At 65.5% G+C, this 223,699-nt stretch carries 211 protein-coding genes, 2 tRNA genes and 1 riboswitch (1 of these 214 running past the window's edge); of the genes, 62 read left to right on the top strand and 151 right to left on the bottom strand.

Annotated features, from left to right (window positions below; all coding sequences use genetic code 11):
- Nucleotides 1-51: 51 nt before the first annotated feature.
- From AC07YZ_RS15955 to hisI, 4 genes are read right to left on the bottom strand one after another with little or no spacing between them, the layout of a single operon-like run.
- Complete coding sequence (locus tag AC07YZ_RS15955) at nucleotides 52-414, bottom strand: histidine triad nucleotide-binding protein (RefSeq protein ID WP_226491817.1); 363 nt, start codon at nucleotides 412-414, stop codon at nucleotides 52-54.
- Nucleotides 415-429: 15 nt separating this feature from the next.
- A complete protein-coding gene (locus tag AC07YZ_RS15960) occupies nucleotides 430-819 on the bottom strand; it encodes a DUF4870 family protein (protein WP_226491816.1) in 390 nt (129 codons plus the stop codon).
- Entirely contained in the window at nucleotides 816-1,202 is a 387-nt protein-coding gene (locus tag AC07YZ_RS15965; RefSeq protein WP_226491815.1) for a phosphoribosyl-ATP diphosphatase, read from the bottom strand. The genes AC07YZ_RS15960 and AC07YZ_RS15965 overlap by 4 nt, the downstream gene beginning before the upstream one ends.
- Nucleotides 1,203-1,210: 8 nt before the next feature.
- Nucleotides 1,211-1,609 carry a phosphoribosyl-AMP cyclohydrolase gene (gene hisI, locus AC07YZ_RS15970; RefSeq protein WP_226494670.1) on the bottom strand — a complete coding sequence of 133 codons (399 nt, stop codon included), beginning with the start codon at nucleotides 1,607-1,609 and terminating at the stop codon, nucleotides 1,211-1,213.
- Nucleotides 1,610-1,712: 103 nt separating this feature from the next.
- Between hisI and AC07YZ_RS15975 the strand changes: the two genes are divergently transcribed.
- Complete coding sequence (locus tag AC07YZ_RS15975) at nucleotides 1,713-2,207, top strand: LapA family protein (protein WP_226491814.1); 495 nt, start codon at nucleotides 1,713-1,715, stop codon at nucleotides 2,205-2,207.
- Between the two features lie 16 nt (nucleotides 2,208-2,223).
- Here AC07YZ_RS15975 and hisF read toward each other — a convergent pair whose 3' ends face one another.
- The 31 genes from hisF to AC07YZ_RS16130 form a co-directional block, all read right to left on the bottom strand.
- Nucleotides 2,224-3,003, bottom strand: coding sequence for an imidazole glycerol phosphate synthase subunit HisF (hisF, locus tag AC07YZ_RS15980; RefSeq protein WP_226491813.1), 780 nt, complete (start codon nucleotides 3,001-3,003; stop codon nucleotides 2,224-2,226).
- Between the two features lie 110 nt (nucleotides 3,004-3,113).
- Nucleotides 3,114-3,854 (bottom strand): 1-(5-phosphoribosyl)-5-[(5-phosphoribosylamino)methylideneamino]imidazole-4-carboxamide isomerase, encoded by a 741-nt coding sequence (hisA, locus tag AC07YZ_RS15985; protein WP_068174404.1) that lies wholly within the window; start codon nucleotides 3,852-3,854, stop codon nucleotides 3,114-3,116.
- Between the two features lie 27 nt (nucleotides 3,855-3,881).
- Complete coding sequence (gene hisH, locus AC07YZ_RS15990; RefSeq protein ID WP_226491812.1) at nucleotides 3,882-4,544, bottom strand: imidazole glycerol phosphate synthase subunit HisH; 663 nt, start codon at nucleotides 4,542-4,544, stop codon at nucleotides 3,882-3,884.
- Nucleotides 4,545-4,557: 13 nt separating this feature from the next.
- Nucleotides 4,558-5,172 (bottom strand): imidazoleglycerol-phosphate dehydratase HisB, encoded by a 615-nt coding sequence (gene hisB, locus AC07YZ_RS15995; RefSeq protein WP_226491811.1) that lies wholly within the window; start codon nucleotides 5,170-5,172, stop codon nucleotides 4,558-4,560.
- A 5-nt stretch (nucleotides 5,173-5,177) separates the two neighbouring features.
- Complete coding sequence (gene hisC, locus AC07YZ_RS16000) at nucleotides 5,178-6,278, bottom strand: histidinol-phosphate transaminase (RefSeq protein WP_494795432.1); 1,101 nt, start codon at nucleotides 6,276-6,278, stop codon at nucleotides 5,178-5,180.
- Entirely contained in the window at nucleotides 6,275-7,618 is a 1,344-nt protein-coding gene (gene hisD / locus AC07YZ_RS16005; RefSeq protein ID WP_494795433.1) for a histidinol dehydrogenase, read from the bottom strand. The genes hisC and hisD overlap by 4 nt, the downstream gene beginning before the upstream one ends.
- Nucleotides 7,615-8,268 carry an ATP phosphoribosyltransferase gene (hisG, locus tag AC07YZ_RS16010; protein WP_226491808.1) on the bottom strand — a complete coding sequence of 218 codons (654 nt, stop codon included), beginning with the start codon at nucleotides 8,266-8,268 and terminating at the stop codon, nucleotides 7,615-7,617. Before hisG ends, hisD begins: the two co-directional genes overlap by 4 nt.
- 115 nt (nucleotides 8,269-8,383) lie before the next feature.
- Complete coding sequence (gene murA, locus AC07YZ_RS16015; RefSeq protein WP_494795434.1) at nucleotides 8,384-9,664, bottom strand: UDP-N-acetylglucosamine 1-carboxyvinyltransferase; 1,281 nt, start codon at nucleotides 9,662-9,664, stop codon at nucleotides 8,384-8,386.
- Between the two features lie 121 nt (nucleotides 9,665-9,785).
- Complete coding sequence (locus AC07YZ_RS16020; protein WP_068174411.1) at nucleotides 9,786-10,022, bottom strand: BolA family protein; 237 nt, start codon at nucleotides 10,020-10,022, stop codon at nucleotides 9,786-9,788.
- 89 nt (nucleotides 10,023-10,111) lie between these two features.
- Nucleotides 10,112-10,867 carry an ABC transporter permease gene (locus AC07YZ_RS16025; RefSeq protein WP_226491806.1) on the bottom strand — a complete coding sequence of 252 codons (756 nt, stop codon included), beginning with the start codon at nucleotides 10,865-10,867 and terminating at the stop codon, nucleotides 10,112-10,114.
- The gene (locus AC07YZ_RS16030) at nucleotides 10,864-11,793 is read right to left on the bottom strand and encodes an ABC transporter ATP-binding protein (RefSeq protein ID WP_494795435.1); all 930 of its coding nucleotides are present in this window, start codon (nucleotides 11,791-11,793) and stop codon (nucleotides 10,864-10,866) included. Before AC07YZ_RS16030 ends, AC07YZ_RS16025 begins: the two co-directional genes overlap by 4 nt.
- A 156-nt stretch (nucleotides 11,794-11,949) precedes the next feature.
- Entirely contained in the window at nucleotides 11,950-12,240 is a 291-nt protein-coding gene (locus tag AC07YZ_RS16035) for an STAS domain-containing protein (RefSeq protein ID WP_226491804.1), read from the bottom strand.
- 4 nt (nucleotides 12,241-12,244) lie between these two features.
- Nucleotides 12,245-12,868: an MlaC/ttg2D family ABC transporter substrate-binding protein gene (locus AC07YZ_RS16040; RefSeq protein ID WP_226491803.1), complete on the bottom strand. Its 624-nt coding sequence runs from the start codon at nucleotides 12,866-12,868 to the stop codon at nucleotides 12,245-12,247.
- A 121-nt stretch (nucleotides 12,869-12,989) separates the two neighbouring features.
- Entirely contained in the window at nucleotides 12,990-13,688 is a 699-nt protein-coding gene (locus AC07YZ_RS16045; RefSeq protein WP_494795619.1) for an MlaA family lipoprotein, read from the bottom strand.
- 136 nt (nucleotides 13,689-13,824) lie between these two features.
- Nucleotides 13,825-14,304 (bottom strand): outer membrane lipid asymmetry maintenance protein MlaD, encoded by a 480-nt coding sequence (gene mlaD / locus AC07YZ_RS16050; RefSeq protein WP_226491801.1) that lies wholly within the window; start codon nucleotides 14,302-14,304, stop codon nucleotides 13,825-13,827.
- An 18-nt stretch (nucleotides 14,305-14,322) separates the two neighbouring features.
- Nucleotides 14,323-15,105: a lipid asymmetry maintenance ABC transporter permease subunit MlaE gene (gene mlaE / locus AC07YZ_RS16055; protein ID WP_226491800.1), complete on the bottom strand. Its 783-nt coding sequence runs from the start codon at nucleotides 15,103-15,105 to the stop codon at nucleotides 14,323-14,325.
- Complete coding sequence (locus tag AC07YZ_RS16060) at nucleotides 15,099-15,914, bottom strand: ABC transporter ATP-binding protein (protein WP_226491799.1); 816 nt, start codon at nucleotides 15,912-15,914, stop codon at nucleotides 15,099-15,101. The genes mlaE and AC07YZ_RS16060 overlap by 7 nt, the downstream gene beginning before the upstream one ends.
- A 79-nt stretch (nucleotides 15,915-15,993) precedes the next feature.
- Nucleotides 15,994-17,460 carry a glutamate synthase subunit beta gene (locus tag AC07YZ_RS16065; protein WP_494795436.1) on the bottom strand — a complete coding sequence of 489 codons (1,467 nt, stop codon included), beginning with the start codon at nucleotides 17,458-17,460 and terminating at the stop codon, nucleotides 15,994-15,996.
- Between the two features lie 32 nt (nucleotides 17,461-17,492).
- Nucleotides 17,493-22,271: a glutamate synthase-related protein gene (locus AC07YZ_RS16070; RefSeq protein ID WP_494795437.1), complete on the bottom strand. Its 4,779-nt coding sequence runs from the start codon at nucleotides 22,269-22,271 to the stop codon at nucleotides 17,493-17,495.
- 193 nt (nucleotides 22,272-22,464) lie between these two features.
- The gene (locus AC07YZ_RS16075) at nucleotides 22,465-23,166 is read right to left on the bottom strand and encodes a transposase (RefSeq protein WP_494795438.1); all 702 of its coding nucleotides are present in this window, start codon (nucleotides 23,164-23,166) and stop codon (nucleotides 22,465-22,467) included.
- 59 nt (nucleotides 23,167-23,225) lie between these two features.
- Nucleotides 23,226-23,873 carry a hypothetical protein gene (locus AC07YZ_RS16080; protein WP_226491795.1) on the bottom strand — a complete coding sequence of 216 codons (648 nt, stop codon included), beginning with the start codon at nucleotides 23,871-23,873 and terminating at the stop codon, nucleotides 23,226-23,228.
- 102 nt (nucleotides 23,874-23,975) lie between these two features.
- Complete coding sequence (locus AC07YZ_RS16085) at nucleotides 23,976-25,229, bottom strand: MFS transporter (RefSeq protein WP_494795439.1); 1,254 nt, start codon at nucleotides 25,227-25,229, stop codon at nucleotides 23,976-23,978.
- Nucleotides 25,230-25,236: 7 nt separating this feature from the next.
- Entirely contained in the window at nucleotides 25,237-26,412 is a 1,176-nt protein-coding gene (locus tag AC07YZ_RS16090; protein WP_494795620.1) for a deoxyguanosinetriphosphate triphosphohydrolase, read from the bottom strand.
- Between the two features lie 88 nt (nucleotides 26,413-26,500).
- Nucleotides 26,501-27,622 (bottom strand): 3-dehydroquinate synthase, encoded by a 1,122-nt coding sequence (gene aroB / locus AC07YZ_RS16095; RefSeq protein WP_494795440.1) that lies wholly within the window; start codon nucleotides 27,620-27,622, stop codon nucleotides 26,501-26,503.
- 118 nt (nucleotides 27,623-27,740) lie between these two features.
- Nucleotides 27,741-28,307: a shikimate kinase gene (locus AC07YZ_RS16100; protein WP_494795441.1), complete on the bottom strand. Its 567-nt coding sequence runs from the start codon at nucleotides 28,305-28,307 to the stop codon at nucleotides 27,741-27,743.
- Between the two features lie 117 nt (nucleotides 28,308-28,424).
- Nucleotides 28,425-28,838: a hypothetical protein gene (locus AC07YZ_RS16105; RefSeq protein WP_226491790.1), complete on the bottom strand. Its 414-nt coding sequence runs from the start codon at nucleotides 28,836-28,838 to the stop codon at nucleotides 28,425-28,427.
- A 33-nt stretch (nucleotides 28,839-28,871) separates the two neighbouring features.
- Nucleotides 28,872-31,031: a type IV pilus secretin PilQ gene (locus AC07YZ_RS16110; protein ID WP_413465728.1), complete on the bottom strand. Its 2,160-nt coding sequence runs from the start codon at nucleotides 31,029-31,031 to the stop codon at nucleotides 28,872-28,874.
- Nucleotides 31,028-31,537, bottom strand: coding sequence for a pilus assembly protein PilP (locus tag AC07YZ_RS16115; RefSeq protein ID WP_226494668.1), 510 nt, complete (start codon nucleotides 31,535-31,537; stop codon nucleotides 31,028-31,030). Before AC07YZ_RS16115 ends, AC07YZ_RS16110 begins: the two co-directional genes overlap by 4 nt.
- A gap of 38 nt (nucleotides 31,538-31,575) precedes the next feature.
- Entirely contained in the window at nucleotides 31,576-32,259 is a 684-nt protein-coding gene (locus tag AC07YZ_RS16120; protein WP_226491789.1) for a type IV pilus inner membrane component PilO, read from the bottom strand.
- Nucleotides 32,260-32,276: 17 nt separating this feature from the next.
- Nucleotides 32,277-32,900, bottom strand: a complete 624-nt coding sequence (locus AC07YZ_RS16125; protein WP_226491788.1) for a PilN domain-containing protein — start codon at nucleotides 32,898-32,900, stop codon at nucleotides 32,277-32,279.
- Complete coding sequence (locus AC07YZ_RS16130) at nucleotides 32,897-33,976, bottom strand: pilus assembly protein PilM (RefSeq protein WP_226491787.1); 1,080 nt, start codon at nucleotides 33,974-33,976, stop codon at nucleotides 32,897-32,899. The genes AC07YZ_RS16125 and AC07YZ_RS16130 overlap by 4 nt, the downstream gene beginning before the upstream one ends.
- Before the next feature lie 268 nt (nucleotides 33,977-34,244).
- On the opposite strand from AC07YZ_RS16130, the gene AC07YZ_RS16135 reads away from it, so the two are divergent.
- The gene (locus tag AC07YZ_RS16135) at nucleotides 34,245-36,674 is read left to right on the top strand and encodes a penicillin-binding protein 1A (protein ID WP_226491786.1); all 2,430 of its coding nucleotides are present in this window, start codon (nucleotides 34,245-34,247) and stop codon (nucleotides 36,672-36,674) included.
- Here AC07YZ_RS16135 and cyaY read toward each other — a convergent pair.
- Nucleotides 36,664-36,993 (bottom strand): iron donor protein CyaY, encoded by a 330-nt coding sequence (gene cyaY / locus AC07YZ_RS16140; protein WP_226491785.1) that lies wholly within the window; start codon nucleotides 36,991-36,993, stop codon nucleotides 36,664-36,666. The genes AC07YZ_RS16135 and cyaY overlap by 11 nt on opposite strands.
- 15 nt (nucleotides 36,994-37,008) lie before the next feature.
- Between cyaY and lptM the strand changes: the two genes are divergently transcribed.
- A complete protein-coding gene (gene lptM, locus AC07YZ_RS16145; RefSeq protein ID WP_494795442.1) occupies nucleotides 37,009-37,314 on the top strand; it encodes an LPS translocon maturation chaperone LptM in 306 nt (101 codons plus the stop codon).
- A gap of 79 nt (nucleotides 37,315-37,393) precedes the next feature.
- A complete protein-coding gene (gene lysA, locus AC07YZ_RS16150) occupies nucleotides 37,394-38,689 on the top strand; it encodes a diaminopimelate decarboxylase (protein ID WP_494795443.1) in 1,296 nt (431 codons plus the stop codon).
- Nucleotides 38,690-38,725: 36 nt separating this feature from the next.
- Here lysA and msrQ read toward each other — a convergent pair whose 3' ends face one another.
- The 5 genes from msrQ to AC07YZ_RS16175 all read right to left on the bottom strand — a co-directional run bounded on the left by msrQ (nucleotide 38,726) and on the right by AC07YZ_RS16175 (nucleotide 44,853).
- On the bottom strand, nucleotides 38,726-39,319 hold the full coding sequence (gene msrQ, locus AC07YZ_RS16155; RefSeq protein WP_494795444.1) for a protein-methionine-sulfoxide reductase heme-binding subunit MsrQ: 594 nt from the start codon (nucleotides 39,317-39,319) through the stop codon (nucleotides 38,726-38,728).
- A gap of 137 nt (nucleotides 39,320-39,456) precedes the next feature.
- Nucleotides 39,457-40,464 carry a protein-methionine-sulfoxide reductase catalytic subunit MsrP gene (gene msrP, locus AC07YZ_RS16160; RefSeq protein WP_494795445.1) on the bottom strand — a complete coding sequence of 336 codons (1,008 nt, stop codon included), beginning with the start codon at nucleotides 40,462-40,464 and terminating at the stop codon, nucleotides 39,457-39,459.
- Between the two features lie 87 nt (nucleotides 40,465-40,551).
- Nucleotides 40,552-41,925, bottom strand: coding sequence for a c-type cytochrome biogenesis protein CcsB (gene ccsB / locus AC07YZ_RS16165; RefSeq protein ID WP_494795446.1), 1,374 nt, complete (start codon nucleotides 41,923-41,925; stop codon nucleotides 40,552-40,554).
- Nucleotides 41,922-44,066 (bottom strand): cytochrome c biogenesis protein ResB, encoded by a 2,145-nt coding sequence (locus tag AC07YZ_RS16170; protein WP_226491780.1) that lies wholly within the window; start codon nucleotides 44,064-44,066, stop codon nucleotides 41,922-41,924. The genes ccsB and AC07YZ_RS16170 overlap by 4 nt, the downstream gene beginning before the upstream one ends.
- Before the next feature lie 172 nt (nucleotides 44,067-44,238).
- Complete coding sequence (locus tag AC07YZ_RS16175; protein WP_226491779.1) at nucleotides 44,239-44,853, bottom strand: c-type cytochrome; 615 nt, start codon at nucleotides 44,851-44,853, stop codon at nucleotides 44,239-44,241.
- A 102-nt stretch (nucleotides 44,854-44,955) separates the two neighbouring features.
- Between AC07YZ_RS16175 and yihA the strand changes: the two genes are divergently transcribed.
- Nucleotides 44,956-45,747, top strand: coding sequence for a ribosome biogenesis GTP-binding protein YihA/YsxC (gene yihA, locus AC07YZ_RS16180; protein WP_494795447.1), 792 nt, complete (start codon nucleotides 44,956-44,958; stop codon nucleotides 45,745-45,747).
- A gap of 32 nt (nucleotides 45,748-45,779) precedes the next feature.
- Here the strand turns inward: yihA and AC07YZ_RS16185 are convergent, their stop codons facing one another.
- Both AC07YZ_RS16185 and AC07YZ_RS16190 read right to left on the bottom strand, forming a co-directional pair.
- On the bottom strand, nucleotides 45,780-46,703 hold the full coding sequence (locus tag AC07YZ_RS16185; RefSeq protein WP_494795448.1) for an LpxL/LpxP family acyltransferase: 924 nt from the start codon (nucleotides 46,701-46,703) through the stop codon (nucleotides 45,780-45,782).
- Between the two features lie 27 nt (nucleotides 46,704-46,730).
- On the bottom strand, nucleotides 46,731-47,621 hold the full coding sequence (locus tag AC07YZ_RS16190; protein ID WP_494795449.1) for a lysophospholipid acyltransferase family protein: 891 nt from the start codon (nucleotides 47,619-47,621) through the stop codon (nucleotides 46,731-46,733).
- Nucleotides 47,622-47,841: 220 nt separating this feature from the next.
- Between AC07YZ_RS16190 and metK the strand changes: the two genes are divergently transcribed.
- From metK to AC07YZ_RS16205, 3 genes are all read left to right on the top strand, one after another.
- The gene (gene metK, locus AC07YZ_RS16195; RefSeq protein WP_494795450.1) at nucleotides 47,842-49,026 is read left to right on the top strand and encodes a methionine adenosyltransferase; all 1,185 of its coding nucleotides are present in this window, start codon (nucleotides 47,842-47,844) and stop codon (nucleotides 49,024-49,026) included.
- A gap of 241 nt (nucleotides 49,027-49,267) precedes the next feature.
- Entirely contained in the window at nucleotides 49,268-51,343 is a 2,076-nt protein-coding gene (locus AC07YZ_RS16200; RefSeq protein WP_494795451.1) for a PAS domain-containing sensor histidine kinase, read from the top strand.
- Between the two features lie 31 nt (nucleotides 51,344-51,374).
- On the top strand, nucleotides 51,375-52,187 hold the full coding sequence (locus AC07YZ_RS16205) for an SDR family oxidoreductase (protein ID WP_494795452.1): 813 nt from the start codon (nucleotides 51,375-51,377) through the stop codon (nucleotides 52,185-52,187).
- 69 nt (nucleotides 52,188-52,256) lie between these two features.
- Here AC07YZ_RS16205 and AC07YZ_RS16210 read toward each other — a convergent pair whose 3' ends face one another.
- The 4 genes from AC07YZ_RS16210 to AC07YZ_RS16225 form a co-directional block, all read right to left on the bottom strand.
- Nucleotides 52,257-54,023: a sensor domain-containing diguanylate cyclase gene (locus AC07YZ_RS16210; protein WP_494795453.1), complete on the bottom strand. Its 1,767-nt coding sequence runs from the start codon at nucleotides 54,021-54,023 to the stop codon at nucleotides 52,257-52,259.
- A gap of 43 nt (nucleotides 54,024-54,066) precedes the next feature.
- Nucleotides 54,067-56,316, bottom strand: coding sequence for a carotenoid biosynthesis protein (locus AC07YZ_RS16215; RefSeq protein WP_494795454.1), 2,250 nt, complete (start codon nucleotides 56,314-56,316; stop codon nucleotides 54,067-54,069).
- A 241-nt stretch (nucleotides 56,317-56,557) separates the two neighbouring features.
- Nucleotides 56,558-57,895: a hypothetical protein gene (locus tag AC07YZ_RS16220; RefSeq protein WP_494795455.1), complete on the bottom strand. Its 1,338-nt coding sequence runs from the start codon at nucleotides 57,893-57,895 to the stop codon at nucleotides 56,558-56,560.
- Between the two features lie 31 nt (nucleotides 57,896-57,926).
- Complete coding sequence (locus AC07YZ_RS16225) at nucleotides 57,927-58,733, bottom strand: hypothetical protein (RefSeq protein WP_494795456.1); 807 nt, start codon at nucleotides 58,731-58,733, stop codon at nucleotides 57,927-57,929.
- A 187-nt stretch (nucleotides 58,734-58,920) separates the two neighbouring features.
- Here AC07YZ_RS16225 and cdd point away from each other — a divergent pair, with 187 nt between their 5' ends.
- The 3 genes from cdd (at nucleotide 58,921) to groL (ending at nucleotide 62,145) form a co-directional block, all read left to right on the top strand.
- Nucleotides 58,921-59,910: a cytidine deaminase gene (cdd, locus tag AC07YZ_RS16230; protein ID WP_494795457.1), complete on the top strand. Its 990-nt coding sequence runs from the start codon at nucleotides 58,921-58,923 to the stop codon at nucleotides 59,908-59,910.
- Nucleotides 59,911-60,159: 249 nt separating this feature from the next.
- Nucleotides 60,160-60,450, top strand: coding sequence for a co-chaperone GroES (locus tag AC07YZ_RS16235; RefSeq protein ID WP_068174446.1), 291 nt, complete (start codon nucleotides 60,160-60,162; stop codon nucleotides 60,448-60,450).
- 45 nt (nucleotides 60,451-60,495) lie between these two features.
- On the top strand, nucleotides 60,496-62,145 hold the full coding sequence (groL, locus tag AC07YZ_RS16240; RefSeq protein ID WP_226491766.1) for a chaperonin GroEL: 1,650 nt from the start codon (nucleotides 60,496-60,498) through the stop codon (nucleotides 62,143-62,145).
- A 281-nt stretch (nucleotides 62,146-62,426) separates the two neighbouring features.
- Here groL and AC07YZ_RS16245 read toward each other — a convergent pair whose 3' ends face one another.
- On the bottom strand, nucleotides 62,427-64,028 hold the full coding sequence (locus tag AC07YZ_RS16245) for a tannase/feruloyl esterase family alpha/beta hydrolase (RefSeq protein ID WP_494795458.1): 1,602 nt from the start codon (nucleotides 64,026-64,028) through the stop codon (nucleotides 62,427-62,429).
- A gap of 315 nt (nucleotides 64,029-64,343) precedes the next feature.
- On the opposite strand from AC07YZ_RS16245, the gene AC07YZ_RS16250 reads away from it, so the two are divergent.
- Entirely contained in the window at nucleotides 64,344-65,096 is a 753-nt protein-coding gene (locus tag AC07YZ_RS16250) for a helix-turn-helix domain-containing protein (protein ID WP_494795459.1), read from the top strand.
- 37 nt (nucleotides 65,097-65,133) lie between these two features.
- Here the strand turns inward: AC07YZ_RS16250 and AC07YZ_RS16255 are convergent, their stop codons facing one another.
- The 8 genes from AC07YZ_RS16255 to tal form a co-directional block, all read right to left on the bottom strand.
- Entirely contained in the window at nucleotides 65,134-66,141 is a 1,008-nt protein-coding gene (locus AC07YZ_RS16255) for a Gfo/Idh/MocA family protein (protein ID WP_494795460.1), read from the bottom strand.
- Nucleotides 66,142-66,178: 37 nt separating this feature from the next.
- Nucleotides 66,179-67,492, bottom strand: a complete 1,314-nt coding sequence (gene xylA / locus AC07YZ_RS16260; RefSeq protein WP_494795461.1) for a xylose isomerase — start codon at nucleotides 67,490-67,492, stop codon at nucleotides 66,179-66,181.
- A gap of 38 nt (nucleotides 67,493-67,530) precedes the next feature.
- Entirely contained in the window at nucleotides 67,531-68,979 is a 1,449-nt protein-coding gene (xylB, locus tag AC07YZ_RS16265; RefSeq protein ID WP_494795462.1) for a xylulokinase, read from the bottom strand.
- Between the two features lie 5 nt (nucleotides 68,980-68,984).
- On the bottom strand, nucleotides 68,985-70,175 hold the full coding sequence (locus AC07YZ_RS16270) for an ROK family transcriptional regulator (RefSeq protein ID WP_494795463.1): 1,191 nt from the start codon (nucleotides 70,173-70,175) through the stop codon (nucleotides 68,985-68,987).
- Complete coding sequence (locus AC07YZ_RS16275) at nucleotides 70,176-70,958, bottom strand: ATP-binding cassette domain-containing protein (RefSeq protein ID WP_226491760.1); 783 nt, start codon at nucleotides 70,956-70,958, stop codon at nucleotides 70,176-70,178.
- Nucleotides 70,955-72,091, bottom strand: a complete 1,137-nt coding sequence (locus AC07YZ_RS16280; RefSeq protein WP_319004850.1) for a sugar ABC transporter permease — start codon at nucleotides 72,089-72,091, stop codon at nucleotides 70,955-70,957. Before AC07YZ_RS16280 ends, AC07YZ_RS16275 begins: the two co-directional genes overlap by 4 nt.
- A gap of 253 nt (nucleotides 72,092-72,344) precedes the next feature.
- Nucleotides 72,345-73,364, bottom strand: coding sequence for a D-xylose ABC transporter substrate-binding protein (gene xylF / locus AC07YZ_RS16285; protein WP_494795464.1), 1,020 nt, complete (start codon nucleotides 73,362-73,364; stop codon nucleotides 72,345-72,347).
- A 270-nt stretch (nucleotides 73,365-73,634) separates the two neighbouring features.
- Complete coding sequence (tal, locus tag AC07YZ_RS16290; protein ID WP_226491757.1) at nucleotides 73,635-74,576, bottom strand: transaldolase; 942 nt, start codon at nucleotides 74,574-74,576, stop codon at nucleotides 73,635-73,637.
- A 70-nt stretch (nucleotides 74,577-74,646) separates the two neighbouring features.
- Here tal and AC07YZ_RS16295 point away from each other — a divergent pair, with 70 nt between their 5' ends.
- Nucleotides 74,647-75,495, top strand: coding sequence for a MurR/RpiR family transcriptional regulator (locus tag AC07YZ_RS16295; RefSeq protein WP_226491756.1), 849 nt, complete (start codon nucleotides 74,647-74,649; stop codon nucleotides 75,493-75,495).
- A 21-nt stretch (nucleotides 75,496-75,516) separates the two neighbouring features.
- On the opposite strand, the gene fabF is transcribed toward AC07YZ_RS16295, so the two are convergent.
- Entirely contained in the window at nucleotides 75,517-76,842 is a 1,326-nt protein-coding gene (fabF, locus tag AC07YZ_RS16300; RefSeq protein ID WP_494795465.1) for a beta-ketoacyl-ACP synthase II, read from the bottom strand.
- A 113-nt stretch (nucleotides 76,843-76,955) separates the two neighbouring features.
- Between fabF and AC07YZ_RS16305 the strand changes: the two genes are divergently transcribed.
- Nucleotides 76,956-77,561, top strand: a complete 606-nt coding sequence (locus AC07YZ_RS16305; protein WP_494795466.1) for a TetR/AcrR family transcriptional regulator — start codon at nucleotides 76,956-76,958, stop codon at nucleotides 77,559-77,561.
- 93 nt (nucleotides 77,562-77,654) lie between these two features.
- Here the strand turns inward: AC07YZ_RS16305 and AC07YZ_RS16310 are convergent, their stop codons facing one another.
- From AC07YZ_RS16310 to AC07YZ_RS16340, 7 genes are all read right to left on the bottom strand, one after another.
- On the bottom strand, nucleotides 77,655-78,641 hold the full coding sequence (locus AC07YZ_RS16310) for an ABC transporter ATP-binding protein (protein WP_494795621.1): 987 nt from the start codon (nucleotides 78,639-78,641) through the stop codon (nucleotides 77,655-77,657).
- A gap of 98 nt (nucleotides 78,642-78,739) precedes the next feature.
- Entirely contained in the window at nucleotides 78,740-79,738 is a 999-nt protein-coding gene (locus AC07YZ_RS16315) for an ABC transporter ATP-binding protein (protein ID WP_494795467.1), read from the bottom strand.
- 7 nt (nucleotides 79,739-79,745) lie between these two features.
- Nucleotides 79,746-80,678 (bottom strand): ABC transporter permease, encoded by a 933-nt coding sequence (locus AC07YZ_RS16320; RefSeq protein WP_494795468.1) that lies wholly within the window; start codon nucleotides 80,676-80,678, stop codon nucleotides 79,746-79,748.
- Between the two features lie 117 nt (nucleotides 80,679-80,795).
- Nucleotides 80,796-82,373, bottom strand: a complete 1,578-nt coding sequence (locus tag AC07YZ_RS16325) for an ABC transporter substrate-binding protein (RefSeq protein ID WP_226491751.1) — start codon at nucleotides 82,371-82,373, stop codon at nucleotides 80,796-80,798.
- A gap of 37 nt (nucleotides 82,374-82,410) precedes the next feature.
- Entirely contained in the window at nucleotides 82,411-83,649 is a 1,239-nt protein-coding gene (locus tag AC07YZ_RS16330) for a M20 aminoacylase family protein (RefSeq protein WP_226494664.1), read from the bottom strand.
- Between the two features lie 26 nt (nucleotides 83,650-83,675).
- Nucleotides 83,676-84,656, bottom strand: coding sequence for an ABC transporter permease (locus AC07YZ_RS16335; RefSeq protein ID WP_494795469.1), 981 nt, complete (start codon nucleotides 84,654-84,656; stop codon nucleotides 83,676-83,678).
- Between the two features lie 193 nt (nucleotides 84,657-84,849).
- Nucleotides 84,850-85,521: a DUF3047 domain-containing protein gene (locus tag AC07YZ_RS16340; RefSeq protein WP_494795470.1), complete on the bottom strand. Its 672-nt coding sequence runs from the start codon at nucleotides 85,519-85,521 to the stop codon at nucleotides 84,850-84,852.
- Nucleotides 85,522-85,907: 386 nt separating this feature from the next.
- On the opposite strand from AC07YZ_RS16340, the gene AC07YZ_RS16345 reads away from it, so the two are divergent.
- Nucleotides 85,908-86,246, top strand: a complete 339-nt coding sequence (locus tag AC07YZ_RS16345; RefSeq protein WP_226491749.1) for a ComEA family DNA-binding protein — start codon at nucleotides 85,908-85,910, stop codon at nucleotides 86,244-86,246.
- Between the two features lie 62 nt (nucleotides 86,247-86,308).
- Here the strand turns inward: AC07YZ_RS16345 and purN are convergent, their stop codons facing one another.
- Nucleotides 86,309-86,902, bottom strand: a complete 594-nt coding sequence (purN, locus tag AC07YZ_RS16350) for a phosphoribosylglycinamide formyltransferase (protein WP_226491748.1) — start codon at nucleotides 86,900-86,902, stop codon at nucleotides 86,309-86,311.
- A 23-nt stretch (nucleotides 86,903-86,925) separates the two neighbouring features.
- Between purN and AC07YZ_RS16355 the strand changes: the two genes are divergently transcribed.
- The 3 genes from AC07YZ_RS16355 to AC07YZ_RS16365 all read left to right on the top strand — a co-directional run bounded on the left by AC07YZ_RS16355 (nucleotide 86,926) and on the right by AC07YZ_RS16365 (nucleotide 90,132).
- Nucleotides 86,926-87,654: a YceH family protein gene (locus AC07YZ_RS16355; RefSeq protein WP_494795471.1), complete on the top strand. Its 729-nt coding sequence runs from the start codon at nucleotides 86,926-86,928 to the stop codon at nucleotides 87,652-87,654.
- Nucleotides 87,655-87,734: 80 nt separating this feature from the next.
- Nucleotides 87,735-88,916, top strand: a complete 1,182-nt coding sequence (locus tag AC07YZ_RS16360; protein WP_226491746.1) for an acyl-CoA dehydrogenase family protein — start codon at nucleotides 87,735-87,737, stop codon at nucleotides 88,914-88,916.
- Between the two features lie 100 nt (nucleotides 88,917-89,016).
- The gene (locus AC07YZ_RS16365; RefSeq protein ID WP_494795472.1) at nucleotides 89,017-90,132 is read left to right on the top strand and encodes an acyl-CoA dehydrogenase family protein; all 1,116 of its coding nucleotides are present in this window, start codon (nucleotides 89,017-89,019) and stop codon (nucleotides 90,130-90,132) included.
- A 353-nt stretch (nucleotides 90,133-90,485) separates the two neighbouring features.
- On the opposite strand, the gene AC07YZ_RS16370 is transcribed toward AC07YZ_RS16365, so the two are convergent.
- A complete protein-coding gene (locus AC07YZ_RS16370) occupies nucleotides 90,486-91,043 on the bottom strand; it encodes an HNH endonuclease (protein WP_226491744.1) in 558 nt (185 codons plus the stop codon).
- A gap of 152 nt (nucleotides 91,044-91,195) precedes the next feature.
- Here AC07YZ_RS16370 and AC07YZ_RS16375 point away from each other — a divergent pair, with 152 nt between their 5' ends.
- The 7 genes from AC07YZ_RS16375 (at nucleotide 91,196) to AC07YZ_RS16405 (ending at nucleotide 100,423) form a co-directional block, all read left to right on the top strand.
- Nucleotides 91,196-92,287 (top strand): bifunctional riboflavin kinase/FAD synthetase, encoded by a 1,092-nt coding sequence (locus AC07YZ_RS16375; protein ID WP_494795473.1) that lies wholly within the window; start codon nucleotides 91,196-91,198, stop codon nucleotides 92,285-92,287.
- 133 nt (nucleotides 92,288-92,420) lie between these two features.
- The gene (gene ileS, locus AC07YZ_RS16380) at nucleotides 92,421-95,330 is read left to right on the top strand and encodes an isoleucine--tRNA ligase (RefSeq protein ID WP_494795474.1); all 2,910 of its coding nucleotides are present in this window, start codon (nucleotides 92,421-92,423) and stop codon (nucleotides 95,328-95,330) included.
- 1 nt (nucleotide 95,331) lies between these two features.
- The gene (lspA, locus tag AC07YZ_RS16385; RefSeq protein ID WP_494795475.1) at nucleotides 95,332-95,841 is read left to right on the top strand and encodes a signal peptidase II; all 510 of its coding nucleotides are present in this window, start codon (nucleotides 95,332-95,334) and stop codon (nucleotides 95,839-95,841) included.
- Between the two features lie 94 nt (nucleotides 95,842-95,935).
- Nucleotides 95,936-97,594: a Na/Pi cotransporter family protein gene (locus tag AC07YZ_RS16390; protein WP_226491740.1), complete on the top strand. Its 1,659-nt coding sequence runs from the start codon at nucleotides 95,936-95,938 to the stop codon at nucleotides 97,592-97,594.
- A gap of 85 nt (nucleotides 97,595-97,679) precedes the next feature.
- The gene (locus AC07YZ_RS16395) at nucleotides 97,680-98,831 is read left to right on the top strand and encodes an aminotransferase class V-fold PLP-dependent enzyme (protein ID WP_494795476.1); all 1,152 of its coding nucleotides are present in this window, start codon (nucleotides 97,680-97,682) and stop codon (nucleotides 98,829-98,831) included.
- 216 nt (nucleotides 98,832-99,047) lie between these two features.
- Nucleotides 99,048-99,680 carry a porin family protein gene (locus AC07YZ_RS16400; RefSeq protein ID WP_226491738.1) on the top strand — a complete coding sequence of 211 codons (633 nt, stop codon included), beginning with the start codon at nucleotides 99,048-99,050 and terminating at the stop codon, nucleotides 99,678-99,680.
- Nucleotides 99,681-99,883: 203 nt separating this feature from the next.
- A complete protein-coding gene (locus AC07YZ_RS16405; RefSeq protein ID WP_226491737.1) occupies nucleotides 99,884-100,423 on the top strand; it encodes a porin family protein in 540 nt (179 codons plus the stop codon).
- Nucleotides 100,424-100,583: 160 nt separating this feature from the next.
- Here AC07YZ_RS16405 and AC07YZ_RS16410 read toward each other — a convergent pair whose 3' ends face one another.
- Nucleotides 100,584-101,576 carry a quinone oxidoreductase family protein gene (locus AC07YZ_RS16410; RefSeq protein WP_226491736.1) on the bottom strand — a complete coding sequence of 331 codons (993 nt, stop codon included), beginning with the start codon at nucleotides 101,574-101,576 and terminating at the stop codon, nucleotides 100,584-100,586.
- Nucleotides 101,577-101,694: 118 nt separating this feature from the next.
- On the opposite strand from AC07YZ_RS16410, the gene AC07YZ_RS16415 reads away from it, so the two are divergent.
- Nucleotides 101,695-102,627, top strand: coding sequence for a DMT family transporter (locus AC07YZ_RS16415; RefSeq protein ID WP_494795477.1), 933 nt, complete (start codon nucleotides 101,695-101,697; stop codon nucleotides 102,625-102,627).
- Between the two features lie 3 nt (nucleotides 102,628-102,630).
- On the opposite strand, the gene AC07YZ_RS16420 is transcribed toward AC07YZ_RS16415, so the two are convergent.
- The 7 genes from AC07YZ_RS16420 to AC07YZ_RS16450 all read right to left on the bottom strand — a co-directional run bounded on the left by AC07YZ_RS16420 (nucleotide 102,631) and on the right by AC07YZ_RS16450 (nucleotide 110,281).
- Nucleotides 102,631-104,661 (bottom strand): 4-oxalomesaconate tautomerase, encoded by a 2,031-nt coding sequence (locus AC07YZ_RS16420; protein WP_494795478.1) that lies wholly within the window; start codon nucleotides 104,659-104,661, stop codon nucleotides 102,631-102,633.
- Nucleotides 104,662-104,755: 94 nt separating this feature from the next.
- A complete protein-coding gene (locus AC07YZ_RS16425) occupies nucleotides 104,756-104,980 on the bottom strand; it encodes a porin (protein ID WP_226491733.1) in 225 nt (74 codons plus the stop codon).
- 67 nt (nucleotides 104,981-105,047) lie between these two features.
- The gene (locus AC07YZ_RS16430) at nucleotides 105,048-106,403 is read right to left on the bottom strand and encodes a class-II fumarase/aspartase family protein (RefSeq protein ID WP_494795479.1); all 1,356 of its coding nucleotides are present in this window, start codon (nucleotides 106,401-106,403) and stop codon (nucleotides 105,048-105,050) included.
- Nucleotides 106,404-106,432: 29 nt separating this feature from the next.
- Nucleotides 106,433-107,254 (bottom strand): HpcH/HpaI aldolase/citrate lyase family protein, encoded by an 822-nt coding sequence (locus AC07YZ_RS16435; RefSeq protein ID WP_494795480.1) that lies wholly within the window; start codon nucleotides 107,252-107,254, stop codon nucleotides 106,433-106,435.
- Nucleotides 107,251-108,432 carry a CaiB/BaiF CoA transferase family protein gene (locus AC07YZ_RS16440; RefSeq protein WP_494795481.1) on the bottom strand — a complete coding sequence of 394 codons (1,182 nt, stop codon included), beginning with the start codon at nucleotides 108,430-108,432 and terminating at the stop codon, nucleotides 107,251-107,253. The genes AC07YZ_RS16435 and AC07YZ_RS16440 overlap by 4 nt, the downstream gene beginning before the upstream one ends.
- A gap of 10 nt (nucleotides 108,433-108,442) precedes the next feature.
- Complete coding sequence (locus AC07YZ_RS16445; RefSeq protein ID WP_494795482.1) at nucleotides 108,443-109,291, bottom strand: HTD2 family dehydratase; 849 nt, start codon at nucleotides 109,289-109,291, stop codon at nucleotides 108,443-108,445.
- A gap of 30 nt (nucleotides 109,292-109,321) precedes the next feature.
- Nucleotides 109,322-110,281 (bottom strand): Bug family tripartite tricarboxylate transporter substrate binding protein, encoded by a 960-nt coding sequence (locus AC07YZ_RS16450; RefSeq protein ID WP_068174484.1) that lies wholly within the window; start codon nucleotides 110,279-110,281, stop codon nucleotides 109,322-109,324.
- 164 nt (nucleotides 110,282-110,445) lie between these two features.
- On the opposite strand from AC07YZ_RS16450, the gene AC07YZ_RS16455 reads away from it, so the two are divergent.
- Nucleotides 110,446-111,384, top strand: coding sequence for a LysR family transcriptional regulator (locus AC07YZ_RS16455; RefSeq protein WP_494795483.1), 939 nt, complete (start codon nucleotides 110,446-110,448; stop codon nucleotides 111,382-111,384).
- A gap of 14 nt (nucleotides 111,385-111,398) precedes the next feature.
- On the opposite strand, the gene AC07YZ_RS16460 is transcribed toward AC07YZ_RS16455, so the two are convergent.
- The 7 genes from AC07YZ_RS16460 to AC07YZ_RS16490 form a co-directional block, all read right to left on the bottom strand.
- Complete coding sequence (locus AC07YZ_RS16460; protein ID WP_226491727.1) at nucleotides 111,399-112,196, bottom strand: SDR family oxidoreductase; 798 nt, start codon at nucleotides 112,194-112,196, stop codon at nucleotides 111,399-111,401.
- Nucleotides 112,197-112,220: 24 nt separating this feature from the next.
- Nucleotides 112,221-113,141 (bottom strand): DMT family transporter, encoded by a 921-nt coding sequence (locus AC07YZ_RS16465; protein ID WP_226491726.1) that lies wholly within the window; start codon nucleotides 113,139-113,141, stop codon nucleotides 112,221-112,223.
- A gap of 81 nt (nucleotides 113,142-113,222) precedes the next feature.
- On the bottom strand, nucleotides 113,223-113,933 hold the full coding sequence (locus AC07YZ_RS16470; protein WP_226491725.1) for a Crp/Fnr family transcriptional regulator: 711 nt from the start codon (nucleotides 113,931-113,933) through the stop codon (nucleotides 113,223-113,225).
- Between the two features lie 99 nt (nucleotides 113,934-114,032).
- A complete protein-coding gene (gene tfpB / locus AC07YZ_RS16475; protein WP_494795484.1) occupies nucleotides 114,033-115,856 on the bottom strand; it encodes a type IV pilus assembly ATPase TfpB in 1,824 nt (607 codons plus the stop codon).
- A gap of 12 nt (nucleotides 115,857-115,868) precedes the next feature.
- On the bottom strand, nucleotides 115,869-116,651 hold the full coding sequence (locus tag AC07YZ_RS16480) for a class I SAM-dependent methyltransferase (RefSeq protein WP_494795485.1): 783 nt from the start codon (nucleotides 116,649-116,651) through the stop codon (nucleotides 115,869-115,871).
- A gap of 215 nt (nucleotides 116,652-116,866) precedes the next feature.
- Complete coding sequence (locus tag AC07YZ_RS16485; protein ID WP_494795486.1) at nucleotides 116,867-117,364, bottom strand: DNA-deoxyinosine glycosylase; 498 nt, start codon at nucleotides 117,362-117,364, stop codon at nucleotides 116,867-116,869.
- Nucleotides 117,361-118,212, bottom strand: coding sequence for a TatD family hydrolase (locus AC07YZ_RS16490; RefSeq protein ID WP_494795487.1), 852 nt, complete (start codon nucleotides 118,210-118,212; stop codon nucleotides 117,361-117,363). The genes AC07YZ_RS16485 and AC07YZ_RS16490 overlap by 4 nt, the downstream gene beginning before the upstream one ends.
- Before the next feature lie 79 nt (nucleotides 118,213-118,291).
- Between AC07YZ_RS16490 and AC07YZ_RS16495 the strand changes: the two genes are divergently transcribed.
- A complete protein-coding gene (locus tag AC07YZ_RS16495) occupies nucleotides 118,292-118,753 on the top strand; it encodes an META domain-containing protein (protein ID WP_226491720.1) in 462 nt (153 codons plus the stop codon).
- Nucleotides 118,754-118,763: 10 nt separating this feature from the next.
- Here AC07YZ_RS16495 and lolD read toward each other — a convergent pair whose 3' ends face one another.
- The gene (gene lolD / locus AC07YZ_RS16500; protein ID WP_494795622.1) at nucleotides 118,764-119,429 is read right to left on the bottom strand and encodes a lipoprotein-releasing ABC transporter ATP-binding protein LolD; all 666 of its coding nucleotides are present in this window, start codon (nucleotides 119,427-119,429) and stop codon (nucleotides 118,764-118,766) included.
- A gap of 109 nt (nucleotides 119,430-119,538) precedes the next feature.
- A complete protein-coding gene (locus AC07YZ_RS16505; protein WP_494795488.1) occupies nucleotides 119,539-120,795 on the bottom strand; it encodes a lipoprotein-releasing ABC transporter permease subunit in 1,257 nt (418 codons plus the stop codon).
- Nucleotides 120,796-120,841: 46 nt separating this feature from the next.
- On the opposite strand from AC07YZ_RS16505, the gene AC07YZ_RS16510 reads away from it, so the two are divergent.
- Both AC07YZ_RS16510 and recJ read left to right on the top strand, forming a co-directional pair.
- On the top strand, nucleotides 120,842-121,849 hold the full coding sequence (locus AC07YZ_RS16510; RefSeq protein ID WP_494795489.1) for a phosphoglycerate mutase: 1,008 nt from the start codon (nucleotides 120,842-120,844) through the stop codon (nucleotides 121,847-121,849).
- A complete protein-coding gene (gene recJ, locus AC07YZ_RS16515) occupies nucleotides 121,846-123,582 on the top strand; it encodes a single-stranded-DNA-specific exonuclease RecJ (RefSeq protein WP_494795490.1) in 1,737 nt (578 codons plus the stop codon). The genes AC07YZ_RS16510 and recJ overlap by 4 nt, the downstream gene beginning before the upstream one ends.
- 301 nt (nucleotides 123,583-123,883) lie before the next feature.
- Here recJ and AC07YZ_RS16520 read toward each other — a convergent pair whose 3' ends face one another.
- A complete protein-coding gene (locus tag AC07YZ_RS16520; RefSeq protein ID WP_226491715.1) occupies nucleotides 123,884-124,630 on the bottom strand; it encodes a LytR/AlgR family response regulator transcription factor in 747 nt (248 codons plus the stop codon).
- Between the two features lie 36 nt (nucleotides 124,631-124,666).
- Nucleotides 124,667-125,728 carry a sensor histidine kinase gene (locus AC07YZ_RS16525; protein ID WP_494795491.1) on the bottom strand — a complete coding sequence of 354 codons (1,062 nt, stop codon included), beginning with the start codon at nucleotides 125,726-125,728 and terminating at the stop codon, nucleotides 124,667-124,669.
- A 155-nt stretch (nucleotides 125,729-125,883) separates the two neighbouring features.
- Between AC07YZ_RS16525 and argH the strand changes: the two genes are divergently transcribed.
- Together argH and AC07YZ_RS16535 are read left to right on the top strand one after the other, a co-directional pair.
- On the top strand, nucleotides 125,884-127,335 hold the full coding sequence (gene argH, locus AC07YZ_RS16530; RefSeq protein WP_494795492.1) for an argininosuccinate lyase: 1,452 nt from the start codon (nucleotides 125,884-125,886) through the stop codon (nucleotides 127,333-127,335).
- 132 nt (nucleotides 127,336-127,467) lie between these two features.
- The gene (locus AC07YZ_RS16535) at nucleotides 127,468-128,598 is read left to right on the top strand and encodes an HDOD domain-containing protein (protein WP_494795493.1); all 1,131 of its coding nucleotides are present in this window, start codon (nucleotides 127,468-127,470) and stop codon (nucleotides 128,596-128,598) included.
- A 33-nt stretch (nucleotides 128,599-128,631) separates the two neighbouring features.
- Here the strand turns inward: AC07YZ_RS16535 and AC07YZ_RS16540 are convergent, their stop codons facing one another.
- Nucleotides 128,632-128,967, bottom strand: coding sequence for a DUF805 domain-containing protein (locus tag AC07YZ_RS16540; RefSeq protein ID WP_226491712.1), 336 nt, complete (start codon nucleotides 128,965-128,967; stop codon nucleotides 128,632-128,634).
- 98 nt (nucleotides 128,968-129,065) lie between these two features.
- Between AC07YZ_RS16540 and AC07YZ_RS16545 the strand changes: the two genes are divergently transcribed.
- From AC07YZ_RS16545 to AC07YZ_RS16565, 5 genes are all read left to right on the top strand, one after another.
- Nucleotides 129,066-129,584 (top strand): bacteriohemerythrin, encoded by a 519-nt coding sequence (locus AC07YZ_RS16545; protein ID WP_494795494.1) that lies wholly within the window; start codon nucleotides 129,066-129,068, stop codon nucleotides 129,582-129,584.
- Nucleotides 129,585-129,714: 130 nt separating this feature from the next.
- Nucleotides 129,715-130,227: a DUF2867 domain-containing protein gene (locus AC07YZ_RS16550; protein WP_494795495.1), complete on the top strand. Its 513-nt coding sequence runs from the start codon at nucleotides 129,715-129,717 to the stop codon at nucleotides 130,225-130,227.
- Between the two features lie 223 nt (nucleotides 130,228-130,450).
- Entirely contained in the window at nucleotides 130,451-131,653 is a 1,203-nt protein-coding gene (locus AC07YZ_RS16555; RefSeq protein ID WP_226491709.1) for an ammonium transporter, read from the top strand.
- Nucleotides 131,654-131,815: 162 nt separating this feature from the next.
- Nucleotides 131,816-132,187 carry a GFA family protein gene (locus AC07YZ_RS16560; RefSeq protein ID WP_494795496.1) on the top strand — a complete coding sequence of 124 codons (372 nt, stop codon included), beginning with the start codon at nucleotides 131,816-131,818 and terminating at the stop codon, nucleotides 132,185-132,187.
- Between the two features lie 96 nt (nucleotides 132,188-132,283).
- The gene (locus tag AC07YZ_RS16565; protein WP_494795497.1) at nucleotides 132,284-133,813 is read left to right on the top strand and encodes an MFS transporter; all 1,530 of its coding nucleotides are present in this window, start codon (nucleotides 132,284-132,286) and stop codon (nucleotides 133,811-133,813) included.
- Nucleotides 133,814-133,849: 36 nt separating this feature from the next.
- Here the strand turns inward: AC07YZ_RS16565 and AC07YZ_RS16570 are convergent, their stop codons facing one another.
- Both AC07YZ_RS16570 and AC07YZ_RS16575 read right to left on the bottom strand, forming a co-directional pair.
- Entirely contained in the window at nucleotides 133,850-134,161 is a 312-nt protein-coding gene (locus tag AC07YZ_RS16570; protein ID WP_494795498.1) for a type II toxin-antitoxin system RelE/ParE family toxin, read from the bottom strand.
- Complete coding sequence (locus AC07YZ_RS16575; RefSeq protein WP_494795499.1) at nucleotides 134,158-134,442, bottom strand: YlcI/YnfO family protein; 285 nt, start codon at nucleotides 134,440-134,442, stop codon at nucleotides 134,158-134,160. The genes AC07YZ_RS16570 and AC07YZ_RS16575 overlap by 4 nt, the downstream gene beginning before the upstream one ends.
- 238 nt (nucleotides 134,443-134,680) lie before the next feature.
- On the opposite strand from AC07YZ_RS16575, the gene AC07YZ_RS16580 reads away from it, so the two are divergent.
- Both AC07YZ_RS16580 and AC07YZ_RS16585 read left to right on the top strand, forming a co-directional pair.
- Nucleotides 134,681-135,193 (top strand): DUF2199 domain-containing protein, encoded by a 513-nt coding sequence (locus AC07YZ_RS16580; RefSeq protein ID WP_494795500.1) that lies wholly within the window; start codon nucleotides 134,681-134,683, stop codon nucleotides 135,191-135,193.
- Between the two features lie 40 nt (nucleotides 135,194-135,233).
- Complete coding sequence (locus AC07YZ_RS16585) at nucleotides 135,234-135,596, top strand: hypothetical protein (protein WP_494795501.1); 363 nt, start codon at nucleotides 135,234-135,236, stop codon at nucleotides 135,594-135,596.
- 41 nt (nucleotides 135,597-135,637) lie between these two features.
- On the opposite strand, the gene AC07YZ_RS16590 is transcribed toward AC07YZ_RS16585, so the two are convergent.
- A complete protein-coding gene (locus tag AC07YZ_RS16590; protein ID WP_494795502.1) occupies nucleotides 135,638-136,636 on the bottom strand; it encodes an AraC family transcriptional regulator in 999 nt (332 codons plus the stop codon).
- A 129-nt stretch (nucleotides 136,637-136,765) separates the two neighbouring features.
- On the opposite strand from AC07YZ_RS16590, the gene AC07YZ_RS16595 reads away from it, so the two are divergent.
- The 5 genes from AC07YZ_RS16595 to AC07YZ_RS16615 all read left to right on the top strand — a co-directional run bounded on the left by AC07YZ_RS16595 (nucleotide 136,766) and on the right by AC07YZ_RS16615 (nucleotide 144,729).
- Nucleotides 136,766-138,388, top strand: coding sequence for an FAD-dependent oxidoreductase (locus tag AC07YZ_RS16595; RefSeq protein WP_494795503.1), 1,623 nt, complete (start codon nucleotides 136,766-136,768; stop codon nucleotides 138,386-138,388).
- A 51-nt stretch (nucleotides 138,389-138,439) separates the two neighbouring features.
- Nucleotides 138,440-140,110, top strand: a complete 1,671-nt coding sequence (locus AC07YZ_RS16600) for an acetolactate synthase large subunit (protein ID WP_494795504.1) — start codon at nucleotides 138,440-138,442, stop codon at nucleotides 140,108-140,110.
- A 123-nt stretch (nucleotides 140,111-140,233) separates the two neighbouring features.
- Nucleotides 140,234-140,776 (top strand): GNAT family N-acetyltransferase, encoded by a 543-nt coding sequence (locus tag AC07YZ_RS16605; RefSeq protein ID WP_494795505.1) that lies wholly within the window; start codon nucleotides 140,234-140,236, stop codon nucleotides 140,774-140,776.
- Between the two features lie 76 nt (nucleotides 140,777-140,852).
- Complete coding sequence (locus AC07YZ_RS16610) at nucleotides 140,853-142,964, top strand: NACHT domain-containing protein (RefSeq protein ID WP_494795506.1); 2,112 nt, start codon at nucleotides 140,853-140,855, stop codon at nucleotides 142,962-142,964.
- A gap of 946 nt (nucleotides 142,965-143,910) precedes the next feature.
- Nucleotides 143,911-144,729: a GNAT family N-acetyltransferase gene (locus AC07YZ_RS16615; protein ID WP_494795507.1), complete on the top strand. Its 819-nt coding sequence runs from the start codon at nucleotides 143,911-143,913 to the stop codon at nucleotides 144,727-144,729.
- Between the two features lie 121 nt (nucleotides 144,730-144,850).
- Here AC07YZ_RS16615 and AC07YZ_RS16620 read toward each other — a convergent pair whose 3' ends face one another.
- The 5 genes from AC07YZ_RS16620 to AC07YZ_RS16640 all read right to left on the bottom strand — a co-directional run bounded on the left by AC07YZ_RS16620 (nucleotide 144,851) and on the right by AC07YZ_RS16640 (nucleotide 147,253).
- Complete coding sequence (locus tag AC07YZ_RS16620; RefSeq protein ID WP_494795508.1) at nucleotides 144,851-145,357, bottom strand: hydrolase; 507 nt, start codon at nucleotides 145,355-145,357, stop codon at nucleotides 144,851-144,853.
- A gap of 107 nt (nucleotides 145,358-145,464) precedes the next feature.
- Nucleotides 145,465-146,004 (bottom strand): pilin, encoded by a 540-nt coding sequence (locus AC07YZ_RS16625; protein ID WP_494795509.1) that lies wholly within the window; start codon nucleotides 146,002-146,004, stop codon nucleotides 145,465-145,467.
- A gap of 60 nt (nucleotides 146,005-146,064) precedes the next feature.
- The gene (locus AC07YZ_RS16630) at nucleotides 146,065-146,484 is read right to left on the bottom strand and encodes a GFA family protein (protein ID WP_494795510.1); all 420 of its coding nucleotides are present in this window, start codon (nucleotides 146,482-146,484) and stop codon (nucleotides 146,065-146,067) included.
- Nucleotides 146,481-146,927, bottom strand: a complete 447-nt coding sequence (locus AC07YZ_RS16635) for an SRPBCC family protein (RefSeq protein ID WP_494795511.1) — start codon at nucleotides 146,925-146,927, stop codon at nucleotides 146,481-146,483. Before AC07YZ_RS16635 ends, AC07YZ_RS16630 begins: the two co-directional genes overlap by 4 nt.
- On the bottom strand, nucleotides 146,924-147,253 hold the full coding sequence (locus AC07YZ_RS16640) for an ArsR/SmtB family transcription factor (RefSeq protein ID WP_264181825.1): 330 nt from the start codon (nucleotides 147,251-147,253) through the stop codon (nucleotides 146,924-146,926). The genes AC07YZ_RS16635 and AC07YZ_RS16640 overlap by 4 nt, the downstream gene beginning before the upstream one ends.
- A 133-nt stretch (nucleotides 147,254-147,386) precedes the next feature.
- Between AC07YZ_RS16640 and AC07YZ_RS16645 the strand changes: the two genes are divergently transcribed.
- The 4 genes from AC07YZ_RS16645 to AC07YZ_RS16660 all read left to right on the top strand — a co-directional run bounded on the left by AC07YZ_RS16645 (nucleotide 147,387) and on the right by AC07YZ_RS16660 (nucleotide 151,537).
- Entirely contained in the window at nucleotides 147,387-149,000 is a 1,614-nt protein-coding gene (locus AC07YZ_RS16645) for a bifunctional aminoglycoside phosphotransferase/ATP-binding protein (protein ID WP_494795512.1), read from the top strand.
- A 310-nt stretch (nucleotides 149,001-149,310) separates the two neighbouring features.
- A complete protein-coding gene (locus tag AC07YZ_RS16650) occupies nucleotides 149,311-150,093 on the top strand; it encodes a hypothetical protein (RefSeq protein ID WP_494795513.1) in 783 nt (260 codons plus the stop codon).
- A 257-nt stretch (nucleotides 150,094-150,350) separates the two neighbouring features.
- Nucleotides 150,351-150,905: an inclusion body family protein gene (locus tag AC07YZ_RS16655; RefSeq protein WP_494795514.1), complete on the top strand. Its 555-nt coding sequence runs from the start codon at nucleotides 150,351-150,353 to the stop codon at nucleotides 150,903-150,905.
- Nucleotides 150,906-150,979: 74 nt separating this feature from the next.
- Nucleotides 150,980-151,537, top strand: a complete 558-nt coding sequence (locus AC07YZ_RS16660) for an AidA/PixA family protein (RefSeq protein ID WP_494795515.1) — start codon at nucleotides 150,980-150,982, stop codon at nucleotides 151,535-151,537.
- A gap of 16 nt (nucleotides 151,538-151,553) precedes the next feature.
- Here the strand turns inward: AC07YZ_RS16660 and AC07YZ_RS16665 are convergent, their stop codons facing one another.
- The 5 genes from AC07YZ_RS16665 to AC07YZ_RS16685 all read right to left on the bottom strand — a co-directional run bounded on the left by AC07YZ_RS16665 (nucleotide 151,554) and on the right by AC07YZ_RS16685 (nucleotide 158,719).
- Nucleotides 151,554-152,816, bottom strand: coding sequence for a Zn-dependent hydrolase (locus AC07YZ_RS16665; protein WP_494795516.1), 1,263 nt, complete (start codon nucleotides 152,814-152,816; stop codon nucleotides 151,554-151,556).
- A gap of 28 nt (nucleotides 152,817-152,844) precedes the next feature.
- Entirely contained in the window at nucleotides 152,845-154,296 is a 1,452-nt protein-coding gene (gene hydA, locus AC07YZ_RS16670) for a dihydropyrimidinase (protein WP_494795517.1), read from the bottom strand.
- Nucleotides 154,297-154,377: 81 nt separating this feature from the next.
- Nucleotides 154,378-155,835, bottom strand: a complete 1,458-nt coding sequence (locus tag AC07YZ_RS16675; RefSeq protein WP_494795518.1) for an NCS1 family nucleobase:cation symporter-1 — start codon at nucleotides 155,833-155,835, stop codon at nucleotides 154,378-154,380.
- A gap of 133 nt (nucleotides 155,836-155,968) precedes the next feature.
- The gene (preA, locus tag AC07YZ_RS16680) at nucleotides 155,969-157,282 is read right to left on the bottom strand and encodes an NAD-dependent dihydropyrimidine dehydrogenase subunit PreA (protein WP_494795519.1); all 1,314 of its coding nucleotides are present in this window, start codon (nucleotides 157,280-157,282) and stop codon (nucleotides 155,969-155,971) included.
- Nucleotides 157,283-157,351: 69 nt separating this feature from the next.
- Nucleotides 157,352-158,719 carry an NAD(P)-dependent oxidoreductase gene (locus tag AC07YZ_RS16685; RefSeq protein WP_494795520.1) on the bottom strand — a complete coding sequence of 456 codons (1,368 nt, stop codon included), beginning with the start codon at nucleotides 158,717-158,719 and terminating at the stop codon, nucleotides 157,352-157,354.
- 197 nt (nucleotides 158,720-158,916) lie between these two features.
- On the opposite strand from AC07YZ_RS16685, the gene AC07YZ_RS16690 reads away from it, so the two are divergent.
- Entirely contained in the window at nucleotides 158,917-159,585 is a 669-nt protein-coding gene (locus AC07YZ_RS16690; protein WP_494795521.1) for a TetR/AcrR family transcriptional regulator, read from the top strand.
- 41 nt (nucleotides 159,586-159,626) lie between these two features.
- Here the strand turns inward: AC07YZ_RS16690 and aptA are convergent, their stop codons facing one another.
- Nucleotides 159,627-160,991, bottom strand: coding sequence for an omega-aminotransferase AptA (aptA, locus tag AC07YZ_RS16695; RefSeq protein WP_494795522.1), 1,365 nt, complete (start codon nucleotides 160,989-160,991; stop codon nucleotides 159,627-159,629).
- A gap of 92 nt (nucleotides 160,992-161,083) precedes the next feature.
- Between aptA and AC07YZ_RS16700 the strand changes: the two genes are divergently transcribed.
- The gene (locus AC07YZ_RS16700; protein ID WP_494795523.1) at nucleotides 161,084-162,016 is read left to right on the top strand and encodes a LysR family transcriptional regulator; all 933 of its coding nucleotides are present in this window, start codon (nucleotides 161,084-161,086) and stop codon (nucleotides 162,014-162,016) included.
- A gap of 17 nt (nucleotides 162,017-162,033) precedes the next feature.
- Here AC07YZ_RS16700 and AC07YZ_RS16705 read toward each other — a convergent pair whose 3' ends face one another.
- The gene (locus tag AC07YZ_RS16705) at nucleotides 162,034-163,359 is read right to left on the bottom strand and encodes a hypothetical protein (RefSeq protein ID WP_494795524.1); all 1,326 of its coding nucleotides are present in this window, start codon (nucleotides 163,357-163,359) and stop codon (nucleotides 162,034-162,036) included.
- A gap of 294 nt (nucleotides 163,360-163,653) precedes the next feature.
- Between AC07YZ_RS16705 and AC07YZ_RS16710 the strand changes: the two genes are divergently transcribed.
- The 3 genes from AC07YZ_RS16710 to AC07YZ_RS16720 are packed head-to-tail and all read left to right on the top strand — an operon-like array spanning nucleotide 163,654 to nucleotide 165,591.
- Nucleotides 163,654-164,805 (top strand): alpha-hydroxy acid oxidase, encoded by a 1,152-nt coding sequence (locus AC07YZ_RS16710; RefSeq protein WP_068174554.1) that lies wholly within the window; start codon nucleotides 163,654-163,656, stop codon nucleotides 164,803-164,805.
- Nucleotides 164,806-164,812: 7 nt separating this feature from the next.
- Nucleotides 164,813-165,352 carry an anti-sigma factor domain-containing protein gene (locus tag AC07YZ_RS16715; RefSeq protein ID WP_494795525.1) on the top strand — a complete coding sequence of 180 codons (540 nt, stop codon included), beginning with the start codon at nucleotides 164,813-164,815 and terminating at the stop codon, nucleotides 165,350-165,352.
- 8 nt (nucleotides 165,353-165,360) lie between these two features.
- Nucleotides 165,361-165,591 carry a DUF3079 domain-containing protein gene (locus AC07YZ_RS16720; RefSeq protein ID WP_494795526.1) on the top strand — a complete coding sequence of 77 codons (231 nt, stop codon included), beginning with the start codon at nucleotides 165,361-165,363 and terminating at the stop codon, nucleotides 165,589-165,591.
- Between the two features lie 168 nt (nucleotides 165,592-165,759).
- Here the strand turns inward: AC07YZ_RS16720 and AC07YZ_RS16725 are convergent, their stop codons facing one another.
- Nucleotides 165,760-166,482, bottom strand: coding sequence for an SIMPL domain-containing protein (locus AC07YZ_RS16725; protein ID WP_226491675.1), 723 nt, complete (start codon nucleotides 166,480-166,482; stop codon nucleotides 165,760-165,762).
- Nucleotides 166,483-166,566: 84 nt separating this feature from the next.
- Between AC07YZ_RS16725 and AC07YZ_RS16730 the strand changes: the two genes are divergently transcribed.
- A complete protein-coding gene (locus AC07YZ_RS16730) occupies nucleotides 166,567-167,883 on the top strand; it encodes a Y-family DNA polymerase (RefSeq protein WP_494795527.1) in 1,317 nt (438 codons plus the stop codon).
- Nucleotides 167,846-168,691: an enoyl-CoA hydratase-related protein gene (locus tag AC07YZ_RS16735; protein WP_494795528.1), complete on the top strand. Its 846-nt coding sequence runs from the start codon at nucleotides 167,846-167,848 to the stop codon at nucleotides 168,689-168,691. Before AC07YZ_RS16730 ends, AC07YZ_RS16735 begins: the two co-directional genes overlap by 38 nt.
- A gap of 15 nt (nucleotides 168,692-168,706) precedes the next feature.
- Here the strand turns inward: AC07YZ_RS16735 and AC07YZ_RS16740 are convergent, their stop codons facing one another.
- The 3 genes from AC07YZ_RS16740 to AC07YZ_RS16750 all read right to left on the bottom strand — a co-directional run bounded on the left by AC07YZ_RS16740 (nucleotide 168,707) and on the right by AC07YZ_RS16750 (nucleotide 171,202).
- Nucleotides 168,707-169,054 carry a DUF1161 domain-containing protein gene (locus AC07YZ_RS16740; protein ID WP_494795529.1) on the bottom strand — a complete coding sequence of 116 codons (348 nt, stop codon included), beginning with the start codon at nucleotides 169,052-169,054 and terminating at the stop codon, nucleotides 168,707-168,709.
- A gap of 80 nt (nucleotides 169,055-169,134) precedes the next feature.
- Nucleotides 169,135-169,662 (bottom strand): 6,7-dimethyl-8-ribityllumazine synthase, encoded by a 528-nt coding sequence (locus AC07YZ_RS16745; RefSeq protein WP_494795530.1) that lies wholly within the window; start codon nucleotides 169,660-169,662, stop codon nucleotides 169,135-169,137.
- Between the two features lie 91 nt (nucleotides 169,663-169,753).
- A riboswitch (FMN riboswitch) is annotated at nucleotides 169,754-169,921 on the bottom strand.
- A 63-nt stretch (nucleotides 169,922-169,984) separates the two neighbouring features.
- Entirely contained in the window at nucleotides 169,985-171,202 is a 1,218-nt protein-coding gene (locus tag AC07YZ_RS16750; protein ID WP_226491671.1) for a 6-phosphofructokinase, read from the bottom strand.
- Between the two features lie 189 nt (nucleotides 171,203-171,391).
- On the opposite strand from AC07YZ_RS16750, the gene AC07YZ_RS16755 reads away from it, so the two are divergent.
- Nucleotides 171,392-172,138, top strand: coding sequence for a class I SAM-dependent methyltransferase (locus tag AC07YZ_RS16755; protein WP_494795531.1), 747 nt, complete (start codon nucleotides 171,392-171,394; stop codon nucleotides 172,136-172,138).
- Nucleotides 172,139-172,204: 66 nt separating this feature from the next.
- Here AC07YZ_RS16755 and AC07YZ_RS16760 read toward each other — a convergent pair whose 3' ends face one another.
- Entirely contained in the window at nucleotides 172,205-173,164 is a 960-nt protein-coding gene (locus AC07YZ_RS16760; protein WP_226491669.1) for a Bug family tripartite tricarboxylate transporter substrate binding protein, read from the bottom strand.
- 201 nt (nucleotides 173,165-173,365) lie between these two features.
- Between AC07YZ_RS16760 and AC07YZ_RS16765 the strand changes: the two genes are divergently transcribed.
- Complete coding sequence (locus AC07YZ_RS16765; RefSeq protein ID WP_494795532.1) at nucleotides 173,366-174,424, top strand: histone deacetylase family protein; 1,059 nt, start codon at nucleotides 173,366-173,368, stop codon at nucleotides 174,422-174,424.
- Between the two features lie 173 nt (nucleotides 174,425-174,597).
- On the opposite strand, the gene queF is transcribed toward AC07YZ_RS16765, so the two are convergent.
- From queF to AC07YZ_RS16795, 6 genes are all read right to left on the bottom strand, one after another.
- Nucleotides 174,598-175,449 (bottom strand): NADPH-dependent 7-cyano-7-deazaguanine reductase QueF, encoded by an 852-nt coding sequence (gene queF / locus AC07YZ_RS16770; protein WP_226491667.1) that lies wholly within the window; start codon nucleotides 175,447-175,449, stop codon nucleotides 174,598-174,600.
- Between the two features lie 138 nt (nucleotides 175,450-175,587).
- Complete coding sequence (locus tag AC07YZ_RS16775; protein WP_226491666.1) at nucleotides 175,588-176,457, bottom strand: 2OG-Fe(II) oxygenase; 870 nt, start codon at nucleotides 176,455-176,457, stop codon at nucleotides 175,588-175,590.
- 25 nt (nucleotides 176,458-176,482) lie between these two features.
- The gene (gene yaaA / locus AC07YZ_RS16780) at nucleotides 176,483-177,259 is read right to left on the bottom strand and encodes a peroxide stress protein YaaA (protein ID WP_494795533.1); all 777 of its coding nucleotides are present in this window, start codon (nucleotides 177,257-177,259) and stop codon (nucleotides 176,483-176,485) included.
- A 74-nt stretch (nucleotides 177,260-177,333) separates the two neighbouring features.
- On the bottom strand, nucleotides 177,334-177,924 hold the full coding sequence (locus tag AC07YZ_RS16785; protein ID WP_494795534.1) for a DUF3501 family protein: 591 nt from the start codon (nucleotides 177,922-177,924) through the stop codon (nucleotides 177,334-177,336).
- Nucleotides 177,925-177,979: 55 nt separating this feature from the next.
- The gene (locus tag AC07YZ_RS16790) at nucleotides 177,980-179,329 is read right to left on the bottom strand and encodes a (Fe-S)-binding protein (RefSeq protein ID WP_494795535.1); all 1,350 of its coding nucleotides are present in this window, start codon (nucleotides 179,327-179,329) and stop codon (nucleotides 177,980-177,982) included.
- Nucleotides 179,330-179,513: 184 nt separating this feature from the next.
- A complete protein-coding gene (locus AC07YZ_RS16795; RefSeq protein ID WP_068176239.1) occupies nucleotides 179,514-179,936 on the bottom strand; it encodes a rubrerythrin family protein in 423 nt (140 codons plus the stop codon).
- 281 nt (nucleotides 179,937-180,217) lie between these two features.
- On the opposite strand from AC07YZ_RS16795, the gene AC07YZ_RS16800 reads away from it, so the two are divergent.
- From AC07YZ_RS16800 to AC07YZ_RS16810, 3 genes are read left to right on the top strand one after another with little or no spacing between them, the layout of a single operon-like run.
- Complete coding sequence (locus tag AC07YZ_RS16800; RefSeq protein WP_226491661.1) at nucleotides 180,218-180,838, top strand: VOC family protein; 621 nt, start codon at nucleotides 180,218-180,220, stop codon at nucleotides 180,836-180,838.
- A 15-nt stretch (nucleotides 180,839-180,853) separates the two neighbouring features.
- Nucleotides 180,854-182,590 carry an FAD-dependent oxidoreductase gene (locus AC07YZ_RS16805; protein WP_494795536.1) on the top strand — a complete coding sequence of 579 codons (1,737 nt, stop codon included), beginning with the start codon at nucleotides 180,854-180,856 and terminating at the stop codon, nucleotides 182,588-182,590.
- A complete protein-coding gene (locus AC07YZ_RS16810; protein WP_226491659.1) occupies nucleotides 182,587-182,784 on the top strand; it encodes a DUF2783 domain-containing protein in 198 nt (65 codons plus the stop codon). The genes AC07YZ_RS16805 and AC07YZ_RS16810 overlap by 4 nt, the downstream gene beginning before the upstream one ends.
- Before the next feature lie 19 nt (nucleotides 182,785-182,803).
- Here AC07YZ_RS16810 and AC07YZ_RS16815 read toward each other — a convergent pair whose 3' ends face one another.
- Nucleotides 182,804-183,931, bottom strand: a complete 1,128-nt coding sequence (locus AC07YZ_RS16815; RefSeq protein WP_494795537.1) for an SMP-30/gluconolactonase/LRE family protein — start codon at nucleotides 183,929-183,931, stop codon at nucleotides 182,804-182,806.
- A gap of 222 nt (nucleotides 183,932-184,153) precedes the next feature.
- Between AC07YZ_RS16815 and AC07YZ_RS16820 the strand changes: the two genes are divergently transcribed.
- A complete protein-coding gene (locus tag AC07YZ_RS16820; protein ID WP_494795538.1) occupies nucleotides 184,154-187,060 on the top strand; it encodes a valine--tRNA ligase in 2,907 nt (968 codons plus the stop codon).
- A gap of 39 nt (nucleotides 187,061-187,099) precedes the next feature.
- Here AC07YZ_RS16820 and AC07YZ_RS16825 read toward each other — a convergent pair whose 3' ends face one another.
- From AC07YZ_RS16825 to cysM, 4 genes are all read right to left on the bottom strand, one after another.
- On the bottom strand, nucleotides 187,100-188,146 hold the full coding sequence (locus AC07YZ_RS16825) for an NAD(P)-dependent oxidoreductase (RefSeq protein ID WP_226491656.1): 1,047 nt from the start codon (nucleotides 188,144-188,146) through the stop codon (nucleotides 187,100-187,102).
- Between the two features lie 47 nt (nucleotides 188,147-188,193).
- On the bottom strand, nucleotides 188,194-188,421 hold the full coding sequence (locus AC07YZ_RS16830) for a sulfurtransferase TusA family protein (protein ID WP_226491655.1): 228 nt from the start codon (nucleotides 188,419-188,421) through the stop codon (nucleotides 188,194-188,196).
- Between the two features lie 78 nt (nucleotides 188,422-188,499).
- Nucleotides 188,500-189,060, bottom strand: coding sequence for an NUDIX domain-containing protein (locus tag AC07YZ_RS16835; RefSeq protein ID WP_226491654.1), 561 nt, complete (start codon nucleotides 189,058-189,060; stop codon nucleotides 188,500-188,502).
- Nucleotides 189,061-189,195: 135 nt separating this feature from the next.
- Nucleotides 189,196-190,098 (bottom strand): cysteine synthase CysM, encoded by a 903-nt coding sequence (gene cysM, locus AC07YZ_RS16840; protein WP_226491653.1) that lies wholly within the window; start codon nucleotides 190,096-190,098, stop codon nucleotides 189,196-189,198.
- Nucleotides 190,099-190,137: 39 nt separating this feature from the next.
- Here cysM and AC07YZ_RS16845 point away from each other — a divergent pair.
- A tRNA-Leu gene (locus AC07YZ_RS16845) sits at nucleotides 190,138-190,224 on the top strand.
- Nucleotides 190,225-190,360: 136 nt separating this feature from the next.
- Here AC07YZ_RS16845 and AC07YZ_RS16850 read toward each other — a convergent pair.
- The 34 genes from AC07YZ_RS16850 to AC07YZ_RS17015 form a co-directional block, all read right to left on the bottom strand.
- Nucleotides 190,361-198,064 carry an LPD38 domain-containing protein gene (locus AC07YZ_RS16850; protein ID WP_494795539.1) on the bottom strand — a complete coding sequence of 2,568 codons (7,704 nt, stop codon included), beginning with the start codon at nucleotides 198,062-198,064 and terminating at the stop codon, nucleotides 190,361-190,363.
- Nucleotides 198,065-198,167: 103 nt separating this feature from the next.
- Nucleotides 198,168-199,691 (bottom strand): hypothetical protein, encoded by a 1,524-nt coding sequence (locus AC07YZ_RS16855; RefSeq protein WP_494795540.1) that lies wholly within the window; start codon nucleotides 199,689-199,691, stop codon nucleotides 198,168-198,170.
- A gap of 2 nt (nucleotides 199,692-199,693) precedes the next feature.
- Complete coding sequence (locus AC07YZ_RS16860; RefSeq protein WP_494795541.1) at nucleotides 199,694-200,662, bottom strand: hypothetical protein; 969 nt, start codon at nucleotides 200,660-200,662, stop codon at nucleotides 199,694-199,696.
- On the bottom strand, nucleotides 200,659-201,264 hold the full coding sequence (locus AC07YZ_RS16865; RefSeq protein ID WP_494795542.1) for a hypothetical protein: 606 nt from the start codon (nucleotides 201,262-201,264) through the stop codon (nucleotides 200,659-200,661). Before AC07YZ_RS16865 ends, AC07YZ_RS16860 begins: the two co-directional genes overlap by 4 nt.
- A gap of 28 nt (nucleotides 201,265-201,292) precedes the next feature.
- A complete protein-coding gene (locus tag AC07YZ_RS16870; RefSeq protein WP_494795543.1) occupies nucleotides 201,293-201,877 on the bottom strand; it encodes a hypothetical protein in 585 nt (194 codons plus the stop codon).
- Between the two features lies 1 nt (nucleotide 201,878).
- Complete coding sequence (locus AC07YZ_RS16875) at nucleotides 201,879-202,187, bottom strand: hypothetical protein (RefSeq protein WP_494795544.1); 309 nt, start codon at nucleotides 202,185-202,187, stop codon at nucleotides 201,879-201,881.
- A 14-nt stretch (nucleotides 202,188-202,201) separates the two neighbouring features.
- Entirely contained in the window at nucleotides 202,202-202,729 is a 528-nt protein-coding gene (locus AC07YZ_RS16880) for a hypothetical protein (RefSeq protein WP_494795545.1), read from the bottom strand.
- Nucleotides 202,729-203,259, bottom strand: coding sequence for a glycoside hydrolase family protein (locus tag AC07YZ_RS16885; protein WP_494795546.1), 531 nt, complete (start codon nucleotides 203,257-203,259; stop codon nucleotides 202,729-202,731). The genes AC07YZ_RS16880 and AC07YZ_RS16885 overlap by 1 nt, the downstream gene beginning before the upstream one ends.
- Nucleotides 203,260-203,296: 37 nt before the next feature.
- Entirely contained in the window at nucleotides 203,297-203,479 is a 183-nt protein-coding gene (locus AC07YZ_RS16890; RefSeq protein WP_494795547.1) for a hypothetical protein, read from the bottom strand.
- Nucleotides 203,479-203,721 (bottom strand): holin, encoded by a 243-nt coding sequence (locus AC07YZ_RS16895; protein WP_494795548.1) that lies wholly within the window; start codon nucleotides 203,719-203,721, stop codon nucleotides 203,479-203,481. Before AC07YZ_RS16895 ends, AC07YZ_RS16890 begins: the two co-directional genes overlap by 1 nt.
- Entirely contained in the window at nucleotides 203,718-204,227 is a 510-nt protein-coding gene (locus tag AC07YZ_RS16900) for a hypothetical protein (RefSeq protein WP_494795549.1), read from the bottom strand. The genes AC07YZ_RS16895 and AC07YZ_RS16900 overlap by 4 nt, the downstream gene beginning before the upstream one ends.
- A complete protein-coding gene (locus tag AC07YZ_RS16905; protein WP_494795550.1) occupies nucleotides 204,224-204,418 on the bottom strand; it encodes a hypothetical protein in 195 nt (64 codons plus the stop codon). Before AC07YZ_RS16905 ends, AC07YZ_RS16900 begins: the two co-directional genes overlap by 4 nt.
- Entirely contained in the window at nucleotides 204,415-206,445 is a 2,031-nt protein-coding gene (locus AC07YZ_RS16910; protein ID WP_494795551.1) for a hypothetical protein, read from the bottom strand. Before AC07YZ_RS16910 ends, AC07YZ_RS16905 begins: the two co-directional genes overlap by 4 nt.
- Before the next feature lie 2 nt (nucleotides 206,446-206,447).
- Nucleotides 206,448-206,990, bottom strand: a complete 543-nt coding sequence (locus AC07YZ_RS16915) for a DUF4376 domain-containing protein (protein ID WP_494795552.1) — start codon at nucleotides 206,988-206,990, stop codon at nucleotides 206,448-206,450.
- Nucleotides 206,991-206,999: 9 nt separating this feature from the next.
- Complete coding sequence (locus tag AC07YZ_RS16920; protein ID WP_494795553.1) at nucleotides 207,000-208,112, bottom strand: glycosyl hydrolase family 28-related protein; 1,113 nt, start codon at nucleotides 208,110-208,112, stop codon at nucleotides 207,000-207,002.
- Between the two features lie 50 nt (nucleotides 208,113-208,162).
- Nucleotides 208,163-210,073, bottom strand: coding sequence for a hypothetical protein (locus AC07YZ_RS16925; RefSeq protein WP_494795554.1), 1,911 nt, complete (start codon nucleotides 210,071-210,073; stop codon nucleotides 208,163-208,165).
- Between the two features lie 9 nt (nucleotides 210,074-210,082).
- A complete protein-coding gene (locus AC07YZ_RS16930; protein ID WP_494795555.1) occupies nucleotides 210,083-211,105 on the bottom strand; it encodes a glycine-rich domain-containing protein in 1,023 nt (340 codons plus the stop codon).
- Nucleotides 211,045-211,689 (bottom strand): hypothetical protein, encoded by a 645-nt coding sequence (locus AC07YZ_RS16935; RefSeq protein ID WP_494795556.1) that lies wholly within the window; start codon nucleotides 211,687-211,689, stop codon nucleotides 211,045-211,047. Before AC07YZ_RS16935 ends, AC07YZ_RS16930 begins: the two co-directional genes overlap by 61 nt.
- A 3-nt stretch (nucleotides 211,690-211,692) precedes the next feature.
- Entirely contained in the window at nucleotides 211,693-212,352 is a 660-nt protein-coding gene (locus AC07YZ_RS16940) for a hypothetical protein (RefSeq protein WP_494795557.1), read from the bottom strand.
- 1 nt (nucleotide 212,353) lies between these two features.
- The gene (locus AC07YZ_RS16945; RefSeq protein ID WP_494795558.1) at nucleotides 212,354-212,962 is read right to left on the bottom strand and encodes a phage adaptor protein; all 609 of its coding nucleotides are present in this window, start codon (nucleotides 212,960-212,962) and stop codon (nucleotides 212,354-212,356) included.
- A 1-nt stretch (nucleotide 212,963) separates the two neighbouring features.
- The gene (locus AC07YZ_RS16950; protein ID WP_494795559.1) at nucleotides 212,964-213,389 is read right to left on the bottom strand and encodes a hypothetical protein; all 426 of its coding nucleotides are present in this window, start codon (nucleotides 213,387-213,389) and stop codon (nucleotides 212,964-212,966) included.
- Nucleotides 213,390-213,455: 66 nt separating this feature from the next.
- A complete protein-coding gene (locus AC07YZ_RS16955; protein WP_494795560.1) occupies nucleotides 213,456-213,899 on the bottom strand; it encodes a hypothetical protein in 444 nt (147 codons plus the stop codon).
- Between the two features lie 60 nt (nucleotides 213,900-213,959).
- A complete protein-coding gene (locus AC07YZ_RS16960; RefSeq protein ID WP_494795561.1) occupies nucleotides 213,960-215,261 on the bottom strand; it encodes a phage capsid family protein in 1,302 nt (433 codons plus the stop codon).
- A 32-nt stretch (nucleotides 215,262-215,293) separates the two neighbouring features.
- The gene (locus AC07YZ_RS16965; RefSeq protein ID WP_494795562.1) at nucleotides 215,294-216,193 is read right to left on the bottom strand and encodes a hypothetical protein; all 900 of its coding nucleotides are present in this window, start codon (nucleotides 216,191-216,193) and stop codon (nucleotides 215,294-215,296) included.
- A 191-nt stretch (nucleotides 216,194-216,384) separates the two neighbouring features.
- On the bottom strand, nucleotides 216,385-216,609 hold the full coding sequence (locus AC07YZ_RS16970) for a hypothetical protein (protein WP_494795563.1): 225 nt from the start codon (nucleotides 216,607-216,609) through the stop codon (nucleotides 216,385-216,387).
- On the bottom strand, nucleotides 216,606-218,732 hold the full coding sequence (locus tag AC07YZ_RS16975; protein ID WP_494795564.1) for a portal protein: 2,127 nt from the start codon (nucleotides 218,730-218,732) through the stop codon (nucleotides 216,606-216,608). Before AC07YZ_RS16975 ends, AC07YZ_RS16970 begins: the two co-directional genes overlap by 4 nt.
- A gap of 8 nt (nucleotides 218,733-218,740) precedes the next feature.
- A complete protein-coding gene (locus AC07YZ_RS16980) occupies nucleotides 218,741-220,219 on the bottom strand; it encodes a TerL (protein WP_494795565.1) in 1,479 nt (492 codons plus the stop codon).
- A gap of 106 nt (nucleotides 220,220-220,325) precedes the next feature.
- The gene (locus AC07YZ_RS16985) at nucleotides 220,326-221,156 is read right to left on the bottom strand and encodes a terminase small subunit (protein ID WP_494795566.1); all 831 of its coding nucleotides are present in this window, start codon (nucleotides 221,154-221,156) and stop codon (nucleotides 220,326-220,328) included.
- Complete coding sequence (locus AC07YZ_RS16990) at nucleotides 221,134-221,325, bottom strand: crAss001_48 related protein (RefSeq protein WP_494795567.1); 192 nt, start codon at nucleotides 221,323-221,325, stop codon at nucleotides 221,134-221,136. The genes AC07YZ_RS16985 and AC07YZ_RS16990 overlap by 23 nt, the downstream gene beginning before the upstream one ends.
- Nucleotides 221,326-221,327: 2 nt before the next feature.
- Nucleotides 221,328-221,834 carry a Gp49 family protein gene (locus AC07YZ_RS16995; RefSeq protein ID WP_494795568.1) on the bottom strand — a complete coding sequence of 169 codons (507 nt, stop codon included), beginning with the start codon at nucleotides 221,832-221,834 and terminating at the stop codon, nucleotides 221,328-221,330.
- A 383-nt stretch (nucleotides 221,835-222,217) separates the two neighbouring features.
- Nucleotides 222,218-222,296, bottom strand: a tRNA-Met gene (locus AC07YZ_RS17000).
- Nucleotides 222,297-223,017: 721 nt separating this feature from the next.
- Nucleotides 223,018-223,239, bottom strand: coding sequence for a hypothetical protein (locus tag AC07YZ_RS17005; protein WP_494795569.1), 222 nt, complete (start codon nucleotides 223,237-223,239; stop codon nucleotides 223,018-223,020).
- A complete protein-coding gene (locus AC07YZ_RS17010) occupies nucleotides 223,236-223,622 on the bottom strand; it encodes a phage protein NinX family protein (protein ID WP_494795570.1) in 387 nt (128 codons plus the stop codon). The genes AC07YZ_RS17005 and AC07YZ_RS17010 overlap by 4 nt, the downstream gene beginning before the upstream one ends.
- Nucleotides 223,619-223,699, bottom strand: the end of a protein-coding gene (locus tag AC07YZ_RS17015) for a hypothetical protein (protein ID WP_494795571.1). The gene runs 519 nt beyond the window's last position; only the last 81 of its 600 coding nucleotides appear in the window; its start codon lies beyond the right edge, outside the window; it ends in the stop codon at nucleotides 223,619-223,621. The genes AC07YZ_RS17010 and AC07YZ_RS17015 overlap by 4 nt, the downstream gene beginning before the upstream one ends.

A 223,699-nucleotide genomic window follows, 5' to 3' on the forward strand; every position in this document is an offset into this window, starting at 1 on the left:
AGCCCGTCCAGCGGGAATTTCCGGACGGGCAGAAGGACGCCGGAACCGCAGTCAACCGCGCAACCAGGGGCGCGGTCCGCCCATCACATGCAGGTGCAGGTGGTGCACCTCTTGCCCCCCCTCAACGCCGGTGTTGCAGACCATGCGAAACCCGCCATCGGGATACGGGTTGCAGCCCTGCTCCGCAGCCAGCCGGGGGGCCAGCACCATCATGCGCCCCATCAGGCGTTCGTGCTCGGGTGTGAGCTGCGCCAGCGACGGGATGTGTTGCCTGGGCACCATGAGGAAGTGCACGGGGGCCCAAGGGTGGATGTCGTGAAAGACGTAAATATCTTCGTCTTCATAGACCTTTTTTGACGGAATCTGTCCGGCGATGATCTTGCAGAAGATGCAGTTCGGGTCGTGTGCGCTCATGGTTCGGGAATCTGATCAGTCGGGCATGGGTTGATTGGCATTCATGCGCACCATGCCCTTGACGATGCGGTAGAGGAACCAGATGGAGATCACGGCCCAGGCGATCATTCCCGGCAGCAGCAGCAAAAACCACAGCGGGAGCGTGACGATGTAAAGCACGCCGGCCCAGATCACGGTGCGGATGCGCCAGCGGAAATGACTGACCTGCCAAGTCCCTTCCGCATCATCCTTTTTGACCAGGTCGATCACCAGCGCCACCAGCAACAGGCCAGCGCCCACCTGGGCACCGGGCACGACCGCCGCCACGGCGACGATCAGATGCAGGATGTAACTGAGCCAGCCCACGCTTTTGAGCGATTGCGCTTTCTCGCTGTCCACGGCTTCCACATCGACAATGTCGCTCATGACTCGCCTCCAGGGCTTGCGGGATCGGACTCGCGCGCGACCGCCTTGCGCAGTGCTTTCTCTTCCAGCCCGCTCAGGCCTTCGCGGCGAACCAGTTCACCCACCACATCCGCAGGCGTCTTTCCGTAGTGCGCCAGCGCGATCATGCAGTGGAACCAGAGATCGGCCACCTCATTGACCAGCTTCTGACTGTCGCCCCCGTGGTCGATATCTTTGGCGGCCATGACGGTTTCGGTGGCTTCCTCTCCGATCTTCTTCAGAAAGGCGTCCGGCCCCTTGTGCAGCAGCCGGGCCACATAGCTCTTCTCGGGGTCGCCGCCATTCACGGGTTTGCGACTTTCGATCACGGCGGCCAGGCGCGCCAGGGCATCAATGGAAGACATGCGGTGTTCTATTTGTAGATGGATTCGGGGTCTTTCAGCACCGGGTCCACCGCATGCCACTGGCCATTTTCGTGGCGCTGGTAGAAGCAGCTGTGGCGGCCCGTGTGGCAGGCAATGCCGGGCTCGTGGCCCAGTTGGGTGACCTTGAGCAACACCACGTCGTTGTCGCAATCCAGCCGGATGTCGTGCACCGTCTGCACATGGCCGGATTCTTCGCCCTTGAACCAGAGCCTGTTGCGCGAACGGCTGAAATAGACCGCCCGCCCGAGTTCGGCGGTCTTCTGCAAGGCCTCGCGGTTCATCCACGCAAACATCAGCACGTCACCACTCGCGGCTTCCTGCGCAATCACCGGGACCAGCCCTTGGGCATCCCATTTCACGTCATCCAACCAGTTCATGGAGGGAATCTACCATGTGTGCGACTCCTTACAGTGTCTGTGGCCGAACGGCGGTACGATGGTTTTCGCCCCAGCCCCACTCCGGGACCGGGCTTACCCGAGAGAGACCGCCATGAAAATTCGAACACTCCTCCTGATCCTGTTCATCCTGCTGATTGCCGGGTTCGTGGCCCTCAATTTCGAACAGATCCTGCAACCTTCGACGCTCCATTTCGGGTTCTCCGAGGTGCAAGCGCCCATGGGCTTGGTGCTGCTGGGCATGCTGGCCCTGGTGTTGGTGGTGTTCCTGCTCGCGCTGGTGTACTACCAGACCATGCACCTGATGGAGGTGCGCCGCATCACGCGCGAGGTGGCCGAACAGCGCCGCCTGGCCGATCAGGCCGAGGCCTCCCGGTTCACCGAACTGCGGCAGTACCTGCAGACGGAAATGCAGGCCACGGCAGCGCGCGAGCGGGACTTGTCGGACAAGATGCACCAGAAAATCGACCTGCTGCAAACCATTCTGACCCGGGTGATCGAGCAGTCTGGCAACGGTCTGGAGGCCAGCATTGGCGAACTGGAGGACCGACTGGAGCGGCAGTTGCCGATCCGGCAGACGCCCAACTGAATCAGCGCCGGTCGGATCAGAGCCGGACCGGAATGCCCCGCTCGGCCATGCGCGCCTTGGCCTGCGCCACGGTGTATTCACCGTAGTGGAAGATGCTGGCGGCCAGCACCGCATCCGCACCGCCCTGTTGCACGCCATCGGCCAGGTGGTCCAGGTTGCCCACGCCACCGGACGCGATCACGGGTACGTCCACGGCATCGGCCACCGCGCGGGTCAACGCCAGGTCAAACCCGGCCTTGGTGCCGTCGCGGTCCATGCTGGTGAGCAGGATTTCGCCAGCGCCGAAGTCGGCCATCTGCCTGGCCCAGGCCACCGCGTCCAGACCGGTGTTCTTGCGGCCCCCGTGGCTGTAGACGTCCCAGCCTTCACCCCGGTGGAGCAGGTCATCCCCATGGCGGCGCTTCGCATCGATGGCCACCACGATGCACTGGGCGCCGTATTTGTCGGACGCATCGCGGATCACCTGCGGATTGGCGATGGCCGCAGAATTGAAACTGGTCTTGTCGGCACCGGCGTTGAGCAGGCGGCGCACGTCCTCCACGGTGCGAACCCCACCGCCCACCGTGAGCGGAATGAACACCTGTGAGGCCACCGCCTCGATGATGTGCAGGATCAGGTCGCGTCCGTCGCTGGTGGCGGTGATGTCCAGAAACGTGAGTTCGTCCGCACCCTGCTCGTTGTAACGGGCCGCGATCTCCACCGGATCGCCCGCGTCGCGCAGTTCGACAAAGTTGACGCCCTTGACCACACGGCCACCGGTCACGTCGAGACAGGGAATGATGCGTTTAGCGAGCATGGACCGCTCCTGCGCCATGGATCGGACAAACCGTTCCCCAAGCGCGCCGTGGCAACCCCAGCGCAAAGGAGGGCATCGTGCACGAGGTGACAGACACGTGGGTCATGCGTTCAACCGTTCAGGTCGTCGGCCAGCTTTTGCGCGGCCTCGAAGTCCAGATCACCGCTGTAGATCGAGCGGCCGCAGATCACGCCCTCGATGCCCTCGTCTTCCACATCGCACAAGGCGCGAATGTCGTCCAGATTGGACAGGCCGCCGGAGGCGATGACCGGCACCGACAAGGCCTGCGCGAGCCTGACCGTGGCGTCGATGTTGATGCCGCTGAGCATGCCGTCGCGGCCGATGTCGGTGTAGATGATGCCTTCGACGCCGTAGTCCTCGAACTTCTTGCCCAGATCGACCACCTCGTGGCCGGTGAGCTTGCTCCAGCCGTCGGTGGCCACCTTGCCGTCTTTGGCGTCCAGGCCCACGATGATGTGGCCGCCGAACGCGGTGCAGGCGTCTTGCAGGAAACCGGGGTTCTTCACCGCCGCGGTGCCGATGATCACGTAGCGCAGACCGGCGTCCAGGTAGCGTTCGATGGTGTCGAGGTCGCGAATCCCGCCACCGAGCTGCACGTCCACCTCGGACCCCACTTCCTTGAGGATGGCGCGGATGGCCTGCTCGTTCTTGGGTTTGCCGGCAAATGCCCCATTCAGGTCCACCAGATGCACACGGCGGGCACCCTTGTCGACCCAGGCGCGCGCCATGGCGGCCGGGTCTTCGCCAAACACCGTGGATTGGTCCATGTCGCCCTGTTTGAGGCGAACACACTGGCCGTCTTTCAGATCAATGGCAGGAATCAGCAACATGATGGTCTAAGTGAAGGGCGGATGGACTTAAGGGTTCCAGTGAAGGAAATTGCGGTAGAGCGCGAGCCCCTGATCGGCACTCTTTTCAGGGTGAAACTGGGTCGCGAAGATATTGTCACGTGCGATCGCTGCCGCGAAGCGGCCACCGTAGTCGGCTTCGCCCACACAGTGTTGAACATGGGAGGGACGAGCGTAGTAACTGTGCACGAAATAAAAGTAGGCGCCCTCTTCGATGCCAGCCCACAGGGGATGCGCTGGCCCATGGCCAAGCTCGTGGAACACCTGGTTCCAGCCCATCTGCGGCACCTTGAAGCGGCTGCCATCGGCCTGCAAGCGCCCTTCCAGGCGGAACCTCACCACCTCGCCAGGGATCAGGCCCAGACCTTCCGTGGGCCCCTCTTCGCTGCGGTCCAGCAGCATCTGCATGCCCACGCAAACCCCGAACAAGGGCTTGTGGGCCGCCGCATGCAACACGGCGTCCAGCAGGCCGGAGGCGGCGAGTTCGCGCATGCAGTCGCCCATGTGGCCCTGCCCGGGCAGGACCACGCGTTCGGCATCCAGCACCGCCTTCGGATCGGAGGTGACACTCACGTCCACCCCGCTGGCGGCGGCCACATGGGCCACGGCCTGCGAGACGGAACGCAGATTCCCACTGCCGTAGTCGACCACGGCGACAGTCTTGCGGTTCATCGGACAGGAATGCTCAGAGCGAGCCTTTGGTCGAGGGGATCACATCGCCCATGCGCGGATCGCGTTCGAGCGCCATGCGCAGCGCGCGGGCAAATGCCTTGAACACGGTCTCGGCCTGGTGGTGGGCATTCTCGCCCTTCAGGTTGTCGATGTGCAGCGTGACCCCGGCATGGTTCACAAAACCCTGGAAAAACTCGAACGCCAGCTGGGTGTCGAAGGCGCCCACCATGCCGCTCTTGAACGGCACGTGCATGTGCAGGCCGGGGCGGCCCGAAAAATCGACCACCACGCGCGACAGGGCTTCGTCCAGCGGCACATAGGCATGGCCGTAGCGGCGGATGCCTTTCTTGTCGCCCACGGCCTTGGCAAAGGCCTGGCCGAGCGTGATGCCCACGTCTTCCACCGTGTGGTGACCGTCGATGTGCAGGTCGCCCTTGGCCTGGATGTCGAGGTCGATCAGGCCGTGACGCGCGATCTGGTCGAGCATGTGGTCGAAGAAACCGATGCCGGTGGACAGGTTGGCCGTTCCCGTGCCGTCCAGATTGACACGAACAGTGATCTGCGTTTCCGCGGTGTTGCGCTGGACGTCGGCCACGCGGTCGGCGGCAGCGGGGGAAACGGAGGACATGGGGGTCATAGAACTTGTTGCAGGGCGCCAATCAGTTGCGCGTTTTCCGTGGGGGTTCCGACGGTCAGGCGCAGGCAGTTGGTCAGCGATGGGTGCATTTTAGAAACATTCTTGACCAGAACGCCGTGAGCCTTCAGGCCATCGAAGCTGCGTTGTGCATCGGGCACACGCGCCAGCACCATGTTGGCGTCGCTCGGGAAGGGCGTGACACCCGGCATCCGGGCCAGCGCCTCGGTCAGCACGGCCCGCTGTTCGCGGATCTGCGCCGCCTGCTGTGCGAACACCTCGGCGTGTTCCAGCGCAAACAAGGCGCACTCGGCATTGAGCACACTCACGTTGTAGGGCGGGCGCAGCTTGTCCACCTCGTGCACCAACGCCTGCGGCCCCAGCATGTAGCCCAGGCGCACACCGGCCAGGCCGAACTTGGAGAGCGTGCGCATGAGCAGCACGTTGGCGTTGGCCACCGGGTCGGCGCGAATCTCATCGAGCCAGGTCTTGCTGGAAAACGGCTGATACGCCTCGTCCATCACCACCAGCCCGCCAAACGTGGCCGCTTCGGCAATCAGGCGACGGATCACGGCCGCGTCCCACAGGTTGGCGGTGGGGTTGTTCGGGTAGGCGATGTAGGTGATGGCGGGCTGGTGCGCGCGCATCGCGGCCAGCATGGCGGCCTCGTCCAGCTCGAACTCGGCCGTGAGCGGCACGCCGTGGAAAGCCAGGCCCTGCAGCTGTGCGCTCATGGCGTACATCACGAAACCGGGCAAGGGCGCGAGGATGGACGCACCGGGCACGTCGCAGGCCATGGCCAGCAAGGAGATCAGTTCGTCCGAGCCGTTGCCCAGCATCAGGCCGCAGCCGGCGGGCAGGTCCACATAGCGGGCCAGTGCCTGCTTCAGGTCTTCGATGCGCGCGCCGGGGTAGCGGTTGATGGCCACCGCCCCGAGGCGGGCACCCAACGCCGCCTGCAACTCGGGCGGCAGCACGAACGGGTTCTCCATGGCGTCGAGCTTGACCATGCCGGCCGAGTCCTGGATGGCGTAGGCGTGCATGGACTGGATGTCCTGCCGAATGAAGCGCAGCGGGTTCGGGGTGTTCATGGCGTTCATGGGGATGCACGCATCGGGGGGACGTTGGTCAGGCGCAATTCGGCAGCGCGGGCGTGGGCCTGCAGGCCTTCGCCATACGCCAGCTCGGCGGCGATGGTGCCCAGGGTCTGGGCGCCCGCGGCGCTGACCTCGATCAGGCTGCTGCGTTTCTGGAAGTCGTACACGCCCAGCGGGGACGAGAAGCGCGCCGTGCCACTGGTGGGCAGCACATGGTTGGGGCCCGCGCAGTAGTCGCCCAGGCTTTCGCTGGTGTAGGCGCCCAGGAAGATGGCGCCGGCGTGCCTGAGCAGCGGTTCCCAGCGGTGCGGATCGTTGCTGGACACCTCCAGGTGCTCGGGCGCGATGCGGTTGCTGATGGCGCAGGCCTCTTCCATGTCGCGCGTGAGGATCAGCGCACCGCGGTCGTTCAGGCTCTTGGCGATGATGGCCGCGCGCGGCATGGTGGGCAGCAGGCGGTGAATGGCGGCCTGCACGGCGGCGATGTAGGCGGCGTCGGGGCACAGCAGGATGCTCTGCGCGAGCTCGTCGTGTTCGGCCTGGCTGAACAGGTCCATCGCCACCCAGTCGGCCGGTGTGCTGCCGTCGGCCAGCACCAGGATTTCGCTCGGGCCGGCGATCATGTCGATGCCCACGGTGCCGAACACGCGCTTCTTGGCGCTGGCCACGTAGGCGTTGCCCGGGCCGGTGATCTTGTCGACCTTGGGCACGGTGGCCGTGCCATAGGCCAGCGCCGCCACGGCCTGTGCGCCACCGATGGTGAAGGCGCGCGTGACACCGGCCACGTAGGCAGCGGCCAGCACCAACGGGTTCTTCTCGCCGCGCGGCGTGGGCACCACCATGATGATTTCCGCCACACCCGCCACGTGGGCCGGGATGGCGTTCATCAACACGCTGCTTGGGTAGGCCGCCTTGCCACCGGGCACGTAGATGCCCACGCGGTCCAGCGGCGTGACCTTCTGCCCCAGCAGCGTGCCGTCTTCGTCGCGGTAGCTCCAGCTTTCGCCGCTGGCGCGTTTCTGCGCCTCGTGGTAACTGCGCACACGGTGCGCGGCGGACTCCAGCGCGTCGCGCTGCGCGGCCGGCAGGCTGTCGAACGCGGCCTTGAGTTCGGCCTGGGTCAGTTCCAGCTGCTGCAGCGTGTCCACCGTCAGGCCATCAAAACGCGCCGTGTACGCCAGCACCGCCGCATCGCCGCGCTGCTGCACGTCGGCCAGGATGTCGGCCACGCGCTGTTCGATCGCGCTGTCGGTCTCGGCCGACCAATGCAAGCGCGCCGCGAACCGCGCCTCGAAATCGGACGATTGGGTAGACAGGCGGACGGGCGCGGCGGTGAGGCTCATGACGGTACGGCGTTTTTTTCGATGGCGTTGGAGAAGGCGTCGAGGATGGGGCGGATCGCCGCCTGCTTGAGCTTGAGCGCGGCCTGGTTGACGACCAGGCGCGAGCTGATGTCCATGATCTGCTCGACCTCGACCAGGTTGTTGGCCTTGAGCGTCTTGCCGGTGGACACCAGATCGACGATGGCATCGGCCAGGCCCGTCAGGGGCGCCAGCTCCATGCTGCCGTACAGTTTGATCAGGTCCACATGCACGCCCTTGCTGGCGAAGAAGTCGCGCGCGATCGTGGTGTATTTCGTGGCCACTTTCAGGCGCGAGCCCTGGCGCACGGCCGAGGCGTAGTCGAAGTCCGACGGCACAGCCACGCTCATGCGGCACTGGGCGATCTTCAGGTCCAGCGGCTGGTACAGGCCCTGGCCGCCGTGTTCAATCAGCGTGTCCCGGCCGGTCACGCCGAGGTCGGCACCGCCGTACTCCACGTAGGTGGGCACGTCGGTGGCGCGCACCAGCACCACGCGCACACCGGGCTGGTTGGTCGCGAGGATGAGCTTGCGCGAGGTTTCCGGGTCTTCCAGCACCTCGATGCCCGCGGCCGCGAGCAGCGGCAGGGTTTCATCGAAGATGCGGCCTTTGGACAGGGCTAAGGTAATCAAAACTTCACTCCAACAGACGTGACCCCGCAACCCCAGAACACCGCGGGACTGGCTTCGCCAGACCGCAGGTGTTGCCCCCTCGAGGGGGTCGCGCGAAGCGCGGCGGGGGTGTATTTCATTTGATGCGCTCGATGTCGGCGCCAATGCCGCGCAGCTTGGCTTCCATCTGGTCGTAGCCGCGGTCCAGGTGGTAGATGCGGTCGACGATGGTTTCGCCCTCGGCCACCAGACCGGCGATCACCAGACTGGCGGAAGCGCGCAGGTCGGTCGCCATCACCGTGGCGCCAGACAGCCGATCGATGCCTTCGATCACCGCCACCTTGCCATCGGTCTGGATGTGAGCCCCCAGGCGAACCAGCTCGTTGACGTGCATGAACCGGTTTTCAAAAATGGTTTCCGTGACCGTGCTGGTGCCCTGGGCAATGCAGTTGAGCGCCATGAACTGGGCCTGCATGTCGGTCGGGAAGCCCGGGTATTCGGTGGTGCGGAAGCTCTGCGCCTTGAGCCGCCCGGAAGCCCGCACGCGGATGAAGTCGCCGTCGCTGTCCCGGCCCCCTTCGATGAAGGCGCCCGCCTCGCGCAGCTTCTCGATCACCGCATCCAGGTGATCGGCGCGGCCGTGGCGCAGCAACACGTCACCCCCCGTGGCGGCCACCGCGCACAAAAAGGTTCCCGCTTCGATGCGGTCGGCCACCACCTGGTGGTTGCAGCCATGCAGGCGCTCCACACCCTGGATGCGGATGCGGCTGGTGCCATGGCCCTCGATCTGCGCGCCCATGGCGATCAGCAGCTCGGCCAGATCACCGATCTCCGGCTCCTGGGCGGCGTTTTCCAGCACGGTCTCGCCCTCGGCCAGCGTGGCGGCCATGAGGAAGTTCTCGGTTCCGGTCACCGTCACCATGTCGGTGGTGATGCGGGCACCACGCAGCCGGCTGCGGCCGGCGCCCAGCTTGGCCACCATGTAGCCGTGTTCCACCTCGATGTCGGCCCCCATGGCCTGCATGCCCTTGATGTGCTGGTCCACCGGTCGCGAACCGATGGCGCAGCCACCGGGTAAGGACACGCGGGCATGGCCGAAACGCGCCAGCAGGGGCCCGAGCACCAGCACCGACGCGCGCATGGTCTTGACCAGCTCGTAGGGCGCCTCCGGCTGGATGGGATCGGCGGCTTGCAGGGTCATGCCACCGCGCTCGCCGTGGGTCTCGGTCCGAACACCCATGTTGTCCAGCAGGTGGCGCATGGTGGCCACATCGCGCAGGCGCGGCACGTTGAACAGGGTCACCGGGTCGGCCGTCAGCAGGGTGGCGCAAAGCTCGGGCAGGGCGGCATTCTTGGCGCCGGAGATGTTCACTTCGCCGTGCAGCGCACGGCCACCGGTGATTCGCAGTTTGTCCATGGAACAGTTGTCTTTCAGTTGTCAACGACGGTCAGCGCCGCCGAAAGCGCACGGGACGCACGCGCCAAGGTCATCAAGCACCAGCTCTGCCGGGCCGCAGATGACGCCGGCGCAGAGGGGGTCATTTTCCAGCCCACTCGGCGGGCGTGTAGGTTTTCATCGACAGCGCATGCACTTCATCGCTCTGGATGCGCGCACCCAGGGTGGCGTACACGCGCTTGTGGCGCGCAATGGCCCGCATGCCCTCGAACTCGGGCGACACGATGACGGCGGCCCAGTGGCGGCCGTCCCCCGTGACTTCGATGTGTTCACAGGGCAGACCTGCGGCGATGAGTTGTTGCAGTTGGTCAGCGGTCATGTCGGTGTCGGGGCAAAAGGACTTCGGAAAGCAACGGGACGGGGCATGCGACGATGCGAAGCGGGCAAGCACCGTGGTTGGTCTTCATCTCAATGCCGGATTTTGTAGCCAATGCGCAGCAGGTGCAGCGCCACCGCACTGACCACGGCCAGCGCCCCCACCACCAAGGCCAGACTCAGCCAGGGCGAGACGTCGCTGACCCCAAAAAAACCGTACCGGAATCCGTCGATCATGTAGAAGAACGGGTTGAGATGGCTCACGCGCTGCCAGAAGTCGGGCAGGGAATGGATGGAGTAGAACACGCCCGACAGAAAGGTCATGGGCATGATGATGAAGTTCTGGAACGCGGCCATCTGGTCGAATTTTTCGGCCCACAGCCCAGCGATCAGGCCCAGCGCCCCCAGCAGGGCTGCCCCCAGCAAGGCAAAGGCCAGGATCCACAGCGGCGCCACGAAAGGCGGCTGGGCAAACCACCAGGTCACCAGCATCACCCCAATCCCCACAGCCAGCCCACGCACCACGGAGGAACCCACATAGGCCACGAACCACGCGCGGTGCGACAGGGGCGTGAGCAACAGGAACACCAGGTTGCCCATGATCTTGCTCTGGATCAGCGACGAAGAGCTGTTGGCGAACGCGTTCTGCAGCACGCTCATCATGACCAGGCCCGGCAGCAGAAACGCCGTATAGCTCACCGTCTCGTAGACCTGCACACGGCCTTCGAGCACATGACCGAAGATCATCATGTACAGAATGGCCGTGATGACCGGCGCCGCCACCGTCTGGAAACCCACCTTCCAGAAGCGCAGGATTTCTTTGTAGAACAGGGTCTGCCATCCGGTCATGCCAGGGCTCCCTGCGCATGGGCGGCGTTTTCCATGACATCGATGAACACGTCCTCGAGATCGGCCTTGCGAATCTCGATGTCCTGCGCCAGCACGCCCGACTCGCGCGCCCGCGCCAGGATGCGCTCGACCTCCAGGGCATCGTGCGCCGGCAGCTGCACCACACGCCCGGTGACGCGGGCCACGGCGGCCAGATCGTCGGGCAGCACCTGGTCGGTCTTGAAGCGCAGCACGTTGGACGAGGCCCGGTGCAACAACTCCGAGGTGGACTCCAGCGCCACCACCTGCCCCTGCCGGAGCATGGCGATGCGACCACACAGCGCCTCCGCTTCTTCCAGGTAGTGCGTGGTCAACAACACGGTGCAGCCCTGGCGCTTGTTGAGATCGGAGACAAACTGCCACAAGGTCTGGCGCAGCTCCACATCGACACCGGCGGTGGGCTCGTCGAGCACGATCACCGGAGGCTTGTGCACCAGCGCCTGCGCCACCAGCACGCGGCGTTTCATGCCACCCGAGAGCTGGCGCATATTGGCGCCGGCCTTGTCGGCCAGACCCAGACCTTCGAGCAATTCGTCGATCCAGGCTTCGTTGTGGCGCACGCCGAAATAGCCCGACTGGAATCTCAGCGCCTCGCGCACGTTGAAGAACGGGTCGAACACCAACTCCTGAGGCACCACGCCCAGTTGGCGGCGGGCGGCCTGGTAGTCGGTCTGGACGTTTTTTCCGTGCACCAGCACACGACCGGCACTGGCGCGGGTGAGACCCGCCAGCACACTGATCAGGGTCGTTTTCCCTGCGCCGTTCGGTCCGAGCAGACCGAAAAACTCGCCCGGTTCGATGTCGAACGACACCCCTTTGAGCGCGTGCAATTCACCGTGCGCCGATAGATAGACTTTGGAAACGTTCTGAAAGGAAACTGCGGGCATTGCGGCTACGGGATCGCTGGGATCACCGACCGCGCGCAGGACATCTGATGACGGCGGGTGAACAGGCTATTTTAAGCGCCGCCCTGCCCGCCACCGCGATGGGGGGACATGTCCGAACGCCAACCGGGCCGCCGCAAACGGCTGGGATCGACCTCTTCAGGCCTGCAACAGCTCGGCCACACCGTAGAGCGCCACCAGATCACGCAGCCTCTGCGGCCAGTGCCGGACCTGCAGCGTCTTGCCTTGCGCCAAGAGGCTGCGCCGCAGCTCCAGCAACACCGCGACGGCCGAGGAGTCGAAGTCCTGCAACGTGCTCGCATCGACCAAGGCGGTGGTGCCGGGTTGCGAGGCCGTCTCGCGTTCGAGCTGCCCCAGTGCCACCACCGCATCATCCAGGGTCAGACGCTGCGGCAAACTGGCCACCGGTGCAGAACTGCTGTCGTTCATCGTGTCAGCCCGCCTTGGTTCCAGCCTTGTTGCGCTGCACCAGCGTGGCGATCAGGCCGTCGATGCCCTTGGCGTTGATTTCCTGTGCGAACTGGGTCCGGTAAGTTTCCACCAACCACACACCGAGCACGTTGAGGTCGTAAATCTTCCAGCCGTCGGCGGTCTTTTCAAGGCGGTAGTCCAACTGGATGGGCTCGCCCCGACCACGCACTTCCGAACGCACCACCACCTCCGTGTCCTCGGGCTTGGCGCGCAGCGGACGGAAACTCAGCGTCTGGTCCTTGACCTCGCCCAGGGCACCGGAATAGGTGCGCACGAGCAAGGTCTTGAACTCGTCCTGCAGCTGCTTTTGCTGCTCGGGCGTGGCCTGCCGCCAGTGGCGACCCACGGCGGAGGCGGTCATGCGCGAGAAGTTCACGCTGGGCATGATCTTGCTGTCGACCAGGGCGACGATGCGGTTGACATCACCGCCCTGAATCGCCGGATCGGCCTTCACAGCGGCCATCACGTCACCGGAAATGCGTTTGACCAGGGCGTCGGGCGCCTCGTCGGCGGCAAAGGCCATGGGGCTGGCAACCAGCGCCACGGCGGCAAGCAGATGGGAAAGGCATTCGCGTCGTTGCATCATTTGGGTTTCCTTTCGGTACGGGCTTGCACACCGATGTGCAGCGACCCGCTGGAACAGGACTCTACGGTACCGGTTCCCCGCGCATGTGTCCTGTGTGTAATTGTTTCGTGTCGAAATGCTGTCAGTCGGGCTTTTCGCCCCCGGAACCATTCTTCAGACCAATGCCCTTGTCGATCAGATCCTCGACCTGGCTCTCGCGCCGTTGCAGGTAGATGTCCCGCGTGAAGCTGTATTTGTCCAGCGCGGCACCGTCCAGCATGGTGCTGGCTCGCAGCAGATTGGCCCGGGTCTCGATCGCACGCAATCCATACAGCGTGTTACGCAATGGCACGTCGGAAATGCCCATTACCAGATCGCCGCGGGACTCGATGCTGAACCCGGCCGCGTCCCGCAGCGAAGACGGCCCGAACAGCGGCAGCACCAGATAAGGGCCGGAGGGAACACCCCAACGCCCCAAGGTCTGGCCAAAGTCGAGCCGCGTGCGTTCGATACCCATCTCGGAAGCGATGTCGAGCACACCGGCCAGACCAAAGAAGGTGTTCACATTGAAGCGCAGGAAGTTCTCCGAAGCCTCGCGCGGGCGCAACTGCAGCGCCGCGTTGACGAACGACCAAGCGTCGCGCAGGTTCTCGAAGAAGTTGCTCACCCCGGTACGCACCAGATCGGGGGTCACGTCGCGGTAAACCGTGGCCACCGGCTTGAGCACCGCACCATCAACCGCGTCGTTGAACTCTGTCACCTTGCGGTTGAAGGGCTCCCAGGGATCACGCGGATTGCCACCTTCCCGGGTGGCGCAGCCCGCCAGGACCAGCAGCAGCATGGCAACGGCCACGCAACGCGTGCGGCGGTTCAGACGATCGTTGAATGTGTTGTTCATGTTCCTGCTCCCGTGCATGGGCATGGCCGCCATCACCATGTGCTGCGAGCAGCGGCACGGTCACGCGCAGCTGACCCGCTCACTGTTCCTTCTTTTCGCCGCCGTCGGCCGCCTTGTCGAACAGAAACTGGCCGATCAGGTTTTCAAGCACCACGGCCGACTGGGTCTGCGTGATCACGTCGCCCGCCGCCAGGTTCTTGGTGTCGCCGCCCGGCTCGATGCCGATGTACTGGTCGCCCAGCAGGCCTGCCGTGAGGATCTTGGCCGAGGAGTCCTTGGGGAACACCACGCTCTGTTTGATCTCCAGCGTGGCCACGCCCTGGTAGGTCTGGGTATCGAGCACGACGCTCGTCACCCGGCCGACGTTCACGCCCGCCGAGCGCACCGGAGCGCGCGCCTTCAGGCCACCGATGTTGTCGAAACGTGCCTGCACCACGTAGGTTTCCCCACCGTTGGAAAAACTGGCCAGGTTGGCCGCTTTCAAGGCCAGGAAAAGCAGGCCCAGCGCGCCAAGCACGACAAACAGGCCAACAAAAATTTCAGTGCTTCTTTTGTTCATACGTAAGCTGCTCAATGATCAGGGGGTCGAGAACATCAGGGCGGTGAGGATGAAGTCCATCGCCAGCACACCCAGGGAGGCGGTCACCACGGTCCGGGTGGTGGCGTAGGCCACACCTTCGGGCGTGGCCTCGGTTTCATAGCCCTGGTACAGCGCCACCGCCGTGCAGATGACGCCGAAGACCGCGCTTTTGACCACACCGTTGCCCACGTCGCGCCAGACGTCAACGCCGTTTTGCTGGATCGACCAGAAATTGCCAGCGTCAATGCCGATCAAACCGACCGCGACGACCCAGGCGCCCAGGATACCGATGGCGGAAAACAACGCGGCCAGCAAAGGCATCGCGATGACGCCAGCGATGAACCGCGGTGCCAGCACCCGCTTGCGCGGATCGATGGCCATCAGTTCCATGGCGGCGATCTGCTCGCCGGCCTTCATGAGACCGATTTCCGCGGTGAGCGAGGTGCCAGCCCGGCCGGCGAACAGCAGCGCCGTGACCACAGGCCCGAGTTCGCGCACCAGCGACAGGTTGACCACCAGCCCCAGAGACTCCGCCGCACCGAAATTGGTGAGCGTGTTGTAGAGCTGCAGCGCCAGCACGAAGCCCACCGCCAGACCCGAGGCCAGGATGATGACCAGCGAACGGTTGCCAATGGCATGGATCTGTGTCACCACCAGACCAAAGCGGGCCAGTCCGGCCGGCACCGCCCTGATCAGCTCGATGAAAAACACGGTGCCATGGCCCCAGGCCGCGAACACGTCCAGGGCTCGACGGCCCAGCAGTTGCAGCGCGTTCAGCATGAAGCCTCCAGGCCGAAATCCACCGCTACCGGTGGCGCCGGGTAATGGAACTTGACCGGACCGTCTGGCTCCCCGCGCACGAACTGCCGCACCTCGGGTTCGGCGCTGGCCATCAGTTCGGCGGGTGTGCCCTGGGCCACGATGCGCCCGCCCGTGGCCATGAGCACCACCCAGTCGCTGATGGCCATGCACTGGGGCACGTCGTGCGAAATGAGCAGCGTGGTCGTGCCGGTGACGTCGGTCAGGGTGCGGATCAGCTTGGCCGTCACGCCCATGGACACCAGGTCGAGCCCGGCGAAGGGCTCGTCGTACATGATGAGTTCGGGGTCCAGCGCGATGGCACGGGCCAGCGCGATGCGCCGCGCCATGCCGCCCGACACCTCGCTGATGCGCAGGCCCGCCGCACCCCGAAGGCCCACGGCATGGAGCTTCATCAGCACGATGTCGCGAATCAGTGCCTCGGGCAGATCGGTCATTTCACGCAGCGGAAACGCCACGTTGTCAAACACGGAAAGGTCGGTGAACAAGGCCCCGAACTGGAACAGCATGCCCAGGCGACGGCGCAAACGGAACAACTGGGTCTTGTTCCCCGCGTCCACGACTTCACCGTCAAACACCACGCGCCCGCTGTTGGGGGCGTGCACGCCGCCGATCAGACGCAGCAAGGTGGTCTTGCCACAGCCGGAGCCCCCCAGCACCGCCGTGACCTTGCCACGTGCGAATTGCAATGAGACGTCGTTCAGTATGGTTCGGCGACTGTCGTAACCGAACGTCACATGATCAATTTCGATGAAGGGGGATTCGCTCATGGGACCCAAGAAAAATGAGGGCGCATTGTCGCACGCCAACCCATCTCCCCCTTATCCCACGGCAATACACCAAGATTGCTCAACGTGGTAGATCGGAAAACCCCATGAGGAATTCGTCGACCGAGCGCGCGGCTTGCCGGCCTTCGCGGATCGCCCACACCACCAGGCTCTGCCCACGGCGCATGTCACCAGCGGCAAACACCTTGGGCACGTTGGTGGCGTAGCCACCGTCAAAGTCGGTCGTGGCCTTGGCGTTGCCGCGCGCGTCCTTGTCCACGCCAAAGGCTTCGAGCACGGTGGCCACCGGGTTGACGAAACCCATGGCCAGCAGCACCAGGTCGGCCTTGTATTCCTTCTCGGTGCCAGGAATCTCGACCAGCTTGCCGTCTTTCATTTCGACGTGCACGGTGGTCAGGCCGGTGACCTTGCCCTTTTCGCCCTTGAAGGCCTTGGTGGAGATGGCGAACTCTCGGGTGCAACCCTCTTCGTGGCTGGAACTGGTGCGCAGCTTGAGCGGCCAGTAGGGCCACACCAGGGGTTTGTTTTCCTGCTCGGGCGGCTGGGGCATCACCTCGAACTGGGTCACGCTGGCGGCGCCGTGGCGGTTGCTGGTGCCGACGCAGTCGGAGCCGGTATCGCCACCGCCGATCACGATCACGTGTTTGCCGTCGGCACGCAGCTGGCCCTTGAGCTTGTCGCCCGCGTTGACCTTGTTCTGCTGCGGCAGGAACTCCATGGCGAAGTGGATGCCGTCGAGATCACGGCCGGGCACCGGCAGATCGCGGCTCTGCTCGGAGCCCCCGGTGAGCAGCACAGCGTCGAAGTCCTTTTGCAGCTGTTCGGCCGAGACGGTTTCCTTGGCCCAGTTGGTCACTTTGCTGTCCCTGGGCAGCGCACCGACCAGCACGCCGGTGCGGAACACCACGCCTTCGGCCTTCATCTGCTCGACGCGGCGGTCGATGTGGCTCTTCTCCATCTTGAAGTCGGGGATGCCGTAGCGCAGCAGGCCACCGACGCGGTCGTTTTTCTCGAACAGGGTCACGTCGTGACCGGCGCGCGCCAGCTGCTGGGCGGCGGCCATGCCGGCCGGGCCGGACCCCACCACGGCGACCTTCTTGCCGGTCTTGATCTTGGCCGGCTGCGGCTGCACCCAGCCTTCGGCCCAGGCGCGGTCGATGATGGCGTGTTCAATCGACTTGATGCCCACCGCGTCGTCGTTCACGTTGAGCGTGCAGGCGGCCTCGCACGGGGCGGGGCAGATGCGGCCGGTGAACTCGGGGAAGTTGTTGGTGCTGTGCAGCACGGTGATCGCATTCTTCCAGTCGCCCTGGTACACCAGATCGTTGAAGTCCGGAATGATGTTGTTGACCGGGCAGCCGCTGTTGCAGAACGGTGTGCCGCAGTCCATGCAGCGCGCGGCCTGCACCTTGGACTGGCCCTCATCGAGGCCGACCACGAATTCCTTGTAGTGCTTCAGACGCTCGGGAACGGGCTTGTAGCCCTCTTCCAGACGCTCGTATTCCATGAAGCCGGTGACTTTTCCCATGATGTTGGTCCTTCGTATCCGTGTGTCTGGGCTTACTTGGCAGCGGCCGTGGCCAGCTTCGCCGTGCCCTGGGCCTTGGTGGTGACGGCAGCGGCCGTCTTGCGGGCGTTGATCTCACCCAGCGCGCGCTTGTATTCGTTCGGGAACACCTTCACGAACTTGCCGCGCGACTCGGCCCAGGTGTCCAGCAGTTCGCGCGCGCGCTTGCTGCCGGTCCAGCGGTTGTGCTCCTCAAGCAGCTTCTTCAGTTGCGCTTCGTCACCCAGCCCACGGTGCCAGATGGCCTTGTCCATCGTGGCCTCCTGCTCCGCCGAGCTCAGCACCTTTTCCAGGCTGACCATGGCGGTGTTGCAGCGCTTGGCGAACTGGCCATCCTCGTCGTACACGTAGGCGACGCCGCCGCTCATGCCCGCGGCGAAGTTGCGGCCGGTCTTGCCCAGCACCACCACAGTGCCGCCGGTCATGTATTCACAACCGTGGTCGCCCGTGCCTTCCACCACCGCGGTGGCGCCGGAGAGGCGCACCGCGAAGCGCTCGCCGGCCACGCCGCTGAAGAAGGCTTCGCCAGTGGTGGCGCCATACATCACGGTGTTGCCCACGATGATGTTGCGCGCCGCTTCGCCGCGGAAGTCGATGCTGGGGCGCACCACCACGCGGCCACCCGAGAGGCCTTTGCCGGTGTAGTCGTTGGCGTCACCGATCAGGTACAGCGTGATGCCGCGCGTGAGGAAGGCGCCGAAAGACTGGCCGCCCGTGCCTTCGAGCTGAATGCGGATGGTATCGTCCGGCAGGCCCTCGGGGTGCACCTGGGTCACCGCGCCCGAGAGCATGGCCCCCACGGAGCGGTTCACGTTGCGCGCCACCTCGATGAACTGCACGCGCTCGCCCTTGTCGATGGCGGGGCGCGACTTCGCGATCAGGATGTTGTCGAGCGACTTCTCCAGGCCATGTTCCTGGTTTTGCGTGTGCAGACGCGGCACGTCGGCCGGAGCCGCCGGCATGGCCAGCAGGCGGCCGAAGTCCAGGCCCTTGGCCTTCCAGTGCTCGATGCCCTGCTTCATGTCGAGCAGGTCGGCGCGACCGATCAGCTCGTCGAATTTGCGGATGCCCAGCTGCGCCATGATCTGGCGCGCTTCTTCGGCGATGAAGAAGAAGTAGTTGACGACGTGCTCGGGCTTGCCGGTGAATTTCTTGCGCAACTCCGGATCTTGCGTGGCCACGCCCACCGGGCAGGTGTTGAGGTGGCACTTGCGCATCATGATGCAGCCCTCGACCACCAGCGGAGCGGTGGCGAAACCGAACTCGTCGGCGCCCAGCAGGCCGCCGATGACCACGTCGCGACCGGTCTTCATCTGGCCGTCGGCCTGCACGCGGATGCGGCTGCGCAGGCGGTTGAGCACCAGGGTCTGCTGCGTTTCGGCCAGGCCGATTTCCCAAGGCGAGCCGGCGTGTTTGATGGACGACCAGGGCGAGGCGCCCGTGCCGCCGTCGTGGCCGGCGATCACCACGTGGTCGGCCTTGCACTTGGCCACGCCCGCGGCGATGGTGCCGACGCCGATTTCCGACACCAGCTTGACGCTGATGGAGCTGTGCGGCGCCACGTTCTTCAGGTCGTGGATCAGCTGCGCCAGGTCCTCGATCGAGTAGATGTCGTGGTGCGGCGGCGGGCTGATCAGGCCCACGCCGGGCACGCTGTGGCGCAGTTTGCCGATGTAGTCCGACACCTTGCCGCCGGGCAGTTGGCCGCCTTCGCCGGGCTTGGCGCCCTGCGCCATCTTGATCTGGATCTGATCGGCACTGTTCAGGTACTCGGCGGTCACACCGAAACGACCCGAGGCCACCTGCTTGATGCGCGAACGCATCGAGTCGCCCTCTTGCAACACGTAGTCCACCTCGAAGGTGTCCTTGCCCAGCAGATCGGACATGGTCTGACCCTGCTTGATCGGGATGCCCTTGAGTTCGTTGCGGTAGCGCAGCGCGTCTTCGCCGCCTTCGCCGGTGTTGCTCTTGCCGCCGATGCGGTTCATGGCCACGGCCAGCGTGGCGTGCGCCTCGGTGGAAATCGAGCCCAGCGACATGGCGCCGGTGGCGAAGCGCTTGACGATTTCCTGGGCGGGCTCGACTTCGTCGATGGAGATGGCCTTGGACGGATCGATCCTGAACTCGAACAGACCGCGCAGCGTCATGTGGCGACGGTTCTGGTCGTTGATGATCTGGGCGTATTCCTTGTACGTGTTCCAGTTGTTGGAACGCGTGCTGTGCTGCAGCTTGGCAATGGCATCGGGCGTCCACATGTGCTCTTCACCCCGCGTGCGCCAGGCGTATTCGCCGCCGGTGTCCAGCATGGTGGCCAGCACCGGGTTGTCGCCAAAGGCGGCCTTGTGCATGCGCAGGGCTTCTTCGGCGATTTCGAACACGCCGATACCCTGCACCCGGCTGGCGGTGCCGGTGAAGTACTTGTCCACCGTTTCGCTGTTCAGGCCAATGGCTTCGAACAGCTGGGCACCGCAGTAGGACATGTAGGTGGACACGCCCATTTTGGACATGATCTTGGACAGCCCTTTGCCGATCGCCTTCACATAGTTGTAGATCGCCTTGTCGGCACTCAGGTCGCCCGGCAGGTCTTTGCTGATGGCCGCCAGGGTTTCCATGGCCAGGTAGGGGTGCACGGCTTCGGCACCGTAGCCCGCCAGCACGCCGAAGTGATGCACCTCGCGCGCCGTGCCGGTTTCCACCACCAGGCCGGCCGAGGTGCGCAGGCCCTCGCGCACCAGGTGCTGGTGGATGGCGGACAGCGCCAGCAGCGCGGGGATGGCCACCTGGGTGGCACTGATGGCGCGGTCGCTCACAATCAGGATGTTCTTGCCGCCCTTGATCGCGTCAACCGCTTCGGCGCACAGCGAGGCCAGCTTGGCCTCGACCCCGGCACGTCCCCAGAACACCGGATAGGTGATGTCCAGCGTATGGCTGCGGAACTTGCCTTGCGTCACGACATGGATGTCGCGCAACTTGGCCATGTCGGCGAAGTCCAGCACGGGCTGGCTCACCTCCAGGCGCATGGGCGGGTTGACATGGTTGATGTCCAGCAGGTTGGGCTTGGGGCCGATGAAGGACACCAGCGACATCACGATGGCTTCGCGGATCGGGTCGATCGGCGGGTTCGTCACCTGGGCGAACAGCTGCTTGAAGTAGTTGTAGAGCGGCTTGTCCTTGTCGGACAGCACGGCCAGCGGGCTGTCGTTGCCCATGGAGCCGATGCCCTCTTCGCCATTGGTGGCCATGGGGCTCATCAGGAACTTGATGTCTTCCTGGGTGTAGCCAAAGGCCTGCTGACGGTCCAGCAGTTCGGGCGTCACGGATTCCATGCCTGCGGTCTGCGGCTCGGTCGCGTCGATGCGCTGCTCTTGCGCCGCCTCACCCGCCACGGGGTTGTCCACATCGTCCAGGCGGATGCGCAGGTTGTCGATCCACTGCTTGTAGGGCTTGTTGTTGGCGAGGTTGGCCTTGAGCTCCTCATCGTCGATCATGCGGCCCTGTTCCAGGTCGATCAGGAACATCTTGCCGGGCTGCAGGCGCCACTTGCGCACGATCTTGTTCTCCGGCACCGGCAGCACGCCGGACTCGGAACCCATGATCACGAAGTCGTCGTCGGTGATGCAGTAGCGCGAGGGGCGCAGGCCGTTGCGGTCCAGCGTGGCGCCGATCTGGCGGCCGTCGGTGAACACGATGGAGGCCGGGCCGTCCCAAGGCTCCATCATCGCGGCGTGGTATTCGTAAAAGGCCTTGCGGCGCTCGTCCATGGTGGTGTGCTGTTCCCACGGCTCGGGGATCATCATCATCACGGCCTGCGCCAGCGGGTAACCCGCCATGGTGAGCAGTTCCAGGCAGTTGTCGAAGGTGGCGGTGTCCGACTGGTTCGCGAAGCTGATCGGATACAGCTTCTGCAAGTCGGCCCCCAGCACCGGCGAAGACATCACGCCTTCGCGCGCCTTCATCCAGTTGTAGTTGCCCTTGACGGTGTTGATTTCACCGTTGTGCGCCACATAGCGGTACGGATGGGCCAACGGCCACTCGGGGAAGGTGTTGGTGGAGAAGCGCTGGTGCACCAGACCCAGGGCCGAGACGCAGCGTGGATCCTGCAGGTCTTTGTAATAGGTGCCCACCTGATCGGCCAGCAGCAGGCCCTTGTAGATCACGGTGCGGCTGCTCATGCTCACCACGTAATACTCTTTGCTGTGCTTGAGCTTGAGCGACTGGATGTGAGCGCTGGCTGTCTTGCGAATCACGTACAGCTTGCGCTCCAGCGCGTCCTGCACGATCACGTCGTTGCCGCGACCGATGAACACCTGGCGCAGGATGGGCTCCTTTTCGCGCACGGTCGGCGACATCGGCATGTCCTTGTTCACCGGCACGTCGCGCCAGCCCAGCAGGACCTGGCCTTCGTTGGCGATGGCACGCTCCATCTCCTGCTCGCAGGCCAGCCGCGATGCGTGCTCCTTGGGCATGAAGATCATGCCGACGCCGTATTCGCCCGGGGCCGGCAGGGTCACGCCCTGGGCGGCCATTTCTTCGCGGTACAGGGCATCGGGCAACTGGATCAGGATGCCGGCACCGTCGCCCATGAGCTTGTCCGCCCCCACCGCGCCCCGATGGTCCAGGTTTTCCAGGATCTTCAGACCCTGTTGCACGATGGCGTGGCTTTTTTCGCCCTTGATGTGGGCCACAAAGCCGACACCGCAGGCGTCGTGTTCGTGGGCCGGGTCGTACAGACCCTGTTGCTGGAGTTGCTGCTGCTCGGCTGCCGTGGTCATGGCGCTTCCTTCTCGGTTCAAGGGCGTGACAAAAATGCGTGGGATGCGAAGCATAGTGCATTGCAACAACGATGCCAAGCATTTTAATTGGGGTCAGATTCCAATAATGCCACCATGGCAATGGTGTCGAAATAATTGGGGACATATCAATATCATGTAAAAAAAGCCTGAGCTGACAGGATTTACGCCTCTCTCATTCGCCTGGCGATGGCTTCGATGTCGGTCGCCCGGGTTTCGCCTTGCTGACCCGTCGATCGGTCTGTTTTTGCAGTTCTTGCACAAACGCCGGCTCCCCGAGCGCCCAACCGTGCAAGGCCGCACCGGTGATGGCTTCCTGCTGCTGCGTCGTCAAACCCGAGCGCACCATGTCCGCGTACGCCGCCTCCCGGGCAAACGGCGTGTTACCCAGGCTCCAATACAAAGGATGCGGCGTGATGCGGCGGTCGTGCGCCTGGCCGATGTAGTGGCGGTGGCTGGACCAGGCGTAGGCGGCGGGCTCAGCCACCATGCCCGCCCGCACCGGATTCAGGTCCAGATAGGCCATGCAGGCCAGCAGGTAGCGCTCGGTCTGCACCAGGGTGGACTTGTACCGGCCTTCCCACAGCGTGCCGGTGCGCCCATGCTGGGCATTGAAATAGCGCACGTAGCGCCGTCCGATCGCCTGCATCATCAATGGCACACCATCCGGCGTCTCGGGCGTGAGCAGCAGGTGGAAGTGGTTGTCCATCAGCACCCAGGCGTGAAGCGCCACTTGGTGCTTGCGGGCGTTTTCCCAGATCAGTTCCAGCAACATGTGCCGGTCCGCATCGTTCAACACGATGGGCTGGCGGTTGTTGCCTCGCTGGATGACGTGGTGCGGGTAACCCGGCAGGGTCAGGCGAGGAAGACGGGCCATGTCGAACGAAGCCAGCAGTGAATCTGACCCCGATTATGGAACCCCCGTCCCTCGGTTCGTCACAGGAACAGGCTGGGTTCCCCAACGATGAGCTTGGCCAGCTCGTCCAACACCGCTGTGGTCCATTGATCGGCGGCGTAGCGGGTGGTCACGATCTCCAGCCCGTTGACGCAGGCCAACCGAATGTCGAGCACCGCGTTGTCGTGGTCCGCCGTGATCAACACGCTGGCCCGAGAGGCCAGCTCGTGTTCAAACACGATGAGCTGTATCCGGTGGGTGTCCGGGTGGCGCTGTTCCCGCCGCTCATGGGGCACGTGACCCGCGCGCAGGCGGCGCTCGACCCGCTCCAGGTCGGGTGGGAAGTTCACCGCCACACTGCCTTTGGCCGCACCACCTTCGCGCGGTTCCAGGCGCCAGCCCAGGGCAAGGTAGTCAAACACCTCTTTGTCGCGCAGGAGCTTCTTGCGGGCGTCGAAGCGAAAGTCGGTCTGCTTCATGGCCGGCCAGGGTGTCTTGCCGTCCAGGCTCAGCCGTGCCGCGGCCGGCTCGATCACATTGAGTTGGCGCGGCAGCTCCGTGAAGTAATGCCAGGTGGTTTTGCAGGCGGCCTCGGTGGCGGCAACGTTGGCCTCCAGATGCTGGAGGTCTACCTCCTGCTGCGACTGCAGCGACTTCGCCTGTTGTTTGAGCTGGTTGAGAAAGCTCATGCGTGATTCCCTGTGAGCGTGAGAGCCGGTCCTTGCGTTGAACGGCACGGGTGAGGACTGGCGGATTGCGGGAAAGTTTAGCCGCTCGAACGCCCACGCGGGCTACAGAGCCACCGCTGAGGGACGCCGCTCCCAGGCGCGCTGCAGCTGGTGCGCCAGCACGACGCCCAGCAATGAACAAGCCCCGGTGGCCACCCAGGTCCATTGCCACCCGCCGGCCCGCACCGCCAGCCAGGCCACCACCGGAGGCCCCACAAACTGCCCCAATGAAGAAAACTGCTGCATCCAGCCCACGGTGGTGGACACCGTGTCTTTGCCGGGCGCCAGCACCACCGCCAGCCAAAAAAGGGTACCGGGAATCAGGCCACCCAACCCGGAAAACAGCAAGACGGCCAGGTATTGCCAGACCGGATGGCCCACCGCGGCGAATGCCACGACAGCGCCCAGCGCCATGGCGAGGTACCCGAGCGACAACACCGTGCCGGGCCGGGTACCGTGCGACATCCAGCGGCCGGCTCCGATGTTGCCCAGCATGTTGATGCCGGCCGCCAGTGCCGTGAGCAACCCCACCGTGTTGCCGCTGTAGCCCGCCTGACCGTAGATGGTGGGCAGAAACCCCACCACCGCCAGCCATTGCCCAGAGTAGAGAAAAAACGCCAGGGCCACCAGCCAGGGGCCTGGCGCGCCCAACGTCCGTCGCAACCTGGGCCACCAGGCCGCGGGCCTGCGGGTTTGTGCTGCATCGCCGCTGCTGGCGGCGACAACCCCGTCGGCGGGCACCCGCAGTGCCAGCAACGCTGCCGCCATCAGCGTGAGCACCGCCAGTCCCAGCCAGACCCAGCGCCACCCCACCACCGACAACAGCGGCGCACCCAGCAACAGCGCCAGCGCCGTACCCAGCGGCATGTAGGCGCCCCACCAACCGAGCGCGCGCGACAGCGTCTGGTGGCGGTGCACGTGTAGGCGCAGCAGGCCGGGCGCTGGCAACACCGCCAGCAAGAAACCCAGCCCCTCCAGGACCCGCGTGGCCAGCAGCACCGACACGTTCGGCGCCCATGCTCCCAGGGCGCTGCCCAGAGCAAGCAGCAGCAAGCCGGCGAGCATCAACCGCCGGGGCCCCAGGCGATCAGCGCTCAGCCCGACGATCAACCCAAGCGTCATGCCCGCCAACTGCACCAGTGACAGCAGAAATCCCGCCTGCACCAGACTCAGCCCCAGCGAGTCGCGCAACACGGGAATGGCCACCGGCAGCTTGCCCACGTGCAGTGCGCAACACACTCCCACGCCCACCACCACAGCCGCCAAGGGCCCGGACGCGCGCGACGGCGGCGTGTCGGCGGTGGGGGCCACAAGCATCAAGTGTTCAAGGGAAGAGCGACGCACCACTCAGGCGTTCGTGCTCGCGGATGGCGAAACGATCCGTCATGCCGGCGATGTAATCGGCCACGGCCCGCGCCCGATGCCCACTTCGTGCATGAGCGTCGGGCAACTCGGTGGGCCGCTGCATGTAGAAGGCAAACAGCTCGGTCACCACACGCCGCGCCCGATCGGTGGTCTCCATGACCTGCGGATGGCGGTACAGGTTGCGCAACAAGAATCCCTTGAGCACTTGTGAACGGCCCCCCATGTCGGCCGAGAACGCCACCAGAGGCCCACGAGCCCGCACCGCATCCACGCTGTCCACGCCGGACACCTCGATGTGCGCACGTGTGGTGTCGATCACGTCATAGACCTGGTCGCTCAGCATGAGACGGATCGATTCGAACAACAGGCGCCGTCCACCCAAGTGGGGGTGGGCGGCCAGGGCCTGCCGGTGGTACTGCGCAAACAAAGGCACTTCGCCCAATTGCTCCAGGGTGAGAAGCCCCGAGCGCACACCGTCGTCGATATCGTGCGCGTTGTAGGCGATTTCATCGGCCAGATTGCACAGCTGCGCCTCCAGCGAGGGCGAACCACCTTGTAGAAAACGCTGCGCCACGCCACTGGGGTCCTGCGCCTGCAACCGTTGCGCGTTCGCGCGCGAGCAGTGTTTGAGGATGCCTTCCCGGGTCTCGAACGTCAGGTTCAATCCGTCGAAGGCCGGGTAGCGCTCCTCCAGCTTGTCCACGACGCGCAGGCTCTGCAGGTTGTGCTCGAAGCCCCAAGCGCCTTCTTCCGAGCCGCCATCCCCAGCCACGCTGACCGGCGTCAGCGCCTTCATACAGGCGTGCAGGGCATCCTGACCGGCATGACCAAAGGGCGTGTGTCCCAGATCGTGTGCGAGTGCGATCGCCTCGACCAGATCCTCGTTCAGATGCAACGAACGCGCGATGCTGCGTCCGAGTTGCGCAACCTCCAGCGAATGGGTCAGGCGCGTGCGAAACAGATCGCCTTCGTGGTTGAGAAAGACCTGGGTCTTGTAGACCAGACGGCGAAATGCGGTGCTGTGGATGATGCGGTCGCGGTCGCGCTGAAAAGCCGTGCGCGTGGGGGCCTCGGGTTCGGGAAACCGCCGGCCGCGGCTGTGCTCCGGATGGCTGGCATACACAGCCAGGCCTATGGAGGCACCAACCTCAATCAACGCCGTACCCCTCGCCGACACCGCACCATCTCGACCGTCCAGCCGGAACAAGACCCGGTGCGGGAGCTCATGCGCGGCAGCTCATTTCAATCACCTCGGCCACCACGTGGTCGGGTGCGCTTTGTACCAGGGCTTGCCCGGCCCCATTGATGAGAACGAACTTGATTTCCCCCGCCTCGGACTTCTTGTCCACCCGCATCAAAGCCAGGTAACGGCCGGCGTTGTCGGCCACGTCCAGCACCGGCGCCACCACCGGCAGGCCCACACGTTCGATCAAGCGCGTCAGTCGCAGCACGAAGCCTTCATCCACCAGCCCCAGACGCTGCGAAAGCCGGGCCGCCATCACCATGCCGCAACCCACCGCCTCGCCATGCAGCCACCGCCCATAGCCCATGCCCGCCTCGATGGCATGTCCAAAGGTGTGTCCGAAATTGAGAATGGCCCGCAGGCCCGATTCGCGCTCATCCTGACCCACCACATCGGCCTTGATCTCGCAACTGCGCCGCACCGCGTAAGCCATGGTTGAAGGGTCCCGGGCGAGCAGCTCGGCCACATGGGCCTCCATCCACTCCAGGAAGGTCATGTCAGCGATCGGGCCGTATTTGATGACCTCGGCCAACCCGGCGCTGAGTTCACGCGGTGGCAGCGTATTGAGCGTCTCCAGATCGCAGATGACCCGTTGTGGCTGGTAGAAGGCCCCAATCATGTTCTTGCCCAGCGGGTGGTTGATGGCGGTCTTGCCCCCCACCGACGAATCCACCTGCGCCAACAAGGTGGTCGGCACCTGCACGAATGGCACACCCCGCATATAGCTCGCTGCCGCGAACCCGGTCATGTCGCCAATCACACCACCTCCAAGCGCAAACAGGACAGTCTTGCGATCACAACCATGGCGCAACAGGGCATCAAAAATGAGGTTGAGCGACTCCCAGGTCTTGAAGGCCTCCCCATCGGGCAGGGTTACCACGTGGATGGTGTCGAAGTGGGATGCCAACGCCTCCTGCAGGCGGCGTTGATAGAGCGGCGCCACCGTCTCATTCGTCACGATGACAGCGCTGACTGCCGACGGCAGCCCCTCATAGCTTGAGGGAAGGTCCAGCAGCCCGGCACCAATCACAATACTGTAACTGCGATCACCCAGATGAATCTGGACGCGCTCGCTCGAAGATGAGGATGTCTGATGCTGCATAGCCCACGAGTTTAGAGCCTGCTCAACAGCAAAAACCTGGCCCGGGGCAAAACCCGGACGACGCGGGCGACAAAAGCACCCCCACCCACGGGGCACTGCAGAGTCCAAGAGCGGCCGATCACCCGTTGCCAACCTCGCTTCCGCCGGGCTGCGATCCACCGGATATTCCCGCCATATCCAGCTGCATCATGATCATGTTGACCAGTGTCGAAACTGAGGGACGCCCAGTTTCGACCACGTAGTGCGCCGTTTCCCGATACAAGGGATCACGCACGTCATACAAGTCGCGCAAGCGTTGCAACGGGTCCGCGACCTGCAGCAATGGACGGTTTCGATCGTGCCGCAGCCGTCGATAAACCTCTTCAGGAGTTGACCGCAAATACACGACTTGCCCTCTTTCCCGAAGATGCAACCGGTTCGTCGGCCTCAGAACCGAACCACCACCGGTGGACAACACGCAGGCCGGACCTTGGGTCAACTCGTCCAGCACCCCCTCTTCCACATCCCGAAAACGAGCCTCGCCCTCTCGTTCGAAAAACTCACGAATCGAACAACCCAGACGCTGTTCGATCACGTGGTCAGAATCAAAGAAGGGAAGTGCCAGACGGCGGGCGAGCTGCCGGCCGATGGTCGATTTGCCAGACCCGGGCAAACCAACCAACGAGATCAGAGCATGGGCCTGCACAATAAAAATGACCTTATAACACCTAGCAAAACCTCGCGATCATTCAAATTGGGCAAACACCGCAACAAATAATTTACTCAATATGATTTATATCAACCGCTGAAGGAAACAGGCTAACTATTCTGCCGCCGCATCCTCTTCCGCCGCAGCCTCTTCAACGGTCACCTCAACAACGGCAGACCTCGAATGATAGTCAAGCACCAGCACTCCGACGCCTTCCATACAGCCACCCAACGTGGTGATCTTAAACACTGGATCTTTCCCCGTGACCTCCGTCCTATCGAGTCCTATTGAGTCAGGCGAAGGGTTGTGGATCCTAAATGGGGGAGTCCCACCAACGATGGTCACCAAGGTTTCACCGCCGGCTCCGCCACCCGCCTTACACGAAGAGCTTCCCGCTGGAGTGCTCCATTTAATCTCCGAAGGATTCGTGAAGAATTCATCTGTGTCGCCCGCCACATCCCCCCCTCCCCCACAAGAAGCCAGTGCGCCAGCAACCAAGAGAGATCCAGACACTTTCAACCAGTTCATACCCATATCCTTTGCCTTACGCAAATAACGCCATCATCGAGTCACACCACGATCGGTGATCGTTCGCGGCGTGATGAAGATCAACAACTCCGATTTATTCGCCGTTTTGCTTTTATTCTTGAACAAATGACCCATGAAAGGAATATCCCCCAACAACGGCACCTTGGTCACATCATCCACTTCGATCTGCTCAAATATGCCACCAATCACCACGGTCCCACCATTTTCAATCAATACCTGCGTTTGCACGTGCTTGGTGTTGATTGCAATACCTGCGGTCGTGGTTTCGCCACGACTGTCCTTGTTGATATCAACATCCAAGATGATGCTCCCCTCAGGAGTGATCTGAGGAGTGACCTCAAGCTTCAGATTGGCCTTTCGAAATGCGATTGCAGTGGCACCGCTCGAAGTGGCCGTCTGATATGGATATTCTGTACCCTGTTCAATCAAGGCCTTGACCTGATCAGCAGTCACCACCCGCGGGCTCGACACAATTTTCCCTCGTCCATCGGCCTCAAGTGCCGATATTTCAAGATTCAAGAATCGATTGGCAGCAGAACTGAAAAGAGACAACGCAAATGCGGCCGGCTGAAAACCACCAGCACCAGTGGACGGCAGGTTCACGAAACTGGTGTTGAGTGTATCGAGCACATTCTCAGACTCGACTGTTGTGCTAGATACCGCGTTATAGCTGCCACCAATCGCAATCCGATTCGCACCACCAACGCTATATCCCGGCTCACCACCTCTAACACCACGCAAATCACTGCCGCCCAGTCTCACCCCCAAAGATCGTCCAAAACGATCATCCGCCTCGACAATCCTCGCTTCGATAAGGACTTGTCGAACAGGTATGTCAAGTTTGGCGATAAGTTGCTGCACCTGCTCCAGCTTGGAAGGAATATCGGTTACAAACAGCTGATTCGTTCTGGGCTCGGCGATCACACTTCCCCGCGTAGACAGCATTCTTGCGCTGCCCTCTCCAGCGGCGCCCTTGCTTGCCGCGGCCAACTGTTCGGCAATATCGCTGGCCTTGGCATAATTCATCTGAAAACTCTGTGTTCTCAAGGTTTCCAGACTCTCTATCGATACCTTCGATTCAAGCTCCTGCTTTTCGCGAGCGACAATTTCGTCCTTCGGAGCAATCCAAAGCACGTTGCCAGACTTGCGCATACCAAGCCCTTTGGCTTGAAGAATGATGTCCAAAGCCTGGTCCCAAGGCACATCCTTCAGGCGCAACGTGACAGCGCCAGTCACGGAATCCGAGGTCACCACGTTGAAATTGGTGAAGTCCGCGATCACCTGCAACAGCGACCGCACTTCAATGTTCTGGAAATTCAGAGACAGCTTTTCGCCATTGTATCCTGGGCCCTGAGTGAGCTTGGAAGGATCAACCTTCTGCTCTCGGACCTCCAGTACAAACTGGTTATCACTTTGATAGGCGGAATGCTCCCAGTTGCCCCTAGGTGTGACCACCATACGGACACGATCACCACTCTGACTGGAGGTCACGGTCTGCACTGGCGTGCCAAAGTCGCTCACATCCAGCTTGCGGCGCAAACCTTCAGGCAACGAGGTCTTCAAAAACTCGACCACCAGATTCTGCCCTTGCTGCCGAATATCCACACCGACCTGATTGTTTGCAAGATCCACAACAATTCGCCCGGCGTTACCGACACCACGGCGGAAGTCGATATCCTTCAGAGCTACCACATCTCGGTTCTGACTCTCCGCAAAGACCGCCTGTGCACTTGTTGGCGCAGGAGTTCCAGATTCTGGCCTCTCCAGCAAAACGACCAATGATTTTCCTTCAATTTTTGCCTGGTAAGCAGATGGATTCTTCAAGTTAATAACAACTCGAGTCCTATCTCCAACCTGCACCACATTGGCTGAGCGAACATTCCCATGATTAAGCTCAATTACACTACGCCCTATCGCATTGATCACCCCCGGAAAATCAAGCGCAATGCGCGCGGGCGATTGTATGACGAATCCTGCAGGAACACCGGAGAGCGGCTCGGTTGTATCGATGCGAAGAACCTCCACCCCACCCTGGACACTGGCGGTCAGGGACTGAATTGCGTTCTGGGCCTGCGCCAGGAACGATGTAAATGCCAAACAGGCAAAAGCCATTGCCCTGACCATTTTCAAATTCAACGCACTCTGGTCAGTCGCCATCTTAGGTTTAATCATTTATTCACATCCTCTTGTAACTGCAACCCCGAAGTGCGCTCAATCCACTCACCTGCAGCATCTTGAACAATTTCACGCAGAGCAACTTCTGTTTCGGTGATATCAAGCACCCGACCATAATTCTGCCCCAGATAATTACCCACCTTCACTTGGTAGAGCAAATTATCAACCTTAACCAATGCAACCAATTGCCCCTGACGTGTCAGACTTCCAACCATCGACATGGTATCCAGAGGAAACGCTTCAAGTGGCTGCTTCCGCCTGTTCAACTCTGCCTCAATCAATGCAGAGCCGCCCAACGACGGCCCCTGATTTCCTCGCATCACACTGGCCAACTTTTCGGCACTGAACGGGTCCGTCAAGCTTTCACCAGCGTAGCTTTGCGGAATAAACTTACTGGGCTCGGGGATCGGCTTGATCTGCGGTCGAATGGAATTTCGCTCGCTCTGCATCCACTGTCGCAACTCTTCCTGCTCAGAAGAGGTACACCCCAACAACACCAACATGGATGACAGCAATACCAGACTCAGTGGAAACTTGAAATTCACTTGACAGCCTCCTTCTTCTTTTTCACCGACTGCTGCTGCAAAGCAATCTCCTCCTGATCAAGATAGCGGAAGGTTTTGGCTGTGCCATCCATCGTCAACACACCTGCCCTATCTTTCACGGGCACCAAAGACAAATTATTCAGCGTGACAATACGCGACAGATTGGCAATATCTGCAGCAAAAAGTCCAACATCATGGTAGCGTCCGGTGACACGAACCGTAATGGGCAGTTCGGCATAGTATTCTTTGACAACCACCTGACCAGGGCGAAACAATTCAAATTGCAGACTCCGCCCCAACCCAGCCTGGTTGATGTCCGACAACAAGGCATCCATCTCTGCCTTGCTTGGCAACTGCTTCTCGAGCTGGCTTACGTATTGCTGCACCTGCTCAAGTTGTTTCTTCAACGCATCAAGATTGACTGCTTGAACCAGTTTTTTCCGATAGTCCTCGCGCAGCTGCTCTTCGCGTGTTTTTTCCGCAAGCAACTCTTCGTCAATCGACTTGAGCCATGCAAACCACATGCCCGCAATAACAGCCGCACATACCACCACAAACAGCAAACCGCGAGGCAGCAGTGGCCACTCGGATGGATCGTTCGGGTCGAGCCCTTTGAACTGCCCCTGGATTTTGTCCTGAACCAGTTTTAGGTCCAGGTTCATTTTGGGTGTTTTTGCCATTGTCTTGTATACCCAGTTCAGACCTTGCCCGGAGCCACATTCTTGATCTTTTCGCCCGCCGCTGGCGTTGCACCGGCTGCAGCAGGTCGTTTGAGCGTGACCCGGATCGTGAATTTTGAGACTCGTCTCTTATCACGGCTGGACAGATCCTCTGTCGCTGCAACGATTTCAACCAGGTCGGGCTTTTCAAGCCACGGGCTGTTGTTCGCAAGATTTCGCAACAGATCGGAAACCCGCTCCTGAGATTGAGCAATCCCGGTCAACAAAACACTCTGATTTTCTTGCTTCATGCTGGACAGGTAAATTCCATCCGGCAGTTGCACCACCAGCTCATCCAACAAATGGACCGGCAGATTTCGATCTCCCTGAAGGTCTTCCACCGCCGTCTGTCTTGCACGCAGAGAAGCAATTTGCGCCTGCAGGCTGGCGATATCCTTGATCTCATCATCCAGTCGAGCAATTTCACCCTGCAGAAAAGTATTGCGTCCTTGTTGGACAGCAATCTGTCCCTGGTACCACGTAAAAATGGCCCCGCAGATCACACCACCAAGCAATGCCGACAAGCCCAGTTGGGAGAAGAACTGCTCTTTGCGCTTCTTGCGACTCGCCTCCCGATGAGGCAGCAGATTGATCAGAATCATTGGTAGAACCTCCGAAGCGCCAGACCGGTTGACGTCAGGTAGGAGGGAGCTTCTCTGGTGATCTTGCGAGCCTGGACATTGGAAGCCATTTCCATGCCATCAAAAGGATTGATCACCATGCAGGCGAAAGAAGTCTGATGGGTGACCGCCTCCGTCAGGCCGGGCAGTGCTGCACTGCCTCCCGCCAAAAGGATGTGATCGACCTTGTTGTAAGGCGTGCTGGTGAAAAAGAACTGCAACGCGCGCCCGATTTCCTGCGCCATGCTTTCAATGAATGGATCAAGAACCGTCGTCCGATAGTCTTCCGGGAGATCCCCAGAACGTTTCTTCGCTTCGGCCTCATCCGAAGAAAAACCATATTGCCGAACGATCAACTGCGTCAGCTGTGCACCACCAAAAGCCTGATCACGCTCGTAGAGCACATCGTCATTTCGCATGACCTGCATGCTGGTGGTCAGCGCACCCACCTCAAACAGTGCGACCAAGGAGTCCACCCCCTGGTTGGGCAACGTTTCGATCACCCGACCCGCAGCCATGCGCGAGGCGTATGACTCCACATCCATGACAACCGGCTTCAGACCCACCGCTTCAGCAAGGCCCTGCCGGTCAGACACCTTTTCCTTGCGGGACGCGGCGATCAACACCTCCACGTCTCCCACCGAGGTGGCGCTCGGGCCTACGACACAGAAGTCAAGACTCACTTCATCCAGAGAGAAGGGAATGTATTGATTGGCTTCCGACTCCACCTGCGCTTCGAGCTCTTTGTCAGACAACCCGCCTGGTAGGATGATTTTTTTGGTGATCACCGCCGACGCGGGCAACGCAAAGGCAACGTTTTTGGTTTTGCTGCCACTCTTGCGGACCACACGCCGAACCGCCTCGACCACTTCATCGAACTTTTCGATGTTGCCGTCGGTGATCCAGCCCCGCTCCAGGGGCTCCATGGCGCAGCGCTCCAGGACCAGGTCTCCCGAGCGGTTACGGCCAAGCTCAACCAGCTTGACACTCGACGAACTGACGTCTATGCCCAGCAACGGTGCCGGCTCCCGGCTGAATAACGAACCCAATGAGATCAAGGAGACCCCCATAAATGGCAGCGCTGCAGGGCGCCAGACTTAAGAATTCACTTGAATGCTAGCAGCAAGCCCCTTGTGCGGCAAAGATTTTTTGTCTTTGAGACAAAAGGAAACGTTGTCAAAAGCATACGCAAAAAACGCCCCCAGCCCCATGAACGACGACCGAGGCAGCCAGAAACGCACAACAACTCACAATATGACGCAACCCTAGGGCGTCCTCGCAACAGCCCGATTTTTATAATCAGACTCCCTCCCCTCGGCCAACCCCATGCCACAAGACGAAAATTCTGCACCGCGAGCCCGTCCCTCTGCCGCCTTTTCCGGGCGTGGCATTCTGATCTCGCTGGGCCGGCTGTTGGTAGGGCTGGTGGGGGTGTCTGTGGCCGGGGTGACGGCCATCCTGATCGCGGTGGGCATCGCGCTGGCGGTGGCCTACCCCAATCTTCCCGATGTGGCAGATCTGGCCGACTACCGACCCAAGCTGCCTCTTCGTGTGCTCACTGCGGACGGGCAACTGATCGGCGAGTTCGGCGAAGAGCGTCGCAATCTGTTGACCATCAACGAGATCCCCGAAGTGGTGAAGAACGCCGTCCTGGCGATCGAAGACTCGCGCTTCTTCGAGCATCACGGCGTGGACTACCGGGGCATGCTCCGCGCCGCGCTGGCCAACCTGGGCGAAGCCAAAAGCCAGGGTGCGTCCACCATCACCATGCAGGTGGCGCGCAATGTGTTCCTCTCTGCAGAAAAAAGCTACACACGCAAGATCTATGAGGTCTTGCTGACGTTCAAGCTGGAGCACCAGCTGTCCAAGGAGCAGATCCTTGAGATCTACATGAACCAGATTTTTCTGGGACAACGTGCTTATGGCTTCTCGACCGCGGCACAAACCTACTTTGGCAAACCCCTGAAGGACGTGAGCATTGCCGAGGCGGCGATGCTGGCGGGTCTGCCCAAGGCCCCGTCGGCATACAACCCGATCACCAACCCGAAACGTGCACGCGCCCGCCAGCAGTACATCATCGAGCGCATGGAAGAGAACGGCTTCATCACCCATGAGCAGGCGGAGCAAGCCAAGGCCGAGGAGCTCAAGCTGCGATCAATGGGGAGTGTCCGCAGCCAGGTGCATGCCGACTACGTGGCGGAGATGGTGAGACAAGTCATGGTCTCGCAGTACGGAGATGAAGCCTACACCCGCGGATTGACGGTCACCACCAGCCTGCGTGCGGCCGAACAGGAGGCTGCTTACCGCGCACTGCGCCAGGGAGTGCTGGATTACGAGCGCCGACAGATCTACCGTGGACCGGAGCTGTTCATCGATCTGCCTGGCGAGAAGGCGGCTCGCGACGACGCGATTGACGAGGCGCTCAACGAGCGACCGGACAACGACGACCTGATGTCGGCCGTGGTGCTGACCGCGACGGCACGCAAGGTCGTGGCGGTGCGTCAGGACGGGGAGCCGTTCGAAATCACCGGCGAGGGTTTGAGGCCGGCGCAGTCCGGTCTGTCCGAAAAGGCCGGCCCCAACATCAAGATCCGCCCCGGGGCGGTGATCCGCGTGATCAAGACAGGCTCAGGCGCCTGGCGCATCACCCAACTGCCCGAGGTGGAGTCGGCATTCGTGGCACTGGATCCCCGCAGCGGCAGAGTGCGGTCGCTGGTGGGGGGATTCGATTTCCAGAAAAGCAAGTTCAACCACGTGACGCAAGCCTGGCGACAGCCCGGCTCCAGTTTCAAGCCCTTCATCTACTCCGCCGCGCTGGAAAAAGGGGTCTCACCCATGACGGTGGTGAACGACGCCCCGTTGTTCTACACGGCGGGTCAGACCGGCGGCAAACCCTGGGAACCCAAAAACTACGACGGCCAGTTTGAAGGACCGATGTCGGTGCGTCGGGCTCTGGCCAAGTCCAAGAACATGGTGTCCATCCGCGTGCTGCAACTGGTGGGCACGCAGAGTGCGCAGGCATGGGTCACGCGGTTCGGATTCGACGCAGACAAACACCCGCCCTATCTCACCATGGCACTGGGCGCGGGCGCGGTCACGCCAATGCAGATGGCCACCGGCTACGCCGTGTTTGCCAACGGTGGCTACCGGATCGCACCCACGTTGATCACACGCGTGGTCGAGCAGAAAGGCAAGGTGCTGTTTGAAGCGCCCGAACCCGTCCTGAGCGACTCCCACCGTGCGATCGATGCGCGCAACGCGTATCTGATGAGCAGTCTTCTCCAGGAAATCACCCGGACCGGTACCGCGGCCAGGGCCCAGGCCACGCTCAAACGGCCCGATCTCTACGGCAAGACCGGGACCACCAACGATTCCGTGGATGCGTGGTTCGTCGGCTACCAGCCGACCGTGGTCGCGGCGGCCTGGGTCGGCTACGACAACCCGCGCAACCTGGGCAGCCGCGAAACCGGAGGCGGTCTGAGCCTGCCCATCTGGATCACGTACATGACGGAAGCGCTCAAGGGAGTGCCAGTCACGGAATACACCCCGCCCCCCGGCCTGATCAATGTCGGCGGCGAGTGGTACTACGAAGAATATGGCCCTGGACGCGGCGTGCATGGGCTGGGTCTGCAGGACCCCTGGCCCGGCGCGGCCACCAACGGTGGTGGGGATACCGAACCCGCAACCGGCGACGATGCCGCGGCCAAGCCTCAGTCAGAAGACCGTCGCAGCATCCTGGATTTGTTCAGGAACTGAAGGTCAACGACTGCCCCGACTGCTCACTGGCATAGCGGGAAAGGTGGGCGAAAAATTCACCCTGCCCCTTGGTGTCCATCCAGGCCTGGCCGTCGTACCGGTAGTGGAATCCACCGGCACGAGCGGCCATCCACACTTCCTGCAGCGGCTTTTGCAGGTTCACGACGATCTGGCTGTGGTTCGCAAAGGTGATGGTGATCATGCCGCCCACACGCTGGTTATCGATGTCGGCATCGGTCAGCTCGTTGATGCGGTCGCAGGCCAGCTCAATGGCGACCAGCAAGGCTTCCGCGCGATCCAGATACTCGGTGTCGGTCATTACAATGCAATCACTATGAAGATATCCCGAATTCTAGGTGCCATTCCTGCCCACACACGCATCGTGGGCGGCGCGATGTTGATCGCGCTGGGCCTGTTGGGCGCAGGTTGTGGTCAGAAGGGCCCCCTGTATCTGCCCAGCCCCCAGGCGGCCAAGCGTCCTGCGGCGGTGAAACGGGTCCTTCCCGTGGAGAACAGCCCGGCCGTGGTCAGCCCGACCGAGGTCGTTCCTGCGGAAGTCGTTCCCGCAGAGAGCGACGCGGCCGCAGAGAGCGACGCGGCGGAACCCAGCACCGAGCCCGCCACCGAAACCACGCCCTGATCCCGGCCAGCCCCCTGGCCTGCAGCGTCTCGATCAAGCCGCGGGGCTGCGAGCCGCCAACACCGACATCAAACACCCCATGGCTCCAACGCCCGGCATTTCCAGTTCCACACTTCCGCCATTTTTCGCGTACCAGGATGGTCAGCTCATGGTCGAGGGGGTGTCGCTGTCCACATTGGCCCAGCAGCATGGCACGCCGCTCTTTGTCTACAGCCGCGCGGCCATGCTTTCGGCCCTGGCCGCATACCAGCGTGGGCTGGCCGGACGCGATCACCAGATTTGTTATGCAATGAAGGCCAACTCGACGCTGGCCATTCTGCAGACCCTGGTGCAGGCGGGTTGCGGTCTGGACATCGTCTCCGGGGGTGAACTGGAGCGAGCGCTCGCTGCGGGGATCGATCCGGCCAAGGTCATTTTTTCGGGCGTGGGCAAAACCCGCCGCGAGATGCGCCGCGCGTTGGAGGTCGGCATCGGCTGCTTCAACGTGGAGAGCCGCGCCGAGCTGGATGTGCTGGACGAGGTCGCGCAAGGCATGGGTCTGCGTGCGCCGGTCAGCGTGCGCGTCAATCCCAATGTGGACGCCAAAACACACCCCTACATTTCCACCGGGCTGAAAGACAACAAATTCGGCATCGCCCATGAAGATGTGGTGGCCACGTACCGCCATGCGGCGGCCTGCGGTGGCCTGCGCGTGGTCGGTATCGATTGCCACATCGGCTCGCAGATCACCGAAGCCGACCCTTACCTGGACGCCATGGACCGCATCCTGGACCTGGTCGAGACCATTGAGGCTGCGGGCGTGCCGATTGCCCACATCGACTTTGGCGGCGGCCTGGGCATCGACTACCGGGGTGACACACCCCCGGCTGCCGACACCCTGTGGCAACGGCTGCTGCAAAAGCTCGACGCGCGCGGGTTCGGTGACCGGAAGATTCTGATCGAACCCGGTCGCTCACTGGTCGGCAATGCGGGCGTCTGCCTGACCGAGGTCATCTACCTCAAACCCGGTGAGCACAAGAATTTCCTGATCGTGGACGCCGCCATGAACGACCTGCCACGGCCGGCCATGTACCAGGCCTTCCACCAGATCGTTCCGCTCTCCCCACGCCCAGGCGAAACCACGACCTGGGATGTGGTGGGCCCCGTGTGCGAAAGCGGCGACTGGCTGGGCCGTGATCGGGCCTTGAACGTGCAGGCCGGCGATTGGCTTGCCGTGCTGTCAGCGGGCGCTTACTGCATGAGCATGGCCAGCAACTACAACACCCGCGGCAGAGCGGCCGAACTGTTGGTGGACGGCGACGCCGCCACGCTCATCCGGGCGCGCGAAACGGCCGAGGACCAGTTCCGCCTGGAAACCCTGTTGCCGACCCTCTGAGCAACGAACAGCCAGAGGCTCAAACGCAACGCCCCCTCAGCGACGCGCCCCCGGTCCAAAGCGCCGCCACAGCCGCCACAGCCGCCAGGCCAACAATGCCCCCAGGAGGGTGGCGTACACCGCCACTTCGGCGAAGTCGTTCTTGCCGCTGCGCATCCAGAAAAAGTGCAGCACCGCCAGCACTGCCACCACGTACACCCCTCGGTGCAAAGCCTGCCAGCGCCTTGCGCCCAGGCGCCGGATGGCCCGGTTGAACGACGTGGCAGCCAGTGCCGCCAGCAGCACCCAAGACATCATGCCAACCAGGATGAACGGGCGCTTGGCCACATCCGCCACGATCTCACCCAGCTCGAACCCCATGTCGAACCAGGCGTAGGCCAGCAGGTGCAGGCACACGTAGAAGAAAACAAACAGGCCGATCATGCGGCGCAGTCGGGCCAACGTCGACCAGCCGGTGAGTTCACGCAAAGGCGTGACGGTCAGCACCAACACCAGAAACCGCAGACTCCAATCACCCAATGAGCGGATCAAGGCCTCGGCCGGATTGGCGCCGAGCTGGTCGTTCATTGCAGCCCAGAACAACCAGGCGGCCGGAAGGCAGGCCAGCACAAACACAAGCGGTTTGACCATGCCGTGCGCGAGCCAGCGATTCGCGCGGGACGGCGTGCCGCGAACGGTGGCGGGTGAACCGGAGGGCAGGGTCCGGGAGGCCGTGGCGCTGCGCATGCGGGATCAATGGCTTTAAAAAAGGGGGGAAATGCGCCGGGTCAGAACCAGCGACGCAGGTCCAGGCCCGCGTACAGCTGCCCCACCTGGGGTTCGTACCCGTTGAACATCAGCGTCTTGCGGCGCTTGGCAAACAACCCACCCTCGTCCCCGATGCGGCGCTCGGTGGCCTGGCTCCAGCGCGGGTGCGACACCTCGGGATTCACGTTGGAATAGAAGCCGTACTCCTGGGGTGCTGCGCGGTTCCAGGCGGTGCCGGGCTGCTGTTCGGTGAACCGGATTTTCACGATCGACTTGCCGCTCTTGAACCCGTATTTCCAGGGCACCACCAGGCGCAGCGGCGCGCCATTCTGATGCGGCAGCACCTCGCCGTACATGCCAAACGCCAGCAGGGTCAGCGGGTGCTGCGCCTCGTCCAGCCGCAAGCCCTCCACATAAGGCCAATCCAGCACATGGGAGCGCAGACCCGGCATCTGTTGCGGGTCGGCCAGGGTGATGAATTCCACGTACTTCGCACTGCCCTGCGGCTGGACCTGGCGGATGAGCGTCGAGAGGGAATAACCGACCCACGGAATCACCATGGACCAGCCCTCGACACAGCGCAAGCGGTAGATGCGCTCCTCCATCGGCGCCAGCTTGAGCAGGCTGTCGATGTCGTAGCTGCCGGGCCTGTTGACCAGGCCTTCCACCGCCACCGTCCAGGGCCGAGGCTTCAGGGTTTTGGCGTACGCCGCGGGGTCGGTTTTGTCGGTGCCGAATTCGTAATAGTTGTTGTAGCCCGATGCGTGTTCGTAGGTGGACACGGTCTCGACCGTCGTCGCGCCCGGCACGGTCGAGCGGGCCCCGCTCAGGGCAGCCAGGCGCCCCGGGCGCGTTGGCACACCCGGTTGGGCAAAAACATCACGCGCCGCCCAGCTGGCCATGGCCGGGCCGGCCACGCCCAGGGCAAGCCGCTGCAGCCAGGCGCGGCGCCCCAGGTAGGCGGACGGCGGTGTGATGTCGCTGGAAACCGGGTGCTGAAACCCGTTGTCGGTGCTGCGGATGATCATGAATGGCTCCTGGTTTCCCGTAGGTCGTGGGAACCGGTCCATTCTTACAAAGTTCCTGGCCTCACCCTGGAGCCAGGGTCGGCGCACTCAGAGTTCGCCGTAGCTGTGCAGGCCCGAAAGGAACATGTTCACCCCGAGGAACGCGAAGGTCGTGACCACCAGCCCCACCAGCGCCCACCAGGCCGCCACGGTGCCGCGCAACCCCTTCATCAGGCGCATGTGCAGCCAGGCCGCGTAGTTCAGCCAGACGATCAGCGCCCAGGTTTCCTTCGGGTCCCAGCTCCAGTAGCCGCCCCAGGCTTCGGCCGCCCACAGCGCACCCAGCACCGTGGCGATGGTGAAGAAAGCGAAGCCGACCGCGATGGCCTTGTACATCGCGTCGTCCAGCACCTCGAAACTGGGCAGACGCGCGGCGATGCGGTGGCGTCCGTACATGATGGTCGCCACGATCAGCGCGGAAATACCGAAATAAACGAACCAGTAGCTGCCCCCCTTTTCGGCCGCCGACTGGCGAAACACGATGGGCTCGAAACACAGCACCACACCCAGCAGCCACAACGGAGCGAGCTTGTACCAGCGCGATTCGCTGGCGCTCTGCTTGATCAGGAAAGCGAACGCCAGCATCGCGGCGATCGCAAAGGTGCCGTAACCGATGAAGTTGGCGGGCACATGCAGCTTCATCCACCAGCTCTGCAGGGCGGGCACCAGGGGCTGGATTTCATGCGCTTCGCGAATCACCGTGTACCAGAGCAGGAAACCCACCGCCGCGCTGACGACCAGCATGACGAACGCGCCCATCGAGCGGGTCTTGTAGTGGTCTTCGTAGTACAGGTAGAAGGCCGCGGTCATCCAGCAGAACAGCACGAACACTTCGTAGAGGTTGCTGACCGGGATGTGGCCGATGTCCGGGCCGATCTGGTGGCTTTCGTACCAGCGCACCATGGTGCCCACCAGCGCCAGCGTGACCGCGACCCAGGCCAGGCGCGAACCCAGCAGCTCGAAGGTCTGGCCACCGCGGCTGAACATGCCGACCCAATAAAACACGGTGCTCATGAAGAACAGCATGCTCATCCAGAGGATGGCCGACTGGCTGGAGATGAAGTACTTGAGCATGAACACCTGGTCTGCCCGGGCCAGGTCGGCCGTGCCGGCCGGGGTCTGGTACAGCCAGATCGCCAGCAGCGCGAGCGCGCCCACCACCACCACCAGGACGCGCAGCGGTCGCCAGAACCAGCCCAGCCAGATCATCGAGGGCACCGCCCCGATCAGGATGCCTTTCTCGTACACGTCCATGGCCGCGTTGTACCGGGAGAAAGCGATCAGCCCCCCGGCCACCATCAGCACGGCGAACAGCCAGTCCCACACATTGCGGCGGGCGAAATAGCCGGGCTCCATGCCCGAGCCATCGGAGCCCTTCTTCAATTCAATGGTCTGGGTGACGGTGGCGGAGGTGGTGTTCATGGCGAAACCTTCAGCAATTGGCTTTTCAAGACGTTGAACTCACGGTCGGCTTCCATGGTCCTGCGGTTGGACGACAAGGCCATGCTGGCCTGTGACGACCGCTCTCCGGTGGGCGAAAGCCACACCCACACCCGGCGCTCACGCACGTAGAGCATGGCAAAAACACCCAGGATCAGCAAGAGGCAACCCAGGTAGACGATGTTCTGCCCCGGCGCGCGCGCCACCTGGAACACGCTGGCCTGCACATGCTTGAAGTCCTTGAGTTGGAAAGTCATGGGCGCGGGGTAAAAGAAGGCGTCGCTCAGGCTCATCACGGCGGCCGCCATGAACTGCTGGGTGGTGTCGCCGCGTTCGAGTGGCGGCAAACCGGCGCGCTCGCGGCTGAGCTGCATCAACTCGAACAGGGTGCCGTTGAGGATGCGCACCAGCACGTCGCTCGCGCGTTCACGCTCGGCCTCGGGCACATTGCTCTCCAGGAAGGCCGACACCGCCTGCAGGCCCCCTCGAATCGGGGTCGGTGCCCCGGTGGCGTCCACGGGCGCCAGCTTCACCTGCTCGGCCCCGGCGAACAGGCCAATGGCCCGCGAGGCGGACACCTGCAGCGCCTCGGCCAGTTCCGGTCGGTTGCCCTCGACGGCCGACAGGGCGTAGCGGCGCACCGCCAGTTCGCGCATGGCCGGATCGGCCAGGGCTGTGCGCAGGCGCACGAAACCGTCCATGCTGTCTTGCGCATCGGCCGGGATGCGCAGGTAACGCACGGGCTCGGACGGGGTTTCGCGCACGCCCAGCAGGAACATGCGCACGCCGTCGATCTCCACAGGCAGCATGTAGTTGTTGTACTCCACCGCCTGCCCGGCGGCATCGCGCAGCTTGTAGGTGACGCTCGGTCCCACGTTGCGCAGCGTTTTTTCGGTGCTGGTCTTGTGCCCGGAGCCCAGGCGGCTTTCGATCGAACTGCGCAGATCGACCTTGCGCACGTCCACGTCCGACCCGCCGTTGACGTTGGCGAAGTTCTCCACGTTGATGACGCGCAGCCCGGTGTACTCCAGCGTGAGCTTGTCATCGCCATTGGTCAGCGCGCTCGTTCCCCCGATCACGCCCGCCACCTCGAACGGCTTGACCTGCCCGTTGAGCGGGACGGCCTGCAGCGTCACGCGCGAGCCCCCGTCGTCAAAGCTGGACTGGTAGATGTTGATGCCGCGGTGACTCGCCGGGTGGTTCACCTCGACACGCGCCGGTTTCTGCTCACCGGTTTCGTGATCGTGGATCACGATGTCGCTGGCGAACAGTTTGGGCATGCCGGTGTCGTAGTACTCGATGATGAATTTCTTGAGCTCGACGGAGAACGGCAGGTCCTGCAGCAACACCCCGTTGGGCTGGGCCAGGATGGCCGTGCCCGCCGTGGTGCCTTCGGTGACCAGCAGGTTGCCCCGGAAAGTGGGGTTGCTGGCGGACAGCCGGTGCTGTGCCGGCACGTCGGCGATGAGGCCACCGCCCGTGAACGGCGTCTTGCCGTTGAACCACATCTGGGCCCGCACGATCAAGTCGCCGTCCAGCAGCCCCCCCACGCAGACCAGCACGATGGCGCTGTGCGCCGCCAGATAACCGATCTTGTTGGCCACACCCTTCTTGGCCGCCACCATCCAGCCCACCCCGGCCGGGGTTTCACGCGATTGCAGCTTGACCTTCCAGCCCGAGCCGAGCAGTTGTTGCCCGATGCGGTTGGCCGCCAGCTCCGGCGACTCGTCCAGCGCCGCTTCGGTCCGGTTGGGGAACGCCTTGAGGCTCTGCTCGCGGATGTTTTCCTTGAAGGCCTTGAAATCGATGAAGATTTTGGGCGTGTTGCGCACGATGCACAGGCTGGTGCTGGCCACCAGGAACGCCAGGATCAGCAGGAACCACCAGGCGCTGTACACCGAGAAGAGGCCGGCGCTGGCAAACACATCGGCCCAGAACGGGCCAAACTGGTTGACGTAATTGTTCAGCGGCTCGTGCTGCTTGACCAGGGTGCCGATCACCGACGCGATGCAGATCACAGTCAACAGCGAGATGGCAAAACGCATGGATGACAACAACTCCACCAGTTCGCTGGTGATGCGGGAGCCGGTGCGGATCTGCAGGCCTTGGGTGGAGACGGTCATGAAGGGCTCAAAAGGAACGGTCCAACAAAAAAGGCGGTCCTGGTGGAACCAGAACGCGCCCTGATGTGATGTGAATTCTGGCTGGCCGTTCAATGCGAAAGGAGAATTTCACGCATTGTGCCGCCAAATATTAACGATTACTTATATCCCCGGTCATCCCCGGGGGCTTGCCTCAGCGCAAGCCGGCGATGTAGTCGGACACCGCCTGGATCTCGCGGTCGTTCAACTTGGCCGCCACGCCGGTCATCTGGGCGTTGTTGTTGCGCGTGCCATCGCGGAAGGCCTTGAGCTGGGTGACGGTGTATTCCGCGTGCTGGCCCGACAGACGGGGGTACTGGGAGGGGATGCCGGCACCGTTGGGGCTGTGGCAACCGGCGCAGGCAGCGATCTGGCGGTCGGCAATGCCACCGCGGTAAATGCGCTCGCCCAGACGGACCAGGTCTTTGTCCTGGGCAAAACCGGTCTTGGCTTTCTGCTCGGTCAGCCAGTAAGCGACGTTGCGCATGTCATCATCGGACAGGCTGCCGGCGAAACCCTTCATGATCGCGTTGTCCCGCTTGCCGGACTTGAACTCGCTCAGCTGCTTGACCAGGTATTCCGGATGCTGCTGGGCCAGGCTGGGATTGGCCGGCGTGGTCGAGTTGCCGTCGGCAGCATGGCAAGCCACGCACACCTGGCCGAACAAGGCCGCACCTTTGGCCAGATCGGGCTTGGCCGACTGGGCATGGGCACTGAACGACAAGGCTGCGGCGGCAGCGGCACAAAGAAGTGAAACGGGCAATTTCATGACTGGGCGGACGTCGGGGGCGACGGGTTCGGGTTGAGGAAATTCGCAATGTGTCTGGACTTAGCCAATCAATTTTACAATGCCCCACCGGGAAAACCCCAAATGACCCATCACCACACTCCAGCCCCCCCCAAAGCCCCGCCAACCCGGGGCGCCCCGGCGGCGCAAGCCGCCGCCCACGCTGGAAAAACCGCCGGCCCAGGCCAGGTCGATGCCAAGATCGCGCACGGCTGGCTGCACACCGCCCGCTTTCTCACCACCGCACCCCAACTGGAGCACCTGCCCGAGCTGGGCATGCCGGAAATCGCGTTCGTTGGCCGCTCCAACGCCGGCAAGTCGACCTGCATCAACACGCTGACGCAACAGAAGCGGCTGGCGTTTGCGTCCAAAACCCCGGGGCGTACCCAGAGCATCAACCTGTTCGCGCTCGGCAAACAGGGCGTCACCGACGCGGTGCTGGCCGATCTGCCCGGCTACGGGTACGCCGCCGTGCCGCGCGAGGCCAAGCTGCGCTGGCAACGCGTCATGGGCAACTACCTCCTGACGCGGGCCAATCTCAAGGGCGTGGTGCTGTTGATCGATCCACGCCTGGGGCTGACCGAACTCGACGAGATCCTGCTCGAAGTGATCCGGCCGCGGGTCGAGGAAGGCCTGAAGTTCCTGGTGCTGCTGACCAAGGCCGACAAGCTCAGCCGCTCGGAGGCTGCCAAAGCGCTGTCGATCGCGCGGCTGCAAAGCGGTGGTGGCGAAGCGAAGCTGTTCTCCGCCTTGAAGAAGCAGGGACTGGACGAAGTGGCCCTGCTGCTGTGGCAGTGGGCCCACGAACCCGCCGGCGCGATGGCCCCAGCCGCTGCCAGCGCCGAGGAGGAAGACGAGCCGCCCGCGCTGGATTGATCCTCGGCGCCACCGCTGGCGCCTGCGGTTGCTCAGTCGCCGTTGTAGAGCGACGCCTCGCCCGGCGGGCGCGTCTTGAAGCGCTTGTGCACCCAGTAGTACTGCTCGGGCATGGTCGCGATCATGGCTTCGAGCTTCTGGTTCATCGTGGCGGTGTCGGCCACCGCATCCTCACCCGGGTAGTCGCTCCAGGCGGGCAGCACCTCCACGTCGTAGCCCTCGCGCGTCATGCGGCTGATCACCGGCACCACCCGCGCATGGCCCAGGCGGGCGATGCGCGGCAGGGTCGGCACGGTCGCGGTGGACACGCCGAAGAAGGGCACGAACACGGATTCCTGCGGCCCCATGTCCATATCGGGCAGCAGGTACAACGCGCCACCGCCGCGCACCAGATGGATCACGGGGCGCAGCCCCTGGTGCTTCTCCACCAGCTTCACGTCGCCAAAACGCAGCCGCCCCGCGCGGATCCATTGGTCCACCGCTTCGTTGAGCTGCCCGGCATAAATGCTGATGAGTGGGCGCTTCATGTTCAGCGACACCGCCATGCCCCCCGCATCCAGCCCCACGAAATGCGGCGCGAGGATCACCGTGGGCTGCTCCACCTGCAGCTCGTGGGTGGCGCCGACCATCCGCAACCGGGCGCGCACCGTGGCTTCGTCCGCTTCCCAGAGCCAGCTGCGGTCCAGCCAGGCCTGGGCAAAGTGCACGAAATGCTGGCGCACGGCCCGGCGCCGCTGGGCCTCGCTGTCCTGCGGAAAACACAGCGCCCAGTTGGTGCTCGCGATGCGCCGCCGACGCGCGGCCACCAGATGCAGCACCTGCCCCACCAGCCAGCCCAGGCCCCGCACCCAGGACAGCGGCAGGCGCGCCAGCAGGCGCATGAATCCCAGGCCCAGGCGGTCGCTCCAGCGCTGGGGCGCCTCCGATGGCTGAGCGGTTTCGGTGGTTTTCGACATGGACAAGAAGGAGGCCTTGAAAGGGGTTTACCGCAAAGGGAGCGACGTGCCGGGGCCAACGTCCGCGCCGGCCTGGCCATGTGGCACCTTGTACCGGGCATAGGACCACAGGTACTGCGGCGGGCATTCTCGCACCAGCGATTCCATGGCCCGGTTGATCTGTCGGGCCGCTTCGTGCGCATCGGTGGACAGCGTGTCCGCGCCCGCCGGTCCCAGGGGGCGCACCCGCACCAGATAGCCCCGTCCCCAGCTCAGCCGCTCACCCCAGATCAGCACCACCCGGGCCCCGCCCGAATGGGCCAGGCGCGCCGGCAGCGTCATGGTGTAGGCCTCGCGGCCAAAAAAAGGCGCCCAGAGCCCCTGCCCGGCCGGGGGCACCTGGTCGGGCAACAGGCCCACCGCCTGCCCGGCTTTGAGCGCTTTGATGAGCTGTTTCACACCGGCCAGCGTGGTCGGCGCAGTGCTCAGCCCCGGGCGATTGCGCGCATTGGCCACCAGTTCGCGCAGCCAGGGCTGCCGGGCCGGACGGAACAACACGGTGACGGGCTGCTGCTGCCCGAAACGCTGGGCATAGGCCTGCGCGGTGATCTCGAAACAGCCCAGGTGTGGCGTGAGGAACAACACCCCCGCCCCGTGCGCCTGCGCGGCTTCGATGTGGGCCGCACCCTCCCAGCCCACGCGGACCGGGCGCCCCAGCCACAACCGGGGCAGCTCCGCCACCAGCTTGCCCGCCTCGCCCACCGAGGACCAAGCCACCATCCGCGAAAAACCCGCCTGCTTCACGTTGGCAAACAGCTGGCGGCGGTAGCGACCCGAGAGCAGGAAGCTGAGCCAACCCAGCAGCCAGCCCAGCGCGTGCAGCACGGGCAAGGGCATCCAGGACAGGAAACGGAAAACCAGTTGTACGAAAGCAGTCACGAAGTGCTCGGATGGACGGGCGTGGCCGGCGACGGCGGTATTCTTCGGGGTGGCGCGTCGCCCTCGGCGAAAAGGGTTTTCGGCGATGGCGACGGCGCTTGATTTAAACTACGCCCATCGCCGAGTTATTGAACTAATTGCGGGGCGATTCACAAATTCCGCTAAAGCGTTCGCCGAACTCTGAAGACCGGCAACGCCGATCAACCTAACCGGAGTTTATATGGCGAACGACTTTCTCTTCACTTCCGAATCCGTCTCTGAAGGCCACCCCGACAAGGTGGCCGACCAGATCTCCGACGCCATCCTCGACGCGATCTTCAAGCAAGACCCACGCTCCCGTGTGGCCGCCGAGACGCTCACCAACACCGGCCTCGTGGTGTTGGCCGGCGAAATCACCACCAATGCGCACGTCGACTACATCCAGGTCGCACGCGACACCATCAAGCGCATCGGCTACGACAACACCGAGTACGGCATCGACTACAAGGGCTGCGCCGTGCTCGTGGCCTATGACAAGCAGAGCAACGACATCGCCCAGGGCGTCGACCACGCGAGCGACGACCACCTGAACATCGGCGCCGGCGACCAGGGCCTGATGTTCGGCTACGCCTGCGACGAAACGCCCGAGCTGATGCCCGCGCCCATCTACTACGCACACCGCCTCGTGGAGCGCCAGGCGCAACTGCGCAAAGACGGCCGCCTGCCCTTCCTGCGCCCCGACGCCAAGAGCCAGGTGACCATGCGTTATGTGGACGGCAAGCCACACAGCATCGACACCGTGGTGCTTTCCACCCAGCACAGCCCCGACCAGAGCGAAACACCGCACAAGATGAAGGCATCGTTCAACGAGGCCATCATCGAAGAGATCATCAAGCCGGTGCTGCCGAAAGAGTGGCTGAAGGAAACCCGCTACCTGATCAACCCGACCGGCCGCTTCGTCATCGGCGGCCCGCAAGGCGACTGCGGCCTGACCGGCCGCAAGATCATCGTCGACACCTACGGCGGCGCCTGCCCGCACGGCGGCGGCGCCTTCAGCGGCAAAGACCCGAGCAAGGTCGACCGCTCGGCCGCTTATGCCGCACGCTACGTGGCCAAGAACATCGTGGCCGCAGGCATCGCGCGCCAGTGCCAGATCCAGGTGGCCTACGCCATCGGTGTGGCCAAGCCGATGAACGTGACGGTCTACACCGAGGGCACCGGCGTGATCCCGGACGAAGCCATCGCCGCGCTGGTCAGCGATCACTTCGACCTGCGCCCCAAGGGCATCATCCAGATGCTGGACCTGTTGCGCCCGATCTACGAAAAGACCGCCGCCTACGGCCATTTCGGTCGCGAAGAGCCCGAATTCAGCTGGGAGAAGACGGACAAGGCACAGGCGTTGCGGGAAGCCGCAGGCCTCAAGTAAGGCCACACTCTCGGCCTGGGAGCACGCCTCCGTCGCGCAGCGCTATACCACGTCGCCAGCGGCCGCGCTTGCATGACCGCCCCAACAAGCCCCTGTGCATGCGCCAGGGGCTTTTTTTTTCCCGCCATACGGTTTCAAATGAGCGCAGGATTCAGCCTGACCTGAATTTTCGCCCCTTCCGTCCGATAAGACCTGGACAGACCTTACTCACGCTGCGCACCGCAACGATCTGGAGCCTTCCATGCACCCCAACAACAGCCCGGAACGAACCGACGCCCCGCCAACGGACCTTGAAACGCTGGTGGCCCAGCGCACCCACGAACTCCAGAAAGCCCTTGATCGCGCACAAGCGCTGTACGACCACGCCCCTTGTGGGTACCTGTCGCTCGATGCGCAGCTGCGTCTGGTCAACATCAACCAGACGCTCCTGAGCTGGCTGGGCTACCGCCGTGAGGAAGTGCAGGAAGGAATGGACATCTTCCAGTTGATCGACCCGACCTGGCGCACCGCGATCCAGGGCCGGCTGATGACCCTGCTGCAGCAAGGGCAGACCGAACCGCTGGAAATCGAGGTGCTGCACAAGGACGGCCGCCGTTTCCATGCCTTGTTCTCGTCCACCGCGGTGTACGACGAACAAGGCACGTTCCTGTACAGCAACACCACCCTGGTCGACATCAGCGAGCGCAAGGCCGCTGAACAACGCGTTGCCGCCCACGATGGTTTCCTGCAGACCATCACCGACCGCATTCCGGCGCGCCTGGCCTACTACGACAAAGACCTGATCTGCCGCTTCGCGAACACGGCCCATGCCAGCCGCTACGGCAAACTCGCTGGCGAAATGGTGGGATCGCACCTGACCCAGGTCGTGCGTCCCGACCTGCTGCCCGAGATCCTGCCGCGCGTGGCCGAAGCGCTCAGTGGGCATGTGCAGAGCTTCGAAGCCGAGCGCACGTCCGCCGACGGCACGCGCAGCTTCTATGAAATCCACTACATCCCGGACGTCCAGAATGGCAACGTGGAAGGCATCTTCATCGAACTGCACGACATCAGCGAGCGGCGCCGCACCGAAGAGTTCGTGCTCGAAGCCAACCGCGATCTGGAAGAGCGCGTGCGCGAGCGCAGCGCCGAGCTGTTCCAGAGTGAGCAGCGCTACCGGCTCATGGTCGATGCGATCCAGGACTACTGCATCTATTTCGTGGACGAAGAAGGTGCCGTGACCGAATGGACCGAAAGTGCCCAGCGCATGCACGGCCACCGCCGTTCGCAAATGCTCGGTCAGCCCTACACGACCCTGCTGGCGCCCGAAAACGCGGGGGAGGACGAGGTCGATCCCGGCCAGGTGCTGCGCCTGGCCAAGACCCATGGCCAGTGGGAAACGCGGGGTTGGCGCCTGCGCGAGGACGGTTCCCGTTTCTGGGCCCACACCGTGCTGACCGCGCTGAGCAACGAAGCCGGTGAACTGCAGGGCCTGTCCAGCATCACGCGCGACATGACCGCCTCGAAGAGCCTGGAAGACGTGATGAACGACCTCAACCGGGAACTGGAAAAACGCGTGGCCGAGCGCACCCAGCAACTGGTGGCGGCCAACAAGGACCTGGACGTGTTCTCGCACATGGTGTCGCACGACCTGCGCGCGCCGTTGCGCCACATCGCCAGCTTCGTAAGCCTGCTGCAGGAGCAGCTGGGAGAGTCCAGTGACAAGCTGGTAAAGCAATACCTGAACTCCACCGCCACGGCCAGCAAGCGCATGAGCCACATGATCGAGGGCCTGCTCGAATACGCCCGCCTGGGCCGGGTGACCATCGAGTCGCAGCCCGTGCCGCTGACCCCCCTGCTCGAGGGCATCGTCGCCCACCTGAAGCAGGAGAACCCGGGCCGCTCCATCGAGTGGGTGGTCGAGGACGATCTGCCGGTGGTGCGTGGCGACGCCATGCTGCTGGCCCAGGCCTGGAGCAACTTGCTGGGCAATTCGGTCAAGTACACCCGGCCGCGCGAAAACGCCCGCATCGAAGTGGGCTGGAAGGTCAACCCGGTGGGCGGGCGGACCTTCTATGTGCACGACAACGGTGTGGGCTTCGATCTGGAGAAAGCGCACAACCTGTTCGTGATGTTTCAGCGCCAGCACCACTCCATGGACTTCGAAGGCACCGGTACCGGGCTGGCCCTGGCGCAGCGCATCATCGAGCGCCACAACGGCCGCATCTGGGCCGAAACCGCACCTGGCGAAGGCTGCACCTTCTACTTCACCCTGCCGTTCGAAGGCCTGGAGCCCGAGCTCGATTTTCCGAAGTCGTCGCTGGTCGAACTGAGCGCCTGAGCGGCGCGCGGGCACGCCGGATAATCGCGGCGTGAACCCCAGCCTTCCCACCCGCGCATCCACCGTTCCCACCGCCCTCTTTGCCCTGCACGGCCGGGTGGCGCTGGTCACTGGCGCGAGCCGGGGCCTGGGCCTGGCCATGGCCTGCGCACTGGCCGCGCACGGCGCCACCGTCTGGCTCAACGGCCGCGACGCCGCCAGCCTGGAACACGCCGTGGCCCAGGCCCGGGCGGCCGGCCAGGCCGCGGGGGGCAGCGCCCATGCCCTGCCGTTCGACGTGAGCGACGAGGCCGCCGCCAGCGCCGCCCTGGCCCAGCTGCTGGCGCACAGCGGGCGGCTGGACGTGCTGCTCAACAACGTGGGCCAGCGCCGGCGCGAGCCGCTGGACCAGTTGCCAGCCCAGGCCCTACGCGAGCTGCTCGAAACCAACCTGGTCTGCGCCTGGCACCTGTGCCGCGAAGCCGCGCGCCCGATGCGCGCGCAGGGCTTCGGACGCATCATCAACGTCACGTCGATCGCCGGGCCGATCGCCCGCGCGGGCGACGCCGCCTACACCACCACCAAGGGTGCGCTGGAGGCGATGACGCGCGCGCTGGCGGCCGAGCTGGGCCCGCAGGGCATCAACGTCAACGCCATCGCCCCGGGCTACTTCGCCACCGAGACCAACGCGGCCATGGTGGAAGATGCCCAGACCCTGGGCTGGTTGCGCCAGCGCAGCGCGCTGGGCCGCTGGGGCGAGCCGGCCGAGATCGCCGGGGCGGCGGTGTTCCTGGCCAGCCCAGCCGCCAGCTACGTCACCGGCCAGGTGCTGGTGGTCGACGGCGGTTATCTGGCGCATTTCTGAGCGCACCTTGGGCCCAGGCCCACCGCTGACGCGGGCCCGGACGACGCGCACGCCCCCAGTCCGATCGCCCTACAACCGGGCCGGTACGCTCTGCGGCAGATGCAGCACGACCCGTCGCGGGTCCACCGCCATCCGGTCCAGCGCCTGGTTCAGGCGCTCCAGCAGCCGCATCTCGTCGACCGGCTCGTCGGCCGTTTTGGCCGTTTCGGACAAGGTGGCCGAAACCAGGCGAAAGCGCAGCGGCAGCTCAACCGGCAGCGCGGGCACCCGCTCCAGCCCCTTGGCCACGATGTGCTGGGCCAGCAGCTTGAGCTCTTCGGGCCGCAGCGGCCCTTCGACCAGCACCGCGAAGCGCGTGTCGGCGATGCGGGACACGGTGTCCACCTCGCGCACCACCGCCGACAAGCGCGAAGCGGCCACCACCAGCGCGCGGTCGCCGGCCTCGCGGCCCTCGCGGGCAACGATCTCGCCGTGGTTGGACAGCTCCACCAGCACCAGGCCACAGGGGTGGCCATAGCGCCGGGAACGGCGCATGGCGTCGCGCAGGCGCAGGTGGAGCACGGGCGCGATGGTCAGGCCGGTCAGGGGGTCGGTGCTGTCGATGGCGCGCAGACGGGCCCGGTTCTCGTTGAAGTCCTTGGCCCGGCGGTGCAGGATGTACAGCAACAGCGGAATCTCGATGGCCGAACCGATCAGCACCGCGTACTGCGTGGCCCAGCTGTCGGGCAACACGCCGGCGCTGCGCAGCGCAGGAAAGGGGTAGCCCAGGTGCACCGGCAGGAAGCCCAGCGCCATCCAGCCGGCGTAGGTCTCGCCCAGGCGCCAGGTCCAGATGCACAGGGAAAAACTCAGCAGCACCGACAGCAGGCCGTAGAGGTTGAGCACCAGGAAGGCCGTGGGGCTCATCCACGCCACGTAGACCACGGCATACAGCAGGCCAAACACCGACCAGGCGAGCACGAAGCGGTCCACACCGCGGTGGTAACGCGACACCGCGCAGACCTCGCGCACGAACCAGATGCCGGAGGCCGTCAGCCAGAGCATGAACACGGCCGGCGCCACGTCGTTCCACCAGGCCGAGTCGCGCCAGAAGAACAGACCACCGATGCCCGTGAACGCGGCCTGGAAGCCGAGCATGCAAGCCACGTAGCAACAGTAGGCGATGAACACGCGGTCGGCGTAGAGGCGCGCGTGCACCCAGCCCAGGAAGAACACCAGCAGGCCAAAGCCCAGGTAGCCGCCGATCATGAGGAAGGTCCAGTACCGCTTCTCCTGCAGGCTGTTTTCGGTCAACAGCTGCAGGCGCGGGCTCGTGGGCGCGGGCGCGTTCACCACGCGCAGCCAGACCGGACCGGCGGCCTGGGGATCGAGGGCGAACACGGGGGTCTGGTCCGGGTGGTCCCATTGCGACACCGGCAGATGGTCGCCGGAGCGCTGTTCGCGCCAGGCGCCATTGGGCCCCCGGCTGTACAGGGTGGCCTCGTTGGTGAAGGCAGCCGCGCTCAGCATCAGGTACCAGCGCTGAGCGGTGTCCAGCCGGGGCGGCTCCAGGCGCATCCAGAGGGCGGTGCCGTCGAGCGGGAAGACGCGGAATGTCTCCATGGGCTGAAAGCTGTTGGGCGGCAGCGCCACCACATCGGCGATGCCCTTCGTGCCCGACTCGTCGACCCAGAAATGCGTCTGCAGGGTGACGTCGCCTTCGCCCTCGGTGGCCCGGGCAGGGCCGATCCACAGGGCGAGCCCCAGGCCCAGCAGCACAACCACCATCCCCACCATCCGGCGCATGGCAGCGGCGCAGCGATGGGCCGGGTTGGGGGGGGCGGTGGATCGATCCATGACCGGCATCGTAAACATTTGTAACGCGCGCGGAAAAAATTCTTCAGGAAACGACGGCGTCGGGCTCGGGAACGGGCCGCTGTGCCGTGCCGCCACCGTGCACAGGCCGCCAGTGGCCGGTGGTCGTCCAGCGGTCTTCCAGGCGGTTGAGCCAGCCCGGGGCTGCGGGATCGTCGCTCCAGGCCGATACGGTCTCGGTCAGGGGGTTGAGCAGGTGGTCGGGCAGGTTCAGCGGGCGCGTCTGGTCCAGCAAGAAACGGGTCAGCAGGTGGTAGCCCACGATGCGGGTGAACAGCCGGGACAACGAAAAGCCCGGCGAAAACACCCGCACCACGGTGTCGATCAGGCGCACCAGCAGCCGGCCCGCGAGGAACAGCAGCCGGGTGGGCCAGGAGACGCGCTCGTCCACGCCGATCTCGCGCGCGGTGTCCGGCCCGATCAGCCAGCGCGTCAGCGGCACCGGGATGCCCCGCACCACCGGCAGGCGGATCGTGCGCTCCATGGTCTGCATGAGCGCGCGGCCCAGGGCCGGCCGGGCGTCCGGGCTCACCGACTGTCCATGCGCCTGCGCCTGGATGCGCTCGAACAGCGCGGCAGCTTCTTCCATGGTGTCGGCCATGAGCTCGCGCCGCACCCCCAGCACATGGCCCATCACGTTCCAGGCGTGCAGGTAGGCCTCTTCGTCCGCGCGCGGCAGGCCCAGGCCCAGCGTGCGCATGCCCTTGAGGAAGCTGTAGCTGAAGGTCAGCAGGGTGTAGGCCAGCTCGATCTGGTTGCAGGGCAGCCCCTGGCGGTCCACGTCCCAGCCGTGCGACATCAAGGCCGCGTGCATGCCGGTGGATGCGCCGGCCCGCAGCAGCGGCGCGACCTGGCCGCGCACCGCCTGCGGCTCACCGCGCAGGATCAGGTGGCGGATGGTAGCGTGGATGAGCCGCACCTTGAGCACCTGGGCCACACCGGCGCCGCTGGCGTCCATCAGCCCGCCCTTCATCATCACCGGGAACACCATGGCCGCGGTCTGGCGGATGCGGTGTTCGGTGTGCTGCTCCAGCTGGCCCGCGATGTGCAACACCTCGGCCAGGTTGGGCAGCACGTAGCACTCGGGCAGGCTGGCGCAGAACAGCAGCGTGCACGACAGCGGGCCCTGCTCCATGAAGATGGCCTCGGCGCGCTCGACCTTGGCCGCGTCGGCCCAGGCGGGCAACGCGCGCCCTTCGCCGACATAGGCGCGCAACGCGGCCACCACCGCCGGATCGGCCGCCACCGCTGCGGGGTCGCCCGGCCCCCAGTCGGCCAGGGCGCCGTTGCTGGTCCAGCCCGCCATGAGGCGGGTGGCGGCGGCGAGCCGGTCCGTGGCCGGTCCGGTGGCGCCGTCGGCACCGGACCACGGCCCGATGAGCGCCGCCACGGTCCGGTCCGCCAGCGGGTCGGCCTGCAGCCCCATCGGGTCCAGCGGCACGCTGTGGGCGGGCTGCGCCTGGGGCGCCTCGGCGTGCGCCAGGGTCCAGTGCCGCCAGGCCACCCAAGCGATCAGCGTGGGCATGCCCATGGCAAAAAAGGCGATGGCGCGGATTTCGACCGGGTGGCCCAGAAATACCTGGAACACCAGGCCGCTGGCGTACAGCCCGATCGGCACCCAGGCCGCGAGCCGGGTCTGGCGCTTGATGGCCGGCACACGGCGCGGCGCGGCCAGCGCCTGGAAGGTGGCGACGATCACGAAGGACACCAGCATCCAGCCCACGAAACCCTGCAGCGTTTCTCCAAACCAGCCCCCGTCGGGTTTCTCCATGATCCAGGCCTTGAGCACGTACACGAAGTACGGGTCGGCCCCGAGATCGAAGGTGGTCACGATCATCGCGGCCAGCCAAGCGGTGAGCGCGCCGCTCTTGAGCGTGGGCGCCGCGTGCACCGGCGTGCGCCACAGAATGAGGCTGGCCAGCACATAACCCACCAGGCACAGAGCCAGCCACATCAGCGGAATCGCCAGCGGCACATCGCCCAGCCGGGGGCCCAGCACCTCGGTGTAGGTGTAGCGGCCGAAAAACCAGCCGCGAGAAGAGCCCATCTGTTCGGCGAACCAGCCCAGCCCCAGCGCCAGCACGGCCAGCACCCGGGCGCCGCGGTGGCCCAGCAGCACCGCGGCGGACCACAACGCGGCCCAGAACATGGCCACCGAAACGGCCACCAGACCGAGCGTGAGCAGCGGGTAGGCCTGCGCGGTGGCGAGGATGAGGCCCGCAGACAACAGGCCGGGCAGCAGGACTTGGAGCAAACGCGAACGCAGAAGAGCCACGGGAGCCTCCCAGGAAATCGGTCACAGCCCCCTGCGTTGACGGGCAACGGCCGGCCGGGCATTCACCCGCAGCCGCCGCAACCGACCCAGCGCCCCACCACCGACGCGCATGGTTCGTGCATGCTGGGTCGGCCCAGCGGTGGCGCGGGAGTCGACGTTTATTTTAGATAACCGTCAGGTCAGGGTATTCCCCAGGCGAACCACCACCGACAGACCGGTGGTGGCGTGGGCGTGCCCCGTCTCACGCGTAGAAGTCGTACGGAGACTTCAGGCCATAGATGTGCACGGCGCCCGGGCCACCCGCGAAACATTGGGCCAACTCGGGCACCGCGGGAACGGCGAGGATGGCGATGTCCTGCGTGCCCAGGGTCTGGAAGCTGGCGTTGCTCGCGCCGCTGCGGTTGGGGTCGCCGCCGACGGCGGGCTGCTGCACGCGGGCCAGCTGGGTATGGCCGGCATAGGCGGCGTTGCCCGCGTCAAGGTAGTTGGCGTAGACGCATTGCACGCTGTTTTGCACGCCCTGACAGGCCGTGCCGTTGCTGGCATCCAAGGCGTACTGGCCGTCGCAGTTGAAGACGAACCCCATGGCATCGGCGGCCACGCTGGGCGCAGCGATCTGCATGCCGCACGAGGGGATGATCTGCACATGCAGGGCATCGACCGCCTGGGGCCAAGGCTCGTTGTCGATGTTGCGGCGCAGGCGCACGTCGCTGTGGTCCAGGCAAATCTCCACGCCGAAATCGACGTACTGCGGGAAATTGTCCGGGCCGTAGTTCTGCCGGAAGATGGCGTATTTGTCCTTGGCACTGGCCTTGAGGTCGCCATGGCTCAGATCGATGAAGGGGTAGGCCGTCATCTGCTCCGTCACGGTGTCTTTGCGACCGGTCGTGTCGTAGAGCACGAAGTCTTCGTTGGAGACAAAGTATTTCTCGCAGGTCATCTGGTCCGTGCCCAGCGAATGGGTGGGCGTGTCCAGCGCAACGTTGCTCACGATCAGGGCGCGGTTGCGCACCTCCATGCAGGGATAGCCGTGGCAGTTCTTGATGAAGTTGACCAACATGTCGAACACCACGCCGTTCAGCGGCCCGTAGGCCGCCAGCCACTGCTCGGACAACGCCTGCACCACGGCATTGCGAACCTGGGTGCTGTTGGAGGCCAGGATGTTGGTCACGTCATGCACACGCGAGGTGATCGCCGAACCGCAGACAAAGGTCCAGTCCGGGTACTGGCTGGCCGGAAAGGCCTGGCGCAGCTCGCTCAGGATGAAATCGGTCGGGTCCGCATCGGCATGCCCGTAGACGTATGGGCCCTGGGTGCCATGGAAATAGAACTCCGGCGCCACGAACAGGTTGAGCACGCTGCCCGGCGCATCGCCCGATGGCAGGGCGGTGCGCGCCTGTTCCGCGGCGTTCTTCAGCACCGCGATGCGTGCACGCACATCCGCCTGAAAGTCCTCCAGCCCAAGATAGGTGCCCGCCACCGCACCCGGGCCATTGGGGTTGCCGATGGCGACCATGTTGGCCGGCGTGGTGGGGATGGTGTAGCCGATGAATCGGACCTTGGAATACCGCTGGGTCATGAAAATGCCTCCTTTGAAGTCCGTGTGCAGGTCACGCCGTGCGCATGCGTCTGGCCGTGGCCTGGTGCCGTGATGCGGATGGCTGGCGCAGGTCGAACGTGGCCAGCAGCAGCCAGCGCCGGGCCTTGTGCTCGACGCCCGGCTTGGCGCGCAGCGGCGTGGTGTAGTGCCAAAAAGGCAGGCGGTACAGCGCCACCGATCCGTCACTGGCGGCCGGATAGACGCCCGCCAGATGGCCATGCTCTTCGCAGACCAGGAACTGGTCCTGGACGCTGTCGTTGCACAGCGAGATGTGCAGATCCACAAAACCGTCGCGTGCGTGGGCGTTCTCCGGGTGGTGGTCATTGTGCGGTCCCGAATAGTCGCCGGGCTCGTACAGGATGAGTTGCACGCCGCGCCGCCGCTCCAGCGGCAATCCGGTGATCCGCTCGGCGAAGAGGGCCAGGCTTTCCGAACGAAGCATCTGCAGCAGGCCGATGTCCGCGGCGGCCCGGTAAGCGGCCGTTCGGGGGGAGTCGAAATAGGCCGTCTGGATGCGCATGCTCTTGGGCAAGCGCTCGGTGTAGTTGCGGCGCATGCCGGTGATGGTCTCGGGCGGAATGCGCGACTCGATGCGACGGACATGGGCCGGCATGGTGGCGTCGAGCAGGCGGCGCGCTTGCTTCGCCCAGGTCTTGTTGAGCATGCCCGGCAAGAAGGCCAGTGGCGTCTGGCCGGAGCCCGTGTCCTTGTTCGCGGTCCAGCCGGCGAAACGCGCGGTGTCTGCGAAACCCTGCCGCAGCATCACCTGGCCTCGCGCGCTGAGCATGTCGGCGAATTCCGCCGGAAACCTCTCCATGGTTGCCTCCTCTGCTGTTGTGCGGCCATGCTCGTGCATCGCATGCGTTCGCCCCGCAACGCACTGGCAACCCTGACAGGTGGACCCGCCTGACCGGCGACCGTCTTGCTACGGTCGGGGCCCGACGCGGCCATGCCTCGAAGGCCGCGCAGGGGTAGGCATTCTTTCAAACACTCATGGAGACCACATGGCCAGCACTTCTCAACGCAGTTCCGCATGGACCGCAGCCATCAGCACCCTGCCCGCCGATATCCGCCCCGACGTTGACCTGATGTGGGACCAGGGCGGGTTTCTGTCGGCCGAACAGGTTGGCGGCATGTTTGGCAAGCTCGGCGCGCAGGCCGAGATCGGCACCTTGATGATGCAGCTGTTGCCTGTGGCGCAAAGCTATGCGGTGGTACCCGTCTCGCACTATCAGGTCGGGGCGGTGGCAGCAGGGATGCCGGTCCCCGGCACGGGCTGGGCCAGCCTGTATCTGGGCGCGAACTTCGAGTTCAACAATGCGGCTTTGAGCTTCACCGTTCATGCCGAGCAGGCCGCCACCAACAACGCCTGGCTCCATGGCGAAGCGGGTCTGCAGGCGTTGGCCATCAGCGCGGCGCCCTGCGGGTATTGCCGGCAATTCCTGTACGAGCTGGTGTCCGCCCAGCAACTCAACATCCTGTTGCCCCCGGTGCCGCCCCATCCCGGCGACCCCTATGCCTACACGATGACGCCGCTCACCCGCTTCCTGCCCGATGCTTTCGGGCCGACGGACCTTGGCATCACCGGTGGTCTGATGGACCCCAAACTGTGCACACACGTGGTGAGCCTGCCCGGTGGAACGCCGAGCGATCCCGTGGTTGCCGCCGCGCTCGGCGCGGCGCAGCGTTGTTACGCCCCCTATCCCACCGACACGGCATACGGCTACGCGGGCATTGCCGTGCAACTGGAGGATGGAAGCATCTACGCTGGACGCAACGCCGAAAACGCGGCCTACAACCCCAGCCTCTCGCCCCTGGAGTCCGCGCTGGCCTTCATGAACATGAATCAGGTGCAAGGCGCCACCCGCCAGGTGACCCGCTGCGTCCTGGTGGAAGTGCCGACGCTGTCCAGCCAGCAAAGCGCGAGTGCGGCCGTGCTGGCCGCCTACGCTCCAGGCGTGACGCTGGAGTACCTCGCGGCAACCAGTCCTTGACCTTTTGCCGCCATTGGTGGGCCGGCTCGGGAAAAGGCGTTCACCACGCGCTCACGGGCATTCCGCACCTGCGGACAGGCAAAAAAGACCCCCGCCCTTGAAAACCGGGGTCCCCGCCCTTATCATTAGCACTCGCTGGAGTTGAGTGCTAACACTTTGCTTCAAGTCGATCAACGGCATCCGCCGGCCCCTGGTGGCCGGCACCGACCGTGTGAACCACCCCTTTTCCGTTCTATTTCAGGAGATGCAATGAACCTTCGTCCTCTCGCCGATCGCGTGATCGTCAAACGTATCGACAGCGAAACCAAGACCGCTTCCGGCATCGTCATCCCCGACGCAGCTGCTGAAAAACCCGACCAAGGTGAGATCCTGGCCGTCGGTCCCGGCAAGAAAAACGACAAAGGCGAACTGTCCGCCATGAACGTCAAGGTCGGTGACCGCGTTCTGTTCGGCAAGTACAGCGGCCAGACCGTCAAGGTCGACGGCAACGAACTGCTGGTCATGAAGGAAGACGACCTGTTCGCCGTCGTCGAGAAGTAATTCTTCTCTCACCCATCCCCAATTACTGAATCCGGAGAAATCAACATGGCAGCAAAAGACGTCATTTTCGGCGGCGAAGCCCGCGCACGCATGGTCGAGGGTGTGAACATCCTGGCCAACGCCGTCAAAGTCACCCTGGGCCCCAAGGGCCGCAACGTGGTGCTCGAGCGCTCCTTCGGCGCCCCCACCGTGACCAAGGACGGTGTGTCCGTGGCCAAGGAAATCGAACTGAAAGACAAGCTCCAGAACATGGGCGCCCAGATGGTCAAGGAAGTCGCTTCCAAGACCTCGGACAACGCCGGTGACGGCACCACCACCGCCACCGTCCTGGCCCAGGCCATCGTGCGCGAAGGCATGAAGTACGTGGCCGCCGGCATGAACCCGATGGACCTGAAGCGCGGCATCGACAAGGCTGTGGAAGCCCTGATCGCCGAGCTGAAGAAGGCCTCCAAGGCCACCACGACCAGCAAGGAAATCGCCCAGGTCGGCTCCATCTCCGCCAACAGCGACTCCAGCATCGGCGACATCATCGCCAATGCCATGGACAAAGTGGGCAAAGAAGGCGTGATCACCGTGGAAGACGGCAAGTCGCTGCAGAACGAGCTCGACGTCGTCGAAGGCATGCAGTTCGACCGCGGCTACCTGTCGCCCTACTTCATCAACAACCCCGAGAAGCAGGCCGCCCTGCTGGACAACCCCTTCGTGCTGCTGTACGACAAGAAGGTCTCCAACATCCGTGACCTGCTGCCCACGCTGGAGCAGGTCGCCAAGGCCGGCCGTCCGCTGCTGATCATTGCCGAAGACGTCGAAGGCGAAGCCCTGGCGACGCTGGTGGTCAACACCATCCGCGGCATCCTGAAGGTGGTGGCTGTGAAGGCCCCTGGCTTCGGCGACCGCCGCAAGGCCATGCTGGAAGACATCGCCATCCTGACCGGCGGCAAAGTGATCGCCGAAGAAGTCGGCATGACGCTGGAAAAAGTGACCCTGGCCGATCTGGGCTCGGCCAAGCGCATCGAAGTGGGCAAGGAAAACACCACCATCATCGACGGCGCCGGCGCTGCCGCTGACATCGAAGCCCGCGTGAAACAAGTGCGCGTGCAGATCGAAGAAGCCACCAGCGATTACGACCGCGAAAAGCTGCAAGAGCGCGTGGCCAAGCTGGCCGGCGGCGTGGCCGTGATCAAGGTCGGCGCTGCCACCGAAGTCGAAATGAAGGAAAAGAAGGCCCGCGTGGAAGACGCCCTGCACGCCACGCGCGCTGCGGTGGAAGAAGGCATCGTGGCCGGTGGTGGCGTGGCCCTGCTGCGCGCCCGTCAGGCCGCTGGCACCATCAAGGGTGACAACGCCGACCAGGACGCCGGCATCAAGCTGGTGCTGAAAGCGGTCGAAGCGCCCCTGCGCGAGATCGTGGCCAACGCCGGTGGCGAGCCGAGCGTGGTGGTCAACGCCGTGCTGGCTGGCCAGGGCAACCACGGCTTCAACGCCGCCAACGACACCTATGGCGACATGATCGAAATGGGCATCCTGGACCCGACGAAGGTGACCCGCACCGCGCTGCAGAACGCCGCTTCGGTGTCCGCTCTGATGCTGACGACCGAGTGCATGGTGGCCGAGTCCCCGAAGGACGACGCACCTGCCGGTGGCATGGGCGGCGGTATGGGTGGCATGGGCGACATGGGCGGCATGGGCATGTAATTGATCCTTGCCTGAGGGCGCATGGCGGCGTTGCAGCCGCTTGCCGTGGCGATGCCACAGTCAGCGCGTCTGCGCCTTGCCCTGCACCCTCATGCCGCGTCGGAATGCATCACTGCAGGCTGACGAACCCCAAAAGAAAAACCCCGCGAGGCGACTCGCGGGGTTTTTTTCAATGGGGGAAAAAATAGCGAGAAAGCTCGCTCGGTCATTCAGCGGAGGAACCCGTGCGCGGCGTGGCGGGCCAGGCCGGGCGTTTTGACCAGCGCTCGCGTGCCTCGTCGTCAGGGTGCCGCGCAGCTGAAGCTGCTGGCCTGGGACGGGTCGCCGCTGCCCTTGTATTGGGGGTAGCCGGGGTAGGGGCACAGCGGCCGCTCAAACGTGGCTCCGGTGGCGGTGGTGCCGGTCGCCACAAGCTGGTTGGGCGCGATGCCTTTTTCCACCCAGTCCACCAGCGCGGTCACCAAGTCGGCATGGGCCGCACCCGGGCCTGTGAGGTCGTGCCCGACGCCGGGCGAGGTCACAAACCGGGCATAGCCGTCGAAAGCGGCGCTGCCACTGTCCTTGCGTACCTGGTCCAGGTAGGCGGCGGTGCGGTACACCGAGACGCAGGTGTCGGCCAGGCCGTACCACACCAGCAGCTTGCCGCGCTTGCCAAACGCCTTCAGTGAAGCCTTGGGCTCCATCACCTTGGACAGAGACTGCCACTTGGGTGCCAGGGTCAGCGGGTCGTGGCTGATGGAGTCGGCTTCCGTGGAGCCCGTCAGGGTCTGGATGACCGCAGTGGGCGCGATGTAGCTGAAACCTTTTTTCAGGAAGTCGCCATCGTACTCAAAGCCAAAGGCATAAACCTGCCAGTCGCCGGTGGCGGCACCGCCGCGCCCGTAGCGCTCGTAGCCCGTCATGCCGTTGGCCAGGGTGATGGGCACGGTCTTGTTGGCGTAGTTGAGGCGGATGGCTTCGACTTGGCCCGAGGTCAGGCAGCTGTCGTCCTTGGCGCCGGCCACGTCGTCCTTGCACAGCAGGTCGGTGGGCACGTAGTTGCAGGCTTCCACGTTGCCGATGATGCCGTCTTCCAGACCGTCCAGCTTGTCACAGGCCTTGATTTCGGCGGCTGCGTACAGGGTCGATTTGCCGGGGCTGATCCAGTTGGCCTGCTCGGGCAGGTTGGCCTTTTTGCTGCCGTCCGCGTTGTGGCCGTAGATCCAGCGGTTGAAGTCGCCCAGGTTGACCTGGTGGGCTTGCTGGCTGATGGCGGGGGACATGGCCAGCACGCCGTCGTAGTCGTTGGGGTACCTGCTGGCCGCCATCAGGCCCGAACGGCCGCCGTTGGAGTGCCCCACCATGTAGCGCCGGGTGGGGGCTTTGCCATAGAACTGGGTGGCGATGTGCGTGCCCACTTGCAAGGCGAGGTGGTTGGCTTCGTAGGCATGGTTCTTCAAGGCAGTTTTGTCTTTGCCCCAGGCAAAGTCTTCCGTCTGGTGGCCGGAGTCGGAACTGATGCGCACGAACGGCAGCGCGGCCTTGCCCTGCACGTATTTCACGTGCCAGGGGTCGTCGGTGGGCATGAAGCCGTCAAACCCGCCGCCGCCCAGGGTCAGTACCTTGCCGTTCCAGTCGGTGCCCTCGGGCAGTTCCACGGCCCAGTGGATGGTGGAGCCGGGTGACGACACGATGGTGCCACGCACGATGCAGGCGCGGGGCATGGCAATGGGCTCCTGGGAACCGTAGTGTGTTTCGGGCACGGTTTGCGCGGGCCGCAGTTCGGTCTTGACGAACTTCGCGTTGACAGGCAACCGGTGGGGCACAAAGCTGGCGCACGACTCGGCCAATGGCCGAGCCGAAGGCGGTGCGGGCGTCTTGTTGCTGGCGTGGGCGCCAAGCATGACGGCGCTGGCCAGGGCGCCCGTCAGAGCGGCTGTCTTGGGGAATGCCTTTGCGGCGGTGTGAACGCGACTGGACTGGGACGCCCAGAACGGGGTTGTGCAGAATGAGGGGCTCATCAATGTGCTTCCTTGCAAGGAAATTGCCGCTCATGCACGGCTGGCCAGCCCTGTGCAGCCAGCCCTGTGCAGCGGGCTTGGGCCATGCTAGGACGGTGCAAATCCGGCGTCTTGTACGCCACGGGGAACCGAGGGGAAACACCGATGTCGGCGCTTCATGCCATATCCGGGGTGGTCTATCTGGGCAACGATTGGCTGATGTACGCCGATCCCGATCTCGCGTTCAATCTCTCCGAGAACGTTGCGCCGGCACTGGTGTTTGGGTCGGTGGGTGCCCCCGCCACGTTGGGGCTGCGCGATGAGACGGAGGTTTGCGGCACGGTGCTGCTGCATGCCAGTGGTGTGTGGAGCGGGCTGTCCCGGCGTCGCGCGCTGGCCTTCCTGTACGTGGACCCCTTGTCTGACGTCGGCGTCTGCCTGCAGCAGCGCGCTCAGGGAGGGGTGGTGGTCTGGCCGGATGGCGAGTTGATGGCGCGGCACGGCATGGCTTTGGACGCCTTGTGTCAAGGTGATGTGGGTGCAGCCCATGTCAGGCGGTGGGTGGCCAGCGTGCTGGGCGAGGTGGCTGCGTTTTCGGGCGGTGCGGCGCGGGCCGATGCACGGCTGACCGGGCTGCGCGCCGGTTTGCATCGGCACAGCGAGGGGCGCGCAGACCCGGTGGCCTTGGCCAGTCAATTGGGCCTGTCTGCCGAACACGTGCGCAAGCTGTTTCGCCAGCAGGTGGGCATGACGCTTTCAAGCTACCTGGCGTGGGCCAGGCTGTACCAGGTGACCGCCAGTGCCTGTGACGCGCAACAGCGCGGGCAGAGCCAAAGCGCCACCCACTTGGTGAGCGCCGGGGGGTTCTACGACGCTTCGCACGCGTCGCGGGCCATCAGGCGTTACTTCGATCTGCTGCCGACCGAAATGCTGGCGCCCAAGGCGTTCGTGGACTGCCGTGTCTTGGGCTGATGCGTGCCATGTGCGCTGCCAACGGCGCACGGCCCGCTCAGGCCACCGGCTCCCAGCGCCCGCTGCGCTCAGATTGCCAGAGTGCGTCGATCACGCGCGCCTGTGCCACCGCGTCGTTCAGACCCTTGCTGGCGCCGGGGTCTGCGCCCTCGCGCAGGCGGCGCGAGAAGGCTTCCACCTCCAGCCGGTATTGGTCGGCCAGGGGCAGGGTCTCCACGGTGACGCTGCTGCCGTCCCGCTGCCCGCCTTCGTCAAGCGCCAGGCGCATCTGCGCGTCGCGCGCGGCGTTGAAGGGCACGAACAGTTCGATGCGGCCCGTGGTGCCCACCACCTGCACCCGCTGGAACGGCACGCTCTGTGTGGATACCGTGAAGCTGAGCTGCCTGGTGCCACCAAAGTCCAGCAGCGCGCTGGTCAGCCGGTCGGTTCCCAGCACCGGGTCGCGGTCCACCAGCGAGATGGCGCGCAGGGGCTCGGCTTCAAACAGGTAACGCCCGGCCAGCACCGCGTAGCAGCCAATGTCGTACAGCGCGCCGCCGCCAATGCCGGGCTGGTTGCGCACGTTGCTGGGGTCTTCGTTGAAGTACGAGAAAAACACCTGCACCGCGCGTGGCGTGCCGATGCGCCCGGCCCGCACCAGCTCGCGGGCGCGCAGCCATTGCGGGTGGTGGCGCACCATGAAGGCCTCTTCAATGAGCACCCGCGATGCGGCGTCCTTCACGCTCAGGGCCTCTTCGGCGTTGAGCGCGAAGGGTTTTTCGCACAGCACGTGTTTGCCCGCCGCCGCGGCCGCGAGCGTGAGGGGGACGTGCAGGTGGTTGGGCAGCGGGTTGTAGACCGCCTCGATGGCGGGGTCGGCCAACAGTGCCTCGTAGCTGCCGTAGGCCTGCGCGATGCCCAGCGACTGCGCGGTGGCCTGCGCCGCGGGCAAGGACCGCGAAGCGATGGCGCGCAACTCGACCAGCGGGCTGGACAGCATCGCCGGTATCACGTGCTCGAGCCCGATCTTCGCGGTGCTCAGCACGCCCCACACGACTGGCTTCATGGCGTTCTCCAGGTGGCGGTCGTCGCGGTCGCGTCGCTCAGATATAGCTGTTGACCAGGTTCTCCAGCCGTTCCTGGCGACCCGAGACCGGGCGGGTGTCGGTGTTGTGGGCCACCACGTGGGCGGCCACGGCGTCCAGGCCCATCTTGCCGGCGAGGATGTCCTGGCCGAAGGGCGTGGCCCACCCGGCGTAGCGCTGCTCCACCAGTTGGCCGAGCTGGTCGTCCTGCAGCATTTTTTCGGCGATCAGCAGGGCGCGGGCCGAGACGTCCATGCCGCCGATGTGGCCGTGGAACATGTCTTCGGGGTCGATGGACTGGCGGCGCACCTTGGAATCGAAGTTCAGGCCGCCGGTGGTGAAACCGCCGCCCTTGAGGATGAGGTAGAGCGCCAGCGCGGTCTCAGGGATGTTGTTGGGGAACTGGTCGGTGTCCCAGCCGCACTGCATGTCGCCGCGGTTCATGTCGATGGAGCCGAAGATGCCCAGGTCCAAAGCGGTGGCGATCTCGTGCTCGAAACTGTGGCCCGAGAGCGTGGCGTGGTTGGCCTCGATGTTGACCTTGATCTCCTTGTCCAGGCCGTAGCGGCACAGGAAGCCATAGACCGTGGCGGTGTCGAAGTCGTACTGGTGCTTGGAGGGTTCGCGCGGCTTGGGTTCGATCAGGATGGTGCCCTTGAAGCCGATCTTGTGTTTGTAGTCCACCACCATGTTCAGGAAGCGGCCCATCTGGTCGAGCTCCTGCCCCATGCGGGTGTTGAGCAGGGTCTCATAGCCCTCGCGGCCGCCCCACAACACGTAGTTCTCGCCGCCGAGCTTGAGCGTGGCGTCCATGGCTTCCTTGACCTGGAGGGCGGCCAGGGCAAAGATTTCGGGGTTGGGGTTGGTGGCCGCGCCCGACATGAAGCGGCGGTGGCTGAACAGGTTGGCCGTGCCCCACAGCAGCTTCATGCCGGTGGCCTGCTGCTTGGCGGCCAGCACGTCCACCATCTCGTGCAGGTGGTTCACGCTCTCGCGCGGCGTGGCGCCTTCGGGGGCCACGTCGCGGTCGTGGAAGCAATAGTAGGGCGCGCCCAGTTTGGCGAAGAACTCGAACGCCACGTCGGCCTTGGCCTTGGCGGCCGCCATCGGGTCGGCCATCAGCTGCCAGGGGCGCTGGAAGCTGTCGCCGCCAAACGGGTCGGAGCCGTTCCAGCAGAAGCTGTGCCAGTAGCAGACGGCAAAGCGCAGGTGGTCCTGCATGCGCTTGCCCAGCACCAGGCGGTCTTTGTCGTACCACTTGAAGGCCAAGGGGTTTGCGGATTGGGGGCCTTCGTAGGCGATGGGGGCGATGTCGGCGAAATAGGAGCTCATGGCGTTCTCGGTGGGCAGGGGTTGGGTATGTAAAGACTTCACGCCGTTCGGTACAAGGAACGGAACTGTGCGTAACGGGGTTCGAGCAGGGCCTGCTCGGCGGCATCGGGGTGGTAGCGGGCCTCCACGGCGGGGCTCTGGCACACGGCGCTCTGTGGTGCTCCGGTGGCCAGCCAGGCCAGGCGCGCGGCACCCAAGGCGCCCCCCACGGCGGAGCTGCCATGGGTCACGACCTCGGTGTTCAGCGCGCTGGCCAGTTGCTGCGCCCAGAAGGCACTGCGGGCACCGCCGCCCACCAGCGACAGGCGATTGAGGCTGCAGCCCGCCGCGTTCAGGGCGGCCAGGCCGTCTTTCAGGCCGAAGCTCACGCCTTCGATCACCGCGTAGCCCAGGCGGGCAGCGTCGGTGTCAAAGCTCAGTTGGTGAAAGCTGCCACGCACATTGGCATCGTTGTGTGGGGTGCGTTCACCGCCCAGGTAGGGCAGGAACAGGGGCGAAGCCACGCGCTCGGCCAGCGACAGCGCTGCGGCCTTGCCCGCCACCGCACCGGCGTTCGGTGCGCCCAGCAGATCGGTCACCCATTGCAACGCACTGGCGGCCGAGAGCATCACGCTCATCTGGTGCCAGCGCTGCGGCAAGGCGTGGCAAAACGCGTGCGTGGCGCTGGCGGCGTTGGGCTGGTAGCTGGGCGTGACGACAAACAGCACGCCGCTGGTACCCAGCGAGAGAAAGCCCTGGCCCGCGTCCACCGCGCCCATGCCCACGGCGCTGGCCGCGTTGTCGCCGCCGCCACCGGCCACGACGATGCCCGCCGGCAGGCCCAGGGTCTGCGCCACGGCGGGCTTCAGGAATCCGCCGGGCGCGCTGCCTTCCACCAGGCGCGGCATGTGGGCCTGGCTCAGGCCGGTGAGGGCCAGCAGCGCGTCGGACCAGCTGCGCTGCCGCACGTCCAGCCACAGGGTGCCGCTGGCGTCCGACAGGTCGGTCACGTACTCGCCGGTGAGCATCAGCCGCACGTAGTCCTTGGGCAGCAGCACCTTGGCCACGCGCTTGAAGATGTCCGGCTCGTGCCGGGCCACCCAGCGCAGCTTTGGCGCGGTGAAGCCGGGCATGGCCAGGGTGCCGGCCAGATCGGGCAGGCTGGGCAGCTCGGCCATCATCTCGGCGCACTCGGCGGCGCAGCGGGTGTCGTTCCACAGAATGGCGGGGCGCAGCACCTGGTCTTGCGCGTCCAGCAGCACGGCGCCGTGCATCTGGCCCGACAGGCCGATGCCCTGCGCCGCCGCATAGGCCTGCGGGTGGGCGGCGCGCAGCTGCGCCAGCGCGGCCTGCGTGGCGGCCCACCAGTCGTGCGGGTTTTGTTCGCTGTGGCCCGGCTGGGGGCGCGACACGGTGAGGGCGGCGCCGGCCGATCCCTGCACGGTGTGGTCGGGGGCCAGGAGCAGCGCCTTGACCTCGGAGGTGCCAATGTCGATACCGATGAACATGCGGGTTACGTTGTGGGGGTTGAAGGGGTTGGCGGGGCGTCCGTGGCGCGAGTGGCCCCACCGGGTGCCGGCGCATGCATGGGCCGCAGGTCGTGGTACAGCACCAGCGCGGCCGCGCCCACGGCCGACGCCAGCAGCCCGTAGCGCGCGGCGCGCACCGGGGGCGCGGGCACACCGGCGCTGGCGGCATAGCCCTGCAAGGTGGCCTGGGCCACCGGCACGATGCCGGGATAGCGTTCACACGAGGGACCACCGACCACCAGCGCGCTGGGGTTGAAGGTGGTCCAGAGGTTTTGCAGCACCACGCCCAGAAACTGCCCACCCTGCGCCGGGTCGGCCAGCCGGGCCAGCGCGCGGGCGCCGAAGAAGGTTTCGGCACAGCCCCGGCGGCCGCAGGAGCACAACGGCCCGTCGATCTGCAGGATGCTGTGGCCGATCTCGCCGGCCATGCCCTGCATGCCGGTGAACAAGCGGTCGTTGAGCACAATGCCCGCGCCCACACCGGCACCGCAGGTCACGAAGATCAGCGAGTCCTGGGCGTCGCCCTCGGAAAACTCGTATTCGCTCAGGGCCGCCGTGTCGGCTTCGTTCTGCACGTGCACGGCCACCGGGGGCGCGCCCGCCTGGGCCAGCGCCTGGGTGATCAGGGGCACGAAATCCACGTTGCGCCAGCCCAGGTTGGGCGCAAAGCGCAGCATGCCACTGGCCTCGTCAAAAGCACCGGGCAGGCCCACCCCCACGCCCTGAAGCTGCACGCCCTGCCCAGCGAGCTGTGCCTGGGTCTGCGCCACCAGGCCGGCGGCCTGGCGGCACACCGCCTCGGGCTCGCTGCCGGCCAGCGGCTCTTCCCGCGCACACAGCACCTCGCCGATGAGCGACACCCCGACCACCCGCAACGCCTCCACCGCCACTTCCACGCCGATCATGCAGCGGCGGCTGCCGTCGATGCGCAGCGGAGTGGACGGCCGCCCCAGCCCCTGGGCGGCGGGCACGTCGCCCTCGGTCACCCAGCCCTCGTCGATCAGCTCGCGCACCAGCAGACTCACCGTGGATTTGGTCAGCCCGCTCTCCTGCGCCAGCTGTGCGCGGGAGAGCCCGCTCTGGCGGCGCAGCAGGCGCAGCACAACGCTGCGGTTGATGCGCTTGACGAGTTGTTGATCGCCGGTGGTTTTCATGGTCTTGAAGCGGCGCAGCATTCACAGGCTGTGGGTCTGCGTTTTGCCCTCCGGTTGTTTGCCCGCGATGATCATGCCCAGAACCTCGTCCTCGGTGACGTCGGCGGTGCGGTAGGCACCCACCAGCTTGCCGTTCTTCATCACCGCCAGGCGGTCGCTCAGGCCAAACACGTCGGGCATGTCGTGGGTGATCAGGAAGATGCCCACGCCCTCGGCCTTGAGCTGGCGCACCAGGTTGCCCACCATCGCGGTTTCCTCCGGCCCGAGCGCCGCGGTGGGCTCGTCCATGATCAGGATGCGCGCGTTGAAGTAGATGGCGCGCGAGATCGCCACCACCTGGCGCTGCCCGCCCGAGAGGCGGCGCACCGGTGTGCGCACGTTCTGGAAGTTCTTGTTCAGGCGGTGGAACACCTTGCGCGCGTCCGCGTCCATGCGGTGGTCGTCCAGCGTGTTCCAGCGCGTCAGCAGCTCGCGGCCGAGGAACAGGTTGGCCACGGCGTCGAGGTTGTCGGCCAGCGCCAGGGTCTGGTAGATCGACTCGATGCCGCAACGCTGCGCGTCCACCGGGGTTCGGATGTGGGCCTTCTCGCCGTTGATCAGCACCTCGCCGCTGTCGATCGGGTAGGCCCCGGCCAGCATCTTCATCAGGGTCGATTTGCCCGCGCCGTTGTGGCCCAGCAAGGCCACCACTTCGCCGGGGTAGAGCTGGATGCTCACGTCGTCCACCGCCTGCACGCCGCCAAAGGCCTTGCCGATCTGGCGCATCTCCACCAGCGCTGGGGTGGTACTTGCAACAGTGCTCATGCAGCGTCTCCCGTCAGACGGCGGTAGATCACGTCGAACACCACCGCCACGATCAGCACCTGGCCGATGATCACGTAGCGCACGCCGATGGACACGTCGAGCAGCAGCATGCCGCTGTCGATGCTCTGCATGATGAGCGCGCCCAGCACCGAACCCAGGATGGAACCGCTGCCGCCCGCCAACGCGGTGCCGCCGATCACGGCCGCCGCGATCACGAACAGCTCCATGCTGGTGCCCAGCGAGTTGGTGCCGGCGTTCAGCCGGGCGATCGACACGATGGCGGCGATGGTGATCAGCACCCCCAGCAGCGCGAACAGCATCAGCGTGACCTTGCGCACCGGAATGCCCACCAGCGCGGCGGCCTCGGGGTTGCCGCCCATGGCGAACACGTAGCGGCCAAAACGGGTGCGGCGCACGATGAAGGACAGCACCACGGCCACCACACCCCAGATCAGCACCGGAATGGGAATGCCCTGCGGCGCGTCCTTGCTGGGAATCTGGTAGGCGTTCATGGCCGCCACGAAGCCCAGTACGATGGCCACGGGCACCAGCACGATGAGCGCGTCCAGCCACAGCGGGTTGTTGGGCACGCCGTAGGACGCCCGGGCGCGGCGCCGGACCCAGGTCAGCGCCACCAGGGCCAGCACGATCACGGCGGCCAGCCACCAGCTCGGGCCCACGCCAATGGCGCCGTCATAGCCGCCGCCCAGGCGCTGGAAAAACGGGTCGTTCACCGGCTGGGTCTTGCCGTCGGCCACCAGAAAGGCCGCGCCGCGGAACGACATCAGGCCGCCCAGCGTCACCACGAACGAGGGCACGCCCAGCTTGGCCGTCAGCGCGCCCTGGTACAGCGACACCCCGATGGCCACCGCCAGGCCCGCCAGCGAGGCCGACACCCAGTGCCAGCCGGCGGTGTACATCAGGGTGGCGATCAGCACCCCCACGAAGCCCATGACCGAGCCGACCGACAGGTCGATGTGGCGCGCCACGATGATCAGCACAACCACGGTGGCCACGATGCCCACCACCGCCGTCTGCTGGGCAATGTTGTACAGATTCTCGGGCGACAGAAACAGCCCGTCGGACAGCACGTTGAACACCAGGGCAATGGCCGCCAGCACCGCGCCCATCATCACCAGGCGCCAGTCGATGGCCGCCTGTCTGAGCGAATTCAAAAACGGATTCACATGCGTTCTCCGCAGGACACAAAGAAAGAAAAACCGCGGGCCGACCCCAGCCCGCGGTTCAAGGGCTCTTCAGTTCTTTACCGCGCTGTAGACGGCGCGATGGGCATCCACGCAGGGCGCCCGCGGAACTGGCTCTGCCAGGCCGCTGGGCGCGCCCCCCTTGAGGGGGGAGCCGCGCAGCGGCGCAGGGGGTGCTTTTTTACTTACATGCGGCCGGTCCCTTGGCGGCGTCCACGCCCTTGCACAGCTCATCCTTCTTGATCCAGCCCGCCTTCACCACCACGTCCAGGTTCTTGGCGGTGATGGGCACCGGCTTGAGGAACTGGGCCTGCAGGGCCACCTTCTTCTCGCCACCGTTCCAGGTCTGGGCGCCCGCCACCTTCTGGCCCTTGGCCAGCGCCACGGCGGCGGCTGCGGCGTCGCGACCCAGGTCGCGCGCGTCTTTCCACACCGACACGGTCTGCGAGCCCATGGCCACGCGGTTGAGCGCGGCGTGGTCGCCGTCCTGGCCCGACACCGGCGTGCCCTTGATGCCCTTGGCGTTCAGCGCGGCGACCACGCCACCGGCGGTGCCGTCGTTGGAGGCCACCACGGCGTCCACCTTGCCACCGGTCTTGGTGAGGATCTGCTCCATGTTCTTCTGGGCAACCTCGGGCTTCCAGCCCTCGGTATATTCCTCGCCCACGATCTTGATGTCGCCCTTCTTCACGGCGGCGTCGATGATTTCTTGCTGGCCGCCGCGCAGGAAGTCGGCGTTGGGGTCGGTCGGCGAGCCCTTGATCATCACGTAGTTGCCCTTGGGCTTGGCTGCAAAAATGGCGCGCGCCTGCATGCGGCCCACTTCCGCGTTGTCGAAGGTGATGTAGAACACGCCGGGCGCTTCGATCAGGCGGTCGTAAGCCACCACGGGAATCTTCTGCTGGTTGGCCTTGTTCACGGCGGGCAGGATGGCGTCCTTGTCCATGGCCAGGATGATCAGCGCCTTGGCGCCCTTGGAGATCAGGCTGTCGATGTCGGCCAACTGCTTTTCCGGTGAACCACCGGCATCGGCGCTGATGTAACTGGCACCGGCCTTGGCCAGCTGCGCCTTGATGGCGGCTTCATCGGTCTTCCAGCGCTCTTCCTGGAAGTTGGACCAGCTCACGCCCACGACCTGGGCGAACGCGCCCGCGGTGGCCATGCTCAGGGCAAAGGCGGTCAGAGTTGTCTTCAGTTTCATCAATGTCTCCGGTGGTTTTGGCCTGTGCCAGGCCCGTGGTTGTGGAAAGGCCCCTCAGAGCCATCGTGCTCCACCCAATGCAGCACAGTGCATTTTGTAAGGACGACGAACTAATTGTTCTGGACCGCAAGGTGAAAGCGAATAGGGACAAACCCGATATAGTTTGTTCATCGAACTATATCTCGGCGTGTGCACACCCGCCATCCAGAAACAAAAAAAAGCCCCGCGAGGTAACCCGCGGGGCTTTTTTCGGTCTCCAGCGGCCGCCGTTCACTTCATCAGGGCTTCGAGCTTGATCGTGTCCGCCACGAACGCGCGGATGCCTTCGGCCAGCTTCTCCGTGGCCATCGCGTCTTCGTTGAGCGCGAAGCGGAAACCCGCCTCGTCGTACTGCACGAAGGGAACGTCCATCGCCCGCGCGGCTTCGGCGTCCAGCGCCCTGGGCAGCGCGGCCTCGCTCGCGGCCAGCTGGGCCAGCAGGTCGGGGCTGATGGTCAGCAAGTCGCAGCCGGCCAGGGCCGTGATCTGGCCCACGTTGCGAAAGCTCGCGCCCATCACCTCGGTGGCGATGCCGTGCTTTTTGTAGAAGTTGTAGATCGCGCGCACCGACTTCACGCCGGGATCGTTGGCACCGGCGTTGGCGGCTTCGTCCCAGCCGGCGCCCGCGCTTTTCTTGTACCAGTCGTAGATGCGACCGACAAACGGGGAGATCAGCTGCACCTTGGCCTGGCCGCAGGCCACGGCCTGGGCAAACGAGAACAGCAGCGTGAGGTTGGTGTGGATGCCTTCGCGCTCCAGCCGCGCCGCGGCCTGAATGCCCTCCCAGGTGGAAGCGATCTTGATCAGCACCCGGTCGATGTGCACGCCCTCGCCCTGGTACAGGTCGATGATGCGGCGCGCCCGCGTCACGGTGGCTTCGGTGTCGAAGCTCAGGCGGGCATCCACTTCGGTGGACACGCGGCCGGGGATGTGTTTGAGGATCTCGCAGCCGAAGCTCACGAGCAGGCGGTTCATGGTTTCGTCCAGCCCCTGCGAGCCGTATTTGGACACCGCGTCCTGCAGCAGGTGGGCGTATTCGGGCTTCTGCACCGCCTTCAGGATGAGCGACGGGTTGGTGGTGGCGTCGCGCGGCGAAAAGGCGGCGATCTGGTTGAAGTCGCCGGTGTCGGCAACCACGGTGGTGAGCTGTTTGAGTGCGTCAAGCTGGTTCATTTCGCCATTATCGGGTGTAATAAGGTTTCATATCCGCCATGTAACTGGTTTCGTAACCCGCTTGTTCCCCATGCTCGACCGCATCAAAGCCTCCCTGCCCTCGCTGGCCCCCGCCGAACAAAGGGTGGGCAAACTCGTGCTGCTCGACCCGCGCAGTTTCGCCAGCCTGCCGGTGTCCGAACTGGCCGACCGCGCCCATGTGAGCAAGCCCACCGTGGTGCGCTTCTGCCGCAGCATGGGCTACGACGGCCTGTCGGACTTCAAGCTCAAGCTGGCCGGCACCGTGAGCGAAGGCGTGCCCTTCATCCACCGCAGCGTGGACGTGGACGACAAGGTCGGCGACGTGCTGGTGAAGGTGATCGACAACACCGTGGCGGCGTTCCTGAAATACCGCAACGACGCCTCCACCCACTCGATCGAGAAGGCGGTGGACGCCCTGCTCGCCACCTACAAGAACCGGGGCCGCATCGAGTTCTACGGCGCCGGCAATTCGGGCATCGTGGCGCAGGACGCGCAACACAAGTTCTTCCGCCTGGGCATCAACGCCATCGCCTACAGCGACGGCCACATGCAGGTGATGAGCGCCTCGCTGCTGGGGCCGGGCGACTGTGTGGTGATCATCTCCAACTCGGGCCGCACGCGCGACCTGATGGACGCGGCCGACATCGCCCGCAAGCACGGCGCCACCGTGATCGTGATCACCGCCAGCGGCTCGCCCTTGGCCACCTCCGGCCACATCCACCTCTCGGCCGACCACCCCGAAGGCTACGACCGCTACAGCCCCATGACCTCGCGGTTGATGCACCTGATGGTGATCGACGTGGTGGCCACCTGCGTGGCGCTGCGCATCGGCGGCAGCAAGCTGCAACCGCTGCTCAAGGAAATGAAGAACAACTTGCGGAGCAAGCGCTACACCTGAGCGCCGCGGGACGCTCGCCGCCTACGCGGTGGCGGGCACCCAGCGCTTGAGCACCAGCGAGGCGTTCACCCCGCCAAACCCGAAGCCGTTGAGCATGGCGTGCTCCAGCGCCATGGCGCGAGGGCGGTGCGCCACCATGTCCAGGCCCTCGGCCAGTTCGTCGGGGTGGTCCAGATTCAGCGTGCCGGGCACCACCTGATCGCGCAGCGCCAGGGTGGTGAAGATCGCCGCCACCGCGCCCGCCGCCCCCAGCAGATGCCCCGTGGCCGCCTTGGTCGACGCAATCGCCACCGACTTGCCGGTGCCGAACACACGGCGGATGGCCGCCAGCTCACCCCGGTCGCCCACGAAGGTGGAGGTGGCATGGGCGTTGAGGTGCTGCACCTGACTGGCCACCAGACCGGCCTGGGCCAGCGCCATCTCCATGCTGCGGCGCGCGCCGTCACCGTCCTCGGGCCCCGAGGTGATGTGGTACGCATCGGCCGAGGTGCCGTAGCCCAGCACCTCGGCCAGCGGCGTCGCGCCGCGGGCCAGCGCATGGTCGAGCGATTCGAGCACCAGCATGCCGGCCCCCTCGCCCATCACGAAGCCGTCGCGTGCCGCGTCGAAGGGGCGCGAGGCCTGCGAAGGGTGGTCCGAAAAACCGGTGGAGAGCGCCTTGGCCGCCGCGAAGCCGCCCAGGCTCACGCGGTCGATGGTGGCCTCGGTGCCGCCGCAGACGGCCACGTCGGCCTCGCCGCAGCGGATCAGGCGCGCGGCGTCGCCAATGGCCTGCACGCTGGCCGCACACGCGGTGACGGGCGCACCCAGAGGCCCCTTGAGCCCGTGGCGGATGGACACCTGCCCGGCGGCCAGGTTGACCAGAAAGGACGGCACGGTGAACGGCGACAGGCGCTGCGGCCCGCGCGCATCCGTGGTGCGCACGGCCTCGGCAATGGCGCCAAAGCCGCCGATGCCGGATGCGATGACGGTGGCCGTGCGCTGCTGCTCATGTGCCTCGGTGGGTGCCCAGCCGGCCTGCGCCAGCGCCTGCTGCGCCGCGCCCAGCGCAAAGGGAATGAAGCGGTCCATCTTGCGCCGGTCCTTGGACGAGGCGACGGTGTCGGGGTCCCAGCCCCCTTCGGGGTCGTCGGCCAGCGTGGGCACCATACCGCCCACCTTGGCGGCGATGCCGTCCACCACCGCATCGGGCAGCAGGCGCAGGCCCGAGGCCCCCTGCAAGAGGCGGCGCCATGCCAGCTCCACCCCGCAGCCCAGGGGCGACACCAGCCCCATGCCCGTGATCACCACGCGGCGCAGGTGCCCGCCGCCGTTGCCCGATGCCTGCGCACCGTTGTTGCCATCCATCGTCGTTGCCCCTTGGGTTGCCGCGCGACGAAGGGTCGCGCATTTATGATTACAAGCATCATCATAAATGCATCGACGCATTTTGCGTACGACCGTCATCAAAAGAGGTGGCCATGAAAGTCTCCAAGCTCCAGTCCGCGGAAAACCGCCAAGGCATCCTGGATGCGGCGTCGCGCCTGTACCGCGAGCACGGGCTCTCGGGCGTGGGCGTGGCCGACATCACGCGCGACGCTGGCCTGACCCATGGCGGGCTGTACCGGCACTTCGAAAACAAGGACGCGCTGGTGCGCGAGGCCTGCGCACGGGCGTTCGACTGGTCGATGCCCCCGCTCGGCGGCACGGACGCAGACACGGGTTCCGCGCCCCAGGGTCTGGCGGCGCGAGTGGCGGGCTACCTCTCACCCCAGCACCGCGACCACCCAGGAGAAGGCTGCCCCGTGGCCGCGCTGGCGGTGGATGCCGCGCGGGCGGGCGGCGGCCTCTCCGAGGTCTTTGCGCAGGGCATCGAACGCAACATCGAGCGCTTTGCGCGCGTGATCGAAGGCCTGGAGCAGGGCGATCCGAGCCCCGAGGGGCGTGCGCGCGCCACGCAGATGCTGGCCACCATGGTGGGCGGCCTGGTGCTGGCGCGCGCCACGGCGGCGGGGCGTCCGGCACTTTCCGACGAGATTCTTGCCACCTTGCGCGAGCACCTGCTCTCGCCGCCCCAACAACGATGAAACCCATGCCGGCGCCGGGCCGGCCACGGCTTCCTACACAAAGCCCTCCGAAAAAGCCCTTTGCATGCGCTGGCAGCCCAGGGGAACACCCGCCTACGGAATGCGGCCCTCTTCCACCGCGTGGCAGGCCACCCGCACCCCACCAAGGGTCAACAACACCGGCCGCTCGCTGCGGCAGCGCCCGTTGGCGTGTGGGCAACGCGGGTTGAACGCGCAGCCCTCGGGTGGATTGAGCGGGTTGGGCACTTCGCCCGAGACCGGCGTGCGCGCCCGCCCGGTGTCGTGCATCTTGGGAATGGCGTCGAGCAGCATGCGCGTATAGGGGTGGCGCGGCGTGTCGAACAGCGTGTGCTTGGGTGCCAGCTCCACCAGGCGGCCGAGGTACATCACGCCCACCTGGTCGCTGACATGGCGCACCACCGCCAGGTTGTGGCTGATGAACAGGTAGGTCAGCCCGCGCTCGCGCTGCAGGTCCTTCATGATGTTGAGCACCTGGGCCTGCACGCTCACGTCCAGCGCGCTGGTGGGTTCGTCGCACACCAGGAACTCCGGCTGCGTGGCCAGCGCGCGCGCGATCGAAATGCGCTGGCGCTGGCCGCCCGAGAACTGGTGCGGGTACTTCACGCGGTCGTGCGGCGACAGCCCGACCGAATGCAGCAGCGCGTCGACCCGCGCCCGCAGGGCCACCGGCTCGGTCTCGATGCCGTGCTCGCGCAGCGGCTCGGCAATGATGTCCTCCACCACCCAGCGCGGGTTCAGGCTGGCGTACGGGTCCTGAAAGATCATCTGGATGCGGCGGCGCAGTTGGCGCCCTTCGGGCGTCTTGAACGCGGCGTGCGCGTCCTGCCCGTCGAACTCGAAGCCGCCCCGGGTCGGTTCGTACAGCCCCACCAGCAGGCGCGCGACCGTGCTCTTGCCGCAGCCGGACTCACCCACCAGCGCCAGCGTCTGGCCGCGCGGAATGTCGAACGACACGCCATCGACCGCGCGCAGCAGCTGGCGCGGCTGGCGTTCGAGCACGCGGTTGAGCCAGGGAGCGGACACGTCGAAGGTCTTGGCCAGGTCGGTGGCACGCACCAGCGGCGCCTCGGCCTGCGCCTCCTGAGAATGCGCGTGTCCCTGCGACGGGTTCTCTTGTGGCACGTGGCGCAGCACCCCGGGCTCGGTCAGGTCCGCGCTCACTGGATCACCTCCCGCGCAAGGCTCGGCGTCGCGGACGCCCCGGCATGCAGCCAGCAGGCCGCCCGCGTGGCGCCAGCGGGCATCAGGTCCGGGCGCTCGGTGTGGCAGCGGTCGAACACCCGCTCGCAACGCGGGTTGTAGGCGCACCCCGGAGGGATGGCGTTCAGGCGCGGCATGGCGCCGTCGATCTGGTGCAGCCGCTCGCGGTCCACGCCCATGTCGGGAATGCAGGCCATGAGCCCGGCGGTGTAGGGGTGGGCCGGGTGGTTGATCACCTCGTGCACCGGTCCGATCTCGGCGATGCGCCCGGCGTACATCACGGCCACGCGGTCGCAGGTCTCGGCGATCACGCCCATGTCGTGCGTGATCAGCATCACGGCGGCACCGCGCTCTTTGCAGATGGACTTCAGCAGCGTGATGATCTGGGCCTGGATCGACACGTCCAGCGCGGTCGTGGGTTCGTCGGCCACGATCAGCTGCGGCTCGGCCGCCAGCGCCAGCGCGATCACCACCCGCTGGCGCATGCCGCCCGAGAACTGGTGCGGGAAGTGGTCGATGCGCTGCTCGGCCGCTGGAATGCCGGTGTCGCGCAACAGCTGGATGGCGCGCTTGCGCGCTTCGGCCGGGTTCACCGGCAGGTGGGTGGTGATGGTTTCGGTGAGCTGGCGGCCCACCGAATACAGCGGGTTCAGCGAGGTCAGCGGGTCCTGGAAGATGGCGCCGATCTTGCGCCCGCGCACCTTGCGCATCTCCTCGTGGGGCAGGTTGTCGATGCGGCGGCCCTCCAGCAGGATCTGCCCCCCGGCCACCCGCCCCGGCGGCTCCAGCAGACCGATGATCGAGGCCCCCGTGAGCGACTTGCCCGCGCCGGACTCGCCCACCACGCCCAGGATCTCGCCGGGCGCGATGTCGAAGGAAATGTCGTCCAGGGCGCGCAGCGTGCCGCGCCGGTGCGGAAATTCGACGACCAGGTTGTTGACTTGCAGCAGGCTCATCGTGTGCTCATCTCAGTCTTGGGTTGAGCGCGTCGCGCAGCCAGTCGCCCAGCAGGTTCACGCTCAGTGCGATCAGCACCAGCATGGCGCCCGGAAAAATGGTGATCCACCATTCGCCGGAGAACAGGTAGTCGTTGCCCAACCGGATCAGGGTGCCCAGCGAGGGCGAGGTGGGCGGCGCGCCCACGCCGAGAAACGACAAGGTGGCCTCGGTGATGATGGCGGTGGCAACCTGGATGGTGGCCAGCACCAGCACCGGGCCTATCACGTTGGGCAGCACATGGCGGCGCATGATGCGCAGCGGCGACACGCCGGTCACGCGCGCGGCCTGCACGTATTCCTTGTGGCGCTCCACCATCGTGGAGCCGCGCACGGTGCGCGCGTACTGCACCCAGCCGGTCAGGGTGATGGAGATGACCAGCACGCCGAAGGCCAGGCTGTCGTGCGCGTCGGGAAACCGCGCCCGGCCCACACCGGCGATCAGCAGCGCCACCAGGATGGACGGGAACGACAGCATCACGTCGCACAGGCGCATGAGCACGCCATCGACCCAGCCGCCCAGGAACCCCGCCAGCAGCCCCAGGGCCACGCCGATCACCACCGAGAGCAGCACCGAGGCCAGCCCCACCGCCAGCGAAATGCGCGCGCCGTACATCAGCGCCGAAAGAATGTCGCGCCCCTGGTCGTCGGTGCCGAGCAGGAAGTCGCGGCTGCCGCCCTCGCTCCAGGCCGGCGGCAGGCGCGCGTTGGACAGCTCCAGGGTGGCGAGGTCAAACGGGTTGTGCGGCGCCACCCAGGGCGCGAACACCGCGCAGAACACGCAGACGAAGGCAATCACCGCGGCCACGATGGCCGTGGGCGAGGTGCGGAAACTGTGGCCGACATCGCTGTCGAGCCAGCGGCGAGCAAAGGCAATCAACGTGGGGACTTTCGAGTTCATCGGCCCAACCGGGCGGGAGGTCAGAGGGGAAGCCACCCCAGGGCCTGAGCGGAACCGGCTCCGCCGGGCCGCTGCAGGCGTCTCCCTGGGGGGAAGCCGTGCAGCGGCGCAGGGGGGCTACTTCACACTCATGTAGCGGAACGGCATCTGGTTGTCGGCGCGCTGCGTCAGCTGCACATTGCTGCCCACGCCCCAGGCCAGGGCCTGCTGGTGCAGCGGCAGGTGGCCGATGTCGTCGGCGTGCAGCTGGAAGGCTTCCTTGATCATGGCGTCGCGCTTGGGCTTGTCGGTTTCCGACTGGATCTTGAGCGTGAGCGCATCCACCTGCGGGTTGCAGTAGGCGCCCAGGTTGAACTGGCCCGAGCCCTTGTCGTCCACGCAGCGGATCAGCGCGTTGAGCACGTTGTGCGAGTCGTAGGTGCTGGGCGACCAGCCCAGCAGGTAGAAGCTGGTGTCGCGCTTGAGCACCTTGGGGAAGTAGGTGCCCTTGGTTTCGACCTGCAGGTTGACCTTCACGCCAATGCGCGCGAGGTTGGCCGCCACCGCCTGGCAGATGTTGCCGTCGTTCACGTAGCGGTCGTTGGGGCAGTTCATGCCCACCTCGAACCCGTTGGGGTAGCCGGCATCGGCCAGCAGCTTCTTGGCCGCGGTCGGGTCGTACGGCAGGCGCTTGTCCATGGCCGGGTCATAACCGTTGACACCGGGACCCACCAGCAAGGCCGCGGGCGTGGCCGCGCCGCGCATCACGGTCTTCTGGATACCCACGATGTCGATGGCCTGGTAGAAGGCCTGGCGCACGCGCTTGTCCTTGAACGGGTTCTTGCCCTTGACGCTCGAATACAGCAGCTCGTCGCGTTTCTGGTCCATGCCGAGGAAGATCCAGCGCAGCTCGGGGCCTTGCAGCACCTTGGACTTGCCGCTGGCGTTGATGCGCGCCACGTCCTGCACCGGCACAGGTTCGATCACGTCCACCTGGCCCGACAACAGGGCCGCCACGCGCGTGGAGTCGTTGCCGATGGGCGTGTATTCGACGTTCACCACGTTGCCTTCGATCTTGCCCCAGTAGCTGCCGTTGCGCACGAAGGCGGTTTTCACGTTCGGCTGGCGCTCGCGCAGGCGGAACGGGCCGGTGCCGTTGGCGCGGAACGAGGCCGCGTTCTCGATGCCCTTGCGGCGGTCCACCGGGCGCGTGGCCTGGTTTTCCTCGCACCACGGCTTGCTCATGATGTAGAAGAACGAGAGCTGGTCGGGCAGGATGGGGAACGGTGCCTTGGTCTCGATCTCGACCGTGAAGTCACCAACCTTGCGCGCTTCCTTGATGTCGTTGGTGTAGGAGCGCATGTCCGAGCCTTCACCCGCGCCGCGGGCCAGGCTGAACAGCACGTCGTCGGCGGTGAAGGGCTTGCCGTCGTGGAATTTCACGCCCTTGCGCAGCTCGAAGCGCCACACGGTGGGCGACACCTGCTTCCAGCTCGTGGCCAGCGCGGGCACCAGCTTCAGGTCTTTGTCGCGGGTCACCAGCGGTTCGTACACGTTGCCCGTGACGCTGAGTTGCAGCGACTCGTTAAGCGAATGCGGGTCCATCGACAGCGCGTCGCCCTGGTTGCCGATGCGCACCGTCTGCGCCTGGGCCGCCCCCAGGGTGGCCAGTGCGGCCGCCATCAGACTGGCCGCCAGCGTTTGCTTGAACTTCATGAGTCGCTCCTGTGGTTGTTGAATGGAAAAGAAAGCCCTACGCCGCTTCGTCCAGTGGCATGCTCTGCTCGATCAGGCTGGCGTGCAGGGCGGCGCCCAGCGGCAACACGTCGTCGTTGAAGTCGTAACGGCTGTTGTGCAGGAAGCAGCTGCCCACCCCGTTGTCGGCGCCCTGCCCCAGCCGCAGATAGGCGCCCGGCTTGACCTGCAACATGAAGGAGAAGTCCTCCGCGCCCATGCTGGGCTCCATGTTGCGGTCCACGTGGTCGTGGCCGACCAGCTTTTGCGCCACGTCGGCGGCGAACCGCGCTTCGCTGCGGCTGTTGATGGTGGCCGGGTAGATGCGCTCGTAGTGCACGTTGGCGGTGGCACCCAGGCCGAGCGCCACACCGGAGCAGACCTCCTGCAGACGGCGCTCCACCAGGCCCTGCACCTCGGGGTTGAAGGTGCGCACGGTGCCCACCAGCGTGGCCTTGCCCGGCACCACGCTGAACGCGCCCAGGTCGCCGGCCTGCATGGCGCACACGCTGATGACCGCGCTGTCGATCGGGCGCACGTTGCGCGAGACGATGCTCTGCAGGGCCGTGATGATGTGGGCCGACACCAGCACCGGGTCCACCGTCTGGTAGGGGTGCGCGCCGTGGCCGCCCTTGCCGATGATCTCGATGGTGATGCGGTCGGCCGATGCCATCATGGGCCCCGGGTTCACGCCCACCGTGCCGGGCTTCATCTGCGGCCAGTTGTGCATGCCGTAGACCGACTGCACCGGGAAACGTTCGAACAGGCCGTCCTCGATCATGGCCTTGGCGCCGGCAAACCCCTCTTCGCCGGGCTGGAAGATCAGCACGGCCGAGCCGTCGAACTGCCGCGTTTCGGCCAGGTAACGCGCCGCCCCCACCAGCATGGCGACGTGGCCGTCGTGGCCACAGCCGTGCATGAGGCCGGGGTGGGCGGACTTCCAGGCGAAGTCGTTGTGCTCGGTCATGGGGAGCGCGTCCATGTCGGCGCGCAGCCCCACCATGCGGCCCGGTGCGGCGCCGCGCCGGTGCGTGCGACCGTGGATCACGGCCACCACGCCGGTCTTGCCGATGCCGGTGTGGATCTCGTCCACGCCGCAGACCTTGAGCGACTCCACCACGCGCTGCGCGGTGTAGTGCTCTTCGAACCCGAGCTCGGGGTGGGCGTGCAGGTCGCGCCGCAGCGCGGTCAGCTCGGGGTGGTGGGCCACGATGTGCGCGAAGGCGCGGCCGTGGGCTTTGATGCGGGGTGACAGCATGTTTTTGTGGTGGTTGGGGGTGGGCATCAGTGGCTCCCCGCTTTTTCGACGCGCAGGCGTGGGTCGACCGCGAAATACAGCAGATCGACGACCAGGTTGATGACCACGAAGATGAGCGCGATCAGGCACAGGTAGGCCGCCATCACGGGGATGTCGGCAAACGTCACCGCCTGGATGAACAGCAGCCCCATGCCCGGCCACTGGAACACCGTCTCGGTGATGATGGCAAAGGCGATCAGCCCGCCCAGTTGCAGACCGGTGATGGTCATCACCGGCACCAGGGTGTTTTTCAGGGCGTGGCCGAAATGCACCGCGCGGTTGGTCAGGCCGCGGGCGCGCGCGAACTTGATGTAGTCGGTGCGCAGCACCTCCAGCATCTCGGCCCGCACCAGGCGCATGATGAGCGTGAGCTGGAAGATGGCCAGTGTGACCGCCGGCAGCACGATGTGGTGCCAGCCCCTGGCGTTGAGCAGACCGGTGCTCCACCAGCCGATCTGCGTCACGTCGCCCCGGCCAAAGCTCGGAAACCAGCCCAGGTTGACCGCGAACACCAGGATCAGCAGGATGCCGATCAGGAAGGTCGGCAGCGAAACGCCCAGCAGCGACACCGTCATGAACAGCTGGCTGATGAGAGTGCCCCGCTTGAGCGCGGCATACACCCCCATGGGAATGCCGACCACCAGCGCCATCACGGCGGCCACCATGGAGAGCTCCAGCGTGGCGGGGAAACGCTCGGCGATCAGGCGCGAGACCTTCGCGCCTTGGCGCAGGCTCAGGCCGAACTCGCCCTGCGCGGCATTGACCAGGAAATGCCAGAACTGCACGAAAAACGGCTGGTCCAGTCCCAGGTCGGCGCGCAGCTCGCGGATCTGCTGCGGCGTGGCGTCCTGACCGAGCAGGAAAACCACCGGGTCTCCCACGTACTGAAACAGCATGAACGCGATCAGCGCCACGCTGACCATCACCACCACGGCCTGCGCCAATCGCCTGAGAATGAATGCAAACATCGTTGAAGGAATAAAGAGAGGGTCGCTCACCGCTCCGGGAGCGACCCTCTGCTGTCAGGCAAATCCAGTTTACCTGGGTCGCTTGCGGCCCCGGGCGCGGCGGTGGGCCCGCGCATCCGCTCGGCTGCGTCACTATGCAACATCTGTTCCCGCCCTTGATCGGGCATAACCCCTACGCTCGGCCGTGATGCCTTCAGGGGGTGTCTCCGGGGAGACGCTCCTGCAGCCTCAAGGCGCCATACCAGGCCTCCAGCGAGGACTGGGTGTTGTCGGTGTCGGTCATCAGGGCGATGGCCCTCAGGCGTCCGGGCTCTTCGCCAAACGCCTGGACAAAATCGTCCCGCACGTGGCGGTGGTGTTCGCGCCACTGCCCCAGGTGGGTCGCACCGCCGTCGACCACCAGTTTGCGCAGGCGATCGGTGCGCGGATTCACCACAACGGTGCCCGGCGCGTCGGTAGGGCTCCAGACATAGCTCAGCGTGGCGTAAGGCAACTCCTCACCGGTGAGCAAGCGGCTCCATTCCGACAGCCGGTGCGCACTCGCCGGCCACCGCGCGCGGTCGCCATCGAACGCCAGCAGGATGCGCACCGGCGCATCTTCGCGCCGGGCATCGCGCAGATCGGCGCCCATGGGCAAGGCGTCCACCATCCAGGAGAAAGACAGCGTGGTGGCCGACGCGTCCAGCCCCGCGGGAAAGTGCTGGCGCAGGATGCTGACCGACCGGTGCGCACTCACCCGCAGCGCCAGCCGACCCGCCTTCGTGTCAGGCTCGAAACGCGCCATGGACTTGCCCGGAAGGGTCAGCGCTTCCCAGAACGGCGGTTGGGCTGGCGTGACCAACAGGTGCCGGGCCCGTGCCTGCATGGTTGGCGGGGCCAGCAGCGACGGGGCGGAGGCCCGCTCAACCGGGTCGGCAGCGGCACCGGGCACACCCTCGTTGACAGGAACCGCCGCGCAGCCCCCCAACAGCAGGCATGCGATGGGGCCTGCGGAACGCCCGAAAAGATAAGTTAAAAGAACTCTTTTCAAATTTCACATCCCGGAAAAACCAATTCAAAACGGTGAATATCGACGTTAAATGACAACAATCTTCTACATTTTTAGATGCTCAGGGGCCCTGTTTTCGCCGCCACCGATTAGATTGCGCACTGGTGGTCACAAGCCACCCGTCAACGGGCCTGTCACACCGTTTGCCGATGGACCCGCTGGTGTTTCGTCCACATTCCATCAAATTCAATTCAGGAGGATTCATGCTGAAAAAAGCACTGGCCATGATCATGGCCCTCATTTGCGCCACCGCCTTCGCTGCCGTGGACGTGAACAACGCCACCGTGGCCGATCTCGACAGCATCAAGGGCATCGGCCCCGGCACGTCGGCCAAGATTCTGGACGCGCGCAAAGCGGCCAAATTCAAGGACTGGAACGATCTGATCGACCGCGTGCCCGGCATCGGCCCCAAGCGCGCAGGCGCGCTCTCCAACGAGGGGCTGACGGTCAATGGCGAGACCTTCAAGGCCCCCGTCTCGCCCGCGGCCAACAAGAAGGCCAGCAAGCCGGCCGCCCCATCGGCCGAGTCCGGCAAATCCTGACGGCAGGCCGCCAGAAACACAAAAACCCGCTTCGGCGGGTTTTTGTGTTTCTGGACGGGTGGTCAAACGCAGAGCAAGCGCCGCACCGCCCGCGGATAGATCAGGTGTTCCTGGGTCAGCACGCGCGCGGCCAGCGATTCGGCGGTGTCGTCTGGCAGCACCGGCACCACGGCCTGCTCCAGGATGTCGCCGTCGTCGAGTTCGGATGTGACGCGGTGCACCGTGGCGCCGGCAAATTTGCAGCCGGCATCGATCGCGCGCTGGTGGGTGTTCAGGCCGGTGAAGGCCGGCAGCAGGCTGGGGTGGATGTTCACCAGCCGCCCGGCGTAGTGCTGCACAAAACCCGGCGTGAGGATGCGCATGAAGCCCGCCAGCACGACCAGCGCCGGGTGGCCAGCGGGGTCGTGGCCGTCGATGCACTGCATCAGCGCCGCGTCAAACGCCTCGCGGCTTGAAAAGCCTTTGTGGTCCACCACGTCGGCGGCGATGCGCCGGGAGCGCGCAAAATCCAGCCCCTTGGCATCGGGCTTGTTGCTGATCACGGCGGCCACCCGGGCGCCACAGACCTCGTGCCAGCGCTGTTGGTGCGCGGCGTTGACGATGGCGGCCATGTTCGAGCCGCCGCCCGAGATCAGAATCACGATGTTTTTGCTCACTTGAGACATAACGAGGAAGTGTAATGACCCAGTTCCCCAGCACCGCCCCCACCGGCCCGCGCGTGCTCGACTTTCAGCAGCGCCCGCTGACCACCGCACAGGCCCGCGTGCTGGGCACCTTGATGGAGAAAGCGCGTACCGTGCCTGACAGCTACCCGCTCACCCTCAACAGCCTGCAGTCGGGCTGCAACCAGAAGTCCAGCCGCGAGCCGGTGCTGCAGCTCACCGAGAGCGAGATCAGCGAAGCCATCGACGGCCTGCGCCAGTCCAGCCTGGTGTTCGAGACCAGCGGTGGGCGGGTCACGCGCTACGAGCACAACTTCCTGCGTGGGGTGGGCGTGCCCGAACAGTCCGCCGTGTTGTTGGGCCTGCTGATGCTGCGCGGCCCGCAGACCGCCGGGGAGCTGCGCCTGAACACCGAGCGCTGGTACAAGTTCCTCGACATCGCGTCGGTCGATGCCTTCCTGGAAGAACTGCAGGACCGTTCGCCCGACAAAGGCGGCCCGCTGGTGGTGAAGCTGCCCCGGGCGCCCGGCGCGCGCGAGCAGCGCTGGGCCCATCTGCTCTGCGGCCCGGTGGACGCCGCCGCCCTCGCCGCGAGCGCGGCCCCGGGGACGCCGGGCGCCACCGAGGAAGAGATGATCACCCTGGCCCGCCGCGTCTCGGCGCTGGAAGACAGCCTCGCCCAGCTTCAGGCCCAGTTGCAGAACCTGCACGAACAGCTGGGTCTGTCGCAGCCCGGACAGGGATAAAACGAACGGTCGTGCCAAACTGCGGAGCTGCTTCGGGCTCCCCCATGCGATGCCCGGGCGAACCGCACCAGGAGACACACATGGATTTGGCATTCACGCCCGAAGAACAGGCGTTTCGCGAAACGATTCGCGCCTGGGTCAAGGACAACCTGCCCGCCGACATCGCCCACAAGGTTCACAACGCGCTGCGCCTGTCGCGGGACGACATGCAGCGCTGGGCCAAAATCCTCGGCAAAAAGGGCTGGCTGGGCTATGGCTGGCCCCAGCAGTTCGGCGGCCCGGGCTGGACCGCCGTGCAGAAACACCTGTTTGAAGAGGAATGCGCACTGGCCGGCGCGCCGCGCATCGTGCCCTTCGGCCCCGTGATGGTGGCGCCGGTGATCATGGCCTTCGGCAACCGGCAGCAGCAGGAACGTTTCCTGCCCGGCATCGCCAGCGGCGACGTGTGGTGGAGCCAGGGCTACAGCGAACCGGGCTCGGGCTCGGACCTGGCCTCGGTCAAGACCCGCGCCGAGCGCCAAGGTGACCATTACCTCGTCAACGGCCAGAAGACCTGGACCACGCTGGGCCAGTACGGCGAATGGATCTTCTGCCTGGTGCGCACATCCACCGAAGGCAAGCCGCAAACCGGCATCAGCTTCCTGCTGATCGACATGACATCGCCCGGCGTGAGCGTGCGCCCGATCAAACTGCTCGACGGCGAATGCGAGGTCAACGAGGTCTTCTTCGACAACGTCAAGGTGCCCGCCGAAAACCTGATCGGCGAAGAGAACAAGGGCTGGACCTATGCCAAGCACCTGCTCAGCCACGAGCGTACCAACATCGCCGACGTGAACCGCGCCAAACGCGAGCTGGAGCGCCTGAAGCGCATCGCCAAGGCCGAAGGGGTCTGGGACGACCAACGCTTCCGCGACCAGATCGCGCTGCTGGAGGTGGACGTGGTGGCACTGGAGATGCTGGTGCTGCGCGTGCTCTCGGCCGAGAAGTCGGGCAAGAACTCGCTGGACATCGCCGGCCTGCTCAAGATCAAGGGCAGCGAAATCCAGCAACGCTACGCCGAACTCATGATGCTGGCCGCCGGCCCGTTTGCGCTCCCCTTCATCGAAGAGGCCATGGAAGCCGGCTGGCAAGGCGACTACCCCGGCGGCGAGGTGGGCAACGCTCCGCTGGCATCGACCTACTTCAACCTGCGCAAGACCACGATCTACGGCGGTTCCAACGAAGTGCAGCGCAACATCGTGGCACAGACCGTTCTGGGCTGAACACCCACTCACCGTTCGGGCTGAGCCTGTCGAAGCCCTCACACGAACATGGCACGAGCCCGTCGACAAGCTCAGGGCGAACGGACCTTAGGAGAACCACATGGATTTCGATTTTTCCGACGACCAGGAACAGCTGCGCGACGCCGTGCGCAAATGGGTGGACAAGGGTTACGACTTCGAGCGCCGCCGGGGCATCGTGGCCACGGGCGGGTTCAGCCGCGCGGCCTACGGTGAGCTGGCCGATCTGGGCCTGACCGGCCTGTACGTCCCGGAGGTCGATGGCGGCATGGGCATGGGCCCCGTCGAAGGCATGGTGGTCATGGAAGAACTCGGGCGCGGCATCGTGCTCGAACCCCTGGCGCAGGCACTGATCGCCGGCGCCTTGCTGGCGGGCTACGGGCCCGCGGCCTTGAAAACCGAATGGTTGCCCGGCGTGGCCTCGGGCGAAACCCTGGTGACCCTGGCCTACCAGGAACGCCGGGCGCGTTACCGCCTGGACGTGTGCTCGACGAGCGCCACCGAAGCGGGCGGCGCCTGGGCGCTGTCCGGCACCAAGAGCATCGTGGCCGCGGGTGACCTGGCCGACGCCTACATCGTCCCGGCCATGGCGGGCGGGCGGCTGGCCTTGTTCCTCGTGGCGCACACGGCCGGGGGCGTCAGCGCCAGCGGCTACGCCACGCAAGACGGCGGGCGCGCCGCCGAAGTGGTGTTCCAGAACGCACCGGCCCAGCTGATCACCACCGACGGGCTGGCGGCCCTGGAACACGCAGTGGACATCGGCATCGCCGCGGCCTGCGCCGAAGCCGTGGGCGTGATGGACAAGACCCTGGCGATCACGGTCGAGTACCTGAACACACGCAAACAATTCGGCGTGGCGATCGCCAGCTTCCAGGCCCTGCGCCACCGCGTGGCCGACATGAAGATGCAGCTGGAACTGGCCCGCTCCATGAGCTACTACGCCAGTCTGAAACTCAACGCCCCGGCAAACGAACGCCGCACCGCCATGGCGCGCGCCAAGGTGCAACTGGGTCAGAGCATGCGCTTCGTCGGCCAGCAGGCGGTGCAGCTGCACGGCGGCATCGGCGTGACCGACGAATACATCGTGAGCCACTACTTCAAGAAACTGACCCAGCTGGAAATCAGCTGGGGCGACACCCTCCACCACCTGGGGGAGGTGTCGGCGCGGATGGAGGAGACGGCGGGGGTGTTTGCCTGAGTCTTCTGTTGGCAACGATCCTGAAGCCCCGCTTTGCGGGGCTTTTTCTTTTCGCTCAATGGTGTCGCGGGATCGATGAGGCGCCAGGCCTTACTCCGCTCATGTCCCCCGGCGCCGCTTCGCGGCACCTCCTCCTTTACTTCGCTGCGCAAAACCCGACGCCTCACCGATCTGCCGATGTATTGGCACTCCACCGCTGGCACGCCCGGGCGGTCGCGGCCTGAGGGCGCTGGGTGAGTGACGCAGCGAAGTAAAGGAGGAGACAAGGGCGCGGCCCTTGGCGGGGGACATGAGCGTAGTTACTCATCCAGCGCCCTCAGGCCATTGAAGAAGCACAAGCAAGCACAACCGAGTCAGGCGTGAAGACGGGATGTCTTCGGCAGGTGCGCCATCAGGAACTCCATCTGGTCCGCCAGGATGCGGCGGTTGCGCAGGATGAAGTCTTCCCACAGGCTGGGCACGTAGGGCGCGTACAGCAGCGGCATGTTGGCCTGCTCGGGCGTGCGGTTGCCCTTGCGGTGGTTGCACGAGCGGCAGGCCGTCACCACGTTCATCCACAGATCGCGTCCGTTCTGCCCCAAGGGAATGATGTGCTCGCGCGTCAGCTCTTCTTCGTGGAAGTGCCCGCCGCAGTAGCCGCACAGGCAGCGATCGCGCGCAAACAGTTTGCTGTTGGTGAGCGTGGGTCGCAGGTCAAAGGGGTTGATGCGTGGAACGCCCTGGGTGCCGATGATGGAGTTGACGGCGATGATGGACTGGCGACCCGAGATCGCGTTGTGTCCACCGTGAAACACCGCCACCTCGGCGCCCATTTCCCAGCGCACTTCATCCGCCGCGTAATGCAGCACGGCTTCTTCGAGGCTGATCCAGGACTGGGGCAGTCCCTGCGCAGACAGCTTCAAGACCTTCAAGACCCACCTCCATGTTGACAAACAACCGGACAATCTGTCTTCAGAGCGGGGCGCCACCGCAGGGTCGCGTTCCGCACGTGTGTCAATATACAGTGCTTCTGTGACAAGCACCTGAACCGCGTCCAACTCCTGGGAGTGGACCGACATCGCCCATGAAAATCATCCGTGGCCTCTGGAACCTGCAACATGCCCTGCGCCACGAGGCCATCGCGGGCTGTGCCCTGACCATCGGCAACTTTGACGGGGTGCACCGAGGCCACCAGGCCATGCTGGCCCTGCTGAACAACGAGGCCCGGCACCGCGGCGTGCCCAGCTGCGTCATGACCTTCGAGCCGCACCCGCGCGACTATTTCGCCGCCGTGCACCACAAGCCCGATCTGGCCCCCGCGCGCATCGCCACCCTGCGCGACAAGCTCGAGGAACTGGCCCGCTGCGGCGTCGACCGCTGTGTGGTGCTGCCGTTCAATGCCCGGCTGGCCTCGCAGACCCCACAGGCCTTCATCGAAGACACGCTGGTGCGCGCGCTGGGCGTCAAGTACGTGCTGGTGGGCGACGACTTCCGTTTCGGCGCCCAGCGCGCGGGCGACTACGCCATGCTGGATGCCGCCGGCGCATCGCTCGGTTTTGACGTGGCGCGCATGCAGAGCTACGAGGTCCATGGCGTGCGGGTGTCCAGTTCGGCCGTGCGCGAAGCGCTGGCCGCGGGCGACATGGACCGGGTGGCCGCCCTGCTGGGGCGACCGTTCAGCATCAGCGGCCACGTGGTGCATGGTCGCAAGCTCGGGCGCCAGCTGGCCGAAAGCAGCCCGGGACGCGGCGACGGTTTTCGCACGCTCAACCTGCGCTTTGCGCACTGGAAACCGGCGGCCAGCGGTATTTTTGCGGTGCATGTGCACGGCCTGGGTCCCGAGGCGGACTCCCCCCCTCTGTCCGGCGTCGCCAACCTGGGGGTACGCCCCTCACTGGACCCGAACGACGCCAATGGCGGGCGGGTGCTGCTGGAGACGCACTGTCTGGAATGGCCCGAGGCGCTGGTCGCCAGCCTGCCCGGCGGGGAGGCCTACGGTAAAATCATCCGCGTGGAACTGCTGCACAAACTGCACGACGAGTTGAAGTACGACAGTCTGGACGCCCTGACCCGGGGCATCGCCAGGGACTGCGACGATGCACGTGCTTTTTTTGCGTCCCTGCCGAACCAAGCGTACGTGCAGACGCACCGCCAGACCACCCGCGATCGAATTTAACGCCGCAGCCGGGGCGACGAGCCCCGGGCCGCGCGCCCTCTGACAGGCTCGGGGCGACCCGCCCCCCTCCCGTGCGCCCTGTTGCACCAACGAGCCTGCCCTCGCCGATCCCGAATTCGAAAGTCGAACCACCATGTCTGAGAAGCCCGTCGCCCCGAAAAACGAGGCCAAGCCCGAAGCCAGCGCCTACCGCGCCACGCTGAACATGCCCGACACGCCGTTCCCGATGCGCGGCGACTTGCCCAAGCGCGAGCCGGCCTGGGTCGGAGCATGGAACGAGGGTGGCCTGTACAAGCGCCTGCGCGATGCCCGCCAAGGCGCCCCGCTGTTCGTGCTGCACGACGGTCCGCCCTACGCCAACGGCAAGCTGCACATCGGCCACGCACTGAACAAGGTGCTGAAAGACATGATCGTGAAATCGAAGCAGCTCGCCGGCTTCGATGCCCAGTACATCCCCGGCTGGGACTGCCACGGCCTGCCGATCGAGAACGCGATCGAAAAGCTGCACGGCCGCAACCTCGGCCGCGACGACATGCAGGCCAAGAGCCGCGCCTTCGCGACCGAGCAGATCGATCAGCAGCGCGAAGACTTCAAGCGCCTGGGCGTTCTGGGCGACTGGGAGCGCCCCTACCGCACCATGGACCCGGCCAACGAGGCGGGCGAGATCCGCGCCTTCAAGCGCGTCATCGAGCGCGGCTTCGTCTACCGGGGCCTCAAGCCCGTGTACTGGTGTTTCGACTGTGGCAGTTCGCTGGCCGAGTTCGAGATCGAATACGCCGACAAGCAGAGCGACACGCTGGACGTGGCGTTCGAGACCGATGACGCCACGAAGCTGACCGCCGCCTTCGGCCTGTCCGCGCTGCCCGCCGGCAAAAGTGCCTTCGTGGTGATCTGGACCACCACCGCCTGGACGATTCCCGCCAACCAGGCGCTCAACGCCCACCCCGAACTCACCTACGCGCTGGTGGACACGCCCATGGGCTGCCTGGTGCTGGCCGAAACGCTGGTGGACAACTGCCTGGAACGCTTCGGCCTGCAAGGCTCCGTGCTCGCCACGGCAAAAGGCGACCAGCTCGGCGGCCTGAACTTCCGCCACCCGCTGTACGACGTGGACGCGGGCTACCGCCGCCTCTCGCCGGTCTATGTGGCCGACTACGTGAGCGACAGCGACGGCACCGGCATCGTGCACTCGGCGCCCGCCTACGGCGTGGACGACTTCAACTCCTGCGTGGCCAACGGCCTGGCGTACGACGACATCCTGAACCCCGTGCAGGGCAACGGCGCCTACGCGGCCGACTTCCCGCTGTTCGGTGGCCTGCACATCTGGAAGGCCGTGCCGGTCATCCTCGAAGCGCTGAAGAACGCCGGCCGCCTGATGGCCACGCAGAAGATCACCCACAGCTACCCGCACTGCTGGCGCCACAAGACGCCGGTGATCTACCGCGCCGCCGCGCAGTGGTTCGTGCGCATGGACGAGGGCGAAGGCGTGTTCACGAAGGACAAGGCGCCCAAGACCCTGCGCCAGCTGGCGCTGGACGCGATCGACCACACCAGCTTCTATCCCGAGAACGGCAAGACCCGCCTGCGCGACATGATCGCCAACCGGCCCGACTGGTGCATCTCGCGCCAGCGCAGCTGGGGTGTGCCCGTGCCGTTCTTCCTGCACAAGGATTCGGGTGAGCTGCACCCGCAGACGATGGAGATCCTGAACCAGGCGGCCGACATCGTGGAAAAGGGCGGCATCGAGGCCTGGAGCCGCGTGACGGCCGAAGAGATCCTGGGCACCGAAGACGCTCCGCACTACACCAAGAGCACCGACATCCTGGAGGTGTGGTTCGACTCCGGCTCCACCTTCTGGCACGTGCTGCGCGGCAGCCACGCCCACGCCTACCCCAATGGCGCCAGCCACGCACAAGGCCCCGAGGCCGACCTGTACCTCGAAGGTCACGACCAGCACCGCGGCTGGTTCCACAGCTCGCTGCTGCTGGGCTGCGCGCTCTACGACCGCGCGCCCTACAAGGGCCTGCTGACCCACGGCTTCGCCACCGACGGCCAGGGCCGCAAGATGAGCAAGAGCCTGGGCAACACGGTGGAGCCGCAGTCGGTGACGAGCAAGCTCGGCGCTGAAATCGTGCGCCTGTGGGTGGCCAGCACCGACTACTCGGGCGACCTCAACATCGACGACAAGATCCTCGCCCGCGTGGTCGACGCCTACCGCCGCATCCGCAACACGCTGCGTTTCCTGATGGCCAACACGGTGGACTTCGACCCCGCCACCGACGCCGTGCCGCTGGAACAGATGCTGGAGATCGACCGCTACGCCCTGGCCCGCGCCAGCGAGCTGCAGGCCCAGATCCTCGCGCACTTCGATGTGTACGAATTCCACCCGGTGGTGAGCAAGCTGCAGGTGTACTGCTCGGAAGACCTGGGCGCGTTCTACCTCGACGTGCTCAAGGACCGGCTGTACACCACGGCGCCCAAGAGCCTGGCACGCCGCTCGGCCCAGACCGCGCTGCACCAGATCACCGACGCCATGCTGCGCTGGATGGCGCCGTTCCTGAGCTTCACCGCCGAAGAGGCCTGGAGCCATTTCGCGGGTGACAAGAACCAGGGCTCGATCTTCTTCGAGACCTACGCGCCACTGCCCTCGGCCAACGAAGCCCTGCTGGCGAAGTGGAACCGCATCCGCGCCATCCGTGACGTGGCCAACAAGGAGATCGAAGCCGTGCGCACCGCGGGTGCCGTGGGCGCCTCGCTGCAGGCCACGCTGGTGATCACCGCGGGCGCCGACGATGCGGCCCTGCTGCGCTCGCTGGGTGACGATCTGAAGTTCGTCACCATCACATCCGCCGCCACGGTGCTGGACGGCGCCGAACTGCAGGTGACGGTGGCCCCCAGCGCAGCGCAGAAGTGCGAGCGCTGCTGGCACTACCGCGACGACGTGGGCGCCGATGCGGCCCACCCCAGCCTCTGCGGCCGCTGCGTGAGCAACCTGGCCGAAGCCGCGGGCACGGGCGCCGGCGAAACCCGTGAGGTGGCCTGAGATGGCGAAAACAGGCAACGCAAGCGTGTGGCCCTGGCTGGGTCTGGCGGTCGCCATCGTGCTGCTGGACCAGTTCACCAAGACCCTGATCCTGGGCAACTACCGGCTCGGCGACAGCACCACCGTTACCGACTTCTTCAACGTGATCCGAGCGCACAACACCGGCGCGGCCTTCAACTTCCTCTCCAACGCCGGTGGCTGGCAGCGCTGGTTCTTCACCGGCATCGGTGTGGCCGCGGCCGCGTTCATCGTCTGGATGCTGCGTTCGCACCCGGGCCAGAAGCTGTTCGCGTTTGCGCTGGCCTGCATCCTGGGTGGCGCCGTCGGCAACGTGATCGACCGCCTGTTGCACGGCTATGTGGTGGACTTCCTGGACTTCCACTGGGGATTCCTGGCCGGCATCTTCCCCGGCGGACATTTCCCGGCCTTCAACATCGCCGACGCGGGCATCACCGTCGGCGCCGTGGGTCTGATCCTCGACGAGATCCTGCGCGTGCGGCGCGGCCGCTGAGCCCGTCGCAACGGACGCGCGGCGTGTCCGGCCGGGTGGCCGGTCCGCCGCGCGCCGCCGCCCGGCCAGGCGGGCGCGTATAGTTTTGAGGTTCATGAGACATCTGCTGGATCTTCTGGCCGCCGTGGCCTTGCTGGTGTGGGGTACGCACCTGGTGCGCACCGGGGTGCTGCGCGTCTTCGGCAGCAACCTGCGCCAGATGCTCGCCACCAGCATGGGCAACCGCTTCTCGGCCGCGCTCTCCGGCCTGGCGGTCACAGCCCTGGTGCAGTCCAGCACCGCCACCGCCCTGATCACCGGCTCCTTCGTGGGCCGGGGCCTGATCGCGCTGCCCGCCGCCCTGGCCGTGATGCTGGGCGCGGACATCGGCACCAGCGTGATGGCGGTGGTGTTTTCCTTCGACCTGTCCTGGCTCTCGCCGCTGTGCATCTTCACCGGCGTGGCGCTGTTCATCTCGCGTCAGGGCTCCGTGCCCGGCGACGTCGGGCGCATCCTCATCGGCCTGGGCCTGATGCTGCTGGCGCTGCAACTGGTGACCGGTTCCACCAACCTGCTGACGCAGAACCCGGCGGTGCAGCTGATGCTGGAATCGCTCAGCAGCGACCGCATGCTGGAGATCCTGGTGGGCGCCACGCTGGCGGTGCTGGCCTACTCCAGCCTGGCCGTGGTCCTGCTCGCCGCCACCTTGGCGCTGCAGGTGGTGGGGCTGGACGTGGCACTCGGCCTGGTGCTGGGGGCCAACCTGGGCAGCGGCCTGATGGCCGTGGTCACCACCGCCCGATCGGGCATCCGCACCCGGCAGGTGCCCTTGGGCAACCTGCTGTTCAAGCTGCTCGGCGTGGCCATCGCGCCCTGGCTGATTCCACTCTGGCTCCAGGGGGTGCAACCCCTGGTGCAGGACCCGGCCACGCTCACGGTGCTGTTCCACCTGAGCTTCAACCTCATGGTGGGCCTGATCTTCATCGGCCTGACCCACCCGGTGGCCCGGCTGGTGGAAAGGCTGCTGCCACTGCAGGACGGCAACGGCCCGCTGGACCGGCCCAACCACCTCGACCCCTCGGCGCTGGCCACGCCGTCGTTGGCCATCTCGTGCGCCGCGCGCGAGGCGCTGCACCAGGCCGACGTGGTCGAAACCATGTTGCGTGGCGTGGTCACCGTGATCCGGAACAACGACCTCAAGCTGGCCCAGGACCTGCGCAAGCTGGACGACACCGTCGACAGCCTGTATTCCGCCATCAAGTACTACCTGACCAAGATCTCGCGCCAGCAGCTCAGCGAGGAAGAAAGCCGGCGCTGGACCGACATCATCAGCTTCACCATCAACATGGAGCAGATCGGCGACACGGTCGAGCGGGTACTGCTCGACATCGAGGAGAAGAAGATCCGCAAGGGTCGCGAGTTCTCCGAAGCGGGCATGGCCGAGATCGTCGAACTGCATGCGCGCCTGCTGGACAACCTGCGCCTGGGCATGAGCGTGTTCCTCAACGGCAACGTGCGCGATGCCCAGCGGCTGCTGGAAGAGAAGGTGCGCTTTCGCGACCTGGAGCGCGAGTACGCCGCCGCCCACCTGCAGCGCCTCTCGGGCATGAGCATGCTGAGCATGGACACCAGCGCGCTGCACCTGGACATGATCAGCGACCTCAAGCGCATCAACTCCCACATCTGCTCCATCGCCTACCCCATCCTCGACAGCGCCGGTGTGCTCGCGCCCAGCCGGCTGCGCGCGTCGCCACCAGCGCCAGAGCGGCACTGAGCAAGGCCCCGGGTGGTGGCACCGCAGCGGCACGACCCCTGTGCTACGCTGGCAAACCGTTTGCGACCCGCCCCAGGAGACACCCATGCCCGGACTGCTGCCCCACATCGACCCCGACGGCCTGCTCGAATTTTCGGTGGTCTACACCGACCGCGCGCTCAACCACATGTCCAAGCGCTTTCAGGGCGTGATGACCGACATCTCGGCCATGCTCAAGCGCGTCTACGGTGCGCATTCGGCCGTGCTGGTGCCCGGCAGCGGCACTTTCGGCATGGAGTCGGTGGCACGCCAGTTCGCGCACGGCAAACACGTCATGGTGATCCGCAACGGCTGGTTCAGCTACCGCTGGACGCAGATCTTCGACATGGGGTCCATCCCCGCCAGCCACACCGTGATGAAGGCCCGGCGCATCGCCGATGGCCCGCAGGCCGCCTGGGCGCCCGCGCCGATCGACGAAGTGACCGCCGCCATCGCGGCAGAAAAACCCGCCCTGGTGTTCGCACCCCACGTGGAAACCGCCGCCGGCATGATGCTGCCCGACGACTACCTCAAGGCCGTGGCCGACGCGGTGCACGCCGTGGGTGGCCTGTTCGTGCTGGACTGCATCGCCTCGGGCGCGATGTGGGTGGACATGAAGGCGACCGGCGTGGACATCCTGATCTCGGCGCCGCAGAAAGGCTGGAGCAGCTCGCCCTGCTGCGCGATGGTGATGCTGAGCGAACGCGCGCGTAAAGCGATCGACACCACCCAGAGCACCACCTTCGCGATGGACCTGAAGAAGTGGCTGCAGATCATGGAAACCTACGAAGGCGGCGGCCACGCCTACCACTCCACGCTGCCGACCGACGCCCTGCTGCGGCTGCGCGACACCATGCAGGAAACCGAGGCCTACGGCTTTGCCAAGGTACGCGATGAGCAGATCGCGCTCGGCCGCGCCGTGCGGGAGCTGCTGGAGAACAACGGGTTCCCCAGCGTCGCGGCCAAGGGCTTCCAGGCGCCGGGCGTGGTGGTGAGCTACACCACCGACCCGGACATCCAGAACAGCAAGAAATTCCTCGCGGCCGGCCTGCAGACCGCCGCCGGCGTGCCGCTCCAGTGCGACGAGCCGGCCGACTTCCGCAGCTTCCGCATCGGCCTGTTCGGCCTGGACAAGTGGCACGACGTGAACGGCACGCTGAGCCACCTGGACGCCGCGCTGCGGACCGTGGCGCCACAGCCGGTGGCCACGCCGGCCTGACTGGCCCTTTGAGCGAACGCTGCCGAGCCGCAGCGGTTCGCCCGCTCCTCTTTGGAGCATGCCTGTGAAATCAGGCATTCAAAAGTTACAATAATGCCCGGCGCAATTCTAAAAATTGCGCCTTTTTTATTACTCAAGAAGCACAACGGCCTGCGCACCAGCGCAGGCCGTTGTGCCGATCTGGGTATCGCATCTGTTTTGTTCCAGGGAGTTTTCATGAAAAAACTGATTCCGTTCATCACGTTCGCCACCATGGCATTCACGGGCCTCAGCGCCCAGGCCCAGGTGGTCAAGCAAAAAGCCAGCAGCGGCATGGCCAAGGCCGAGGGCGCGCTCGACAAGGGCCTGGCCTCACAAGGCCTGAAAAACCAGGGTCTGTACGGCGAGCTGGGCCTGAGCCTGCTGAGCTATAAGATCTCGAACCACGGCATTTCCGCCAAACCCATCATGCTGCGCGGCATCGTGGGCTACGACTACCACCCCCAACTGGCCGCCGAAGCCATGCTGGGCCTGGGTCTTCGCGGTGGCAGCGCCACCGGCTACTTCGGTTCGGCCTACAACGTCAGCGCGGGCACCATGATCGGCGTCTATGCCAAACCACGGCTGCAGCTGGGCGACATGGAGGTGTTTGGCCGCCTTGGCCTGGTCAACACCAGCTCCAGCGTCCGCGGCTACACCGGGACCGACGGCGGCGCCGGGCTGTCCTATGGCGCGGGTTTCAGCTACCTGACCGACTGGGCCTCGTTCAACCACCGGAAGATCTCGATCAACGCGGACTACATGTCCTACTACAGCGGCAGCGGTGTGAAATACACCGGTTTCACGCTGGGCGCCGGCATGAAGTTCTGACACCCGCTGACCTCCGGCAACCAAGCCACCCTCGGGTGGCTTTCTTTTTTTCCAAGCGGTGGGGCCGGCACGCCTTACCGAATGAGACAAACGTATCCCCTGCTTTCGCCATGTAGCGGGAACGACGCTTTCCTCCAGGGACTCCAGCACAGTGTTGCCCTCACGGAGGGCGGCATTCTTCACCATTCTGAACTGGAGGTTTCATGAAACATCTCGGCAAATTTGTCGCCATCGCCGCTGTCGCGCTCACCGCCACCGCTGCCCAAGCACAAGGAGCGTACGGAGAGCTGGGGTACAGCCGCCTCAATTTCGACAACCGGGACGACGGCTTCTCCGCCAAGGTCAACCCCTCCATGGTCCGCGGCATCGCGGGCTACGAGCTCAACCCCAATCTGGCCGTGGAAGGCTTGCTGGGTCTGGGCGCGGGCTCCGACGATGTGAACGTCGGCGGGGTCACGGTCAAGGGCAAGGTTGAGCACGTGTATGGCGCCTTCGTCAAACCCAAGATCCGTCTGGGCGAGTCCGTGGAACTGTTCGCCCGGGCCGGTGTCGCCGGCACCAAGGTCAGCGCCCGTTCGGGCAACCTGAGCGTTTCGGACTCGGGGGGCAGTTTCGCCTACGGGGCGGGCATGAGCTTCGCGCTGGGTGGCAACACCTCCTTGAATGCCGACTACATGAACTACTACGACCGCAAGGGCGTCAAGGTGGACGGCCTCAACATCGGCGTCGGCATGAAGTTCTGAGTCCGCCGGCCCAACGCTGAGCCCGCCCGCAAGGCGGCTTGAAGCACCGACAAAGCCCCCACCTGCTGGGGGCTTTGTTTTGTGGGCGAACGACCGCGTGGATTCACAAGATCGAGGCGGCCCGCCACCGGAGTGGCTGACGGCGACCGGGCGAACCCGACTACGGCAACAGGATGGTGCAGCCCGTGGTCTGCCGCGCCTCCAGGCTGCGGTGCGCGGCCTGCACGTCGGTCAGCGCAAAGCGCTGGTCGATGCGGATCTTCACGGCGCCGCTGGCCACCACCGCGAACAGCTCGTCGGCCATGGCCTGCGTGCGCTCGCGGCTGGTGATGTGGGTGAAGAGCGTCTGGCGCGTCACGTACAGCGACCCCTTGGCGCCAAGGATGCCGGGCGCGAACGGCGCCACCGGGCCGCTGGCGTTGCCGAAGCTCACCATCAACCCAAACGGCATCAGGCAGTCGAGCGACTTGTCGAAGGTGTCCTTGCCCACCGAGTCGTAGACCACCTTCACGCCCTTGCCGCCGGTGATCTCTTTCACCCGCGCGGCGAAATCCTCGCTGCGGTAATTGATGGTGAATTCCGCGCCGTGCTCCCGGGCCAGCGCGCATTTGTCGTCCGAACCCGCGGTGCCGATGAGGCGCAGGCCCAGGGCCTTGGCCCACTGGCAGGCGATCAGCCCCACACCACCGGCCGCGGCGTGGAACAGCACGAAGTCGCCCGGATGCAGCCCTTCCACCGGTGGGCAGCGCTTGAGCAGGTACATCGCGGTCAGACCCTTGAGCATCATGGCCGCGCCGGTCTCGAAGTCGATCGCATCGGGCAACCGGCACACGTTCATGGCCGGCATCACGCGCAGGTCGCAGTAGCTGCCGGGCGGGTTGGCGGCGTAGGCGGCTCGGTCGCCCACCTTCAGGTGCGTCACGCCTTCGCCCACCGCCTCGATCACGCCCGCGCCCTCCATGCCCAGCGACAGGGGCATGGCGTTGGGGTACAGGCCGCTGCGCTGGTAGACGTCGATGAAGTTCAGGCCGATCGCGTGGTGGCGGATGCGCACCTCGCCCGGGCCGGGTTCACCCACGCTCAGCGCTTCGATCACAAGCTGTTCGGGGCCGCCGTTGGCGTGGATGCGCACGGCGCGGCTGGTCTGGGTCATGGGAATCTCCTTCGTTCTGAACGACCCACATGCTGCCACGAAACCACCGTGTCGCCAGTGAGGCAGGCCGTCAGCCCCGCGCCAGCGCAGGGCATGCCCGTATGGGTACAGTGCCGGCATGTCCGCACCCGCCCGCCTCACGCCGTCCACCATCGCCCTGTTGTTGATCCCGCCGCTGCTGTGGGCCGGCAACGCCGTGGTCGGCCGGATGATGCAGGGCGCCATTCCGCCCATCACCTTCAACTTCGTGCGCTGGGTGCTCGCTGGTGCGCTGCTGTTGCCGCTGGCCGGCTGGGTGCTGCGGCCCGGTAGCGGCCTGTGGGTCCACAAGAAGCGCTTCGCCCTGCTCGGCCTGCTGGGCGTGGGCATGTACAACGCGCTGCAGTACATGGCGCTCAAGACCTCGACCCCGCTGAACGTGACCCTGGTGGCCTCCAGCATCCCGGTCTGGATGCTGATCCTGGGCCGGCTGCTCTATGGCGTGCCCATTTCGCGCCGTGCCGCGCTGGGCTCAACGCTGTCGCTGGCCGGCGTGGCGGTGGTGCTCGCGCGGGGCGATCTGGCGCAGCTGCTGGCGGTGCAGTTCGTGCCGGGCGACGCCTGGATGGTGCTCGCTTCCATCACCTGGGCCTGGTACAGCTGGCTGCTGGTGAGGCCACCCGAAGGCGGCTACCCGGCCCACATCAAGGCCGACTGGGCGGCCTTCCTGCTGGCGCAGATCGCGTTTGGCCTGGGCTGGTCCAGCCTCATGACCACCGGCGAATGGCTCAGCCTGCCGCCCGCCACCGCAGGCAACACCCACATCGCCTGGGGTTGGCCCCTGGCCGCCGCGCTGGCCTACGTGGCCATCGGGCCGTCGCTGCTGGCCTACCGCTGCTGGGGCGCCGGCGTGGCCCGCGTCGGGCCGGCCATCGCCGGCTTCTTCAACAACCTCACCCCGTTGTTTGCCGGGCTCATGTCGGCCACGCTGCTGGGCGAGCTGCCCCAGCTCTACCACGCGGCCGGCTTCGTGCTGATCGTGGGCGGGATTTTCGTTTCTTCGCGACGCTGAGGTTCAGTCGAACGAGAGGTCGGGTCGAAGACCCGCCTGGCGCACCACGCCCTGCCAGCGCTCGCCCTCGGCCATCAGCAGGTCGTGCAGCTGGCCTGGTGTGGAGGTTTGCACCCGGGCGCCGTCGGCCTCCATGCGCGCCACGATCTCGGGATCCTTCAAGACGCCGTTGAGCGCGGCGTTCAGCTGCCGCACCACCGCTGGCGGTGTCTTGGCCGGCGCAAACAGGGCATACCACTGCGTCATCTCGACACCCGACACACCGGCTTCCTGCAGCGTGGGCACATCGGGCAGCGCGGGCAGGCGTGTCGGGCCGGCGACCGCCAGCGCCTTCAGACGCCCGCTGCGCAGATAGGGCTGGGCCGTGAACAAGCTGGGGAACATCACCTGCACCAGGCCATTGGCCACGTCGGCAATGGCTGGTGCGGCGCCGGAAAAGTCCACCCGCTGCAATTGGGAGCCGGTCTGCAGGCGGAACAGTTCGGCGGCGAAATGCGGCACCGTGCCTTCACCAGCCGAGGCATAGCTCATACGCCCGGGTGACTCGCGCAGCAGACGCACCAGGTCCGCCACGCTGTCCACCCCCAACGCGACCGGGACCACGAGCAGCGTGGGCGAATAGCCGATCAGACCGATGGGCGCGAAGTCGGCCACTGGGTCGTAGCGCAGCTTTTGCAGCGCCGGGTTGATGCCATGTGTGGCGATGTAGCCAAACATCAGCGTGTGACCGTCGGGTTGGGCCGCGGCCACGTACTCGCAGGCGATGCTGCCATTGGCACCGGCACGGTTGTCCACCACCATCGACTGCCCGAGCACGGGGCCGAGCTTGCGCATGAGGGTTCGCGCCATGGTGTCGTTGCCACCGCCTGCACTGGTCGGCACGATCACGTGCACCTCGCGCTGCGGAAACTGACGCTGTGCCATCACACCGGCCACGGCGTCGGTCGCTTCCGGCGCGGGCGGAAACACATAACCTGGCAGATGCAACATGCCCTGCATGATCTTGCGCGCCGTGCGAACCAGGGCGGCGCTCTGCACGGTGGCGGCGTCGCCCGAGCCATCGATTTCCACCTCCACATCGATCTGTCCGGCGGGATGCAGCACCACCAACGGATGGCGCCCGGGCGACCGCGCCACGCCGCTGGCCACCGTGCCGGGCAAGGCAAAGGCGGTCGCCACACCAATGGCGCCGGTGACGGCGTGTGAGGCATGGCATTTGTGGGGCGTGAAATAGCGCGAGGTGATGCTGTTGGGTGCGTCACCGGCGCTGACCAGCACCGGTTTGGGAACCACGCTGCCCGATACATCGCCCAGACCCATGCGCTGTCCGGCCTGCAACCGCAGCGCTTCGATGCGCGCCAGCAGCGCCACATTGGCGTCCAGCTCGGCCGGACGCTCGCGACCGGTGAGCCCCAGGTCGGTGGCACGCAGCATCATCAACGGCATGGCCGCGTCGATGCAGGTCACGTCGAGGCCGTCGATGATGTCGATGCGCTGTCCCGTGGGAAAGAGCTGTCCGGTCACCGCGCCCCAGGCATCCAGAAAGTTCAGCAGCACGGGCGCTGCGGTGCCCGCCACGCCGTCGATGCGGGCATCGCCTTCGTACGTCACCTTGCCCCCAGGCGTGCACACGGTCACCTCGATCTGCGAGCCGGTGTTGACGTTGTGGATGCGCACGGTGGTGGTGCCCTCCTGCGCAGGGATCAGCCCTTGCTCGATCGCAAACGGGGCCACGCCCGCGAGCATGTTGCCGCAGTTGGGCCGGGTGTCCACCGACCGATGCCCCACCCCCACCTGGGCGAACAGGTAGTCGAGATCACAATCGGTCCGTGTGGAGCGCGACACGATGGCCACCTTGCTGTTGAGCGTGCTGCCGCCGCCCAGACCGTCGAGCTGCAGCGGGTCCGACGCACCAATGGCGCCGATCAGCGCCTGGTCGCGCGCCTCGTCACCCTCGGGCAGCCAGTCGCGCAGGAAGAAAGGGCCACGTGAAGTGCCTGCACGCATAAGAACACAGGGAATGGACAGCTTCATGGCTCACTCTACTTTTGGAACGACGTTGGCGCAACGTGGCACACCGAAAAAGGGCCACCCGAAAGCGGCCTGAAACCTTGGAACAGCCGATGGATCAGAAGCTGTGGCGTATGCCGATCAGTGTCGAGTTGACATCGGTCTCGGCTTTTCCCTTGCCGTTGGTCAGCGGGGACGCGCCAGCCAGTCGCAAAGACTGACCTGTGACCTTCGCCAGCGCCATGTCCGCAACGCCGTAGAGCGTCACGGACGACTGGGCATGAGCCACGCCTCCCAGGGTCAGTGCGGACAGGGTGGCCGCGGCAAGCGCTTGTTTTTTCATCTTGGTTTGTCTCCAGTGAGATGCAGGTTGAGGAAAGTGAAATACGGAAGGAACGCCGTGGCGGACTTCAGACGAGGGCTGCATGCGCCGCCAGCACCCGGTCCACCATCACCCCGGCCTGGCCCAGGTGGTTCACCGGGTCGCACAAGGATTCGAGCTGTGAGCGGGACAGGTACTGGCTGATCTCCGGGTGCGCTTCCAGGATGTCGATCAACGGACGGTTCTCGGCCAGCGCCTGGCGGCACAGGTCGTACACGAGGTCGTGGGCGTACTCGCGGCCCAGGTACGGGCCCAAACCCATCATGACGGCCTCGGACATGACCAGCCCGTTGGTGATGTCCATGTTGGCGCGCATGCGGGTGGCATCCACCTCCAGGCCTTGCAACACGAACTTCGTCTGCTTCAGCGCGCCCGACATGAGGCAGAAGATCTCGGGCAAACACACCCATTCGATTTCCCACGGGCCGGTGGACCGTTCATGATCGGCGACCATGGCATCCATCAAGGCGGCAACGTGCTGGCGTGCCACCGAGATGTTGGCGTGGATGTAGAGGCAGGAGATCGGGTTGCGCTTTTGCGGCATGGTGCTCGACGAACCGCGGCCGGGGGCATAGGGCTCGAACACCTCCCCCACCTCGGTCTGCATCATCAGCTTCACGTCCATGGCGATCTTGCCCAGCGAACCACCCACCAGACCGAGGAAAGCACCGACTTCGGCGATGGTGTCGCGCACCGTGTGCCAGGAGATCAGCGGTTGGGCCAAACCCAGTTCTTTCATGAGCGCGGCCTGAGTTTCCATCGCTCCCTTTTCCAGCGACGAGAGCGTGCCCGAGGCGCCACCAAACTCACCCATGAGCACACGGGGCTTGAGCTGTTGCAGGCGCTCGCGATGGCGATCCATGCCGGCCAGGATGCTGGCCATCTTGTAGCCGAAGGTGATCGGGGTGGCCTGCTGCAGGTTGGAGCGCCCGATGACCGGTGTGTCCCGGTACTTCTGCGCCAGCGCGGCCAGCGCATCCGAGATGTCCTTGAGGTCCTGCTCGACCAGTTCCAGGCCCTCGCGCATCTGCAGCACCGCCGCGGTGTCGGTGATGTCCTGCGTGGTCGCACCCCAGTGGCAGTACTCGCCCAGGTGATCGCGACAATTGGCGTTGATCTGGTTGACCACCGCGATGATGGGATAGCCGATCTGTTCGGTCTTGGCCTTGAGCTGCGCCCAATCGATCATGGACAGCTCACAGTGCTGGACGATTTCGTCGGCGGCTTCCTGCGTGATGAGGCCCAGCTCTCCCTGCACCTTGGCGAGCGCACGTTCGATGTCCAGGTATTTGGCGGTGCGGTTCTCATCCGACCATACCTGGCGCATGCGCGCGTCGCTGAAGATGTCGCCGAAGATGCGGGAGTCGATGATGGTGGCTGCCATGGCAATCCTCTGGGAAGTGGGCACGAGGTTCAGGTGGTCGGGTCTGCCAGGGCCAGGATGCGTTGCGCGCGCAGCGCCACCGGCTTGTCGACCATGCGGCCGTCGACCTGGATAGCCCCCAGGTCACCCGCGGTCTGCCAGGCACTGTTCACGCGCGATGCCCATGCCAGCGTCTGCGCATCGGGCCGCATGGCTTCGCGCACCACGCCCACTTGCGTGGGGTGGATGCAAAGCTTGGCGGCAAACCCCAGGGCGCGGGCGTGCAGGAAGTCGGCATTCACGCGCTCGGTGGCCAGTTCGGGGGTGACCCCAGCCACCGGCGGCGGCAGCTCGGCGGCACGCGAGGCCATGGCGATGGCGGTGGCGGCCGCATCGAGCGCGAAGCCGGGACCGGGCAGGTCGAGGTCCAGCAAGTAGTCGATAGCGCCGAAAGCCAGGCGCGACACGTGGGCGGCACGAGCGATGTCGTTCAGGGCCATCACACCGCGCACGGTTTCGATCAGTGGCAACACCCGGGCATCGGGTGCCATCCGCGCATGAACGGCGGCGACCTGGGCCGCTGACTCGCATTTGGACAGCATCACCTCGCCAATGGGCTGGGCAGGCAGCCATTGCAGATCGTCGGCGTGCCACGGGCTGCGGGCATCGTTGAGGCGCACGAGGACGGTGGCGCACGCGGCACTGCCCAGCGCGTCGAGCCAGGCACCGATGGCATGGCGGGCCTGAGGCTTGTCGGCGGGCGACACCGCGTCCTCCAGATCGAGGATGACACGGTCCGCACCACTGGCCAGCGCCTTCGCAAAACGCTCGGGCCGGTTGCCTGGAACGAACAGGTAGGTGGTCGGGATCACACCGCCCCCTCGGCGCGCAGGGCCTGCACCCGCTCGGCGCCGTACCCCAGACCACCCAAGATGCGGTCGGTGTGCTGCCCGAGGGCGGGCACGGCATCCATGCGCGGCGCACCCCGGCTCCAGGAGCCCGGCGGCAGCAGGGCCGGGACCGTCCCCACCGAGGTGTCCACCTGGGTCCAGCGCTGGCGTGCCTGCAACTGCGGGTGCGCCCAGACCTCGGCCATGGTGTTCACCCGGGCGTTGGCGATCTGTGCCGTTTCCAGACGCTGCACCACCTCGGCGGCGCTGAGCCCGGCAAAGGCGTTCACGATGATCTCGTCGAGCGATGCACGCGCGGCCACGCGCAGCGGATTGCTCGCGAAGCGCTCGTCAACGGCCAGCGCGGGCTGCAACAGCACCTGCTCGCAGAAGGCTTTCCACTCGCGCTCGTTCTGCAAGCCCAGCATCACGGTCTTGCCATCCCCGGCGGGGAACGGGCCGTACGGGTAGATGGTGGCGTGGCTGGCGCCGGTGCGCTTCGGGGGCGCCGCGCCATCGATGCTGTAGTACAGCGGGTAGCCCATCCATTCGGTCAGGGCCTCCAGCATCGAGATGTCGATGTGCTGGCCCTCACCGGTCCGTTGGCGGTGCAGCAGCGCGGCCAGGATGTTGGTGTACGCGTACATGCCGGCGGCAATGTCGGCGATGGAAGGCCCGGCCTTGGACGGCGTGTCCTCGGTCCCGGTGACCGACACGAACCCGGCCTCGCTCTGGATCAGCAGGTCGTAGGCCTTCTTGTCGCGGTAGGGGCCGCTGTCGCCATAGCCCGAGATGTCGCAGACGATGATGCCGGGCTTGGCGGCACTCAGGACCCCGTACGACAGACCCAGGCGCGCTGCGGCGCCGGGTGCCAGGTTCTGCACCACCACGTCGGCTTCTTCTTCAATGATCCGTTTGAGAATCGCCTGCGCCTCGGGGTGCTTGACGTCCAGCGTCAGGCTTTCCTTGCTGCGGTTGGTCCAGGCGAAGTGCGAGGCGATGCCCCGAACGCGGGTGTCGTAGCCGCGCGCGAAATCGCCCACACCGGGGCGCTCGATCTTGATGACGCGCGCACCCAGGTCGGCGAGCTGGCGGGTGGCGAACGGCGCCGCAATGGCGTGTTCAAGCGTGACAACGGTGATGCCGTGAAGCGGTTGCATGGGGTGTCCTTCAGCGCAACGTGGCCACGGCGTCCATGGTCAGCCAGCCCTCGTGGTCCTGCGCCCAGAGCTTCACCGTCTTGCCATCGGCCTGCGGAGCTCCATTGACACGGAACGGGTGCAGGTCGAACGTGGGCCGCACCGCCTTGAAGCTGAAGCTCGCCACATCGGCACTCGGCAGGTGGCGGCGGATCTGGTCCATCAGCAGCGTGGCGATCAGCGGGCCATGCACGATCAGGCCGGGGTAGCCTTCGACCTCGGTCACGTACTTGCGGTCGTAATGAATGCGGTGGCCGTTGAAGGTGAGCGCGCTGTAGCGGAACAGCTGCACGTCGTCCGGAACGATCTCCAGCTGCCAGGGGGCCCCAGTGGGCGCGGCCACCGGAGGGGGCTCCACATCGGTCGCCTGTTTGGCCTCCCGGTAGACGATGTCGTGGAACTCGACGATGGCCGGATCAGGCACTCCGTTGCATCGCAGCTCGTGGCGCACCTTCACAAACACCAGCGTTCCCGTCCGTCCCTCCTTCTGGGTGACGTTGGCGATGGTCGAGGTGCGCTCCACGTCGTCGCCCACACGGACCGGGGAACGGAACTCGAACTGGCTGCCGGCCCACATGCGCCGCGGCAGCGGCACCGGGGGCAGGAAGCCGCCTCGCCTGGCGTGACCGTCGGCACCGATCTCGCTCTGCCGGTGCAGCGGCAGGAAATACAGCCAATGCCACAGCGGGGGCAGCGGTGTGCCAGGCACCACCGCCATGGCGGGGTGGTCGAGGGTGGCGTTCAGCGCCTTCACCGGTGTGGCACCGATGGTGTCGCGCACCGATTCCTGGCGACCGATCCAGTCCGAGAGGTTTTCCATGGTTAGGGGCTCTTCCACGCTGGCGCTGAATCATTCCGCAGTGAGCTTGGCTTTCGTCACCACGTCTTTCCACTTGACCAGTTCGGTCTTGACCATGGCACCCAGTTGCTCAGGCGTGCTGGTCTCGACATCGGCGCCGTGATCTTCCATTCGCTTGACGACTTCCTTGTCGCTCAGCACCTGGTTCAAAGCCTTGTTGATTTGGTCCACCACCGCCTTGGGCGTCTTGCCGGGCGCAAACAGGGCGTACCACTGCTGAACCTCCACCCCCTCCACACCGGCCTCCTTCAGGGTCGGCACATCGGGGAGCAAGGCCGAGCGCTTCGGTCCGGCCACGGCCAGCGCCTTGAGCTTGCCTCCCTTCACGTGCGGCAGCGCCGTGAACAGACTGGGAAACATGAACTGGGTCTGACCGCCGATGGTGTCGTTCACAGCCGGGGCTGCGCCCTTGTACGGCACGCCCAGCATCACGACGCCCGCATTCAGCTTGAACAGCTCGCCGGCGAAGTGAGGCGCTGTGCCATTGCCTGCCGTGGCATAGGTGTACTTGTCGGGTTTCGCCTTGAGCTGGGCCACCAGGTCCTTGACGTCCTTCACGGGCGTGTTGGCATTTGCCACCATCAGCGTGGCCGAGTAGCCCACCAGGCCCACCGGCTCGAAATCGGTGACAGGGTCGTAGCGCAGCTTCTGCAAGGCCGGGTTCATGGCGTGGGTCGCGATGTAGCCCAGCATGAGCGTGTGACCATCGGGCGCAGCGCGCGCCACAAACTCGCTGGCAATGGAGCCGTTGGCGCCTGCCCGGTTCTCCACCACGATGCTCTGCCCGAGCATGGGCCCCAGTTTCTGGGCAATGGTGCGCGCCATCAGGTCGTTGCCGCCACCGGCTGCTGTCGGCACCACGATGGTGATGGTCTTGGTGGGGAATGCCATGGCCAGCGGCGTGAGGGTGATGGCCGTGCCCACGATCATGGTGGCGAGCAGCTTGTTCATGTCTTGTCTCCTGTACGGGTCGGTGTCGGTGAACCGGTGCAGAAGGCCTTGAGGGGCCCCATCCACAACCGCAAGCGAATGATGTTCCGAGTCGATGCTGCTGTGAATTGCATATTTGAGATGGATTGATCCACAATTCACATCAATCAGATTCGGGGGTTTTCATGGCCATCAACTTCGATCTCAACGACCTGCTGGCCTTTCGGGCCGTGGCGGAGCTGGGCAGTTTTCGCAAGGCGGCGGAGTCGGTCCACATCTCGCAGCCGGCATTCAGCCGGCGCATCGACAAGCTGGAAAGCGCGTTGGGCACGCGCTTGCTGGAACGCACCACGCGACGCGTCAGCCTGACCGCGGTAGGCCGGGACTTCGATCGCCAGTTGCGGCATATCCTGGACGCGTTGGACACCACGCTGCTGGGCATTCGCGGCGTGGCGGCCACCCGAATGGGCGAGGTCACGATCGCGTCGGTGCCCTCGGCCGTCAACTACTTCCTGTCGCGCGTGATTGCGGTCTACCACGAACGCTATCCCAAGATTCGGGTGAAGATCATCGATGGCAGCGCCAACGACGTGCTGCTGGCCGTGGCGCGTGGCGAGGTGGACTTCGGCCTGAACTTCATCGGATCACAGGAAGCCGACGTGGAGTTCGAGCCTTTGCTGGAAGAGCAATTCGTTGCAGCCTGCCGGCGCGATCACCCACTGGCGAAAAAGAAGCAGGTGCGCTGGAGGGAACTGGCGCAATACGACTACATCTCGGCCGGCAAGACCTCGGGCAACCGGCTGCTGATCGACCAAGCACTGGCCGGCCTGCCAGGTCAACCCCAGAGCATGTACGAGACCCAGCATGGCACGACCATGATCGGCTTGGTCGAAGCGGGCCTGGGCGTGGCGGTGGTGCCCTCCATGGCGATGCCCGGATCCGACCACCCGCTGCTGATGAGCGTGCCGCTGATTGACCCGGTGATCAAACGGAAAATGGGGCTGATCAGGCGCCGATCAACGGTGCTTTCCCCTGCGGCGCAGCAGTTCTACGCGCTCTGCGCGGAACTGCAGGTCAAGACGAAAACCCAGCGCACCACCACCCGCCGCAAACCGGCTGGTTGATCAACCGCGTCCGGTCAATACGTCCCCGGATACGCCCCGCCGTCGGCCAGCACGTTCTGGCCCGTCATGTACGCCGCTTGCTGGCTGCAGAGGAAGGCGCAGATGGCGCCGAACTCCTGCGGGTGGCCGTAGCGGCCGGCGGGGATCTGCGCCTGCTGCTGACGGCGCAGTTCTTCCACCGGCTTGCCGGTCTTTGCCGACGCGCCCTGGAGCGTGGCGGCGATGCGGTCGGTGTCGAACTTGCCGGGCAGCAGGTTGTTGATGGTCACGCCCTGCGCCGCGATGCCGCTGCGCGCCACACCGGCCACGAAGCCCGTCAATCCGCTGCGCGCGCCGTTTGAAAGACCCAGGATGTCGATCGGCGCCTTCACCGCGCTGCTGGTGATGTTGACGATGCGGCCGAAGCCGCGCGCCGCCATGCCATCCACCGTGGCCTTGATGAGCTCGATGGGCGTGAGCATGTTGGCGTCCACCGCCTTCAGCCACGCTTCACGGTCCCATTGGCGGAAGTCGCCGGGCGGCGGGCCGCCCGCGTTGGTGACCACGATGTCGAACGCCGTGCCGGGCCCGCCGGCCGCGGCGAAAGCGGCGGTGCGGCCTTCGGGCGTGGTGATGTCGGCCGCCACCGCGATCACCTGCACGCCGGGCGACGCGGCGCGGATGCCCGCGGCCGAGGCCTCCAGCGCTTCACGACCGCGCGCCACCATCACCACGTTCACGCCCTCGCCCGCCAGCGCCTGCGCGCAGCCCAGGCCCAGACCTTTGCTCGCGCCGCACACCAGCGCCCATTTGCCGTTGATGCCCAGATCCATGTCCGTGTCTCCTTGTCAAAAAAATCACTGGCCCGCCGCGGGCTTACCAAAGCGCGTCACCAGGAACACGCCCGAGAGCACCAGCACCGTGCCCACCACGATCCAGCCATTGAACGGCTCGCCCAGGATCAGCACGCCCATGGCGATGGTGGACATGGGGCCGATCATGCCGGTCTGCGCCGCCAGCCCCGCGCCGATGCGCTCGATCGCCATCATCACCATCAGCACCGGCGCAAACGTGCACAAGGTGGCGTTGAGCAGCGAGAGCCAGATCACCTCGGGCGCCACCTCGGCAGCGCTCAGGGGGCGCAGGACCACGAACTGCAGCAAGCACAGGCCGCAGGCCACGCTGGTGGCCAGGCCCACCAAGCGCAACGAGCCCAGGCGCTTGACCAGTTCGCCGCTGTAGACGAGGTAGATCGCGTAGCTGATGGCGCTGCCGAACACCAGCAGCGCGCCGAGCACCGCGTTCGGCCCCTGGAAACCGGCCTCGTGGCCGAACACCAGCAGCACGCCCGCGTAGCTCACCGCCATGGCCAGCGCCTGCAGGCCGCTGATGCGGCGCTGGTAGATCAACCAGCCGAGCACCAGCACCAGCGTGGGGTTGAGGTAGAGGATCAGCCGCTCCAGGCTGGCGCTGACGTATTGCAAACCCCAGAAGTCGAGAAAGCTCGCGAGGTAGTAGCCGGTGAACCCCAGGCCGACAATGCCGAGCCAATCCTTGCCGGTGAGCGCCGCCTTGCCCCGGCTGGCCCACCAGGCCAGCGCCAGGAACAGCGGCAGCGCGAACAGCATGCGGTACATGATCAGCGTGACCGCGTCCACGCCGTGGCGGTAGGCCAGTTTGACGATGATGGCCTTGCCGCTGAAGGCGATGGACCCGGCGCTGGCGAGCAGCAGGCCGGTGGCAAGGTGGGGGTGGGGTCGGGCGGTGGCAACGGACATCGGTCCGATTATCGGCAGACGGCCCGCGCCGGGTGGCGGGCCGGTGCCATGCCCCCAGGCGCCATGGGAACGCTCAGCCGCTCAGCCCTTCGGATTGGCCAACCGCTGCGCGTCCAGCACGCGGTAGACACGGCCCTGTTTGTCCAGCGCCTCGACCAGGCCCTCGCGCATGAACGCGCTGAGCGTGCGGCTCACGGTCTCCAGTTTCAGGTCGAGCATGGCGCCCATGTCTTCGCGCGAGAACAGGGTGGCCAGGGCCGCGTCGTGGTCGGAACGCATCTTCAGGATCAGACCGGCGACGCGCTGGCGCGCATTGCCGAAATTGAGCTCGGCCAGCCAGTCGTCGGCCTCCTTGAGGCTGCGGTGCCATTTCTCCAGCAGGCGCTGGTGCAGCCGCGGCGTTTCGCGGTTCAGGCGCTGGATCACCTGCAGCGGCAGGCGGCAGACCTTGATGCTGGTCAGCGCGATCGCGTCGGAGTCGTAGGTCGGCCCCATGAGCGCTTCCAGCCCCACCACGTCTCCCGCGCGCAGCACGCGCACGATGCGCTGGCGGCCATCCACCGTGTTGCGCACCAGCTTGATGAGGCCGGCGCGCAGGGTGTAGAGCGAGGTGGCCGTTTCGCCCATGCGCACCAGCGGCTGGCCCGCGTTCAACTCCAGATCGTCGATGGGCGCGTGGATGAGCTTGAAATCGTCCTCATGCAGATCGGCGAACAGCACCATGTCGCGGATGCCGCAGCTGCGGCAGTCGGCCGTGCCGCGCCAGGCCGATTCGGTTTTGATGGGGATCATGGGGACGGGGGAGACCATATCTGTCACAGACCCGCAATATAAGCCTTTGCTGAAAAAACACCCAACCCGTGGCGCGGCGGGCCCGCGCCACGGTCGTGGTCAGTGCAAAGGGGGGGTGCAGGCCAGCACCTCGTCGAGCGTGGTCAGCCCCTCGGCCACGCGCACCGTGCCCGCCAGCCGCAGCGGACGCATGCCATCGGCCACGGCCTGCTTCTGCAGCACCTCCATGCGCGGCTCGTGGCTGACCTTGTCCTTGAACGCCTCGGTCACCACCAGCAGCTCGTACAGGCCGGTGCGCCCGCGGTAGCCGGTCATGCGGCAATCCACGCAGCCCACGGGTTGGTAGGGCCGGTACTTGCCGCTGACCTGCCAGGGCTTGACGATCTCTTCCATGGCCTCGCGCGAAGCCTTGGCCGTGGCGTCGTCCTCGCGTGTGCGGCAGGCCGGGCACAGGGTGCGCACCAGGCGCTGCGCCAGCACGCCGAGCACGGTGGCGTTGATCAGGTAGGGCGGGATGCCCAGTTCCATCAGCCGCATGATGGCCGAGGGCGCGTCGTTGGTGTGCAGCGTGGTGAACACCAGGTGGCCGGTGAGCGCGGCCTGCACCGCCATCTCGGCCGTGGGCAGGTCGCGCACCTCGCCCACCATGATGATGTCCGGGTCCTGCCGCATGAGGGCGCGCAGGCCCTGGGCGAAGTCCAGGTCCAGATGGGGTTGCACCTGGACCTGGTTGAAGGCGGGTTCGATCATTTCGATCGGGTCCTCCACCGTGCTCACGTTGACCTCTTCGGTCGCCAGGCGCTTGAGCGTGGCGTAGAGCGTGGTGGTCTTGCCCGAGCCGGTGGGGCCGGTCACGAGGATGATGCCGTGCGGCCGGTGCGTGAGCGCGTCCCAGCGCTGCGCGTCGTGCGCGGCGAAGCCCAGCGCGCTCAGGTCTTTCACCGTGGCCTCGGGGTCGAAGATGCGCATCACCATCTTTTCACCGAACGCGGTGGGCAAGGTGGACAAACGCATTTCCACCTCGTCGCCCCGCACCGCGCCCACACCGGGGCGCACGGTCTTGATGCGGCCGTCCTGCGGGCGGCGCTTTTCCACCACGTCCATGCGCCCGAGCAGCTTGATGCGCGCGGTCATGGCGTTCATCACGCCCATGGGCATCTGGTAGACCGGGTGCAGCACGCCGTCGATGCGGAAACGGATCACGCCCTGCTCGCGCCGCGGCTCCAGGTGGATGTCGCTGGCGCGCTGGTCAAACGCGTACTGCCAGAGCCAATCCACCACCTGCACCACGTGCTGGTCGTTGGCGTCGAGCTGCTTGTTGGCCTTGCCCAGTTCCACCAGCTGTTCAAAGCTGCCAAAGCCGGCTTGGCCGCCCAGCTTGTTGGCCGCCCGCACCGACTTGGCCAGCGCGAAGAATTCGGCGGTGTAGCGCGCGATGTCCTGCGGGCTGGCCAGCACCAGGCGCACGCCCTTGCGCGTCTGGCGCTCCACCTCGGGCACCCAGTCGCGGATGAACGGCTCGGCCGTGGCCACCACCACCTCGGCCAGCCCCACCTGCACCGGCAACACCTTGTGGCGCTCGGCGTAGGCCGCGCTCATCACGTCGGCCACCTTGCCCACGTCCACCTTCAGCGGGTCGATGCGGAAATAGCTCAGTCCGCTGCGCGTGGCCAGCCACTGGGTCAGCAGCTCCACGTCCAGCACATGGCCGTCGGACTGGCGCGCCATGCCCACCACCGCCAGGCGCTGCAGCGGGTGCTGCGCGCTGTGGGCCGAGGCGCAGCGCGCCACGGTGCGCGCGGCCTCGTCGGCGGAGATGACACCGTCATCGCGCAGCCAGCCCACCAGCAGGCGCCAGTCGAGCGGGGCCTCCGGGGTGGCCTGCGGGGACGTGGGAAGCGGGGTTCTGGCGGAGGTTTTCATGCGGAGTTCGGGTCAGGCGACCGGTTTGAAAATGCGCAACCACTTCACGGCGGGCAGCCCCCAGCGCGACTGGATCTCTTCCGCGCGCGCCAGCAGCTGCATGCGCGTGGGCCGGTCCGCCGTGCGCTGCGCCAGCACGATGGTGTTGCCCTCACGCGTGGGTTTGAAGGCCCAGACCGCGTCCGCGCCAAACGCGGCGCTGATGCTCTGCAGCGAGCGCTCGTAGCTGGCGTCGCGGCCAAACAGGTTGACCGTCATCACGCCCTCGTCGGTCAGCACCGAGCGGCAGTCGGCGTAGAAGTCGGGGCTGTCGAGCACCGGGGCCGCGGCCTCGTGGTCGTACAGATCGACCTGCAGCGCGTCGATGGCGCCGGTGTAAGCGGGGTTTCGGATTTCCTGCCCCGCATCGGCCAACACCACGCGCAGGCGCGGCCCGTCGGCCGGCAGCTTGAACCAGCCCCGGCAAGCGGCGAGCACCTGGGGGTTGATCTCGATGGCGGTGGTGTCCATGCGCAGCGCCTTGAAATGGAACTTGGTGAGCGCGGCCGAGCCCAGACCGAGCTGCAAGGCGCGGCGCTTGCTCACGGTGTCGGGCTCCACGAAGAGCAGCCAGGCCATCATGCGCTGGACGTAATCAAGCTCGATGTCGAACGGCGCGTCGATGATCATGGAACCCTGGATCCACTCCGTGCCCAGGTGCAGGAAGCGCACCTCGCCGTCTTCCGACAGCGTGACCTCGGGCAGGGTCTGGGGGCCGGTGCGGCGGCGGGCGGTGGCGTTGGCGCCGGCCCTCATGCGGAGGCTCCCGTGCGCACGGCGAACGGCGTTGCCAACGCGGGCTGGTAGCCGGCCAGGTCGGCTCGGGCTGGGGAAAGACAGGAAAGGCGGGGTTCTCGGGAGACTGGCATGGGGGGGTCTGGAATCGGTCCGGAAAGCTCATTATGAGCAGCAAATATGTACGGAATGTATCCACTTCGGGGCGCCCGACCGCGGCAGCGCCAAGGCGGTGTTCAGGGCGCCAGGCCGTGGCGGCGCAGCACCTCGGCCCAGGCCGCGCGCTTGCGCTCGAAGCTCCAGCTGGCGTTGGCCAGGCTGGTCGAGGGCAGTTGGTAGACCGGCAGGCCCAGCGCCTGGGTGTGTTTCGCGTGGCGGAAACTCTCACCGCCGTTGTGGGCAATGGCCAGCAGCCGGGGGCAGCGCTGGCGCAGGCTTGCCAGGTCGTTGAGTTCGGCGGCGCGGATGTCCGCGTCCAGGCTGCCTTCGCGCTCGCAGGCCTGGTACACGTCCCACAGGCCCAGGCCATGCGCGCGCAGCGCGGCCACGCGTTCCGGGTAGGGCATTTCGGTCAGCGGCTGCTGCCACAGGGCGCCCAGGATCTTCCAGAAGTGGTTTTGCGGGTGCCCGTAGTACTGCTGCGCGCGCAGCGAGGCCACGCCCGGAAAACTGCCCAGCACCAGCAGCCTGGTGTTCTCATCCAGCACCGGCGCCAGCCCCAGCAGACGGCTCACGCGGCGGCTCCACTGCGCAGGCCCGCGAGCCGGGGCAGCGCGGCCAGGGCATTGGCCGTGCTTGCCCGGGCCAGTTCGTCCAGCGGCATGCCACGCAGCCGCGCCAGTTCGGCGGCGATGCGCGGCAGCTCGGCGGGCGTGTTCACGCCTTGCGCCCGGCCGGCGGCGCGCTCGGCGGCGGTGGCGTACAACCACTGCGGCGGGATGTCGGGCGCGTCGGTCTCCAGCACCAGGGCCTCCAGCGGCAGCTCGGCCGCGAGCCGGCGCAGGCGCTGGGCCGGCTCGAAGGTCAGCGCGCCCCCGAAGCCGAGCTTGAAACCCAGCTCGATGAAGGCCTGCGCCTGCTGGGCGCTGCCGTTGAAGGCGTGCGCGATGCCGCCACCGGTGGGCAACTCGCGCAGCTGTTTGAGCAGGGCGTCTGCACTGCGGCGCACGTGCAGGATCACGGGCAGACGGTGTTTGCGGGCCAACTGAAGCTGCGCACGGTAGAAGCCCTGCTGACGCTCGCGCATGGCCGGCTCGCACAGCGCGGGCACGAAAAAGTCCAGCCCGATCTCGCCCACGGCCACCAGGCGCGGGTCGTCGCGGTGCTGCTCCAGCAGGGCGTCGAGCACCTGCAGGTCTGCGTCGCGCGCCTGCGGCACGTACAGCGGGTGGATGCCCAGCGCGTAGGCGTCGCCCAGCCGGTGGGCCAGCTCGCGCACGGTGTCAAAGTTGGACCGCTCCACCGCCGGAATCACGCAGCACCGCACGCCCAGCCGGGCGGCGCGCTCGCGCATGGCCTGCACGAGGGCCGGGGTGTCGCCGAGCGAGGGGGCGTCAAGATGGCAGTGTGTGTCGATCCACATGGCGGTATAAAAGGGCCATTGTGACGGCAAGCCCGGCGCACCATTTTCCCCTTTGCAACACCCCCGAAAGGACCTCACCATGCCGCTCAACGCCACCCGCCGCCTCGCAGGCCCGCGCTCCCCGCTCTGGCTGGCCCTGCCCGTGCTGGCGTCGCTCGTGGCCTGTGCCGCACCCGCAGCACCGGCCGCCGCACCGGCCAGCGCGCCGCTGGTGGGCAGCGAATGGCTGCTGCAGGACCTGGGGGGTCGCCCGGTGCTCGGCCAGGTGAAGGCCACGCTGGCCTTTCCCGAGGCCGGTCGCGTGACGGGCAGTGGCTCGTGCAACGGCTTTTTCAGCACCTACACGCTGATCCATGACCGCATCGCGCTCGGGCAGATCGGCTCGACCCGCATGGCCTGTGGCGAGGGGGTGTCCGAGCAGGAAACCCGCTACCTGGATGCGCTGCGCAAGGCCGAACGGGTCGAGGTGCAGGGCACGACGATGTGGCTCCACAGCCAGGGGCTGGACAAACCGCTGCGCTTCGTCCGCACCAAGCCCTGAGCGGCCCCCGTCAGGTCAGCACGCCGGTGGTCAGACGCAGCACGCGGGCGCAGCGCTCGGCCAGGGTCTCGTCGTGCGTCACGACGATGAAGGCCGTGCCCTGATCGCGTGCCAGCTCCAGCATGAGCTGGAACACGCTCTCGGCGGTGCCGCGGTCCAGATTGCCGGTGGGTTCGTCGGCCAGCACACAGGCCGGCTGCGTCACCAGCGCCCGCGCAATCGCCACGCGCTGGCGCTCGCCGCCCGAGAGTTCGGCCGGCCGGTGGTGCAGGCGCTCGCCCAGGCCCACGCGGGTGAGCATCTGCGCGGCGCGCTGCGCGGCCTCGGCGCGCGACATGCGGCGGATCCACAAGGGCATGGCCACGTTGTCGCGCGCGCTGAACTCGGGCAGCAGGTGGTGGAACTGGTACACAAAGCCCAGGTGCCGGTTGCGCAGATCGCCCTGTTGCGCCGCGCTCAGGCCCGATAGGGTCTGCCCCATCAGCTGCACGCTGCCGCTGGTGGGCGCGTCCAGCCCGCCGAGCAGGTGCAGCAAGGTGCTCTTGCCCGAGCCGGACGCGCCAACGATGGCCACCGTCTCGCCCGCGCGCACCGCCAGGTCCACGCCGGTGAGCACGGTCACGTCGAGCCGGCCTTCTGTGAAACGTTTGGTGAGGCCGGTGGCGCTCAGCACCACCTCCGTGCGAGCCGAGCCTGTTGATGGGCTCGCCAACCCCTTGGCGGAGGCTTCGACAGAGCCTGTCCTGAGCCCGTCGACAGGCTCGGGGCGAACGGGGTTCTTGATGTCATTCATAGCGCAACGCCTCGGCAGGGTTCACCCGGCTGGCACGCCAGCTCGGGTAGATCGTGGCCACGAACGACAGCGCCAGCGAGATCAGCGCGATCGGCATGATGTCGCTCTGCTGCGGGTCGCTGGGCATGCGGCTGATGAGGTAGACGTCCTGCGGCAGGAAACTCGCGCCCAGCGCGCGCTCCAGCGCGGGCACGAGGGTGTCGATGTTGAATGCGATGCCCAGGCCCAGCAGCAGGCCCACGCCGGTGCCGATCACACCCACCATGGCGCCCTGCACCATGAAGACGCCCATGATGCTGCGCGGGCTCGCACCCAGGGTGCGCAGGATGGCGATGTCGGCGCGCTTGTCGGTCACGGTCATCACCAGCGTGGACACGAGGTTGAACGCCGCCACCGCCACGATCAGCGTGAGGATGATGAACATCATGCGTTTTTCCAGCTGCACAGCGGCGAACCAGCTGCGGTTCTGGCGCGTCCAGTCGCGCACCAGCAGGCCCGGGTCGAGGCTGCTTGCGATATCAATCGCCACCTCGCGCGCTTCGTGCAGGTTCTTGATCTTCACGCGCACGCCGGTGGGGCCTTCCACGCGGAAGATGCGCGCGGCGTCGTCCTGGTGCAGCAGGGCCAGCGCCGAGTCGTATTCGAAGTGGCCCGAATCGAAAGTGCCCACCACCGTCATCTGGCGGATGCGCGGCACCACACCCGCGGGCGTCACCTGGCCGCTGGGCGCGATCAGGGTTACTGAGTCGCCGATGCCCACGCCCAGGCCGCGCGCCAGCTCGCCGCCGAGAATGACGCCGAATTCGCCCGGCACCAGCCGCGGCAGCACGGTGTCGGCGAGGTCGGCCACGAGGTCGGTCACTTTGGGCTCCAGCGCCGGGTCGATGCCACGCACCAGCGCGCCCTTCATGTCTTCGCCGCGCGCGATCAGCGCCTGCGCGCCCACGAACGGTGCCGCGCCCAGCACCTCGGGGTGACGTTCGATGGCGGCCAGCGTGTCCGCCAGGTTTGGAATGGCCTGCCCGCCGGGCTCGAACACCTCGATGTGGGACAACACGCCGAGCATGCGGTCGCGCACCTCCTTCTGGAAACCGTTCATCACCGAGAGCACGATGATGAGCGCGGCCACGCCCAGCGAGATACCCAGCATGGACACGCCCGAGATGAAGGAAATGAAACCGTTGCGCCGCGTGGCGCGGCCAGCGCGCGTGTAGCGCCAGCCGAGGATGAGTTCGTAAGGGGTTTGCATCGTTGGAGTCCAGCGGTGGATTGTGGCATCCCCGACAATCGCCCCCATGCCCGTCGCCCCCATGGCCCCACCCGCCCCGCCCCCGCTGCCCAGCCACCTGCTGATCCCGTTTGCCAGCGCCAGCGCGCCGGACTGCCAGGCCGCGCTGAAAGGCCTGCGCCTGCCCCAGCTGGAGGCCCTGCTGGGCGAACTGGTGCCGGCGGCCCTGGACGCGGGCGACGACCACAGCCTGAGCCTGCCGCACGAGCGCGCGCTGGCGCGGGCGCTGGGCCTGACGCAGGCCGACGGCAGCCCCTGCGAAGACGGCCTGATTCCCTGGGCCGCCGCGCACAGCGCGCAGCCCGCGACGCCGCAGGCCTGGCTCAGCCCCTGCCACTTCCAGGTCGGCATGGAGCGGGTCAGCCTGCTGCCGCTGGAGCAACTGGTGCTGGACGAGCCGGCGTCGCGCGCCCTGTTCGACGCCCTGGCGCCCTTCTGTGCCGAAGACGGCGTGACCCTGCGTTTTGACTCGGCCACGCGCTGGCACGCCAGCGGCGAACCTCTGCGAGACATCGCCTGCGCCAGCCTGGACCGCGTGAGCGGCCGCCAGGTGGATGCGTGGATGGCCGAGAGCCCGCGCAACCCGGGCGGCGCCCAGGTGCTCAAGCGCCTGCAAAGCGAGGCACAGATGCTGTTCTATACCCACCCGGTGCACGACGCGCGCACGGCCCGTGGCCTGTTTCCGGTGAACGGCCTGTGGCTCAGCGGCGCGGGCGCGGTGGCATCCCCCACCCCCCTGCGGCCGCCACCCACCCTGCCGGACACGCTGCGCCAGGCCGCGCTGCGCGCCGACTGGGCCGCCTGGGCGCAGGCCTGGGCCGAACTCGACGCCACACACATCCCCGCCCTGCTGGAGCGCGCGCGGCGCGGCGAAGCGGTCACACTCACGCTGTGCGGCGAGCGCAGTGCGCAGACCTGGGTCAGCGCCCCTCGCGGCGGCGCAGCCCGCCTTGGCCGCCTGTTCAAAAACCTGCTGGGCACACCCCCGGCCTGGAAAGCCCTCGAACCCCTATGAAGATCATCACCCGCGATGTCCCGCCCCGCGCCGCCTGGGCGCTGGAACAGGCCGGCCTGCACCCCCTGCTGGCCCGCCTCTTTGCCGCCCGCGGCATCACCGCCAAGGAACAGCTGGACGACGCGCTCTCGCTGCTGCTGCCCCCGTCCACCATGAAAGGCGCGGCGGATGCCGCCCGCGCCCTGGCCGACGCCATGGCCGCCAACCAGGCCATCTGCATCGTGGCCGACTACGACTGCGACGGCGCCACCGCCTGCGCCGTGGGCCTGCGCGGCCTGCGCCTGCTGGGCGCGCCGATGGGCCATGACCGCGTCAGCTACCTGGTGCCCGACCGCGTGACCGACGGCTACGGCCTCACGCCCGCGATCGCCAAACGCGTGAAGGCGCAGGGCGCCGACGTGCTGGTGACGGTGGACAACGGCATCGCCAGCATCGACGGCGTGCGCGCCGCGCACGAGCTGGGCCTGCAGGTGATCGTGACCGACCACCACCTCCCCGCGCTCAAGGGCGGCGAGGTGGTCGTCCCCACCGACTGCGTGATCGTGAACCCCAACCAGCCGGGCTGCGACTTCGAAAGCAAGTCGATCGCCGGCGTGGGTGTGATGTTCTACGTGCTGCTGGCGCTGCGCGCCGAATTGCGCGAACGGGGGGTGTTTGATGCGAAGTCACAACCCAAGATCGACACGCTGTTGCCCCTGGTGGCCTTGGGCACCGTGGCCGACGTGGTCAAGCTCGACGCCAACAACCGCCGCCTCGTGGCCCAGGGCCTGAAGCGGGTGCGCACCGGCGCTATGCCGCCGGGCATGACGGCGCTGTTCAACGTGGCGGCGCGCAAGCCCGAGGCGGCCACCAGCTTCGACTTCGGATTCGCCCTCGGCCCGCGCCTGAACGCCGCCGGCCGCCTGGCCGACATGACCCTGGGCATCGAATGCCTGACCACCGACGACGGCCTGCGTGCCGATGAGCTGGCACGCACGCTCGACGGCATCAACCGCGAGCGCAAAACCATCGAAGGCGAAATGCGCGACCAGGCACTGGCGCTGGCCGAAGAGATGTTCGACGAATCCGAAGAGCCCCCGCCCGCGCTGATCGTGTTCGACCCGGACTTCCACGAGGGCGTGGTCGGCATCGTGGCCTCGCGCCTGAAGGACAAGCTGCACCGCCCGACCTTCGTGTTCGCCACCAGTGGCGCCGAGGGCAAGGAAAACGAGCTCAAGGGCTCGGGCCGCTCCATCCCCGGTTTTCATCTGCGCGACGCGCTGGACCTGGTGGCCAAGCGCCACCCGGGCGTGTTGATGCGCTTCGGCGGCCACGCCATGGCCGCGGGCTGCACCATCGACGAAGAGCACCTGGACGTGTTCGAGGCCGCGCTGCAGCAGGTGGCCCACGAGTGGCTGGACGCCGCCACCCTGCAGCGCCGCATGGAGGCCGATGGCGTGCTGGACAAGCAGTACCGCCGCACCGACCTGGTGGACACGCTGCACAAGGAGGTGTGGGGCCAGGGTTTTGCGCCGCCGGTGTTCTGCGAGGAAGTGCAGATCGTGTCGCAGCGTCTCGTGGGCGAGAAGCACCTGGCCCTCAAGATGAAGCACCAAGGCGAGCCGGTGGACGGCATCTGGTTTGGCCACACCGAGCCTTTGCCCGAGCGGGTCAAGTTGGCGTTCCGGTTGGATGCGGATGAGTGGCAGGGTCAGCGGAGGGTGCGCTTCCTTATCGAAGCTGCTGAGGTCTGAGATTCTGTTTCGTTCTTGAACCTCGCACGCTGGCGAGACCATGGCGCTCTGCGCCGCTCATGTCCCCCGGCCCGGCTGCGCCGGCCCTCCTCCTTTACTTCGCTATGCAGAACGCCATGTTCCCGCCAGCAACAGCCGGGCGGGCACTCAAGCATTGAGCCGTCCGAGCACCAGGGAGGTCATCGGCAACCGGGGTGACCGATGCAGCGAAGTAAAGGAGGAGGGCCGGAACGGCCCGGGGGACATGAGCGGAATCGGTCGCCCCGGTTGCCGATGACCGGAGCAAGCCCATCAAAAAACCTCAAGTCATCAGCGCTTCACGAACCGCCGCCAGTTGCCGGCGGGAAACGGCCAGACGCTCGTCCACCCCATCGAGCCGCACCGTCCAGCCCTCGCCGTCCACCGGGTCGTTGTGCTTCTCCACGGCCCGCACCCGGCGCCGCGCCACCAGCGCATTGCGGTGCACCCGCACAAACAGATGCGCGTACTTCTGCTCCAGATCGCTCAAAGCGCCGTCGTAGATGTGTTCCTTCTCGGCCGTGCGCACGGTGATGTACTTCAGCTCGGCCTTGAGGTAGATCACGTCGGCCAGCGCCACGCGCTCGCTGCGCCCGCGCTCCTGGATGATGAGGCACTCGCCTGCGCCCGTGTCGTCGGCCGCGCCCGCCTCGCTGGCGGCGCGCAGGCGCTGCACCTTCTGAAGTGCCTGCTGCAGGCGCTCCAGCCGCACGGGCTTGGTCAGGTAGTCGGCGGCTTCGAGTTCAAAGGCATGCACCGCGTGTTCGGCGTGCGCCGTCACGAACACGACCATGGGCCGTACCGCCAATTCCCGCAACGTGGCCGCCAGCGCCATGCCGTCCACACCGGGCATGTGAATGTCGAGCAGCACCAGGTCGCAGGGCAGGCGCCGGATCTGCTCCATGGCCTGCACCGCATTGCTCGCCTCGCCCACCACCTCCGCGTGTGGATCGGTGCAGTCGCCCAGCAGCGTGCGCAGCCGCGAGCGGGCCAGCAGTTCGTCGTCAACGATGAGTACCTTCAGTGCCATGTCACGCTCCGTTGCTTGTGGCTTCAGAAACAGACCTTATACCGGTATTTCGAGTCGCACCTGAAACACCCCATCAACCAGTGCGCTCTGGAAACGCCCCTGCACGTCGTGCAACAGGTTCAGCCGCTGGCGCACATTGTCCAGCGCCAGACCATGGCCGGGCACGCCGCTGCCGGCCGGCACCGTGTTGGTCACCTTGATCACCACCACCGAACCGCGGCGCTTCGTGCTGATGCGCACCACCGCCCCCATGGGGCTGGGCTCCACGCCGTGCTTCACGGCATTTTCCACCAGCGGCTGCAGGATCAGAGGCGGCAGCTTCGCCCGCGAGGCGTTTTCGTCGATGCTCCACTCCACCCGCAGACGATCGCCGAACCGCACCTGCTCGATGGCCAGGTAGTGCCGGGCCAGTTCCAGTTCCTGCCCCAGCGGAACCGCCTCCTTGGCGTCGGCCAGCGCGTGGCGAAACAGCTCGCTCAGGTCTTCCAGCAGTCGCTCGGCCTTGGCCGGTTCGGCGCGCACCAGCGCGATCGCGCTGTTGAGCGTGTTGAAAAGAAAGTGCGGCCGGATGCGCGCCTGCAGCTCGGCCAGCTGCGCCGTGGTGCCGGCAGGGGTGCGCGCCTTGGCGCGCCACACCAGCCCGGCCACCAGCACCGCGGCCACCAGGGCCCCCGATGCGGCACTGCCCAGCCAGGGGGCGGGCTCCAGCAGGCCCATCCAGTTCAACAGACCACAACCGTAGAGTGCCGCCAGCGCGCCCAGCCCAACACCCACGGTCCATTGGAGCGGCATCGGCAGACACCAGAGCGGCCGCTTGAGCATGCACACCACCAGCAGCCACGCCAGCACGGCCGGCAGCGCCGCGCCGGTGAGCATGGCCATCTGCGACATCCAGCCCCACAGGGACTGGGACTCAAACAGCGAGGCCACCAGCACGATGGCCTGCACGAACAGCACCGCGCGCAGCACCACCCCGACCTGGCAGGTGTCGAACACCAGCTCATGGGCCTGGCCATGCTCGGGCATCTTGCGCAAGGGGCGCGTGCCCTTCGCCGGGGCCAGCTCCTGGAAGGTCGATAAAATTCGGGAATCTTTCATGGGTCGCACTATAGGCCGGCACGGGAACCACGGACAGGCGCACAGGCCGTCCTTCCTTCCCCAACCCCGGCGAGCAGCACCCGGCTCAAGCCCTTGAGCATCCTTGCCCGCGGCCTGTGCGCCGCCTTCTTCACCCACACGCCGCTGGCTCCACCATGTCCACCAACCAACTCGACAAGAAATCCCAAGCCTGGTCCGCCCTATTCTCGGAGCCCATGAGCGAGTTGGTCAAGCGCTACACCGCCAGCGTCTTCTTCGACAAACGCCTCTGGCTGGCCGACATCACCGGCAGCCTGGCCCACGCTGAAATGCTGGCCGCCCAGGGCATCATCGGCGCCGACGACCGCGCCGCCATCGAGCGCGGCATGGCGCAGATCCGCAGCGAGATCGAAGCCGGCACGTTTGAGTGGAAGCTCGATCTGGAAGACGTGCACCTGAACATCGAAGCGCGCCTGACCCAACTGGTGGGCGACGCCGGCAAGCGCCTGCACACCGGCCGCAGCCGCAACGACCAGGTCGCCACCGACGTGCGCCTGTGGCTGCGCGGCGAGATCGATTTGATTTCCGATCTGCTGAAAGAGCTGCAAACCGCGCTGGTGGACGTGGCCGAGAAGAACGTGGAAGTGATCCTGCCCGGCTTCACCCACCTGCAGGTGGCGCAGCCGGTGAGTTTCGCCCACCACCTGTTGGCCTATGTGGAAATGTTCGCCCGCGACGCGGAGCGCATGGCCGACGTGCGCCGCCGCACCAACCGCCTGCCGCTGGGCAGCGCCGCACTGGCCGGCACCACCTACCCGCTGGACCGCGAACGCGTGGCCGTCACGCTGGGCATGGTCGATGACCAGGGCGTGGCCCAGGTCTGCCAGAACAGCCTGGACGGCGTGTCCGACCGCGACTTCGCGATCGAATTCACCGCCGCCGCCAGCCTGTGCATGGTGCACATCAGCCGCTTCAGCGAAGAGCTGATCTTGTGGATGAGCCAGAACTTCGGCTTCGTGAAGATCGCCGACCGCTTCACCACCGGCAGTTCCATCATGCCGCAGAAGAAGAACCCCGACGTGCCCGAGCTGGCCCGCGGCAAGACCGGCCGGGTGTTCGGGCACCTCATGGGTCTGCTCACGCTCATGAAGGGCCAGCCGCTGGCCTACAACAAGGACAACCAGGAAGACAAAGAGCCGCTGTTCGACACCGTGGACACGCTGAAAGACACGTTGCGCATCTTCTGCGAGATGGTGGGCGGCCAGCTCAACCCGGCCAACGGCCAGAAGGAAGGCGGCATCACCGTCAACGCCCAGGCCATGGAAGACGCGGCCAAGAAGGGCTACGCCACCGCCACCGACCTGGCCGACTACCTGGTGAAGAAGGGCCTGCCCTTCCGCGACGCGCACGAAACCGTGGCCCACGCCGTGAAGGCCGCCACCAGCCACGCCTGCGACCTGTCCGAGCTGCCGCTGGCTGTGCTGCAGGGCTTCAACGCGTCCATCGAAAAAGACGTCTACGAATGCCTGAGCCTGCGTGGCAGCCTCAACGCCCGCAACACCCTGGGCGGCACCGCGCCGGCCCAGGTGTTGACGCAGATCGCGCGCCACCGCACCCGCCTGGCCTGAGCGCGAGGCTGGCCGGCAGAGGGCCAGGCATCCGCCGACTCTTGGGCTCAAGATCACCACTGGGACGCCGATAAAAGGGAAAACAAGGCCCGCGTTCTGCGCGGCCACAACCCCGAATCGGAGGAGCCCCCTGTGTCTTCACTCTCTTTGTGGATCGCCGCCGCATTGGCCTTCGCCGTGGCCTCGTGGTGGTTCCTCCGCCCGGCAGGGCGCACCCCCACCACCGCCCAGACCACCCGGCCGCCCAGGGCAAGCACCGAACGCAGCGCAGCCACAACCGCCTCGCCCGCCCAGGCGCCCGCCGCCGCCCCACCCGAACACCCCCTGCCGCCCGAGCTGGCGAACTTCCGCTGGCGCGCCGAAACCGAGCTCGACGCCGAGCACCGCGCCACCATGATCGCCGCCGTGCGCGGCATCCCGCGCCCGCCGCGCTCCATGCAGCAACTGCTGTCGCCCGAATTCGTCGCCACGGCCGGCTCGGCCGAACTCAGCGATCTCGTGATGGCAGAGCCGCTGATCGCCGCGCGGGTGATCTCCACCGTCAACGCACCCTTCTACGGTCTGCACAGACCGGTGACCAACATCGGCCAGGCGGTCACCTTTCTGGGCATGAACTCGGTGCGCGGCATCTGCCTGCAGTACATGCTGGCCGAGGCCTTCAAGCCCACGCTGGCGAACACGCAAAAGGCGTTTGACGTGATCTGGAAGGCCAGCGCCATCGCCAGCGAACTGGCCGTGCGCCTGGGCAAGGCCCTCAACCTGCCCGAGCAGGGCTCGCTCTCCACCCAGGTGGTGCTGAGCTTCGTCGGCCAGCTGGCGACCGCCTCGCTCATCCCGCCTTCGGAACTGGGCCGGTGGCTCGCCAGCGGCCGCCTGGAGCGCGCCCGGCTGGAGCAGGACCTCCTGGGGCTGAACGCCTGCGAGATCGGTGCCCTGCTGATGAAGACCTGGGAACTGCCCGCCAGCCTCGTCGGCGAGGTCAGCGCCATGGGGCGGCAACTCGTCACCCCTTACCTGGCAACCGACCCCGCTCGCGCACCCCGGCTGGCGCTGGGTTACCTCTGCGCCCGCCTGGGCGAACGACTGGCACTCGGACAGATGCGCGGCCTGGAAGGCTACGAGCTGCGGCAGGACCAGGGCGCGGACACCCACCATCTGCGCGCCAGCCTGTCCCACCCGGCGCTCGCGCGGCTGGAGCAGGCCCTGGCATCGCCCGAGGTGCAGGCCGCCGTGCTGCAGATGCTGGACGACCCGCGGGCCTGAGAACCGGCCGGCCCGCCGCCCGACAAGGCGGCGTTACTGGGACGGTGCCCCGCTGTAGGCGTTGCTGCCCTGGCTGGGCTGCACGGCCCAGTAGATCAACACCAACCAACCGATCACCGGGATCAGGCCGATGAGCTGCCACCAACCGCTCTTGCCGATGTCGTGCAGACGGCGCGCGCCCACCGCGATCGACGGCAGCAGCGTGGCGAGCGAAAACAGGTTGTGCACCATCCCCATGCGGAGCATGCCCAGCACCACCCCCACAACGATCAGGAACAGCACCCACCACCAATACTCCGAGCGCGTCGCGCGCCCCTCGAACCCCACGTACTTGGTGAAACAGGTCTTGACGGCATCGACAAAGTTCATCTCATCCTCCAGAAGGTAGTTGGTGGCGGCATGATAGCCGGGGCCCGCTTGACCTCCATCAAGCCCCGTCGCCGCCACTGCGGCTACATTTCCGGACCATGGACACCACTGCAACCTCCACCGCCTCCCACACGCCCACGCCAGCCACGGCTGGGCTGGACTGGTCCCCCCAACTGCAGACGGGCGACGCCCGCATGGACGACACGCACGAAGAGTTCGTGGTCATGCTCAACGAGCTGCTGGCCACGCCGCACGACCAGCAACTGCCGCTGTACCGCACATTCGTGGCGCACACGGTGGAGCATTTCGCGCAGGAAGAGCGCTGGATGCTGGCCACCGGCTTCGCCGCCGACAACTGCCACGCCTCGCACCACGCCACCATCCTGGACACCCTGCGCGCCGTGGTCGAGCACTACGAGCAGGGCGACACGGAAATCATCTCGCGCCTGGCCGAGGCGCTGGTCGAGTGGTTTCCGCAGCACGCCGCCAGCATGGACGCCGGTCTGGCGCTGCACATGAAAGATGTGGGCTTCGACTCCCGCACCGAAACCCTGGCCGACCCGAGCAAGGTGCGGCCCGCCTCCATGAGCGGCTGCGGCAGCGTGAGCTGCAGCTGAACGGCCGAACGCCACGACCAAGCCACCCGCCGGGTGGCTTTTTTGTGGGCGCGCTGTGGCCGCTGGCTATAGTCGAGCCAGGGGCGTGGACGCGGGTCGTGCGGCTGATGCCCAGCGAAAGAAGCCCCCCATGAACATCCCCACCGAAACCAGCCCGCCCGCCGACAGCCGCATCGCTCCCCGTCTGGAAGGCGCCGACTTCTTCGACGCCTGGGCCATCGACGCCGCCGACCCCCAGCGCAGCGCGCTCGGCCAGTTTCTCAAGGCCGCACAGGCCACGCCCGGCTGGGTCAACGCCTGCATGGCGCTGCGCAACCGCATCGTGCAGGTCTTCGGCATCAAGAACCTGGGCGCGCTCTCGCAGATCGACCCCGCCCGCCCCGACGCCGACTACCGCCCCGGTGACCGCGTGGGCATCTTCACCCTGATCGAAAACACGCCCGACGAGGTGCTGCTCGGTGACAACGACAAGCACCTGAGCGTGGTGATCTCCGTGCACCGCGCACCCGCCGCCAACGACCGGGCCCGTGTAACCGTCACCACCGTGGTCCACACCAAGAACGCTCTGGGCAGGCTGTACATGCTGCCGGTCACGCCCATGCACCGGTTGATCGTGCCCGCGACGTTGCGGGCGATTGGCTGAAGCGCGCTGGATCGCATCCCGTGCGGCTGACCGCTCACCACCGGCGCGCGGCGCCGGTGGTGAGCGGTCTGAACATCGGGTCTCAGGCACCCATTCGGTGCCTACCGCACCACCATGAAGTATCTGGCTTGTTTTTTGCTTGCGAATGGTGCGATTCGCCATGCAGACCCTGTTTTGGCGCTTTCAACGCACCAAAACAAGTTATTTCTGCACGGAGATTCACATGGACGCACTCAAACAGGGCGCTGATGCCCTGTTCATCCTGCTCGGCGGCATCATGGTCCTGGCCATGCACGCGGGTTTCGCCTTTCTGGAGCTGGGCACGGTTCGCAAGAAGAACCAGGTCAACGCCCTGGTCAAGATCCTGGTGGACTTTTCGGTCTCGACCATCGCCTACTTCGTCGTTGGCTACGGCGTGGCCTACGGCGCCTCGTTCTTCGTCGGCGCCGAGACGCTGGCCCAGAAAAACGGCTACGAGCTGGTGAAGTTCTTCTTCCTGCTCACCTTCGCGGCCGCCATCCCCGCCATCATCTCCGGCGGCATTGCCGAACGCGCCAAGTTCTGGCCACAACTGATCGCAACGGCCGTCATCGTCGGCCTGGTCTACCCCTTCTTCGAGGGCATCGCCTGGAACGGCCACTTCGGCGTGCAGGCCTGGATCGAGGCCACCACCGGCGCGGTCTTCCACGACTTCGCCGGCTCGGTGGTGGTGCACGCCGTGGGCGGCTGGATCGCGTTGCCCGCCGTCATCTTCCTGGGCGCGCGCGCCAACCGCTACCGCAAAGACGGCGGCATGTCGGCCCACCCGCCGTCGAGCATCCCCTTCCTCGCACTGGGCGCGTGGATTCTCTGCGTGGGCTGGTTCGGCTTCAACGTGATGAGCGCGCAGCGGCTGGAAAACATCTCGGGCCTGGTGGCGGTGAACTCGCTCATGGCCATGGTGGGCGGCACGCTGGCCGCGCTGCTGGCCGGCAAGAACGACCCCGGTTTCGTGCACAACGGCCCGCTGGCCGGCCTGGTGGCCGTGTGCGCGGGCTCCGACCTCATGCACCCGCTGGGCGCGCTGGTGGTCGGCGCCGTGGCGGGCGCGCTCTTCGTGGGCATGTTCACGCTGACGCAGAACCGCTGGAAGATCGACGACGTGCTCGGCGTCTGGCCGCTGCATGGCCTGTGCGGCACCTGGGGCGGCATCGCCGCCGGCATCTTCGGCCAACAGGCGCTGGGCGGGCTGGGCGGCGTGAGCTTCGGCGCGCAAGTCATCGGCACCGGCCTGGGCGTGGTCTGGGCGCTGCTGGGCGGCGCGGTGGTCTATGGCACGCTCAAGGCGGTCATGGGCCTGCGGCTGAGCCAGGAAGAGGAATACGACGGCGCGGACCTGAGCATCCACCGCATCAGCGCCACGCCGGACCGGGAAGTGAGCTGGTGATCGCTTGTGGGAAAGGCGCGAGGTCGGCACGAGCGACCACGGGCACGGCGGGAGACATGGCCATGATGGGTCCTCAAAAGGAGCCCCCGCTGTCGAAAACAGGGCGGGTCGTTCGTCGTGGATCTTGAAGGCCCTCTTCAGATCCACCACACTGCACCCACCATGCCCTCTGAATCAACCCCCACCCCGACCCACACCGGCAGCTGCCATTGCGGCCGCATCGTATTTGAAGTCCACGGCGCGATCGACAGCGCGCTCGCCTGCAACTGCTCGATCTGCTCGCGCAAGGGCTCGCTGCTCTGGTTCGCGCCGCGCGCCAGCCTGGAACTGAAGACGCCCGAGGACGCGGCCTCGACCTACCTGTTCAACAAACACGCGATCCGGCACCGCTTCTGCCCCGTCTGCGGCATCCACCCCTACGGCGAAGGCACCGACCCCAAGGGCAACGCCATCGCGGCGATCAACCTGCGCTGCATCGACGGCATCGACCTCGCGGCCATTCCTGTGCACCATTTCGACGGCAAGAGCCTCTGAGCCTGGGGGGCGCCAGCCTTCCGCCGCCCCGATCATCCCCGCAGACCGCCTGCCGTCGTCCTGGCCGGACCAAGCCGGGGGCAGACAGCCGACCCCATGAGCCATTCCTCGCCCACCCTGCCCGACGCTTCACCCGCTCCGCCCACGAAAGCCACCCCCCGCGAATGGTGGGGGCTGGCCGTGATCGCCCTGCCCTGTCTGGTCTACGCCATGGACCTGACGGTGCTCAACCTGGCCGTACCGGCGCTCAGCCGGGCGCTGGTACCCAGCGCCTCGCAACTGCTGTGGATCATCGACATCTACGGCTTTCTCGTCGCCGGTTTCCTGATCACCATGGGCACGCTGGGGGACCGCATCGGGCGCCGCCGCCTGCTGCTGATCGGCGCGGCCTTCTTCGCCGTGGCCTCGGTGCTGGCCGCGTTCGCGCGCACCCCCGCCGAGCTGATCGCGCTGCGCGCGCTGCTGGGCATTGCCGGCGCCACCCTGGCGCCGTCCACGCTCTCGTTGATCCGCAACATGTTCCACGACGACACGCAGCGCCAGTTCGCCATCGGCGTGTGGATCACCGCGTTTTCGGTCGGCAGCGCCATCGGCCCGTTGGTGGGCGGCTGGCTGCTGGAGCACTTCTGGTGGGGCTCGGTGTTCCTGCCCGCCGTGCCGGTGATGGCCCTGCTGCTGGTGCTCGGGCCGCGCCTGCTGCCCGAATACCGCGACGAGCACGCCGGCCGCATCGACCCGGCCAGCGTGCTGCTCTCGCTGACCGCCGTGCTCAGCCTGATCTACGCCGTCAAGGCCATGGCCGAATACGGGCCGAGCCCGGGACGACTGGCCTTGCTGCTCACCGGGCTGGCCATCGGCGCGGCGTTCGTGCGGCGCCAGAAGCGCATCGACTACCCGCTGCTCGAACTGCGGCTGTTCGCCATCCCCAGCTTCCGCACGGCCATCATGGCCTACGGCCTGTCGTGCCTGGCCATGTTCGGCATTTACATCTTCATTGCCCAACACCTGCAGATGGTGCTGGCGCTTTCGCCGCTGCAGGCCGGCTGGGCCACGGTGCCGTGGGCGGGCGGTTTCGTGTTCGGCTCCATGGTGCTGGCGCCCTGGCTGGCGCGGCGTTTCGGGCCCGGGCCGGTGATGGTGTGGTGCCTCGCTGCGGCGGCGGCCGGCATGCTGCTGATGGTGTGGGCCGACGGCCCCTGGGCGCTGTGGGTGCTGGTGGCCGGCATGGTCGTGGTCAGCCTGGGCATGGCCCCGGTGTTCGCCATCGGCACCGAGCAGATCATCACCTCGGCGCCACCCGAACGCGCCGGCGCCGCCTCGGCCATCGCCGAAACCAGTTCGGAGTTCTGCGGCGCTTTGGGCATCGCGCTGTTTGGCAGCGCGGGCACGCTGATCTACCGCCAGCAGCTCGCGCAGGCCAGCGGCCAGGGCCTGCCCCCGGAAGCCATGGCCACCCTGGGCGGCGCCCTCGCGGTGGCCGAACGCCTGCCCGCCGAAGCGGCGCAAGCGCTGATATTCATGGCCCGCGCCGCCTTCACCGACGCACTGCAGTTCACCGCGCTCACCGGCAGCGCGCTGATGCTGCTGGCCAGCGTGCTGGCGGCGCGCATGCTGAGGCGGCGGTAACACAGGCATCAGGCCAGAATTCCGACCCGGTCAGCCTCAGTGGTAATCGTCTTCCATCTGGTGGCGCACCGCCAGAATGGTCACGGTCGAGGCGTCTTCGATTTCGAACAAGGCGACGTAGCCACTGTGCCCAAACGGGATCAGCAACTCGCGCAGAAAAGGGCTCTGGCCCGCCTTGCGGTAGATGAAGGGTGAACGGCCAAGACTGTCGACCGAGCTGGTGATCGCGTTCAGCGCCCGCTCCGCCACGTCAAGGTCTTCAACCGTGCTGGCCCGGTCCAGCAAAAACTGGTAGAGGCGGATCAGGTCGTCGCGGGCACCGGCGCTGTACCGGACCGCGAAGCTCACCCCTGCACCCGCTTCTGCACCTTGGCTCGGGCCTGGGTCAGCATCCGGCCCAGCTCGGCATGCACCTCGTTCGCAGCAAAGTAGGCCCCCGTGGCCCGCGCCTGTTCGCGCGAAGACAGCCCACGCGCTACGAACTCGGCACGGGTGCGTCGGCGCTCGATGGTTTCGCGCACCGAGGTCTCGATGAAGCCCGACAAGGTCTCGCCCTCCTGCAGCACGCTCTGAGCGGCATCACGCAATTGGGGATCGACGCGCAGCGAAGGCAGGGTAGCGGTTTTCATGGCGTTGGCTTGGTGCGTTGCAGTTGCGATGCATTCTAGACCCTGCCCCCCGCGAGGTCTACACCTCCACAAACCCCTCCCCGCGAAACGCGCGCGCCGCGTTCCCGCGCTCCACGCCGTGGTGCTGCCGCCAGCGTTGGTTGCGGGCCGCGCTGGCACGCGACCGCGTGACCAGGCCTGGCCGCCTGGGAAGCGGTGCTACAAAGGAGCCCCCGGCAAGCAAGGACAAGTCCAATCCATGAAGAAAAAGATCAAGCCCGGCTTCCAATGCGTCGAGTGTGGATGCTGGCATGACGAGCTGATGACGAATATCGGCTCCACGTTGCCCGACGATGTCTGGAAGTTGAGCTATATCGAACGCTACCAGCGCACCCGCCACAACGTGGATATCTGCACCCTGGACGAAAAGCGCCGCTTTATCCGGTGCGCACTGCCGGTCCCGCTAACGCACACGGACGGTGATTTCTACTGGGGATTGTGGGTCGAGGTCAGCCGCAAGGACCACGACCAATACCTGCGCACCATGACAGCCGGTGCCGACACGGGATACACGTTTGAAGGCCTGCTCGCCAACAACCTCAAGGGCTACGGAAAGCTCATTGGCCAGAGCGTCGTTGCAGAGGTCTGCGCCGTCTCTGCCAATCGGCCGCTGATCAGCATGTCGCCCCGATCAAGACACCGCCTTGCACTCGAACAGCGCAAGGGCATCGACCTGAAGCGGCACCACCAAATCATCGAGCCCTACGTCTGAGAGGCAGAAGAGCTGCTCCTTTCGCTGCTGCACGATCAACATGCCAAAACCCACCGACACCCTGACCGAACGCCTCTTTCTGTCCGGTATCGGCGCCCTCACCGGCGCGGCCTATGGCCTTCTGATCGCCCTCGCCATCTTCCTGATCAAGGATGCGTGGCACGCCCCCATCATCGGCTGGTCAGCCATCGTGTTCGCCGTGCTCGGGTTCTTCTTCGGCAATGTTGTGTTTGAGGCGCTGCTGGCGCTGATCCACTTTGTCTGGGGCCTGCTCAACGGCTTCATCACATTCACAGAATGGGAACGCCCCAAGAACGACGACACCACAGACTACCTGCGCAGCGTCATGCTGCTTGGCTTCGGGACCGGCGTTGTGCTCGCGATCGGGTTCTGGACCCTCTGACCACGGCTTGAGCCCCGCACACCACGCCGCCTCCCAAGCCCCTACCGCCCCCGCCACTGCGCCGGCGTCTTCCCCGTCCAGCGTTTGAAGGCGCGCCAGAAGGTGCTGGGTTCGGCGAAGCCGAGGCTGTGGCCGATGTCGGCCAGTGCGCGCTGGCTGTGGGCCACGGCGTGCAGGGCGGCGTCGCGTCGGGCTTGGTCCAGCAGGGTGGAAAAGTCCAGGCCCTGGGCCTGCATGCGCCGCGCCAGGGTGCGCGGGCCCAGGCCCAGCATCTGGGCGGCGCGTTCGCGGCTGGGCACCGGGCTGGCCTGGCCGCTGGGGCTTTGCAGTTGCGCGTCGAGCCAGCGGCGCAGCTCTTGCGCCAGGGTGTCGCTCTCGGGTGGCGTCAGCGCCGCCAGCCTGGCGGCGGCGTATTCGTGGTGCAGGTGGGCCAGTTGGGCGTCGGCCTGGGGCAGCGGGGTGTCCAGCACGGCGTTGTCCAGCAGCACGCCGCTGAAGGCCTGGTCAAACGCCACCGGGCACTGAAACACCTCACGGTAGCCGCCCAGCGGGCCCAGCGCCGCCTGGCTGAACTGCACCTTCAGTGGCCGCACGGCGCGGCCGGTGACCCAGCGCGAAAACGCCACCACGGCGGCCAGCACCGCCTCGATCTGGTGCGGGCTGAAGGCCAGCTCGCCCTGGCGCGGGTGGTACACCACCCAGCTCGCCTGCGGGCCCGCGATCACCTGGAACCGCCCGCCGTCGCTGATGAGGCGCTGGTATTTCTGCACCACCGCGATCGACTCGCGCAGCGTGGGCGACGACTGCAGCAGGTAGCTGACCACGTTGAAGCTGGCGGGCCCCACCACCGCGCCGGCCTTGAGGCCAAAGCCCGGGTCCTGCGTGCACCGCACCGCCGCGCGCCACAGGCGGGTGATGTGGTCGATGGGCCAGCGCTCGGCCTGCAGCTCGGCCGGGGCGATGCCGGCGGCGGCCAGCACCGCCTCGCGCGACACGCCCTGGCGCTGTGCCGCGTCCAGCACCGTGTTCACCCAGCTCATGGAGACCGTGGCCTGCAAAGTCAATCTGCTTGTCCTGCAAAGTCAATCGCTGGCGATGATAGACGGCTAACGTGTGCTCCAGAAACCGGCCACCCCAAAAGGCCGGCAAACAGCGCAAGGAGACAAGACATGGCAGAGCATTGGCAATCCGATGTGGTGGTGGCCGGGGGCGGGCTGGCCGGCATCGTCACGGCGCTGGAGGCCCTGCGCGCGGGCCAGAGCGTGACGCTGGTGGACCGCGACACGCCCGAGCGCTTCGGCGGCCTGGCCCTGTGGGCCTTTGGCGGCATGGCGCTGGTGGGCACGCCGCTGCAGGCGCGCATGAAGATTCCCGACACGCCCGAGCGGGCGCTGCGCGACTGGCTGCGCTTTGGCGAACTGGACCCCGACGACGAACACCCCCTGCAGTGGGCACGCCACTACGTGGAGCACTCGCGCCCACTGGTGCACGACTGGCTGCTGGGCGAAGGCGTGAAGTTCATGCCCGCGGTGAACTGGGTCGAGCGCGGCCTGCACGGCGACGGCAACAGCCTGCCGCGTTACCACATCGTCTGGGGCACCGCGCGCGAACTCACCCGACGCCTGGTGGACGCCCTGCGCCAGGCCGGCCAGGGCGGGCGCCTGACCGTGCTGCACGGCCACCGCGTCACCGCGCTGGAGCAGCAGGCCGGCCAGATGGCCGGGGCGGTGGCGGTGGACGAAGCCAGCGGGGCCGAGCTGCGCCTGCGGGCGCCGGTGGTGGTGCTGGCCATGGGCGGCCTCAACGGCGGCCACGCGCAGACCCGCGCCAACTGGCCGAAAGACCGCCCCATGCCCACTGCCATGCTCAACGGCGCCCACCCGTTCGCCGACGGCCGGCTGCACCACTGGGTGGCCGACCACCTGGGCGGGCACATCGCCCACGCCGGCGAGATGTGGAACTACGCCGCCGGCTTCCCCCACCCCTTCCCGCATTTCGAGGGGCACGGCCTGTCCGGCATCCCCTGCAAATCGGCCCTGTGGCTGAACCACCGGGGCGAGCGCATCGGCCCCGAGCCGCTGGTGACCGGTTTCGACACCCACTGGCTGTGCCAGCGCGTGGCCGCGCAGGCAAAACCCTGGACCTGGCACCTGCTGAACTGGCGCATCGCGGCCAAGGAGTTCGCCATCTCGGGCGCCGAACACAACCAGCGCATCCGCGACCAGCAGTTCCTGCCGTTCCTGAAAGAGACGCTGTTCGGCAACCACCGCCTGGTGCGCCAGATGCAGCGCGAGAGCCGCCACTTTCTGGTGGACGACACGCTGGCCGGGCTGGCCGCGAAGATGAACGCGCTGACCTGCTCGCACGACGTCGACCCCGCCACGCTGCAGGCCACCGCCGACAGCTTCGACGCCAACTTCGCCCACGGCAACCGCCTGCACAACGACGACCAGATCCGCCGCATCCAGCACGCCCGCCAGTGGGGGCCCGACAAGCTGCGCACCTGCAAGCCCGCCCCGCTGCAGCAGCGCGGGGCCGGGCCGTACATCGCCATTCAGATGCAGCTCATCACCCGCAAGAGCCTGGGCGGCCTGCGCACCGACCTGCAAAGCCGCGTGCTCGACGCGGCGGGCCAGCCCATTGCCGGCCTGTACTGCGTGGGCGAGGCGGCCGGCTTTGGCGGCGGCGGCGCCAACGGCAAGCGCTCGCTGGAAGGCACGTTCCTGCCCGGCTGCATCCTCACCGCGCGGGCCGCGGCGCGCTCCATCGCCAGCGGGCGCGCGCTCGGCTGAGGCCTTTCGCCGCCCCTCCCTTTTCGCTTCCACCCCGCCCAGGAGACCCCCATGCCCAACGGCGCACAAGCCCTCATGAAAACGCTGGTGGACGCCGGCATCGACGTCTGCTTCACCAACCCCGGCACCAGCGAAATGCACTTCGTGGCCGCGCTCGACCACGAGCCGCGCATGCGCGCCGTGCTGGCCCTGTTTGAAGGCGTGGCCACCGGCGCGGCCGACGGCTACGCCCGCATGGCCGGCAAACCCGCCGCCACCCTGCTGCACCTGGGCTGCGGCCTGGGCAACGGCCTGGCCAACCTGCACAACGCCCGCAAAGGCAAGGTGCCGGTGCTCAACATCGTGGGCGACCACGCCACCCACCACACCCGCTACGACGCCCAGCTGCAGTCCGACATCGAAACCGTGGCCCGCAACGTCTCACCCGGCTTCGTGCGCACCTCGCAAACCACCGCCGCCCTGTGCCGCGACGCGGCCGACGCCATCACCGCCGCGCGCGGCCTGCCCGGGCAGGTGGCCACGCTCATCTTGCCGGCCGACGTGTCGTGGGGCGAAGGCGGCGAGCCCTGCCCGCCGCCTTCGCTGCCCCAGCCCGAAGCCGCCAGCGACGCCACCGTGGCCACCATCGCCCAGGCCATCTCGGAAGCCGCGCGCGCGGGCCGCAAGACCGCCTTTCTGCTCGGCGGGCAAGCGCTGCGCGAGCCCGGCCTGCTGGCCGCCGCGCGCGTGGCCGCCCACAGCGGCGTGAAGCTGCTGGCCGAGGTGTTCCCCACCCGGCTGGAGCGCGGCGCCGGCCTGCCGCCGGTGGAGCGCATCGCCTACCTGGCCGAAATGGCCGGCGTGCAGCTGGCCGACCTTGAGCACCTGGTCTTGGTGGACGCCAAAGCCCCCGTGTCCTTCTTTGCCTACCCCGGCAAACAAAGTTATCTCGTGCCCGACAGCTGCACCGTGCACATCCTGGCCAGCCCCGAGCAAGACGCCGTGGCCAGCCTGCACAAGCTCGCCGCCGCCCTGGGCGCGACCCAGGCCCACCCCGCGCTGCAAGCCGCGCAGCGCCCCGGCCGCCCGCGCGGCAAGCTCAACGCCGCCAAGGTCTGCAAAGCCGTGGGCCACCTGCTGCCCGAACACGCCATCGTCATCGACGAAGCCATCACCTCGGGCCTCATGCTCTCGGCGCTCACCGCCGGCGCACCGCGCCACGACCTCATCACCCTCACCGGCGGCGCCATCGGCCAGGGCCTGCCCAACGCCGTGGGCGCCGCCATCGCCTGCCCCACCCGGCCCGTGCTCGCCCTCATTGGCGACGGCACCGCCATGTACACCCTGCAAGCGCTCTGGACCATGGCGCGCGAACAGCTCAACGTCACCTCCATCATCTTCAACAACGCCTCGTACTCGGTGCTCAACGTGGAGCTGGAGCGCGTGGGCGCCAGCGAAGCCGGGCCCAAGGCCAAGTCGCAGCTGGACCTGCACGGCCCGGTGCTCAACTTCGCCCAGCTCGGCCAGGGCATGGGCGTGCACGCCGTGCGCGCCACCACCACCGAAGACTTCTTGAAAGCGCTGGAATACGCGCTCGCCCACCCCGGGCCGCACCTGATTGAAGCGGTGGTGCCCGAATCGCTCAGCGGCGCCAAACGCAAGCTGCTGCCCTGGCTGCTGCGCTCCCTGCCCAGCCTGCCCCAGCCGCTGGCGCAGGCGCTCAAACGCAAGATCGCGCCGTAAAGGCCCAGGCAAAAGCGAAGAAGAAAGAAGGCACCAGCCAGGCACAAACGCCAGCGCGGCGTGTGCCAAATCACGCACACCCGGGCCCATACCCCTTGCCGTACGGGTAACAAGACGTACAGAATGGCTCCCAGAAAAACCACATCAGGGAGCCCTGTGGACATCCGCATCGACCGCGAACTCACGCACCCACAGGTGATCGCCCTGCTGCAAGAGCACATGGCCGGCATGCACGCCGAGTCACCGCCCGAGAGCGTGCACGCGCTCGACGTGAGCGCCCTGCGCGACCCCGCCATCACCTTCTGGACCGCCTGGAAACCGGCCAACCCCACCAGCGGCACCGGCGGCGGCAACGCTGAGGAAGAACAGCTGCTGGCCTGCGGCGCGCTCAAAGAGCTGGACGCCACCCACGGCGAAATCAAGTCCATGCGCACCAGCGCCCGCCACCTGCGCCAGGGCGCAGCCCGCGCCATCCTCACTGAAATATTGGCCACCGCACGGCAGCGCCGCTACGCACGCGTGAGCCTGGAAACCGGCAGCACGCCGGGTTTTGAACCGGCGATTGCGATGTACCGGCAATTCGGGTTTGTGGAATGTGGGCCGTTTGCGGATTATCGGGAGGATCCGTTTAGTCGGTTTATGACGCTAGCGGTGAATAGAACTTGAAAGGCCAACACCAATAGCCGAAATCACAGGAAACAAGTTATTAACAACGCCAAAAAAAACAAACCCATTCAAGTCCATGTTGACCAATGACATCAACCAATTAGCAAATCAATTGATAATATTCAAAGAGAGCCCACAAGGTGAGGCTCTTACTTGGATTGCACCATTAGCAGCATTAATTTCAGTCACAATTATTAAATTTATACTGAAGTGGCGAGAGCGAAGAATTGACAAGATAAGTGCAAGAAAATTAATACTGGCAGCAGGAGCAACTGCTTTTACAGAGGACGATTTTTATCGTGCCCGTCAGCACTACGTGGAACAGGATAGTGGAAATTTAGACCCAACCAATGAAAGAGACTTTTTAAGTGCACTTTCAGTAACAGCGCCGATGTACAGAACATTGGACACAGAGCTAAGCAAGGGCAACTATCGCCACGTCATCATTTTTGCAGATTCAGGCATGGGGAAAACCACACTGCTATTGAACTACTTCGCAAGAGAATGCAAACGGAGAAACGGTCGACGAATCGCAATTATTCCACTAAACAGACCAACCGCCATTGATGATATTAAGAAGATATCGAATCAAAATGAAACAACACTCTTTTTAGATGCATTCGATGAAGATGCTCATGCCATTCACAATCACCTCGATCGTTTAAGAAAGCTGATGATTGCCGCAACAGATTTTCAAAAAGTGGTGATAACCTGTAGGACACAATTTTTTCAGAACGATCATGACATTCCAGTTAGCACCGGTGTCTGGAGAGCCGGGTCTCGAAGTGCCACTGAGTCAGCAATGCATGAGTTTCGGCGAGTGTACCTAATGCCTTTTGACACCAAGAAATGCGAAAGCTATATAAAACTCAGGATACCGATATGGCGACATGATCAAAGAAAAATCGCCCTCAGACACATCGAAAGCTTGCATGATCTTCCGATGCGTCCGATGTTATTAGAGCAAATTCCCGATCTTGCGAGAGCAAAAGTAAAAATTAGAAATCTATTTGAGCTATATGAATTCATGGTCGAAACTTGGTATCAGAGAGAAAGAGACTGGATAACCCGTGACACTCTAAAGGCCACCTCAATAGCAATTTCTGTGTACATAATGACACACAGAAATGAAAATGAAACAAATACTTTAACTGCACAAGAAGTTGACAGAATATTAATTAAAGCTGGTATCAGCTTAGATACCAGCGAGCGTTGGGCATTGCGCACCCGATCACTTCTCAACAGAAACTCAATTGGCCACATAAAATTTGCCCATCAAACGATACTAGAGTATTATTTTGTACTATCTCTTATTGAAGGAAACAAGCAACCATTAGAAACCACTTGGACTGATCATAGTCTTTCTTTGCTAATGGACTGGTTCTCATATGCGAACCCAGTCGATGTAGCCAATGTGACAAAAATGATTCGCAGCACCGACATCCGACAAAGTGGACTTGTACCAGTACTACCCCCAGCCCCTCAAATTACCGGGACTATTGATAGACAAATTTTCGACACCTTAAATGCGATCCCAAAAACACCAACAGATATTCCGATGCCCTTAAGGTTTATCAATGCATTCACTCAAACTATTGATGCAAATATTGAAGTAGATGGGGAGTATTTTTGCAAACTCACCAGAATATATGATTTGGCCTTTGGTGCAATTTACACAATACCTTACGACCTCAACCGATCACACAAGGTTTGCGCCCATGCATGGAATATTACATGGGAATCCATTTTTCACAAAAGCATTGGTCGAAATGAGTTACCGCCAATGAACTACCTTGGGCGAATACTGTATTGCGCAAATTCACATCTTGGACCTGCAGCCGCATTCAATCGATACGACTTATACTGGCTGGGCAATGGCTCCGGAGGACTGCGATATGTATTTCGTTCACACAAAACATCCCACCCACCCATAAAGCTCGGCAGTAGATTTGAATTCGATTTCGAAACAAAACTAGAATACTTAAATACCCACAATATTGAAGTTTATAGAGTACTCAATCCACAGGAACTTGCTATTTGTATATCTGTGAGCTTTGCACCAGCAGAACACATTTGGGCGGAGGAAGCAGCCGATCTTGGGTGGGCGGAGAATCATATTAGACGCTTCAACAAATTAGACTCAAAAAAAATGCACAGTTTTTCTGTAAAACGGATAACGCACTCTTGAGATCGTTATGATCACTCATGCAGCACCGTCTTGAGCACTGCGCCGTAGCTGCTCTTCAACTGCACGTCCATGACCTCGTAGCGTTTGGGCCACTTGCATTTGGCGATGAGAGTCAGGTGGAGGACATCGAGAATTTATAGATCCAGCGCATGCATCGGGGGTCAGGTCTTGCCTTTTTCCCACAAGTCATATCCATAAAATAGGTGGAAAATTCCATCACCCCATCTTTCGACCCGTCCCAATGTCAAAGCCAAACCGCCTGCTCATATTGATGGTCACCACATGGGCAACAATGGGCTTAATAGACGCGCACTTGACCTTGGCCCCACAGTCGATCAGCAACGCGCAACGGGGTCAGGTCTTGCCTTTTTCCCCGCGGGAAAAGCCATAACGAAAAATAGACAAGACCCGGCCCATCACCATGCAAAAGTCAAACCCCTACACCTGCTGCAGCCTGACTTATGAATCTTTATCTATTTTCGCTGCTAGATGGTTTGCACACTGTTTTTCTCTACGGTTCTAGCGAGCACGCTTTGGATGAGTATTCATGGTTATCCATTATTTCATCTCTGTTTCTGTACGCATGGCTTGGCACATGGGTCGCCTTGAGAGAGGTTAAATGGATACCCAAGACCATCCAATCCGTGGCAGCGGTTTCATTTTTTGGATATCTGGTTGTCGCTGTTGCTTTTACCATTTTTGAGGACCGGGGGTTTTCGAAAACGGTACTCATTTTGGCAATCCTCTATATTTTCTATTTCGTGGTTTATTGCTTAGTGGCGCTGACATCGGCCTTCTTGGCAAAGCGACTATCTCGATAACCAATTCCTGTACGACACAACGCCCAATGGGGTCAGGCCCAGCCTTCTTTGCTCAGAGTCATATCCGTCAAACAAAAGGCCAGCCCGTCCCGATCACCTCTTTCCATCTCAAACAATCATCATCAATGACCATCAGCGTGCGTCGAACCAGGCCTGAAGATGCGGCGGCCGCGTGTCAGGTTGTTCGCGACTCCATCGAGCAATGCTGTGCAGAAGACCACGAAGGCGACCCGATGCGCCTGGACGCCTGGCTCAGCAACAAGACGCCCGACAACTTCCTCGCATGGATTCAACGCGACGACCTCTGCTGCGTTGTGGCGGAGGGCGAAGCCGGTGTGGTCGGCTTTGGTATGGCGTCGGCTGCGGGGGAGCTGTTGCTGTGCTACGCCGCGCTGTCGGTTCGCTTTCAAGGTGTCGGCAAGGCGATGCTGCAAGCGATGGAGTGCTGGGCCGTGGCCGCCGGGTTGACCGGGTTGCGGCTGGTGAGCACGAGGACGGCACTGCCGTTCTACGAACGCCATGGTTTCAAAGCCAGCGGGCCGGCCACCACCTTCGCCGGCATGGAAGGCCAACCGATGAGCAAGCGGCTGTCACGCGACGCAGGCGCTGGAAGGCGGCTGAAGCTGCTGTTCGTGTGCAGCCGCAACCAGTGGCGCAGCCCGACGGCCGAGCAGATCTGGCGCAAGCGCCCCGGGGTTCAGGCGCGCTCGGGGGGCACGAGCCCCAACGCCCGCCACACGGTGTCTGTCGACGACGTGCTCTGGGCCGACGTGATCTTCGTGATGGAGCAGAAACACAAGTCCCGGCTGGCCGCCGAGTTCACCGGGCTGCTGGCCGGCAAGGCCGTGCACGTGCTCGACATTCCGGACGAGTACAAGTACATGGACCCGGAGTTGGTCGAGATGCTGGAGCAGTCCGTCGCGAGCATTCTCGACCTCCCCTGAGCGGGTGAAGGGGCAACGCCTCCACAAAGCCCTCCCCGGAAACGCCCGCAACAAGGGCAATGGGGTCACGGGGTCACAGCAGCGGTGTCAGGTTTTGCCCCATGCCCCGCAAAGCGAACAGTCAAACCTCCGCGACCCCCACCACGTAGTTCTTCCCATAGGCCTTCGCGCATTTGGGGCAGGTGGTGTAGAAAAACCAGACCGATTTCGGCTCGCTGCCGCGGGCGCGAACCAGGTTTTCCATCTGCTCGTGCCAATGGCGGGTCTCTTGGTAGGGGCCTTCAAAGACTTTGGTGACGAAGTCGCCCGAGAGCGTGGTCATCTCTTCTTCCGGTACCGCCTTGGGCACCGCGAACAAGTGCTCACCAGCGAAAGATGAGGTGTCGCGCGAGAGCACGATGGTGTCGGACTCGTCGATGGCGCCCGCGGCTTCCATGTGTTTCTGCACGCGCGAGAACACCCTGCCCATGTCAACGGGCACGTGCATGAGGCTGTGCGTCTTGGCGCGCACGAAGGGCTTGTCGCGGAAGTGGAGCTCCTGCGCGTCCCAACCCTCGGGGTTGAACTTGGGGCAACAGCCGGTGGTGTTGACCGACATGTCGTAGTGGGGGAGTGCATTGGTCTGCATGGTGGGTCCTTCCTGAATGCTGCGCGTGGCACGCGCACAGCTTTCGTTATATGCAGCCAGAAGCCAGCGCAGTTGAGCGACATCAATGGGTCGCCACTTCCGCGCTCCTAAACGCAGTTCATCGGCAGGTGGGCGGGAAGAATGTCGGTCTTGTCGGTGCCCAGCGCCTTCATCTTGTCGGGCGCCTTCGCGTGGCCGCAGACCCAGACCACGGGCACGATGGGCGCGTCTTCCACCACGGCCGGGCGCAGGGTCAGCGTCTTGCCCTGCAGGGCGCCATTGGCGCGGTTGCCAAACAGGATGTGGATCGCGCCGCCGTCCACCGTGACCGACTTCACCACGTTGTTGACGATCTTGTCGGCCGCCGGCAGCCCGGCGCTGGCGTTGTCGTCGGGCATGGTCTTGGTGGCGGCCCAGGCAGCGGCCACCGGGTCTTTGGCGATCTTGGCCAGCGGCATGGCCTCGACGATGTTTTCGCGGATGTATTTGCTGGCCAGGTTGGGCACGGCCATGAGCGCGAGGATGGCGATGATGGCCACCACGACCAACAATTCGATCAACGAGAAGCCGTGGCGGCGGGTGTTGGAGGTGTTCACATGCGGGCGGGCGACCAGGCGCCGGGTGGGGATGGTGGCATTCTGCGGCATTGGCCCCAGCGGCAGCCCGGCCCAGCGCCAGCAGCACCCACGCGCCCGTCGCCAGACGGCTCACACCCCCGGCGGCATCCTGTCGAACACGGGCACGGCCGGGTCGAGGTGGTCCCAGGCGTGGCCGCGCACGCCGTAGGTCACCATTTGCGGCCGGTAGCGGCTCGGGTCGTCCAGGCTGGCGGCGTGCACGGTGAAGAGCTCGGGCATGGCCGCGAACGTGAGGTACACGGGCGATCCGCAGTGGGGGCAGAAGGCGCGGGTCTTCACGTTGCCGCTGTCGCCGACCATGTCCCACCGCTTGGCTTCGCCCTGGAGCGTCACGCGCGCCCTGCTCGCGAAGGTGAGGTAGGAGCCGTGCCCGGTGCCGCTCTTGCGCTGGCAGTCGCGGCACTGGCAGTCGCTCATCACCATCGGTTCGTCGGCGATTTCATACCGGATCGCGCCGCAGGCGCACCCGCCGGTGTATGCGTTGTTCATGCCTTTTTCTCCTCGTCGGCGACGGCGCCGATGTTTTGCACCACTTTTTTCCAGCCTTCGCCCATGCTCTTCAGGGCGCTGTCGTTCTTCGGGGTGACGAAGCCGGCGTGGACCAGGCGCAGCCGTGTCCCGTTGTCCACCCTGGAAAGGTGCCAGCTGACCACGGTGTCCAGCCGCGAGCCGTACCCCACGTTGGACTCGTGCCCGCCTTTCCATTCGTAGACGAGCCACTCGCACGGCACGACCTCCAGCACCTGGCAGTGGATGGTTCCGTCCCACGCGCCGGCGGGCTTGGTGTGAAAGGTGAAGCGCTTGCCTTTCACCGCTTCGAACCCGGTCGGCGCCATCATCCAGCGGCCGATCAGCTCGCCGGTGGTCAGCGTTTTCCAGAGCGTCTCTGGGGCGTGCGGGAAGACTTCGTCAACCACGATGTCCTGTTTCATGGGTCGATCTCCTTCAGAAGCGTGCGGAGGTTGGTGAATTGCTCGCGCCAGAACACGCCGTAGTGGCTCATCCAGTCGACAAGCGGTGCGAGGCCGTTGGGTTCGGCGCGGTAATAGACGTTGCGCCCCTCGGGACGTTCGGCGACCAGGCCGGCCTGCTTCAGCGACTTGAGGTGCTGCGAGATGGCGCCCTGGGTCACGCCACTGCCCCGGGTGAGCTCGGCCACGGTGATCTCGTCGCAGCTGGCGACCCGCTCGAACACGGCCCGGCGTGTCGGGTCGGCCAGCGTGCGCATGACGGCATTGATGGGGGCGGCTTCAATCATGGTGTCATATTAGTGACCTCTAATTGATTAGTCAACACTAATTTGTTGAAACTCTGGCGCGACTGGGCTGCTCGGCGCCACCTCTTTCGCGGACCACCCAGCGTCTTGCGTGCCGATTCGATACAGTGCCCGCATGACCGATCGAACCCCTCCCCTGATTGCGGCCCTGCTGGACCCGGCCCGCTACCCGCACCCGGTGGAGCGCGTCGAGCTGATGGAAACGCACGGCGCCTGGGTGCTGCTGGCGGGGGAGCACGCCTACAAGATCAAGAAGCCGGTGCGTTTTCCCTTCATGGATTTCAGCACCCTGGCCCTGCGCCGCCACGCCTGCGAGACCGAGATCCGGGTCAACCGGCGTTTCCAGCAACACGACCGGCCCGCCACGCAGCTGTACCTGGGCGTGCTGCCTATCCTGGGCACGCTCGAACAACCGCGCTGGGGCAAGGCCGGCACGGGCGACGAGGCACAGGCCATCGAATTCGCGGTGCTGATGCGCCGCTTTGACGAGGCCTGCCGCCTGGACCACCTGTGCGAGCGCGGTGCCCTGAGCCCCGAGCACCTGATCGGCCTGGCGCGGCGCATGGCGGCGTTTCAGGCCCGGGCCGCCGTGGCCGGCACCGGCCAGGCCTGGGGCCACCCGACCGCGGCCATGCGCTGGCCGCGCGACAACTTCAGCACCCTGCGCACGGCCTTGACCGGGCCCGCCGACGCCGCCCTGGTGCGCGAGCTGAGCGATTGGACCGAGCAGCGCTTCAACGCCATCGAACCGCTGCTCTCCCGGCGGCGCCAGAAGGGCCGCGTGCGCGAAGGCCATGGCGATCTGCACCTGGCCAACCTGGTGCTGGTCCGGGGGGACGGCGAGGACGAGGTCCTGCCCTTCGACGCCATTGAGTTCAACGACTCGCTGCGCTGGATCGACGTGGCCAACGACATGGCCTTCGCCTGGATGGACCTGCTGGGCCACGGGTGCCCCGGCCTGGCCAACGTGCTGCTGAGCGCCTGGCTCGACGCCAGCGGCGACGTGTCGGCGCCCACCGTGTGGAGCTTTTTCGCCAGCTACCGCGCCGGGGTGCGCGCCAAGGTGGCGGCGATCCGCCTGGGGCAGTTGGGTGGAAGACCGGGGGGCCCTTCGACCGGCTCGGGGGGACCGGATGCGTTGGGTACGGCGACAGAAGACGAGCGTGAGCACTTGCTCTCCGAGGCGCGGCGCTACCTCGCGCTGGCACGCGACATCGCCCACCCGCCCGGACCGCAACTGATCATCACCCACGGCCTTTCCGGCAGTGGCAAGACCTGGGCCTCCAGCCGCTGGCTCGCCGCCGAAGCCAGCGGGCGCGCGATCCGCCTGCGCTCCGACGTGGAACGCAAGCGCATGCACGGTTTGAGCGCGCTGGCGCCCAGCGGCTCGGGCCTGAACGCCGGGCTCTACAGCCCGCAGGCCCACACGGACACCTACACCTCGCTGCTGGCGCGCGCGCGCCGGCTGCTCGCCGAGGGCTGGACGGTGCTGGTGGACGCGGCCTTTCTGCGCGCGGCCGAACGCGCCGCGTTTGCCGCGCTGGCCGATGAACAGCGCGTGCCGTTCCACATCCTCGCCTGCGAGGCGCCGGCGGACCTGCTGCGCCAGCGCATCACCGAGCGGCAGGCGCGCGGGGCCGACGCGTCCGAGGCCACGGTGTCGGTGCTGGAGCAGCAACTGGGCTGGCTGGAGCCGCTGGATGCGGGCGAGCGGGCACGCCTGATCTGAGCGCCCATCCTGTCATGTCTGACAGGTTTCAGCGTCGGCGTTTTCAGGTACATTTTTTTCGCACAAGGAGGGCGAACGGGAAATGGTGGACAAATGGCCACCATTTCCCGAAATCATTTCATCCATCTCAAATCGCCCCCGAATTCCGTGATACGGCACTTCAGCCGAACGGAGGGGCGGCCCGCTGACCAACCGAGCAAGCCAGACATGCACCCTTCACCCGACGGAACACTTCATGAATGGAACGATGATTCAGAAAACCCTGTAATGCCTGGCCATCAGCGTCCTTGCCGTGCTTGAAACAAACACGATGAACGACATGGAAACCGACTCAAGTGGCGCTGCACCTTTCCAGGCCAATGATGTTCGAGCAGCCTGCGATTCGATTTTGGCCAGTGACCTGTTTCGTCAATCGCCGCGCATAAGTCGTTTGCTGCGTTTTCTGGTTGAAAAAGCCATCTCCGGCACGATTCAGGACACCACGGAATACGCCATTGGTATTGCCGTTTTCAACCGCGATCCCTCCAAGTACTACACCAGCGAAGACCCGATTGTGCGGGTTCAGGTCGGGCGCCTGCGGGCCAAGCTCAAGGCGTACTATGCGATGCCGGGCGCCAACAACGATTGCAGGATATGCATTCCCGTGGGCAGCTACATGCCGTCCATCCAGCGCACCAACGCCGCAAGCGGTTCTTTCAAGCCGCCATCCAGATTCGCGGTGTACCCCTTCAAATGCCTTTCGCACCAAAGCAGCGGAAAATCCTTCGCCCACGGCTTGCACGACGAACTGGTGCATCAGCTGTACAAAACGTTTGGGGAAATCGTTGTCGCGGGTGCCGATTTCGCGCCCAAAAACGCCGTGCGCGAACCCCATGCGTCTTACGACGCCCTCCACCAACCGATAAAACACCGCCTTGAAGGCAGCATCCAGATCGCCGCGGGCGTCGTCAAGGCGTCCATTCGCCTGATCGATGCGTCCACATGCCATATCACCCTGTCGGAGCAGTTCAATCGAAATGGCTCCCTGACCATCGCACTTCAGGAAGACCTCGCTTCTTCCATTTGCGCTTCCCTGAAGCGCTTTTTCCCATAGATTCCAATCGCAGAGTCCCACGAAGTTACCGTAACAACGGTTGGCCTTTACCGTAACGTTACTTATCTGCAACCGACCATGCCGTTAACGTTTGCAGCGTCTCATCCAGGTTTCTCCAGAGCGATCCAAAAAAAATCAAGGCACATTGATTGACAGCGCCCCGACAGAGGGAGGATTGATCGGGCATTCACGGATGATTCTGGAGCAAGTCCGAAAGGCCTTGTTGGTATAAAACGTTCATTTAAAAGGCTATTGCAATGACAGCACTCACAGAATCGAGTCTGACCGCCAACATCCTTGTCGTCATTGATACGGAGTACGTCAAGTCCACCTATCCCAAGCCCAGCACCGATCCAACCAAACCCACCGGCATCAATCACAACAGCCAGTTCATGATCGCCTCCGGGACGCGCGGGATCATCAGCGGGCAAGGAACCGCGGATCTGTCGTTCAAGCTCAACGTCGGTGACTATGCGTCGTTCACCGGCACCTCCGTCTACGCCAATTCGGACGACGCCGTGATCGTCTACGGCATCAAGTTCTGGAGCGGCACCCAGGTGTTCAACAGCTTCACGCCCAACGTGATCACCCGCAACCGTGCCGTGCAACCCAACCCGGAGCAGGTCACGAGCGGCGGCATTCCGCCCCTCCAGACGGTGCAGAACTTCAGCAGCCTGGACTCGAAGGTGGGCAAATCGGGCACCGAAAACTTCTACGTCTACTTCGGCCTCTACACGCTGGGGTCGGACGGCCAGACCCAGAACCTGTTCGGGTACTTCTATTGGGACCCCACCATCACCGTGCAGGGTTGATCGGTACCGGCATCGCGGTCACACAAGCACAGTGCCGCCACAGCGGCACTGTGCTTTTTTATTAGGTGATTCTTATGGAACCAGCCATTGGCGCTGCATGCATCAATCTACTCGCCGTCATCGACACCGGCCATGTGAAATCGACCTACCCCGACCCGAGCCAGGACGCCAAACATCCGACAGAAATCGGCCCCGGCGGGGTGTTCATGATCTGCCCGGGATGGCGCGACGATGCCCCTGAACAGGAGATGGACGAGCCATGCGTCAACATCGGCCATGGAAGCCGGGTCGCGCTGAGGGGGGTTTCCATCTCCAACAACTCGGACGACGCCGTGATTGTTTACGCGGTCGACACCCGGAACGGGGAAGAAAACCGGGTCTCAAAAAGCTTCAGGCCGGTCGTGGTGACGCGGGAAGAGGCGGTACAGCCCGACCCCGATTCGAGCAACGGGGGAATACCACCCGTCTACGTCGAAACGAATTTCAGCAGCCTGAACGCAAGATTCATCGCCCTGAAATCGAGGGTCCTGAACGCCGACTTCGCCCTGTACACGCTGGCTGAAGACGGCCAATCCCAACAACTGTTGGGGTACTACTTCTGGAAGTTTCGTGTGCGGTGCGAACAGCCATGAAACGATGCGAAGGTGTTCACCTACCAGCGCGCTCCAGCATCGCGTGCAGCAGCACGTTGCAGCCTGCGGTGATGTGCTCGGGCTCGGCGCTTTCGATCTCGTTGTGGCTGATGCCGTCCTTGCAGGGGATGAACACCATGCCCGCGGGCGCCAGTCGGGCCATGTAGACCGCGTCGTGCCCGGCGCCCGAGACGGCGGGCATGTGGCTGTAGCCGAGCTTGGCAGCGGCGCGGCCCACGGCGTCCACGCAATCGGGGTGGAAGACCTGGGCCGGGTAGTTGGACACCAGTTCGATCTGGATGGGTAACCCGGTGTCAGCGCTGAGCTTCGCCGCCACGGCGCGGATGTCCTGGTCCATGCTTTCGCAGTCGGCGTCGGTGGCGTTGCGCAGGTCGATGCTGAACTTCACCTGGCCCGGGATCACGTTGCGGCTGTTCGGGTGCACATGCACCATGCCCACCGTGCCGCGCCCGTGCGGCGGGTGGCGGTGGGCGCAGGCCACCACTTCCTGCATCAGCTGCGCAGCCACCTGCAGCGCGTCGCGGCGCAACGCCATGGGCGTGGGGCCAGCGTGGGCCTCCATGCCGGTCACGGTGCAGTCGTACCAGCGGATGCCGAGCACGCCGGTGACGACGCCGATGGTCTTGTGGTTGTCCTCAAGCACCGGCCCTTGTTCGATGTGGGTTTCGAAGTAGGCGCCGATGGGGTGGTCGCCCGGCTCCTGCTCGCCGATGTAGCCGATGCGCTCCAGCTCGCCTTTCACGGTCTTGCCCTCGGTGTCGGTGGCGGCGTAGGCGTGTTCGAGCGTGAAGGCCTTGGCGAACACGCCCGAGCCCATCATCACCGGCACGAAGCGCGAGCCTTCTTCGTTGGTCCAGAACGCCACTTCGATGGGCGCCTCGGTCTCGATGCCGTGGTCGTTGAGCGTGCGCACCACCTCGATGCCCGCCAGCACGCCGTAGTTGCCATCGAACTTGCCGCCCGTGGGCTGGGTGTCGATGTGGCTGCCGGTCATGATGGGCGGCAGGCTGTTGTTGCGGCCGGGGCGGCGCATGAAGCCGTTGCCGATCTTGTCGATGGTGACGCTCATGCCGGCTTCGCGCGCCCAGCGGGTAACGAGGTCGCGGCCCTGTTTGTCGAGGTCGGTCAGGGTGAGACGGCAGACGCCGCCCTTGGGCGTGGCGCCGATCTGCGCCAGTTCCATGAGCGAGGCCCAGAGGCGCTCGCCGTTGATGCGCAGTTGGTCGATGTCGATGGCCGGTTTGACTTTGGTGTCCATGGTGTTCTCCAGATGCATCGTTCGTCGGTCAGCGCGCCACGGCCGTGGGCGCCAGATCCTGCGCGCGCTTTTGCACCGCCTGGAAGTTGACACCAAACGCGGGGCGTTTGACGTAACGGCCTGTGCCGGGCTCGGCGCGCAGCTCGCCCTGGGCGTAGACCACACGGCCCTGGCTGATGGTGTGGCTGGGGATGCCGCGCACGGTGCGGCCTTCGAAGATGTTGAAGTCGCCCTTGCTGAACTGCGACTTGGCCGAGAAGGTCTTGGTGCCGGCAGGGTCCCACAGCACCAGGTCGGCGTCGGCGCCCTCGCCCACGAAGCCCTTGCGCGGGTAGATGTTGAACAGCTTGGCGGCGTTGGCCGAGGTGATGGCCACGAACTCGCTGGGCGTGAGGCGCCCGGTGTTGACGCCGCCGTCCCAGATGGCGGCCATGCGCTCTTCCACGCCGCCGGTGCCGTTGGGGATCTTGGCGAAGTTGTCCTTGCCCGCCGCCTTTTGCGCGGCGCAGAAGGTGCAGTGGTCGGTGGCGGTGGTGTGCAGCTGGCCGGACTGCAGGCCGCGCCACAGCGCCTCCTGGTGGGCCTTGGGGCGGAAGGGCGGGCTCATCACGTGCGCGGCGGCGGTGGCGAAGTCCGGGTCGCGGTAGACGCTGTCGTCGATGAGCAGGTGGCCGGCCAGCACCTCGCCGTACACGCGCTGGCCGCGCGCGCGGGCGCGGGCGATGGCGTCGGCCGACTCCAGGCAGCTCACGTGCACCACGTAGATGGGAACGCCCAGCACGTCGGCAATCGCAATCGCGCGGTTGGCGGCCTCGGCCTCGACCATGGGCGGGCGCGACAGCGGGTGGCCCTCGGGGCCGGTGATGCCCATCTTGGCCACCTCCTGCTGCAGCAGGTACACCAGTTCGCCGTTCTCGGCATGCACCGTGGGCATGGCGCCCAGCTCCAGCGCCCGCTTGAAGCTGTTCACCAGCGTCTCGTCGTCGCACATGATGGCGTTCTTGTAGGCCATGAAGTGCTTGAAACTGTTCACGCCCTCCTGCTGCACCAGGGTGCCCATGTCGGCGCGCACCTGCTCGCTCCACCAGGTGATGGCGACGTGAAAAGAATAGTCGGCCGCCGACTTTTCGGCCCAGCCGCGCCACTTGCGGTAAGCGTCCATCAGCGGTTCCTGAGGGTCGGGGATCACGAAGTCGATGATGCTCGTGGTACCACCGGCCAGGCCCGCCGCCGTGCCGGTGAAGAAGTCGTCCATGGTGACCGTGCCCATGAACGGCAGCTGCATGTGGGTGTGCGGGTCGATGCCGCCGGGCAGCACGTACTGGCCGCTGGCGTCCAGGGTCTGCGCCCCGGCCGGTGCCAGCTCGGCCGCGCGTTCGCCCACGGCCACGATGCGACCGTCCACGCACAGCACATCGGCGCGTTGTTCGCGGTCGGCGTTGACCACGGTGCCACCGCGGATCACAAGGGCTTGGGTCATGGAGGTCTCCTTCAGGGTGCGTGCGTTCGGAACGGGAAGACCCCGCCAGTGGCCACGGGCCACGGCGGGGTTGTCATGGGCTCACTTTTTTTTGGTCATCAGGTAGTAGCAGCCGCCGGCCACGGCCAGGCTGAAGAACCAGCCGAAATCGAACAGGCCCAGCAGCAGGCCGGGCACGGCGGCTTTGTCGATCACGCCAGACACCGCCAGGTAACCCGGCAGGCAGGGCAGCACACCCAGGGCAAACGCGATGAGCGCGTTCAGGTTCCAGCCGTTGCTGTACTCGTACTCGCCGCCCCGGCGGTACAGGTCGTCCACCTTGAGCACGCTCTTGCGCACCAGGTAGTAGTCCACCAGCAGAATGCCGGCGATGGCGCCCAGCAGCGTGCCGTAGCCGCCCAGCCAGGTGAACAGGTAACCGCCTGAGGTGGCCAGCAGCTTCCAGGGCATGAACAGCAGGCCGATGACGGCGGCGATCAGGCCACCGGTGCGGAAGCTGATTTTCGAAGGCGCGACCTGGCTGAAGTCGTACGAGGGCGACACCAGGTTGGCGGCGACGTTGGTGGTGAGGTTGGCCAGCAGAATCACCAGCAGGCCCACACCCGCGGCCACGCTGCCCATCTGGGTGAGCAGGCCGTCGGGGAACAGCTGCGCCTTGCCGTACAGGATGGCCGAGGCCGAGAAGCCGATGATGCCCACCATGGAGAACAGCGCCATGGGAATCGGCAGGCCGATGGCCTGGCCCACGATCTGGTCTTTCTGCGACTTGGCGAAGCGCGTGAAATCAGGAATGTTCAGCGCCAGCGTGGCCCAGAAGCCCACCAGCCCGGTGAGCGCGGCCCAGGTCTTGGGGCCCCCTTCGACCACCTTGGCAGGCAGGTTGAAGAGCTGGCCCGCGGGCACCTTCATCATCAGCACCACCACCAGCAGGAGGGACGCGCCGATCATCAGCGGCGCGGCGATCACCTCCAGCACGCGGATCGACTCGGGGCCTTTCCAGATGAACCAGAGGTGCACCGCCCAGAATGCCAGGAAACACATGAACTGCGAGGTGCTGATGGTCTGCCCCTCGGCCGGGCCCGCCAGCCCCAGGCCCAGGATGTTCAGGAAACCATGCAGAGCGAGCGCGCCGAAGTAGCAGTTGATGGAGAACCAGCCGCAGGCCACCAGCCCGCGCAACACGGCCGGCAGGTTGGCGCCTTTCACACCGAACGAGGCCCGCGCCAGCACCGGGAACGGCACCCCATATTTGGGCCCCACGCGGCCAATCAGCAGCATGGGCACCAACACGATGCAGTTGGCCAGGAACACCAGCCACACCGCCATCTGCCAGGTAAAGCCCTGATCCAGCATGGAACTGGCCATGGTGTAGGTGGGCACACACACCACCATGCCGACCCACAGGGCCGCGTAGTCCTTCCAGGCCCAGTGGCGCTGCGCCGCGGTGGTGGGAAGCAAGTCCTCGTTGGCCAGCGGATTGGTCGCCTTGGCGGGAATGGGCCCCGCCACCTGGGCGGTGCTGCCGATGCTGTTGTTCATGCCTGTACTCCTGTCAAAGACCTCGTGGGTTAACACACAGTCCGCGGTCTGCGCCGGCGCCCCGGAGCTGGCAGATGCGGGGGAAAAGGAAACACAACAGGTGGCGGCCCACGCAAGAACCGCACCGGCGCCGTCAGGCGGATGCGCTCACGCGCTGCGGGTTGTTGGGGTGGGTGGTCCAGTTGGCGTATTCACCGGTGACGGTCTGGCCCGTTCGCACGTCCACCTCGCCGGGCGCAAGGCTGCGCAGGGTGATGCACTCCGGCACCGGGCAGATCGACACACACAGGTTGCAACCCACACACTCGGCCTCGTTGATCTCGAACCTGCGCACACCGCCCTCCTTGGTGAAGGTGATGGCCTGGTGCGAAGTGTCTTCGCACACCACGTGGCAGCGGCCGCACTGGATGCAGGCGTCCTGGTTGATGACGGCCTTGTCGATGTGGTTGAGGTTGAGGTTCTTCCAGTCCTTCACCGTGGGCACGGCCTGGCCCTTGAAGTCGTCGATCGTGGCGTAGCCATGCTCGTCCATGAAGTTCGACAGCCCATCGCACATGTCCTGCACGATCTTGAAGCCGTAGACCATGGCGGCGGTGCACACCTGCACCGTGCCGCAGCCCAGCGCAATGTATTCGGCCGCATCGCGCCAGGTGGTGATGCCGCCAATGCCGCTGATGGGCAGGCCGGCGGTCTGCGCATCGCGCGCGATCTCGGCCACCATGTTGAGCGCAATCGGCTTGACCGCCGGGCCGCAGTAGCCGCCGTGCGAACCCCAGCCGTCGGTGCTCGGGCTCATGACCATGCGGTCCAGGTCCACGCCCATGATGGAGTTGATGGTGTTGATGAGCGACACGGCATCCGCCCCGCCCGCCTTGGCAGCGCGTGCGGGCTGGCGCACGTCGGTGATGTTGGGGGTGAGCTTCACGATCACGGGCAGCTTGCTGTAGTGCTTGCACCAGGCCGTGACCATCTGGATGTATTCAGGCACTTGGCCCACGGCCGCGCCCATGCCGCGCTCGCTCATGCCGTGCGGGCAGCCGAAGTTGAGCTCGATGCCGTCGGCCCCCGTGTCTTCCACCATGGGCAGGATGCGCTTCCAGCTCTCTTCCTCGCAAGGCACCATGAGCGAGACGATCATGGCGCGGTCGGGCCAGTTGCGCTTCACGCGTTGGATCTCTTCCAGGTTGGTGTGCAGCGGCCGGTCGGTGATCAGCTCGATGTTGTTCAGGCCGATCACGCGGCGGTCTTGCGACATGAGCGTGGCATAGCGCGGGCCGTTCACGTTGACGACGGCCGGGTCTTCGCCCAGCGTCTTCCACACCACGCCACCCCAGCCGGCTTCAAAAGCGCGGGTGACGTTGATCTCTTTGTCGGTGGGCGGCGCGGAGGCGAGCCAGAAGGGATTGGGGCTGTGGATGCCCAGGAAATTGCTGCGGATGTCTGCCATGGGGTGCTCCGGTGAAATGCGTGGTGTGCTGGGGTGCTCGTGGGGTGGTGGGCGGTATCTAGGCGAGCCTCAGGCCGCTATTGCCACCGGCACGCTCAGCGCTTCGTGGATGGATAGCGCAGCCACTTTCCCGTGCTCCACGGCTTCAACGGTGAGGTCGCGCCCGCCCGCGCGGCAGTCGCCGCCGGCCCACACGCGCGCCAGGCTGGTGCGGCCCGCGGCGTCGGTGGCGATGCGTCCGCCCTGCAGCGCGATCGCTTTGCCCACGGGCTCGGTCACATAGGTCTGGCCGATGGCCTTGAGCACCATGTCGGCTTCCAGCGTGAAGGTCTCGCCGGTGTCGATCAGCTTGCCGTCGCGCAGCGCAGTCGCGGCAAAGCACATGCCCTTGACGGCGCCACCCTCGCACAGCAGTTCCTGCGGCGCGGCCCAGTGGCGGATGTGCACGCCGTTCGTCTGCGCCCACTGCTGCTCCACGCGCGACGCCGACATGCTCTCCGCGCCCCGGCGGTAGACGATGGTGACTTCTTCAGCCCCCAGCTTGCGCGACTGCACGGCAGCGTCCACCGCCGTCATGCCGCCACCGACCACCAGCACACGGCGGCCCACGGGCAGGGTCGAGAGGTCGGTGCTCTGGCGCAGTTCGGCGATGAAGTCCACCGCGTTGCGCAGGCCCGTGGCCGTGGGCTCGGCGATGCCCAGCGCGTTCACGCCCTGCAGGCCCAGACCCAGGAACACGGCGTCGAAGCTGGCGAGCAGGCCGTCGAGCGTGATGTCGCGCCCGAGCTGTTGGCCGGTGCGCACCTCGATGCCACCTACCGACAGGAGCCACGCCACTTCCTTCTGCGCGAAGTCGTCCGTGGTCTTGTAGCTGGCCAGGCCGTATTCGTTGAGGCCACCGAGCTTGGGTCGCGCCTCGAACAGCACCACATCGTGCCCCCGCAGCGCCAGGCCATGGGCGCAAGCCAGCCCCGCCGGCCCCGCGCCCACCACCGCCACGCGCTGGCCCGTGGGCGCAGCGCGCTGGAACAGGGGCGCACCCGGCTGGGCAAAGAAGGCATCGGTGGCGTGGCGCTGCAGCAAGCCGATTTCCACCGGTTTGTCTTCGTGGGTGTTGCGCACGCAGGCCTGTTCGCACAGCACCTCGGTGGGGCAGACGCGGGCGCACATGCCGCCCAGCGGGTTGGCTTCCAGAATGGCGCGCGCCGCGCCGCGGTTGTTGCCCTGCGCGATGCGGTGCACGAACGAGGGGATGTCGATGCCCGTGGGGCAGGCCGTGGCGCAGGGCGCGTCGTGGCAGTAGTAGCAGCGCTCGGCTTCGATCAGCGCCTGCGGGCGGGTCAGCGGCGGGTGCGCGTCGCTGAAGTTGACGGCGTAGTCCGCCAGGTTGAGGCGGGCGGCGTGGACGCCGCAGGCGCGGCTCGTGGGGGTGTCCATCGGTTTTCCTTGTGGGGCGGGTTCGGGCAACAACAAACGGCATGCGCCGGGCGGTGTGCTCTGCGGCACCCTGACCCTGCGCACAACCACGGCGGTCTGCCGCAATTTACCGACTGGTAAAGTTTTACCAATTGGTGAAATCCCTATAGCAAACGCCATGCCAGAAAACAGCACGGGGCTTGCGCCACAATGGTGCGATGGCAAAAACACCCACCCCATCCGGGCCCGACACAGCACCTTCGAAGGCCCCCACGGCCTCGCGCCTGCGCAAGGAAGCGGCCATCCTGCAGGAGGCCGAAAACCAGTTCGCCCAGTTCGGTTTCGAGGGCGCTTCCCTCGAAAACATCGGCGCCGCCGCCGGCATCAGCCGGCACAACCTGCTCTATTACTTCGCCAGCAAGGAGGCGCTGTACCGGCGCGTGCTCGACGATGTGCTCGACCAGTGGCTGGCCGGCATGGACGAGCTCTCACACGGGGACGACCCCATGCTCGCGCTGCGCGCCTACGTCGGTCTGAAGCTGCGCTTTTCGCGCGAACGCCCCAATGGGGTCAAGGTGTTCACCAAAGAGGTGATCGCCGGTGCACCAAGGTACGGCGAGGCCATCACCGCGCGCGTGGGGCCGCTGCTGCGCAAGGAGGTGCGCACCTTCGAACGCTGGGCGCGCGAAGGCCGCATCGCACGCGTGAACTTCACGCACCTGATGTTCATCATCTGGTCGGTCACGCAGGCCTACGCCGAACAGCAGGCGCAGTTCGCCCTGCTGCTGGGCAAGCCGGCGCTGACCGCGCGCGACTACGACAACGCGGAAGAACTGATCGTGCGACTGGTCGCCAGCGGGCTGGCGCCGGGGCAACCCGGCGCGTGAAACGGTGCAGCCCCGCAGCACGATGCGCTGCGGGGCTCACCTCATGCCGTGGTATTCAGCGTGTCGCCCAGCGCACTCACCATGCGATCGATCTCGGCCGGCGTGCTGATGAAAGGCGGTGCGAGCTGGATCGTGTCGCCGCCGTAGCGCACGTAAAAACCCTTCTGGTACATGGCCATGGCGATCTCGTAGGGCCGGCGTGCCGGCTCGCCCGGCAGGGGCGCGATGGTGATGCCCGCGGCCAGGCCGAAGTTGCGCACGTCGGCCACGTGTTTCGCGCCTTGCAGGCCGTGCACGGCGTTCTCAAAATGCGGCGAGAGTTCGCGCACACGCTGCAGCGCGTTGTCGCTCTCCAGCAAATCGAGCGAGGCGATGCCGGCGGCGCAGGCCACCGGGTGGGCCGAGTAGGTGTAGCCGTGCGGGAACTCCAGCATGTACTCGGGGCCGCCCGCGGCCATGAAGGTGTCGCAGATCTCCTGCCGCACGATCACCGCGCCCAGCGGCTGCGCGCCGTTGGTGACCTGCTTGGCGATGTTGAGGATGTCGGGCGTGACGCCGAAGGCTTCCGAGCCGGTCCAGCTGCCGGTGCGGCCAAAGCCGGTGATGACCTCGTCGAAGATCAGCAGGATGTTGTTCGCGGTGCAGATCTCGCGCAGGCGCTGCAGGTAGCCCACGGGCGGAATCACCACGCCGGCCGAGCCTGAGAAAGGCTCGACGATGACGGCGGCGATGTTCGAAGCGTCGTGCAGCGCGATCAGCGCCAGCAGCTCGTCGGCCAGCGCGGCACCGTGCGGCCCGGCCTCGGGCGGCATGCCGCGGTGGAAGCTGCCGTTCGGTGGCTGGGTATGGGGCAGGTGGTCGGCCTCCACGCCCTGGCCGAACAACTTGCGGTTGGCCGCGATGCCACCCACCGAGATGCCGCCGAAGTTCACGCCGTGGTAGCCCTTGACGCGACCGATCAGCCGCGTCTTGCTGGCCTGCCCCTTGGTGCGCCAGTAGGCGCGCGCCATCTTCAGCGCCGTGTCGGCCGACTCCGAGCCCGAGCCGGTGAAGAACACGCGATTGAGGCCGGCGGGCATGCGCTCAACGATCTTGTTGGCCAGCTCGAACGCCAGCGGGTGGCCGAACTGGAAGGCGGGCGAATAGTCGAGCGTGGCCACCTGGCGGCTCACGGCGTCGACGATTTCCCGGCGCGCATGGCCCAGGCCGGTGCACCACAGGCCGGAGAGGCCGTCGAAGATCTGGCGGCCGTCGTGGCTGGTGTAGTAGGCCCCCTGGGCGCCGGTGATGAGGCGGGGGTTGGCCTGGAATTCGCGGTTGCCGGTGTAGGGCATCCAGTGCGCCGCCAGCCAGGCGGCGTCGGTGCGGGGCGCGTTCTGCAGGCGCTGGCTGTCGGTCAGGTCCATGGGGGTTCTCCGGGGGGTTGGGGTTGAGCGCATTCTGGGGCGCGCGGTTTACTCGTATAAATGACAACCTATCCACATTGACTTTACAAAACATGCAAGTGAAACACCGGGCCGTGATCGGCCAGCTGGGCGACGTGGACATCCGCCTGTTGCGGGTGTTCAAGGCGGTGGTGGACTGCGGCGGCATGGCCTCGGCCGAGCTGGAGCTCAACATCGCCATGTCCACCATCAGCCGCCACATCAAGGACCTGGAAACCCGCGTGGGCCTGGTGCTGTGCCGGCGCGGGCGCGCCGGTTTCGCGCTTACGCCTGAGGGTCAACAGCTCTACGAGGCCACCCAGCGCCTGCTGGCCGCCACCGAAGGTTTTCGCGGCAGCCTGCACGACATCCACCAGCGCCTGGGCGGCGACCTGCACGTGGCGGTGTTCGAAAAGACCGCCAGCAACCCGGCCGCGCACATCCCCGAGGCGCTGGCGCTGCTGCGCGAACGCGCGCCGCAGGTCCAGCTGCACCTGCACGTGAACGGCATCGCGGTGATCGAACGCGGCGTGATGGACGGCCAGTTCCAGCTCGGCATCGTGCCCGAGCACCGGCGCTCGGACAGCCTGGACTACACGCCGCTGTTCGACGAGAACATGCTGCTCTACGCCGGCGCGGGCCACCCGTGGTTCGCAGCGCCCCCGGCCCGGGCCGACTGGCGCGCGCTGCGCCAGCAGCCCCTGGCCGCGCTTGGCTACCACTCGCAGAACATGGAGCTGACCCACCAGCGGCGGCTGCAGCGCGCGGCCACCGCGTCCGACCAGGAGGGCGTGGCGCTGCTCATCCTCTCGGGCCACTACCTGGGTTTTCTGCCCGATCACTACGCGCAGGGCTTTGTGGCCGACGGTCGCCTGCGCGCCGTCAACCCGGCGCTGCTGCGCTACACCTGCGGCTACAGCGCCATCGTGCGGCGCTCACCCGAGGCGCTGCGTGTGACGCACGCTTTCCTGGACGGCTTGCGCGAGCTGCACCCGATCGCGCCCTGAGCCGCTGCGGCGCCGCCTCAACGCCCGAACAGACCGCGCAGGATGTTGATGGCCCCGGGCGCCTGGGGCTCGGGGCGCTGGCCCGTGGACTCGTCGCCCTCGCGGTCGTTGCCACCCGGCGCCTGCTGGCCGGCGGCCATGCCCGCCATGTCAACGCCGAGCATGGCCATGGTCTGACTCTTGGTGCGCACACGCACCGTCCACTCGGGTTTCCAGCCTGCGGGCGGCTTGGCCGGGCGCGCGGGGTGGCTGAAGTGGCTCTCGGGGCCGTAGGCGATCATGCGCAGCATGGCCGCGCCGGCCTCGCCCGAGCGGCCCGCCCCGTCGCCCGCGAAGATGCCCTTGGGCACCGCGCATTCGGCGGCGCTGGCGGGCAGCAGCAGTTTGTCGCGCACCCACTTGGCCGTGGTCGATTCGCCGAGGTAGTCGAACAGGCCCAGGCCGGCGTCGGCGATCTCCGAGCTGGACCAGAGCACCATGTCGTCCCCGACCATGCCCATGGCGTGCAGGTGGTAGGCGTGGGCGCGTTCCACCGGCTGCCAGTTGAGCTGGATGCTGTCGGTCACGGCGCCCTGGCTCTGCAGCTGGATCGAGGGCATCAGGTCCTGGCCGGGGCCGAGCGTGAAGCCCATGGACTCGGGCACGCCCTCGCCCTGCACGCGGTGTTCGCCCTGCAGCGAGCTCTCAGCGCTGGGGTTGACCTGGTTTTTCTCGTTCGGGTACAGCGCGTGCTGCGCCCCCACGCGGGCCGCGCGCTCCGGCGCATGGCGCCCGGCCAGCACCTGGGCCCATTTGGCCGGGTCGCCGCCGAGGTTGGCGATGCGCGGCTGGCCGGGGCGCACGGTGGGGCTGCAGCCCCAGTAGACCAGGATGCGGCCCTTGATCTCGGGCGGCTTGCCGGCTTCGGCGTCGCCCGCTTCGCGCTCACCCGGGTTGGGGGGCACCAGCGGCAGGGCTTCGCCCATGCGCATGCCCGACGGGATGGCCAGCGCGGCCTCGACACCGGGCCGCCGCGGGTTGAGCAAGGCCACATCGACCACACGCGTGGGCGGCATGCCGCCGCCCATGCGGCTCTGGTCCGTCCCCTGCTGGATGAAGCGCCCGCTGGCGTGGCCGTACTGGCGCAGCGCGGCGCTGCTGCCCGTGACCTTGCCCATGAGCCCACCGAGAAAACCGCTGCCGGACTGCATGAACTCGGGCATGCCGGCGAAGGTGGAGGTGGACACATCGACCCAGAGCTGGGTGGGTGCGGTCTGCGCCAGGGCAAACGGCGCGGCGAGCGCCGTGGCCAGGCCCGCGGAGCAGGCGGCGAGGCGACGGGCGGGGGTGGAAGGGCGGTTCATGCGGGTCCTCCGGGGTTCGGTGTCGCTGCCAGCACATGGGTACTCCCCCACGGCGCAGGGGAGAACAGGCAGCAGGCAACACCGGCAGCGGACGGCATGGGCCTGCGGGGCCCTGCTCCCGGCCCCGATTTTTGATCTTACGCCGCCGCCTGCAAAAAGCGAGCTGGACAGCCCCCTGCGCGACACCGCGGAAGATTTTTCAAAGCCAGAGGGCCGGGTTTCACAAGCCTTTTCCGGTCCGCCTCGCTAACATCGCGGGCAGTTCACCCAACGACACTCCCGGAGACAAGCCCCATGACCGTGATCACCAACATCGAAGACCTGCGCGTGCTGGCAGAAAAACGCGTGCCGCGCATGTTCTACGACTACGCCGATTCCGGCTCCTGGACCGAGAGCACCTACCGCGCCAACGCCAGCGATTTCCAGAAGATCAAGCTGCGCCAGCGTGTCGCGGTGAACATGGAAAACCGCAGCACCGCCAGCACCATGGTCGGGCAAGAGGTGTTCATGCCGGTGGCGATCGCGCCCACGGGCCTGACCGGCATGCAGCACGCCGACGGCGAGATCCTGGCCGCGCGCGCCGCGCGCCGCTTCGGCATCCCGTTCACGCTCTCCACCATGAGCATCTGCTCGATCGAAGACGTGGCGCAGCACGCCGGCCAGGGCTTCTGGTTCCAGCTCTACGTGATGAAGGACCGCGCCTACATCGAGCGCCTGATCGACCGCGCCAAGGCCGCCAACTGCTCGGCGCTGGTGCTCACTCTGGACCTGCAGATCCTCGGCCAGCGCCACAAGGACCTGAAGAACGGCCTGTCGGCACCGCCCAAACTCACCGTCGCCAACATCCTCAACATGATGACCAAACCCCGCTGGGGCCTGGGCATGCTGGGCACCAAGCGCCACGGCTTCGGCAACATCATCGGCCACGTGAGCGGCGTGGACAACATGGGTTCCCTGAGCGAATGGACGGCCAAGCAGTTCGACCCCGCGCTCAACTGGGGCGACGTGGAGTGGATCAAGCAACGCTGGGGCGGCAAGCTCATCCTGAAAGGCATCCAGGACGTGGAAGACGCCAAACTGGCCGTGGCCTCGGGCGCCGACGCGCTCATCGTCAGCAACCACGGTGGGCGCCAGCTCGACGGCGCGCAGTCCAGCATCGAAGCCCTGCCGGCCGTGGTGGACGCGGTGGGCAGCCAGATCGAGGTGCACATGGACGGCGGCATCCGCAGCGGGCAGGACGTGCTCAAGGCCCGAGCGCTGGGCGCGCGCGGCGTCTACATCGGCCGCCCCTTCCTCTACGGCCTGGGCGCCATGGGCGAGGCCGGCGTCACCAAGTGCCTGGAGATCATCCACCGCGAGCTGGACCTGACCATGGCCTTCTGCGGCCACACCAAGATCGAGACGGTGGACAAGGGCATACTCCTCCCCGGTACCTTTCCCACCTGATCCGACCATGACCGACACCCAGCCCCCCGCCAGCACCGAACCCATCGCCAGCCCCGCCTCGCGCCGCGTCAGCCCCTGGTGGCGCGCGCTGGCCATCTTTCTGCTGCTGGTGTTGCTGGTGGGCTGGGCCGCAAGCAGCAGCATGATGACGCAGCTGCAGGCGCAGATCCAGCACGCCCAGGCCCGGCTGACCGAAGTGCCGCAGATCCGCCAGGTGGCCGTGCTGCTGGACGACCAGCAAAAGCCCGCCATGCTCGCGACCCACAACCCCAAAGACGGCGCGCTGCTGCTGCAGCGGCTCAACGACGTGAAAGAGGGCCGCGAAGACAGCATGCAGGTCTGGGCCATCGCCGGCGACGCCGCGCCGCGCTCGCTGGGCGTGATCGAGAGCAAATACAAGACGCTGCAGATGCCGGTGAAAGAGACCGATCTGCAAGGCGTGACCGAGCTGGCCGTCAGCGCCGAGAACAAGGGCGGCGTGCCCGCCGGCACCGGCCCCAGCCTGCCCTGGCTGTTCAAGGGCTGGCTGGTGCAGAAGTCGATCTGAATCGCGACTTGGCCAAACGCTTCCCCATCAACCCAGCCCACCCCGAGCGCAACTGCTGGGGCTGCGACCGCTTCTGCGCGGCCGATGCCCTGCTGTGTGGCAACGGCTCGGAGCGCACCCAACACCCGATCGAAACCTTCGGCCCGGGCTGGGAAAGCTGGTCAGGCATTCCCGGGGACATGGATGGCGACACGCCTGCGGCAGAGGCGCCTGCCGCCGATGCCCGCGCCACCGGCTGAACCCATCCAGCCCGGCGTGGCCTGCCTGCGACCGATCACCTCAGTTTTCCAGCTTCCGGAGCCCCCCCGACGCACGAAGCGGTGCCACCCAGGGCACCGCCGGGCCGGCTTTGCCGGACGGCCAGTGCCGCCCCCTGGGGGGTAGCGCGAAGCGCTGCGGGGGGTGCCTTACCTCAATTCATACTCGAACGTGCTCACCACCCGCAGCCGCTTGGTGCGTGAGCTGCCATCGTCAAAGTCGTTGCCGTCGTCGCCGGTGATGCGGATCGCGCCCTGGTTGGCGTTTTTCAGGGGGCCGAGGCGGGCGCCGGCTTCGGCCGCGAACTTGTCGGCCTGCTCGCGTGCGTTGCGCGTGGCTTCGGCCAGCAGCGGTGCCTTGATGTCGTTGAAGCCGCGCAACTGGTAGCGCGGACCGCTGGCGCCCTCGCCCTCGCCGCCGAGCTGCATGCCGCTCTGGATCAGCGGGTCCACCGCCAGCGCCGCTTTTTCGACCTCGCCCACCCGCGCCGATTTCACCAGCACCTGGCCCGTGCCGTTGAAGCGCAGCGGCTGGTTGCCCTGCGCGTATTCGCGCGCAAACAGGTCCTGCACCTGCAGCGGCCGGGCTTCCACCTCGGCCTCGGTGAAACCGCGCTGTTGCAGGAAGGCCAGCACTTTGTCGCGGTCGGCCGCGAGCGCCTGTTGCACGCTGCCGAACTCGTTGCCGGCGCGCCGAAAGCTCAGTGTCCAGATGGCGAAGTCGCTCTCCACGTCCTTTTCGGCCAGGCCCTTGACGGTGACCGAGCGGTCCGACATGCGAAAGCGCTCCAGGCCCTGGCTCACCGCGAAACCGGCGGCGGCGATGCCCGCGCCCACGAGCAGGGCGGCGATCAGGCGGGACAGTGTGTTCATGTTTCAACTCCCGGGAAAAAGGCGGTGCGACGGCGCCGCTCTGGTCGGCCATCTTAGACCGCGGCGCGGCGCATCCACAGCGCTATGCTTGGCGCCGTGACCCGACCCGCCCACCCGACCGACCCCCTGCCCCGGCGCATCGCGCACCTGGACATGGACGCGTTTTTCGCGTCGGTGGAGCTGCTGCGCTACCCGCAGCTCAAGGGCCTGCCGGTGGTGATCGGTGGCGGGCGGCGGCGCGAAGACGACGTGATCGCGCGTCTGCGCGAGGCCTACCCGGAGCGCGATTGGTCCGACGGCGACCTGAGCCGCATCCCGCTCGACTTCTTCCCCCGCCTGGCCAGCTACACCGGGCGCGGCGTCATCACCACCGCCACGTACCCGGCGCGCCAGTTCGGCGTGGGCTCGGCCATGGGGCTCATGAAAGCGGCCAAGCTCTGCCCGCAGGCCATCCTGCTGCCGGTGGATTTCGACGAGGTGCGCCGCATCTCGCGCCTGTTCAAGAGCACTATCCTGGAGATCGCGCCGGTGATGGAGGACCGCGGCGTGGACGAGGTCTACATCGACTTTACCCACGTGCCCGGCGGCCAGCGCGAGGGCGGGCGCGTGCTGGCGCGGCTCATTCAAAAGAGCATCTTCCAGGCCACCGGCATCACCTGCTCCATCGGCGTGGCGCCCAACAAGCTCATCGCCAAGATGGCGAGCGAATTCAACAAGCCCAACGGCATCAGCATCGTCTGGCCCGAGGACCTGCAGGACAAGATCTGGCCGCTGCCCTGCCGCAAGGTCAACGGCGTGGGGCCCAAGGCCGACGAGAAGCTGCAGGGGCATGGCATCCACACCATCGGCGATCTGGCCGCGCGCGAGCCCGGCTGGCTGATCGAGCACTTCGGCAAGAGCTACGGCCGCTGGCTGCACGCCGTGAGCTGGGGCCGCGACGACCGCCCGGTGGTGACCGAGAGCGAGCCGGTGAGCATGAGCCGCGAGACCACGTTCGACCGCGATCTGCACGCCGTGCGCGACCGCGCCGAGTTGGGCGCGGTGTTCACGCGGCTGTGCGAGCAGGTGGCCGATGACCTGCAACGCAAAGGCTACGCCGGCAAGACCATCGGCATCAAGCTGCGCTACGACAACTTCCAGAGCGTGACGCGCGACGTGACCATCGACCACTTCACCGCCGACGCCGCCACCATCCGCCGCCAGGCGGGGCTGTGCCTCAAGCGCGTGGACCTCTCGCGCCGCATCCGCCTGCTGGGCGTGCGCGTGGGCAAGCTGGTCAAACCCGGGACAGAAGACGGGCCACACGCGGGCTACAGTGAAAACACCATCGCCAAACCCCGAACCGCCAAAGACAAGGCCACCGATGAACACACCGACCTGCTTTTCCCTGAGCTCGACTGACGACCAAGTGGCCCACCTGGTGCTCAACCGGCCCGACACGCTCAACACCATGCACCCCACCTTCTGGCGTGAGCTGGACGAGGTGCTGACCCGCATCCACACCGAGGGCACGGCGCGCGCGCTGGTGATCAGCAGCACCGGCAAACACTTCAGCGCCGGCATGGCGCTGGAAACCTTCAGCGGCGCCATCGCCATGGACGACCAGAGCCCCGAAGGCCGCGCCGCCATCTTCGACCTGCTGACCGACATGCAGGCCACGTTCACGAAGATCGAGAACCTGCGTTTCCCGGTGATCTGCGCCATCCAGGGCGGCTGCATCGGCGGCGCGGTGGACATGGTCACGGCCGCCTGCATCCGCTACGCCACGGTCGACGCGTTTTTCTGCATCCAGGAAATCAACATCGGCATGGTGGCCGACGTGGGCACGCTGCAGCGCCTGCCCAAGCTGATCCCGTTCGCGGTGGTGAAGGAAATGGCCTACACCGGGCGGCGCCTGCCGGCTGCCCGGGCGCTGGCGTATGGGCTGGTGAACGAGGTGTTCGACACACCCGAGGCCATGCTGGCCGCGGCGCTGCAATGCGCGAAAGAGATTGCGGGCAAACCGCCGATCGCGATCTGGGGCACCAAGCAGGCGGTGGGCTACGCGCGCGACCACTCGGTGGAAGACAGCCTGCGCCAGATGGGCTGGCTGCAGGGCGCGATCTGGAGCAATGCGCATGTGCGCGAGTCCATCATGGCCATGAAGGAAAAGCGCGCCGGCGACTTCACGCCGCTCTCGCCGCTGCAGTCGTTCAAGGCGCTGGGCTGAACGACCGCGGCATGTTCACGGGGCGCAGTTGCCGCCTCGGGACACCGTGCCGTCCTTGCATTCGGTCAGGATGTCATCGTCGCGCGACGGACGCGGCCTGGCCGCGGGCTGCACCGACGGCGGCGTCACGCGGGCGGACGCCGGCCCCCTGGCGTACACGATCTGCTTCGTGCCGTTGCCACACGAGCCCACCACCTCACCCACCACGGCCGCGCCCGCGTCCACCGTGGTCACCGAAAAGTTCGTCACACCGGTGGCACTGATCTGGGTCTCGATCTTCGCGCGCAGCGGCTCGCAGTTGTCGGCCCAAGCGGCACCGCTGGCGAGCAGGGCCGCAAAGACAGGGAAGGAACGTTTCAACATCGGATTCGGGGCCCGCGCCCAGTCTGCAAAAAGGCGAGTCTACCGATGACCGGCCGCGAGGGCCAGATGGCATCCCGCACTCACGCCGCCAACAGCGCCTCCAGCCGCTGCAGCCCGGCCACCACCTGCAGACAGGCCTCGGCCGCCTCGGTGCCCTTGACGGAGAAGTGGCGCAGGAAGTACTTGCGGTGCTCGGCATGTTCGTGGAAGTGGTGCGGCGTGAGCACGGCCGAGATCATGGGCACGCCGGTGTCGAGCTGCACGTCCATCAGCGCCTGCACCACGGTCTGCGAAACGAAATCGTGGCGGTAGATGCCGCCATCCACCACCAGCGCGCTGCCCACCACGGCGGCGTAGCGGCCCGAGCGCGCCAGGCGCTGGGCGTGCAGCGGGATTTCAAACGCGCCGGGCACGTCGAACACGTCGATGCTGGCCGGCCCGAAGCCGGCCCTCGCCATGGCCTCAAAGAAGGCGTCGCGCGCCTGGTGCACGATGTCGGCGTGCCACGAGGCCTCGACGAAAGCGAAGCGCAGGCCCGGCGGCAAGGCGGGCTGTGGCGCAGCGGGGGAAGAAGGAACGGAAGCAGCGATGAAAACTGTCTGATTCATGGTGGCCTCATGGCAAAGAGGGTGGCACAGAATCAGGGCGCACAAGCACACGCGCCCACGGCGGCGCAACAGCACCGCCCGGGCAGCATGCTCGCGCTCTCTTGCATCCGGACTGTGACCGTCGGTCCCGGGATCTCACCGGGTCTGCTGACCCTGCGCACCGAAATGCGCAGGCGCTCGCGGCACTCGTGCGGTCGTGGTGGAACACCACGCCGCCATCACCGCCGGTGGGGACTTTCACCCCGCCCTGAGAACGCTTGTCGCCCGGCACGGCGGCCGGGCTCCGGCATTGTAGGCAGACGCGCCGCGCCCGCCTGTCGCATCAGTTCCGTTTGAGCACCTTGGCCACGGGGTTGTGCCGCAGGCGGAAGGCGTCGGGCATGCCCGAGCCGAGCAGGGGCCGCAGGTAGAGGCGGAAGGCGTCGGTCACGTCGGTGCCGCTGGGGGCAATGAACTCGTCTTCCATGGTGCGGGTCTTGCCGGCCACGGCGTCGAGCGGCAGCAGCTCGTAGTCGGCCGAATAGAAACCGGTGCGCTTGATCGCCACCGAGCCGTCGACCTGGCCCCACATGGCGAACTGCACCGCTTTTTCGCCCACCTCGCGCGCCTCGCGCTGGTCCACGTCGCTCACGCAGCCGATGAAGCTGCGCTGCAGGTAGCCAAAGGTGTCGCCGCGCACGCGCTTGATGCCCAGCTTGGCCTTGATCTCTTCGCACAGCAGGTCGGCCAGCGCGCCGGTGCCCGAGAGCTGCACGTTGCCGTGCGCGTCCTTCTCCACGTCCTTGGCCAGCTGGGTGATGATGGGCTGGCCCGAGGCGTCGTGGATGCCCTCGCTCACCGCGATCACGCAGCGGCCATGGCGTTCGACCATGGTCTTCACGTCGGCCAGGAATCTCGGAATCTCGAACACGCGCTCGGGCACGTAGATCAGGTGCGGGCCATCGTCCGGAAACTTCTTGCCCAGGGCCGACGCGGCGGTAAGGAAGCCCGCGTGCCGCCCCATCACCACGCCCACGTACACACCGGGCAGCGAGGCGTTGTCGAGGTTGGCGCCGGCAAAGGCCTGGGCCACGAAGCGCGCCGCCGAGGGGAAGCCCGGCGTGTGGTCGTTGCCCACCAGGTCGTTGTCGATCGTCTTCGGGATGTGGATCGAGCGCAGCGGGTAGTTGGCCTTGCGCGCCTCTTCGCTCACGATGCGCACCGTGTCGGACGAGTCGTTGCCGCCGATGTAGAAGAAGTGCTCGATCTCGTGCGCCTTGAGCACCTTGAAGATTTCCTGGCAGTACTTCAGGTCGGGCTTGTCGCGCGTGGAGCCCAGCGCCGAGGCCGGGGTACAGGCCACCGCTTCGAGGTTGTGGCTGGTCTCCTGGGTGAGGTCCACGAACTCTTCGTCCACGATGCCACGCACGCCGTGGCGCGCGCCGTAGACCAGTTTCACGTTCTGGAAGCGCCGTGCTTCCAGCGCCACGCCCACCAGCGACTGGTTGATGACGGCGGTGGGGCCGCCGCCTTGGGCGACGAGGATTTTTCCGGATGGCATGGGTCAGCTCCTTCGATGGCTTCGTCGAGAGAAAAATGGCGCCGTGCGCCAATGCCGAGGCATCGACGGCCAATATAGCCCAGCACGCTGCGGCCCGCGACCCGCGCCGGATACCCCACGATCCGATGGGCCGAACGGGAGCGTACGATGTGCGCTCTCGCCCCCGAAACCCGCACGCCGAACGCCCACATGCCCATGTCTTCCGACGCGTTTTCCTACTCCGGCAACGAGCTGGAGAATTTTGCCGCGGCGGTGCACTGGAAGGCCTACTGGGGCAGCGAGATTGCACCGTTCCTGGGTGACGAGGTGCTCGAACTCGGCGCCGGGCTGGGCGCCACCGCCAGGGCCTTGAACCACCGGCCGTACCGCAAATGGGTGGGGCTGGAGCCCGACGTGGGGATGTGCCAGCAGGTCGAGCGCATGCTGGGCCAGGGCGAGCTGCCCGCCGGGTACGCCATCCGCAATGGCACGTCCTGCGATCTCGGGGCCGACGAGGTCTTCGACACCATTCTGTACATCGACGTGCTCGAACACATCGAACACGACCACGAGGAGTTGCAGCGGGTGGCCCGCCATCTGGTGGACGGGGGCCACATCGTCATCGTGGCCCCGGCGCACAACTTCCTGTACACCGAGTTCGACCGCAAGATTGGCCACCACCGGCGCTACAACAAGGCGCTGCTGCGTGCTGCCGTGCCGGCGCCATTGCGCATTCGGAAGATGCACTACCTCGACAGCGTGGGCATGCTCGCGAGCCTGGCCAACCGGCTGGTCCTGAAATCGGACTCCCCCAGCGCCGGCCAGATCCGGCTCTGGGACTCGGTGATGGTGAGGGCTTCGCGCTGGGTGGTGGACGCCCTGACCCTGCACAGGCTGGGCAAGAGCATCGTCTGCGTTCTGGAAAAGGAAACCCCGAGCAGCTCTGCCCCGGCGTGAAGCGGGCATAAGAAAAGCCGCGACCCTCGCGGGGCGCGGCTTTCAAACCGTGGCGTTGAACCCGGGTCAGACCATGCCGGCGCGCACCATGGTGGCCCGCAGCGCGGAGAAGTCGCGGTCCACGAACTCGTCGAAGGCCTTGCCCGTGAGCAGCGCGGGCGTCCAGTTGTTCTTCTTCAGCGCTTCGGCCCAGGCCTTGCTCTTGGTGGCCTTGACGATCATCTCGGTGAGCGCGTCGCGCTGCGCCGGCGTGATGTCCGGTGCGCCGTACACGCCGCGCCAGTTGCCGATCTCCACGTCGATGCCCTGCTCCTTGAGCGTGGGCACGTTGATGCCCGCCACGCGCTGGCCCGAGGTGATGCCCACGGCCTTCATCTTGCCGCTGTCGATGTATTGCTGGAATTCGCTGTAGCCGCTGCCGCCCACCGTGACGTTGCCGCCCAGGATGGCCGCCGTGGCCTCACCACCCCCACGGAAGGGCACGTAGTTGATCTTGGCCGCGGGCACGCCCACCGACTGCGCGATCTGCGCGGCCGCGATGTGTTCGGTGGAGCCGCGCGAGCCGCCGCCCCATTTGACGCTGCCGGGGTCTTTCTTGAGCTGTTCGACCACGTCTTTCATGCTCTTGAAGGGCGAGTTGGCCGGCAGCACGAACACGTTGTATTCGGTGGTCAGGCGCGCGATGGGCGTGAGCTGGGTGATCGACACCGGGGGTTTGCCGGTGATCAGGCCGCCGAGCATGACCGCGCCCATGACCATGAGGGCGTTGGGGTCGCCCTTGCTGGCGTTGTAGAACTGGGCCAGGCCGATGGCGCCGGCCGCGCCGCCCTTGTTTTCGAAGGTGACCGAGGAGGCCACGCCGGCGTCGCGCAGGGCTTCGCCCAGGGCGCGGCCGGTGCCGTCCCAGCCACCGCCCGGGTTGGCGGGGATCATCATCTTGATGTTGGCGTTGGCCCAGGCCAGGTTGGGCAGGGCTCCAGCGGCGGCCATGGCGGCCAGGGACTTCAGGAAGGTGTCGCGACGCATGCTTGTCTCCTTGGGGAGTGATTGGACAGGGGAATGATCTGGCCGCAAGCTGTCACTTCGCTGTCCAACCGCTCAGGACAAACCCTTACCGCGACACCCGGCGGGCACACGGGTCGATGTACATTGCCATCGCCACTTGCGACACGCCCGACTGCGCAACCAGAAGCACTGCGCCGCCCTCCACACCCCGCCACATCCCCCATGAAGACCTTCCACAACCCCCACCACGCCCTGCACCAGGGCCAGCAGGAGATGTTCCGCGGCCGCATGGTGCCTTGTCACGAAGTGCCCGCACGGCTGGACTTCGTATTGGCCGAACTGCAGCGCCGCCCGCTGGGTGCGCTGGACACCCCATTGGTTGACGAGGCCACGCTGGACGCCGCCATTGCCCGCGTGCACAGCGCGCGCTACACACGGTTCCTCGCCAGCGCCTGGGACGAGTGGGTGGCCATGGACCCGGCGAACGTGCAGCGCGACGCCCTGCCCTCGGTGTGGCCGCTGGGCAACCGCCACGGTTTTCGCAACGACGTGCTGCCGCAAAACTTCGCGGCGCGCCTGGGCCTGTTTGCCTTCGACTCGGGCTCGCCGCTGATGGCCGGCACCTGGGCCGCGGCGCGTGGCGGCGCGGCCTGCGCGCTGGCCGCGGCGCACGAGGTGCTGGGCGGTGCACGTGTGGCGTTCGCGCTCACTCGCCCGCCGGGCCACCACGCCGGGCCGGACTTCCTGGGCGGCTACTGTTTCCTGAACAACGCGGCCATTGCCGCTCAGGCGCTGCGGGATGGCGGCCAGCAGCGCGTGGCGGTGCTGGACGTGGACTACCACCACGGCAACGGCACGCAGACCATCTTCTACGAGCGCGCGGATGTGCTCACGGTCTCGATTCACGGCGACCCCGCCACCGAATACCCCTTCTTCCTCGGCCATGCGGACGAACGCGGCACCGGGGCCGGTGAAGGCTTCAACCTCAACCTGCCGCTGCCGCGCGGCACCCACTTCGCCACCTGGCGCGCCGCGCTGGGCCAGGCGCTGGACGCGGTGAAGGCCTTCAACGCCGATGCGCTGGTGGTGCCCATGGGCCTGGACACCTTCGAGGGCGACCCGATCTCGGGCTTCACGCTGCAAAGCAGCGATTACTTCACCGTGGGCGAGGCGCTGGCCGGCGCCGGTCTGCCCACGGTGTTCACCTTCGAAGGCGGCTACGCGGTGGACGCGGTGGGCACCAACGCGGTGAACCTGCTCGAAGGCTTCAACCGCGCCTGATGAGCCCCCACGCTCCGCCGCTGCGCGGGTCGCTGCCCCCCCGAGGGGGCTGATCCGCCTTGGGACGGCCCGGCGGCGGATCTGTGACCCCCACGCTCCGCCGCTGCGCGGGTCGCTGCCCCCCGAGGGGGCTGATCCGCCTTGGGACGGCCCGGCGGCGGATCTGACCGGCCTCACTGCCGCGCGGTGCGCACGTTGGCCGGCGGCAGTTGCGGATGGCTGGCGCGCCAGGGGTTGATGTCGAGCCCGCCGCGGCGTGTGTAGCGCGCGTACACCAGGAGCTTGGCGGGTTTGCAGCGCGCCATGATGTCCATGTAAATGCGTTCGACGCACTGCTCGTGGAATTCGTTGTGGTTGCGGAAACTCACGATGTACTGCAACAGGCCGGCCTGGTCGATCTGCGGACCGCTGTAGCGGATCTGCACGCTGCCCCAGTCGGGCTGGCCCGTGACCAGGCAGTTGCTCTTGAGCAGGTCGCTGACCAGGGTCTCTTCCACCGGTTTTTCGTCGAACGCGGCCGTGAGCAGCTCGGGCGCGGGCTGGTACCGGCTGCACTCCACGTCCAGCCGGTCAATGCACAGGCCGTCGAGTTCGTGCACCGGTTCGCAATCGAACAGCTCGGGCAGCAGCACCCGCACACCGGCGCTGGCCTGCACCGGCCCACCGTGCCAGATGGCCGCGCTCACGTCCGCGCGGATGCGGTCGCGCACCGCGTCCGCGCTGGCAAACACCGTGTTGTTGAAGCTGTTGAGGTAGAGCTTGAACGACTTGCTCTCGACGATGTGCGTGCTCTCGCAAGGCACAGTGATGTGCGCCAGCGCCACCTGCGGCTTGCCCTTGGGGTTGAGCCAGCTCAGCTCGAACGCGGTCCAGAGATCGGCGCCGAGAAAAGGCACGCTGCCGCTGATACCAATCTCGCGCCGCTTGGGTTCGCGCGGCAGAGGGAACAGCAGCGAAGCGTCGTACTGGTCAATGTAGGCCGAGGCCTTGCCGAGTTGGGAGTGTTCGGGGGAGTTCTGGTTCATTTCAAATGTCTTCCATATTGAAGCCGATCGGCGACGCACGAAGCGGCGCCAACCCGGGAACACCGCGGAACCGGCTTTGCCGGGCCGCTGGTGTTGCCCCCTTGAGGGGAGAAGCGCCGCAGGCGCTGCGGGGGTGTTTCACACGAACTCGCGCTCGCGCAGCCATTTGGTGGCCACCCACTTCTCGCCCTCGATCACCGGTGCGCCACCGTGCAGGGTGCGGGTGGCCGGGTGCGGCCGGTCGTAGCTGAAAAACACCGCGTTGCCACGCACCGGCGCCACCTCCAGGCCCACGTCCGGAAAGATGGTGCCACCGCCCCGCGTGGGCTCGTTGAGGTACATCAGCAGCGTGGCCACGCGCTGCCCGCCCCGTTTGAGGATGGTCGGCGTGCCCGGTTCGACGGGGTCGAAATAGTCGTAGTGCGGCTTGTATTCGGCCCCGGGGCGGTACTGCAGCACCTGGATGCCTTCGCCGTTTTCCAGCGGCCAGCGCAGCAGGCGCGCGATGCGCTGCTCGATGCGGGTCACCAGTTCGCCCTCGCCCCGGTTGAAGAACATGCCGTGGCTGGTGCGGTCGGGGTTGAGCTCTTCGCCGCCGGTGCGCGTCTCCACGGTGAGCGAGCGCGCCAGACGGGGCCGCGCGGCCTCCACCAGCGCATCGCACTCCTCGGCGCTCAGCAGACCGCCGAGCAGCACCACGCGCGGCAGGCCCAACGTCGCAATCACATCCACCCAGCGGTCGCCGGCGTCGATGCGGCGCGGCGACTGCGTGAGGTCCAGCCCGGGCATGCGTTCGCCCGCGCCGCTCGCCGGGCCCGCTGCCAGCGCGGCAGAGTTCGGGGCCCGCGCGCGCCGGGTCTGCAGCGCGCCGTCCAGCGCCGACGTGGCCAGGTCCTCTTTCCAACCGGCCTGGACCATGGCCTCGATCACCGCTTCGGGCAGGTGACCGAGGCGGATCTGCTCGGCGACCCACTGGCGCAACTCGGGGGTGATGGACTGCTGGCTCATGGCGTTGCTTCGAGCGCTCGGACGCTCATGCCTTCTGGTCGCGGCGGAACACCAGCCGGTCGGCCTCGGACGCGGCGGGCACGAAACGGTAACCCTCCAGGTCAAACGCCTTGAGCTGCTCGGGCGTGCTCAGGCGGTGCTTCACCGCGTAGCGCACCATCAGGCCGCGTGCGCGCTTGGCGAAGAAACTGACGATCTGGTAGCCGTCGACCTTGCGCTCCTCGAACACGCAGCTGACCACGCGCGGCTGCAGCGCGCGGCGGTCCACCGCCTTGAAATACTCTTCGCTCGCCAGGTTGATCACCACCGGGCTCTTGTCGGCCCGGGCGCGCTGGTTCAGGTAGTCGGCGATCTGGCTGCCCCAGAACTGGTAGAGGTTCTTGCCCCGGGGTGTGACGAGGCGCGTGCCCATCTCCAACCGGTAGGGTTGCATGCGGTCCAGCGGGCGCAACACGCCGTAGAGGCCACTGAGGATGCACAGGTGCTGCTGCAGCCAGTCGAGTTCGGCCTCGCCCAGGCTCTTGGCGTCCAGGCCCCCGTACACGTCGCCGTCAAACGCCAGCACCGCCTGTTTGGAATTTTTCGCGGTGAATTTCGGCACCCAGGCCTGGTAACGCGCCGCGTTCAGGCCCGAGAGCTGGTCCGACAGGCTCATGAGATCGGCGATCTGTTGCGGCGACTTGTCGCGCAACACCTCGATGAGCTCGGACGACTGCTTCACGAACAGCGGCTGGGTGTGCGTGGCAATGTGGGCCGGCGTCTCGTAGTCGAGGGCCTTGGCGGGGGAAATGAGGAACAGCATGGTGGGGGTGTGCGGCGGGCTGGAAACAAAAAAGGGCTTCCCGCAGGAAGCCCGATTATCGTCAACGGGGCGGTTTACTTCAGGTCACCCGCCAGGCTGGCCAGGGTTTCCATGGGGATCTGGGTGTGGGCCGGGTAGTGGGTGTGGTCGCAACCCAGTTTGACGGCGCCACCGGCCTTGACGGTGGCGCACATGGGGGGCGTGAGCTCGAAGCGCACGAAGTGCACGGCCGAGGTCTTTTCGTCGTTCTCGCGGTCCAGGTCTTCGTCGGCGATGGCGTAGACACGGGCCTGGCCGTCGACCTCGACGAACAAGCGGTCTTCCACGCCGATCAGGCGGGCCAGCTCGCGCTTGCGCTCGTTGGCGTCGGTGTACTCGATCATCACCGTGGCCTTCCAGTTGCTGCCATCGGGCACCAGCGGCGCATAGGCCTCGATCTCCTGCTGGATGCCCTCTTCCTCGAAGATCTTTTCGATGCGCAGCATCTCCTGGATCTGGTAGCGGATGGTGGTCTCGCTCTCGAACTGCAGGTTGATGTGTTCGCCCAGCTGCACGCTGCGCAGCTTGCGGTGGGCGATGACCTCAGGCTTGTGGGCCTTGCGCCACTTGCTGTAGGCCTCCAGGCTCATGAGGCTGTCGGTGGTGATGTGTCCGGTGAGTTGCATGTCTTTTTTCTCCGATGGCGCCGTTGTCCTGAATGGGGATCTGACCCCGTTTCACTTACTTCAGGCCGTAGGCGCGCGCGACCAGCGACAGCGGGTGCTGCAGCTCCGGCGCGCCCAGGCCGTTGACTTCAAACCCCTGGGCGATGTGGTGACCGCCGAGCGGACAGTCGGAGCTGATGAAGTCGGGTTGGGCGCCGTCCTTCATGGTGGCCATGGCCTTGAACACCGGTTTGCCGATTTTCATGGCCTGCTGGTGGTGGGCCTTCTTCACGCCGAAGGTGCCGGCGTGCCCCGAGCAGCGCTCGATGGTGTTGAGCGTGGTGCCGGGAATCATCTTGAACATCTCCTCGGTCTTGCGGCCGATGTTCTGCACCCGGCCGTGGCAGGGGATCTGGTAGCTCACGTTGCCCAGCGGCTGCGGGAATTCGGTCTTCAAGAGACCGTCGCGCTTGCGCGCCATGAGGTATTCGAACGGGTCCCACAGGTGCTCCTTCACGAGCTGCACGTCGGCGTCGCCCGGGAACATGAGCGGGATCTCCTGCTTGAACATCAGTGCGCAGCTCGGCACCGCGGCGAGGATGGCGTAGCCGTCTTTCGCGTACTTCGCCAGCACCGGAATGTTGGCTTCCTTGCTGGCCTGCACCGAGTCCAGATCACCCAGCTCCAGCTTGGGCATGCCGCAGCATTTTTCCTTTTCGACGATCACGTACGGGATGCCGTTGTGGTTCAGGATCTTGAGCAGATCGAGACCGATGCCGGGTTCGTTGTAGTTGATGTAGCAGGTGGAAAAGATCGCCACCTTGCCCGGTGTCTTTTCGCCATCGACCACGTTGGACGAAGTGGCCTGCGGCGTGCCGGAGCGGAATTTTTTCGTGGCCAGCTCGGGCAGCCAGGCGTTCTTGTCCACCCCGGCCACGCTTTCCATGACGCTGCGCATGGCCTTGGTCTTGTTCACCGCGTTGGCCACCTGCACCACGACGGGAATGCCGGCGAACTGACCGTGCACGTCGGTGGAGGCAAGGAAACGCTCGGCCAGCTTCACCCCACCCTGCTTGAACTTGATGGCCTTGGCGCGCAGCATGGTGTGCGGGAAGTCCACGTTCCATTCGTGCGGCGGCGTGTACGGGCACTTGGTCATGTAGCACAGGTCGCACATGTAGCACTGGTCCACCACCTTCCAGTAATCGGACTTGGCGACACCGTCCACCTCCTGGGTCGAACTCTCGTCGACCAGATCGAACAGGGTGGGAAACGCGCCGCACAGACTCACACAGCGCCGGCAACCGTGGCAGATGTCGAAGATGCGCTCCAACTCGACAAAGCACTTTCCTTCATCGTAAAAGTCGGGCCCCGTCCAGTCGAGCGCATGCCGCGTCGGTGCCTGCAGGTTGCCTTCGGTCGCCATGTCTCTTCTCCTCGTCTGTGCGGGTTGGATCGTGGGTTTTTGAAAGCGCTCGAAAAATTAAAAACGCTTTCAAAAACGGCGTCCGGAGAGAAGTCCCAGAACGCCGCGGAACCGGCTCCGCCGGGCCGCCAGCGTTGCCCCCTTGAGGGGGTCGCGCGCAGCGCGGCGGGGGTGTTTCAGACCGTCAATCCACCAATTCATTCAGCGCCTTGGTGTAGCGGTTCGCGTGCGAGCGCTCCGCCTTGGCCAGGGTCTCGAACCAGTCGGCGATTTCGTCGAAACCTTCTTCGCGCGCGGTCTTGGCCATGCCCGGGTACATGTCGGTGTACTCGTGGGTTTCGCCGGCCACGGCCGATTCCAGGTTCTGGCGTGTGGGGCCGATGGGCAGTCCGGTGGCCGGGTCGCCCGACTGCTCCAGAAACTCCAGGTGGCCGTGCGCGTGGCCGGTTTCGCCTTCGGCGGTCGAGCGGAACAGGGCCGCCACGTCGTTCTGGCCTTCCACGTCGGCCTTGTTCGCGAAGTACAGGTAACGGCGGTTGGCCTGGGATTCGCCGGCGAAGGCGTCTTTCAGGCACTGCTCGGTTTTTGAACCTTTCAATGCAGCCATGGGGTATCTCCTGGTCGTGGTTGAAGAAACGCCCAGCGGAAGGCCAGGATCAGGCCAGGCCCGATGGGACCGGCAAACCTTACGCCCCTTGCAAGAGACCGTCTAATTGTTCTGGGCTATGTGACATATTGTTTGTATCTATGAAGGCGATAGCTTTGATAACAATTCTCAACATCATCGACAGCGCCACCGGAAACCCTCAAACTGACAGCACTTCACCACCCCTCTAGAATTTCGATGGGTTAAATCAATTACACATAGGTGAATATCAGGAGACCGCCATGACCACCGTCACCCCCTTGCCCCCGCCGGCCCCCATCCAGCAGCTTCACCACTACGCCTACCGCGCGCGCGACGCCGAAGAAACGCGCCACTTCTACGAAGACATCCTGGGCCTGCCGCTCTACCACATCATCCAGAGCGACTTCGTGCCCAGCACCGGCGAGTACTGCCCCTACACGCACTTCTTCTTCCGCCTGCAGGACGGTTCGTTCATCGCCTTCTTCGACCTCGGCGACGACGAGGCCGCCCTGCCCAGCCCGAACACGCCCAAGTGGGTCAACCACATCAGCTTTCGCGTCGATACGGTCGAAGAGCTGGAGAACACCAAGACCCGCCTGGAGGCCAGCGGCATCGAGGTGCTGGGCGTGACCGACCACCACATCTTCAAGAGCATCTACTTCTTCGACCCCAACGGCATCCGGCTGGAACTCACTGCCCAGCTGGCCAACGCGTTCGAGATGCTGGAAGACAGCAAGACCGCCCACGCCCGACTGGCCGCATGGAACGCGCGCAAGGAACAGTGGCGCCGCGAGCGCGCCGAGGGCAAGACCAGCGCACCGCTCAAGCCGCAGCAGAACGACCGCCCCGAGGTGGCGGCGCGCGCCCACACCCCCAACTGAGGCCGGAGCCCACCCATGAACAGCACGACCCTGGCCTACCGGGAAGCGGCCCACACCAACGGTTATCAGTACACCAGCGGCACCGGGTACGAGCTGCCGGAGTACCCGTTCGTGCCGCCGCCCGAGCTGCACAGCGGCACCACGGTGCGCCACCCGGTGGTGATCGCCGGGGGCGGCATCACCGGGCTGACCATGGCGTGTGCGCTGGCGCGCCTGGGCGTGCGCGCGGTGCTGATCGACGAGGACAACACGGTGGGCGTCAAGGGCGCTTCATCGCGCGGCATCTGCTACACGCAGAAGTCGCTGGAGATCTTCGAGCGCCTGGGCATCTACGAGCGCATCGCGGCCAAGGGGGTGCAGTGGAGCGTGGGCCGCACCTTCGCCGGCGCCGACGAGGTCTACAGCTTCGACCTGCGCCAGCAAGGCAGCTTCCACCTCTCGCGCCAGCCGCCGTTCATCAACATCCAGCAGTTCTACATCGAGGGCTTCCTGGTCGAGCGCATCCAGGAGCTCGGCCACGTGGAGCTGCGCTGGAAGAACCGGCTGGTGGGGTTCGAGCAGAACGAGGACTGCGCCACGCTCACGGTGGAAACCCCCGCCGGCAGCTACCGCATCGAAGCCGAACACGTGATCGACGCCACGGGCTCGCACAGCCCGCTGCGCCAGTGGCTGCAGGTGCCGTTCGATTCGCGCCGGGGCGACGACCGCTGGTGCATCGCCGACGTGCGCTTTTCCAGGCACCCGCCGGTGGAACGCCACACCTGGATTGAAGCGCCGTTCAACGAGAACCGCGCGGTCTGGCAGCACCTGATGGCCGACGACGTCTGGCGCATCGACTACCAGATGGCGCCCGACAGCGACCCCGAGGTGGTGAGCCGCGAATCGGCCGTGCGCGAGCGGCTGGCGCGCCAGTTCGGCCCCGACGCGGCGGTGGAGATCGTCTGGGTCGGCCCCTACGCCTACCGCAGCGAATGCGTGCACGCCATGCGCCACGGCCGGGTCTTCCTGATGGGCGATTCGGCCAAGGTGGTGAGCCCGTTTGGCGCGCGCGGCGGCAACACCGGCGTGGCCGATGCGGACAACCTGGCCTGGAAACTCGCCGCCGTGCTGCGCGGCAAGGCCGACGCCTCGCTGCTGACGAGCTACAACGACGAGCGGCTGGAAGCCGCGCAGCAGAACGTGTGCGTGACCAACCGCACCGCGCGGTTCCTGCGCCCGGCCGACGGCGCCGAGCGCCTGTTCCGCCAGGCCGCGATCGGTCTGGCCCGGCAGTTTCCGTTTGCCCGCTCGCTCATCAACACCGGCCGCATGGCGGTGGCCAACCCCTACAGCCATTCCAGCGCCTGCACCTACGCGCCCGGAGGCGGGGCCGGCCTGTCGGTGCAGAACGTGCGTTTTGCCTGGGCCGACGGCGGCCACGGCTGCGTGAACGACCTGCTCGACTGGGCCGTGGGCGATCTGCTGGTGCTGGTGTTTGGCGACGTGTCGGCGGCGGCCCTGCAACGCCTGCGCCGCCTGTGTTTCGACTCCCCCGTGCGCAGCGTGCAGGTGCTCGGCCCCGACGCCCCGGCCCAGGTGCTCGAACATGTGCGCGACCCGCAGGGCCATCTGCAGGGGGCCTGCCATGTGTTCGGCCACGCCTGGGCGCTGGTGCGGCCCGACGGCTACCTGGCCGCCACCGGCGAATCGGTCGACAGCCACCTGGTGTCGGCCATTGAGCGCTCCCTGGGCCTGCGCGGAGACACCCCATGAAACAGAACCCCCATTTCCAGGACGCCGACGCTTTCTACGAACAGCTGCTCGATGCCCACGCGGGCCTGAGCCGCGAAGAGGCCGAGCTGTTCAACGCCCGGCTCATCCTGCTGCTGGCCAACCAGGTGGGCGAAGCGCGCGTGCTGCGCGAGTGCATCGAAGCGGCGCGCCAGTTACCGCCGGCCACCGCCTGAGCGCCAAGCGGCAGGGCCTTCAGGGCAGCGTGGACGGGCGCGGCATCCAGCCCAGGCTGTGGGCGTGCAGGCTCTGGATGTAGACCCGGTCGGCCGTTTCGGTCACGGCCGTGGTGTCCGGGTACTGGCCCGAGGGGTCCTGCCAGTCGGCCACGATGCGACCGTCCTCGGTGAATGCCGCCACGTGGCCGTAGGCCTTGGGCACGGGCCACAGCGAGCGCGGCAGGCGCAGCGTCATCTCGCGCAGCCAGGGCTTGGCCGCCATGTTGTCGATCACCGGGTTGCGGGGTTTGACCAGGCCCACCCAGAGGCGGCCGGCGTCGCCGCGCATCAGGTTGTCGGGGTAGCCCGGCAGGTTGTCGAGCAGGATGCGTGCGCCGCCCGTGGGGCCGCCGCTGAGGTCCAGACCGCGCGCCGAGGCGGGAATGGCCCAGATGCGGTAGCGCCCGGTTTCGGCGACGAACAGGGTCTGCTCATCGGCCGAGAGCGCGATGCCGTTGGCGAACGACAGGCCCTTGGCCACCAGCGCGGTGCGGCCATCGGCGTCGCCGTAGACCAGCACCCGGCCGGTGGCCGACTGCTCCAGGATGTCGAGCACGCTGGCCTCGAAGGTGCCGCCCCACTCGCGCGCGCCAAAGCGGGTGGAGGCGTCGGTGAAGAACATCTGCTGCGGCGCGGCCGGGTCGCGGCTGACCACCACCGCGTCGGCGTAGCGGATCGGGTCCTCGCCCAGCCGGTCGCTCAACACCTGGACCTCGCCACCGGCGCCGATGCGCAGCAGCCCGCGCATGGCATCGGCCGCGATCAGGCGGCCCTCGCGGTCGAAATCGAAGCCCAGCACCCGGCCGCCGGTGTTCACGTGCGTCTGCAGGTCCGAGCCATCGGGGGCCATGCGCAGCACCTTGCCACTGACCACGGTGGTGTAGAGCCGACCGTCGGGGCCGATCCGCACGTGCTCGGGGCCTTCCTCGCCCCCCAGGTCGATCAGGCGCAGACCGGCCAGCCGGGTGTTCGCCGCATGCGCGCCCTGGTAACCCGGAGGCGCCAGGGGCGCCCAGCTCGCCGCAGCGATCGGCACCGGCCAGAGCAGCAGATACACCACCAGCAGCGCCAGCAGCAGCAACAGAGCGATTCCAGCCTTCTTCATCGTGTGTCTCCCGGGTGTGCGCGGCGCGGCCAGCGGGCCGGTGCCACAAGCGGGCCATTCTGCCCGATGGCTCAGCCCCAGCCGGACCGGCGCGCTGAAGTCTGACAGTGCCAGCGCGTGCCCGGTGGCAGCGCGGGCGGGCCCGTAAAATCGGGGGTTCCGCCGCCTGGCCCTGCCTTCCATGGGCCATGCCCGGCGCGGCAACCCTCCCCCGGAACCAGCATGTCAAACACCCCCGATCAACCCGGCCTCAACAGCCTGTCCAAATCCTTTGAACCCGCGGCCATCGAGGCCCACTGGGGGCCGTTCTGGGAACAGCAGGGCCACGGCGTGGCGGGCTACCGCGGCACGGGCGCGCCCAGGGAAGGCGCGCCGTCCTTCGCCATCCAGCTGCCGCCGCCCAACGTGACCGGCACGCTGCACATGGGCCACGCCTTCAACCAGACCATCATGGACAGCCTCACGCGCTACCACCGCATGAGCGGCGCCAACACGGTCTGGGTGCCGGGCACTGACCACGCAGGCATCGCCACGCAGATCGTGGTGGAGCGCCAGCTGCAGGAAAAAGGCATCAGCCGCCACGACATGGGCCCCACGCCCGCCGAAGCGCGCAAGAACTTCGTCGCCAAGGTCTGGGAATGGAAGGAAGAAAGCGGCAACACCATCACCACGCAGATGCGCCGCATGGGCGATTCCGTGGACTGGAGCCGCGAGTACTTCACCATGGACGAGAAGCTCAGCAAGGTCGTCACCGACACCTTCGTGAAGCTGTACCAGCAGGGCCTGATCTACCGTGGCAAGCGCCTGGTGAACTGGGACCCGGTGCTGATGTCGGCCGTGTCCGACCTGGAAGTGGAGAGTGAAGAGGAAGACGGCTCGCTCTGGCACATTGCCTACCCGCTGGTCAACGGCAGCGGTCACCTGACCGTGGCCACCACCCGCCCCGAAACCCTGCTGGGTGACGTGGCCGTGATGGTTCACCCCGAGGACGAGCGCTACAGCGCGCTGATCGGCCAGTACGTGAAGCTGCCACTGTGCGACCGTGAGATTCCCGTGATCGCCGACGCCTATGTGGACCGCGAATTCGGCACCGGCGTGGTCAAGGTCACGCCCGCGCACGACGCCAACGACTACGCGGTCGGCCAGCGCCACCAGTTGCCCATCATCGGCGTGCTGGCGCTCAACGCCACCATCAACGACAACGCGCCCGAGAAGTACCGCGGCCTGGACCGATTCGTGGCGCGCAAGGCCGTGGTGGCCGACCTCGAAGCCGCCGGCCTGCTGGTCGAGACCAAGAAACACAAGCTCATGGTGCCGCGCTGCGCGCGCACCGGCCAGGTGATCGAGCCCATGCTGACGGACCAGTGGTTCGTGGCCATGACCTCCAAAGGCAATGAACACAACACCAGCGGTACCTCGATCGCCGACAAGGCCATTGCCGCCGTGCAGTCGGGCGAGGTGACCTTCGTGCCGGAGAACTGGGTCAACACCTACAACCAGTGGATGAACAACATCCAGGACTGGTGCATCAGCCGCCAGCTCTGGTGGGGCCACCAGATCCCGGCCTGGTACGACGAGCAGGGCCAGGTCTACGTGGCACATAACGAAGCCGAAGCGCAAGCCCTGGCCGGCACCGGCAAGACGCTCACGCGAGACCCCGACGTGCTGGACACCTGGTACTCCTCGGCGCTCGTGCCCTTCTCCACCATGGGCTGGCCCGAACAAGGCAGCGCCGCCACCGACGACTACAACCTGTACCTGCCCAGCACCGTGCTGGTCACGGGCTACGACATCATCTTCTTCTGGGTGGCCCGGATGATCATGATGACGACGCACTTCACCGGCCGCGTGCCGTTCAAACACGTCTACATCCACGGCCTGGTGCGCGACGCGCAGGGCCAGAAGATGAGCAAGAGCGAAGGCAACGTGCTGGACCCGGTGGACCTGATCGACGGCATCGCGCTCGCACCGCTGCTGGACAAACGCACGACCGGCCTGCGCAAGCCAGAGACCGCCCCCAAGGTGCGCAAGCAGACCGAAAAGGAATTCCCCGACGGCATCCCGGCCTACGGCGCGGACGCGCTGCGCTTTACCTTCGCCGCGCTGGCCTCGCTGGGCCGCAGCATCAACTTCGACAGCAAGCGCTGCGAGGGCTACCGCAACTTCTGCAACAAGCTCTGGAACGCCACGCGCTTCACGCTGATGAACTGCGAGGGCCAGGACTGCGGCCTGCTGGAGCACACCCAGGCCGACTGCGCCGTGGGTGGCTCGGCCCACGGCTACCTGAGCTTCAGCCCCGCCGACCGCTGGATCGTCTCCAAGCTGCAGCGCGTGGAGGCCGAGGTGGCCCAGGGCTTCGCCGAGTACCGGCTGGACAACGTGGCCAACACGGTCTACGACTTCGTCTGGAACGAGTTCTGCGACTGGTACCTGGAGATCGCCAAGGTGCAGATCAACACCGGCAACGAGGCGCAGCAACGCGCCACGCGCCGCACCCTGATCCGCACGCTGGAGACCATCCTGCGCCTGGCGCACCCGGTCATCCCGTTCATCACCGAAGAACTGTGGCAGAAGGTCGCGCCCGTGGCGGGCCGCGCCGGCGAGTCGGTGAGCGTGGCGGCCTACCCGGTGAGCCAGCCCGAGCGCATCGATCAAACCGCCGAAGCGGCCGTGGCCAAGCTCAAGGGCTTGGTGGACGCCTGCCGCACCCTGCGCGGCGAGATGAACGTGTCACCCGCCACGCGACTGCCGCTGTACGTGCTGGGCGACACCGCCTTCATGCAGGCCAACGCTGCGGTGCTCCAGGGCCTGGCCAAGCTGAGCGAAGTCAAGGTCTTCACCGACGAGGCCGCCTGGGCCGCGGCGGCTCAGGCTGCACCCGTGGCCGTGGTGGGCGAGGCGCGCCTGTGCCTGTTCATGGAGATCGACGTGGCCGCCGAGAAGGCCCGTCTGACCAAGGAAGCCACCCGGCTGGAAGGCGAGATCGCGAAGGCGACGGCCAAGCTCGCCAACGAAGCCTTCGTGGCCAAGGCGCCGGCCGCGGTGCTGGAGCAGGAGAAGAAGCGCGTGGCCGACTTCGGCGCCACGTTGGGCAAGGTGCGCGAGCAACTGGCGCGGCTCGGGGCCTGAAAAACGGGACAGTCTGCGCCGCCGCCCGGCGGCGCGACTTCATCGCCGGGGCGGTTCGAATGAGCCCCACTGCGAGGGCGAGACCGAATGGGGATCGTCGTTTCCCGCGATGTCCAGGCTGTCCAGCAGGCCGAAGTCGCTGGCCCGGATGCCGGGGTCGCCACGGGTGGTCGAAGGCGTGAGCGTTTCATGCACGCGGTGGGCCACGTACCAGCTGGAGCGCAACTTGGCCTCGCGTGTGTGTGAGCCCAGGCGCGGCGTCAGGTGCAGGTTGGGAATGCCGAACAGCGGCGAGCCTTCGGCGGCGAAGTTCGGGTTCGCCCCATCGAGCAGGCAGGCATCGATGCGGCCATCGGTCAGGGCATGGGCCAGCGCCGCGGGGTCGAACAGGGAACTGCGGCTCACGCCCACCCAGAGCTGGCCGGGCTTGCAATGGTTCAGCACATGGTCATTGAGCCAGCCCCGAAAGCGCACGGCGTACACCACCTGCAAGGACACCGCGTCCGAGCGCGACAACAGCTCCGGCAGGGTGACCGGCTCCACCCCGATCTTGTCCCAGATCGGCGCGGCGTGGTGCACAGCCGGGTCGTAGCCCAGCAGGCGCACGCCCATCGCCTTGAGCATGGGCGCCAGGACGTGCGCCACCGGCGCCAGCCCCAGCAGGCCCACCGTGCTGCCGGCGAGCTCGCGCCCCATGCGCACCTGCGCGAGCTGGCGGCCCAGCAGCGCGCTGATCATGCCGCGGCGGTAGAGCATGAGCAGGCCGTAGAGCAGGTATTCAGCGTTGGAGCGCACCGTGGCGCTGCGCGCCTGGACCACCCGCACCTGGCGCCGGGCGCAGGCTTCGAGGTCGGTGTTGTCGCTGGAGATCTGCATGCGCGCGATCAGCAGCAGCTTGGGTGAAAAATCGAGGAACTCGCGGGACACCACCACGTGCGGCGGCAGCACGATGGCACGCGTTTTGTAGGTGTGCGTGCGCAGCTTGATCGGGTCGTCGCCCAGCTCGGGCCGGTAGCTGACGTCGTGGCGCTCCTGCAGCCAGGTCAGCGCTTCGGGGACCAGGGGATCAACCAGCAGGACGTCCATGGCGCAGGGCGGTGCGTGGGGTGCGGTCCGGGGGAGCCGCAGGCGGCTCAGCGGCGTTTGATCAAGGTGAAGTGATCACCACCCACCGTCTGCTGCTCCAGCAGCTCGTTGCCGGTCTGCTTGGCGAAGGCCTGGAAATCGCGCACCGATCCAGCGTCGGTGGAAATCACGCGCAGCACCTGACCGCTGTGCATGTCGGCCAGGGCCTTCTTGGCCTTCAGAATGGGCAACGGGCAATTCAGGCCACGGGCATCAAGTTCTTTGTCGGCGTGCATGGGGGGTTCCTCTGGATCGCTGATTCTAAGCCGCGCCACGGCCCGCCGGGACGGCGCGGGCGCGTGGCCCGCGGTGTTTCAGTCGGCCCGATCGACCGGCGCGGTGGTGGTGTCGGGCGGTGGCCAATCCATGAACGCTGGCTCGATGCCCCGGCTGCGCAGCCAGTCGGCCAGCGCCAGGCCGGTACCGGCGTGCCAGCATTTGACCTGCTCGGGGGCCAGCAGCCGGTACTCCACCAGCTCGGGCGAAAGCCGGACCTCGCCCTGGGCCACGGCGTGGTAGGTGATGATGATCTGGTTCATGCGCTGGAAATCGTGCACCCCCACCAACCGCAGCTCGGTCACGTCCAGGCTGGTTTCTTCGGCGATCTCGCGCCGTATCCCTTCCTCGGGCGTCTCGCCGGCTTCCATGAACCCGGTGATCAGGCCAAACATGCGGTGTTGCCAGGCGGCGTTGCGCGCCAGCAGGACACGGCCCTGCAGCTCAACGATGGCCGCCAGCACCGGCGTGGGGTTGTTCCAGTGCGTGAAGTCGCAGGCGGGGCAACGCAGCCGCTCCTTGAAACCGCCGTCCTCCTCGGCGCCCGTGAGCCGCAGCGGGGTGGCACAAGCCGGGCAAAAGCGGAAGTCTGTCGTCATGCGATCAGGCCCCTCCCCGGATAGCCAAGGCCCCTAACCGTGGACACCGCCGGGCCGCCCTTCGACAAGCTCAGGACGGACGGCTGGTGTCGCCCCAGGGGAAGGCGCCGCAAGCACTTCGGGGCGAGCGTCATGTTATGCGGGGAACACGCCGGTGGACAGGTAGCGGTCGCCCCGGTCACAGACCACGAAAACGATGGTGGCGTGCTCCACCTGCTGCGCGATCTGCTGGGCCACCCAGCAGGCGCCGGCGGCGGAAATGCCACCGAAGATGCCCTCTTCGCGCGCCAGGCGGCGGCACATTTCTTCGGCATCGGACTGGCTCACGTAGACCAGCTCGTCCACCGCGCTCGGGTCGTAGATCTTGGGCAGGTATTCGGTCGGCCACTTGCGGATGCCGGGGATGCGCGAACCCTCGCTGGGCTGCGCGCCGACGATGCGGATGGCGGGGTTCTTTTCCTTCAGGAAACGCGAGACGCCGGTGATGGTGCCGGTGGTGCCCATGGCGCTGACGAAGTGCGTGATGCGCCCGCCGGTCTGCTCCCACAGCTCGGGGCCGGTGGTCTCGTAGTGCACGCGCGGATTGTCGGCGTTGGCGAACTGGTCGAGCACCCGGCCCTTGCCCTCTTTCTCCATCTTGTCGGCCAGGTCGCGCGCGTACTCCATGCCGCCGCTCTTGGGCGTGAGCAGCAGCTCGGCGCCAAACGCCTTCATGGTCTGGGCGCGCTCGATCGACAGGTCCTCCGGCATGATCAGCACCATGCGGTAGCCCTTGATGGCCGCCGCCATGGCCAGCGCGATGCCGGTGTTGCCCGAGGTGGCCTCGATCAGGGTGTCGCCGGGTTTGATTTCACCGCGCTCCTCGGCGCGCCGGATCATGGACACCGCGGGCCGGTCTTTCACGGAGCCGGCCGGATTGTTGCCTTCGAGCTTGCCCAGCACCACATTGCCCCGGGCCTGATTCTCCGTCGCGCCAATCCGCTGCAGCGCCACCAGCGGCGTTTTGCCGATGGCGTCTTCGATCGTTGGGTAGTTCATACGCCGCACTGTGCCATAATTTCCGTCTCCCAGATTCCAGCCCGGGTGGTGAAATTGGTAGACGCAGGGGACTCAAAATCCCCCGCCAGAGATGGCGTGCCGGTTCGATTCCGGCCCCGGGCACCAGCATTCACGCTATAGGATCAATAGCTGTAGGCGCATCACTTGGCGCATCGTTGGCGCCAAATCCGCAGGATGCAAAAAATAAAGCCCGCCACTCCGAAGAGCAGCGGGCATCTATTTCCTGACGTTGGGGGAATGATCAGGGCAGCATGTCGGCCATCCCTTGGCGCACCTTCGCGCCCAGCGTGGCATCCTTGCGTGGCTGGTCCACCTCGGCCGCATACTGGTTCAGCTCGCGCATGACCTCGGTGCGTTCTTCGTCCAGTTGCTTCATGGCCTCGTGGTCGCCAACGGTGGCCATGGCCTCGTTGTTGAGTTCGCGCAGATCCCGGACCGCCCGGTTCTTCTCCTTCTTCAGTTCCGCCTCTGGCCGGGCTTGCTCGATGCGGTCGGCTGCGTCCAGATCGCCCTTCTTCTCGGCCGCCTTGATCAGCTTCTCGGCCTTTTCGATGGCGGCCAGGTTGTCGTAGTACCGCCCGCGCTGCACCGATGCATCGTCGGTCTGTCCGTAGAAGCGGCCAAACACCGGGTAGCCCGTGGACTTGGTTTCGTTGCCCTTGGCCAGGTCGACGCTGGTGTTCACCATCTTCTCGACCTCGCGCAGCAGGCCGCCGCCAACCACCTGGGCCAGGTAGCGCACACGCTCTGGTGTCGGGCTGATCTTGCCGGCTTCGAACTCGTCGCCACCGCTGACCTTGTTCAAGATGCGGCTGATCTCCAGATAGGCCTGCCCGGTCGACGTGCGCAGCGTTCCCTCTCGGGCGCGCTCGAAGCCAGGCCGCGGGTCGTTGCCGTAGCCCTCGCGCTCGATCGGTGCGCCGGCGAAGTTCTTGTTGAAGCCCAGTTCGATGATCGGATCGACCACGGTCGGCGCCACGGTGCGCAGCGCGCCGTCGGCGGTGAACACGTTGCCGCCACCCAGCGGGTTGAAGGCGCCGGCAATCTCGCCGACGGCCGAGAACAGCTTTGAGCCGACATCCTTTCCACCATCCAGCGTCAGTTCGGTCAGCACGCGCCCGGTGTTCGGCAGCACATGCAGGCCCAGCGGCAGCGGGATCGTCAAGTACTTCTTCTCGCCGTCTTCGTTCTTGCCCAGCGGGATGATGAACGCCCGGGTCTTCACGAATTCCGGAATTTCGTCATCGTCGTAGCCGGCCGCCAGCAGCATGATCGCCTGCAGCACGCCCAACGACACACCGCCAGCGATGATCTTGGCGCCAGCCGGGCCGGCCAGGGTCTGCAGCGTTCGTGCCTGGCCCTGCACAGATGCGTTGAAGAAGGCGTACAGCGGGCCCAGCTCGCGGCCCATGCGGCCCTTGCGGTTGAAGTCCACCGTCAGTTCCCGCCCAAGGCGCGCGGCTTCCGGCCGGCTCATGCCCTCCAGCAGCGCCTCGCGGTAGGCTGCCAGGCGAACGGCGTTCTCCAGGGTCGTGTTGAAGATGTCCAGCGCGCCCAGCACCTTGCCGGCCACCTTGTCCGCGGTCAGCTTGCCGGCCTTCTCCAGCGCCTTGAGCTCGGCTTCCAGCTTCTTGGCCCGGTCGTTGGCGTCTTTGAACTGCTCGCGGTAGCCGGTCTGCCCGCCGTCCGCCTGGAACTGGCGGAACAGCCGGCCCCACTCGCCGCTGTCCTTGCCCGACAGCTCCAGCCCGATACCCTTGAGCGCGCCCGGCGTCAGCGCCAGCACCTTCAAGGTCTTGCCGCGCAGCTTCGTGCTGCTCAGGTTGATCGCGCCGCCCAGCGTGTCGCGCGTCAGGTTCACCAGACCGAAGGCCGGGTTGTACTGCGTGTTCACGCTGGCCATCCAGCGGGTGAGTTTGCCGATCAAGGATCCTGCGATGTCCAGTTTCGTCAGGCCGTCGAGGTTCTTCAGGTTCTCCGCCATGCGCAGGCCCCGCGGGTCGTTCACGTTGACCATCAGCACCCGGTCTTCGCCGTTCACCTTGAGCACGATGGCCCCGGGCAGGCTCTTGTAGATCGGGTTCGGCCGGCTCACCACGCGGCCCAGCACCGGGTCCACCGTCTTGATCGTCGGCACACCCTGCATGCCAGCCTCGGCCACGGTCGGGTCAACGCCCATGCGCTGCAGCTCCTGGCCGATGGCTTCCGGGCTCATGCCGGGTCGGATCGTGGTCCAGAAGTCCGGGTTCGGGTTCGTCAGGGCCAGGCCGTACAGCGCCACCGCCACGCGGTTCTTCTCCGCCCGGGTGATCGCCGCTTCGCGTTGCATCAGCACGTGCGCCAGGATGTTCGTCGCCTTCTTGGTCGAGCCAACCGCGCGCTTGCTCGAACTGCCGCGCACGCTCATGCCGCCACCGGTCGGGTGCGGGTTTCCGTTCTCGGCTTCGTCGCGGAACAGCGGCACGTACTTCTGGTACGCCCCGTTCCATGCGTCGATGGTTTCCTGTTTCTCCAGACCTTCGTCCACCAGAAGCTTGCTCGTGCCGGCCGTGATCGTGTCTACCCGCTTGGCCATGGCGTCCAGCACCATGCGCTTGGAGTCGGACAGGCCGGCCATGTGCGCCTTCGCCGCGGCGGTGGTCATCAGCACGCCCTTGCTGTTCTTGCCGGCGCCACCGTCTGGCAAGTCCGGGTTCACCTTGGCGATCTGCTTGTTCCGCTCTTCGGCGTGCCGTGCGTGCAGGTAGTCGGCCAGCTCATCCATGGTCACGTTGTTGCGCGCCATGGCCTCCAGCAGCGGCTTGGCCTCGTCGTTCAGGAAGCGCTCGGAGCGTGTTGCCACGCGGCCCGGGTACAGCGTCTCGGCCAGACGGGCGTCGAACTTCTCTGGGATGGCGTTGGCCTTGGCGATGGTTTCCTGCACGCGCTTGAGGTCGATCCGACCGTCCTGCAGCTCGTAGATCACATCGTCAAGCCGTGTTTCCTGCAGCACGTCCCAGAACCCGGGCTGGAACATCTCGGCCTGTGCCGGCTTCGTGGCGCCAGTGGCCTTCTCGGCTTCGATGGATGCCGGGACTTTGGCTGTGCGACTGAACGCTACGCCGCCAACAGTTCCCTGATCTTTGCGCTCGCCTCTGTTGCGTCCTTCCGCAAGGATGCGATCTCGGACGGACTCAGCCGGCTTGAAGTTGGCGAGGTATCGCGCTTCGGACTCGGTGAGCGCGTCGAATCCATAGCCGGTAGCGGCTTGGAATGCTGATTCGAGGTCACCATGTTTTTCACGAAGTGCTGCCAGGGTTTCTGAGGATGGTTGAATTTTCGCATCACTTCGCATGTACACCGGCTCCTGCGCATTGCGCGCGCCGTCCGCCTTCTTTCCAACCTCAAGGAACCGCTGCGCATTCACCAGCGCGCCCTGCAGCTCGGCATGTGTCATCTTCACGTCGATGCCGATGGAGCGCAGGAACTCGACCACCTTCGCATAGACCGACTTCACGAACCCGAAGCCTGGGCGGAAATTGCCGTCAGCGTCCACGGCCTGCTCGACCACCTTCGCGGCGATCTCGTCGGCTTCCTGCATCTCGGACAGGTTGAACTTGCCGGCGTCGTCCACGTATGCCGCGCGCACGTCCTTGCGGATTGCGGCCAGCGGCTTGTTGCCAGTCTTCAGGGCGAGCTGGATGTTCCCCATGAACCGCTTCCAGTCGTCTTTCCCCAGCATCTCGCGCAGTCCGTGGTGGGCAATGGCCTCATGGGCCAGCACCTTCATGGCATTGGACTTGTCGCGGATGTTCTGCGCCACGAGGTAGACATTGCCGCCGAAGTAAACACCGTGCACGTCGCCAGGGGCTGGCATTGGGAGGTCCTTCGTCGTTGCCCCAACCGTGACGTTCGGCCCGTTCTCCCAGCGCTTGAGCACCGGGGCGATGGCCTTCTGCAGATCGGTAGTCTTCATGCCACGCTGCATCGGCGTGGTCATTTGGCGGAAGAGTTCGGCGGTCAGGGGCCGGCTGAATGCCATGTCGCCACGTGCACCACGCGGCGTCACGCCGTATTCGGCCATGACCTCGCCAGCAATCCGCATCACGGCCTTGTAGTCGGTCAAGTACGGGGCGCTGCGCTTGGTGTAGCCCAGCACCTTCATGGCCTTCTCGATCATGTCGAAGACGAAATCACCGACGTGCTGCAACAGGCTCGGGTTCTTCCGGCCCAGCGCGCGCCAGAAGTCCGGGTCCATGAATCCGTCCGACAGGACTTCACCCATGAACTCTTCTTGCTGCTTGTCGGTCTTCGTCTGGTTCTTGGCCACGTCCACATAGGGCGTGATGGCGTCAACCAGTTGGTCGTACAGCTTGGGCTGTTTGGATCGCAGCTCATGGGCCAGTTCGTGCCCGAGGACCGCCAGGTGCGGCCGGTCGCTGCCCTGATCGCGCAGGAACAGAACGCCGCTGGTCCTTACCCCGCCGAAGAATCCGTACTGTTCACGCGCTGCTTCGTCCAGACCGACTCGCATGCCGAATCCTTGGACTTCTGATCCGAAGGCGTCTGCGATTCTCTGGAGGTCTGCTGCGCCTGGGAGAACTCGGGCGTCGTAAGGACGAACCGCATCGAACTCCCGTTGGGGGACTTTGAGGAAGGCGGCAATGTCACGTCCCAGCAGCTCGAGGTTAATTCGGGCTTCTGGTCGGGTGTCTGGTTGTCCATGGGCGGCAGTATCGCCAGCATTGCCGGCATCGTCAACCGCGAACCGGACGTCTGGGTTCTGAGTGTCGAAGGTGCCATCGTTGCCGGTGGCGCTACCCTGTGAGAACACCTTCTGCCGGCGAGACAGTGCCCCTGCTGCCTTGAGCGCGGCCACCACCTCATCGTTGCTCGCGCCGTCCTTGATCTTCACCGAGTCGCCGGATTCGAAGTCGATGGCCTCGCTCTCACCGATGAACACGACACCGTCGCGCACCGTCACGGGCTCAGCGCTTGCTGGCGTGATGCCGACACGCAGGCCTGATGGTTGGGAAGGTTTGGCAGCTTTGCGCTTTTCCTTCTTCGCGGCTTCACGGGCTTTCTCGCCTTCTGCCTGGGCTTCGCGGGCGCTGAGCTTCGGCACCGGTTCTGCAATGGTCTGAGCCTGGGCCAGGGCCTGTTCAGGCGGTGTGAGCAGCGTGCGCGCCTTCTGCGCCTGCGTCTTACCGACGACAACGCCGGCAGCAGATGGAAGGATGGAGCGGGCAGGGATGCCGGCCGCGGTCAGGCGCTCGCGCAGCGCCTTCGTGTCGCCCTTGACGGCGAGTGTGCCGTCCGGGCGGTCGGTCAGGCTTTCGATGGCGCCTTCTCGCGCCTTGCGCAAAGCGCGCGCATCTTCAGAGATCGCCATGCCAGAACTCACGGGCGGAAGCTTCCCGCCCCGCGCCTCCAGTGCGTCATACAAGGCCGTGCCGACACCGCGGCGGCGGTCTTGCTCGCGCACAAACGAATCGATTGGGCCGCCGTTCGGCATGAACGTCAGGCGCCCGACTTCCTCGCCGGCTTCGTTGGTTGCGATCAGCGCGGTTGGTTCGCCGAACTGTCCGCGAACCAGCGATCCGAATGCCTTCGGGGCCGGCTGCTGAGAAATCGTGATCTGCGCACCGTCCTTGAGTTTCACCCCATCGGCTTGAACATCACCGGCTCCAGTCTCTGCGGGAATTCCAGCGGCTGCGGCTGCATCGCCTCCCGCTGGCGCTCGCGCTTCAACTGGCGCGGCTTGGGCTTGGGTTCCGGCGGGCTGTTGCGGTGCGTTTTGGACATCGGCGGCGGGAAGAACACCCAGCGGATTGCGGGTGGCGTTGCTCTTGGCCCATGCTTTGAAGGCGGGCATGGGGAGTTGGGTGATGGCGCCGAACCCCTTCCAGTCGGCGCTGTAGTTGCGGCGGTAGATCGCTTCGGCTTCCGCCTGGTCGACGGCGCCAAACACCACCTTGGCCTCATCGAACTTGCCGGTGCTCGGGTTGATCTGGTCCACCACGAACACGGTGCCGTCGTAGTCCTGCGGCGTGCCGGGCTTGATGAACACGTCCAGCTTGTCACCATCGGCCGCCGTCGTGCCTTTGAAGTAGCCGTAGTGGTCGCGCATCGGCGTTGTCCACTCCTTGCCGTCGGGGGCAACACCTCGGCGCTCGCTGCCCTGTGGGTTCTCGATGCTGATGTCCATGCCGGACATGCGGATGCGCCCAACCTTGTAGTTGCCGGCCTTCTTCTGCGCTTCGGTCGGTTCTGGCAGGTCGTTGAGCGGGCTGGTAGCGGCGGCGTGCACAGCGTCCAGTTCCGGCGTGACCTGAACGTCGTTGATGTCGCTCAGTGCATCCCCCGGCTCCGTCCCTCCAAGTGCAGGATCATTGCCCAGTTGATCCGGCGCTGTTGCTCCGGTGTCAACGGCTTGGGCGGCGGCTTCTGGAATGGCGGTGGTGTCTTGGGCTGCATCCTGCTGGGCCTCCAGTTGTTCAATCGCGCTCATGGCGCCCAGCACGCTGTCCAGCATCTGGTCGCGCTGCGTCTCGATGGTTTGCGCCAGTGTGTCCATTCCATCGAACGGCTGGGCCATGCCAGCGTTCACCAGCCCGGTCACGGCCTTCTGCACGAACGCTGCAGCCTTCTCTGGTGGAACCTCGGCCAGCTTCGCTGCGATGGCCTCCTGCGCCTTGGGCGACAAGCCGGCCATCTGCGCGGCCTGCTCGAAGTTCCAGCGCGCCGCGGTCTGCACGACAGCATCCCCGGTCTTTGCGCCGGCCAGGCGCACGTCGCGGTACCGCTGGGCCAAGTCGGGGTTGATCTGCGCCAGGGCCTCGGCCTCGCGCTCGGTGCTGTACGCGGCCTGATCCTTCTGCTGGCGCTGCTCCAGCAGGGATGCCGCGGTTTCGTCACCGGCCTTGCGCAGGGCCTCGATCTGGGGCGTGCGGTCCACAGGTCGCTCGAACTGCTTGCGCACGGCACTGATCGCCACCGGGCCACCACCCATCACCGCCGACTGGCCGATGGTCACTTTCAGGGTTTCGCCGGCCTGCTGCAAGTAGGCGGCCAGCGCCGCCTCGGAGTTCTGTGCACCTGGGCCGTACTTGTCGCCCAGGAACTGCACCAGCGTGGTCAGCTGCTCGCCCGGCACTTCCTTCATGATCTGGCGCGCGAAGACGGGCGCCAGCTCTTCGACCGGAACTCTGCCGGCCAAGCCTTTCAGGATCCGCAGCTGTTCGCCGAAGCCGAAGCGCTCGCCAACCACCTCGGCGCTGGCCATGATGCCCGCGCGCGCGGCGGCCGTGCCACCGTCAAGACCGGCGGACCGGCCAGCGGTATATTCCTGCGCCGCCGACTGGGAGAACAAGGCTGTCATCGCAGGTCCGCCACCAAGGCCGACGATCAACGTCGGAGCGGTCTGGGTGATGCTGTTGGCAATGTCGAACACCAGCTTGTCGGTGCCGCCCGCCGGCGCCAGCGGTGCAGAAAGCTGCTGCCCGGTGCGCGCCACACGGCCGGCCGCGTCTGCAACGCCATCGGCCCCCACCAGATCGGCGCCAGCCTGCACAGCGCCCGGGACCACCTGGCCCAAACCGGCGAAGCCCGCCATCACGCCACGCGCTGCCGGGTTCGTGACCGACTTGCGCGCGTCCATGCCGATCTGCGTCGCCAGCGGCGTCTCGGTGATGCTGGCCTCTGGCCGGCGCTGCGGCATGTCATCGATGGCGCGGCGCGCGCGGCTGGCATCAGCAAAGCTCCAGGGCTTGCTTGAGTCCATGCCAACGGTCTGCAACACGCTCACCGGCTTCTCATTCGCCACCGGTTCAACCGCTTCGGTTCGAACAAAGCGCGCCGGCTGTTCCGCCTCCGTGGCCCGGGTATCGGCAACGCTCGAGCTTGGCGCCGGGTAGCGCGCGGCCAGGCGCTGCGTTTCGTCGCCCGTGTCGGTCGCGGCACCCATCTGTTCGGCCGGCTGGTCAGAAAGCCAAAAATCCCCGCCAGATTCGGCGGGGACTGAGGCTTCAGCAGGGGCGTCGTCTTCCCAGAATTCTTTGGCCATAGTTTTACTGCTTGATGCGGACAGACCCGTCGGGGGCGGTGTAGTGCGTGCCCTTTGGCAGCGCGGCGTGCTCGGCTTGCGATGTGATCTTCACGGGCTGGCCGTTGCTGGCAGGCTGGCGCACGGATGACAAGCCCAGCCCGGCGGGCTTCTGGCCCGGCAGGCGGCTGATCTCACGCTCCAGCGCGGCCACGTCCTGCACGTTGCCGGCGGCGCGCGCCTTGGCCAGTTCAGCATTCAGGATCGCCACACGGTCGGATTCAGCGGCCGTGCTGCGCAGGCTCATGCCTCCGCTGGGCTGGCGGCTGCTGGTCGGGTTGGCAGCAGCAGGCTGGCCAGCGCCTTCAGCAAGCAGCGATTGGTAGGTCTTGCGCTCGTCGCCGTGCTGCTTGATGGCTTCACGAAGCGATTCGAGTTCTGTGGCCTGCGGTGACCCCGGCTTCGCGTTCGCGTAGGACCGTTCCTTGAGCAGGTCTTTGTAGGTCTTCTGCGCTTCCGCCTGGCGCCGGCCAGCGTCCTGGAACAGGCTGGTGTAGCGCAAGCGCTCTTCGCGCCCAATCGATTCCTTGCCCGTGTCGCCGTTCTGGCGCCTGTAGTCGATGGTCTTGCGGTCCTCGTCGCCGCGCGCGCGAATCTCGGAGAGGGTCAGGCCGTGTTTTTCGGCGGCCTTTTCTTCATCGCGCAACTGCTTGGCCCGGTCGGCCAGCCAGCTCAGTTTCGTCTTTGCGTCCGCCTTCGATGAAGCTTGCGCCCATTCCTGAGCCCCCTTCTCGCTTGCCTCGAATGAGTTGATCACCTTCTCGGTCCCGTCCGGCAGCACGGCAACAAAGTTCACCGTCTTCCCGTCCTTGGACAACTCGGCCTTTGCCTTGATGCCTTTCAGTCCTGGCGCGTTCGACTTGGAGTACATCTCGGCGGCGGCTTCCCACCACTTCGGCCCTGAGAAAGCGATGCTCGCGATCTCGCTGTTGAACCGGTCGTCAATCTCGGCCTGCATCTTCTTCTGCTCTTCGGTCATGGTCCTGCGCGCGGTCGCGGCCTGACCTTGCAAGCCCAGACCTTTGGCCGGGTCGTAGGGCATCGCGGCAAGTCCCATGCGGTCCAAGGTGGCCGGGCCGCTGTTGTACTGCGCCTGCGCAGCCTGAGCCTGTCTCGGGTCGCGATAGGCTGTGTTTTGCACGCGGGTGGCGCTGGAAAGACCTGGTGATTGCTCGCGCGAGGCGGACATGTCGCTCATCATCGCGGCGGCGTCGGCGTCCTTGGTGAAGGCGTTGCTTCCGGCGGTGTCGGTCACTTGAAAGCCCTGATCAACCTGCGCCGGCCGCGCGGCGCTGGCCAGCGACAGGCGCATCTCGTTGTCCTGGGCAATCCTGTTCCGCTCAACTTGCCGCTGCTCGCGCTTCCACGCCAGATCTTCATCGATCTGCTGCTGCTTGAGCTGATTTTCTTGGAAGTCGTTTCTTCCTTTGAGCCAGCCGGAGCTGAGACCGATCAAGCCGCTGACGATTGCATTTTCTTTGGCGCCCATGGTCAATTCCAGTTGTTGTTCGCGGTGATGAATGCACCAAGGCCGTCGCCTCCGCTGGCACTCACGTTGTTTGCCGTGTTGAGGTTCGCCGTGTTCGTGGCCGCTTGATTCGTGTAGTAAGCGTTTGCCAGCTGTCCGCCAAGACCTGCAAGTTGCTGGCCCCAGTTAAATCCTGACCCACCACCGCCAGAAGAACTCTCGATCAGCCTGTTCGCGTTGCTTTGCATGCCGTAGGCCGATGCAAGGCCGCTTCCCATCAATGCGGTGGCCTGATTCGCAGCATTCACGGGCGCATAGGCTGCACCCATTGCGCTGTTACCGGCGCTGGTGGCGGTGCCCGCTGCGGTCGCCTGAGCGCTGGCCAGGCCACGCCCAAGGCTTGCGGCGTCCATCCGGCGTGCCCATCCCTGCAACTCCACGTTGTCGCGTGCCGAGTTGCCGGCCGCGCTCCTGGCGCTGGCAAGACCGAGGCTCTGCTGGTTGCCCATGGCTGCATAGTTGCCGCTGTTGGGGTTGACGCCCATGCGCGTGAGGTTGCGCTTCTGGATGTCCTGCGCCATGCCGTACTGCGATTGCACATCGGCCATGGCAGACATGGCCTTGGCCTCGCGGCGCTCGGGTGTGTCGTACTCTTTTGCGTCCTTGACCAGCGTGTCCTCAAGCGGCCAGAAAACGCCCTTGTTCCGGTCGTGATACTCGCCGGAAATTCGGCGCTGCTGGTCCATCAGTCCGATCTGGGCATTCGCAACCCGGCCAGCAATGGCATTGGCCTGCGCCTGCAATGCTGCGTTTTGACTGTCACGCCCGCGGTAGTAAGCGAGCATGTCGGCTGCTGCTGCCTGGTCGCCCTCTGCTGCAGCATTCGCCGCGTCTCTTGCCGCCCGCTGATCGTGTTCAGCATTGTTTCGTGCGTCAGCATTCGACAGAACGCCGACTGCCGCGATACCTGCTCCTACCCATGCAACACTCATGTGAGTTCTCCTGTTTTGCACAGCTCAGCCAATGCCAGAACCTGCACGTTGTCAGCGCCTCCAGCAATCTCGCTGGCTTTGATGAATGCGATCATTTCGACCAATTTGTCAGGGTCGGTTTCGTTCGTTGGATTTGGAAAGAAATTCGTCCACACCGCTTCCTCAATCGCGTAGGCCGCGTTCTCCATGCCGGCCATGCAGTTGATTGGTGGATCGCCCGCCTTCACGATCACGGCCCCGGTGTCGGTCACAAGCTTCAGAACGCCCTTTGAAAGCATCGCCATGTTCTGCACCCTGTGCTTTGCACCCACCAGGGTTGCGCCTTTTGGTATCGTGATTTCCCGCGCGTACACCTGGGGCGCGAAGAAGTGCCGAACTTTGAATTCAGGCTGGGGCAATCCGATCATGGAAGCCGCCAGCCGCTCGACCTTCTTCGGCCGCGCAAACAACGTCGCTGCGCGCGTGGCGGCAAACTCGATTTCTGCCGCGACTTCGGGGGTCAGGGTTTGCCCAAGCCGTTCGGCCAGTGCAATGCGCAGATCGCTTTCCTTCTTCTGCGGTTCGGCGGTCAATACCAAGTTCAGCACTTCGGCTATTTCCATCTTGCATGACTCCATGCGTGGGACCAGATCATTGGCTGGTTGTTTCCGTCGCAGCGGCCGGGATCGGCGTGGCGAAAATGACCTGCGGCTTCTCGCGCAGGGCTTCGACCAGCTGGCCTGCCTGGTCCGCTTGGGCGGCATCGCGGGCACGCTCGGTATCGGCGGCAATCTGGGCCTGTTCGGTCGCCGAGGCGCGCGCGTCCTTGCGGTCCTTGACCAGCAGCGCAGCCCCAGCCAGCGGCGTGGCGTCTTTGATGGTGCCGCCGACACCTTCGCGGAATGCGCGCGCAGCCTGCATCAACTCGCCCTCGGCCTGCACCGGCTTGGCCATCTGGTCCGTCTCGGGCGCCCAGCAGGTGAACTCGGACAGGCCGGTGATGTTCAACGTCTGACCGTCGCGGGCCTTGAGCGAACACACCGCCTTCTGGGGCTTCTTGACCTGGGCGTTGGTGTAGGCGTCGTAGGTCAGAGCATTGGCCGCGTCGTGGCTCTTGAGGCCGGACACCGCAGTGACGCGGTTCGGACTCTCCTTGTCACCGAAGGTCAGCGTGACGGGGTTGCTGCCGCAGGCGGCCAGGGTCATGACCAGGGCGATGGTGATGATGAAGCGCATTTCAGTTCTCCTTTTTGGCTTGACCGACCTGGAAGGGCATCCATTCGACGTAGCGGCCGATCACTTGGCCGCTTTCAGTGGTTCGCACCGGGTCTTCTGGTTGTCGAAGGTCGCACGACAGCACCGGGAATTGGCGGCCCATCACATCGATGACAAGGACGTTGACCATGCGATCGCCGTGCACAGCGATCACGGTGGCGTCCAGTGGCTGTCCGGTCTGCTGGACCATGGGCACTGGGCCGGTCTTGTCGAAAGTACTGGGCCAGTACCAGACCTTGCGGCCGACGGTTGGGGTGATGACTGCGGACATGGGTGAACTCCTGTTCATGGTTGGGATGGGGGGATTGGAGGTGTTGGGCGAGCCGGTCGGTGGCTCATTTCGTCGGCGTAGCGGTCGAGGACTTGAGCCGCTGCAGCGCATCCTGCATAGCTTTGTCCCAGGTCGACGTATTCGCTTCGACACGCTGCAAAATTGTCAGCGGCGGTGGTGGCATAGCCACGGACGGCCTCGGCAGTTCCTGCTGCGATGGCGGCGTCTCGCTCGGCCTTGGTGACGCGCATGCCACCAGCGCGAAGGGCATCAGCCATGCGGCCAATCGTTTCAGTTTGTTCACGGTACACCTCGTTCAGGTTGTTGACGACGCCGGATAGTCGGGAGATTTCGCGCCGGCTCTCGCGCAGCGCCGCGTTGTCGGCGGCCAGCCATTCGGCCCGGACCTCGGCGCGGCCGGAGTCCACGCCCTTGGAGTGAGCATTCAGCACCGCGCCGCCTGCCACAGCCAACAGCACGGCCACCACGCCGGCAAGGATCGCCCAGCGAGTCGGGTTCATGAGCGCGAACAAGTCTTTCATCACTGGGCCTCCATGCATTTGGTGTGAAGCCGCAGCCGGTCTTTCCAGACCCCGCTGCAGCGACGATTCCCAGGGGTCGAGCAGTCGTAGCCTGCGGCGAACTTGTAGAGCAGGATGGCGTCACACGCGCCCCGGTAGTCCCCGGCCTGCAGCCGCTTGGGGATGGCCCCGGGCCCGCCGGTCTTCGGGTTCGTGCAGAAGTTGGCGTTGCCGATGTTGTAAGCGAGCTCGGCGTAGATGTCGTATTCGGCCTGGTGCAGCGGGACATTCGGGCCGATGCATTTCTTGATGCGCACTCCGTCTTTCTCGATGTGCACCAGCGCGCGCTTGAGGGCGGACACCGGGTCCGTCCGGTCGGCCATCGAGACGCGGGTGCCATCCTCGCGCACCGTGGAGCCGAAGCCGACCGTGGGCACGTCGCCCTTGGTCGGGATCACGGCGCCGTCGGTGTACCCCTCATGCGCCAAGCGAGCCACGAAAGCGGCTGCGCTCATCGACAACAGGGCAACGGCAATGCGTGCCTTGTTCACAGGCGCCACCACAGGTAAGGCCACAACATCCAAAACATCATTTTTCGCCCCTCGTTGCCCATGCTTCCATTGCGGCCAGAGCCCCGACCGGAACCGCAATCGCCGCGAAGATCGCCGCGGCGGAATCCTTGTGCACCAGCGCCACGGCCGTGCCGCACAGCACCAGCAGGGCCACCACCTTGCCGCGCTGGCGCGCGATGGATGCCAGCTGATCGCTCATCACAAGTCCCCCCGCTGGCTGGCCATCTGGGCCATGCGGCGCAGGTGCTCGACATGCTCACGCTTGTCGCGCCGGTTCTGGAAATAGAGATTCGTCAGCAGGCCCAGCACACCAATCAGCAGCCCGGCCAACACGCCGAACTCGCTCGACAGCATCCAGCTGCCAATGGTGGTGGTTGCACCGGTGTAGGCGGCTTTGGTCCCAAGGGTGGCGGCGGTGGCGTCGATGGCGTCGCGGTTCATGCTGCAGTTCCTGTTTTTGTGGTGGAGAAGAATTCGTCGGTCACGATGCGCGCGCCAGGCTGGCGCATGGCCAACGCGAAGAAGCCGGCCGGCGGCATGGTCTGCGGGTCGATCTGGCCGACGCTGGCGCCGCACGCCTCGTTGCAGAACCACCCCGGATTGCTTCCGATGCCGTAGAGCACGGAGCCCAGCGATCCACGCGTGTCGTATGGCTCGCCCAGGTGGTCGAAGAACCACGCCGATGACTGCCGAACATCCCACGTCGGAACGTCCACCGCGATCCAGTGCGCCGGGTTGAGCCGCACGTCCTGTTTGATGCGGACTCCACCGTCCATCATCGAAGCCGACGCGATGTCGGCCACGTCACAGGTGCCATCCAGCAGCATCTCGGTGTGCGTCACGCGCCGGTAGGTGAATGGCCACTGTCCAAGCCTGATCAGCTCGCGGCCGGCGCGCATGCGAAGCCCGTGCCCCTTGTGGTTGCCCGTGTACCCGAGGACGATCATTGCAGTCTCTCCGTGATGGCGTTCAGCCGATCGATGATGTCGGCCGTTGTCGCCGTGCTCGGCAACGGCTGCAGGCGCTCGGCGTTGCGCGCCTGTCCGGTGATGGCGTCCAGCGTCTGCTTGATCGCGCCCAGCGCCGTGTCCAGCAGGGCCTGCCCGGTGCGCACCGATGGGATGGCGGGCTTGCTCATGTCGATGCCTGCGCAAGCTCTGCCGTCGATTCAGCGATGGTGGCGCTGTAGACCTGCACGCTGGCATTGATGCCGACACGCAGCGCCTCGGCCTTGTACTTCCCAGGTAGGCGAAACGGCCGCGCACTGTCGATGGCGCGGGCGAATAGCGCTTGATCGCCCTCGAACAGGATGAACTGCACCTTTCGCTCGGTCGGCGGGTTGTACAGCTGCAGGTTCGATCCGTTGAGCTCGAACGCCAGAAACTCGGCGCTGTTCATGTAGCCGCTCACGGCATCAGGGCCGGCGGCAATCAGGGCCTGGTTTGCCTCCAGGATCGACGTGTCTGGCGGCACGATCTGTTTGTAGTTGGCGTGCACCTGGGCGTGACTGAAATTGCGCGGCACGTCCAGTTGCACCTCAACGCTGGTCCATTCCGACAGGTAGCGGCGCTGGTCATCGGAATCCCATTTCAGGATCTTCGATCCCTGCGCCACGTAGAGCGTGCCGTCGAAATCGTTGCGGAACATCGCGTCGGCCACATCATCGACGGCCACCGCGCTGTCCAGCTCACCGATGTCCAGCACCAGCATCTGGCGCTTCCCGCCCACCGGTGTGTGCACGGCGTAATACTGTCCGTCGTGGAATTCGGCATTGAACGTTTCCGGCGCCAGGGCCTTCCATTCGTCCATCCGGTACAGCGCGCGCGTCATGAGCGTGACGGTTCCACCAGATGCTAGCCAAAGGCCGTCGTGTGATGGGTACAGCATGCCGCCGCCCACATTCACGGCACCCCGTTTGCTCACGCAGGGCGCGTAGGTTTCCATCACGATTGGGCTCATCGCCTCGGGGTCGCTGCCGCTGAACAGGATGGGGTGGCTATCCGTGAGCACCACCACACTGTTTCCGACCGGGCACAGCGCGATGCCTTTGCCGACGAAGCTGTATCGGTTGCTCACCGGCCACGAGTACGGCATGTACGGGTCCGAGAAGCAGAGTTCGTTTTCCACGAGCCCGACCAGGCATCCATTGGGGAGCGCGATCAGGCATGAGAGCTTTGCCGGCGCTGGCAGCGTGTTGAGCGTCGGCAACACCTCCCCCGTCAATGAGACGGCGCTGTCGTTGTAGCTTGTGGTCGCCGCGGCGATCTCGGCCACAAACAGGAAGCTGGCGGCGGTGCCTTCGGTGCGGTAGATGCGCTTGACCATGCCGGTCGTGTTGATCGGCGATACGCGTTCCCAGGTGAGTGTCGGCGTGGTGCCGGCCGGATAGTCGCCGCGCAGAAACTCGACCTCGCTGGTGCCGGCGTTGACGGCCAGCAACCGGAATGTTTCCACGATTGGCGATGCGCCCAGTTCCACTGTGGAGTATGTGAACTCCACGGTCGATCCGACTTGCATGCCAAACACAGAGCTCAAGGTCGCACGCATCCGCCCGCTTCCGAGCGCCGTCCATGCAGACGCCGCACCGCTGTTGGCTGGCGCCGTCTGCATTCCCGTGATGGCCCAGGTGCCGTTCGGAAACCCCGTGTCGAGGTCAGAGGCAGGAGACGGGCCCGACTCTTCGCCCAGCGCCGTCACAAACGTGTAGGCGTAGGACCGCGTGACGTTGGTCCCGGACCCGCCGGACACCGACACCGCTGGTTTGTCAACCGGTGACGGAACGCCAAGCATGAACCACGCTGCAGGGAACGGGCCGGCGCCGTCAATCGCAGTCGTAAACGTGGACATGCGCGGGTCGTGCGCGTCCGACGCCCAGTAGATTCGCCCATCGGCATCGTCGGCGATCAGAGAACCAACCACGTCGGTGTCGTCGGCGAACGTCAGCCAGTTGTCGGAAACTGCGCCATCACCAACGCGCCGATACCGCCAGATCGTCGCGATCGATTCCGCCAGCGTCGTGACGCTAGGCAGCATGCCGCGCAGCGGAACGATGGTGCCGGATGTGAGCTTGATGTTCTTGGCCGACTTGGCGTAGCGCGGCTGCTGCAGGCGCTCGCCAGCGCGCGGGACAGCACCGCGGAATGCCTTGAATGTGATGGCGGCCAAGGTCAGCCCTCGAAAACAGCCGGCCAGCCGGTTGTGATGTCAATGCTCTCCGGGTCGGCAGACGCCAGCACCTGCGCGCGCAGCACCTCGGCTCGCGTGTATGCCAGTGCGTCCAGCAGCTCGATGGCCAGCATGATCCCCTGCGCCAGGTCCACCGTCATCGGCACCAAGCCGTTCTCGGTGGTCTTCCACTGGATCGGCTGGCCAGCCACCGTGAGCACGTCCGCAGCAGCCCCACCCGCAGCCAGCGCGGCCACGGCCTTGGCCTCCAGCCGCAGCATCTTGATGCGGCTGTCCGAGTCGGTTTGAAACCAGTGCCCGCCAGCCTGCACGCCACCGTTTTCCCGACGGCTGCGCTCGGATTTGATCAGCTCCCACACTGCGGCGCGGCGCTCGTCCAGCGTTGGATGTTCTGCGGGCATCGGATCATTTCCGGCCGTCACCCACTGCAGGTACGCCTCGTAATCCATGTTGCCGGGTGCCGTTGGGAAGACCACGCCGGATGGCAGGTGCTGGATGCTGGTGCTGTTGATGATCTGGTACATAGCGGATCATCAGGTCAAATTATTAGCCAGCACAGTGCCAGTGCCACCATTGTAAATACCGGCAGTAGTGTTCTGCCTGAAATTATTTGATGTGACCACGTTGCTGTTGCAGCCTGCCCCAGAAATAACAATGCCGTGTGTCTGCGGGGCAAACCCGGACACATTGCCAGTAATGATGTTATAGCTTGCGCTGTTCAACAATGTGATGCCTCCAAATGAAGCATCTGGCACTCTTCCTCCGCGCCCAAACTGATTCCCGTAGATATTGTTTCCAACCACGGAACAATTCGTGCACCCGTCTAGCAGAATGCCGCCAACGGTGTATGCCTCGGAGAAAGTATTGACGCTGATCAAGGCCCTGGTGCAGTTAACCAGATGCGCCCCCCATCCGGTGAAACTTTCTTCACAACTGTTATTGGTGATTTGGACCTTATTGCCGCCAATAAAAGTTGCAAGCGACCCACCGCAATAAGACGCCCCGTTGCCCGACACTATGAAATCATCACCATCGGTGGTAATCCAAACACCCCGGCGAATCTGGATCATGAGGTTGTTGGTAAACGACCCGTTATTCAGATTCACCGCTTCCAGCGCGGTCATTCTGGTGAACTTGGTGGTGCGGTCCCCTGTAGAAGGGTTCGGCAAAGATGTGCCGATGAATGCCCCGAAGAAGCATTTATCAACAATCAATTGATGCCGATTGTTTGCCCTGATGGCTGCAATATCAGCGGCCATTGCTGGGTCAATGTGAAACCCAAGGCAGGTGATCGTCACATCCTGATTCACTCCCATCGCAGTGTAATCAGGATCAGGCATCAAATTGATCATCGTCCCGATGCTTGAAGCCGTATACAATTTTGAATGAGACCCGCAGCCATACAGCATGTAGTTACTGCCAAGCGGGATATTGACTGTAGCTGTAAGCAAATAAGTTCCGGCAGGAAAATAAACCGCACCACCAGCCGGGATGGAGTCAATCGCCGCTTGGATGGCGGCACTATCAGAAGCAGCCCCATCTCCGACTGCGCCGAAATCTTTAACCGAGACAATATCCCGCAATTTGTCTTGGCAGTCCCTGGAAACTGCCCCTACACCTGATTGCAAAAAAGTACCGTCGCACATTTTGGATTCCTGAAAAATTGAAAGAAGAAATTGAAAATCACTCCGCCCAATTACAACTGGGCCAGAAGCCAAGTATTTGCAGCTGGCACCATGACCGTGGTGTTTCCAGCCACCAACCCCGACCCGCCAGATGCATCAAGGCGCACAGAGTTAAGAACCATATTGGTTACGCTAACAGTAAATCCAGCTATACCGGTTCCAGCAGAGCCAGTGAATGAGTGGCTGCTTGCCGAGATCGACGGCAAGACAAACATCGGCACAGGGACCACGACAGAAACACACGTGACAGCCGACGCAGAGATGGCCTGCCCCATCGGACGGCGGTTATCCATCGGCACCTTGAACCGGCTGCAGGCGAGCAGCACCTCGGCATCGTCTTCGTGCTTGTAGGGTGTGGCCACCGAACCGTGATTGATCCTGGCTTTTGCCAAGTCGAGCGTGACGTTCTGGGCCACCGCGGCATCGGTCCACGAGAACAGAATCAGGTTGTTGCAGCCGGAAGGCACGACACCCGTGAGAGAAACACCATCGGTCAGAGTGTTCGCGGCGAGGGCGTGCGATCCCGTTGCGATCACCGTCAGATTGGACGCCAGGAAGAAATTGCCTGGCGTATAGGTCGCACTGGCCCAGTTGTTGACGACATCGCTGGTCACGACATCCGCCGTTCCGGTCCACGCCAGCAGCGCGTAGCGCACCGTCTCTGCCGCGCTGCACCGAACCCGTCCGAACCGGGCCGTCACGGTCTGGCCTCGAAACGGCTTCGACCGGCTGGATTCGATGATTTGCAGGCGGCCCATGCGTTGCGGTGTGGCCTGCGCCTGCAACAACCGCATCATGAACGGCGTACCGTCCTCGGCGCCCGTGACCGTGCTGGCCGTGACGGCTGCAGTTTGCGTCAGGACGATCCAGCCGTCTTCGGCGTAGGTGTCGTCGGTGCGCGAGCCCAGCGCCTCTTGCGCGATCTGGCCGGTGGCGTTGATGAGGACGTTGCCTGGACCGAACGGGCCCCCATTGAGAGACGGCACGGTGAGGTCCACAGTCATGACCTGGGGGCCGCTTGACTTGTCGACCTTGTTTGCTGCATCAGCTGCAGCTGCCTCGGCTGCAACCTTCGCGGCTTCGGCTGCGATGCGGTCTGCATCAGCATCAGCAGCGCTGGAGGCTGCTGATGCCGCTGACGCTGCTGCTGCAGTTGCGTCGGTATCAGCAGCAGCCTCTGACGCCGCGGCGGCAGCAGCACTCGCGGATGCCTCGGCTGCTTTCGTCGTTGCCGTTCCTGCACCGGTTGTTGCAATGCCGGCCTGTGTGGTTGCCGTAGCTTCTGACGCCGCTGCCGCTGATGCACTGGCAGCAGCGTTTGTTTCACTCGTTGCCGCAGCGTTCTGGCTCGCGAGCGCGGCAGCGGCGCTGGCGGATGCTTCTCCAGCCTTCGTCGTTGCGGTCGTGGCTTGAGTTGCTGCGCTGGTCGCGCTGGCAGCAGCGTTTGTCTCGCTGGTCGCCGCTGCGGTCTGGCTCGCCAGCGCTGCAGCAGCACTCGCCGCAGCATTCACGGCAGATGCATCGGCGGCCTGGGCTGCCGTCTGGGCTTGCTGACCAGCAGCAATCGCGGCCTCGACATTCACCTGTCCGTCGATCTTGCCGGGGTACGGTGGCAACACAGCGATGTCGTGCAGGTTCGCAGCCGCCTGATTCGGCACCACGGCCGTGACCGTCAAACTCTTTCCGGTCTGCGGGTTGCGCATCTTGACGGTGTACGCGGACTCCACCGACCCGAGTTGGTTGGGCCAGAGGTCGATCTGTGCGATGCCGTCAGTGCCGGCCGTGCCAGTCACGCGCGCCGGGACGACGTAGCCCTCGTAAACCTCGGTGGCGTTCAGCAGGCACTCAAAGATGGCGCCTGGAACCGGCTCGCCGGTCTGGTCGTGCATGACGCACACAACGGTGCAAACGGGAAGCGACATCGTTGGTCCTTATGCTGTGTGTGGTGGCGTGTAGGCCGTCAGCGGGTAACGCACGATCACCACGCCCTTGGCGCCAGCGGTTGGCGGGAACCCGGGGAATGCGTCGCCGTTGCCGCCACCGCCACCAGATCCGGTGTTCTGCACAGGCGCTGTGGCGCCGTAGTTCTCCCACTTGGAACCGTTGCCGCCGATGCTGGAACCGCCAAGCCCGGGCTCACCGTTGCCAGTCCCGCTGTCGCTCGACCGGTTGCAGCCGGCGCCACCGCCGCCCGCGGCGCGCGTGACGGCCGCTCCGGTGATGCTGGACACCTTGCCGGGCCCGCCGTTGCCGCCGTTGATGACGGAGATCGCTCCGTAGGCGTTACCGCCAACACCGCCAGCGCCGCCACCACCACCGCCACCGCCCGTTTCCTTGCCGGCCGGGATGTCGCAGTAACCGCCGGCAAACCCGGCACCGGTCTTCGCGCCGCCAAATGCGATGCCGCCGGTGCCGGGCTGGCCAGCACCGCCGCCAGACGCGCCCGGGCGGCCGTTGTAGGTGGCCACCGACCCGTAGCTGCCACCGGCGCCGCCACCTGGCGCGGTCATGCCCGCGAAGCTGGAACTGCCACCGTTTTGCGTGACAGCGCCGCCGACGCCCACCACGGCCGTGTTGCTGCCAACAACAACGAATGCATAGTCGTTTTCCGCCGTACCGTCGCCGCCGCCCAGGTGATCGCCGGCACCGCCGCCGCCGCCTGATCCTGACGAAGGTTTGTTCGTTGATCCACCACCGGCACCACCGCCGACAACAAGTCGTTGGACGTAGCCCTTGAGTGACCCGAGGCGGGTGACAGACAGCGCGCCGTTGTCGTTGAAAACGTGCACGCGCCACGTGACTCCATTGCCATCGGTGAAATCAGAGATGGCCCCGCCAGTGGCCTGCATCGGCACGAAGCCGGTTCCGAACAGAACAGCGTGGATTCCGGCCATCAGCTCAGACCCGATCCAATGATGCGGAACTTGTTCGCGGCTACGCAGAAGATCGAGCACAGCCCATCTTCTTCAATCGTGCGAACCCCGGTCTCTCCGCCGTCCCAAACCAGCGTGACACCAGACATGGGCGTGATCGTTCGACTCGTGACCTCGTTGCAATACACCACAACGATGTCGCCCTTCTCGAAAGTATCGGGAGGGATTTGGATGTTCGATCCGTCGGTATCGACGTGATTGCCGCGGCATTCCACATCCAGTGTCTTGGTGCCTGCCGATGGCGTGACCGACTGCTCTGGGATAGCGCTCCAGTCTTGGGCCAGACTGCGCTCGACATCATCAGCCGTCAGGCGCAGGCCGATGACGGTACCGGATTCGAACTCGATTGCCGTGTACCCCTCTTGCGCGCGCACCACGTTCTCCAGCAAGTCAGAGCCGGCTGTGCGTGTGCGCACCTTCACCACCTCTTTGACGCCGAGCTCGTTTTCGAGGGTGCACTTGAACCAGTCGCCAACCGATCCAGTTCCCATGTCGGCCACCGGGAACAGGTCGCCATAGCCGGCTTCGAGCACGATGGTTGTGGCGGATGCGTTGATGCCGATCGACAGTCGCGCTCGTGAATCGTTCTTGAATTTCTGGACCATGGGTTACTCCGGTTTCGCTGCCACGATGGAGGCCTGCAGCTGCACACCCAGGATCTGCTCGGCGGTCGCCTTGTAGCCGGCGGCCAAGCCGACGTTGTTCACGCCCTCCAGGTCCGTCAGGTAGGCGTAGTACAGAGTCACCATCAGGAGCGCGGTGCTCCATTCGTCGGCAAGGCTGATGTTCCCGCTCACGGTGTCGGAGGCTGCGCCTGGCGACGCCGGGGCCGGGATGTCGGTTGGATAGTTCGAAACCTCCATGTCCACCGCAGTGCCAGCGATTGCTGGCGGGAAGACGTAAAAGACACGGGGCGTGCGAGGGTCGTGGCAGAAATGCACGATCTCCGACTTTTGCGCACCAGACCTCCAGGCCGGGACAGATGCGTCCAGCAGGCTGAGTTCTGTTTTGCTGATGGAGCGCTTGGTGCCGGCGGCATTGCTCGGCACGTCGATGAGCAATGCTGCTGTGGATGGCAGCGACTGCTTGGCACCGGCGACAAGCGGGAACTCCACCATCGCGGCCATGGTGTCCGGGCGTGCCAGGGCAATGTCGCGCTGCGCACGGTTCAGGCATGGAATCAGGTCCGATGCCGGCATGCGCACGCCCGCGGCGTCGTTCATCGCCCGCTGGGCTTCCGAGATGATGGTTGCTGCTGCGACGGTCATGTCAGATTTCCTGCTTCGTCACGCGGTGGTGCTTCGCCCGAATGAAATCGACGTTGGCCGCACGGTTGATGAACGAGGAAAACAAGAGCCCATCGAGCTGGGCCTGGGCCATGTCGCTCCATGGCTGGCGCGGCATGCGCTGCAGCCTGGCCCGGGCTCCGTAGGAGATGGCCTCGGCATGCATGGCGAACACGTCGTCAGACACGCCAGTTGCTGAGCTGGTGGGCTTGAGCACCATCGTCATTTCCACCGAGTCGGTTGCGGCCGGCGTCGGGAAAATCAGGAACTCGCGCAGGTTGTCGTGATACAGCGTCTTGTCGTCAGGCGGGTTCGCTCGCCAGTCGGCCGGCAAGCTGTGCGTGGACTTGATGTCGTAGGGCTCACCGTTGATGGTCAGGCTGTCCACCCGGATGACCTCGGTTTCCAGATCAGGGTCGAACTCGGCGCGGGAGTCGTAGGGAAAGACGTTGGCCGTGCTCACGAACTTCCAGCACGAAGTCTTCTCGCAGAATTCGCGCGCCGCATCGATCAGGTCCGCGTCCACCACGGGAACAGGACAGCCCAGGACGTAGGGCATCACGCGCGGATGGAAGTCGGCCCAGGTCTTCATGTCAGCCGTTCACCGGAAAGGCTTCGGCCAGTTTGGCGCGGATCTTGTCCGGGCCGCTGTTGCCCACGGCAACGTCGGCTTCCTTGGCCAGGGCCTTGAGCGTTGCCTTGTCGAGATCGTCCAGCACCAGCGGGCCGCTCTGGGTCTGCATCACGAACTTGGCCGACGGGCCTTTGTCGCCCTCGGGCGGTTCAACCTGCTCGGTATCTGGCGTGTCGCTGGTTTCATCGGTGCCGACTTTCTGGGCATCCGGTGCTGCGGGTTCTTTCGCAGACTCACCCAGCGCAAACACATCCGGGTGCTTGAGCATCCGCGCAGCCACCGCGGCGTCCTGGATGTCGTGCTCGACGCCGGGGCCCCAGGTCACACCGGTTTCGGCCCTGAAGGCATCCTCGAAAGGCTTCAATCCCACGTACTTGATCTTCATGTCGATCTCCAATGAAAAAGCCCCCCAGCCTTGTGGACTGGGAGGCTTCTTGGTGCCGCTGCCGGATTACTTGACGCCTTCGGCGGCGCCAACCGCCACCATGCAGATGTCGCCGGCCGCGAAGGTTGCAGAAGCGGTGCCCACCGTCAGCGTGACGTAAACGTCCTCCTCGAACTTGATCGGCTCGAACGAGCAGGTCAGCGTGCCGCCAGCCTGTGCCGTGGTCTGGCCAGCAGCGGCAAAGTACGTCGCGTCGGCGGACAAGCCCGAATCACTGTCAACGGCGCGGTAGCCCACGCCGAACACAACGGTTGGCGTGCCGTTGGTGTCGATGTCGTCGCAGCGAATTGCCAGCATGCCCAGGCGCAAGCCGGCGGGCAGCTTGAAGTTGATGACATCGGCGGCGGTCGGGTTGGCCGCCAGCGCAATGCTGTCATCGATCATCACCGCTCGGCCATCGCCGGGCATGTTTTGCGGCGCCTTCGCCTTCTTACCGTAAAGATTTGCCATGATGTGGCTCCTAAAAAGTGAATGGGTTGGTGGCAGCGGGTTGCCCCGCTGCGGTGGTCATCAGACGCTGCGCTTCTTCACGACGCTGTGAATCACGGCCACGCCGAAGTCGGTCACTTCGAGGTCGCCATCGGCGTTCGGCAGCGCCCAGCGCAGCTTGTCTTCCACGCCCATGATCTCGCCGGCCAGCTCGAGGTTGCGCTCGAAGTTGGTCCGGTTCTCGAGCAGGGAGTAGGTTTCCTCGCTGGACTGGTTGGCACCAGATGCGATTGCCAAGGCCTGCGCACCCAGGAAGATCGACGTGGCGACCTGATGGGTGGTGGACAGGCCGGCTGCGATGGTCACATCCGTTTCGGTGCCGGCCAGGCGGTTGGCTGCGGTCACGTGCTTGATCACGTCGCTCGCGTCGTGGCGCACCGCGTACTGCATCTTGCGATGGAGCACACCGTTCCACATGATCGGGGCGCCGCTGAACAGCGGGTGGCGCGACAGTTCGCCGTACTTGGCGCGCTGCATGGCTTCGGCTTCGAACTTGCGCAGGTTGCCGGTGGCCGTGGTGTCGGTCAGCAGCGAATCCCAGGCCAGCGGGTCGTGGTACATCACACCCTTGATCGGGTCATCGCCAGCGGCCGGGTCGCCGGGGATCATGATGGGTGCCATCTTGATCGACATCTCGTCCCAGATCGCAGCGAACTCGTCCAGGTGCGAGAGCTTCAGGCCGTCCGTGGTGGCCACCGATGCCAGTTGCGCGCCGCCTTGGGTCAGGCCGGTGCCGTTGACCACCCAGTGGCGGTTGTACGACGGGGCCTTGATGGCGTTGACCATCATGTCGGCGAACTCGGGATCGGTTGCCAGCGGCAGAACCCAGTCGTTGCTGTTCTGCTTGCCACGTGCACCAGCCAGCAAGGCCAGGCACCGCTGCCAGCGAAAGGCTGGGATGCCGCGCTTGAGCTGGGCCAGCGCATTCAAGCGCATGCTGTGGGGCGTGCGCTGCTGGGTCATCTTTCCGCCTGCGGACACGGGGATGGTGGCCATGTCCAACGTGATGTCCTTGGTGCTGTATTTCAGCGCAGCGCCCTGGCCTTCGGCGTTCTTGTCACCCATGACCGGGCGCAGCTTGACCACGTGTGCGCAGTCGAGTTGCACCACATCACCGGGGCCCTTGCTCAGGTCGTCCACGCGCACGAAAGGCATTTCGGTGGTGGACTGCTGCTTGAGCTTGCGCATCGCGGCGTCGTGGGTGGGCATCGGACCGGTCAGGGCCGACATGGGGGTGGGCTGCTTGACAGCCATTGCAGACAGGGCTTTGGAGAACTGCTTGTTCGCCAGGGCGCTGCCATTGGGGACGGACGTTTGTGCCATTTGAGGCTCCTTGGAAGGGTGTGTGACCCCGCCTACGGAAGAACTGGCAGTCGAGCCATGATCTCTTCATCGCTCATTCGAGCGAAGTCCACGGACGGGGCGGATGCGGGTTGGCCACCGCCGAAGTCGCTGATGCCCTTCGGCCCCGAGGGCTGCAAAGCGGCGATCACGGCGGCGGGGTCTGGGCGGGTTGCGGCTGGTGCCGCGGTCACGTGAGTGGGGGTCGCGCCAAACGCACGCTTGGTGCGGCTGACGGCCTCGGCGAAACGCTCCAGCACAGGCTTGCCGATCCAGTCCGGATCGTTTTCCAGCGCGCGGTCGTAGGCGATGGCGCGCTGCAGCTTGTCCTGCGATGCGGGATCGTGTTGCCACGTGAGCAGATCGGGAACCTGGTCCACCAGCTCTTGCACGTGCGGGTTGAACTCGACCGGCTGGAACTCGTCGGAAACCGCTGGCTGCGCTGCGGGGCGCGTCTCGGCGATCTGTCGGGCAAGTTCCTGCTGCTGAAGGTAGAGCTTGTGCTGCAGTGGGAAGTCGGCCTTCATGATCTCCAGCTCTTCAGGCGTGATCGCCTGGCTGTCCTGGTCGGCGGGCTTCGCCTTGCGCAACTGCTCCACTTCTTCCTTCAGCTTGTCGAGCTCCTGGCGGGCGCGCTGTTCGGCACGGCGCGAGGCGCGCAATGCGGCTTTCACGTCGCCCTGAGGCGGCTCCACGGGCTTGACATCGGCGGCCGGTGTGGCTGCTGGGGTCTGCGTGGCTGGCTCAGTCGTGGCAACCGGTTCGGGTGCTGCCGGTTTGGGCGTCACTTCTTCGGGCTGCTGGTCGTCTTGTGCGTCGGGTTGCATCTCCCCGTCGCCTTCGTCGGCCGTGATCTGCGCCAGGATGGCCTGTTCTTCCGCGTCAAATGCTGGGTGTAGGGGTTCAGTGCTCAAGATTCACTCCTGTCTCGTTTACGGTCGATCACCGAGGGCCTGCGCCCACCGTCCTTGATCCACACCCGGCGCATGGACGATTCGCAACCGGGTGGCTTCCGCGGGATACACACCAAGGCAGTGCGGGGCTGCATGGCGGCGCAAATGCAAAAGCCCGCACGCGGCGGGCTTTACAAGTGATGTGGTTGGGTTTAGTAGGTCTGCAGTCGGGCGCCGACAACAAGGCCGCGAATCGTGCGGTCGCGCAATTTGGCAGTTGGACCGGGCCCGTGCTGGTCATGAACCTTGGTCATGATCTCGGTCAGGATGGCCTCATCGGCACGGATTTCCCTGGCTGCTGCGCGTTTGGGGGCTGCATCGATGGACTTGCGCCACCGGCTCACGGCCTCTTCGACCTTTTGCTGGAATTCGCTCACGCTGCAGCCTCCGCCAGCACCTGGGCCAAGATGTCGTCTTCGTTCGCGGCGTTGGCCATCGTCTGTTCCGTGCGAGCCATCGTCTCGGCCACGTTCGCCTGCGGTTCACCAGCAGCGATGCGCTGTTCGATCAGCATGGCGTTGGCTTCTGACTGTCGCGCGCCGGCCCGGTTGCGCTCTGCGGTGGACACGTGCACGTCCAGTTGAGCGGCGGCCAGTTGCGCAGCGTGCTCCATCTGCTGCTGTTGCATGGCTTGCTGCTGCTGCTCGGCCTGCGCCAGCGCGTTCTTGTCGCCAGGATCCGGCAGGCCCGACACCTTGCGCAGATCGGCGGCCACCTGTTCGCGGTTGTTGACCGAGGTCGATTCGATGTAGGCCGGGGCCAGCACAGCGACGGCCTGAGGGTTGCTGCCCAGCGCCTGGATGATCTGGGCAAGTTGCTGCTGGCTCTGCTGGCGGTAGGCAGGCGTGTTGGGCACTTCGGCCAGCGCGGTCTTGATGCTGGCGTCCGCCACCTGGTTGACCGGCATGCCTTCTGGCGTCCAGTCGTTGAGCACCACAACACGGCGGTTCTTGCCGGCTCCGACCGGAACCTGCATGCGCTCGCCCTTGATGTCTTCCAGAATCTCGTCCACCGCCAGCTCGAACGCAATGCGGCGCGCGTAGGCGTAGTTGTCGTTCATCTCGCCCATGGACTGCTCACCCTGCTCGATCAGCAGGCTGTTGGCAATCCCGGACTGCACCTGGGCGCTGCCCAACTGGTTGGTGTAGCGGCCGGCTGTGGCTTGAATCAGCTCCTTGCTGTCGGCCATCACGGCGAACTGCTCTGGCTGCATGTTCAGGTCGTTGCGAATCTTGATCGCTGCATTGCCGCGGTTCATGCGGGTCGGGTTCGTGATTGCCACGAAGTCCGGCCGCATCACGTTGGCGGCGATGTCGGCGATGCTGTTGTATTCGGGGGCCAGGGCGTCGCTGTCCATCTCCACCTGACGGGCCTTGAGCATCCACTGCACGCGCAAGCGGCGCTCGTTGTACTCATCTTGCGGCGCGATCATGCCGTCGATCAAGCCGTATGGGCTGGCATCCTCGTCGTCGCGGAATGCAAAAAACGGGACGTAGGGGAAGTGGCGCTTCGTCGTGCCTTCGTCAAGCAGGCGGTGCGGGCCGGCGTACAGCGCGCGGCGCACCTGGCTGGTGATGCCCTTGCTGACCTTCACCAGTCCACGGGCAACGGCCTCGACGTGGCGCGGGTCTTTGGCGTCGTATGGCACTGTGCGCGAGCCCATGTGCAGCACCACGACCTCAGCCGGCACCCGGTACCAGACTTCATACAGCCTGATCATCTTTCGCGCCGAATCCACCCAGTCCCATTTCTTCACCACCAAGTTGAAGCGGCTCTCGCGCTCGTAGGCGCTGGACAGGTCGTAGTCCTCGGGCTTGCCCAGCAGGGCGCCGTCGTCTTCGCTGATCTCAGCCCAGCCGCTGACGCTGCGGCGCAGGACGGCGCGGTGCTGCGGCATGCCCGCTTCCAGTTCGTCCAGGTCCACCATGCGTTGGCGCACCACCCACCGGCAACGGTGATCGAACACAACGCCCTTCTGGCCGCGCCAGTCCCACCAGATCTCATCCATGGGCACCGACTCGAAGCGGTACGGGTAGGCCAGCAGGTCGCTGCTTCGGCTCACGTGCACCCAGCCGATGCCCTTCTTGACCATCGACGCATAGGCTTCGCTGACCGCCATGTGGGCGCGTGTCTCGCGCTCCAGCTCCTTCAGGCGGTGGCTGACCACTTCGGCCACATCGGCATAGCTGTCGTCGTCGGCCTCGATCTTGATGTCCGTGCGGCTCTTGGCTTCCTGTCCCAACACCGAGTTGATCACCGGGCGGATCAGGTTGATCGCGCGCTCTTCGAGGTCTTCCTGCCGGATGTGCCACTTCTGCAGCTCGCTCAACTGCTTGCCGTCGTAGTAGGCCGCGGCCATCTTGGCGCGCAAACGCCACTCGGGCTGCTCCATGCAGTCGCGCAGCATGCGCTCAAGACCGTAGAGCGAGAACGCACCACTCCCTGCGAAGTCGCGCGATGCATCGCCGGCTCGATCTTCGTACTGGGGGGTTGGCTTCATCAAATACCTCATCTGCGTCGGAACGCTGCAGCGCTCGACTTGCTTTGTGTGAGTCCGCGCATCTCGCGGTAGGCCTTTGCAACCTCTTCGGTGTCTGCCGAATGGACCGTGATCGCCGCCGTCCCTTCGCCACCACCCAGCATCAGGTACTGGCCAGCTTCGCAAGGGTGCGACTGCGCGTTCTTCTCAGGCACATCGCGATACCGCTCTTCGCCAGCGATCTGCATGCGTCGGAACTTGTAGGCACCCTGCATGCCCTTGCGGGTCACCTTGCAGTCGCTGTGGATCAGAAAGCCTGGCTCTCCGTCGATCATTCGGCGCAGCGGGTTCGCCACGGCCTCGGTTCTGATCGCAAAATCGTTCGTGTGCGCCGGCTCGGCTTTGATGTCGTTGGCGTCCAGAAGCTGGAACACCGTGCGCTCTTCGCTGTCGCCAGCCTGGCGCTGATCGCCGGCCGGGTCGCCTGTGATCCGCCCGATGGTGAAACCATCCAAGTTCTCGCGGATGAAGTCCTTGAGGTTGTTCGCGAAGCGGATCACACCGGTATCAGTGGTCACCAGCTCATACCGCCAGCGCCACTGCCCGTTCACCATGCGCTGCCCAAAGATCGCGGCCGGCGTCAACCCGAAGTCCAGCCCGATGTGCACTGGCAGGCCTTTGATGAACTCGAAGTCCTTGCAGTGCACCGAGTCCCGATAGTCCGGGTACACCGGCTTGCCATCGGCGACAAACCCGTATTCGTTGGCCAGGTTGACCTTGATCCAGCTCTCGGTCTTGCCCTCGGCGCCCTTGACGTAGTAGCCCAACGGCAGGTTGTGCACGTTCTCTGCCAGCGGGTTCAGCTCCCATGGAGCGTCTGGGCTTTTGCGGGTCAAACCGCCCGGCTGCTTGAGGAACGTCCAGCCACTCGGTTTCAACTCTTCGCTCAGCCGGTACAGCCAATGGTCGGTGTCTGGCGCGTTGGTGTCGCCGAACATGCCGTACCAACTGACGTTCTGCGGGAAGCGGCCAATCCGCAAGTCCACCATCTCAAGGATCGGGAACATCAGTTCCTTGACCTCGTTCAACCAAGCGAACGTGAGCTGCATCCCTCGCAACTTCTTCACGTGGTCCGGTCGGTCCAGCGCCAGGAAGATCATTTCAGCGTCAACCGTGGTGCCGTCGTCGAGTTTGAACTTGAGCCGGTGCGTCGGTGGCTCCATGCCGCCCTTGGAGAACTTCCCCAGCTCGCCGAACATCTCCAGCCAGTCCTTGATGGTCGTGCCGAACAGGTCCGGGTAGGTGTTCCGCACCGCCAGGCCGCGCGTCCTGCGCACGCCATCCGAGTCCGGCGCCTGATCCAGCATCACCCGAAAGCTCTTCCAGCAGCTCGCATTCGTCTTGGATGATCCGAGCGGGCCGGTGATGATGGTCCGCTGCTCTTTGCTCAGCAGGTAGCGCTCCAGCGTAGGCCCCTGCGGCTTGTAGGCGAACTCGATTTCAGCCATTTTCAGGCACTTTGAATACTTGTGAACTACACATCACGCATTGGTGACGGTGTTTTCTCGGGATTTCCGAGACCGAGACGGCGCGCACTGAGTACCTTGGTATCAATTACGCCTTGCCGGTGAAGTCTTTGACCCGCACCGTTGGCATGGTCAGCTCGATCTTGTCGTTGTACAGACCCATGTGCCTGAACATCTTGTCCATGGCTGAGTCCTTGCTGTGCAACTTGACCTCCAAGCCGTCCTTGGTTTCCTTGATGCCGGCAAACAGGCTGGCAGCGGCTTTGCTGACCTTGCTCGTGTCCTTGAACACCGTGCGGCCAACACCCTCACCAAAGCACTCAGGGCATTCAGGATGAGGCTCCAGGCGTTTGTCGTACCCGATGCCGCCCTGCGGGTCGAACTCACCGGGAACAGGTTTTCCGTCCTCAATGGCCTTCTCGCACTTGGCTGTGTAATCCGCCTCGTAGCGTTCGAATTCGCCTGCTGTTCTCTGGTAGCGGTGATCCTTGCCCCAGCAGAACCTGCAGCAGCCCACGCGGTAATCCATGAACTCGCGCGGGTCGGCGGTCATGATCGCCCAAGCCTCGCGCAAAGTAGCTTCTGCCGATACTTGGGCCGCTTCAATGGCCGGTTGGCGCAGGATTTTGAGCCTTGCCGCTATCTTGCTGTCATCAATCAGGTCTTTCGCCCTGCGATTGATCGTGGCCGGGTTGCTCTTTCCTGCATCGTAGGCTCTGCGATATGCCTCGCTTGCGTTCCCGGTTTCAAGGTACGCGATGCAGAACGCCTCCTGCTTTGGCGTGAGAGTTGATTGATCGGGCGCTGATGCGCGCGGCGTGGCCTCTATCGAACGTGGCGCCCTGGTTCTGCCTGTTTTTTGTGCAGTCACCAGCTTCTGAGCCAGTTTGGACATCTCAGAACGCGGCGATGCGCTCATTCAGAACTGCGAGGTAGCTGCGCATGTGGTTCAACTGGCGAACCATGCGGGCCTGCTCATGGGTGTCCAGGGTTCGGAAGAGGTCCGAGCCCGTGAAGGCATCCAGCTTCCCGGTGCGCGCGGCCAGATCATCGCGCTCTGCGATGACGCGCTCTTGGTGTGGTGCCATGTTTATGCTGCCTGGCGTTTATCTTTGTCCGGGCAGTTGGTACATCCCATGTTGGGACCATAGGTGCAGCGCGACGGACGCGGAGTTCCGGCCAGATCGGCGGCGGCATCGGCTTCGGTCAGGATCAAGCCGCTGGGCTCGGGCCATTCGGCGGCGCAGTCTGGTCCGTTGGCCAAGTTGTAGAGGTTGTCACGCAGGCGGAAGCCAAGAAGATGCCAGACCTTTGCCACGGCGTTCTCGCGTGCGATGCGCCTGCCGATCTCGGCATTGAAATTCTCCGGGCTGGCGCAGGCGCTCTCACCGGTCACGGTGAATCCGTTGCGCAGGACCAGCACGCAGAAGGTCAGCAGAGCGAGGCTTGGCAGCTGTGGACAGCCGGCGGTGGCCTTGTCTCCGGTGAAGAAGTACTCGCCGGCGATGTTCGCCTCGATCTCTGCGAGGGTGACCCGCTGGGCCGAGTTGGCGCCAGCGACTTGAATGGCTTGCTCGGTGGATTGGTCTTCGCTCATGGTACGGTCCTCTGTGGAAAAAGGCGCCCGGTCCTGGGTGGTGTCCGGTGTCCGGGCGCGAAATGCTGCGCGTGAAAAAGCCCTGTAAGAAGCCACGCAGCAGGAGACAAAGGTTGCTGGATCAGGCCCGCCCGGGGTTGGTAGCCGGATTGGGGCAATGTGCCCCGGACGGGTTTTCTGACGGAGCCCGTTTTCCCACGGTGCTCTTGGGCCTCTGCGCCTTGTGGGCGCCCCGCTTCTGTTCCCGTGGTGGGTTCGTTGGGCGGCCTGGGCCTTCACGGATGCCTGAGCGAGCCCCGTGTCAGTGAGATGGGAGGGTTTGGGTTTGGTGCAGGGCCTGGACCTGAGCGTGATGCTGTGGTTGGAGTCCGGCGCCTGCGTATTGGTTGCGGTGGTTCGAGTCGAACGAACTGCCTCCGGGGTATGAACCCGGCGCTCTCCCACAGATGAGCTACACCGCCAGAAACGACGAATCCCGCCAAGTGCGGGCTTCTGTGATTGGCTCCGGGAGCTTTCACCCGGATGCGTTGTCAGGCTCAACCCTGCTTGGATGGTGTTGGCACTATCCCATTCCTGGGTGCCCCTGTGCAGGGGGTGTCCACTTCCGTGGTGACCTCATGCGAGGAAGTCAACGCCATCAAGTGTGCGCCCTGCTGGCAGGGTACACACTGGCCGTTGCTCACATTGAGGCGGGTAACTCGCCGGCAATGTTATCTACCGCAGTCTCGGCCAGCGGTCGGGAGTCGAACCCGCACACTTGATGGCTCTCAGCAGAGGCACCAACCCCTTGAAGGTCTCGACCGGGCCTTACGTGGGCGACCGGAGGCGTTCTGCAGAGATTCCGGGGGCACGGCCGTGAGCACAGCCGGCATTCCCTGCGCGTGATTCTATGTGCTGCCGTTTTTTTGTGCAACAGAATCTATCAACTGCCGTCTGTCGGCCCTCATGACCGACCTCCATCAGTCCGGCTGCGGCATCGGCCCAGCCCATCGCCCGCCCCAGCTTTTCACTGTGCCACACTCTGGCGCGTTGACAAATCCATCAGCACGCAACTCGCACGCCTCCAGTGGCTTGGTTGGGTCCCTGAAAGCGGATACCTGAACCATCGCCACTTGAAGCCCAGTCAGATCGCCGCCTTGCCAGTAGTAGAAGCCTGGGTGTGTTGGGGGCGTTCTCGTCCATTTCATAGCTCAGTCCTCGGAAGCCTCTCAGCGGATTCGTCCGGGATGATCTTGACCCCGAAGAGGTTGGTGAACGGGCCGGCGATTTCGCTCGACCCAAACTGGCGGCGCGGCGCGTTGATGTCGTCTGGGTGCATGCGCCGGCTGGCCTGGATCGGCGGCATGGAGCCCATCATCTGCTTTGCCTCGATCATCCGGGCCAGGATTTCGGTTGCGGTGCTCACAACTCCACCTCGTCACCCAGCTTGTAGGCCACGTAGGCGCGCATGGCGGCGATCAGGGGCACCTCCCCTCGAGCTTGAATCATCGGCTCGCTGGCGCCGCGGCCCGTGCCGGCATTCGTCGTTCCATCGCCCAAGAATGCACGCCAGTCCCCAGCCTGCGCCGCCTGCACCGTGATCCGCTCGCGCTCGATGATCGGCCCGCCATGCGCCCAGTTGGTCGATGGCGTGAAATTCAGGTATGGAGGGTAATGCGTCGGATGCGCATCGTGGTCAGGATTTGACACAACAGGCACTCCATCAACCAATAGAACTCTGAAGCCACCAGCCTTCGCCACAGCCGCATCCAGGATCACCCCGGTCATTTCACTGGTTTTGTGTTTCACGTCGTCTCCTTCTTCGGCGAAAAGTGCCGCAGCTTGCCCCGCATCTGCGCGCGCGCGGCGTTCACGCAATCCCCAAT

The organism is Hydrogenophaga sp. GW101-3F08 (assembly GCF_059424585.1).

Excerpts from the sequence above, each read along its gene's own strand:
- preA (WP_494795519.1), bottom strand. The coding sequence starts at position 157,282 with ATGGCAGACATCCGCAGCAATTTCCTGGGCATCCACAGCCCCAATCCC.
- AC07YZ_RS16115 (WP_226494668.1), bottom strand. The coding sequence starts at position 31,537 with ATGTTGGTGTTGTTGGGGTGTACCTCTTCTGAGCAGGAAGAGTTGCGA.
- AC07YZ_RS16815 (WP_494795537.1), bottom strand. The coding sequence starts at position 183,931 with ATGAAGAAGGCTGGAATCGCTCTGTTGCTGCTGCTGGCGCTGCTGGTG.
- AC07YZ_RS16235 (WP_068174446.1), top strand. The coding sequence starts at position 60,160 with ATGAACCTTCGTCCTCTCGCCGATCGCGTGATCGTCAAACGTATCGAC.
- AC07YZ_RS16995 (WP_494795568.1), bottom strand. The coding sequence starts at position 221,834 with ATGAGCGAAGACCAATCCACCGAGCAAGCCATTCAAGTCGCTGGCGCC.
- AC07YZ_RS16955 (WP_494795560.1), bottom strand. The coding sequence starts at position 213,899 with ATGGCAAATCTTTACGGTAAGAAGGCGAAGGCGCCGCAAAACATGCCC.
- AC07YZ_RS16170 (WP_226491780.1), bottom strand. The coding sequence starts at position 44,066 with ATGACCGTCTCCACCCAAGGCCTGCAGATCCGCACCGGCTCCCGCATC.
- AC07YZ_RS16035 (WP_226491804.1), bottom strand. The coding sequence starts at position 12,240 with ATGAACGACAGCAGTTCTGCACCGGTGGCCAGTTTGCCGCAGCGTCTG.
- AC07YZ_RS16645 (WP_494795512.1), top strand. The coding sequence starts at position 147,387 with ATGACCGATCGAACCCCTCCCCTGATTGCGGCCCTGCTGGACCCGGCC.
- yaaA (WP_494795533.1), bottom strand. The coding sequence starts at position 177,259 with ATGCTGTTCCTCATTTCCCCCGCCAAGGCCCTCGACTACGAGACGCCG.
- AC07YZ_RS16560 (WP_494795496.1), top strand. The coding sequence starts at position 131,816 with ATGCCCTCTGAATCAACCCCCACCCCGACCCACACCGGCAGCTGCCAT.
- AC07YZ_RS16040 (WP_226491803.1), bottom strand. The coding sequence starts at position 12,868 with ATGATGCAACGACGCGAATGCCTTTCCCATCTGCTTGCCGCCGTGGCG.
- AC07YZ_RS16625 (WP_494795509.1), bottom strand. The coding sequence starts at position 146,004 with ATGCCGCAGAATGCCACCATCCCCACCCGGCGCCTGGTCGCCCGCCCG.
- hisD (WP_494795433.1), bottom strand. The coding sequence starts at position 7,618 with ATGAGCCTCACCGCCGCGCCCGTCCGCCTGTCTACCCAATCGTCCGAT.
- AC07YZ_RS16610 (WP_494795506.1), top strand. The coding sequence starts at position 140,853 with ATGTTGACCAATGACATCAACCAATTAGCAAATCAATTGATAATATTC.
- AC07YZ_RS16335 (WP_494795469.1), bottom strand. The coding sequence starts at position 84,656 with ATGTTTGCATTCATTCTCAGGCGATTGGCGCAGGCCGTGGTGGTGATG.
- AC07YZ_RS16375 (WP_494795473.1), top strand. The coding sequence starts at position 91,196 with ATGAAAATCATCCGTGGCCTCTGGAACCTGCAACATGCCCTGCGCCAC.
- AC07YZ_RS16105 (WP_226491790.1), bottom strand. The coding sequence starts at position 28,838 with ATGAACTGGTTGAAAGTGTCTGGATCTCTCTTGGTTGCTGGCGCACTG.
- hisH (WP_226491812.1), bottom strand. The coding sequence starts at position 4,544 with ATGAACCGCAAGACTGTCGCCGTGGTCGACTACGGCAGTGGGAATCTG.
- AC07YZ_RS16710 (WP_068174554.1), top strand. The coding sequence starts at position 163,654 with ATGACCGTGATCACCAACATCGAAGACCTGCGCGTGCTGGCAGAAAAA.
- AC07YZ_RS16120 (WP_226491789.1), bottom strand. The coding sequence starts at position 32,259 with ATGGCAAAAACACCCAAAATGAACCTGGACCTAAAACTGGTTCAGGAC.
- AC07YZ_RS16950 (WP_494795559.1), bottom strand. The coding sequence starts at position 213,389 with ATGAAGATCAAGTACGTGGGATTGAAGCCTTTCGAGGATGCCTTCAGG.
- AC07YZ_RS16870 (WP_494795543.1), bottom strand. The coding sequence starts at position 201,877 with ATGCGCTTCATCATCACCATCGCCCTGGTCATGACCCTGGCCGCCTGC.
- AC07YZ_RS16825 (WP_226491656.1), bottom strand. The coding sequence starts at position 188,146 with ATGGACGTCCTGCTGGTTGATCCCCTGGTCCCCGAAGCGCTGACCTGG.
- AC07YZ_RS16025 (WP_226491806.1), bottom strand. The coding sequence starts at position 10,867 with ATGACCGGATGGCAGACCCTGTTCTACAAAGAAATCCTGCGCTTCTGG.
- AC07YZ_RS16775 (WP_226491666.1), bottom strand. The coding sequence starts at position 176,457 with ATGAGCCAGCAGTCCATCACCCCCGAGTTGCGCCAGTGGGTCGCCGAG.
- AC07YZ_RS16750 (WP_226491671.1), bottom strand. The coding sequence starts at position 171,202 with ATGCCATCCGGAAAAATCCTCGTCGCCCAAGGCGGCGGCCCCACCGCC.
- ccsB (WP_494795446.1), bottom strand. The coding sequence starts at position 41,925 with ATGAACACCACCTCCGCCACCGTCACCCAGACCATTGAATTGAAGAAG.
- AC07YZ_RS16895 (WP_494795548.1), bottom strand. The coding sequence starts at position 203,721 with ATGAACCGCGACGCCATCGACGCCACCGCCGCCACCCTTGGGACCAAA.
- recJ (WP_494795490.1), top strand. The coding sequence starts at position 121,846 with ATGAAGATCATCACCCGCGATGTCCCGCCCCGCGCCGCCTGGGCGCTG.
- AC07YZ_RS16550 (WP_494795495.1), top strand. The coding sequence starts at position 129,715 with ATGAACATCCCCACCGAAACCAGCCCGCCCGCCGACAGCCGCATCGCT.
- mlaE (WP_226491800.1), bottom strand. The coding sequence starts at position 15,105 with ATGCTGAACGCGCTGCAACTGCTGGGCCGTCGAGCCCTGGACGTGTTC.
- xylF (WP_494795464.1), bottom strand. The coding sequence starts at position 73,364 with ATGAAACTGAAGACAACTCTGACCGCCTTTGCCCTGAGCATGGCCACC.
- fabF (WP_494795465.1), bottom strand. The coding sequence starts at position 76,842 with ATGGATGGCAACAACGGTGCGCAGGCATCGGGCAACGGCGGCGGGCAC.
- AC07YZ_RS16080 (WP_226491795.1), bottom strand. The coding sequence starts at position 23,873 with ATGAGCTTTCTCAACCAGCTCAAACAACAGGCGAAGTCGCTGCAGTCG.
- msrP (WP_494795445.1), bottom strand. The coding sequence starts at position 40,464 with ATGATCATCCGCAGCACCGACAACGGGTTTCAGCACCCGGTTTCCAGC.
- AC07YZ_RS16045 (WP_494795619.1), bottom strand. The coding sequence starts at position 13,688 with ATGCTGCTGCTGGTCCTGGCGGGCTGCGCCACCCGGGAAGGTGGCAAT.
- AC07YZ_RS16785 (WP_494795534.1), bottom strand. The coding sequence starts at position 177,924 with ATGCAACTCACCGGACACATCACCACCGACAGCCTCATGAGCCTGGAG.
- AC07YZ_RS16900 (WP_494795549.1), bottom strand. The coding sequence starts at position 204,227 with ATGATCGTCCTCGGGTACACGGGCAACCACAAGGGGCACGGGCTTCGC.
- cysM (WP_226491653.1), bottom strand. The coding sequence starts at position 190,098 with ATGAACTACCCAACGATCGAAGACGCCATCGGCAAAACGCCGCTGGTG.
- AC07YZ_RS16795 (WP_068176239.1), bottom strand. The coding sequence starts at position 179,936 with ATGGCTGCATTGAAAGGTTCAAAAACCGAGCAGTGCCTGAAAGACGCC.
- AC07YZ_RS16280 (WP_319004850.1), bottom strand. The coding sequence starts at position 72,091 with ATGATGGGCGCGGTGCTGGCGGCCATTGCCCTGGTGTTCAACGTGCTG.
- AC07YZ_RS16755 (WP_494795531.1), top strand. The coding sequence starts at position 171,392 with ATGCCCATGTCTTCCGACGCGTTTTCCTACTCCGGCAACGAGCTGGAG.
- AC07YZ_RS16460 (WP_226491727.1), bottom strand. The coding sequence starts at position 112,196 with ATGGATCTGGGCATCAACGGCAAATGGGCGCTGGTGTGCGGCGCGAGC.
- AC07YZ_RS16480 (WP_494795485.1), bottom strand. The coding sequence starts at position 116,651 with ATGAGGGCCGGCGCCAACGCCACCGCCCGCCGCCGCACCGGCCCCCAG.
- AC07YZ_RS16835 (WP_226491654.1), bottom strand. The coding sequence starts at position 189,060 with ATGACGACAGACTTCCGCTTTTGCCCGGCTTGTGCCACCCCGCTGCGG.
- AC07YZ_RS16415 (WP_494795477.1), top strand. The coding sequence starts at position 101,695 with ATGTCCGCACCCGCCCGCCTCACGCCGTCCACCATCGCCCTGTTGTTG.
- AC07YZ_RS16935 (WP_494795556.1), bottom strand. The coding sequence starts at position 211,689 with ATGGTCCAGAAATTCAAGAACGATTCACGAGCGCGACTGTCGATCGGC.
- AC07YZ_RS15965 (WP_226491815.1), bottom strand. The coding sequence starts at position 1,202 with ATGTCTTCCATTGATGCCCTGGCGCGCCTGGCCGCCGTGATCGAAAGT.
- AC07YZ_RS16255 (WP_494795460.1), bottom strand. The coding sequence starts at position 66,141 with ATGAAGCCAGTCGTGTGGGGCGTGCTGAGCACCGCGAAGATCGGGCTC.
- AC07YZ_RS16085 (WP_494795439.1), bottom strand. The coding sequence starts at position 25,229 with ATGCTTGTGGCCCCCACCGCCGACACGCCGCCGTCGCGCGCGTCCGGG.
- AC07YZ_RS16340 (WP_494795470.1), bottom strand. The coding sequence starts at position 85,521 with ATGCAGGCACGGGCCCGGCACCTGTTGGTCACGCCAGCCCAACCGCCG.
- AC07YZ_RS16525 (WP_494795491.1), bottom strand. The coding sequence starts at position 125,728 with ATGAAAGATTCCCGAATTTTATCGACCTTCCAGGAGCTGGCCCCGGCG.
- AC07YZ_RS15955 (WP_226491817.1), bottom strand. The coding sequence starts at position 414 with ATGAGCGCACACGACCCGAACTGCATCTTCTGCAAGATCATCGCCGGA.
- AC07YZ_RS16800 (WP_226491661.1), top strand. The coding sequence starts at position 180,218 with ATGACCACCGTCACCCCCTTGCCCCCGCCGGCCCCCATCCAGCAGCTT.
- AC07YZ_RS16690 (WP_494795521.1), top strand. The coding sequence starts at position 158,917 with ATGGCAAAAACACCCACCCCATCCGGGCCCGACACAGCACCTTCGAAG.
- hisA (WP_068174404.1), bottom strand. The coding sequence starts at position 3,854 with ATGTTGCTGATTCCTGCCATTGATCTGAAAGACGGCCAGTGTGTTCGC.
- AC07YZ_RS16615 (WP_494795507.1), top strand. The coding sequence starts at position 143,911 with ATGACCATCAGCGTGCGTCGAACCAGGCCTGAAGATGCGGCGGCCGCG.
- AC07YZ_RS16200 (WP_494795451.1), top strand. The coding sequence starts at position 49,268 with ATGCACCCCAACAACAGCCCGGAACGAACCGACGCCCCGCCAACGGAC.
- AC07YZ_RS16425 (WP_226491733.1), bottom strand. The coding sequence starts at position 104,980 with ATGAAAAAACAAGCGCTTGCCGCGGCCACCCTGTCCGCACTGACCCTG.
- groL (WP_226491766.1), top strand. The coding sequence starts at position 60,496 with ATGGCAGCAAAAGACGTCATTTTCGGCGGCGAAGCCCGCGCACGCATG.
- murA (WP_494795434.1), bottom strand. The coding sequence starts at position 9,664 with ATGGACAAACTGCGAATCACCGGTGGCCGTGCGCTGCACGGCGAAGTG.
- AC07YZ_RS16065 (WP_494795436.1), bottom strand. The coding sequence starts at position 17,460 with ATGGGAAAAGTCACCGGCTTCATGGAATACGAGCGTCTGGAAGAGGGC.
- argH (WP_494795492.1), top strand. The coding sequence starts at position 125,884 with ATGTCCACCAACCAACTCGACAAGAAATCCCAAGCCTGGTCCGCCCTA.
- AC07YZ_RS16805 (WP_494795536.1), top strand. The coding sequence starts at position 180,854 with ATGAACAGCACGACCCTGGCCTACCGGGAAGCGGCCCACACCAACGGT.
- AC07YZ_RS16980 (WP_494795565.1), bottom strand. The coding sequence starts at position 220,219 with ATGGCTGAAATCGAGTTCGCCTACAAGCCGCAGGGGCCTACGCTGGAG.
- AC07YZ_RS16075 (WP_494795438.1), bottom strand. The coding sequence starts at position 23,166 with ATGGCCCGTCTTCCTCGCCTGACCCTGCCGGGTTACCCGCACCACGTC.
- AC07YZ_RS16975 (WP_494795564.1), bottom strand. The coding sequence starts at position 218,732 with ATGAAGCCAACCCCCCAGTACGAAGATCGAGCCGGCGATGCATCGCGC.
- AC07YZ_RS16455 (WP_494795483.1), top strand. The coding sequence starts at position 110,446 with ATGGCCATCAACTTCGATCTCAACGACCTGCTGGCCTTTCGGGCCGTG.
- AC07YZ_RS16490 (WP_494795487.1), bottom strand. The coding sequence starts at position 118,212 with ATGTGGATCGACACACACTGCCATCTTGACGCCCCCTCGCTCGGCGAC.
- AC07YZ_RS16665 (WP_494795516.1), bottom strand. The coding sequence starts at position 152,816 with ATGGACACCAAAGTCAAACCGGCCATCGACATCGACCAACTGCGCATC.
- AC07YZ_RS16765 (WP_494795532.1), top strand. The coding sequence starts at position 173,366 with ATGAAGACCTTCCACAACCCCCACCACGCCCTGCACCAGGGCCAGCAG.
- AC07YZ_RS16320 (WP_494795468.1), bottom strand. The coding sequence starts at position 80,678 with ATGAACTCGAAAGTCCCCACGTTGATTGCCTTTGCTCGCCGCTGGCTC.
- AC07YZ_RS16740 (WP_494795529.1), bottom strand. The coding sequence starts at position 169,054 with ATGTTGAAACGTTCCTTCCCTGTCTTTGCGGCCCTGCTCGCCAGCGGT.
- AC07YZ_RS16545 (WP_494795494.1), top strand. The coding sequence starts at position 129,066 with ATGGACACCACTGCAACCTCCACCGCCTCCCACACGCCCACGCCAGCC.
- AC07YZ_RS16430 (WP_494795479.1), bottom strand. The coding sequence starts at position 106,403 with ATGGCAGCCACCATCATCGACTCCCGCATCTTCGGCGACATCTTCAGC.
- AC07YZ_RS16270 (WP_494795463.1), bottom strand. The coding sequence starts at position 70,175 with ATGCTGCGCCGCTTCAAGACCATGAAAACCACCGGCGATCAACAACTC.
- AC07YZ_RS16925 (WP_494795554.1), bottom strand. The coding sequence starts at position 210,073 with ATGTCGCTTCCCGTTTGCACCGTTGTGTGCGTCATGCACGACCAGACC.
- AC07YZ_RS16595 (WP_494795503.1), top strand. The coding sequence starts at position 136,766 with ATGGCAGAGCATTGGCAATCCGATGTGGTGGTGGCCGGGGGCGGGCTG.
- AC07YZ_RS16465 (WP_226491726.1), bottom strand. The coding sequence starts at position 113,141 with ATGTCCGTTGCCACCGCCCGACCCCACCCCCACCTTGCCACCGGCCTG.
- AC07YZ_RS16830 (WP_226491655.1), bottom strand. The coding sequence starts at position 188,421 with ATGCACGCCGACAAAGAACTTGATGCCCGTGGCCTGAATTGCCCGTTG.
- AC07YZ_RS16505 (WP_494795488.1), bottom strand. The coding sequence starts at position 120,795 with ATGCAAACCCCTTACGAACTCATCCTCGGCTGGCGCTACACGCGCGCT.
- aptA (WP_494795522.1), bottom strand. The coding sequence starts at position 160,991 with ATGGACCTGACCGACAGCCAGCGCCTGCAGAACGCGCCCCGCACCGAC.
- AC07YZ_RS16405 (WP_226491737.1), top strand. The coding sequence starts at position 99,884 with ATGAAACATCTCGGCAAATTTGTCGCCATCGCCGCTGTCGCGCTCACC.
- AC07YZ_RS16295 (WP_226491756.1), top strand. The coding sequence starts at position 74,647 with ATGCTCGACCGCATCAAAGCCTCCCTGCCCTCGCTGGCCCCCGCCGAA.
- msrQ (WP_494795444.1), bottom strand. The coding sequence starts at position 39,319 with ATGGTCAAACCGCTTGTGTTTGTGCTGGCCTGCCTTCCGGCCGCCTGG.
- AC07YZ_RS16650 (WP_494795513.1), top strand. The coding sequence starts at position 149,311 with ATGAACGACATGGAAACCGACTCAAGTGGCGCTGCACCTTTCCAGGCC.
- AC07YZ_RS16640 (WP_264181825.1), bottom strand. The coding sequence starts at position 147,253 with ATGATTGAAGCCGCCCCCATCAATGCCGTCATGCGCACGCTGGCCGAC.
- tal (WP_226491757.1), bottom strand. The coding sequence starts at position 74,576 with ATGAACCAGCTTGACGCACTCAAACAGCTCACCACCGTGGTTGCCGAC.
- AC07YZ_RS16585 (WP_494795501.1), top strand. The coding sequence starts at position 135,234 with ATGCCAAAACCCACCGACACCCTGACCGAACGCCTCTTTCTGTCCGGT.
- AC07YZ_RS16070 (WP_494795437.1), bottom strand. The coding sequence starts at position 22,271 with ATGACCACGGCAGCCGAGCAGCAGCAACTCCAGCAACAGGGTCTGTAC.
- AC07YZ_RS16605 (WP_494795505.1), top strand. The coding sequence starts at position 140,234 with ATGGCTCCCAGAAAAACCACATCAGGGAGCCCTGTGGACATCCGCATC.
- AC07YZ_RS16575 (WP_494795499.1), bottom strand. The coding sequence starts at position 134,442 with ATGAAAACCGCTACCCTGCCTTCGCTGCGCGTCGATCCCCAATTGCGT.
- AC07YZ_RS16330 (WP_226494664.1), bottom strand. The coding sequence starts at position 83,649 with ATGCTGTCACCCCGCATCAAAGCCCACGGCCGCGCCTTCGCGCACATC.
- AC07YZ_RS16305 (WP_494795466.1), top strand. The coding sequence starts at position 76,956 with ATGAAAGTCTCCAAGCTCCAGTCCGCGGAAAACCGCCAAGGCATCCTG.
- AC07YZ_RS16730 (WP_494795527.1), top strand. The coding sequence starts at position 166,567 with ATGCTTGGCGCCGTGACCCGACCCGCCCACCCGACCGACCCCCTGCCC.
- AC07YZ_RS16790 (WP_494795535.1), bottom strand. The coding sequence starts at position 179,329 with ATGGCGACCGAAGGCAACCTGCAGGCACCGACGCGGCATGCGCTCGAC.
- AC07YZ_RS16675 (WP_494795518.1), bottom strand. The coding sequence starts at position 155,835 with ATGAACAACAGCATCGGCAGCACCGCCCAGGTGGCGGGGCCCATTCCC.
- AC07YZ_RS16495 (WP_226491720.1), top strand. The coding sequence starts at position 118,292 with ATGCCGCTCAACGCCACCCGCCGCCTCGCAGGCCCGCGCTCCCCGCTC.
- AC07YZ_RS16440 (WP_494795481.1), bottom strand. The coding sequence starts at position 108,432 with ATGCAACCGCTTCACGGCATCACCGTTGTCACGCTTGAACACGCCATT.
- AC07YZ_RS16565 (WP_494795497.1), top strand. The coding sequence starts at position 132,284 with ATGAGCCATTCCTCGCCCACCCTGCCCGACGCTTCACCCGCTCCGCCC.
- AC07YZ_RS16630 (WP_494795510.1), bottom strand. The coding sequence starts at position 146,484 with ATGAACAACGCATACACCGGCGGGTGCGCCTGCGGCGCGATCCGGTAT.
- AC07YZ_RS16850 (WP_494795539.1), bottom strand. The coding sequence starts at position 198,064 with ATGGGTGCCGCGACCGACACGGGCGACGAAACGCAGCGCCTGGCCGCG.
- lspA (WP_494795475.1), top strand. The coding sequence starts at position 95,332 with ATGGCGAAAACAGGCAACGCAAGCGTGTGGCCCTGGCTGGGTCTGGCG.
- aroB (WP_494795440.1), bottom strand. The coding sequence starts at position 27,622 with ATGCAGCATCAGACATCCTCATCTTCGAGCGAGCGCGTCCAGATTCAT.
- AC07YZ_RS16745 (WP_494795530.1), bottom strand. The coding sequence starts at position 169,662 with ATGAATCAGACAGTTTTCATCGCTGCTTCCGTTCCTTCTTCCCCCGCT.
- AC07YZ_RS16360 (WP_226491746.1), top strand. The coding sequence starts at position 87,735 with ATGGATTTGGCATTCACGCCCGAAGAACAGGCGTTTCGCGAAACGATT.
- AC07YZ_RS16655 (WP_494795514.1), top strand. The coding sequence starts at position 150,351 with ATGACAGCACTCACAGAATCGAGTCTGACCGCCAACATCCTTGTCGTC.
- AC07YZ_RS16325 (WP_226491751.1), bottom strand. The coding sequence starts at position 82,373 with ATGAAGTTCAAGCAAACGCTGGCGGCCAGTCTGATGGCGGCCGCACTG.
- AC07YZ_RS16915 (WP_494795552.1), bottom strand. The coding sequence starts at position 206,990 with ATGTACCAGATCATCAACAGCACCAGCATCCAGCACCTGCCATCCGGC.
- AC07YZ_RS16685 (WP_494795520.1), bottom strand. The coding sequence starts at position 158,719 with ATGGACACCCCCACGAGCCGCGCCTGCGGCGTCCACGCCGCCCGCCTC.
- hisB (WP_226491811.1), bottom strand. The coding sequence starts at position 5,172 with ATGTCCTCCGTTTCCCCCGCTGCCGCCGACCGCGTGGCCGACGTCCAG.
- AC07YZ_RS16985 (WP_494795566.1), bottom strand. The coding sequence starts at position 221,156 with ATGAGCGCATCGCCGCGTTCTGAGATGTCCAAACTGGCTCAGAAGCTG.
- AC07YZ_RS16590 (WP_494795502.1), bottom strand. The coding sequence starts at position 136,636 with ATGAGCTGGGTGAACACGGTGCTGGACGCGGCACAGCGCCAGGGCGTG.
- AC07YZ_RS16175 (WP_226491779.1), bottom strand. The coding sequence starts at position 44,853 with ATGAAATTGCCCGTTTCACTTCTTTGTGCCGCTGCCGCCGCAGCCTTG.
- AC07YZ_RS16855 (WP_494795540.1), bottom strand. The coding sequence starts at position 199,691 with ATGGGCGCCAAAGAAAATGCAATCGTCAGCGGCTTGATCGGTCTCAGC.
- AC07YZ_RS16060 (WP_226491799.1), bottom strand. The coding sequence starts at position 15,914 with ATGAGCGAATCCCCCTTCATCGAAATTGATCATGTGACGTTCGGTTAC.
- AC07YZ_RS16960 (WP_494795561.1), bottom strand. The coding sequence starts at position 215,261 with ATGGCACAAACGTCCGTCCCCAATGGCAGCGCCCTGGCGAACAAGCAG.
- AC07YZ_RS16700 (WP_494795523.1), top strand. The coding sequence starts at position 161,084 with ATGCAAGTGAAACACCGGGCCGTGATCGGCCAGCTGGGCGACGTGGAC.
- AC07YZ_RS16225 (WP_494795456.1), bottom strand. The coding sequence starts at position 58,733 with ATGGAGAGGTTTCCGGCGGAATTCGCCGACATGCTCAGCGCGCGAGGC.
- AC07YZ_RS16540 (WP_226491712.1), bottom strand. The coding sequence starts at position 128,967 with ATGAACTTTGTCGATGCCGTCAAGACCTGTTTCACCAAGTACGTGGGG.
- AC07YZ_RS15975 (WP_226491814.1), top strand. The coding sequence starts at position 1,713 with ATGAAAATTCGAACACTCCTCCTGATCCTGTTCATCCTGCTGATTGCC.
- AC07YZ_RS16875 (WP_494795544.1), bottom strand. The coding sequence starts at position 202,187 with ATGTCCGCAGTCATCACCCCAACCGTCGGCCGCAAGGTCTGGTACTGG.
- AC07YZ_RS16395 (WP_494795476.1), top strand. The coding sequence starts at position 97,680 with ATGCCCGGACTGCTGCCCCACATCGACCCCGACGGCCTGCTCGAATTT.
- hisC (WP_494795432.1), bottom strand. The coding sequence starts at position 6,278 with ATGAACGCCATGAACACCCCGAACCCGCTGCGCTTCATTCGGCAGGAC.
- ileS (WP_494795474.1), top strand. The coding sequence starts at position 92,421 with ATGTCTGAGAAGCCCGTCGCCCCGAAAAACGAGGCCAAGCCCGAAGCC.
- AC07YZ_RS16760 (WP_226491669.1), bottom strand. The coding sequence starts at position 173,164 with ATGCGTCGCGACACCTTCCTGAAGTCCCTGGCCGCCATGGCCGCCGCT.
- AC07YZ_RS16030 (WP_494795435.1), bottom strand. The coding sequence starts at position 11,793 with ATGCCCGCAGTTTCCTTTCAGAACGTTTCCAAAGTCTATCTATCGGCG.
- AC07YZ_RS16705 (WP_494795524.1), bottom strand. The coding sequence starts at position 163,359 with ATGAACCGCCCTTCCACCCCCGCCCGTCGCCTCGCCGCCTGCTCCGCG.
- AC07YZ_RS16580 (WP_494795500.1), top strand. The coding sequence starts at position 134,681 with ATGAAGAAAAAGATCAAGCCCGGCTTCCAATGCGTCGAGTGTGGATGC.
- AC07YZ_RS16185 (WP_494795448.1), bottom strand. The coding sequence starts at position 46,703 with ATGTCGAAAACCACCGAAACCGCTCAGCCATCGGAGGCGCCCCAGCGC.
- AC07YZ_RS16420 (WP_494795478.1), bottom strand. The coding sequence starts at position 104,661 with ATGAAGCTGTCCATTCCCTGTGTTCTTATGCGTGCAGGCACTTCACGT.
- hydA (WP_494795517.1), bottom strand. The coding sequence starts at position 154,296 with ATGACCCAAGCCCTTGTGATCCGCGGTGGCACCGTGGTCAACGCCGAC.
- mlaD (WP_226491801.1), bottom strand. The coding sequence starts at position 14,304 with ATGAACAAAAGAAGCACTGAAATTTTTGTTGGCCTGTTTGTCGTGCTT.
- AC07YZ_RS16865 (WP_494795542.1), bottom strand. The coding sequence starts at position 201,264 with ATGGAAATAGCCGAAGTGCTGAACTTGGTATTGACCGCCGAACCGCAG.
- xylB (WP_494795462.1), bottom strand. The coding sequence starts at position 68,979 with ATGTTCATCGGTATCGACATTGGCACCTCCGAGGTCAAGGCGCTGCTC.
- AC07YZ_RS16450 (WP_068174484.1), bottom strand. The coding sequence starts at position 110,281 with ATGAACAAGCTGCTCGCCACCATGATCGTGGGCACGGCCATCACCCTC.
- AC07YZ_RS16600 (WP_494795504.1), top strand. The coding sequence starts at position 138,440 with ATGCCCAACGGCGCACAAGCCCTCATGAAAACGCTGGTGGACGCCGGC.
- AC07YZ_RS16355 (WP_494795471.1), top strand. The coding sequence starts at position 86,926 with ATGACCCAGTTCCCCAGCACCGCCCCCACCGGCCCGCGCGTGCTCGAC.
- cdd (WP_494795457.1), top strand. The coding sequence starts at position 58,921 with ATGGCCAGCACTTCTCAACGCAGTTCCGCATGGACCGCAGCCATCAGC.
- AC07YZ_RS16220 (WP_494795455.1), bottom strand. The coding sequence starts at position 57,895 with ATGACCCAGCGGTATTCCAAGGTCCGATTCATCGGCTACACCATCCCC.
- AC07YZ_RS16735 (WP_494795528.1), top strand. The coding sequence starts at position 167,846 with ATGAACACACCGACCTGCTTTTCCCTGAGCTCGACTGACGACCAAGTG.
- AC07YZ_RS16020 (WP_068174411.1), bottom strand. The coding sequence starts at position 10,022 with ATGACCGCTGACCAACTGCAACAACTCATCGCCGCAGGTCTGCCCTGT.
- AC07YZ_RS16940 (WP_494795557.1), bottom strand. The coding sequence starts at position 212,352 with ATGACCGTCGCAGCAGCAACCATCATCTCGGAAGCCCAGCGGGCGATG.
- AC07YZ_RS16555 (WP_226491709.1), top strand. The coding sequence starts at position 130,451 with ATGGACGCACTCAAACAGGGCGCTGATGCCCTGTTCATCCTGCTCGGC.
- lptM (WP_494795442.1), top strand. The coding sequence starts at position 37,009 with ATGAAGATATCCCGAATTCTAGGTGCCATTCCTGCCCACACACGCATC.
- AC07YZ_RS16410 (WP_226491736.1), bottom strand. The coding sequence starts at position 101,576 with ATGACCCAGACCAGCCGCGCCGTGCGCATCCACGCCAACGGCGGCCCC.
- AC07YZ_RS16445 (WP_494795482.1), bottom strand. The coding sequence starts at position 109,291 with ATGGAAAACCTCTCGGACTGGATCGGTCGCCAGGAATCGGTGCGCGAC.
- cyaY (WP_226491785.1), bottom strand. The coding sequence starts at position 36,993 with ATGACCGACACCGAGTATCTGGATCGCGCGGAAGCCTTGCTGGTCGCC.
- AC07YZ_RS16400 (WP_226491738.1), top strand. The coding sequence starts at position 99,048 with ATGAAAAAACTGATTCCGTTCATCACGTTCGCCACCATGGCATTCACG.
- lysA (WP_494795443.1), top strand. The coding sequence starts at position 37,394 with ATGGCTCCAACGCCCGGCATTTCCAGTTCCACACTTCCGCCATTTTTC.
- AC07YZ_RS16635 (WP_494795511.1), bottom strand. The coding sequence starts at position 146,927 with ATGAAACAGGACATCGTGGTTGACGAAGTCTTCCCGCACGCCCCAGAG.
- AC07YZ_RS16345 (WP_226491749.1), top strand. The coding sequence starts at position 85,908 with ATGCTGAAAAAAGCACTGGCCATGATCATGGCCCTCATTTGCGCCACC.
- AC07YZ_RS16275 (WP_226491760.1), bottom strand. The coding sequence starts at position 70,958 with ATGAGCACTGTTGCAAGTACCACCCCAGCGCTGGTGGAGATGCGCCAG.
- AC07YZ_RS16890 (WP_494795547.1), bottom strand. The coding sequence starts at position 203,479 with ATGAGCGATCAGCTGGCATCCATCGCGCGCCAGCGCGGCAAGGTGGTG.
- xylA (WP_494795461.1), bottom strand. The coding sequence starts at position 67,492 with ATGAGCTCCTATTTCGCCGACATCGCCCCCATCGCCTACGAAGGCCCC.
- queF (WP_226491667.1), bottom strand. The coding sequence starts at position 175,449 with ATGAACCAGAACTCCCCCGAACACTCCCAACTCGGCAAGGCCTCGGCC.
- AC07YZ_RS16990 (WP_494795567.1), bottom strand. The coding sequence starts at position 221,325 with ATGGCACCACACCAAGAGCGCGTCATCGCAGAGCGCGATGATCTGGCC.
- tfpB (WP_494795484.1), bottom strand. The coding sequence starts at position 115,856 with ATGAAAACCTCCGCCAGAACCCCGCTTCCCACGTCCCCGCAGGCCACC.
- AC07YZ_RS15960 (WP_226491816.1), bottom strand. The coding sequence starts at position 819 with ATGAGCGACATTGTCGATGTGGAAGCCGTGGACAGCGAGAAAGCGCAA.
- AC07YZ_RS16135 (WP_226491786.1), top strand. The coding sequence starts at position 34,245 with ATGCCACAAGACGAAAATTCTGCACCGCGAGCCCGTCCCTCTGCCGCC.
- AC07YZ_RS16725 (WP_226491675.1), bottom strand. The coding sequence starts at position 166,482 with ATGAACACACTGTCCCGCCTGATCGCCGCCCTGCTCGTGGGCGCGGGC.
- AC07YZ_RS16210 (WP_494795453.1), bottom strand. The coding sequence starts at position 54,023 with ATGGATCGATCCACCGCCCCCCCCAACCCGGCCCATCGCTGCGCCGCT.
- metK (WP_494795450.1), top strand. The coding sequence starts at position 47,842 with ATGGCGAACGACTTTCTCTTCACTTCCGAATCCGTCTCTGAAGGCCAC.
- AC07YZ_RS16510 (WP_494795489.1), top strand. The coding sequence starts at position 120,842 with ATGCCCGTCGCCCCCATGGCCCCACCCGCCCCGCCCCCGCTGCCCAGC.
- AC07YZ_RS16820 (WP_494795538.1), top strand. The coding sequence starts at position 184,154 with ATGTCAAACACCCCCGATCAACCCGGCCTCAACAGCCTGTCCAAATCC.
- AC07YZ_RS16315 (WP_494795467.1), bottom strand. The coding sequence starts at position 79,738 with ATGAGCCTGCTGCAAGTCAACAACCTGGTCGTCGAATTTCCGCACCGG.
- AC07YZ_RS16390 (WP_226491740.1), top strand. The coding sequence starts at position 95,936 with ATGAGACATCTGCTGGATCTTCTGGCCGCCGTGGCCTTGCTGGTGTGG.
- AC07YZ_RS16250 (WP_494795459.1), top strand. The coding sequence starts at position 64,344 with ATGTACGCCGATCCCGATCTCGCGTTCAATCTCTCCGAGAACGTTGCG.
- AC07YZ_RS16880 (WP_494795545.1), bottom strand. The coding sequence starts at position 202,729 with ATGAAAGACTTGTTCGCGCTCATGAACCCGACTCGCTGGGCGATCCTT.
- AC07YZ_RS16620 (WP_494795508.1), bottom strand. The coding sequence starts at position 145,357 with ATGCAGACCAATGCACTCCCCCACTACGACATGTCGGTCAACACCACC.
- AC07YZ_RS16470 (WP_226491725.1), bottom strand. The coding sequence starts at position 113,933 with ATGATCCCCATCAAAACCGAATCGGCCTGGCGCGGCACGGCCGACTGC.
- AC07YZ_RS16945 (WP_494795558.1), bottom strand. The coding sequence starts at position 212,962 with ATGAAGACCTGGGCCGACTTCCATCCGCGCGTGATGCCCTACGTCCTG.
- AC07YZ_RS16110 (WP_413465728.1), bottom strand. The coding sequence starts at position 31,031 with ATGATTAAACCTAAGATGGCGACTGACCAGAGTGCGTTGAATTTGAAA.
- AC07YZ_RS16365 (WP_494795472.1), top strand. The coding sequence starts at position 89,017 with ATGGATTTCGATTTTTCCGACGACCAGGAACAGCTGCGCGACGCCGTG.
- yihA (WP_494795447.1), top strand. The coding sequence starts at position 44,956 with ATGACCCATCACCACACTCCAGCCCCCCCCAAAGCCCCGCCAACCCGG.
- AC07YZ_RS16660 (WP_494795515.1), top strand. The coding sequence starts at position 150,980 with ATGGAACCAGCCATTGGCGCTGCATGCATCAATCTACTCGCCGTCATC.
- AC07YZ_RS16920 (WP_494795553.1), bottom strand. The coding sequence starts at position 208,112 with ATGTGCGACGGTACTTTTTTGCAATCAGGTGTAGGGGCAGTTTCCAGG.
- hisF (WP_226491813.1), bottom strand. The coding sequence starts at position 3,003 with ATGCTCGCTAAACGCATCATTCCCTGTCTCGACGTGACCGGTGGCCGT.
- AC07YZ_RS16715 (WP_494795525.1), top strand. The coding sequence starts at position 164,813 with ATGACCGACACCCAGCCCCCCGCCAGCACCGAACCCATCGCCAGCCCC.
- AC07YZ_RS16245 (WP_494795458.1), bottom strand. The coding sequence starts at position 64,028 with ATGCTTGGCGCCCACGCCAGCAACAAGACGCCCGCACCGCCTTCGGCT.
- AC07YZ_RS16860 (WP_494795541.1), bottom strand. The coding sequence starts at position 200,662 with ATGAGTGTTGCATGGGTAGGAGCAGGTATCGCGGCAGTCGGCGTTCTG.
- AC07YZ_RS16125 (WP_226491788.1), bottom strand. The coding sequence starts at position 32,900 with ATGATTCTGATCAATCTGCTGCCTCATCGGGAGGCGAGTCGCAAGAAG.
- AC07YZ_RS16905 (WP_494795550.1), bottom strand. The coding sequence starts at position 204,418 with ATGAGCAAGCCCGCCATCCCATCGGTGCGCACCGGGCAGGCCCTGCTG.
- AC07YZ_RS16810 (WP_226491659.1), top strand. The coding sequence starts at position 182,587 with ATGAAACAGAACCCCCATTTCCAGGACGCCGACGCTTTCTACGAACAG.
- AC07YZ_RS16520 (WP_226491715.1), bottom strand. The coding sequence starts at position 124,630 with ATGGCACTGAAGGTACTCATCGTTGACGACGAACTGCTGGCCCGCTCG.